At 71.2% G+C, this 224744-nt stretch carries 201 protein-coding genes, 1 pseudogene and 2 riboswitches (2 of these 204 running past the window's edge); of the genes and pseudogenes, 116 read left to right on the top strand and 86 right to left on the bottom strand.

Annotated elements, in window-relative coordinates; all coding sequences use genetic code 11:
- Nucleotides 1-318: the 5' portion of a hypothetical protein gene (locus tag ABZV77_RS07610; protein WP_356251582.1), read on the bottom strand. The gene continues 231 nt to the left of window position 1, outside the view; the window shows 318 of its 549 coding nt (coding positions 1-318); the start codon lies at nucleotides 316-318; the stop codon falls past the left edge of the window.
- A 139-nt stretch (nucleotides 319-457) separates the two neighbouring features.
- On the opposite strand from ABZV77_RS07610, the gene tsaB reads away from it, so the two are divergent.
- The 4 genes from tsaB to ABZV77_RS07590 are packed head-to-tail and all read left to right on the top strand — an operon-like array spanning nucleotide 458 to nucleotide 3000.
- Nucleotides 458-1114, top strand: coding sequence for a tRNA (adenosine(37)-N6)-threonylcarbamoyltransferase complex dimerization subunit type 1 TsaB (gene tsaB, locus ABZV77_RS07605; RefSeq protein ID WP_356251579.1), 657 nt, complete (start codon nucleotides 458-460; stop codon nucleotides 1112-1114).
- A 41-nt stretch (nucleotides 1115-1155) separates the two neighbouring features.
- Nucleotides 1156-1638: a ribosomal protein S18-alanine N-acetyltransferase gene (gene rimI / locus ABZV77_RS07600; RefSeq protein WP_356252382.1), complete on the top strand. Its 483-nt coding sequence runs from the start codon at nucleotides 1156-1158 to the stop codon at nucleotides 1636-1638.
- Entirely contained in the window at nucleotides 1631-2737 is a 1107-nt protein-coding gene (tsaD, locus tag ABZV77_RS07595; protein ID WP_356251576.1) for a tRNA (adenosine(37)-N6)-threonylcarbamoyltransferase complex transferase subunit TsaD, read from the top strand. Before rimI ends, tsaD begins: the two co-directional genes overlap by 8 nt.
- Complete coding sequence (locus ABZV77_RS07590; RefSeq protein ID WP_356251573.1) at nucleotides 2734-3000, top strand: hypothetical protein; 267 nt, start codon at nucleotides 2734-2736, stop codon at nucleotides 2998-3000. The genes tsaD and ABZV77_RS07590 overlap by 4 nt, the downstream gene beginning before the upstream one ends.
- Here the strand turns inward: ABZV77_RS07590 and ABZV77_RS07585 are convergent.
- Nucleotides 2997-4019, bottom strand: a complete 1023-nt coding sequence (locus ABZV77_RS07585; protein WP_356251570.1) for a hypothetical protein — start codon at nucleotides 4017-4019, stop codon at nucleotides 2997-2999. The genes ABZV77_RS07590 and ABZV77_RS07585 overlap by 4 nt on opposite strands.
- 42 nt (nucleotides 4020-4061) lie before the next feature.
- On the opposite strand from ABZV77_RS07585, the gene ABZV77_RS07580 reads away from it, so the two are divergent.
- Complete coding sequence (locus ABZV77_RS07580) at nucleotides 4062-4211, top strand: WD40 repeat domain-containing protein (RefSeq protein ID WP_356251568.1); 150 nt, start codon at nucleotides 4062-4064, stop codon at nucleotides 4209-4211.
- Here the strand turns inward: ABZV77_RS07580 and ABZV77_RS07575 are convergent, their stop codons facing one another.
- Nucleotides 4212-4796 carry a class I SAM-dependent methyltransferase gene (locus tag ABZV77_RS07575; RefSeq protein WP_356251565.1) on the bottom strand — a complete coding sequence of 195 codons (585 nt, stop codon included), beginning with the start codon at nucleotides 4794-4796 and terminating at the stop codon, nucleotides 4212-4214. It abuts the gene before it with no gap.
- Between the two features lie 28 nt (nucleotides 4797-4824).
- Nucleotides 4825-5514, bottom strand: a complete 690-nt coding sequence (locus ABZV77_RS07570) for a helix-turn-helix domain-containing protein (protein ID WP_356252379.1) — start codon at nucleotides 5512-5514, stop codon at nucleotides 4825-4827.
- A 114-nt stretch (nucleotides 5515-5628) separates the two neighbouring features.
- On the opposite strand from ABZV77_RS07570, the gene ABZV77_RS07565 reads away from it, so the two are divergent.
- From ABZV77_RS07565 to ABZV77_RS07555, 3 genes are read left to right on the top strand one after another with little or no spacing between them, the layout of a single operon-like run.
- Nucleotides 5629-7152: an MFS transporter gene (locus ABZV77_RS07565; RefSeq protein WP_356251562.1), complete on the top strand. Its 1524-nt coding sequence runs from the start codon at nucleotides 5629-5631 to the stop codon at nucleotides 7150-7152.
- A gap of 43 nt (nucleotides 7153-7195) precedes the next feature.
- Nucleotides 7196-7549 carry a YciI family protein gene (locus ABZV77_RS07560; protein WP_356251559.1) on the top strand — a complete coding sequence of 118 codons (354 nt, stop codon included), beginning with the start codon at nucleotides 7196-7198 and terminating at the stop codon, nucleotides 7547-7549.
- A gap of 48 nt (nucleotides 7550-7597) precedes the next feature.
- Nucleotides 7598-8926: a DUF6596 domain-containing protein gene (locus tag ABZV77_RS07555; RefSeq protein WP_356251556.1), complete on the top strand. Its 1329-nt coding sequence runs from the start codon at nucleotides 7598-7600 to the stop codon at nucleotides 8924-8926.
- On the opposite strand, the gene ABZV77_RS07550 is transcribed toward ABZV77_RS07555, so the two are convergent.
- Nucleotides 8923-10179, bottom strand: coding sequence for a class I SAM-dependent methyltransferase (locus ABZV77_RS07550; protein WP_356251554.1), 1257 nt, complete (start codon nucleotides 10177-10179; stop codon nucleotides 8923-8925). The two genes, ABZV77_RS07555 and ABZV77_RS07550, sit on opposite strands and share 4 nt — an antisense overlap.
- A gap of 82 nt (nucleotides 10180-10261) precedes the next feature.
- On the opposite strand from ABZV77_RS07550, the gene ABZV77_RS07545 reads away from it, so the two are divergent.
- The 4 genes from ABZV77_RS07545 (at nucleotide 10262) to groL (ending at nucleotide 13730) form a co-directional block, all read left to right on the top strand.
- The gene (locus ABZV77_RS07545) at nucleotides 10262-11188 is read left to right on the top strand and encodes a polysaccharide deacetylase family protein (protein WP_356251551.1); all 927 of its coding nucleotides are present in this window, start codon (nucleotides 10262-10264) and stop codon (nucleotides 11186-11188) included.
- Nucleotides 11185-11469, top strand: coding sequence for a hypothetical protein (locus tag ABZV77_RS07540; protein WP_356251548.1), 285 nt, complete (start codon nucleotides 11185-11187; stop codon nucleotides 11467-11469). Before ABZV77_RS07545 ends, ABZV77_RS07540 begins: the two co-directional genes overlap by 4 nt.
- 188 nt (nucleotides 11470-11657) lie before the next feature.
- Nucleotides 11658-11966 (top strand): co-chaperone GroES, encoded by a 309-nt coding sequence (groES, locus tag ABZV77_RS07535; RefSeq protein ID WP_006347174.1) that lies wholly within the window; start codon nucleotides 11658-11660, stop codon nucleotides 11964-11966.
- Between the two features lie 135 nt (nucleotides 11967-12101).
- Nucleotides 12102-13730 (top strand): chaperonin GroEL, encoded by a 1629-nt coding sequence (groL, locus tag ABZV77_RS07530; protein ID WP_356251545.1) that lies wholly within the window; start codon nucleotides 12102-12104, stop codon nucleotides 13728-13730.
- A gap of 267 nt (nucleotides 13731-13997) precedes the next feature.
- On the opposite strand, the gene ABZV77_RS07525 is transcribed toward groL, so the two are convergent.
- Nucleotides 13998-14771 carry an SDR family oxidoreductase gene (locus tag ABZV77_RS07525; protein WP_356251542.1) on the bottom strand — a complete coding sequence of 258 codons (774 nt, stop codon included), beginning with the start codon at nucleotides 14769-14771 and terminating at the stop codon, nucleotides 13998-14000.
- Nucleotides 14772-14824: 53 nt separating this feature from the next.
- On the bottom strand, nucleotides 14825-15505 hold the full coding sequence (locus ABZV77_RS07520) for an MOSC domain-containing protein (RefSeq protein WP_356251539.1): 681 nt from the start codon (nucleotides 15503-15505) through the stop codon (nucleotides 14825-14827).
- Between the two features lie 81 nt (nucleotides 15506-15586).
- Between ABZV77_RS07520 and ABZV77_RS07515 the strand changes: the two genes are divergently transcribed.
- Entirely contained in the window at nucleotides 15587-16483 is an 897-nt protein-coding gene (locus ABZV77_RS07515; protein ID WP_356251536.1) for a LysR family transcriptional regulator, read from the top strand.
- Between the two features lie 61 nt (nucleotides 16484-16544).
- Here ABZV77_RS07515 and ABZV77_RS07510 read toward each other — a convergent pair whose 3' ends face one another.
- A complete protein-coding gene (locus tag ABZV77_RS07510) occupies nucleotides 16545-16892 on the bottom strand; it encodes a WhiB family transcriptional regulator (RefSeq protein ID WP_356251534.1) in 348 nt (115 codons plus the stop codon).
- A 389-nt stretch (nucleotides 16893-17281) separates the two neighbouring features.
- Here ABZV77_RS07510 and ABZV77_RS07505 point away from each other — a divergent pair, with 389 nt between their 5' ends.
- The 4 genes from ABZV77_RS07505 to ABZV77_RS07490 all read left to right on the top strand — a co-directional run bounded on the left by ABZV77_RS07505 (nucleotide 17282) and on the right by ABZV77_RS07490 (nucleotide 21608).
- Complete coding sequence (locus ABZV77_RS07505) at nucleotides 17282-17893, top strand: response regulator transcription factor (protein WP_003948568.1); 612 nt, start codon at nucleotides 17282-17284, stop codon at nucleotides 17891-17893.
- 245 nt (nucleotides 17894-18138) lie between these two features.
- Complete coding sequence (locus ABZV77_RS07500; protein ID WP_055563244.1) at nucleotides 18139-18714, top strand: sigma-70 family RNA polymerase sigma factor; 576 nt, start codon at nucleotides 18139-18141, stop codon at nucleotides 18712-18714.
- A gap of 139 nt (nucleotides 18715-18853) precedes the next feature.
- Nucleotides 18854-20371, top strand: a complete 1518-nt coding sequence (guaB, locus tag ABZV77_RS07495; protein ID WP_356251531.1) for an IMP dehydrogenase — start codon at nucleotides 18854-18856, stop codon at nucleotides 20369-20371.
- Between the two features lie 112 nt (nucleotides 20372-20483).
- A complete protein-coding gene (locus tag ABZV77_RS07490; RefSeq protein WP_055563246.1) occupies nucleotides 20484-21608 on the top strand; it encodes a GuaB3 family IMP dehydrogenase-related protein in 1125 nt (374 codons plus the stop codon).
- A 61-nt stretch (nucleotides 21609-21669) separates the two neighbouring features.
- Here the strand turns inward: ABZV77_RS07490 and ABZV77_RS07485 are convergent, their stop codons facing one another.
- A complete protein-coding gene (locus ABZV77_RS07485; RefSeq protein ID WP_356251529.1) occupies nucleotides 21670-22923 on the bottom strand; it encodes a nucleotide sugar dehydrogenase in 1254 nt (417 codons plus the stop codon).
- A gap of 227 nt (nucleotides 22924-23150) precedes the next feature.
- Here ABZV77_RS07485 and ABZV77_RS07480 point away from each other — a divergent pair, with 227 nt between their 5' ends.
- Nucleotides 23151-24860: a glycerol-3-phosphate dehydrogenase/oxidase gene (locus ABZV77_RS07480; RefSeq protein ID WP_356251527.1), complete on the top strand. Its 1710-nt coding sequence runs from the start codon at nucleotides 23151-23153 to the stop codon at nucleotides 24858-24860.
- Here ABZV77_RS07480 and ABZV77_RS07475 read toward each other — a convergent pair.
- Entirely contained in the window at nucleotides 24857-26023 is a 1167-nt protein-coding gene (locus ABZV77_RS07475) for a serine hydrolase domain-containing protein (protein WP_356251524.1), read from the bottom strand. The genes ABZV77_RS07480 and ABZV77_RS07475 overlap by 4 nt on opposite strands.
- Before the next feature lie 147 nt (nucleotides 26024-26170).
- Between ABZV77_RS07475 and ABZV77_RS07470 the strand changes: the two genes are divergently transcribed.
- The 7 genes from ABZV77_RS07470 (at nucleotide 26171) to ABZV77_RS07440 (ending at nucleotide 39940) form a co-directional block, all read left to right on the top strand.
- Nucleotides 26171-28318, top strand: a complete 2148-nt coding sequence (locus ABZV77_RS07470; protein WP_356251521.1) for a serine/threonine-protein kinase — start codon at nucleotides 26171-26173, stop codon at nucleotides 28316-28318.
- 129 nt (nucleotides 28319-28447) lie between these two features.
- Nucleotides 28448-30832, top strand: a complete 2385-nt coding sequence (locus ABZV77_RS07465; protein ID WP_356251518.1) for a protein kinase — start codon at nucleotides 28448-28450, stop codon at nucleotides 30830-30832.
- Nucleotides 30833-30964: 132 nt separating this feature from the next.
- Nucleotides 30965-32686 carry a serine/threonine-protein kinase gene (locus ABZV77_RS07460; RefSeq protein ID WP_356251515.1) on the top strand — a complete coding sequence of 574 codons (1722 nt, stop codon included), beginning with the start codon at nucleotides 30965-30967 and terminating at the stop codon, nucleotides 32684-32686.
- 114 nt (nucleotides 32687-32800) lie between these two features.
- Nucleotides 32801-34456, top strand: a complete 1656-nt coding sequence (locus tag ABZV77_RS07455; protein ID WP_356251512.1) for a serine/threonine-protein kinase — start codon at nucleotides 32801-32803, stop codon at nucleotides 34454-34456.
- An 81-nt stretch (nucleotides 34457-34537) separates the two neighbouring features.
- On the top strand, nucleotides 34538-36286 hold the full coding sequence (locus ABZV77_RS07450; RefSeq protein ID WP_356251509.1) for a protein kinase: 1749 nt from the start codon (nucleotides 34538-34540) through the stop codon (nucleotides 36284-36286).
- A gap of 126 nt (nucleotides 36287-36412) precedes the next feature.
- On the top strand, nucleotides 36413-38029 hold the full coding sequence (locus ABZV77_RS07445) for a succinic semialdehyde dehydrogenase (protein WP_356251506.1): 1617 nt from the start codon (nucleotides 36413-36415) through the stop codon (nucleotides 38027-38029).
- Nucleotides 38030-38056: 27 nt separating this feature from the next.
- Nucleotides 38057-39940: a GMC family oxidoreductase gene (locus ABZV77_RS07440; RefSeq protein WP_356251504.1), complete on the top strand. Its 1884-nt coding sequence runs from the start codon at nucleotides 38057-38059 to the stop codon at nucleotides 39938-39940.
- 118 nt (nucleotides 39941-40058) lie between these two features.
- Here the strand turns inward: ABZV77_RS07440 and ABZV77_RS07435 are convergent, their stop codons facing one another.
- Complete coding sequence (locus ABZV77_RS07435; protein WP_356251501.1) at nucleotides 40059-41090, bottom strand: LAETG motif-containing sortase-dependent surface protein; 1032 nt, start codon at nucleotides 41088-41090, stop codon at nucleotides 40059-40061.
- Nucleotides 41091-41383: 293 nt separating this feature from the next.
- Between ABZV77_RS07435 and ABZV77_RS07430 the strand changes: the two genes are divergently transcribed.
- The 3 genes from ABZV77_RS07430 (at nucleotide 41384) to ABZV77_RS07420 (ending at nucleotide 43569) form a co-directional block, all read left to right on the top strand.
- On the top strand, nucleotides 41384-41755 hold the full coding sequence (locus ABZV77_RS07430) for a hypothetical protein (RefSeq protein ID WP_356251499.1): 372 nt from the start codon (nucleotides 41384-41386) through the stop codon (nucleotides 41753-41755).
- Nucleotides 41756-41872: 117 nt separating this feature from the next.
- The gene (locus ABZV77_RS07425; RefSeq protein WP_356251496.1) at nucleotides 41873-42649 is read left to right on the top strand and encodes a hypothetical protein; all 777 of its coding nucleotides are present in this window, start codon (nucleotides 41873-41875) and stop codon (nucleotides 42647-42649) included.
- Nucleotides 42650-42801: 152 nt separating this feature from the next.
- Nucleotides 42802-43569 (top strand): hypothetical protein, encoded by a 768-nt coding sequence (locus ABZV77_RS07420; RefSeq protein ID WP_356251493.1) that lies wholly within the window; start codon nucleotides 42802-42804, stop codon nucleotides 43567-43569.
- A 708-nt stretch (nucleotides 43570-44277) separates the two neighbouring features.
- Here the strand turns inward: ABZV77_RS07420 and ABZV77_RS07415 are convergent.
- Complete coding sequence (locus tag ABZV77_RS07415) at nucleotides 44278-44616, bottom strand: chorismate mutase (RefSeq protein WP_356251490.1); 339 nt, start codon at nucleotides 44614-44616, stop codon at nucleotides 44278-44280.
- A 417-nt stretch (nucleotides 44617-45033) separates the two neighbouring features.
- Here ABZV77_RS07415 and guaA point away from each other — a divergent pair, with 417 nt between their 5' ends.
- Entirely contained in the window at nucleotides 45034-46614 is a 1581-nt protein-coding gene (guaA, locus tag ABZV77_RS07410) for a glutamine-hydrolyzing GMP synthase (protein WP_356251487.1), read from the top strand.
- A gap of 80 nt (nucleotides 46615-46694) precedes the next feature.
- On the opposite strand, the gene ABZV77_RS07405 is transcribed toward guaA, so the two are convergent.
- On the bottom strand, nucleotides 46695-47174 hold the full coding sequence (locus tag ABZV77_RS07405; protein WP_356251484.1) for a pyridoxamine 5'-phosphate oxidase family protein: 480 nt from the start codon (nucleotides 47172-47174) through the stop codon (nucleotides 46695-46697).
- 130 nt (nucleotides 47175-47304) lie between these two features.
- On the opposite strand from ABZV77_RS07405, the gene ABZV77_RS07400 reads away from it, so the two are divergent.
- The 3 genes from ABZV77_RS07400 to ABZV77_RS07390 all read left to right on the top strand — a co-directional run bounded on the left by ABZV77_RS07400 (nucleotide 47305) and on the right by ABZV77_RS07390 (nucleotide 50280).
- Nucleotides 47305-48090, top strand: a complete 786-nt coding sequence (locus ABZV77_RS07400; protein WP_356251481.1) for a class II aldolase/adducin family protein — start codon at nucleotides 47305-47307, stop codon at nucleotides 48088-48090.
- Between the two features lie 151 nt (nucleotides 48091-48241).
- Complete coding sequence (locus ABZV77_RS07395; protein WP_356252376.1) at nucleotides 48242-49507, top strand: hypothetical protein; 1266 nt, start codon at nucleotides 48242-48244, stop codon at nucleotides 49505-49507.
- 215 nt (nucleotides 49508-49722) lie between these two features.
- Nucleotides 49723-50280, top strand: a complete 558-nt coding sequence (locus ABZV77_RS07390; RefSeq protein ID WP_356251478.1) for a DoxX family protein — start codon at nucleotides 49723-49725, stop codon at nucleotides 50278-50280.
- Here the strand turns inward: ABZV77_RS07390 and ABZV77_RS07385 are convergent.
- Both ABZV77_RS07385 and ABZV77_RS07380 read right to left on the bottom strand, forming a co-directional pair.
- Nucleotides 50261-50497: a hypothetical protein gene (locus tag ABZV77_RS07385; RefSeq protein WP_356251475.1), complete on the bottom strand. Its 237-nt coding sequence runs from the start codon at nucleotides 50495-50497 to the stop codon at nucleotides 50261-50263. The genes ABZV77_RS07390 and ABZV77_RS07385 overlap by 20 nt on opposite strands.
- On the bottom strand, nucleotides 50484-51848 hold the full coding sequence (locus tag ABZV77_RS07380) for a PspC domain-containing protein (RefSeq protein ID WP_356251472.1): 1365 nt from the start codon (nucleotides 51846-51848) through the stop codon (nucleotides 50484-50486). Before ABZV77_RS07380 ends, ABZV77_RS07385 begins: the two co-directional genes overlap by 14 nt.
- A 184-nt stretch (nucleotides 51849-52032) precedes the next feature.
- Between ABZV77_RS07380 and ABZV77_RS07375 the strand changes: the two genes are divergently transcribed.
- Both ABZV77_RS07375 and ABZV77_RS07370 read left to right on the top strand, forming a co-directional pair.
- Complete coding sequence (locus ABZV77_RS07375) at nucleotides 52033-53322, top strand: PspC domain-containing protein (RefSeq protein ID WP_356251469.1); 1290 nt, start codon at nucleotides 52033-52035, stop codon at nucleotides 53320-53322.
- On the top strand, nucleotides 53319-54050 hold the full coding sequence (locus ABZV77_RS07370; protein ID WP_356251466.1) for a response regulator transcription factor: 732 nt from the start codon (nucleotides 53319-53321) through the stop codon (nucleotides 54048-54050). Before ABZV77_RS07375 ends, ABZV77_RS07370 begins: the two co-directional genes overlap by 4 nt.
- Before the next feature lie 23 nt (nucleotides 54051-54073).
- On the opposite strand, the gene ABZV77_RS07365 is transcribed toward ABZV77_RS07370, so the two are convergent.
- Both ABZV77_RS07365 and ABZV77_RS07360 read right to left on the bottom strand, forming a co-directional pair.
- On the bottom strand, nucleotides 54074-54715 hold the full coding sequence (locus tag ABZV77_RS07365; RefSeq protein ID WP_356251463.1) for a hypothetical protein: 642 nt from the start codon (nucleotides 54713-54715) through the stop codon (nucleotides 54074-54076).
- A 123-nt stretch (nucleotides 54716-54838) separates the two neighbouring features.
- A complete protein-coding gene (locus tag ABZV77_RS07360; RefSeq protein WP_356251460.1) occupies nucleotides 54839-55888 on the bottom strand; it encodes an NlpC/P60 family protein in 1050 nt (349 codons plus the stop codon).
- Nucleotides 55889-56234: 346 nt separating this feature from the next.
- Here ABZV77_RS07360 and ABZV77_RS07355 point away from each other — a divergent pair, with 346 nt between their 5' ends.
- Nucleotides 56235-56588, top strand: a complete 354-nt coding sequence (locus ABZV77_RS07355) for a hypothetical protein (RefSeq protein WP_356251457.1) — start codon at nucleotides 56235-56237, stop codon at nucleotides 56586-56588.
- A 107-nt stretch (nucleotides 56589-56695) separates the two neighbouring features.
- Here ABZV77_RS07355 and ABZV77_RS07350 read toward each other — a convergent pair whose 3' ends face one another.
- A complete protein-coding gene (locus ABZV77_RS07350) occupies nucleotides 56696-57904 on the bottom strand; it encodes an NlpC/P60 family protein (RefSeq protein WP_356251454.1) in 1209 nt (402 codons plus the stop codon).
- Nucleotides 57905-57910: 6 nt separating this feature from the next.
- Nucleotides 57911-58067, bottom strand: a riboswitch (cyclic di-AMP (ydaO/yuaA leader).
- A 255-nt stretch (nucleotides 58068-58322) separates the two neighbouring features.
- On the opposite strand from ABZV77_RS07350, the gene ABZV77_RS07345 reads away from it, so the two are divergent.
- Nucleotides 58323-60899, top strand: coding sequence for an ATP-dependent DNA helicase (locus ABZV77_RS07345; protein WP_356251451.1), 2577 nt, complete (start codon nucleotides 58323-58325; stop codon nucleotides 60897-60899).
- Nucleotides 60900-60925: 26 nt separating this feature from the next.
- Here the strand turns inward: ABZV77_RS07345 and ABZV77_RS07340 are convergent, their stop codons facing one another.
- Nucleotides 60926-62401, bottom strand: a complete 1476-nt coding sequence (locus ABZV77_RS07340; RefSeq protein WP_356251448.1) for a M23 family metallopeptidase — start codon at nucleotides 62399-62401, stop codon at nucleotides 60926-60928.
- A gap of 183 nt (nucleotides 62402-62584) precedes the next feature.
- Complete coding sequence (locus ABZV77_RS07335; protein ID WP_356251445.1) at nucleotides 62585-63367, bottom strand: alpha/beta fold hydrolase; 783 nt, start codon at nucleotides 63365-63367, stop codon at nucleotides 62585-62587.
- 584 nt (nucleotides 63368-63951) lie between these two features.
- On the opposite strand from ABZV77_RS07335, the gene ABZV77_RS07330 reads away from it, so the two are divergent.
- Nucleotides 63952-64365 carry a cobalamin B12-binding domain-containing protein gene (locus ABZV77_RS07330; protein ID WP_055569378.1) on the top strand — a complete coding sequence of 138 codons (414 nt, stop codon included), beginning with the start codon at nucleotides 63952-63954 and terminating at the stop codon, nucleotides 64363-64365.
- Between the two features lie 117 nt (nucleotides 64366-64482).
- Here ABZV77_RS07330 and ABZV77_RS07325 read toward each other — a convergent pair whose 3' ends face one another.
- Both ABZV77_RS07325 and ABZV77_RS07320 read right to left on the bottom strand, forming a co-directional pair.
- Entirely contained in the window at nucleotides 64483-66057 is a 1575-nt protein-coding gene (locus tag ABZV77_RS07325) for a DUF5691 domain-containing protein (protein ID WP_356252373.1), read from the bottom strand.
- Nucleotides 66058-66128: 71 nt separating this feature from the next.
- Nucleotides 66129-67517 carry an SWIM zinc finger family protein gene (locus ABZV77_RS07320; protein ID WP_356251442.1) on the bottom strand — a complete coding sequence of 463 codons (1389 nt, stop codon included), beginning with the start codon at nucleotides 67515-67517 and terminating at the stop codon, nucleotides 66129-66131.
- A 153-nt stretch (nucleotides 67518-67670) separates the two neighbouring features.
- Here ABZV77_RS07320 and ABZV77_RS07315 point away from each other — a divergent pair, with 153 nt between their 5' ends.
- From ABZV77_RS07315 to sucD, 5 genes are all read left to right on the top strand, one after another.
- Nucleotides 67671-68825 (top strand): AAA family ATPase, encoded by a 1155-nt coding sequence (locus ABZV77_RS07315; protein WP_356251439.1) that lies wholly within the window; start codon nucleotides 67671-67673, stop codon nucleotides 68823-68825.
- Nucleotides 68822-71302, top strand: a complete 2481-nt coding sequence (locus ABZV77_RS07310; RefSeq protein WP_356251436.1) for a DUF5682 family protein — start codon at nucleotides 68822-68824, stop codon at nucleotides 71300-71302. Before ABZV77_RS07315 ends, ABZV77_RS07310 begins: the two co-directional genes overlap by 4 nt.
- 218 nt (nucleotides 71303-71520) lie before the next feature.
- Nucleotides 71521-72651, top strand: coding sequence for a VWA domain-containing protein (locus ABZV77_RS07305; RefSeq protein WP_356251433.1), 1131 nt, complete (start codon nucleotides 71521-71523; stop codon nucleotides 72649-72651).
- A 314-nt stretch (nucleotides 72652-72965) separates the two neighbouring features.
- Nucleotides 72966-74144 (top strand): ADP-forming succinate--CoA ligase subunit beta, encoded by a 1179-nt coding sequence (gene sucC, locus ABZV77_RS07300; protein ID WP_356251430.1) that lies wholly within the window; start codon nucleotides 72966-72968, stop codon nucleotides 74142-74144.
- A gap of 21 nt (nucleotides 74145-74165) precedes the next feature.
- Nucleotides 74166-75050, top strand: a complete 885-nt coding sequence (gene sucD, locus ABZV77_RS07295; RefSeq protein ID WP_356251427.1) for a succinate--CoA ligase subunit alpha — start codon at nucleotides 74166-74168, stop codon at nucleotides 75048-75050.
- 214 nt (nucleotides 75051-75264) lie between these two features.
- On the opposite strand, the gene ABZV77_RS07290 is transcribed toward sucD, so the two are convergent.
- Entirely contained in the window at nucleotides 75265-76557 is a 1293-nt protein-coding gene (locus ABZV77_RS07290) for a helix-turn-helix domain-containing protein (protein WP_356251424.1), read from the bottom strand.
- A 191-nt stretch (nucleotides 76558-76748) separates the two neighbouring features.
- On the opposite strand from ABZV77_RS07290, the gene ABZV77_RS07285 reads away from it, so the two are divergent.
- The gene (locus ABZV77_RS07285; RefSeq protein ID WP_356252370.1) at nucleotides 76749-78515 is read left to right on the top strand and encodes a DUF6350 family protein; all 1767 of its coding nucleotides are present in this window, start codon (nucleotides 76749-76751) and stop codon (nucleotides 78513-78515) included.
- Between the two features lie 37 nt (nucleotides 78516-78552).
- On the opposite strand, the gene ABZV77_RS07280 is transcribed toward ABZV77_RS07285, so the two are convergent.
- Nucleotides 78553-79377 carry a hypothetical protein gene (locus tag ABZV77_RS07280; protein ID WP_356251421.1) on the bottom strand — a complete coding sequence of 275 codons (825 nt, stop codon included), beginning with the start codon at nucleotides 79375-79377 and terminating at the stop codon, nucleotides 78553-78555.
- A 305-nt stretch (nucleotides 79378-79682) separates the two neighbouring features.
- Here ABZV77_RS07280 and purN point away from each other — a divergent pair, with 305 nt between their 5' ends.
- On the top strand, nucleotides 79683-80306 hold the full coding sequence (purN, locus tag ABZV77_RS07275; RefSeq protein ID WP_356252367.1) for a phosphoribosylglycinamide formyltransferase: 624 nt from the start codon (nucleotides 79683-79685) through the stop codon (nucleotides 80304-80306).
- Nucleotides 80303-81880 carry a bifunctional phosphoribosylaminoimidazolecarboxamide formyltransferase/IMP cyclohydrolase gene (purH, locus tag ABZV77_RS07270; protein ID WP_356251418.1) on the top strand — a complete coding sequence of 526 codons (1578 nt, stop codon included), beginning with the start codon at nucleotides 80303-80305 and terminating at the stop codon, nucleotides 81878-81880. The genes purN and purH overlap by 4 nt, the downstream gene beginning before the upstream one ends.
- A gap of 87 nt (nucleotides 81881-81967) precedes the next feature.
- On the opposite strand, the gene ABZV77_RS07265 is transcribed toward purH, so the two are convergent.
- Complete coding sequence (locus tag ABZV77_RS07265) at nucleotides 81968-82597, bottom strand: hypothetical protein (protein ID WP_356251415.1); 630 nt, start codon at nucleotides 82595-82597, stop codon at nucleotides 81968-81970.
- A 256-nt stretch (nucleotides 82598-82853) separates the two neighbouring features.
- Here ABZV77_RS07265 and ABZV77_RS07260 point away from each other — a divergent pair, with 256 nt between their 5' ends.
- The 4 genes from ABZV77_RS07260 to ABZV77_RS07245 all read left to right on the top strand — a co-directional run bounded on the left by ABZV77_RS07260 (nucleotide 82854) and on the right by ABZV77_RS07245 (nucleotide 86427).
- Nucleotides 82854-83708 carry a bifunctional methylenetetrahydrofolate dehydrogenase/methenyltetrahydrofolate cyclohydrolase gene (locus tag ABZV77_RS07260; RefSeq protein WP_356251412.1) on the top strand — a complete coding sequence of 285 codons (855 nt, stop codon included), beginning with the start codon at nucleotides 82854-82856 and terminating at the stop codon, nucleotides 83706-83708.
- An 18-nt stretch (nucleotides 83709-83726) separates the two neighbouring features.
- Nucleotides 83727-84215 carry a DUF3017 domain-containing protein gene (locus tag ABZV77_RS07255; RefSeq protein ID WP_356251409.1) on the top strand — a complete coding sequence of 163 codons (489 nt, stop codon included), beginning with the start codon at nucleotides 83727-83729 and terminating at the stop codon, nucleotides 84213-84215.
- A gap of 333 nt (nucleotides 84216-84548) precedes the next feature.
- Nucleotides 84549-85721 (top strand): sensor histidine kinase, encoded by a 1173-nt coding sequence (locus ABZV77_RS07250; protein ID WP_356251407.1) that lies wholly within the window; start codon nucleotides 84549-84551, stop codon nucleotides 85719-85721.
- A 13-nt stretch (nucleotides 85722-85734) separates the two neighbouring features.
- The gene (locus tag ABZV77_RS07245) at nucleotides 85735-86427 is read left to right on the top strand and encodes a response regulator transcription factor (protein WP_356251404.1); all 693 of its coding nucleotides are present in this window, start codon (nucleotides 85735-85737) and stop codon (nucleotides 86425-86427) included.
- A gap of 3 nt (nucleotides 86428-86430) precedes the next feature.
- On the opposite strand, the gene ABZV77_RS07240 is transcribed toward ABZV77_RS07245, so the two are convergent.
- The gene (locus ABZV77_RS07240; RefSeq protein WP_356251401.1) at nucleotides 86431-86727 is read right to left on the bottom strand and encodes a hypothetical protein; all 297 of its coding nucleotides are present in this window, start codon (nucleotides 86725-86727) and stop codon (nucleotides 86431-86433) included.
- Nucleotides 86728-87434: 707 nt separating this feature from the next.
- Between ABZV77_RS07240 and ABZV77_RS07235 the strand changes: the two genes are divergently transcribed.
- The 9 genes from ABZV77_RS07235 (at nucleotide 87435) to ABZV77_RS07195 (ending at nucleotide 98543) form a co-directional block, all read left to right on the top strand.
- Nucleotides 87435-88616 (top strand): DUF2690 domain-containing protein, encoded by a 1182-nt coding sequence (locus ABZV77_RS07235; protein ID WP_356251398.1) that lies wholly within the window; start codon nucleotides 87435-87437, stop codon nucleotides 88614-88616.
- A 620-nt stretch (nucleotides 88617-89236) separates the two neighbouring features.
- Nucleotides 89237-90226, top strand: coding sequence for a malate dehydrogenase (locus ABZV77_RS07230; RefSeq protein WP_356251395.1), 990 nt, complete (start codon nucleotides 89237-89239; stop codon nucleotides 90224-90226).
- Between the two features lie 103 nt (nucleotides 90227-90329).
- A complete protein-coding gene (locus ABZV77_RS07225; RefSeq protein WP_055566151.1) occupies nucleotides 90330-90575 on the top strand; it encodes a helix-turn-helix transcriptional regulator in 246 nt (81 codons plus the stop codon).
- Nucleotides 90575-91108 (top strand): hypothetical protein, encoded by a 534-nt coding sequence (locus ABZV77_RS07220; protein WP_356251392.1) that lies wholly within the window; start codon nucleotides 90575-90577, stop codon nucleotides 91106-91108. Before ABZV77_RS07225 ends, ABZV77_RS07220 begins: the two co-directional genes overlap by 1 nt.
- Before the next feature lie 213 nt (nucleotides 91109-91321).
- Nucleotides 91322-92851, top strand: coding sequence for an aldehyde dehydrogenase family protein (locus ABZV77_RS07215; RefSeq protein WP_356251389.1), 1530 nt, complete (start codon nucleotides 91322-91324; stop codon nucleotides 92849-92851).
- A gap of 122 nt (nucleotides 92852-92973) precedes the next feature.
- Nucleotides 92974-94509, top strand: a complete 1536-nt coding sequence (locus ABZV77_RS07210) for a GMC oxidoreductase (protein ID WP_356251386.1) — start codon at nucleotides 92974-92976, stop codon at nucleotides 94507-94509.
- Complete coding sequence (locus ABZV77_RS07205) at nucleotides 94506-95600, top strand: glycine betaine/L-proline ABC transporter ATP-binding protein (protein WP_356251383.1); 1095 nt, start codon at nucleotides 94506-94508, stop codon at nucleotides 95598-95600. The genes ABZV77_RS07210 and ABZV77_RS07205 overlap by 4 nt, the downstream gene beginning before the upstream one ends.
- Entirely contained in the window at nucleotides 95600-97576 is a 1977-nt protein-coding gene (locus tag ABZV77_RS07200) for an ABC transporter permease subunit (RefSeq protein ID WP_356251380.1), read from the top strand. The genes ABZV77_RS07205 and ABZV77_RS07200 overlap by 1 nt, the downstream gene beginning before the upstream one ends.
- 7 nt (nucleotides 97577-97583) lie before the next feature.
- Nucleotides 97584-98543 carry an ABC transporter substrate-binding protein gene (locus tag ABZV77_RS07195; RefSeq protein ID WP_356252364.1) on the top strand — a complete coding sequence of 320 codons (960 nt, stop codon included), beginning with the start codon at nucleotides 97584-97586 and terminating at the stop codon, nucleotides 98541-98543.
- 55 nt (nucleotides 98544-98598) lie between these two features.
- Here the strand turns inward: ABZV77_RS07195 and ABZV77_RS07190 are convergent, their stop codons facing one another.
- From ABZV77_RS07190 to ABZV77_RS07180, 3 genes are read right to left on the bottom strand one after another with little or no spacing between them, the layout of a single operon-like run.
- Nucleotides 98599-99342: an isocitrate lyase/phosphoenolpyruvate mutase family protein gene (locus tag ABZV77_RS07190; RefSeq protein ID WP_356251377.1), complete on the bottom strand. Its 744-nt coding sequence runs from the start codon at nucleotides 99340-99342 to the stop codon at nucleotides 98599-98601.
- Nucleotides 99336-99782, bottom strand: coding sequence for a carboxymuconolactone decarboxylase family protein (locus ABZV77_RS07185; protein ID WP_356251374.1), 447 nt, complete (start codon nucleotides 99780-99782; stop codon nucleotides 99336-99338). Before ABZV77_RS07185 ends, ABZV77_RS07190 begins: the two co-directional genes overlap by 7 nt.
- Complete coding sequence (locus ABZV77_RS07180) at nucleotides 99779-100336, bottom strand: carboxymuconolactone decarboxylase family protein (RefSeq protein ID WP_356251372.1); 558 nt, start codon at nucleotides 100334-100336, stop codon at nucleotides 99779-99781. The genes ABZV77_RS07185 and ABZV77_RS07180 overlap by 4 nt, the downstream gene beginning before the upstream one ends.
- Nucleotides 100337-100383: 47 nt before the next feature.
- Between ABZV77_RS07180 and ABZV77_RS07175 the strand changes: the two genes are divergently transcribed.
- Nucleotides 100384-101832 carry a PLP-dependent aminotransferase family protein gene (locus ABZV77_RS07175; protein WP_356251369.1) on the top strand — a complete coding sequence of 483 codons (1449 nt, stop codon included), beginning with the start codon at nucleotides 100384-100386 and terminating at the stop codon, nucleotides 101830-101832.
- A gap of 116 nt (nucleotides 101833-101948) precedes the next feature.
- Here ABZV77_RS07175 and ABZV77_RS07170 read toward each other — a convergent pair whose 3' ends face one another.
- Nucleotides 101949-102785, bottom strand: a complete 837-nt coding sequence (locus tag ABZV77_RS07170) for a hypothetical protein (RefSeq protein ID WP_356252361.1) — start codon at nucleotides 102783-102785, stop codon at nucleotides 101949-101951.
- A 216-nt stretch (nucleotides 102786-103001) separates the two neighbouring features.
- Here ABZV77_RS07170 and ABZV77_RS07165 point away from each other — a divergent pair, with 216 nt between their 5' ends.
- Together ABZV77_RS07165 and ABZV77_RS07160 are read left to right on the top strand one after the other, a co-directional pair.
- On the top strand, nucleotides 103002-103301 hold the full coding sequence (locus tag ABZV77_RS07165) for a hypothetical protein (protein WP_356252358.1): 300 nt from the start codon (nucleotides 103002-103004) through the stop codon (nucleotides 103299-103301).
- A 21-nt stretch (nucleotides 103302-103322) separates the two neighbouring features.
- Nucleotides 103323-104507 carry a glutathionylspermidine synthase family protein gene (locus tag ABZV77_RS07160; protein ID WP_356251367.1) on the top strand — a complete coding sequence of 395 codons (1185 nt, stop codon included), beginning with the start codon at nucleotides 103323-103325 and terminating at the stop codon, nucleotides 104505-104507.
- Here the strand turns inward: ABZV77_RS07160 and ABZV77_RS07155 are convergent.
- On the bottom strand, nucleotides 104485-105516 hold the full coding sequence (locus tag ABZV77_RS07155; RefSeq protein WP_356251364.1) for an NADP-dependent oxidoreductase: 1032 nt from the start codon (nucleotides 105514-105516) through the stop codon (nucleotides 104485-104487). The two genes, ABZV77_RS07160 and ABZV77_RS07155, sit on opposite strands and share 23 nt — an antisense overlap.
- 145 nt (nucleotides 105517-105661) lie before the next feature.
- Here ABZV77_RS07155 and ABZV77_RS07150 point away from each other — a divergent pair, with 145 nt between their 5' ends.
- Nucleotides 105662-109081: a BTAD domain-containing putative transcriptional regulator gene (locus tag ABZV77_RS07150; RefSeq protein WP_356251361.1), complete on the top strand. Its 3420-nt coding sequence runs from the start codon at nucleotides 105662-105664 to the stop codon at nucleotides 109079-109081.
- Between the two features lie 58 nt (nucleotides 109082-109139).
- On the opposite strand, the gene ABZV77_RS07145 is transcribed toward ABZV77_RS07150, so the two are convergent.
- Complete coding sequence (locus tag ABZV77_RS07145) at nucleotides 109140-110237, bottom strand: serine hydrolase domain-containing protein (protein ID WP_356252355.1); 1098 nt, start codon at nucleotides 110235-110237, stop codon at nucleotides 109140-109142.
- Between the two features lie 253 nt (nucleotides 110238-110490).
- Nucleotides 110491-111672, bottom strand: coding sequence for an ornithine--oxo-acid transaminase (gene rocD, locus ABZV77_RS07140; RefSeq protein WP_356252353.1), 1182 nt, complete (start codon nucleotides 111670-111672; stop codon nucleotides 110491-110493).
- A 237-nt stretch (nucleotides 111673-111909) separates the two neighbouring features.
- A riboswitch (ZMP/ZTP riboswitch) is annotated at nucleotides 111910-112000 on the top strand.
- A gap of 40 nt (nucleotides 112001-112040) precedes the next feature.
- Between rocD and glyA the strand changes: the two genes are divergently transcribed.
- Nucleotides 112041-113339: a serine hydroxymethyltransferase gene (gene glyA / locus ABZV77_RS07135; protein WP_356251358.1), complete on the top strand. Its 1299-nt coding sequence runs from the start codon at nucleotides 112041-112043 to the stop codon at nucleotides 113337-113339.
- 72 nt (nucleotides 113340-113411) lie between these two features.
- On the opposite strand, the gene ABZV77_RS07130 is transcribed toward glyA, so the two are convergent.
- The gene (locus tag ABZV77_RS07130) at nucleotides 113412-114158 is read right to left on the bottom strand and encodes a hypothetical protein (RefSeq protein ID WP_356251355.1); all 747 of its coding nucleotides are present in this window, start codon (nucleotides 114156-114158) and stop codon (nucleotides 113412-113414) included.
- A 190-nt stretch (nucleotides 114159-114348) separates the two neighbouring features.
- Here ABZV77_RS07130 and trpS point away from each other — a divergent pair, with 190 nt between their 5' ends.
- The 4 genes from trpS to ABZV77_RS07110 all read left to right on the top strand — a co-directional run bounded on the left by trpS (nucleotide 114349) and on the right by ABZV77_RS07110 (nucleotide 118664).
- The gene (gene trpS / locus ABZV77_RS07125; protein WP_356251352.1) at nucleotides 114349-115362 is read left to right on the top strand and encodes a tryptophan--tRNA ligase; all 1014 of its coding nucleotides are present in this window, start codon (nucleotides 114349-114351) and stop codon (nucleotides 115360-115362) included.
- A gap of 86 nt (nucleotides 115363-115448) precedes the next feature.
- On the top strand, nucleotides 115449-116030 hold the full coding sequence (locus ABZV77_RS07120) for a 2'-5' RNA ligase family protein (RefSeq protein ID WP_306335543.1): 582 nt from the start codon (nucleotides 115449-115451) through the stop codon (nucleotides 116028-116030).
- A gap of 34 nt (nucleotides 116031-116064) precedes the next feature.
- Nucleotides 116065-117267, top strand: a complete 1203-nt coding sequence (locus ABZV77_RS07115) for a hypothetical protein (RefSeq protein WP_356251350.1) — start codon at nucleotides 116065-116067, stop codon at nucleotides 117265-117267.
- Nucleotides 117268-117452: 185 nt separating this feature from the next.
- Nucleotides 117453-118664: a hypothetical protein gene (locus ABZV77_RS07110; RefSeq protein ID WP_356251348.1), complete on the top strand. Its 1212-nt coding sequence runs from the start codon at nucleotides 117453-117455 to the stop codon at nucleotides 118662-118664.
- A gap of 22 nt (nucleotides 118665-118686) precedes the next feature.
- Here the strand turns inward: ABZV77_RS07110 and ABZV77_RS07105 are convergent, their stop codons facing one another.
- On the bottom strand, nucleotides 118687-119442 hold the full coding sequence (locus ABZV77_RS07105; RefSeq protein ID WP_356251345.1) for a decaprenylphospho-beta-D-erythro-pentofuranosid-2-ulose 2-reductase: 756 nt from the start codon (nucleotides 119440-119442) through the stop codon (nucleotides 118687-118689).
- A 13-nt stretch (nucleotides 119443-119455) separates the two neighbouring features.
- Nucleotides 119456-120901 (bottom strand): FAD-binding oxidoreductase, encoded by a 1446-nt coding sequence (locus ABZV77_RS07100; protein ID WP_356251342.1) that lies wholly within the window; start codon nucleotides 120899-120901, stop codon nucleotides 119456-119458.
- A 166-nt stretch (nucleotides 120902-121067) separates the two neighbouring features.
- On the opposite strand from ABZV77_RS07100, the gene ABZV77_RS07095 reads away from it, so the two are divergent.
- Genes ABZV77_RS07095 through ABZV77_RS07080 form a run of 4 tightly spaced genes read left to right on the top strand, consistent with a single transcriptional unit; the run spans nucleotide 121068 to nucleotide 123955 of the window.
- On the top strand, nucleotides 121068-121589 hold the full coding sequence (locus ABZV77_RS07095; protein WP_356251339.1) for a phosphatase PAP2 family protein: 522 nt from the start codon (nucleotides 121068-121070) through the stop codon (nucleotides 121587-121589).
- The gene (locus tag ABZV77_RS07090; protein ID WP_356251336.1) at nucleotides 121582-122538 is read left to right on the top strand and encodes a decaprenyl-phosphate phosphoribosyltransferase; all 957 of its coding nucleotides are present in this window, start codon (nucleotides 121582-121584) and stop codon (nucleotides 122536-122538) included. Before ABZV77_RS07095 ends, ABZV77_RS07090 begins: the two co-directional genes overlap by 8 nt.
- Before the next feature lie 2 nt (nucleotides 122539-122540).
- Nucleotides 122541-123017, top strand: coding sequence for a GtrA family protein (locus ABZV77_RS07085; RefSeq protein WP_356251333.1), 477 nt, complete (start codon nucleotides 122541-122543; stop codon nucleotides 123015-123017).
- Complete coding sequence (locus ABZV77_RS07080) at nucleotides 123005-123955, top strand: YihY/virulence factor BrkB family protein (protein WP_356251331.1); 951 nt, start codon at nucleotides 123005-123007, stop codon at nucleotides 123953-123955. The genes ABZV77_RS07085 and ABZV77_RS07080 overlap by 13 nt, the downstream gene beginning before the upstream one ends.
- Here ABZV77_RS07080 and ABZV77_RS07075 read toward each other — a convergent pair.
- Complete coding sequence (locus ABZV77_RS07075) at nucleotides 123946-125187, bottom strand: D-alanyl-D-alanine carboxypeptidase (RefSeq protein WP_356251328.1); 1242 nt, start codon at nucleotides 125185-125187, stop codon at nucleotides 123946-123948. The genes ABZV77_RS07080 and ABZV77_RS07075 overlap by 10 nt on opposite strands.
- Nucleotides 125188-125320: 133 nt before the next feature.
- Between ABZV77_RS07075 and ABZV77_RS07070 the strand changes: the two genes are divergently transcribed.
- The 3 genes from ABZV77_RS07070 (at nucleotide 125321) to ABZV77_RS07060 (ending at nucleotide 127491) form a co-directional block, all read left to right on the top strand.
- Nucleotides 125321-125563, top strand: coding sequence for a hypothetical protein (locus ABZV77_RS07070; protein ID WP_356251325.1), 243 nt, complete (start codon nucleotides 125321-125323; stop codon nucleotides 125561-125563).
- Nucleotides 125564-125565: 2 nt separating this feature from the next.
- Nucleotides 125566-126924: a metallophosphoesterase gene (locus tag ABZV77_RS07065; protein ID WP_356251323.1), complete on the top strand. Its 1359-nt coding sequence runs from the start codon at nucleotides 125566-125568 to the stop codon at nucleotides 126922-126924.
- Nucleotides 126925-127092: 168 nt separating this feature from the next.
- On the top strand, nucleotides 127093-127491 hold the full coding sequence (locus tag ABZV77_RS07060; RefSeq protein WP_356251320.1) for an ATP-binding protein: 399 nt from the start codon (nucleotides 127093-127095) through the stop codon (nucleotides 127489-127491).
- A gap of 15 nt (nucleotides 127492-127506) precedes the next feature.
- Here the strand turns inward: ABZV77_RS07060 and ABZV77_RS07055 are convergent, their stop codons facing one another.
- Nucleotides 127507-128847, bottom strand: a complete 1341-nt coding sequence (locus tag ABZV77_RS07055; RefSeq protein ID WP_356251317.1) for an MFS transporter — start codon at nucleotides 128845-128847, stop codon at nucleotides 127507-127509.
- 89 nt (nucleotides 128848-128936) lie between these two features.
- Between ABZV77_RS07055 and ABZV77_RS07050 the strand changes: the two genes are divergently transcribed.
- Complete coding sequence (locus ABZV77_RS07050) at nucleotides 128937-129485, top strand: MarR family transcriptional regulator (RefSeq protein WP_356251314.1); 549 nt, start codon at nucleotides 128937-128939, stop codon at nucleotides 129483-129485.
- Nucleotides 129486-129545: 60 nt separating this feature from the next.
- Here ABZV77_RS07050 and ABZV77_RS07045 read toward each other — a convergent pair whose 3' ends face one another.
- From ABZV77_RS07045 to ABZV77_RS07010, 8 genes are all read right to left on the bottom strand, one after another.
- Nucleotides 129546-129995, bottom strand: a complete 450-nt coding sequence (locus ABZV77_RS07045; RefSeq protein ID WP_356251311.1) for a VOC family protein — start codon at nucleotides 129993-129995, stop codon at nucleotides 129546-129548.
- A gap of 116 nt (nucleotides 129996-130111) precedes the next feature.
- Nucleotides 130112-131182, bottom strand: a complete 1071-nt coding sequence (locus ABZV77_RS07040; protein WP_356251308.1) for a hypothetical protein — start codon at nucleotides 131180-131182, stop codon at nucleotides 130112-130114.
- Entirely contained in the window at nucleotides 131179-131820 is a 642-nt protein-coding gene (locus tag ABZV77_RS07035) for a hypothetical protein (RefSeq protein WP_356251305.1), read from the bottom strand. Before ABZV77_RS07035 ends, ABZV77_RS07040 begins: the two co-directional genes overlap by 4 nt.
- A gap of 148 nt (nucleotides 131821-131968) precedes the next feature.
- The gene (locus ABZV77_RS07030; protein WP_356251302.1) at nucleotides 131969-132733 is read right to left on the bottom strand and encodes a succinate dehydrogenase iron-sulfur subunit; all 765 of its coding nucleotides are present in this window, start codon (nucleotides 132731-132733) and stop codon (nucleotides 131969-131971) included.
- Nucleotides 132733-134487 (bottom strand): succinate dehydrogenase flavoprotein subunit, encoded by a 1755-nt coding sequence (gene sdhA / locus ABZV77_RS07025; protein WP_356251299.1) that lies wholly within the window; start codon nucleotides 134485-134487, stop codon nucleotides 132733-132735. Before sdhA ends, ABZV77_RS07030 begins: the two co-directional genes overlap by 1 nt.
- Nucleotides 134488-134503: 16 nt before the next feature.
- Nucleotides 134504-134998, bottom strand: a complete 495-nt coding sequence (locus tag ABZV77_RS07020; RefSeq protein ID WP_150171318.1) for a succinate dehydrogenase hydrophobic membrane anchor subunit — start codon at nucleotides 134996-134998, stop codon at nucleotides 134504-134506.
- An 8-nt stretch (nucleotides 134999-135006) separates the two neighbouring features.
- The gene (gene sdhC / locus ABZV77_RS07015; RefSeq protein WP_356251296.1) at nucleotides 135007-135387 is read right to left on the bottom strand and encodes a succinate dehydrogenase, cytochrome b556 subunit; all 381 of its coding nucleotides are present in this window, start codon (nucleotides 135385-135387) and stop codon (nucleotides 135007-135009) included.
- Between the two features lie 168 nt (nucleotides 135388-135555).
- Entirely contained in the window at nucleotides 135556-136134 is a 579-nt protein-coding gene (locus ABZV77_RS07010) for a 2-oxo-4-hydroxy-4-carboxy-5-ureidoimidazoline decarboxylase (protein WP_356252350.1), read from the bottom strand.
- 241 nt (nucleotides 136135-136375) lie between these two features.
- Between ABZV77_RS07010 and ABZV77_RS07005 the strand changes: the two genes are divergently transcribed.
- From ABZV77_RS07005 to ABZV77_RS06995, 3 genes are all read left to right on the top strand, one after another.
- Entirely contained in the window at nucleotides 136376-137998 is a 1623-nt protein-coding gene (locus tag ABZV77_RS07005; RefSeq protein ID WP_356251293.1) for a glycoside hydrolase family 20 protein, read from the top strand.
- Nucleotides 137999-138106: 108 nt separating this feature from the next.
- Nucleotides 138107-138622 carry a hypothetical protein gene (locus ABZV77_RS07000; RefSeq protein WP_356251291.1) on the top strand — a complete coding sequence of 172 codons (516 nt, stop codon included), beginning with the start codon at nucleotides 138107-138109 and terminating at the stop codon, nucleotides 138620-138622.
- A gap of 88 nt (nucleotides 138623-138710) precedes the next feature.
- The gene (locus tag ABZV77_RS06995) at nucleotides 138711-139334 is read left to right on the top strand and encodes a hypothetical protein (RefSeq protein ID WP_356251288.1); all 624 of its coding nucleotides are present in this window, start codon (nucleotides 138711-138713) and stop codon (nucleotides 139332-139334) included.
- A gap of 13 nt (nucleotides 139335-139347) precedes the next feature.
- On the opposite strand, the gene ABZV77_RS06990 is transcribed toward ABZV77_RS06995, so the two are convergent.
- Nucleotides 139348-139845 carry a hypothetical protein gene (locus ABZV77_RS06990; RefSeq protein WP_356251285.1) on the bottom strand — a complete coding sequence of 166 codons (498 nt, stop codon included), beginning with the start codon at nucleotides 139843-139845 and terminating at the stop codon, nucleotides 139348-139350.
- Nucleotides 139846-140095: 250 nt separating this feature from the next.
- Here ABZV77_RS06990 and ABZV77_RS06985 point away from each other — a divergent pair, with 250 nt between their 5' ends.
- Nucleotides 140096-146893, top strand: coding sequence for a DNRLRE domain-containing protein (locus tag ABZV77_RS06985; protein ID WP_356251282.1), 6798 nt, complete (start codon nucleotides 140096-140098; stop codon nucleotides 146891-146893).
- Between the two features lie 82 nt (nucleotides 146894-146975).
- Here the strand turns inward: ABZV77_RS06985 and ABZV77_RS06980 are convergent, their stop codons facing one another.
- Nucleotides 146976-147488 (bottom strand): hypothetical protein, encoded by a 513-nt coding sequence (locus tag ABZV77_RS06980; RefSeq protein ID WP_356251279.1) that lies wholly within the window; start codon nucleotides 147486-147488, stop codon nucleotides 146976-146978.
- Between the two features lie 229 nt (nucleotides 147489-147717).
- On the opposite strand from ABZV77_RS06980, the gene ABZV77_RS06975 reads away from it, so the two are divergent.
- Complete coding sequence (locus ABZV77_RS06975; RefSeq protein ID WP_356252348.1) at nucleotides 147718-148116, top strand: hypothetical protein; 399 nt, start codon at nucleotides 147718-147720, stop codon at nucleotides 148114-148116.
- A 145-nt stretch (nucleotides 148117-148261) separates the two neighbouring features.
- Nucleotides 148262-148936, top strand: coding sequence for an RNA polymerase sigma factor (locus ABZV77_RS06970; protein ID WP_356251276.1), 675 nt, complete (start codon nucleotides 148262-148264; stop codon nucleotides 148934-148936).
- Nucleotides 148937-148978: 42 nt separating this feature from the next.
- Here the strand turns inward: ABZV77_RS06970 and ABZV77_RS06965 are convergent, their stop codons facing one another.
- A complete protein-coding gene (locus ABZV77_RS06965) occupies nucleotides 148979-149368 on the bottom strand; it encodes a hypothetical protein (RefSeq protein ID WP_356251273.1) in 390 nt (129 codons plus the stop codon).
- 254 nt (nucleotides 149369-149622) lie between these two features.
- Between ABZV77_RS06965 and ABZV77_RS06960 the strand changes: the two genes are divergently transcribed.
- Both ABZV77_RS06960 and ABZV77_RS06955 read left to right on the top strand, forming a co-directional pair.
- The gene (locus ABZV77_RS06960; protein WP_356251270.1) at nucleotides 149623-151839 is read left to right on the top strand and encodes a hypothetical protein; all 2217 of its coding nucleotides are present in this window, start codon (nucleotides 149623-149625) and stop codon (nucleotides 151837-151839) included.
- A 54-nt stretch (nucleotides 151840-151893) separates the two neighbouring features.
- Entirely contained in the window at nucleotides 151894-153483 is a 1590-nt protein-coding gene (locus ABZV77_RS06955) for an amino acid ABC transporter substrate-binding protein (RefSeq protein ID WP_356251267.1), read from the top strand.
- A 54-nt stretch (nucleotides 153484-153537) separates the two neighbouring features.
- Here the strand turns inward: ABZV77_RS06955 and ABZV77_RS06950 are convergent, their stop codons facing one another.
- Nucleotides 153538-156096: an FG-GAP-like repeat-containing protein gene (locus tag ABZV77_RS06950; protein ID WP_356251264.1), complete on the bottom strand. Its 2559-nt coding sequence runs from the start codon at nucleotides 156094-156096 to the stop codon at nucleotides 153538-153540.
- A 342-nt stretch (nucleotides 156097-156438) separates the two neighbouring features.
- Here ABZV77_RS06950 and ABZV77_RS06945 point away from each other — a divergent pair, with 342 nt between their 5' ends.
- From ABZV77_RS06945 to ABZV77_RS06930, 4 genes are all read left to right on the top strand, one after another.
- Complete coding sequence (locus ABZV77_RS06945; protein ID WP_356251261.1) at nucleotides 156439-157302, top strand: hypothetical protein; 864 nt, start codon at nucleotides 156439-156441, stop codon at nucleotides 157300-157302.
- Between the two features lie 94 nt (nucleotides 157303-157396).
- Nucleotides 157397-158002, top strand: a complete 606-nt coding sequence (locus ABZV77_RS06940) for an RNA polymerase sigma factor (RefSeq protein ID WP_356251258.1) — start codon at nucleotides 157397-157399, stop codon at nucleotides 158000-158002.
- Nucleotides 158003-158278: 276 nt separating this feature from the next.
- A complete protein-coding gene (locus tag ABZV77_RS06935) occupies nucleotides 158279-158944 on the top strand; it encodes an RNA polymerase sigma factor (RefSeq protein ID WP_356251255.1) in 666 nt (221 codons plus the stop codon).
- Complete coding sequence (locus ABZV77_RS06930) at nucleotides 158944-160182, top strand: hypothetical protein (protein WP_356251252.1); 1239 nt, start codon at nucleotides 158944-158946, stop codon at nucleotides 160180-160182. Before ABZV77_RS06935 ends, ABZV77_RS06930 begins: the two co-directional genes overlap by 1 nt.
- Nucleotides 160183-160632: 450 nt before the next feature.
- Here the strand turns inward: ABZV77_RS06930 and ABZV77_RS06925 are convergent, their stop codons facing one another.
- A complete protein-coding gene (locus ABZV77_RS06925) occupies nucleotides 160633-161517 on the bottom strand; it encodes a L,D-transpeptidase family protein (protein ID WP_356251249.1) in 885 nt (294 codons plus the stop codon).
- A 114-nt stretch (nucleotides 161518-161631) separates the two neighbouring features.
- On the opposite strand from ABZV77_RS06925, the gene ABZV77_RS06920 reads away from it, so the two are divergent.
- Both ABZV77_RS06920 and leuE read left to right on the top strand, forming a co-directional pair.
- A complete protein-coding gene (locus ABZV77_RS06920) occupies nucleotides 161632-163212 on the top strand; it encodes a methylmalonyl-CoA mutase family protein (protein WP_356251247.1) in 1581 nt (526 codons plus the stop codon).
- Nucleotides 163213-163298: 86 nt separating this feature from the next.
- Nucleotides 163299-163955 carry a leucine efflux protein LeuE gene (gene leuE / locus ABZV77_RS06915; RefSeq protein WP_356251244.1) on the top strand — a complete coding sequence of 219 codons (657 nt, stop codon included), beginning with the start codon at nucleotides 163299-163301 and terminating at the stop codon, nucleotides 163953-163955.
- On the opposite strand, the gene ABZV77_RS06910 is transcribed toward leuE, so the two are convergent.
- Nucleotides 163942-164343 carry a MerR family transcriptional regulator gene (locus tag ABZV77_RS06910; protein ID WP_356251241.1) on the bottom strand — a complete coding sequence of 134 codons (402 nt, stop codon included), beginning with the start codon at nucleotides 164341-164343 and terminating at the stop codon, nucleotides 163942-163944. The two genes, leuE and ABZV77_RS06910, sit on opposite strands and share 14 nt — an antisense overlap.
- A gap of 48 nt (nucleotides 164344-164391) precedes the next feature.
- Here ABZV77_RS06910 and ABZV77_RS06905 point away from each other — a divergent pair, with 48 nt between their 5' ends.
- Nucleotides 164392-165297: an NAD(P)-binding domain-containing protein gene (locus tag ABZV77_RS06905; protein ID WP_356251239.1), complete on the top strand. Its 906-nt coding sequence runs from the start codon at nucleotides 164392-164394 to the stop codon at nucleotides 165295-165297.
- A 2-nt stretch (nucleotides 165298-165299) separates the two neighbouring features.
- Here ABZV77_RS06905 and ABZV77_RS06900 read toward each other — a convergent pair whose 3' ends face one another.
- Together ABZV77_RS06900 and ABZV77_RS06895 are read right to left on the bottom strand one after the other, a co-directional pair.
- The gene (locus tag ABZV77_RS06900) at nucleotides 165300-165767 is read right to left on the bottom strand and encodes a MarR family winged helix-turn-helix transcriptional regulator (protein WP_356251236.1); all 468 of its coding nucleotides are present in this window, start codon (nucleotides 165765-165767) and stop codon (nucleotides 165300-165302) included.
- 34 nt (nucleotides 165768-165801) lie between these two features.
- On the bottom strand, nucleotides 165802-167247 hold the full coding sequence (locus ABZV77_RS06895) for an FAD-dependent monooxygenase (RefSeq protein WP_356251233.1): 1446 nt from the start codon (nucleotides 167245-167247) through the stop codon (nucleotides 165802-165804).
- Nucleotides 167248-167284: 37 nt separating this feature from the next.
- Here ABZV77_RS06895 and ABZV77_RS06890 point away from each other — a divergent pair, with 37 nt between their 5' ends.
- Nucleotides 167285-167977 (top strand): TetR/AcrR family transcriptional regulator C-terminal domain-containing protein, encoded by a 693-nt coding sequence (locus ABZV77_RS06890; protein WP_356251230.1) that lies wholly within the window; start codon nucleotides 167285-167287, stop codon nucleotides 167975-167977.
- Here the strand turns inward: ABZV77_RS06890 and ABZV77_RS06885 are convergent.
- Genes ABZV77_RS06885 through ABZV77_RS06875 form a run of 3 tightly spaced genes read right to left on the bottom strand, consistent with a single transcriptional unit; the run spans nucleotide 167949 to nucleotide 171459 of the window.
- Entirely contained in the window at nucleotides 167949-169127 is a 1179-nt protein-coding gene (locus ABZV77_RS06885) for an acyltransferase (protein WP_356251227.1), read from the bottom strand. The two genes, ABZV77_RS06890 and ABZV77_RS06885, sit on opposite strands and share 29 nt — an antisense overlap.
- Nucleotides 169124-170482 carry a polysialyltransferase family glycosyltransferase gene (locus tag ABZV77_RS06880; protein ID WP_356251224.1) on the bottom strand — a complete coding sequence of 453 codons (1359 nt, stop codon included), beginning with the start codon at nucleotides 170480-170482 and terminating at the stop codon, nucleotides 169124-169126. The genes ABZV77_RS06885 and ABZV77_RS06880 overlap by 4 nt, the downstream gene beginning before the upstream one ends.
- On the bottom strand, nucleotides 170482-171459 hold the full coding sequence (locus ABZV77_RS06875) for a glycosyltransferase family 2 protein (RefSeq protein ID WP_356251221.1): 978 nt from the start codon (nucleotides 171457-171459) through the stop codon (nucleotides 170482-170484). The genes ABZV77_RS06880 and ABZV77_RS06875 overlap by 1 nt, the downstream gene beginning before the upstream one ends.
- Before the next feature lie 222 nt (nucleotides 171460-171681).
- Here ABZV77_RS06875 and ABZV77_RS06870 point away from each other — a divergent pair, with 222 nt between their 5' ends.
- From ABZV77_RS06870 to ABZV77_RS06855, 4 genes are read left to right on the top strand one after another with little or no spacing between them, the layout of a single operon-like run.
- Nucleotides 171682-172989 carry a DUF6716 putative glycosyltransferase gene (locus tag ABZV77_RS06870; protein WP_356252345.1) on the top strand — a complete coding sequence of 436 codons (1308 nt, stop codon included), beginning with the start codon at nucleotides 171682-171684 and terminating at the stop codon, nucleotides 172987-172989.
- A gap of 56 nt (nucleotides 172990-173045) precedes the next feature.
- Entirely contained in the window at nucleotides 173046-174386 is a 1341-nt protein-coding gene (locus ABZV77_RS06865; RefSeq protein WP_356251218.1) for an N-acylneuraminate cytidylyltransferase, read from the top strand.
- Between the two features lie 11 nt (nucleotides 174387-174397).
- Nucleotides 174398-175351 (top strand): N-acetylneuraminate synthase family protein, encoded by a 954-nt coding sequence (locus ABZV77_RS06860; RefSeq protein WP_356251215.1) that lies wholly within the window; start codon nucleotides 174398-174400, stop codon nucleotides 175349-175351.
- 38 nt (nucleotides 175352-175389) lie between these two features.
- Nucleotides 175390-176502 (top strand): hypothetical protein, encoded by a 1113-nt coding sequence (locus ABZV77_RS06855; protein ID WP_356251212.1) that lies wholly within the window; start codon nucleotides 175390-175392, stop codon nucleotides 176500-176502.
- A gap of 3 nt (nucleotides 176503-176505) precedes the next feature.
- Here the strand turns inward: ABZV77_RS06855 and ABZV77_RS06850 are convergent, their stop codons facing one another.
- The 4 genes from ABZV77_RS06850 to ABZV77_RS06835 all read right to left on the bottom strand — a co-directional run bounded on the left by ABZV77_RS06850 (nucleotide 176506) and on the right by ABZV77_RS06835 (nucleotide 179763).
- Nucleotides 176506-176940 (bottom strand): protein-tyrosine phosphatase family protein, encoded by a 435-nt coding sequence (locus tag ABZV77_RS06850; RefSeq protein WP_356251209.1) that lies wholly within the window; start codon nucleotides 176938-176940, stop codon nucleotides 176506-176508.
- Between the two features lie 47 nt (nucleotides 176941-176987).
- A complete protein-coding gene (locus ABZV77_RS06845) occupies nucleotides 176988-177605 on the bottom strand; it encodes a hypothetical protein (protein WP_356251208.1) in 618 nt (205 codons plus the stop codon).
- 89 nt (nucleotides 177606-177694) lie between these two features.
- A complete protein-coding gene (locus tag ABZV77_RS06840) occupies nucleotides 177695-178078 on the bottom strand; it encodes a peptidoglycan-binding domain-containing protein (RefSeq protein ID WP_356251206.1) in 384 nt (127 codons plus the stop codon).
- Between the two features lie 212 nt (nucleotides 178079-178290).
- Complete coding sequence (locus ABZV77_RS06835; protein ID WP_356251203.1) at nucleotides 178291-179763, bottom strand: MFS transporter; 1473 nt, start codon at nucleotides 179761-179763, stop codon at nucleotides 178291-178293.
- Between the two features lie 100 nt (nucleotides 179764-179863).
- Here ABZV77_RS06835 and ABZV77_RS06830 point away from each other — a divergent pair, with 100 nt between their 5' ends.
- From ABZV77_RS06830 to ABZV77_RS06820, 3 genes and pseudogenes are all read left to right on the top strand, one after another.
- On the top strand, nucleotides 179864-180778 hold the full coding sequence (locus ABZV77_RS06830; protein WP_356251200.1) for a LysR family transcriptional regulator: 915 nt from the start codon (nucleotides 179864-179866) through the stop codon (nucleotides 180776-180778).
- Nucleotides 180775-181350 (top strand): cysteine hydrolase, encoded by a 576-nt coding sequence (locus tag ABZV77_RS06825; protein WP_356251197.1) that lies wholly within the window; start codon nucleotides 180775-180777, stop codon nucleotides 181348-181350. The genes ABZV77_RS06830 and ABZV77_RS06825 overlap by 4 nt, the downstream gene beginning before the upstream one ends.
- Nucleotides 181299-181547, top strand: a pseudogene (locus ABZV77_RS06820) (hypothetical protein); the annotation flags it as partial. The gene ABZV77_RS06825 and the pseudogene ABZV77_RS06820, both read left to right, overlap by 52 nt.
- A 581-nt stretch (nucleotides 181548-182128) precedes the next feature.
- Here ABZV77_RS06820 and ABZV77_RS06815 read toward each other — a convergent pair.
- The 4 genes from ABZV77_RS06815 to ABZV77_RS06800 all read right to left on the bottom strand — a co-directional run bounded on the left by ABZV77_RS06815 (nucleotide 182129) and on the right by ABZV77_RS06800 (nucleotide 184248).
- Entirely contained in the window at nucleotides 182129-182308 is a 180-nt protein-coding gene (locus tag ABZV77_RS06815) for a hypothetical protein (protein ID WP_356251194.1), read from the bottom strand.
- A 207-nt stretch (nucleotides 182309-182515) separates the two neighbouring features.
- On the bottom strand, nucleotides 182516-183121 hold the full coding sequence (locus ABZV77_RS06810) for a hypothetical protein (protein ID WP_356251191.1): 606 nt from the start codon (nucleotides 183119-183121) through the stop codon (nucleotides 182516-182518).
- A 37-nt stretch (nucleotides 183122-183158) separates the two neighbouring features.
- A complete protein-coding gene (locus ABZV77_RS06805; RefSeq protein ID WP_356251189.1) occupies nucleotides 183159-183380 on the bottom strand; it encodes a DUF397 domain-containing protein in 222 nt (73 codons plus the stop codon).
- 13 nt (nucleotides 183381-183393) lie between these two features.
- Complete coding sequence (locus tag ABZV77_RS06800; protein WP_356251186.1) at nucleotides 183394-184248, bottom strand: helix-turn-helix transcriptional regulator; 855 nt, start codon at nucleotides 184246-184248, stop codon at nucleotides 183394-183396.
- A gap of 234 nt (nucleotides 184249-184482) precedes the next feature.
- Between ABZV77_RS06800 and ABZV77_RS06795 the strand changes: the two genes are divergently transcribed.
- From ABZV77_RS06795 to ABZV77_RS06745, 11 genes are all read left to right on the top strand, one after another.
- Complete coding sequence (locus tag ABZV77_RS06795; RefSeq protein WP_356251183.1) at nucleotides 184483-184947, top strand: ATP-binding protein; 465 nt, start codon at nucleotides 184483-184485, stop codon at nucleotides 184945-184947.
- Between the two features lie 124 nt (nucleotides 184948-185071).
- Complete coding sequence (locus tag ABZV77_RS06790) at nucleotides 185072-185593, top strand: hypothetical protein (protein ID WP_356251180.1); 522 nt, start codon at nucleotides 185072-185074, stop codon at nucleotides 185591-185593.
- A gap of 131 nt (nucleotides 185594-185724) precedes the next feature.
- A complete protein-coding gene (locus ABZV77_RS06785; RefSeq protein ID WP_356252342.1) occupies nucleotides 185725-186969 on the top strand; it encodes a M20 family metallopeptidase in 1245 nt (414 codons plus the stop codon).
- A gap of 144 nt (nucleotides 186970-187113) precedes the next feature.
- Entirely contained in the window at nucleotides 187114-188214 is a 1101-nt protein-coding gene (locus tag ABZV77_RS06780) for a BMP family ABC transporter substrate-binding protein (protein WP_356251177.1), read from the top strand.
- A 231-nt stretch (nucleotides 188215-188445) separates the two neighbouring features.
- Nucleotides 188446-189498, top strand: a complete 1053-nt coding sequence (locus ABZV77_RS06775) for a BMP family ABC transporter substrate-binding protein (RefSeq protein ID WP_356251174.1) — start codon at nucleotides 188446-188448, stop codon at nucleotides 189496-189498.
- Nucleotides 189499-189858: 360 nt separating this feature from the next.
- Nucleotides 189859-191376, top strand: a complete 1518-nt coding sequence (locus ABZV77_RS06770; RefSeq protein ID WP_356251171.1) for an ABC transporter ATP-binding protein — start codon at nucleotides 189859-189861, stop codon at nucleotides 191374-191376.
- Complete coding sequence (locus ABZV77_RS06765) at nucleotides 191373-192521, top strand: ABC transporter permease (protein WP_356251168.1); 1149 nt, start codon at nucleotides 191373-191375, stop codon at nucleotides 192519-192521. The genes ABZV77_RS06770 and ABZV77_RS06765 overlap by 4 nt, the downstream gene beginning before the upstream one ends.
- Complete coding sequence (locus ABZV77_RS06760; RefSeq protein ID WP_356251165.1) at nucleotides 192518-193780, top strand: ABC transporter permease; 1263 nt, start codon at nucleotides 192518-192520, stop codon at nucleotides 193778-193780. The genes ABZV77_RS06765 and ABZV77_RS06760 overlap by 4 nt, the downstream gene beginning before the upstream one ends.
- The gene (locus ABZV77_RS06755) at nucleotides 193777-194178 is read left to right on the top strand and encodes a cytidine deaminase (RefSeq protein WP_356251163.1); all 402 of its coding nucleotides are present in this window, start codon (nucleotides 193777-193779) and stop codon (nucleotides 194176-194178) included. The genes ABZV77_RS06760 and ABZV77_RS06755 overlap by 4 nt, the downstream gene beginning before the upstream one ends.
- A gap of 120 nt (nucleotides 194179-194298) precedes the next feature.
- Nucleotides 194299-195576 (top strand): thymidine phosphorylase, encoded by a 1278-nt coding sequence (locus ABZV77_RS06750; RefSeq protein ID WP_356251159.1) that lies wholly within the window; start codon nucleotides 194299-194301, stop codon nucleotides 195574-195576.
- 226 nt (nucleotides 195577-195802) lie between these two features.
- Nucleotides 195803-196171 (top strand): STAS domain-containing protein, encoded by a 369-nt coding sequence (locus ABZV77_RS06745; RefSeq protein WP_356251156.1) that lies wholly within the window; start codon nucleotides 195803-195805, stop codon nucleotides 196169-196171.
- Here the strand turns inward: ABZV77_RS06745 and ABZV77_RS06740 are convergent.
- Together ABZV77_RS06740 and ABZV77_RS06735 are read right to left on the bottom strand one after the other, a co-directional pair.
- Nucleotides 196082-197065: a sigma-70 family RNA polymerase sigma factor gene (locus ABZV77_RS06740; protein WP_356251153.1), complete on the bottom strand. Its 984-nt coding sequence runs from the start codon at nucleotides 197063-197065 to the stop codon at nucleotides 196082-196084. The two genes, ABZV77_RS06745 and ABZV77_RS06740, sit on opposite strands and share 90 nt — an antisense overlap.
- A gap of 132 nt (nucleotides 197066-197197) precedes the next feature.
- Nucleotides 197198-198496 (bottom strand): MFS transporter, encoded by a 1299-nt coding sequence (locus tag ABZV77_RS06735; protein WP_356251150.1) that lies wholly within the window; start codon nucleotides 198494-198496, stop codon nucleotides 197198-197200.
- Between the two features lie 62 nt (nucleotides 198497-198558).
- On the opposite strand from ABZV77_RS06735, the gene ABZV77_RS06730 reads away from it, so the two are divergent.
- Nucleotides 198559-199527 carry a LysR family transcriptional regulator gene (locus ABZV77_RS06730; RefSeq protein WP_356251148.1) on the top strand — a complete coding sequence of 323 codons (969 nt, stop codon included), beginning with the start codon at nucleotides 198559-198561 and terminating at the stop codon, nucleotides 199525-199527.
- Nucleotides 199528-199579: 52 nt separating this feature from the next.
- Here ABZV77_RS06730 and ABZV77_RS06725 read toward each other — a convergent pair whose 3' ends face one another.
- The gene (locus tag ABZV77_RS06725) at nucleotides 199580-200344 is read right to left on the bottom strand and encodes an alpha/beta hydrolase (RefSeq protein ID WP_356251145.1); all 765 of its coding nucleotides are present in this window, start codon (nucleotides 200342-200344) and stop codon (nucleotides 199580-199582) included.
- Between the two features lie 102 nt (nucleotides 200345-200446).
- On the opposite strand from ABZV77_RS06725, the gene ABZV77_RS06720 reads away from it, so the two are divergent.
- Both ABZV77_RS06720 and ABZV77_RS06715 read left to right on the top strand, forming a co-directional pair.
- Nucleotides 200447-201616, top strand: a complete 1170-nt coding sequence (locus ABZV77_RS06720; protein ID WP_356251143.1) for an adenosine deaminase — start codon at nucleotides 200447-200449, stop codon at nucleotides 201614-201616.
- A 161-nt stretch (nucleotides 201617-201777) separates the two neighbouring features.
- Nucleotides 201778-202104 (top strand): ATP-binding protein, encoded by a 327-nt coding sequence (locus ABZV77_RS06715; protein ID WP_356251140.1) that lies wholly within the window; start codon nucleotides 201778-201780, stop codon nucleotides 202102-202104.
- A 115-nt stretch (nucleotides 202105-202219) separates the two neighbouring features.
- Here ABZV77_RS06715 and ABZV77_RS06710 read toward each other — a convergent pair whose 3' ends face one another.
- From ABZV77_RS06710 to afsQ1, 5 genes are all read right to left on the bottom strand, one after another.
- Complete coding sequence (locus tag ABZV77_RS06710) at nucleotides 202220-202420, bottom strand: PspC domain-containing protein (protein ID WP_356251137.1); 201 nt, start codon at nucleotides 202418-202420, stop codon at nucleotides 202220-202222.
- A gap of 91 nt (nucleotides 202421-202511) precedes the next feature.
- Entirely contained in the window at nucleotides 202512-203060 is a 549-nt protein-coding gene (locus ABZV77_RS06705) for a VanZ family protein (RefSeq protein ID WP_356251134.1), read from the bottom strand.
- 52 nt (nucleotides 203061-203112) lie between these two features.
- A complete protein-coding gene (locus tag ABZV77_RS06700) occupies nucleotides 203113-203712 on the bottom strand; it encodes a hypothetical protein (RefSeq protein WP_356251130.1) in 600 nt (199 codons plus the stop codon).
- Entirely contained in the window at nucleotides 203709-205265 is a 1557-nt protein-coding gene (locus tag ABZV77_RS06695) for a HAMP domain-containing sensor histidine kinase (protein WP_356251127.1), read from the bottom strand. The genes ABZV77_RS06700 and ABZV77_RS06695 overlap by 4 nt, the downstream gene beginning before the upstream one ends.
- Complete coding sequence (gene afsQ1, locus ABZV77_RS06690; RefSeq protein ID WP_033264947.1) at nucleotides 205262-205939, bottom strand: two-component system response regulator AfsQ1; 678 nt, start codon at nucleotides 205937-205939, stop codon at nucleotides 205262-205264. Before afsQ1 ends, ABZV77_RS06695 begins: the two co-directional genes overlap by 4 nt.
- Nucleotides 205940-206163: 224 nt before the next feature.
- Between afsQ1 and ABZV77_RS06685 the strand changes: the two genes are divergently transcribed.
- Nucleotides 206164-206889 carry a SigE family RNA polymerase sigma factor gene (locus ABZV77_RS06685; protein WP_356251123.1) on the top strand — a complete coding sequence of 242 codons (726 nt, stop codon included), beginning with the start codon at nucleotides 206164-206166 and terminating at the stop codon, nucleotides 206887-206889.
- Nucleotides 206890-207047: 158 nt separating this feature from the next.
- Here the strand turns inward: ABZV77_RS06685 and ABZV77_RS06680 are convergent, their stop codons facing one another.
- The 4 genes from ABZV77_RS06680 to ABZV77_RS06665 form a co-directional block, all read right to left on the bottom strand.
- Nucleotides 207048-207689, bottom strand: a complete 642-nt coding sequence (locus tag ABZV77_RS06680) for an ATP-binding protein (RefSeq protein ID WP_356251120.1) — start codon at nucleotides 207687-207689, stop codon at nucleotides 207048-207050.
- Nucleotides 207690-207761: 72 nt separating this feature from the next.
- Entirely contained in the window at nucleotides 207762-208490 is a 729-nt protein-coding gene (locus tag ABZV77_RS06675; protein WP_356251117.1) for a hypothetical protein, read from the bottom strand.
- Nucleotides 208490-210241, bottom strand: coding sequence for a hypothetical protein (locus ABZV77_RS06670; RefSeq protein WP_356251114.1), 1752 nt, complete (start codon nucleotides 210239-210241; stop codon nucleotides 208490-208492). Before ABZV77_RS06670 ends, ABZV77_RS06675 begins: the two co-directional genes overlap by 1 nt.
- Complete coding sequence (locus tag ABZV77_RS06665; protein ID WP_356251111.1) at nucleotides 210238-211800, bottom strand: hypothetical protein; 1563 nt, start codon at nucleotides 211798-211800, stop codon at nucleotides 210238-210240. Before ABZV77_RS06665 ends, ABZV77_RS06670 begins: the two co-directional genes overlap by 4 nt.
- A 255-nt stretch (nucleotides 211801-212055) precedes the next feature.
- On the opposite strand from ABZV77_RS06665, the gene ABZV77_RS06660 reads away from it, so the two are divergent.
- Complete coding sequence (locus tag ABZV77_RS06660; protein WP_356251108.1) at nucleotides 212056-212445, top strand: hypothetical protein; 390 nt, start codon at nucleotides 212056-212058, stop codon at nucleotides 212443-212445.
- Here ABZV77_RS06660 and ABZV77_RS06655 read toward each other — a convergent pair.
- Both ABZV77_RS06655 and ABZV77_RS06650 read right to left on the bottom strand, forming a co-directional pair.
- The gene (locus ABZV77_RS06655; RefSeq protein WP_356251105.1) at nucleotides 212442-214016 is read right to left on the bottom strand and encodes an MDR family MFS transporter; all 1575 of its coding nucleotides are present in this window, start codon (nucleotides 214014-214016) and stop codon (nucleotides 212442-212444) included. The two genes, ABZV77_RS06660 and ABZV77_RS06655, sit on opposite strands and share 4 nt — an antisense overlap.
- Nucleotides 214017-214043: 27 nt before the next feature.
- The gene (locus ABZV77_RS06650; RefSeq protein ID WP_356251102.1) at nucleotides 214044-214640 is read right to left on the bottom strand and encodes an NAD(P)H-dependent oxidoreductase; all 597 of its coding nucleotides are present in this window, start codon (nucleotides 214638-214640) and stop codon (nucleotides 214044-214046) included.
- Between the two features lie 102 nt (nucleotides 214641-214742).
- On the opposite strand from ABZV77_RS06650, the gene ABZV77_RS06645 reads away from it, so the two are divergent.
- Nucleotides 214743-215471: a TetR/AcrR family transcriptional regulator gene (locus tag ABZV77_RS06645; RefSeq protein ID WP_356251100.1), complete on the top strand. Its 729-nt coding sequence runs from the start codon at nucleotides 214743-214745 to the stop codon at nucleotides 215469-215471.
- A 60-nt stretch (nucleotides 215472-215531) separates the two neighbouring features.
- Here ABZV77_RS06645 and ABZV77_RS06640 read toward each other — a convergent pair whose 3' ends face one another.
- The 3 genes from ABZV77_RS06640 to deoC are packed head-to-tail and all read right to left on the bottom strand — an operon-like array spanning nucleotide 215532 to nucleotide 218790.
- A complete protein-coding gene (locus ABZV77_RS06640; protein WP_356251097.1) occupies nucleotides 215532-216416 on the bottom strand; it encodes an aldehyde dehydrogenase family protein in 885 nt (294 codons plus the stop codon).
- Nucleotides 216409-217848: an aldehyde dehydrogenase family protein gene (locus ABZV77_RS06635; RefSeq protein ID WP_356251094.1), complete on the bottom strand. Its 1440-nt coding sequence runs from the start codon at nucleotides 217846-217848 to the stop codon at nucleotides 216409-216411. The genes ABZV77_RS06640 and ABZV77_RS06635 overlap by 8 nt, the downstream gene beginning before the upstream one ends.
- A 3-nt stretch (nucleotides 217849-217851) precedes the next feature.
- On the bottom strand, nucleotides 217852-218790 hold the full coding sequence (gene deoC / locus ABZV77_RS06630; RefSeq protein ID WP_356252339.1) for a deoxyribose-phosphate aldolase: 939 nt from the start codon (nucleotides 218788-218790) through the stop codon (nucleotides 217852-217854).
- Nucleotides 218791-218878: 88 nt separating this feature from the next.
- On the opposite strand from deoC, the gene ABZV77_RS06625 reads away from it, so the two are divergent.
- The gene (locus tag ABZV77_RS06625; protein ID WP_356251091.1) at nucleotides 218879-219517 is read left to right on the top strand and encodes a PH domain-containing protein; all 639 of its coding nucleotides are present in this window, start codon (nucleotides 218879-218881) and stop codon (nucleotides 219515-219517) included.
- Nucleotides 219518-219600: 83 nt separating this feature from the next.
- On the opposite strand, the gene ABZV77_RS06620 is transcribed toward ABZV77_RS06625, so the two are convergent.
- The 4 genes from ABZV77_RS06620 to ABZV77_RS06605 form a co-directional block, all read right to left on the bottom strand.
- Nucleotides 219601-220848, bottom strand: coding sequence for a hypothetical protein (locus tag ABZV77_RS06620; protein WP_356251088.1), 1248 nt, complete (start codon nucleotides 220846-220848; stop codon nucleotides 219601-219603).
- A gap of 128 nt (nucleotides 220849-220976) precedes the next feature.
- A complete protein-coding gene (locus tag ABZV77_RS06615) occupies nucleotides 220977-222665 on the bottom strand; it encodes a phospho-sugar mutase (protein ID WP_356251085.1) in 1689 nt (562 codons plus the stop codon).
- An 868-nt stretch (nucleotides 222666-223533) separates the two neighbouring features.
- Nucleotides 223534-224358 carry a purine-nucleoside phosphorylase gene (locus ABZV77_RS06610; protein WP_356251083.1) on the bottom strand — a complete coding sequence of 275 codons (825 nt, stop codon included), beginning with the start codon at nucleotides 224356-224358 and terminating at the stop codon, nucleotides 223534-223536.
- Between the two features lie 104 nt (nucleotides 224359-224462).
- A protein-coding gene (locus ABZV77_RS06605) for a gamma-glutamylcyclotransferase (RefSeq protein WP_055568517.1) crosses the window boundary here: on the bottom strand, nucleotides 224463-224744 show its 3' portion. Its footprint extends 156 nt past the window's final position; 282 of the gene's 438 nt are visible here — the last part of the coding sequence; its start codon lies off the right edge, out of view; it ends in the stop codon at nucleotides 224463-224465.

The following is a 224744-nucleotide window of genomic DNA, read 5'->3' as shown; positions in this document are numbered from 1 at the left end:
GGCGTACGTGCCGGGGACCGGGTCGACCGTGCCAGGGGTGACCTTGAAGGTCTGCTTGGCCTTGCCGGAGGCCTCGACGAGCCAGACGCGCTGGTCGTCCAGGGAGTACACGACCCGCTCACCCGCGCCGGACCGCGCGGGCAGGGCGGTGGGGTTCTTCTTGTCCTTGGGGGTGCGCGACGCGGAGGCGGAGGGGGACTTGTCGGCCTTCCCCGGGTGGTCCGGCGCGCTGGCCGAGGCCTGATAGGCGAGGAAGCCGACCGCGGCGAGCGCGACAGCGGTGAGCCCGGCCACGATTCCCGAGCTGCTCCTTGACACCTTGCGCCACCCACCTCTTCGTACTGCGTACGGCTACGGAGTGACGGTAGCAGCAGCCGTGCCGCATCCCCGGGCACCGCACCTGACCCCTCATGCCGGTGCGGCCGTGCGCGGCGCCCGGGAGCCGTAGGCTGTTCGCGTGCTCTTGCTCGCTCTGGATACCGCAACGCCCGCCGTCACCGTCGCCCTCCACGACGGCTCCTCCGTCGTCTCGGAGTCGAGCCAGGTCGACGCCCGCCGCCACGGGGAACTGCTGCTTCCGGCCGTCGACCGTGTGCTCGCCGACGCCGGACTGAGACTCGACGCCGTGACCGGCATCGTCGTCGGCGTGGGCCCAGGCCCCTACACCGGACTGCGCGTCGGCCTGATGACCGCCGACACGTTCGGCCTCGCGCTCGGCGTCCCGGTGCACGGAGTGTGCACGCTGGACGGCCTCGCGTACGCCTCGGGCATCGAGAGCGGCCCCTTCGTGGTGGCCACCGACGCCCGCCGCAAGGAGGTCTACTGGGCCCGCTACGACGACGTGCGCACGCGCGTGGGCGAGCCTGCCGTCGACCGGCCCGCGGACATCGCCGCCGAGGTCGCGGGGCTGCCCGCCGTCGGCGCAGGCGCGCTGCTCTACCCCGACACCTTCCCCGACGCCCGCGCCCCCGAGCACGTGTCGGCGGCCGCGCTCGCCGCCCTGGCCGCGGAGAGGCTCGCGGCGGGCGAGGAGCTCCTGGAGCCCCGGCCGCTGTACCTGCGCCGCCCGGACGCGCAGGTGCCCAAGAACTACAAGGTGGTCACCCCGAAGTGACCCAGGTGACCCAGGTGACCGAGTCCGCCGTGCTGCGCGAGATGCGCTGGTGGGACATCGACGCGGTGTTCGTCCTGGAGAAGGAGCTCTTCCCGGACGACGCCTGGTCGCGCGGGATGTTCTGGTCCGAGCTCGCCCACGCGCGCGGACCGCTCGCCACCCGCCGCTATGTGGTGGCCATGGACGGCGACCGCCTCGTCGGGTACGCGGGACTCGCCGCCGCCGGAGACCTCGCCGACGTCCAGACCATCGCCGTGGCCCGCGATCACTGGGGCACCGGCCTCGGCGCCCGGCTCCTCACCGACCTGCTCCAGGCCGCGACCGCCTTCGAGTGCGCCGAGGTGATGCTGGAAGTGCGGGTCGACAACACACGGGCGCAGAAGCTGTACGAGCGCTTCGGCTTCGAGCCCATCGGCTTCCGGCGCGGCTACTACCAGCCGGGCAACGTGGACGCCCTGGTAATGCGCCGCACCGATCCCTCCACCTCCGCACCTGGCGTACAAGGAACCGAGATTCATGGCTGACTCGCGCGACGAACCCCTCGTCCTCGGCATCGAGACCTCCTGCGACGAGACCGGCGTCGGCATCGTCCGCGGCACCACACTGCTCGCGGACGCCATCGCCTCCAGCGTCGACGAGCACGCCCGCTTCGGCGGCGTCGTGCCCGAGGTCGCCTCCCGCGCACACCTCGAAGCGATGGTGCCCACCATCGACCGCGCCCTGAAGGAAGCGGGGGTGAGCGCGAAGGACCTCGACGGCATCTCGGTGACCGCGGGGCCCGGTCTCGCGGGCGCGCTGCTGGTCGGCGTCTCGGCCGCGAAGGCGTACGCGTACGCGCTGGGCAAGCCCCTGTACGGCGTCAACCACCTCGCCTCGCACATCTGCGTGGACCAGCTGGAGCACGGGCCGCTGCCCGAGCCGACGATGGCGCTCCTGGTCTCCGGCGGACACTCGTCGCTGCTGCTGTCCGAGGACATCACGTCCGACGTCCGGCCGCTCGGCTCGACCATCGACGACGCGGCGGGCGAGGCCTTCGACAAGATCGCACGGGTGCTGAACCTCGGCTTCCCCGGCGGTCCCGTCATCGACCGCTACGCGCGCGAGGGCGACCCGAACGCGATCTCCTTCCCGCGCGGCCTGACCGGGCCCCGCGACGCCGCGTACGACTTCTCCTTCTCCGGGCTGAAGACGTCCGTCGCCCGCTGGATCGAGGCGAAGCGGGCCGCGGGCGAGGAGGTGCCGGTGCGGGACGTGTCCGCGTCCTTCCAGGAGGCGGTCGTCGACGTGCTGACCCGCAAGGCCGTGCGGGCCTGCAAGGACGAGGGCGTCGACCACCTGATGATCGGCGGTGGCGTGGCCGCCAACTCGCGCCTGCGCGCCCTCGCCCAGGAGCGGTGCGAGAGGGCGGGCATCCGGCTGCGCGTGCCGCGCCCCAAGCTGTGCACGGACAACGGCGCGATGGTCGCGGCCCTCGGCGCCGAGATGGTGGCCCGCAACCGGGCGGCCTCGGACTGGGACCTGTCGGCGGACTCGTCGCTGCCGGTGACGGAGCCGCACGTGCCGGGACACGCGCACACCCACGACCACGTGCACGAGGTCAGCAAGGAGAACCTGTACTCGTGACCGTCGCACTGATGTGGGAGGCCCGGGCCGTCGAGGGGCGCGGCGACGAGCTGCTCGCCTGGGCGCGGGCCCAGGAGATCGGCGGCGTCGACGGCGCCCCGGTCCGCCGCGAGACCTTCCGCGCGCCGCAGGACCGGGTGCTCGTCATCACCTGGTGGGACGCCGCGTTCGACGCCGAGCTGCCCGAACTTCCCGAGCCCGACGGTGGGTTGGTGACGCGGGCGGTGCACCGGTGGCGGTTCGAGCCGGTGGCGGAGGCTTAGGCTTCCTCGGCGCTCAGCAGTACCGCGACCGTCACGAGTGACAGGACCGCCGTGCAGATCGTGGAGAGCACCACCAGCGTGCCGAGCGTGCTGTCGAAGTACCGGTCGATGGCTCCGTCGGCCACGTACGAGTACAGGCCGCGCCCGTCCAGGTAGAGCAGCACGAACGCCAGCGCGAGCCCCGCGCCCCGGCCCGCCGGACGCCCCGCGAGCAGCACCGCCCCGACCAGCAGGGGCGCGAGCGCGAAGGCCGCGGTGTGGAAGCTGTACGGGATCGACGTGGAGTACGAGGCGTCGACCACGTCCCGGAAGAAGCCGCCGACCCCGGCGTCGGGCGAGCCGCCGACGAGGAACACCTGCGCCCGCGTCAGCCGGTAGACCAGCCAGGCGACGGCGATGGCGCCGGACAGCAGCAGGCAGCCGCCCGCGGTGGCGAACTGCGGGCGCACGGCCGTCGGCAGCGGTCGCGGGGCGTCGTACGGCGTGTACGGCGCGTACGGCGCGTACGGCGCGTACGACCTGAGGGTGACCTGGCGTCGGCCCGCGCGCGTCATCCCGATCAGCGTCGCCGCGCCCACGAGCAGCCCGAGCACCCGGAAGCCGATGAGGAGCTGTCCGTACTCGGAGCGCCTCAGCACGGCCCGGTAGTCCGAGGAGACCGCGAGGCCCACCAACTCCCGCAGGGAGAGGGCGATCAGCACCACCGCGAGCAGCATCAGCGCGCCGCGCGCCACCCGGCGGCGGGCGACCGCGATCCCGCCGAAGACGAGCGCGGCCGCGATCAGCGCCCAGTCGTGCGGGGTCTGGGCATAGGGGATGAACGGGATCCGCGGGTCGTACAGGGCGGTGATGAAGTCGCCGCCGTCGGCGCCGCGGCTGTCCACCTCGTAGCCGATCCAGCCCGCCGCGGCGACGGCGTAGAGGCCCACGAGCAGGCCGATGCGCACATACGCCCCCGAGGCCGCGTCCTCCGCCCGGTCCAGGTCCTGTTGCGGTGTGCCGTACTGCGGCATCGTCATTCGAGTCCCCCGTCTTTGAGCTTCTGGTGTCAGGGACACGTCGTGGCGGTGGGTCAGTTCCCCGGGTGTGCCGTGGCGGGGACGTTCGGCTCGGCGCGTACGGCCGGATTCCACCCGAAGCTGCCGCTGCTCGCCACCGCGGGCGCCCACGACGGCACCGTGCGTCTGTGGAACCTCGACGAGCTGCTCTGATCACCGTCGGTACGTCAGCAGATAGCGCCAGAAGAGCAGTTGGCGCACGCTGCTGCCGGGCAGCAGGCGGGCCGCCTCGGTGCGGACCTGGGGGAGCCGCATGTCCGGCTGGTGCACCGGGGCCTTGAGCGGGGGCGTGCGCTCGCCGCGCAGGCGCTCGGACGCGTACACCGTCGCCCTCGCCACGGCGTTCGCGGGGGACGCCGCGAAGTCCCACCAGGTCATGCCCGCGTAGCAGCCGAGGACGAGCAGGGTGCCGCCCGGGGCGAGGGCGTCGCGCAGGCGCGTCACCGTGTCGAAGGGCATGTGGTGCAGGCTCGCCAGGCAGGTGATGACGTCGTAGTGGCCCTCGGGGAGGTCCTCCGCGGTCACGTCGGCCTGCCGGAAACGGGGGCCGCCGCCCACCAACTCCGCTTGGGCGATGACCTCCGCCGAGGGGTCCAGCGCGTCGACCTCGTAGCCGCGGGCCGCGAGGAGGCGGGCGAAGCGGCCGGTGCCGCAGCCGATGTCGAGGGCGGTGCGGCCACCGGGCGGCAGGTTCCGCAGGAGCAGGGGGTGGTAGTGGTCGTTGTGGTCGAAGGGCATGCGGGGGAGCCTGACACACCCGTCCGGATCAGCGGGAGCGTGCCGCCCGGCCCAGCAAGCCGTCGACGACCGCGCCCAGTTGGCGGGTCACGTCGTAGTCCTCGGTGAGTTCGGCCCAGCGGCCCGCGAGCGCCGCGAGGTGGGGGAGTTCGGCCGCGTCCGCGTCGGCGAGCAGGTCGGGGAAGTGGCGCTTGCGGCCCGGGTCCGCGGCGCGGCGCTCCATGGCGTGGCGGAAGGCCAGGTCTCCGTAGACGCAGTGCCAGATGGTCCGGTACGCGCGCACGGCCTCCTCGGGGGTGAGCCCGCACGCGATGCCGCAGGCGATGATCTCCTCGACCATCCACAGGGCGCCCTCGTCGGTGAGGTCGCCGAGGCTGAGCACCTCGACCACCCAGGGCATCCGCGCCAGCGTGCCGTGCATGTGGAGCGAGACGGCGAGCAGGCGGTCGCGCGGGTCCGCGGGCAGTTCGGGGCGCGGGACCGTGGCGGCCGTACCGGCGAGCGTGAGCATCAGGAGCTCGTCCTTGTCGCGCACGTGGTGGTAGAGCGCCATCGGCGTCGTGCCGACCTCTTTGGCGACCCGGCGCATGCTCAGGGCCGCGACGCCCTCCGTCTCCAGGATCCGGCGGGCCGTCGCGACGACGGTCTCCGTCTCGATGCGGCGGGGGCGCCCCACGGCGCGCTTCTTCCCCGTGGTGGGGGCCTTGGCGTCCGCCACGGGTGCCGTCTGGTCGGTCTCGTCTGCTGCCACCCGCTCATTGTCGCCCTTGGGCAAGGTCGGCGAGCAGCGACCCTTGCGTAATTTCTATACGCGTATAGTAATGTCCGGCGCATGGTGAACGTGAACCCGAATCCGAGCCGGAACCCGGACGCGCAGCCCGGGCGTTGGCTGCTGCCGGTGCTGCTCACCGTGCAGTTCCTCGTCTCCCTCGACATGTCCGTCGTCAACATCGCCCTGCCCGACATGGGCGACGACCTCGGCTTTGCCCCCGACGCGCTGCTCTGGGTCGTCAACGCCTACGCGCTCGCCTTCGGCGGCCTGCTCATGCTCGGCGGCCGCCTCGCCGACCTGGTCGGCAGACGGCGCACCCTCACCTGGGGCTTCGCGGTCTTCGGCGCGGCGAGCCTCGCGGGCGGGCTGGCCCTCGCGCCGGGGCAGCTGATCGCCGCGCGTGCGGTGCAGGGCGCGGGTGCGGCGGCGCTCGCACCCGTCGCGCTCGCCCTGATCACCGTGAACTACGCGGCGGGGCCCGCGCGGTCCCGGGCGCTCGGCCTGTGGGGCGTCTCCGGGGCGCTCGGCGGCGCCGTCGGGATCATGGCGGGCGGACTGCTCACCGACTGGGTGGGCTGGCGCTCCGTGATGCTGATCAACGTCCCCGTGGTGCTCGCCGCGCTCCTCGCCTCGCGCCGCGGCATCCCCGCCGACCGCCGCACCGGACCCGCGCCCCGCCTCGACATCACCGGCGCCCTGCTCGTCACGGCCGGTACGACCCTGCTCGTCCTCGGCCTCGTGCGCACGGAGACGGCAGGCTGGGGATCGGGCGCCGCACTGGGCACGCTCGGCGCCGCGGCCGTGCTGCTCGCCGCCTTCGTCGCCGTCGAGGCCCGCAAGCGGGAGCCGCTGCTGCGACTCGGCCTGCTCGGCACGGCGCACCGGCCCGTGCTCTCCGCGAACGTCTTCGCCCTGCTGATGTCCTCGGGACAGTTCGCCGCCTTCTACTTCACCTCGCTCTACCTCCAACAGGTGATGGGGTACGGGCCGACGGCGGCCGGCGCCGCGTTCCTGCCGTTCTGCGCGGGCATCGTGGCCGGGTCGACGGTCGCCACCCGCACCGTCGGGCGGCTCGGCCAGCGGACGCTCCTGGTGGCGGGCGGGCTGCTCGGGGCCGCCGGATTCGGCTGGTTCGCGCTGACGGTCGAGGCGGGCGGCACGTTCCTCGGCTCCATCCTCGGGCCCTCGCTGGTCGCGAGCGTCGGCATCGGCCTGTGCTTCGTGCCGCTCGGCACGGCGGCGACCAGCGGCGTCGCCCCCGAGGAGACCGGCATGGCCTCCGGGCTGCTCAACAGCTCCCGTCAGCTCGGCGGCTCCCTGGGCCTCGCGGTCCTGGTCACGGTCGCGGCGAGCGCCACGGGGCAGGGGCGGGGCCGCGGCGCCCTCGCCGAGGGGTACGCGGCGGCGTTCGCGGTGTCCGCGGGGCTCCTGGTGGCGGCCGCCCTGGCGACGGCGGCGCTGCACGGCCCGCGTACGTCTCCCATCGCACCGCTGCGACCTGCGAAAACGCCGACCGGAGAAGAAACTTCGAAGAATTTCGGCGACGATGTCGAAACGGGCGTCTCCCGTTCGACGCAAGGGTGAGAGGCGAGGAGAAGCCCCGCCGCCACCCGACTGGGAGACCACCATGCCGCGCTACATGACGCTGATCCGCATCGACGAGAACAACGCGCCCGAGGGCGGCCCGAGCCCCGAACTGCAGGAGCGCATGGGCGCGCTGCTTGAGGAGATCACCAAGGCAGGGGTGATGCTCGACACCGCAGGGCTCCGGCCGACCTCCGAAGGCACCCGCGTGACCTGGGACAAGGGCGAACTGTCCACGACCGACGGACCGTTCACCGAGACCAAGGAGGTCATCGGCGGCTACTCCGTCTGCCAGGCCAAGGACATGGCCGAGGCCGTCGAGTGGACCAAGCGGTTCCTCAAGACCCACGAGGACTACTGGACGATCACCGCGGAGGTCCGGGAGATCGAGGGCTGAGCCTCGCCCCAGTGCCTTTGCGGCGGTGGCGCCGGGGTGCTCTGATGGATGGCCGTGAGCCATCCCCCGGAGCACCCCCGCCAGGCCATCGAGACCGTCTTCCGCATGGAGTCGCCGCGCATCATCGCCGGTGTGACGCGGATCGTACGAGACGTCGGCATCGCCGAGGAGCTGGCACAGGACGCCCTCGTGGCGGCCCTCGAACAGTGGCCCGCGCAAGGCGTCCCCGACAACCCGGGCGCCTGGCTCATGGCCACCGCCAGGCACCGCGCCGTCGACCTGGTGCGCCGCCGCGAGCGCTACGCCCGCAAGCTCGCCGAGGTCGGCCGCGACCTGGAGACCGCCCCGCCCCCCACCGACCCCGTCGAGGACGTCGTGTCCGCCGACCCCGACGCCATCGACGACGACCTGCTCCGCCTCGTCTTCATCGCCTGTCACCCGGTGCTCTCCACCGAGGCCCGCGTGGCGCTCACGCTGCGCCTGCTCGGCGGTCTGACCACCGCGGAGATCGCCCGCGCGATGCTCGCCCCCGAACCGACCGTGGCGCAGCGGATCGTGCGCGCCAAACGCACCCTCGCCGCCCGGGCCGTCGCCTTCGAGGTCCCCTACGGGCCGGACCGCGAAGCCCGCGTCGGTTCGGTCCTCGAAGTCATCTACCTGATCTTCAACGAGGGGTACGCCGCCACGGCGGGCGACGACCTGCTGCGCCCCGCCCTGTGCGAGGACGCACTGCGCCTGGCCCGGGTGCTCACCGCTCTGCTGCCCGAGGAGTCCGAGGCGCACGGCCTGGCCGCGCTGCTCGAACTGCAGGCCTCGCGCACGGCGGCGCGCACGGGCCCGGCGGGCGAGCCGGTGCTGCTCAAGGACCAGAGCCGGGCCCACTGGAACCAGATGCTGGTCCGGCGCGGTTTCGCCGCCCTTGCGCGGGCCCAGAGCACGGCGCCCTCACCGGCGGGTGCCCTCGGCCCGTACGCCCTGCAGGCGGCCATCGCCGCCTGCCACGCCCACGCGCACACCTACGAGGAGACCGACTGGCAGCAGATCGCCGCTCTCTACGGCCTGCTCGCCGCCCGTGCCCCGTCCCCGGTCGTCGAGCTCAACCGCGCGGTCGCCGTCGCGATGGCCCAGGGGACGGAGGCGGGCCTCGTGCTGGTCGACGCGCTCACCGCCGAACCCGTCCTGAAGGACTACCACTTGCTGCCCAGCGTGCGGGGCGACCTGCTGGAGCGGCTCGGGCGGACGGAGGAGGCCCATGCGGAGTTCGAGCGTGCGGCGTCGCTGGCGCGCAACGAGCGGGAACGGGAACTGCTCCTGGCGCGGGCCGCGGACTGCTGGGCGGGGTCGGGCCGCGGGGCGCAGGCGGGGGACGGGCCCTAGGGCCCTTCTGTCGGGTGGCCGACTGTTGGGTGGCCGATCAGCATCGTGGGGGCGCCCGCCACCCGTGTCAGGAAGACGGTCGCCGCGTTCTTCCCCTGCGGTTTCACCTTGCGCCGCAGCTCCTCGGGCTCGACGGCGGAGCCGCGCTTCTTCACGGTGAGGATGCCGACCCCGCGCTCGCGCAGCAGCGCCTTCAGCTTCTTCACGCTGAACGGGAGTTGGTCGGTGATCTCGTACGCGGTCGCGTACGGGGTGTCGTGCAGGGCGTCGGAGGTGACGTACGCGATGGTCTCGTCGATGAGTCCGCCCTCGACCCGGGCGGCGACCTCGGCGACCAGGTGCGCGCGGATGACGGCGCCGTCCGGCTCGTACAGGTAGCGCCCGACGGGCCGCGCCGGCGGGTCGGGCAGCATCGCGGCGAGCGAGGTCCACAGGGCGGCACCGCCGGGCAGGAGCGTGGCGCGGTGCGAGGCGGGGGTGTCCGTGCCGAACCACAGCACGGCCTCCTTCACGTCGCCGCCGTCCGAGATCCACTCGGCGCCCGCCTCGGCGGGGATCGCCTCGTGCGGGATGCCGGGGGCGATCTTCAGCGCGGCGAGCGGGGCCCCGAGCGCCGCCCCGACCGCCCAGGACAGCGGCGGGGAGTAGGCCTCGGGGTCGAAGATCCGCCCGCGGCCGCCCCGCCGCGCCGGGTCCACGAAGACGGCGTCGTACGCGGACGTGTCCACCTCGGTGACATCCGCCTCGCGCACCTCGATCAGGCCGGCGAGGCCGAGTGCCTCGGCGTTGGCTCGGGCCGCCGCGCAGGTCAGCGGGTCCCGGTCGACGGCGAGCACGGAGATCCCGGCCCGCGCGAGGGCGATGGCGTCGCCGCCGATGCCGCAGCAGAGGTCGGCCAGTGAACGTACGCCCAAGGCCTTGAAGCTCTCGGCGCGGTGCGTGGCGACGGAGGCGCGCGTGGACTGCTCGACGCCATTGGGAGTGAAGAACATCCGGGCCGCGTCCTCGGCGCCGAACTTCGCCGCGGCCCGCTGCCGCAGCCGCGCCTGGGCGAGCGCCGCGGAGACCAGGGGCGCCGGGTGCGAGCGGCGCAGCCGGGTGGCGGCGGCGAGCTCCTGTGCCGGTTCGACGTCCCGCACCTCGTCGAGCAGGGCCCGGCCCTCCTCGGTGCGGAGGGCGGCGAAGGCGGCGAGGGGGTCGCCGAGGTCGGTCTCGTGGGCGCTCGGCGTGTTCGGGTCGTTCACCTGCCCCATTGTGGGCCAGTCGGTGGATGGTGCGCGGCCGGTGGCGGTGTCGGGCCCTCGGCAGGGCCTTGAGCTGCGAGGATCCGGCGCCATGCAACTAGTACGACAAAACGAAGAATACGCCGGAAGACGGAAGAATCGGGCACGCGTCCTGATCGCCGTCCTGTTCCTCGCGGCGATCGCCTCGGGCTGCGCGTCCGGCGGCGACTCCGACGACGTGCGCCCCGCCCACGGACAGCAGCCGCTCAAGGCCCCGCCCGCCCGCGCCCTCGACTCGTACGCCCAGAAGCTCGCCACGGCCCAGGTCGCCCGCGCCATGGCCGCCAAGCGCTGGGGCCTGGCCAAGACCCCGCTGGCCGCGCCCCCCGCGCCCAGCACCAAGCCGCGGATCACCACCCGCAAGGGGTTCGAGGTCAAGGGCCAGTCGAGCCTGCCACCGGTCTTCACGACGATCCCCACCAAGGAGAAGGTCGTCTTCCTGACCATCGACGACGGCGCCGAGAAGGACCCGGCGCTGCTGAAGATGATGAGCGAACTGAAGCTCCCCTACACGGCGTTCCTCAGCGACTACCTGGTCAAGGAGGACTACGCCTACTTCAAGAAGATGCAGGGCCGCGGCGTCTCCCTGAACAACCACACGCTCAACCACCGCTACCTGCCCGGACTCTCGTACGACAAGCAGCGCCGCGAGATCTGCGGCATGCAGGACACCATCGAGAAGCACTACGGCAAGCGCCCCGAGCTCTTCCGCCCGCCCTACGGCAACTACAACCAGGACACGCTGCGCGCCGCCAAGTCCTGTGGCGTCAAGGCGGTGCCGCTGTGGGCGTCGGAGGCCTTCGCCGACCACATGGAGTGGCGCGAGTGGGACCGCGACCTGCACCCCGGCGACATCATCCTCACGCATTTCCGGGGGCGCGAGGACTGGAAGGGCACCATGCCGGACATGATCCGCCGGGTCATGAAGACGGTCACGGACAAGGGGTACGCGGTCGCCAGGCTGGAGGACTACCTGTGACCCCGCGGGCGCGGGCGCGCCGCCGCCTCCTCGCCGGGGCCCTGCTGTGCGGAGTGCTCGCGCCCGCACTGCTCACGGGGTGCGCGGAATCCGTGGACCCGATCGAGAGGCTGGGCAGGAAGGCGGCCCAGAAGGTGCCGAGCAAGCCGAACAAGGGCAGACCGGGTCCGGGCCCCTGTGCGGAGCGCCGGGAATTGAGGCCTCCGTGGCGCGTGGCGGCGGAACTGGCACCCGTCGTCGTGCGTTGCCCCGAAGGGGTGCTCCGCACCCCCACCGGCTGAAGTCGGACGCAGTCAACTGGCACTCCGCTTGACCGAGTGCTAATCCCCGTCCTAGTCTCGCTTCTGGCACTCCCCACTGGAGAGTGCCAATAGCGACGGGCAGGTCCGGCACCCGCGACGACGGATCCACCTGGTCGCCACACTCAGACTCTTAACCCCGTGAGATCTCCGAAGGGGGAGACCGGATCGTGACGACCGCAAGCTCCAAGGTTGCCATCAAGCCGCTCGAGGACCGCATCGTGGTCCAGCCGCTCGACGCCGAGCAGACCACGGCCTCCGGCCTGGTCATTCCGGACACCGCGAAGGAGAAGCCCCAGGAGGGCGCCGTCCTCGCCGTGGGCCCGGGCCGCTTCGAGAACGGCGAGCGCCTGCCGCTCGACGTCAAGGTCGGCGATGTCGTGCTGTACAGCAAGTACGGCGGCACCGAGGTGAAGTACAACGGCGACGAGTACCTCGTCCTCTCGGCTCGCGACGTGCTCGCGATCGTCGAGAAGTAATTCACCGCTTCACTGCTTTACCTGCTTCACCAGCAGATTTGCTTTTGAGCTGCGCCCCTGGTCACCCCGCTGATTGCCGGGCGGCGAGGGGCGCAGTTCGTTCACCCGAGTTTTCGAGAGGGCTGAATCGCTCCCATGGCGAAGATCCTGAAGTTCGACGAGGACGCCCGTCGCGCCCTTGAGCGCGGCGTCAACAAGCTTGCCGACACGGTCAAGGTGACGATCGGCCCCCGCGGCCGCAACGTCGTCATCGACAAGAAGTTCGGCGCCCCGACCATCACCAACGACGGCGTCACCATCGCCCGTGAGGTAGAGGTCGAGGACCCGTACGAGAACCTCGGCGCCCAGCTGGTGAAGGAGGTGGCGACCAAGACCAACGACATCGCTGGTGACGGCACCACCACCGCCACCGTGCTCGCCCAGGCCCTGGTCAAGGAAGGCCTGCGCAACGTCGCCGCCGGTGCCTCCCCGGCCGCCCTCAAGAAGGGCATCGACGCCGCCGTCGCGGCCGTCTCCGAGGAGCTCCTCGCCACCGCCCGTCCGATCGACGACAAGGCCGACATCGCGGCCGTCGCCGGTCTGTCGGCCCAGGACCCGCAGGTCGGCGAGCTCATCGCCGAGGCGATGGACAAGGTCGGCAAGGACGGTGTCATCACCGTCGAGGAGTCCAACACCTTCGGCCTGGAGCTCGACTTCACCGAGGGCATGGCCTTCGACAAGGGCTACCTGTCGCCGTACATGGTGTCCGACCAGGAGCGTATGGAGGCCGTCCTCGACGACCCGTACATCCTGATCCACCAGGGCAAGATCTCCTCCATCCAGGACCTCCTGCCGCTGCTCGAGAAGGTCATCCAGGCCAACGCCTCGAAGCCGCTCCTGATCATCGCCGAGGACGTCGAGGGCGAGGCCCTCTCGACCCTGGTCGTGAACAAGATCCGCGGCACCTTCAACGCCGTCGCGGTGAAGGCCCCGGGCTTCGGCGACCGCCGCAAGGCCATGCTCGGTGACATCGCCACCCTCACCGGCGGCACCGTCATCGCCGAAGAGGTCGGCCTCAAGATCGACCAGGTCGGTCTCGACGTGCTGGGCACCGCCCGCCGCGTCACGATCACCAAGGACGACACGACGATCGTCGACGGCGGCGGCAACAAGGCCGACGTCGAGGGCCGCGTCGCCCAGATCAAGGCCGAGATCGACGCCACGGACTCCGACTGGGACCGCGAGAAGCTCCAGGAGCGCCTCGCGAAGCTGGCCGGCGGCGTGTGCGTCATCAAGGTCGGCGCCGCCACCGAGGTGGAGCTGAAGGAGAAGAAGCACCGTCTGGAGGACGCCATCTCCGCGACCCGCGCCGCGGTCGAGGAGGGCATCGTCTCCGGTGGTGGCTCCGCTCTGGTGCACGCCGTCAAGGTCCTCGAGGGCAACCTCGGCAAGGACGGCGACGAGGCCACCGGTGTGGCCGTCGTCCGCCGCGCCGCCGTCGAGCCGCTGCGCTGGATCGCCGAGAACGCCGGTCTCGAGGGCTACGTCATCACCTCGAAGGTCGCCGAGCTCGACAAGGGCTTCGGCTTCAACGCCGCGACCGGTGAGTACGGCGACCTGGTCAAGGCCGGTGTCATCGACCCGGTCAAGGTCACCCGCTCCGCCCTGGAGAACGCCGCGTCCATCGCGTCGCTGCTCCTCACGACCGAGACCCTGGTCGTCGAGAAGCCGGCCGAGGAAGAGGCCGACGCCGGTCACGGCCACGGCCACGGTCACTCGCACTGACCCGCTGCGCTCGGCTTGAACGGTGACTGAGGCCCGGCTCCCTTTTCGGGGGAGCCGGGCCTCAGTCCTGTTCGGGACCACGTCTGCCTTGTTGCTGCCCGTTGCCGGGTGCGGGTTGGTCCCTGGCTGGTCGCGCAGTTCCCCGCGCCCCTGAGGACGACTTCGGTGAGCGCCCCTTTAGGGGCGCGGGGAACTGCGCGAGGACGGACCACGATCCGCAGTCGGCGATGAAGAGCCACCCGGCAGACGCAGCCCCGCCCGGAAGAGCTACTGCGGGCCGTACTTGCGGCCCGTACGGGATGTGACGCCGCCCAGCAGGGCCCGCGGGGTCACCTTCACCACGCCCATGAGGGCCTTGTAGCGGGGATCCGGGATCGACACCGTCTTGCCGCGGGAGAGGTCGCCCAGGGCGACCGACACCAGCTTGTCCGCGTCGAGCCACATCCAGTTGGGGATGTTGGACGTGCCCATCCCCGCGCGCTGGTGGAACTCCGTGCGCACGAAGCCGGGGCACAGCGCCATCAGCCGCACTCCGGAACCCGCCAGGTCCTTCGCCGCGCCCTGGGTGAACTGCACGACCCACGCCTTCGAGGCGCCGTACGTCCCGCGCGGCACGAACGCCGCCACCGACGCGACGTTCACGACACCGCCGCGGCCGCGCTCCCGCATCGACTCCGTCGCGGCCGACGTCAGCCGCAGCACCGCCTCGCAGTGCACCTTGAGCATGGTCAGCTCGTCGGTGAGCGAGACCTCCAGATACCGGCCCTTGTTGCCGAACCCCGCGTTGTTGATCAGGAGGTCGACCGCGTCCCTGCGGTTCGCGAGCCGCTTCTCGACGGTCTCGATGCCCTCGTCCGTCGCGAGGTCCGCGGTCAGCACCTCCGCCTCGATGCCGTGCCGGTCGTGCAGCTCGGTCGCCTGCTCGTGCAGCCGCTCGGTGTTGCGAGCCACCAGCACGAGGTTGTGCCCGTCGGCCGCGAGGCGCCGCGCGAAGGCTGCGCCGATGCCGGCGGTCGATCCCGTAATCAGAGCCGTAGTCATGGCCCAAGGCTAGTGAGATCGCGTGACCACTGTGTTGCACGGACCGCCAGGTCTCAGGGAGAGGCAGGAGCACCCTGCTGCGCCAGGTACTTGCGTGCACGCGCGGCCGTCTCGGGATGCAGGGCGTCGCCCGCCGCGAGCAGCTCGGGCAGCAGGGCCTTCTCCGTCGTGACGGCCCGGAACTGGAGGGCGACGGTGACCTCGTGCGCAGGCCGGTGCACGATCTGGATCGGGTCCCCGGCCCGGATCTCACCCGGCTCCACGACGCGCAGATACGCACCGGGAACGCCCTCTTCCGTGAACCGTTTCACCCACCCCTTCTCGTCGAGGTGGCCCTGGAACGTACGGCAGGGAATGCGCCCGCTCGTCACTTCGAGCACCAGATCGGAACCCACCCGCCAGCGCTCGCCGATCCGCGCGCCGCTCACGTCGACGCCCGAGGTCGTGAGGTTCTCGCCGAAGGCGCCGTCGGCCAGTGTGCGTCCGAGGGTGCGCTGCCAGGCGTCGAGGTCCTCGCGGGCGTAGGCGTACACCGCCTGGTCGTTGCCGCCGTGGTGGCGCAGGTCGCAGATCTCGTCACCGGCCATGCCGCTCCCGCCGACGCCCTTCGCGCCCGGCGCGGCCACGCGCACCGGCCCGCGCACCGGCCGCTTGTCGATGCCGGTGCCACCGGAGGGCGCACCGGTATACGCGACCGTCTTGCGGCGGCCCACGTTCACAGAAAGAAGCTCCATGGTAGGCAGGCTAGGCGAGAGCTCCTCAAAGTGGCGACGCATTATTTCGCGATACACCCAAGCGTCACTTATGCTCGAACCATGATCGAGGCCCGTCATCTCCGTGTCCTGCGCGCCGTGGCCGCCACCGGCTCCTTCTCCGCCGCGGCCCGCGAGCTCGGCTGCACCCAGCCCGCCGTCAGCCAGCAGATGAAGGCCCTCGAATCCTCGGCGGGCACGCCGCTGCTGATCCGCACCGGCCGCGAGATGCGGCTGACGCAGGCGGGCGAGGCGCTGGTCAGGCATGCCGCGGGCATCCTCGCCGGGCTCACCGCCGCCGAGGAGGAGGTCGCCGCCATCGCGGGCCTGCGCGCGGGCCGGGTCAGGCTCGTCTCCTTCCCCAGCGGCAGTTCCACCCTCGTCCCCTGCGCCCTGGCCGCGCTGCGCGCGGCCCACCCGGGCACCCGCGTCTCCCTCGTGGAGGCCGAGCCGCCGCGCTCGGTGGAGATGCTGCGCGAGGGCGACTGCGACGTCGCCCTCGCCTTCCGGTACGAAGGAGCGACGGCCGCGGAGGAGTGGGGCGACCTCGTCGTGCGCCCGCTGCTCGCGGACCGGCTCGTCGGTCTCGTGCCCGAGGGGCACCGGCTGGCCGGTGCGGACTCGGTCACCATCGGCGAGTTCGCCGACGAGTCGTGGATCGCGGGCTGCCCCCGCTGTCGCAGGCAACTGGTGGAGGTCTGCGAGAGCGCGGGCTTCGCGCCCCGGATCGACTTCGCGACCGACGACTATCCGGCGGTGGTCGGCCTCGTGGGCGCCGGTCTGGGGGTGGCGGTGCTGCCCGAGCTCGCGATCGAGTCGGTGCGCCCCATGGGTGCACGCACCGTGACGGTGGAGCCCGCCGTGCGGCGGGAGATCGTCGCGCTCACGCTGCCGGACCTGGCGCAGGTGCCGGCCGTCGCCGCCACGCTGGACCACCTCGCGCGGGCCGCCGCCCGCTGATCGACGCCCTGTGGGCGACCCGTACGGGCGCGTACGGGTGTTTATTCGAAGAAACGTTCCTTCAGCTGTGTGACACGGCTCTGGCCGTCGAGGCGGCGGCCGCCGTGACGGTGGAGGCCGTGACGAGGCGGTTGCGCGCGCGGCCCATGAGCTCCTCGCGCTCGTCCTCGGTCAGCCCGCCCCACACGCCGTACGGCTCGCGCACCGCGAGCGCGTGAGCGGCGCACTCCGCGCGCACCGGGCACCGCATGCAGACCTCCTTGGCGGAGTTCTCACGTGCGCTGCGCGCCGCGCCCCGCTCGCCCTCCGGGTGGAAGAAGAGCGAGCTGTCGACCCCACGGCAGGCCGCGAGGAGCTGCCAGTCCCACAGATCTGCGTTCGGTCCGGGAAGGCGGGAGAAATCTGCCATTGCTGGTCCCCTTGGTGCCGTTCTGACGCGGATACGGTGCGCATGACCGTACATCTACTGTCTAAGGAGATGAAAATATGACTCATTGCGAATCTAGCTATAGACACCAGGAAAAGGGAAGAAAAGGCGCTAAATGGGGCATAGGTTGTGATGAAACGTTGAGGGTCTGCCGCGCTCTCTGCTCTGTGTCTGCACCCTCACGTAGAGTGCCGAAGGTGTCCGACTGCCCCGTAACTCTTTCGGGTGACCGTCGTTGAGAGTGCGAGGCGGTTGAAAGAACAAGCGCTCGGGCAGGTGTCCGAGAGCGTCAACCGCACAGGTGACGAATAAGTACCAGCCTGGAGGCTCAAGGTGACGCGCAGCAGCTGTGAGAGCCGCGGAGGACAGTCATGACATCGGTCCTCGTCTGCGATGACTCCCCGCTTGCCCGAGAGGCGCTCCGCCGCGCGGTAGCGACCGTGCCCGGCGTCGAGCGCGTGACCACGGCGGCCAACGGCGAGGAAGTCCTCCGCCGCTGGGGCGCCGACCGCTCGGACCTGATTCTGATGGACGTACGCATGCCCGGACTCGGCGGCGTGGAGACCGTCCGCCGGCTGCTGTCCGCCGACCCCGGTGCGCGCATCATCATGCTCACCGTCGCCGAGGACCTGGACGGGGTCGCGCTCGCGGTCGCGGCCGGTGCCCGCGGCTATCTGCACAAGGACGCCTCGCGTGCCGAACTGCGCGCGACCGTCACCCAGGCGCTCGCCGACCCGACGTGGCGGCTCGCTCCGCGCAGACTGCGCTCGGCCGAGATGGGCGCCGCGCCCACCCTCACCGCGCGTGAGATCCAAGTCCTCGAAGGTATGAGCCACGGCCGCTCGAACGCGGAGATCGGGCGCGAGCTCTTCCTCTCCGAGGACACCGTGAAAACGCACGCCAGGCGGCTCTTCAAGAAGCTCGGCGCCTCGGACCGCGCACATGCCGTGGCGCTCGGTTTCCGCTGGGGTCTGGTCCGCTGAATGTGCCGTCGCGGGGGCACGGCGATCCCCGCCCGCCGTCCGGTGGGCGGGGCGACGTACGCCCGGCGACGCTTGTTTCGCCGCCGATGCCGCATCCTTGAGGTGTGGAGTTCCTCGGGGACGAGTCGATCGAGCGGGAGGGGAGGGCGCAGGAGATGAGTTCCGGCGCACCTGCTCATAACGCTTCAGTGCACAACTACGGACGCGGTGCCACGGATCAGTCGCCGTCAAGGCACCATGGACCGATGCGCGATGACAAGACGACGGTGATCGGTGCCCTCGTTCTACGCGCTGTGGAGGGCGACGAGCAGGCCACGCACGACCTCCTGGCCCACGTCCACCCCCTCGCGCTGCGCTACTGCCGCACCCGTCTGTCCCGGCTTCCGGGTGACGCGCGGCACTTCGTGGAGGACCTGGCGCAGGAAGTATGCGTCGCCGTGCTCCTGGCCCTGCCGCGCTACAAGGACACGGGGCGCCCCTTCGAAGCGTTCGTCTTCGCGATCGCGGCACACAAGGTGGCCGATCTGCAGCGCGCGGCGATGCGGCACCCCGGATCCACCGCCGTGCCCTCGGACGAGATGCCCGAGCGGCCCGACGACTCGCTCGGCCCGGAGGAGCGCGCCCTGCTCAGCAGCGATGCCGAGTGGGCCAAGAAGCTCCTCGCCAACCTTCCGGACAACCAGCGCGAGCTGCTGCTCCTGCGGATCGCCGTCGGCCTCACGGCCGAGGAGACCGGGCAGATGCTGGGGATGTCCCCCGGGGCGGTGCGGGTCGCGCAGCACCGGGCGCTGAGCAGGCTGCGGGCGCTCGCGGAGCAGTAGTCCGGATCCTTGCGGGGGTTGCGGTGGCGTACGTGCGAACGTACAAAGCTTGGCAATGATCTTGATCGTGGAATGAGACACGCTCGAAGGCCGTTAGCATGGACATCCGCACCGATCAAGGCCATTTGGGGAAGGTGTCATGACTGTAAACGGCGGTACTTCGACTGGGGTGCCCGAGAAATTCGCGACGCTCGGGCTGACCTACGACGACGTGCTGCTGCTGCCGGGCGCGTCGGACATGGCGCCCGACCAGATCGACACTTCCTCGCTCGTCTCGAAGAACGTCCGGGTGAACGTCCCGCTGCTGTCCGCGGCGATGGACAAGGTCACCGAGTCCCGCATGGCGATCGCCATGGCGCGGCAGGGCGGCGTCGGTGTGCTGCACCGCAACCTCTCCATCGCCGACCAGGCCAACCAGGTCGACCTGGTGAAGCGCTCCGAGTCCGGCATGGTCACCGACCCGATCACGGTGCACCCGGACGCGACGCTCGCCGAGGCCGACGCGATCTGCGCGAAGTTCCGCATCAGCGGCGTCCCGGTCACCGACCAGGCGGGCAAGCTGCTCGGCATCGTGACCAACCGCGACATGGCCTTCGAGTCGGACCGCACGCGCCAGGTGCGCGAGGTCATGACGCCGATGCCGCTCGTCACCGGCAAGGTCGGCATCTCCGGCGTGGACGCCATGGAGCTGCTGCGCCGCCACAAGATCGAGAAGCTTCCGCTGGTCGACGACGCGGGCATCCTCAAGGGCCTCATCACGGTCAAGGACTTCGTGAAGGCCGAGAAGTACCCGAACGCGTCCAAGGACGCCGGAGGCCGCCTCCTGGTGGGTGCCGCCGTGGGTGTCGCGGGTGATGCGTTCGAGCGCGCCCAGGCCCTCGTCGCGGCGGGCGTCGACTTCATCGTCGTCGACACCGCGCACGGCCACTCCCGCCTGGTCGGCGACATGGTCGCCAAGATCAAGTCCGACGCCCCCGGCGTCGACGTCATCGGCGGCAACATCGCGACGCGCGACGGCGCCAAGGCGCTCATCGACGCCGGTGTCGACGGCATCAAGGTCGGCGTCGGACCCGGCTCCATCTGCACGACCCGCGTCGTCGCCGGTATCGGCGTACCGCAGGTAACGGCCATCTACGAAGCGTCGCTCGCTGCCAAGGAGGCCGGTGTCCCGGTCATCGGCGACGGCGGCCTGCAGTACTCCGGAGACATCGCCAAGGCGCTCGTCGCCGGTGCGGACACGGTCATGCTGGGCTCCCTGCTCGCAGGCTGTGAGGAGTCCCCCGGAGAGCTGCTCTTCATCAACGGCAAGCAGTTCAAGTCGTACCGCGGCATGGGCTCGCTCGGCGCCATGCAGACGCGCGGCGACCAGCGCTCCTTCTCCAAGGACCGGTACTTCCAGGAGGGCGTCGCCTCCGACGAGAAGCTGGTGCCCGAGGGCATCGAGGGCCAGGTTCCCTACCGGGGCCCGCTCTCGGCGGTCGTCCACCAGCTGGTGGGCGGACTGCGCCAGTCGATGTTCTACGTCGGCGGCCGCACCGTCCCCGACCTCCAGGCCAACGGCCGTTTCGTACGCATCACGTCGGCGGGCCTCAAGGAGAGCCACCCGCACGACATCCAGATGACGGTCGAAGCGCCGAACTACAGCCGCAGCAAGTAGTCTTCCGGCGCCACGCGCGCGTGGAAGGGGCGGTCCCGGATCACCGGGACCGCCCCTTCCGTGTGCGTCGGGGATACTGGACAGGCAGACCAAGAGGGAAAGGCCCCACAACGTGACTGAGATCGAGATCGGGCGCGGCAAGCGCGGCCGCCGCGCGTACGCCTTCGACGACATCGCCGTCGTACCGAGTCGGCGCACCCGCGACCCGAAGGAGGTCTCGATCGCGTGGCAGATCGACGCCTACCGCTTCGAGCTGCCCTTCCTGGCCGCTCCGATGGACTCGGTGGTCTCGCCGCAGACCGCCATCCGGATCGGTGAGCTGGGCGGCCTCGGCGTCCTGAACCTCGAGGGCCTCTGGACGCGGTACGAGGACCCGCAGCCGCTGCTCGACGAGATCGCCGAGCTGGACGCGGAGACCGCGACCCGGCGCCTCCAGGAGATCTACGCGGCCCCGATCAAGGCCGACCTCATCGGCCAGCGCATCAAGGAGGTGCGCGACGCCGGTGTGGTCACCGCCGCCGCGCTCTCCCCGCAGCGCACCGCCGAGTTCTCCAAGGCCGTCGTGGACGCCGGGGTCGACATCTTCGTGATCCGCGGCACCACCGTCTCCGCCGAGCACGTCTCCGGCGCGGCCGAGCCGCTGAACCTGAAGCAGTTCATCTACGAGCTGGACGTCCCGGTCATCGTCGGCGGCTGCGCCACGTACACCGCGGCGCTGCACCTCATGCGCACGGGCGCCGCGGGCGTCCTGGTCGGCTTCGGCGGCGGCGCCGCGCACACCACGCGCAACGTGCTGGGCATCCAGGTGCCGATGGCCACCGCGGTCGCCGACGTCGCGGCCGCCCGCCGTGACTACATGGACGAGTCCGGCGGTCGCTACGTGCACGTGATCGCCGACGGCGGCGTCGGCTGGTCCGGCGACCTGCCCAAGGCCATCGCGTGCGGCGCCGACTCCGTGATGATGGGCTCCCCGCTGGCCCGCGCCACGGACGCGCCCGGCAAGGGCCACCACTGGGGCATGGAGGCCGTCCACGAGGACGTGCCGCGCGGCAAGAAGGTCGACCTCGGCACGGTCGGCACCACGGAGGAGGTCCTCACCGGCCCGTCGCACATCCCGGACGGCTCGATGAACTTCTTCGGAGCGCTGCGCCGCGCGATGGCGACCACGGGCTACAGCGAGCTCAAGGAGTTCCAGCGCGTCGAGGTGACGGTCGCGGACTCGCAGCACAAGCGCTGACACGTCGTTCGTACGCTGCGCGGAAGGGCCCCGGTACTTCGTACCGGGGCCCTTCTCGTCGTCATAGGCGGTGTGCCGCGCCCGCCGGGGTCGCGCCCCGGGTGTCCAGGAGCAGCTGGGCCTTCACGGCGAGGCCCTGCAGGTCGTACGTGCGGTGGTGCTGGAGCAGGATCGTGAGGTCGGCGTCGGCCGCGGCCTCGTAGAGGGAGTCCGCGCGCGGGACGGGGCGGCCGAGCACGCTCCAGTTGGGCACGTACGGATCGTGGTAGCTGACGGCCGCGCCGAGCTCCATGAGGCGGGTCGCCACCTCCTGGGCGGGGGCGCCCTGCTGGTCGGCGAGGTCGGGCTTGTAGGTGACGCCGAGGAGCAGGACGCGGGCGCCGCGGACGGACTTGCCGTGCTCGTTGAGCAGGGTCGCCGAGCGCTGGATGACGTACTGGGGCATGCGGTCGTTGACCTGCTGGGCCAGCTCGACCATGCGCAGGGGGCGGGCGCCGCGGGAGGGGTTCGGGACGTCCAGGGGGACGCCGTGGCCGCCGACGCCGGGCCCGGGGCGGAAGGCCTGGAAGCCGAAGGGCTTGGTCTCGGCGCAGCGGATGACGTCCCACAGGTCGATGCCGAGGTCGTGGCAGAGCACCGCCATCTCGTTGACCAGGGCCATGTTCACGTGCCGGTAGTTGGTCTCCAGGAGGTGCACGGTCTCGGCCTCGCGGGGGCCGCGGGCGCGGACGACCTTGTCGGTGAGGCGGCCGTAGAAGGTGGCGGCGGACTCGGTGCAGGCCGGGGTGAGGCCGCCGATGACCTTGGGGGTGCCCGCGTAGCCGTGGGAGCGGTTGCCGGGGTCGAGGCGTCCGGGGGAGTACGCGAGGTGGAAGTCGCGCCCGGCCCGCAGGCCCGAACCCGATTCGAGGATCGGACGGAGGAATTCCTCGGTGGTCCCCGGGTACGCGGGGGACTCAAGGATCACGGTGGTGTGCGGACGCAGCCGTGCGGCCAGCGCATGGGCCGCGTCGGCCACCTGGCCGAAGTCGAGCGAGCGGTCGGCCGCCGGCGGAGTGGGGGCGCAGATGACAGCGGTGCGGACCCGGCCGAGCTCGGCCGGGTTGACGGTCGGCCGGAAGCCCCCCGAGAGCATCCGGCGGACGTCGGCGGCGGTGAGGGTGCCCTCGGCGCCGTCGCAGGGCAGTCTGCCGCCGGCCAGGTCGGCGGCGCGGGCGGGGTCGTAGCCGATGGTGTCGATGCCGCGTGCGACGGCGGCCTGCGCGAGGGGCAGGCCGAGGTGGCCGAGACCGATGACGGCGAGATCTGCGGGCATGGCGGTGGGCCGTCCTCCCAATAGCCGGAGTGGAACGAGTGCGCAAGCCCTGTGGACAAGGCGGACCAGCGCAATGTCAGACTAGGAGTAAATATGACCGATTTGCGGTATTGCACCGCGCGGGACTCCGGAGTGTTGTCCACAGGCTGGGGTCGCGTTCAGCGAGCGGCGGGGAAATCTGGGCATGATGTGAGTCCGACCACACCCGATCACAGCGGGAGGCAGCGGTGAGGACAGCGACACTGGGGCCGGCGGAGCGCGCCGAGTCACTGGCGGGAATGGCCGAACGGGAGCTGGACATCCTGGTCGTGGGCGCAGGCGTGGTCGGCGCGGGCACGGCACTCGACGCGGTGACCCGCGGCCTGTCCACCGGCCTGGTCGAGGCCCGCGACTGGGCATCCGGCACGTCGAGCCGGTCGAGCAAGCTGATCCACGGCGGCCTCCGCTATCTGGAGATGCTCGACTTCGCCCTCGTGCGGGAGGCGCTGAAGGAGCGCGGCCTGCTCCTGGAGCGCCTCGCCCCGCACCTCGTGAAGCCGGTCCCGTTCCTCTACCCCTTGCAGCACAAGGGCTGGGAGAGGTTGTACGCCGGATCGGGCGTCGCGCTCTACGACGCCATGTCGATGTCCCGCGGACACGGCCGCGGCCTGCCCATGCACCGCCATCTGACCCGCCGCCACGCCCTGCGCGTCGCCCCGTGCCTGAAGAAGGACGCCCTGGTCGGCGCCATGCAGTACTACGACGCCCAGATGGACGACGCCCGCTATGTGGCAACGCTGGTCCGCACCGCTTCGGCGTATGGCGCGAAGGTCGCCAACCGCGCCAAGGTCACCGGCTTCCTGCGCGAGGGCGAGCGCGTCGTCGGCGCCCGGGTGCAGGACGTGGAGGGCGGCGGGGAGTACGAGGTCAGGGCCAAGCAGGTCGTGAACGCGACCGGGGTGTGGACGGACGACACCCAGGCCATGGTCGGCGAGCGCGGCCAGTTCCACGTCAGGGCCTCCAAGGGCATCCACCTGGTCGTGCCCAAGGACCGGATCAACGCGACGACCGGACTGATCCTGCGCACCGAGAAGAGCGTCCTCTTCGTCATCCCGTGGGGACGCCACTGGATCGTGGGCACGACCGACACGGACTGGGACCTCGACAAGGCGCACCCGGCCGCCTCCAGCGCCGACATCGACTATCTCCTGGAGCATGTGAACTCGGTGCTCGCCAGGCCCCTCTCCCGGGACGACGTCCAGGGGGTGTACGCGGGCCTGCGGCCACTGCTCGCGGGCGAGTCGGACGCCACCAGCAAGCTGTCCCGCGAGCACACGGTCGCGCATCCGGCCCCGGGCCTGGTCGTCGTCGCGGGCGGCAAGTACACGACGTACCGGGTGATGGCCAAGGATGCCGTCGACGAGGCGGTGCACGCCCTGGACCAGCGCGTCGCCGACTGCGTCACGGAAGACATCCCCCTGGTCGGCGCCGAGGGGTACAAGGCGCTGTGGAACGCCCGCGCGAGGATCGCCGCCCGGACGGGCCTGCACGTGGTGCGCGTGGAGCACCTGCTGAATCGGTACGGCTCGCTGGCCGAAGAGGTCCTCGAACTCATCACCGCGGACCCGACCCTCGGCGCCCCCTTGCAGGCGGCCGACGACTACCTGCGGGCCGAAGTGGTCTACGCCGCCTCCCACGAGGGCGCCCGCCACCTGGACGACGTGCTGACGCGGCGGACGCGCATCTCCATCGAGACGTTCGACCGGGGCACGCGCAGCGCCCGGGAGTGCGCCGAGTTGATGGCGCCGGTCCTCGGCTGGGACAAGGACCAGATCGAGCGGGAGGTCCAGCACTACGAGAAGCGGGTGGAGGCCGAGCGGGAGTCGCAGCGTCAGCCGGACGACCTGACGGCGGACGCGGCTCGGCTGGGCGCGCCCGACATCGTGCCGCTCGGCTAAGGGGCGCGGGGGCAGAACTGGGCTGTCAGGAGGGCAGGTTCCAGGGCCGGGTCGGCCAGCTTGTCCGTGTTGACCCGGAAGGTGATGACCCGTCGGCCGTCGCGGGTGGCGGCGGTGCGGACGTAGCTGCCTGCGATGCGGCCGTTGTGGCCCCAGACGGTGGTGCCGCAGGGGAGCTTGTGCGGGTACAGGCCCATGCCGTAGTGGCCGTGTGCGAGGCGGGTGTTGAGCATCTCGTGCAGCAGCGGCGCGGGCAGGAGGCGGCCGGAGAGCAGGGCGGCGTAGAAGCGGTTCAGGTCGGTGAGGGTGGAGATCAGTTCGCCGGCGGCACCGGCCACGCGGGGGTCGAGCGCGGTGATGTCCCGGCCGTTGCCGGTGAACGCGCGGCCGTGCGGTGAGGGGAGCGTGGTGCGGGCGCCGGGGAACGAGGTGCCGGTGAGGTGGAGGGGGAGAAGGATGCGGCGTTCGGCTTCGGTGGCGTACGAGTTGCCGGTGACCCGTTCGATGACCATGCCGAGTACGACGTAGTTCGTATTGGAGTACGTCCAGCGGCTCGCGGGGGCCGCCGGGTGGGTGAGGGCGGTGCGGACCGCCCGGGCGGGGGTGACGGGGGTGGTGCCTCTGGTGTCGGCGGTGAAGTCGTGGAGGCCGCTGGTGTGGGTGAGCAGGGCGCGCAGGGTGACGGTGCGGCCGTCGATGCCCGGTCCGTGCACGAGTCCGGGCAGATGGTGCTCCACCGGGTCGGACAGGGACAGACGGTGTTCGGCGGCGAGTTGGAGGACGACGGTGGCGATGAACGTCTTGGTGATGCTGCCCACCCTGAAGTGGTCGGCGCGGGTCAGGGAGGGGCCGGTGCGGGCGAAGTGCAGAGAGGGGCGCGGGCTCGGCACGGAGTACTTCGGCCACGCGGGGCGTGACGGCGGGGACTGTTGTGCGGAGAGTTGCACGGCGACGGGAGATGCCTGGTGGCGTAGGGTGCGTGCACCCGGGGGCGGTTCGGGCTGAGTGCGGCTCAGGAGCGCCGCGGCCGGGGCCTTGCCCCGGGTGGTGAGCAGCGGAAGAGTGGAGTCCGTGGCCGGTGCCGCGGGTTGCGGGCGGCCCGCCGCCAGGCCGATGAGCGCCGCCGCCAGCAGGATGGCCGGTATTGAGCGAGCTGTCGGCAAGGCGGTCCCTCCTCGTGCGCGGTCCATCATGGGGCACGGGAAGAGGGCCGACGGACCCTGGGCGCCGACCGGTCCCCGGGTAAGGGACAATGAAGGCTCTGTCAGGGCGGGTTGCTCGGGTAGCAGCGGTAGCAGCAGAGGGGACGCATGTCGGACGCGGAGCAGACGGGTGACGCCCGTCGGGACAAGAGCGAACGTCTCCTCGCCGGCCGGTACCGGCTGGGAGAGGTGCTCGGCCGCGGAGGCATGGGCACCGTCTGGCGGGCCAAGGACGAAACCCTTGGGCGCACGGTCGCGGTGAAGGAACTGCGGTTCCCCTCGAGCATCGACGAGGAGGAGAAGCGGCGGCTCATCACGCGCACGCTGCGTGAGGCCAAGGCGATCGCGCGGATCCGCAACACCAGCGCCGTGACGGTGTACGACGTGGTCGACGAGGACGACCGCCCGTGGATCGTGATGGAGCTCGTCGAGGGCAAGTCCCTTGCCGAGGCGATCCGCGAGGACGGGCTGCTCACGCCGCGACGTGCGGCCGAGGTCGGCCTCGCCGTGCTCGACGTGCTGCGGTCGGCCCACCGGGAAGGCATCCTGCACCGCGACGTGAAGCCGTCGAACGTGCTGATCGCCGAGGACGGCCGGGTCGTCCTCACGGACTTCGGCATCGCTCAGGTCGAGGGTGACCCGTCGATCACGTCCACCGGCATGCTCGTGGGCGCCCCGTCGTACATCGCCCCGGAGCGCGCACGAGGGCACAAGCCCGGCCCCGCGGCCGACATGTGGTCGCTGGGCGGCCTGTTGTACGCGGCCGTGGAGGGCGTCCCCCCGTACGACAAGGGGTCCGCCATCGCGACCCTCACCGCGGTGATGACCGAGGACGTCGAACAGCCCACCAACGCGGGACCGTTGGAGAAGGTCATCTACGGCCTGCTCGCCAAGGACCCGGAGCAGCGGCTCGACGACGCGGGAGCGCGGGCGCTCCTCATCGACGTCATACACGCCCCTGAGGCCAAGCCGGAGCCCGAGCCGCTCGATGCGACCAAGGTGGTGCCGCTGCCTCCGGCCCCGCCCAAGCCGCCGCGGGCCCCGAAGGCGTCGAAGTCGAGCAGGCTGACGAAGTCTTCGAAGGGCACGAAGTCGTCCAGGGCCACGAAGGCCGCGGGCGCCGCTGCTGGTGCGGCTGGAGTGGCCGGTGCGGGGAGTGCGGCTGGTGCCGCGCAGGGAGCGGCCGGGACCTCTGCCTCCGCTCCCGCTGGGACTGCCGGGGCTCCTGGGGCCACCGGGACCGGGACCGCGGCGACGTCCGGGGCATCGCGTCCCGCAGGGCGCAAGGCCGAGGAGGCCGCCGACCGGCTGAAGGGCGCCCTGCAGTCCGTGCGCAAGGCGGCCGCGTCCGCCACCGCGCGGGGCACGGGGGCGGCCGGGGCCTCGACGACGTCCGCGTCCACCGGTTCTCCTTCTTCCGGTTCTTCTGGCTCTTCTGGTTCTGCCGGTACTTCCGGTGCCGGGGGACAGCCGCCGCGGGCGCCCGCCAAGGCGTCGCTCACCGATGTGGTGCCGCGCCGGACGCTGGTCATAGTGACCATGGTGGTCGTGCTCGCCGTGCTCGGGACGGTGCTCGCCCTCGCGCTCGGGGACGACGGCGAAAGCAGCGAGGACAACAAGGGCGGCGACAAGGCCGCGTCCGCCGGGGCGACCGGCGGCGGGGGCCAGGGCAAGGGCGAGGACAAGGACTCCGGCAAGGAAGCCGACAAGGGCACCGGCACCGGCGACGACGCGAGCAAGGACCCGGGCAAGGACGCGAGTCCCAGCCCGGACGAGGGCGAGGGGCACGACCCGGGCAAGGACGACGACAAGAAGCCGGGTGACGGCGCCGAGTCGACGTACAAGCACTCCCAGGGCTTCAAGATCGGGCTTCCGAAGGGGTGGAAGTTCCAGTCCACCGGCCGGGCGGGCGCGCGCTTCGGCGGCCCCGACGGGCAGAAGCTGCTGATCGGCTGGACGACCACGCCCAAGGACAACCCGGTCAGCGACTGGAAGAGCCAGGAAAACTACATGGTCCGGCCGCAGTACGACCGGATCCGGATAGAGAAGGTCGGCTTCCGCGGCTGGAACACGGCCGACTGGGAATTCACCTACGTGGACGGCGGGACCAAGTACCGGTCGATAGACCGCGGATTCGTCGTCAACGGCGGCCTGGGCTACGGAATGATGTATACGGCCAAGGCCGACGACTGGGGCAGCGAGAAGCGGCGGGCCGCGTGGCGGACCTTCACCAGGACGTTCGAGCCGAAGTCCTGAGCCCGGGATCTGGCATCCCCTCATTGCGGTTCGCTCACGGCACGTATCGTGAGTGCTTGCGGACCGTACACAGCCGCAACGCGCCGCAAGACGAACGGATTTGACCACCGGGCGGACGGGGAAGGCATCGTGGACGACTACGCGGGACGGGTGCTCGCCGACCGCTACCGCCTGCCGCTGCCGCCCTCCGACGTGTACGAATTCGCCGAGTCGCGCGCCTTTGACACGTACAGCGGGCAGGAAGTCCTCGTCCGGCAGGTGCCGCTGCCCGAGATCGTCGAGGCGGAGGTGCTCGACGAGGACGATCTGCCCGAGGGGTTCCTGCCGCGGGCGGGGGCGGGCGGCCCCGGCGTGCGTCGGTCGGGGACCAGGGCGGCGCGCAGGCCCACGGATCCGGCGGTGCTGCGCGCGATAGAGGCGGCGCAGACCGCCGCCCAGATCCCCGACCATCCACGGCTCGACCAGGTCTTCGACGTGTTCGCGGAGGACGGCTCGCTGTGGATAGTGAGTGAGTTGGTCGCCGCGAGGCCGCTGGCGGCGCTCCTCGCGGACCGGCCGCTGAGTCCGTACCGCGCGGCCGAGGTCGCGGCGGACGTCCTGGCGGCGCTGCGGGTGCTGCACGCGTACGGCTGGGTGCACCGGAACATCACCGCGCGGACCGTGTTGATATGCGATGACGGCCGCGTGATGCTGACGGGCCTCGCGGCGGGCGCGGCCGAGGAAGCGCTCTGCGGGTACGACCCCCGACCGGTCGAGGCCGGGGAGGCGGCGGGCTCTGCGGGGTCGGTCGGCAATGTGGCGGAGTATGCGGAGCACTCAGGGCACTCAGAGCACGCAGGGCACACAGTGCACTCCGAAGACGTGGTGCTCGAGCCCGCGCCGGAGTCGGCGGGGAGCGGTGCGTGGTCCGGGCCCACGGCGGCCGTGACGGCGTATCAAGCGGCTGAGCCCGAACCCGCCCCCGAACCCGCCGGACGGATCTCGGACCCCTATGGCGTGGCGGGCAAGAAGCCCTGGCACGGGGCGGTGCCGCGCAAGGACCCGAGCGAGAGCACGCGCGGGGGATGGGACGACGGCGCGGCCGAAGGCGCCCCTTCGCGCGGGCCCGCCACCGCCCTCGCCGCCGAACGGGCCCGGCACGCGCGCATGGTCGTCGTCGGGGCCGTCACCGAGCGGTGGGCGCCCGAGCAGGCCGGACCCGTGCACGAGAACTGGCAGCTCGCCGCGCCGATCGGCCCCGCCACCGATCTGTGGGCCCTGGGAGCGCTGCTCTTCCGTGCCGTTCAGGGCCACGCGCCGTACCCGGAGGACAGCTCGGCCGAGCTCGTGCAGCTCGTGTGCGCCGAGCCGCCCGCCTTCGCCGAGGAGTGCGGACCCCTGCGGCCGGTGGTCGAGTCGTTACTGCGTCAGGACCCGACCGAGCGGCTCGACTTCGAGGAGGCGAGCGGCTGGCTGCGTTCGCTGGTGCGGTCCGCGCCCGAGCCGGAGGCAGGGGCGCACGTCGTGCCGGTGCCGCCGTACGACGCGGGCCGGCTGCCCGTCGTACGCCGACGGGGCGAGATCGTGCGCAAGCGGCGTGGAGCCGCGGTCACCGGTGCCGCCGGTGCCGCGGGGAAGAGCAGTGAGGGGCACGGTCGGCACAAGCGCGGCAAGGGCAGCGGCGGCAGGACGAAGGGCGGGCCGGGGCACGACGTGCCCGTCGTCTCGCCCCTGCAGGGCCACAGCGGCCCCAGGCCACCCCGCGAGCCGCAGACCCGCGGCCCCGCCCGCCCGCGTTCGCTGGGTCGGCTGCTGCTGATCGCCATCCTGCTCGGTCTCGCCGCGGCGATCGCGTACGCCCTGGTGTTCATGCCCAAGTCCGACGACCGCTCGGGCGACCGCGCGGGGACCGCGGGCGAGGTCAGCTCGGCCCCGGAACCGAGCGACAGCAAGGACGAAGAGAAGGAACCCGACAAGGGCAAGGGCAAGGAGACGGACGAGGGCAAGGGCAAGGCCAAAGACAAGGACAAGCCCGGGAAGAGCCCCAGTTCGCAGCGGCCGCAGAGCTCCGACCCCGAGGTGCCCCGGGGATTCACCGTGCGCAAGGACCCCGAGGGCTTCCACGTCGCCGTGGCGGGAGGCTGGGACCGGCAGCCCAAGAACGGCAGGGGCCAGGTCCGTTACACCCACGGAAGCTTCGAGCTGCTGCTGGTGCCGGGCCGCGACACCACCGACAGCTACGGCAACGACCCCATGAAGTACCAGCGCGAGCACGAGCGCGAGCTGCAGCCGTTCCGCGACTCCTCCTGGGCGACCTCCAGCGGCATGCGCCGCATCGACGTCGGTGGACGGGCCATGGCGGAAGGGCAGTTCACCTGGCAGGACGATGCGGGCAGCGAGGTCTTCGTACGCAATCTCGCGATGGTCGTCGGCGGGAAGTACCACGTGCTCCAGGTGCGGGGACCGGAGGCCGAGCGGGACGAAGTGACACGGCTGTACGAGCAGGCGACGGCCACTTATCGGGTCACCGACTGAGTCGATTCCGACCATCGGGACATGCACGGCATGCGTCACAGTGCGGTCTCCTAAGCCCCCCTGTGGTTCCCTGCACGGCTCCCGCTCCTTAACCTGGCTGTGTCAAGACCATTGCGGGGGAACGTGAATCAGATGCAGGGACTGCTCCTCGCGGGCCGCTACCGACTCGCAGAGTCCATCGGCCGCGGTGGCATGGGACGGGTGTGGCGCGCGCAGGACGAGGTCCTGCACCGGGCCGTGGCCGTCAAGGAGCTGACGGCTGCGCAGTTCGTGCAGGAGGCCGACCGCGCGGTCCTCTTCACGCGTACCCAGACGGAGGCGCGGGCCGCCGCCCGGATCAACCATCCCGCCGTCGTCACCGTGCACGACGTACTCCAGTACGACGACCGCCCCTGGATCGTGATGGAGCTGGTCGAGGGCCGTTCGCTGGCGGACGCGGTCAAGGACGACGAGCGCGTCGAGCCCATCGAGGCCGCCCGCATAGGCCTGTGGACCCTGAAGGCCCTCCGCGCCGCCCACGCGGCCGGAGTCCTGCACCGCGACGTCAAGCCCGGCAACGTACTGCTCGCCGACGACCGGCGGATCCTGCTCACCGACTTCGGGATCGCGGCGATCGAGGGCGACTCCACGGTGACGAGGACCGGGGAAGTCGTCGGCTCCGTCGACTATCTGGCACCCGAGCGCGTGAGCGGCAGCAACCCCGGCCCCGCGTCCGACCTGTGGGCGCTCGGCGCCACGCTGTACACGGCCGTCGAGGGCATCTCGCCCTTCCGGCGCACGTCGCCGATCGGCACCATGCAGGCCGTGGTCACGGAGGAGCCCGAGCCGCCCCGGCACGCGGGCGTCCTCGGCCCGGTCATCAGCGCGCTGCTGCGCAAGGATCCGGCGACCCGGCCGACCGCCGAAGAGGCCGAACACATGCTGGCCGAGGCGGCGGAGGGGCGGCGCCCGCAGGGAGCGCAGGCGTACGTGCCGACGCAGGTGCACCCGGCCTCCGGCGCGCACACGGCCGTGCAGGGGCAGCCCTCGTCGGGCTACCCCGCCGCGGTCTACCCGTCCTCGTCGTACACGCAGAGCGGCAGCCAGAGCCCCAGCCAGGGCTACAACCACAGCCAGGGCCACGGTCAGACCCACACGCCCCCCACGCCCCACGCGGCTCCCCACCCGACGCCGCACTCCTCCACCCCCGTCCGCGGCACCCCGACCGACGCCGCCGCCTACACCGTCACCGTCGGGCCCCAGGCGCGCGAGCGCCGTCGGTGGCCCGCGATCGTCGCCCTCGTCGTCGCGGCCGCGCTGCTCGGCGGCGGTGGCGTCTTCGGCTATCTGCACTTCGCGGATGACACCCAGAGCCAGTCGCAGAACGGCTCGGACGACGGGCCCGCCAAGGGCGTGAGCGGCATCCCCGACGACTGGGAACGGGTGCCCGACCCCGACGGGTTCAGCCTCATGCTGCCCAAGGGATGGAAGCGCGAGGCGGACGGCAACCAGGTCGACTACACCCCCGACGGGGGGCGTCGTTTCCTGCGCATCGCCGTCGACAGGAACCCGCAGTTCGAGAGCACCTACATGCACCAGTTGGCGCTGGAGAAGAACCTGCGGGTCAAGCTGCCCCAGTACAAGCGGCTCGAGCTGAACTCCAACACGTTCCGCGACCAGCCGGGCGCCCTCTGGGACTTCAGCTGGAGTGCAGGTGCGAACGACACGACGGCGGGACCGCGCCGCGCCATCTCTCAGTCGTATCTCGGCACTGATGGCGTGGAGTACGTGCTCTACATGTCGGCCCCGGCAAAGGGCTGGGACACCACCAGAGAACAGTTTGACGCGATGCTCCGTGGATGGCGGGAGAAGTGAGCGCACCCGCCCGCTCCTGACGCTCCCTGGGGAGCCTGGTGACAGCGGCCGGAACCGGCCCGCGGCGTGCGCAGAACCGATTCCGTTCGCACACGTGTGGGGCATGATGGCCGCATGGGGAGCCTGGGAGACCGCGCCGGTGAGGCAGGTGGAGGCAACGCCCGGGTGATCGCGGGCCGTTACCGCCTGGAGGCGCCGCTCGGCCGGGGCGGCATGGGGGTCGTGTGGCGCGCCACCGATCTGCTCCTCGGCCGCCGGGTGGCCGTCAAGGAACTCGTGCGCGACGAGACCCTCTCCGATGCCGAGGCGGAGCAGCAGCGCGAGCGGACCCTGCGCGAGGCGCGGGCCGTGGCGCAGTTGCGGCATCCGCACGTCATCGTCGTCCATGACGTCGTGGTGCAGGACGAGCAGCCGTACATCGTCATGGAGTTGATCGACGGCGGCTCGCTGGCCGGGCGGATCGCGCGGGGCGGGCCGCTGGACGCGCATGCCGTGGCGCGGATGGGCATCGACCTGCTCGGTGCCCTGAGCACCGCGCACGAGGCGGGCATCCTGCACCGTGACCTCAAGCCCGCCAACGTGCTCCTGGAGCGGGCGACCGACCGTGTCGTGCTCACCGACTTCGGCATCGCGCAGCTCACGGGCGCGACGACGCTCACGGAGGTCGGGTCGTTCGTGGGCTCGCCCGAGTACACCGCGCCGGAGCGGATGGCGGGGGAGCGGACGGGGCCCGAGTCCGATCTGTGGTCGCTGGGCGCGTTGCTGGTCACCGCGCTGGCCGGGGAGTCGCCGTTCCGCCGCGACTCCATCGGCGGTGTCCTGCACGCGGTCGTCATCGACGAGATCCGGCCACCCGCGTCCGTCGACCCGCTGCTGCCCGTGGTGCTCGGCCTCCTCGACCGCGATCCGGCGCGGCGGCTCGGCGCGGCGGAGGCGGAGGGGCTGCTGCGGGTGTACGTCGAGACGGGGCGGATGCCCGCGGTGGTGCGGGAGAGACCGGGGCCCGGGTCGCCGGGGCGGGGGCTGCCCGGACTGCCGGGGTTTCCGGGCCGGACGGGCCGGGGCGCCCCCACGGCGGCCGAGCGGGAGCTCCTCGCCGCGCAGGCCGCCGCGGGGCTCGTGCGGCCGGAGAAGCACGGCAGGACCTTCATGATCGCCGCGGCGCTGGTGGCCGCCCTCGCGGGTGCGGGAGTCTCCGCGGCGCTCCTGTTGAGCAGGGGCGGCGACGGCGGTGGCACACCGGCCCCCTCGTCCGCCACGTCGGCGCACGGCTCACCGACGCCGACGGTCACCGTGACGAGCCGCACGCCGACGCCGTCGTCGCCCGAGGCGCCCCAGGGCTACCGCATCGCGAAGGACCCCAAGGGCTTCGCGCTCGCCGTCCCCGAAGGGTTCCGGCGCCGGGTGGACGGCCCCCGCGTCTTCTACGCCTCGCCCGACGGCACGTACCGCATCGGCATAGAGGAAACGGCGGCCGGACCGGGCGGCCCGCTCGCGGCGCAGCGCCGCGCCGACGCGAACGGCCCGCGCGACCAGGCCGGTTACCGCGACAGCAGGGTCACCGAGACCACGCGCAACGGCAGACCGGCCGCCCAGCGGGAGTTCTCCCGGGACGGGACCGGCGGCGAGAAGGGCGGCCGCCGCACCTTCGACCTGTGCTGGGAGGAGCACGGCCGGATGCTCGACGTGTGGGTCTCGGGGCCGGTCGGGGAGGCGTCGCAGGCGCGGCGGTACTTCGACGCGGCGGTCGACACGTTCGTACGTCGATGACGCCTGGGCACGTGCATCACCCCGGTCACAATGCAGGGCCTGGCTGGAATCCGAGGTGCCCGGCAAGGTAGGCATGTCGTCATGAGTAATGACGGGGGAGCCTCCTACGGGCCGTACGAACCCACCAGTTTCGGCCTTCAGCCACCACAACAGCCGGGCGTACCGGGACAATCCGGCCCGAGCGGTGGGGCCCACCCCGACAACCCCTATGCGCAGCCGCAGGCCCAGCCCACCCAGGCCGTGCCGAACCAGTCGCCGAACCAGTCGCCGAACCAGTCGCCGAACCAGTCGCCGAACCAGCCGCCGAACCAGTCGCCCGAGCCCGAGCCGGGCGCGGGCCGACTGGTCGCGAACCGCTACCGGCTGCTCGCCAAGCTCGGCCACGGCGGCATGGGCACGGTGTGGCGCGCCAAGGACGAGACGGTGGACCGGGAGGTCGCCGTGAAGGAGCCGCGCCTCCCCGACCACCTGCCGGAGCGCGAGCGGGCCAACGCCTTCGAGCGGATGCGCCGCGAGGCGCGCGCCGCCGCCCGCCTGGACCACCCGGCCGTGGTCAACGTCCATGACGTGGCGGTCGAGGACGGTCAGCCGTGGATCGTGATGGAGCTCGTCCAGGGCCGTTCCCTGGGCGCCGCGCTCCAGGAGGGCACGCTCGGCGCCCGCGAGGCCGCGCGGGTCGGGCTCGACGTTCTGAACGCCCTCGACGCCGCGCACCAGGCGGGCATCCTGCACCGCGACGTGAAGCCGGACAACGTGATGCTCGGCAGGCACGACCGCGTCGTCCTCACCGACTTCGGCATCGCCCAGATCGAGGGCGAGACGAATCTGACGGACACCGGCGGTTTCGTCGGTTCGCCCGAGTTCATCGCGCCGGAGCGGGTGCTCGGCCAGCGGCCAGGACCCGCGTCCGACCTCTGGTCGCTCGGAGTCGTCCTGTACGCGGCGACCGAGGGCGTCTCGCCGTTCCGCCGCACCAACACCCCCGCGACGCTCCAGTCCGTCCTGAACGCGACGCCCGCCGCGCCCGCGTCCGCCTCGGGCCCGCTCGCCGAGGCGATCAACCGGCTGCTGGCCAAGGACCCCGCCCAGCGCCCGAACGCCGCGCAGGTCCGCGTACTCCTGGAGGAGGCGGCCAGGCCCCCGCAGCCCGCGCCGACGCAGCACGTCACCGTCGCGGCCGTCGACGGCCAGGAGCGCGGCAAGGGGATCTTCCTGAGCCGCAAGGCGCTGGCCGCCGTCGCCGGTGTGGTCGTCGTGGCCGTGGCCGCGGGCGTGCTCGTGGCGCTGAACCCCTTCGGGGGCTCGGACGCGGCGGGCTGGGAGAAGCACGCTTCGAAGGAGCTCGCGGCGACCGTCGCCGTGCCCGAGGGCTACAAGAAGTCCGAGGACGACAACAAGACCCCTGAGACGCACTGGGTCCAGTACACCGACCCGAGCGGCAGCGTCTGGATCAACCTCTCCCTGGACAAGAAGTCCGAGGACGACAGCGGCAAGATCGCCGAGACCGCCGCCGCGGAGATGTGGGACGACAACGCCGACTTCAAGCAGTCCGGCAACTACGAACTGGGCATGGCCTCCGAACCCGCGCCCAAGAGCGACGGCAAGGAGACGACGTTCAAGGATCGCAAGGCCGCGGAGAACACCGTCGTCTACGCCTCAAGCGACAGCCAGAACCCGCTTCCGCGCGAGCTCCGGGTCCTCTACTACAAGACCAAGTCCGGCGACATGTACAAGCTGACGATCGGGTACCCCGGCAAGGGCGACTTCACCGAGCGGGGCCGTGAGGTGGCCGAGACCGCGATCGCCGACCTGGAGCTCGACAAACTTTGATGAGGGATCGGTAACGCCCTGATCAGCGGCTTTGTCGCCAGCAATCACTGGCGTCGTGTGCGCATGTCGTGAACCCCCGTTACCGATGGGTACCCAAAACCCTGACGTAGGCCTACTCTCACGAGCATGACGGACTCGCAGGCCACCGCAGCGCCCCTCGGAACGAACCCGACCGCCCCGGCCCCCGAAGGCGCGCGCACCGCCGCCGACGTGGTCACGCCCGAGCTGATCGCCCAGCTCACCCGTGACGTCATCGGGTCGGGACGGACGGCCAACCACTCGCCGCTCACCGGCGAGAAGCTGGCCGACCTGCCCGAGTCCACCCCCGAGGACGTGGCCACCGCCTTCCAGCGGGCCCGCACCGCCCAGATCGCCTGGGCCAGGACCCCCGTGAAGCAGCGCGCCGCCGTCCTGCTGCGCTTCCACGACCTGGTGCTGCAGCGCCAGGCCGAGGTCCTCGACCTGATCCAGCTGGAGACCGGCAAGGCCCGTCTGCACGCGCACGAGGAGGTCCAGGCCGTCGTGGTCGCCGCCAGGCACTACGGCCGCAGGGCCCCCGCGTACCTGGGCCCGAAGCGGCACACCGGCGTCGTCCCGGTCCTCACCAAGGTCACCGAGAACCGTCAGCCGCGCGGCGTCGTCGGGCAGATCGCCCCGTGGAACTACCCGTTGGAGCTCTCCGTCGGCGACGCGCTGCCCGCCCTCGTCGCGGGCAACGCCCTCGTGATGAAGCCCGACACGGCCACCTGTCTGACCGCGCTGTGGGCCCGCGACCTGATCATCGAGGCGGGCCTGCCCGCGGAGGTCTTCCAGGTCGTCCTCGGCGAGGGCCCGGTCGTCGGCCCCGAGGTCGTCAAGCACGCCGACTACGTCTCCTTCACCGGCTCCACCCGCACCGGCCGCGAGGTCGCGCAGGGGGCGGCCGCCCGCCTGGTCGGCGTCTCGCTCGAACTCGGCGGCAAGAACGCCATGCTGGTGCTGCACGACGCCGACATCGACAAGGCCGCGTCGGGCGCGGTGCGCGCCTGCTTCTCCTCCGCCGGTCAGCTGTGCATCTCCATCGAGCGGCTGTACGTCCACGAGTCGATCGCGGACGAGTTCGTGGCGCGCTTCGCGGAGCGCACCAAGGCGATGCGGCTCGGCAAGTCCCTCGCGTACGGCGCCGACATGGGCTCCCTCGTCGGCGAGCGGCAGCTGGAGACCGTGACCCGGCACGTCGAGGAGGCCGTCGCCAAGGGCGCCACGCTCGTCGCGGGCGGCGCGGCGCGCCCCGACATCGGCCCGTACTTCTTCGAGCCGACGATCCTGGACGGCGTCGAGGCGCCGATGGCCGTCTGCAACGAGGAGACCTTCGGCCCGGTCGTCTCCATCTACCGCTTCACGGACGAGAACGAGGCGGTCGAGCTCGCCAACGGCACGCCGTACGGCCTGAACTCCTCGGTCTGGACGAAGGACGGCGGCCGCGGCCGCAAGGTCGCCGCCCGGCTGCGCACCGGCACGGTCAACGTCAACGAGGGCTTCGCGCCCGCCTACGGCAGCGTGCAGTCGCCGATGGGCGGCATGAAGGACTCCGGCCTCGGCCGACGGCACGGCTCCGAGGGAATCCTCAAGTACACCGAGGCGCAGACCGTCGCCACCCAGCGGGTCATGCCGCTGGCGCCGTCGTTCGGCCTTGACGACGAGAAGTACGCGGCGTTCATGAGCACCAGCCTGAAGGTCATGAAGGCGCTTCGCCTGCGCTAGTGCGTTAGTTCTCAACGAGGAGAGTCAATGTCACAGGAGAGCTCTGCCCGGAACCGGGCGGGCGACGACGCTTCGTACGACCATGACGAGCACGGACATGACGAGCACGGCCATGACGCGTATGACCATGACGAGTACGACTACGACTACGACGTCGTTGTCATCGGCAGCGGCTTCGGCGGCTCGGTGTCCGCGCTGCGCCTGACGGAGAAGGGCTACCGCGTCGGCGTCCTTGAGGCGGGCCGACGCTTCACGCGCGCGACGCTGCCCAAGAACTCCTGGGACCTGAAGAACTACTTGTGGGCCCCGGCGCTCGGCCTGTTCGGCATCCAGCGCATCCACCTGCTCGGCAACGTGATGGTCCTCGCGGGCGCCGGGGTCGGCGGCGGCTCGCTGAACTACGCCAACACCCTCTACGTGCCGCCCGAGCCGTTCTTCAAGGACGCGCAGTGGAAGGACATCACGGATTGGCAGGACGAGCTGCACCCCTACTACGAGCAGGCCAAGCGCATGCTCGGGGTGCGGCTCAATCCGACGATGACGCCGTCGGACGTCCATCTGAAGGCCACCGCCCAGACGATGGGGGTCGGCGACAGCTTCCACATGGCGCCCGTCGGCGTCTTCTTCGGCGACGAGAAGGACGCGGACGGTACGTCGACGTCCCGGCCCGGCGCCGAGGTGCCCGACCCCTACTTCGGCGGCGCGGGCCCGTCCCGCAGGGCCTGCACCGAGTGCGGCGAGTGCATGACCGGCTGTCGGCACGGCGCGAAGAACACCCTGAACGAGAACTACCTGTACCTGGCGGAGAAGGCCGGTGCGGTCGTCCACCCGATGACGTCGGTCGTCGCCGTCACCGAGGACTCCCGGGGCGGCTTCGCCGTCGCGACCCTGCCGACCGACGACAAGCGCAAGGGCAAGGGGCGCACCTTCAAGGCCCGCAAGGTCGTCGTCGCCGCCGGTACGTACGGCACGCAGACGCTCCTGCACCGCATGAAGGACACCGGCCTGCTGCCGCAGATCTCCGAGCGGCTCGGCACCCTCACCCGCACCAACTCCGAAGCGCTGGTGGGCGCCCAGACCACCGACCGCCGCTACCGCAAGCGGCACGGGGCCGAGAAGGCCGACTTCACCAAGGGCGTCGCGATCACCTCGTCGATCCACCCGAACGACAACACCCACATCGAGCCCGTCCGCTACGGCAAGAAGTCCAACGCCATGGGCGGCCTGACGGTGCTCCAGGTCCCGTACAGCGTGCAGGGCGGCAAGGCGCGGGTCGCGGGCTGGCTCGGCAACGTGGCACGCCACCCGTGGCTGACGGTCCGCTCGCTCTCCAACCGGCGCTGGTCGGAGCGGACCATCATCGGTCTGGTCATGCAGTCGCTCGACAACTCCCTGACCACGTACCGCAAGGAGAAGGGCGTCGGGAAGGGGCTGCTCACCGCCCGGCAGGGCCACGGCGCACCCAACCCCGAACAGATCCACGAGGCCACTCGCGCGGCGACGATCCTCTCCGACGAGATCAACGGGTTCCCGGGCTCGAACGTCGGCGAGCTCATGGGCACCCCGCTGACCGCGCACTTCCTCGGCGGCTGCCCGATCGGCGACTCCGCGCACACGGGCGTCATCGACCCCTACCACCGGCTCTACGGCCACCCCGGCATCTCGGTCGTCGACGGCGCCGCAGTCTCCGCGAACCTGGGCGTGAACCCGTCCCTGACGATCACCGCGCAGGCCGAGCGCGCCATGTCGTTCTGGCCCAACAAGGGCGCTGAGGACCCGCGTCCGGCGCAGGGCAGGGAGTACGTGCGGCTCGCCCCCGTCGAGCCGAAGACCCCCGCGGTCCCCGCGGACGCCTTCGGCGCGCTGAAGCTGCCGTTCCTCGGGATGCCTGCGGTGCCGCCCAAGAAGTGAGTCCGGTCCGCCCCGGACACACGTAAGGACCTGCGCCCCCCTCCGAGCGCAGGTCCTTCCGCGTGATCAGGTGCCGTCCGTCAGCCGCTCGGGGCGGCCCGGACGGCTCGGTGCCGGCTCAGACGGTGCCGTCGGCCTTGCGGCGACGCACGGCGAACACGACGCCCGCACCGGCGACGACGGCGATGCCGCCGACGATGCCGACGGTCGGCAGCATCGAGCTGGAGCCGGTCTCGGCGAGGTTGCCGGTGACCGGGGCCGGGGTCGGGGACTCCTCGGCGCTGCCCTGCGGCTGCGGCTCCGAACCGGCCTGCGCGGTCTTGGACGGCTTCGGCTTGGGCGTGGGCGACGTGTCGCCACCGGCCTTGACGATGGTGAGCGGCCGGTACTCGGACGACGTGTGCGTGCAGTCCTGCTCGGAGTCGACGTAGCTGCCGAGACCTTCCACGTACCCGTCCACGGCCGGAGCCTTGGCGCTGACCTTGGCCCGCAGCTTGATGACGGCCTTGTCCTCGGCGTCCAGATCGACGGTGCCGTAGGCGAGCCCCTCGCCGCGCGGGCTCTCGACCTTCGTCCACTCATCGGTCTCCGGGTCGAGGAACTGCACCTCGGTGAAGTACCGCAGCCCGTCCTTCTTCTCCGGGTCGTCGCCGAGGTTGTTCACGAACGCCGTCCAGTCCACCTCGCCCAGCGGCTCGTCGGTGGGGTTGGCGGCGTTCAGCTTGAACTGGTGCCAGCCGCTGCCCGCGACGATCTTCTTGGGCAGTCCGACGAGGTCGACCTCGAGTACGGATTCGTCGTCCGTGTCGCCGTCGTCGGACGGGCACATCTCGGGCTCTTCCTCGGCGTCCTCGTCCGGGACCGGCGGGAGCTCGTCCTCCAGGTCCTTCCCGGGCGCCGGGGGTACCTGGGGCCGGGTCGGCTTGTCGGCCGGCTTGGGCGTCTTGGGCGTCTCGGGCGTTTCCACGGGAGGCGTCACGGGCGGGGTCACCGGCGGGGTCGGCGTCACGGGCGCCGTCGGGGTTCCCGAGGACGGGGCGGGCGGCGTGGGCGTGTCCTCGGTCGCTGAAGCAGCCGGGGCCGAGAGCAGCGCGATCGGGGCTATGACAGCCGTAGCGGCCGCGGCAGCCATGGCACGACGAAGCTTCATGAAGACCTCAGAAGTCCGGTGCACTGCCGGGTCGGCAGCGCGGAGGTGGAGGCCTCCGCGGTGGGGACGCGGGTGTGGCCGTTGTTACTGCATGCATGACCTGCGATCCCTGTGAATGGTTGTCCTCGATTTCACAGAATTCTTATGTGGCGTGGCTCACAGCGTCGGTGGGGTGCGGGTGGGACTTGTGCTGCCGTGAGGGGGTGCCGTAGAACTTCCCCCGCCCAAAGGGCACATGAGTTCGGGGAAACCCGCGGAAATCTGGGGAAATCCGGGGATTGGGGAGGGACAGCGTGGCCATACCCGACGAGGTGTGGGAGAGATTCGAGAACGACAGCGAGCGGGAGATCCGTTCGTCCGCGCCGAAGGAGCCGTCCGCACGGGCGCGCATGGTGGCCGAGCGGCTGCGGCGCCTGGACGAGGAGGCCGCGCGTCGACGGGTCGAGGAGGCGGGGCGGTTCCGCCGCAGGCGCGCGAAGCGCGAGGCCGAGTCCGAGCGGTGGCGTCCGGACGAGTGGCGGTCGGCGCCGACGGGCTCGACGGGGGCCCGCGGCGGGCGGTCCGAGCGCAGCCGCCGGGTGTGGAGCGTGGTGATCGTCATCGGCGGCATGGCTCTCGCGATTGCCCTGCTCAGCCCGTTCCGCTTCTGGATGTGGGGCTGGTGAGACCGCGGGGAACCAGATCCGATCTTCCTCCGTCGTAGCTGGCGTAGTCCTGATTCCAGTTCTGATTCCAGTCCTGGTTCCAGGTGCAGGACAGCAAGCCGGTGGGGGAAACAGAACGTGAAGTCAGCTGTGTCGCGGGTCGTGGCGGTCGTCTCGGTCGTGGTCGCGCTCGGAGCGAGTGCGGGCTGCGGCGGGAGTGGGAGTGACGGCGGCGACGGCGATGCCCGGAAGTCCGCGAAGCCGGGCGCGAGTGCGGGCCCCTCGAAGCTGGAGAAGGCGGCCCTCACTGCGGCGGACGTGAAGGGCTACAAGGTCGAGGAGCCGGACGAGTCCGAGGCGGGGGCGGGCTCGGGGAAGCCGTCCCGCGCGGAGTGCGGCCCGCTCGCGGCGATGCTCGGCGGGGGCGGTTCCGGCACAGGCGACGTCGCTCCGGACAAGGCGAAATCCCACGTCGGCCGCCTCCTGACCGCCGCCGACGGCAAGGACTCCACGACGACCGACGTCGGTCTTTCCTCGTACGCCGGGACCGATGCCAAGCAGGCGATGGCGGATCTGCGCGCGGCGCTGCGGTCGAAGAAGTGCGCCGCCTTCCGGGCCGGAGAGCAGCGTTACCTCGGCGCCCGGTCGCTGGCCGCGCCGGACAAGGGCGACGAGGCCGTCTCGTACAAGATCGCCCACCGCAGGGGCGAGTACGTGACACGGGAGAGCGTCACGGTCGTGCGCAGCGGCTCGACGCTCGCCGTCTTCGGTGCGTCGAACATGTACGACCCCGAAGGCGTCCAGCGCGACAAGGACGCCGAGAAGGACGGCATGGGAGGCAGTGGAACGCCCACGGCGGACCAGGACCCGAAGGTGGACCCCAAGATCGTCGACGCCCAGCTCGACAAGGTCTAGGGCTCCTCCGGCGGATCTCCGCCGCGCACCGTACAACCTTTTCGGCGGTTTCCGATCGTTACGAAAAACGCTGGTCAGAGACGTGTGCTTGCCGCTTTCATGTCGCCTCGGCGCGGGCCGTCGCCCGTGCCGTGAGACTGAAGGTAGGAAACGTGAAGTCATCTGTGTCTCGGGCCGTCGTGGCCGCGTCCGTCATGGTCGCGCTGGGCCTGACCGCAGCGTGTGGCGGCGACAGCGACAGCGGCGACAGTGGCAAGAGCGGCAGTAGTGGCAGCAGCGGCAACAGCCGTGACAGCCGTGACAGCCGTGACAGCGACAAGAAGTCGTCGCAGAAGCCTGCCCCGGCCGAGAAGAAGTCGACCGCGCTGACCGCCGCCGACCTGGAGAAGGCGGTGCTCGCCAAGGGCGACCTCAAGGGCCACAAGGTCGAGAAGCTGTCCGCGGCGGACATGCCCTCGCAGACCGTGCCCGCCGACCCGGCCGCCTGCCAGCCGTTCGCCGACATGTTCATGTTCGCGTCCCAGCCCGCGGCGACGTCCCGGGTCGGCCGGACCCTGACCGGCCCCGACGAGCTGGACGCCACCGTCATCTCGCTCGCGCTGCTCGCGTACGAGCAGGCCGACGCGGAGCAGGTCATGGACGACCTGCGGACGGCCACGAAGAAGTGCACGGCCTACGAGCACGCGGACTCGAAGTACCGCGATGTCGCCGCCCTGACCGCGCCGAAGGCGGGCGACGACGCCGTCTCGTACAAGGTCGTGGGTGTCATCGAGGGCCAGAAGACGCCGATGAGCTTCACCGTCGTCCGCAGCGGTTCGACGCTCGCGGCCTTCTACTCGATCAACCTGCTGGAGCCGAAGAAGTTCGGTGTGCCGACCGAGGTCGTCGAGGCGCAGGTGAACAAGGTGCAGGACCTGTAGCCGGGCCTGCCGGGCTGCCGGGCTGCCGGGCTGCCGGGCTGTTGGGCCGCCGGGCCGTCGGGCGGCCGGGGCGGGAAAGAGCGAAGGGCCCCGCGGGACGGATCCGCGGGGCCCTTCGCTGTCAGCACCGACGTCAGGGCCGCGTCAGTGCCTCGAGGGCGGCGCCAGGGGGGCGTGCGCCGCTTTGGCTCGGGTGCCGGTGGCCGACCCGGCGCACGGGGGGCGCTCGCGTGGTATCGACCAATGGCAATGAAGTTGTGGACGGGAGGATTCGCTGCCCGCCCGTCTAGGCATGGTGCTCGATGTGTTGTTGGCTGCGCAACCGTTTCGGCCACATCTGGCGGGGAAGAGGCCGGGGACTCGGCCGGGTTCCGGGACGGAGGCCGGCCGGCTCCGGGCGTCCCCGAAGCCGACCGTTCTCTTGGGTGACCGGGCTGCTGTCCCCTGCCGTCCGGTCACGTCACTGGAGCGAGGTCCCACGGCGCAAGGAGCAATCCTTGCGCCTCATCGCTCCAGCGGAGCCACGCGTGGTTCTTGCGGGCCCGCACCTGGCTGACACGGACATCGGGACCAACGAAGCCCCTCCGGGACCGGTCACGCGCCGTACGGGTGAGAGCGGATCCGAACTCAGGTCCGCACCCCCCGGAACTCAGCTCCGCACCCCTCGGAACTCAGGTCCGCCCCCCCCGAAACTCAGCTCCGCACCCCTCAGACGCGGCCCCGGCACAGCTCCAGGAGCGTCATCGCGAGCGCCGTGCCGGGCTTGCCGAGCGCGTCCCTGTAGTGGCCGAGAACCTCCATCTCGCGGGAGAGGTTCACGCGGCGGCCGCCGGACGTGATGCGCGCCTCCTGGATGACGGCCGAGACGGCCATCCGTTCCTGGACGAGGCCGATGATCCGGTCGTCGAGCGCGTCGATGCGCTCCCGGGCGTTCTCGATCACGTCCACGGCCTCGGGGGTGCGGGCGCCGGTCTTGTCGGCGGCGGTGACGGCGGACGCGGTGGTGGTGCCTGCGGTGGTGGTGCCTGCGGTGGTGGTGGCGTTCATCTGGGGGCTCCTTCGTCGGAAGAGGTGCCCCGGATCGGCAGGACCCGCGTACGACAGAGCGCCCCGGGCCTTGTCGGCCCGGGGCGCCCGGTAAGTCGCTTGTCGGTGGGATCAAGCAGCTCGACCATGGCAGCCGGCAGGCCGGTTGCCATAGGTAAAGAGGAAGCTGAGGTGCTTGGTCACGGGCTCAGTATGCCCCCACGCGCGCGTCCTGGGTCAATCGGGATCCCGTACGGCTCGGATACTGAGACGGCCGCTGAGATGCCCACGGTGATGTGACGCCCCTGCGGCGGGGCCCCGTCGGAAGCGACGAAGGGGTCACGCCGGGCCCGTTAGAATTGACAAACACAGACCCCCTGCTCACGCACGAGCCTCTGCTCACGCACCGCTCAAGCTCAACGCCGGAAGGCCGCCGCCGTGCCATCAGCGTCCCCCGCTGCCGCCGCTCCCGACACCGTTCTGGTCGTCGACTTCGGAGCGCAGTACGCCCAGCTCATCGCCCGTCGCGTCCGTGAGGCCCGCGTCTACAGCGAGATCGTGCCGAGCACGATGCCCGTCTCCGAGATGCTCGCGAAGAAGCCCGCGGCGATCATCCTGTCCGGCGGCCCCTCGTCGGTGTACGCGGAGCACGCGCCCACCGTCGACCGCCAGCTCTTCGAGGCCGGTGTCCCCGTCTTCGGCATGTGCTACGGCTTCCAGCTGATGGCGATCACCCTCGGCGGCACCGTCGACAACACGGGCGCCCGTGAGTACGGCCGGACGCCCCTGCACGTCTCCAAGGCCGGATCCACCCTCTTCGAGGGCACCCCCGCCGAGCAGCCCGTGTGGATGTCGCACGGCGACGCGTGCAGCGCGGCGCCGGAGGGCTTCTCGGTCACCGCGTCCACGGACGTCGTGCCGGTCGCGGCCTTCGAGAACGACGAGAAGAAGCTGTACGGCGTGCAGTACCACCCCGAGGTGATGCACTCCACGCACGGCCAGCAGGTCCTGGAGCACTTCCTCTACCGCGGCGCCGGTCTCAAGCCGGACTGGACGACCGACAACGTCATCGACGAGCAGGTCGCCGCGATCCGCGAGCAGGTCGGCACCAAGCGCGCCATCTGCGGCCTGTCCGGCGGCGTGGACTCCGCCGTGGCCGCGGCCCTCGTACAGAAGGCCATCGGCTCGCAGCTGACCTGCGTGTACGTCGACCACGGCCTGATGCGCAAGGGCGAGACCGAGCAGGTCGAGAAGGACTTCGTCGCCGCGACCGGCGCGAACCTGAAGGTCGTCGACGCGAGCGAGCGCTTCCTGGACGCGCTGGCCGGGGTCTCCGACCCGGAGACCAAGCGCAAGATCATCGGGCGTGAGTTCATCCGCGTCTTCGAGCAGGCGCAGCTGGAGATCCTCCAGGAGGACGGCCCGGAGGTCGCCTTCCTCGTGCAGGGCACGCTCTACCCCGACGTCGTCGAGTCCGGCGGCGGCACCGGCACGGCGAACATCAAGTCGCACCACAACGTCGGCGGCCTGCCCGACGACATCGAGTTCGAGCTCATCGAGCCGCTGCGCAAGCTGTTCAAGGACGAGGTCCGCATGGTCGGCGCCGAGCTCGGCCTGCCGGACGAGATCGTCCAGCGCCAGCCCTTCCCGGGCCCCGGCCTGGGCATCCGCATCGTCGGCGAGGTCACCAAGGACCGCCTCGACCTGCTGCGCGAGGCCGACGCCATCGCCCGTGAGGAGCTGACGGCGGCCGGTCTCGACCGGGAGATCTGGCAGTGCCCGGTCGTGCTGCTCGCGGACGTCCGCAGCGTCGGCGTCCAGGGCGACGGCCGTACCTACGGCCACCCGATCGTCCTGCGCCCCGTCTCCTCCGAGGACGCCATGACGGCCGACTGGACCCGCATGCCGTACGACGTCCTCGCGAAGATCTCGACGCGCATCACGAACGAGGTCGCCGACGTGAACCGCGTCGTGCTCGACGTGACGTCGAAGCCGCCGGGGACCATCGAGTGGGAGTGACCCCCACGGTCCTCCCCGCAGCTTGCTGAGCGCCGGTGCCGCCTCCTCGTCCCCGTGACGGAGGGGCGGCACCGGCGTTCTCACGTCCGCCGCGTGGTGCGCACCCCGGCGCCCGGCTTCCACAACTGCACCACCAGATACCGCTCGTCCTCGATGAACGTGCGCACGACCTCCGTCAGCTCGGTGCGGAAGAGGTGGAACGCGTCCGGGTCCGGCGGGTCCACCTCTTCCGTGTAGCGCGCGACCGTCTCCGGATCCCGCACCTCGATCGCGCGGCCCGCGACACGGACGTCGCCGCCCGCCATCTCCGTGCCGGGGCCCGGGTTCGCCTGCAGCACGAAGCGTGGATCGCGGCGCAGGTCGAGCGCCTTGAGGGAGTTCGGCATCATGCCGAGCCACAGCTCCCCGTTCAGGAAGCGGACCTCCATCCCCGTGGTGCGCGGCGACCCGTCCTTGCGCAGGGTCGCGAGGACGTGATGGGTGAACGCGCCGAAGCGCTTCTCGACGGTCGCGGCAAGGTCCGGCTCTGCTGTGGCGAAGGCTTCCCAGTGGAACGTCATACGTCGAGTCTGTCGCCGATACCCGACACCTCCTGTCGCCTTTCATCGCACCGTTGATCGTGCCGCGCCTCTGTCCTCCTGTGCTTCCCACCGGTAACTTCCGCCCCGTACAGCCATGGATGGAGGACACATGCAGGCGCCCACACCGATACCCGTCGAGCGGTTGCAGTTCGCGATGCCGCCCGTCCACGAATCCGTGGCGGACGAACGAAGGCACCGCAAGGAGCGGCTCGCCGGCGCACTGCGGATCTTCGGCAGGCTCGGGTACGAGGACGGGGTCTCCGGCCACATCACCGCACGCGATCCGGAGCACACCGACTGCTTCTGGGTGAACCCCTTCGGGATGCCCTTCAAGCACGTCACCGTCGGCGACCTCGTCCTCGCCAACGCCGAGGGGCAGGTCGTCGAGGGGCGCCACCACGTCAACCAGGCCGCGTTCACCGTCCACGCCCAGGCGCACCTGGCGCGGCCCGACGTCGTCGCCGTCGCACACTGCCACTCGCTGCACGGCCGCGCGCTCTCCACACTCGGCGAACTCCTGGACCCGATCACCCAGGAGGCCTGCGCCTTCTACGAGAGCCACGCCCTGTACGACGGCTATACCGGCGTCGTCGTCGACGCCGAGGAGGGGCGCAGGATCGCGTCCGCGCTCGGCGGCCACAAGGCGGTCGTCCTGCGCAACCACGGCCTGCTCACCGTCGGGGACTCCGTCGACGCCGCCGCCTGGTGGTTCATCTCCATGGAACGCTCCTGCCAGGTCCAGCTCAGCGCGCGGGCGGCGGGGCGACCCGTGCTGATCGGCCACAAGCAGGCGGTGCAGACCCGTGAGCAACTCGGCAGCGATCTGGTCGCGTGGATCAACTACCAGTCCCTGTGGCAGGACATCAGCCGCAGCGAACCGGATCTGCTGGCCTGACCTCGACGTCAACGCCGGGCCGGGCCTTTCACCCCCGCTGACCTGACCCCGGGCATTCGTTCGCCTTTCAGTACGGCACAATTCCCCTCCTCTGCAAGGAAGTTCGCGGGAAGCCCCAGGGGCTTCGAGGGTGGGGAAGGCGGCGTACGCGGTGGCGGTGCAGGAGGCGGGGCAGGGCGTGCACGGGGGCGGTTGCACGTGCGGCGGCTGCCCGCACGGGGCGCGTGAAGGGCACCGGCGTGCCGTGGCCGCGTTCCTCGCCCAGCGCGACGGGTTCGCGGCGGGGGAGGGGCTGCCCGCGGCCGTCGCGCACTCGGCGGGCGCCTCCAGACAGTGGGTGTCGGACGAGCTGACGCAGTCCGCGCGAGCCGTCGCCGAGCGCGGCAGGGCCGAGGGCGAGGTCTGGCTGCGACGGCTGTGGACCCGCACGCTCGGCGTCGTCTGGGGCTCCTTCACCGCCCTGCTCCTCGTCCAGGCGCTCACCGCGATCGGCGTCGGCTGGTCGGACGCGCGCACGGCCGGGCTCCTCGCGGCGCTCGTCGCGGGCGGGCTGCTGACGGGCGCCGCATACGCGCACCGGGCGCGCGGCGGGGTCCTCGCGCCGGTGATCGGCGAGGACAACCGGCTCTCCACCTCGCGTGCCGTGGCCGCCTGCTGGGTGCTCCTCGTCGTCTTCGCCGTGCTCGTCCTCGCGGGCGAACTCGCCGCGGCTTCGGGACACGCGCAGCGCGACGAACTGATCGACGGCCTCGAACTCTCCCGCGCCGCGGGCACGGTGACCGTCCTCGCCGTGGTGTGCGCGGTCGCCGTCCTGGTGCGCAGGGTCGTCGGCCTGCGCGTGCTGGGCCAGCGGCTGCAGAAGGTGCGCGCGGACCGGCCGAGGGCCTCCGACCCGCTCACCGACGACGCGGGCCGCGGCAGCTTCGCCGACGCGCAGTACGTCCTGATCAGTGCCGTCGCCGTGGTCTTCGCCGCCGTACGCCTGGCACGGCGGCCCGAGCAGCTGCCCGACCTGCCATGGGGGCTCGCCCTCCTCGTGCTGGTCTCCGCCGCGACGTACCTGGCGGGGAAGTACTCCGAAGGCGGCCGTCCCGTGATCCTCTCCGTCGTCCGCGCGCGGGAGGCCGGTGACCTCGACGCCCCCATCCGCACGGGCGACGACATCGAGATCCGCGGCGCGGGCTTCGTCCCGCCCGGCGCCGGGGACGCGGACCGGCTCGCCCGCACGGTCGTCCGCATCGGCGCCGTGCACGTCCACGTGCCGCTCGTGCCCGTGCCGGGCGGCTTCACCAATCCGACCGACGCGGTACTGACCGTCCCGATCCCCGTCGACGTGGAACCCGGCCGCGTCGACGTCCAGGTCGTCACGGCCGCGGGCGTCGAGACGAACCGCGTCACGATCGACGTAACGGACTGACCCACAGCACCTCCCCCTGACCTCTACGTACTGCCTTCGAACCGACTTCGTACTGCCTTCGAACCGACTTCGTACTGCCTTCGAACCGACTTCGGACCGCCTTCGAACCGCCGCTGAATCGGACCGCCGTGGAATCCCCCGCACGCCACTGAGCAGCAGCCCCTCTTCGTACGTATCGTCAAAAGACGGGACCACGCGAGAGGCGGCGGAGTGCCATGGCGCACGGCATGCGTACGGACGGCCACACCAGCCACACGAGCCACATCAGGCGTGCCGACTGGCGGGAGACCGCCACCCGCTACGCCCTGCTCCCCCTGCGGATCTTCCTCGGCATCACCTTCATCTACGCGGGCCTGGACAAGCTCACCGACAGCGCCTTCATGCAGACGAGCGGCGTGGGGTCGATCGGCGCGCAGATGGAGGGCGTCCGCGACATCTCCGCGATCCCCGCTCTCGTCGACCTCTCCCTCAAGAGCCCCGTCGGCTTCGGCTACGCCATCGCCCTGGGGGAACTGGCCGTCGGCATCGGCACCCTGATCGGCCTCTTCGCCCGCGTCGCCGCACTCGGTGGCGCCTTCATCTCGCTCAGCCTCTGGCTGACCGTCAGCTGGCACGAGGAGCCCTACTACTACGGCAACGACCTGGCCTACCTGATGGCGTGGCTGCCGCTGGTCCTCGCCGGAGCCTCCGTCCTCTCCATCGACGCCCTGCGCACCGCCCGCCGCGCGAACGCCCCCGGCCGGGCCGGTCCCGCTAGTCCCGCGGCTCCTTGACGCCCCCGGCACCGCCCGGACGGGCCGCACCCCTCGGGCGTATCCCATGGATCGCCGCCGCCACGCCCGCGATGAACAGACCGGCCATCACGAGCGGCAGCGCGATGAACCACGGCGCGTCCCAGGCGCCGCCCGCGTCGCCCGCGTACACAACGGCGACCGTCAGCAGGAAGAGCCCTGCCACCAGCTTGCCGGGGTGGAATTCATGACGTAGCACGGGTCACCTTCGCTTGTCCGACGCCGACTTCGAGGCGCAGATCGATCGTGCCGCCGCCGTCGCCGCCCGAGGTCGGCCGCAGCGTCACCTTCTTCTCCTGGCCCGGAGCGATGTCCAGGTCCTTGTTCTCGTCGCCCGGCAACACGATGCCGCCGACGCCCACCTCGACGTCGAGCCGCACGGTGGCGTCCTTCGGCAGAACCACCCTGAGGTCGCCCGCGCCGACCTCGACGCCGGTCTGCAGCGTCTTGTCCTTGCCGACGTCGACCTTGCTCAGATCGAGCTTGCCCGTGCCGAGCCCCACCTCGTACTGGGGCCGGACGTCCGCCACTGTGGTCGGTATCCACTCCGTGCGGGTGTAGTGCGTCGTGATGTTCTCCGGCAGGGCCGCCGCCCCGGCGAGGAGGCCCGCGGTCAGCACCGCGAGCACGATCGATCCCGCCCCGGTGCGCCCGAGGAAGGCGCTGACCGCGATGCCGAGACCGAACACCCCGAGCGCACACGCGAGGCCGACCTGCAACGTCGTGCCGAGCGGCTGGCCCTCCCAGGTCAGCCCGGTCCCGAGGCCGCCCGCGAGCAGGGCGAACAGGAACACCCAGCCGCCGATCCAGCGCGGCCCGCGGGGCTTGGGCGGGGGAGCGGGCACCGAGGCCTCGCGGGGGATGCCCGCGCGGTGTCCCGCCACTTGATATTCGACGTCGAGACCCACGGGGCCCCAGAAATAGCCCGAGATCCCCTCGTGCGTGCCGTCCTTGATGATCGGGTCGCGCCACCACGAAGGGCCTCCGGCGACGGGCGGCGCCTTCGCTTCGGGCGGGGCGTCCGCCGCGGCCTGGGCCGCCACCGGGTCGGCGTCGAGGGTGTCGCGCTGCTGCGACCAATATCCCGCGCCCGCGAGGAGCAGGGTGAGGACGGCGGCGAAGGTGAGCGCCCCGCCGTTGTTCAACAGGGTCAGGAAGACGCCGCAGCCGACGAGCGCGAAGAGCACGGCGGTCAGCGCCTGGCCGTCGACCCGGCCGGAGAGGAGCCTGCGCGCCTCGTTCTCCTCCTCGTCCTCGTACGGCGTGAAGAGCCATGCGAAGCCGTAGAACACCAGGCCGATGCCGCTGGTGATCGCGAGCACGGCCAGGCCGATGCGGAAGATCACCGGATCCATGTCGCAGTGCCGACCGAGCCCGGCGCACACCCCGCCGAGCTTCTTCTGCCGACGGTCACGGCGGAACTTGCGCTCCTCCGCGGGCAGGCCCGGCTCGGGACCGTCCGCGGGATCACCCGGGACGCCGTGCGCGGCACGCAGGGCGTCACGGATGGCGGCCTCGGTCTCCGTCTCGGCGGGCTGCTGATCTGTCATGTGTCCATGGTGACCGCCGCGGGCCCGCCGCGGCAGTCGGGACGACCCTGGACGAACCCTGATATCGCCCCTGAGACTCCTCGGGCCGCACCCCTGACAGGGCCGAGGCAGGGGACCGGATCAGGGAAGTCTCGGGGGTCGACCCTGATGCCCGGACCCGCGCCCGCGTGTGAATATCGATGACATGCCGGAAGCCGCTGCACCGCCCACCGACGACGTCCGACCGCTGCGCAAGCTCTATCGCAGCGGTGACGGGCGTTGGCTCGGCGGTGTCGCGCGCGGTCTGGCCGGACATCTCGGGCTGCCCGTGATCTGGGTCCGGCTGATCTTCGTCGGGCTGTTCACGGCGGACGGGCTCGGCGGTCTGCTCTATGCGGCGTTCTGGTTCTTCGTCCCGCTCGGCGTGGGCGGCGTGGACGCCGAGCGGCCGCCCGCGGCCGTCACGTCCGAGACGGCGCCGGACGGCCGACGCAGACTCGTGGCCCGCAAGCCGGACAAGGGGCAGTTCGTCGCGCTCCTCGCGATGGTCGTCGTCGCCATGGTCTTCGTCAGCAATGTGGACCTGGACGGCTCGACGAAGGCGTATGTCGTCCCGACCCTGCTCATGGCCGCCGGCGTCGCCCTCGTCTGGCGGCAGGCCGACAACGCCCGCAGGGCACGCTGGATGGCCGTCGGCCGTCGCAGGCGCACCCTGACGATCGCCCGTTCGGCGGCCGGGGTGCTCCTGGTCGGCGCCGGGGTGTCCGGCATCTTCGTGCTGCAGGGCTCCGCCGCGCACCTGGGCGCCGTGCTGCAGGCCTCCCTCGCCGTGCTCGTCGGCGTCGCGCTGCTCGCCGGGCCCTATCTCGTCCGCATGATGCAGGACCTCTCCGAGGAGCGGCTGATGCGCATCCGGGCCCAGGAGAGAGCCGAGGTCGCCGCCCATGTGCACGACTCCGTGCTGCACACCCTGACCCTGATCCAGCGCAACGCGGAGAGCGCGAGCGAGGTGCGCCGCCTCGCCCGCGCCCAGGAGCGCGACCTGCGCGCCTGGCTCTACAAACCCGAGGGCACCGGCAAGAACGAGGACGAGGAACCCGACACCCTCGCCGAGGCGGTCCGCCACAGCGCCGCGGAGGTCGAGGACAAGCACGGCGTCCCCATCGAGGTCGTCGTCGTCGGGGACTGCCCGCTCGACGAGCGGCTGACCGCACAGATGCAGGCCGCGAGGGAAGCGATGGTGAACGCCGCCAAGTACGGTGGCGAGGGCGGCGCGGTGCAGGTCTTCGCCGAAGTCGAGGGGGAGACGGTGTTCGTGTCCGTACGGGACCGCGGTCCCGGGTTCGATCTGGACTCCGTGCCGGACGATCGCATGGGCGTACGAGAATCGATCATCGGCCGTATGCAGCGCAACGGCGGCACGGCGCGGCTGCGCGCAGTGCCCGGCGGCGGCACGGAAGTCGAGCTGGAGATGGAGAGGACGGCGACGACATGAGCGACGCGACCGGGGCGAGCGGGCCCACGGAGCCGACCGGGACGGACGAGGGCGGCGGTGCGGAGGGACGTCGTGTGCGAGTCGTCCTGGTCGACGACCACCGGATGTTCCGCACCGGAGTGCAGGCCGAGATCGGCCGCACCGACATCACCGGCGTCGAGGTGGTCGGCGAGGCGGCCGACGTCGACCAGGCGGTCACGGTCATCACGGCCACGCGCCCCGAGGTCGTCCTCCTGGACGTGCATCTGCCGGGCGGCGGAGGCGTGGAAGTCCTGCGCCGCTGCTCGCCGTTGATGGCCGACGCGGAGCGCCCGGTGCGGTTCCTCGCACTGTCGGTCTCCGACGCCGCGGAGGACGTCATCGGTGTCATCCGCGGTGGCGCCCGTGGCTATGTCACCAAGACCATCACCGGCACCGACCTGGTGGACTCCGTCTTCCGTGTGCAGGACGGCGACGCGGTGTTCTCGCCGCGCCTCGCCGGATTCGTCCTGGACGCCTTCGCCTCCACCGACGCACCCCCGGTCGACGAGGACCTGGACCGCCTCACCCAGCGCGAGCGCGAAGTCCTGCGGCTCATCGCACGCGGCTATGCGTACAAGGAGATCGCCAAGCAGCTCTTCATCTCCGTGAAGACGGTCGAGTCGCATGTCTCGGCGGTGCTGCGGAAGCTCCAGCTGTCCAACCGCCATGAGCTGACGCGGTGGGCGACGGCGCGGCGGCTGGTCTGACCAAGAGCTAGGGCTCTAGGGCCCTAGCTGTGCGCGGCGGCGCCGGTCGGTGCCGCCGGGCCGAGATGGCGCAGGGCCCAGCGGTAGTGGCCGACCGCCTTGGCGGCGCCGAGGAGGCCCGTGAGCCAGAGGAGCAGGCCGATGCCCATGCCTAGGGCGACGTCGGCGTAGGTCTCGTGGCCCGGTTCGGCGTACGCGGCCGCGGTGAAGGACAGCCAGAGCCCGAGCGTGCACACGGCGAGGGACGACAGGAGCCAGACGAGGCTGCGGCCGGGAGAGCGCAGCCGGGCGTCGGACGTCGGGTGGCTGTCCAAGGCGAGCCAGGCTTCCTTCAGTTGCCGCAGGCGCCGGTCGTGGCGGATGCCGAGGGTGACGCCGATGATCGAGGGGGCTAGCACCGCCAGGCCGAGGACCATGAGGACCGGGCCCAGGAGGAAGGCGCTGGGGTCCTTGTCGTCGATGTACCGGATCGGCTGGACCAGCAGGGACCAGCCGATGACGCCGCCGAGTCCGCACAGCCACAGCAGCAGGAGCCGGATCAGCCCGAAGTGCCGCCTGTGCAGCTCTTGGAGGGCCATGCCGCGGTCGGTGAGCAGCGTCTGCCGGTCCGGCCAGGTGCGCAGATACACGGGTGGCGGGGGCGGAGGCAGCGTACGGCTAGGCATGTCCGTGACAATACTGGCGGGGCTGCTCCTTGATCGCCGCGGCCCGGTTGCAGAGGCCTGGTCGTCGCGGTCTGGTCGCCGCGGTCTGGGCGGTGGCGGTTCGGGCGGTGGCGGTTCGGGCGTTCAGGACACTCGTGTGGCTCCTGCGAACGGCATCTGGTCGATGGGGGCGAGCCGCACGGGGGCGCTCGGGTTCGGGGCGTGGATCATCTGGCCGTTGCCGACGTAGAGGCCGACGTGGCTGATGCCCGAGTAGAAGAACACCAGGTCGCCGGGGCGCAGTTCGGAGCGGGGGACTCGTCGGCCCGCGGCGATCTGTGCGTAGGTGGTGCGGGGCAGGCCGACGCCCGCCGAGCGGTAGGCGGCCTGGGTGAGCCCCGAGCAGTCGAAGGCGTCGGGGCCGGTGGCGCCCCAGACGTAGGGGCTGCCGAGGGCCTTGTAGGCGTACGAGACGGCGGACGCGGCGCGGGCGTTGGGGGCCTTGGCGGCGCCCGGGGTGGTGTCGCGGGCCGTGGAGCGGTTGGCGCGGTCCTCGCCCGCGGCGCCGGTGAGTTCGGCGCGCTGCGTGGCGCTGAGGCGGGACAGCAGTCGCTTCGCCTCGCCGAGCTTTCCGGTGATCGTCTTCTTCTGCGTGCGCAGTTCCGCCTGGCGCGCGCGGAGGGCGGCCAGCCGGTCGTCGGCCCGGCCGCGCAGCCGGTCGATCTCATGGGCCTGCTCCCGCACTTCGCCGACGGCCAGGGCCTGACGGCTGCCCGCCCGGTCGGCGCGCGCCGCGCGGTCCAGGAACTGCGCGGGGTCGGAGGAGAGCGCGAGCTGCACGGAGGGGTCGATGCCGCCCGCGCGGTACTGCGCCGCGGCGTACGAACCCAGGCTGTTGCGGGCGGAGTTGAGCTTCTCCGTCTTGCGGGCCGCTTCGTCGCGCAGTTTGCCGAGGGTGGTTTCGGCCTTTTCTGCCTTCTCCTTCGCCCCGTTGTACTTCTCGGTGGCGGTCTCGGCCTCGCGGTAGAGCGAGTCGACCTTGGACTTCACCTCGGCGGGGCTGAGCCGGGGATCCGCGTGTCCCGTGCCGTCGAAGGCGGTGGCCGATGCGGCTCCCGCGAGGGCGAGGGTCAAGGCGGTGCGGGCCGTGCTGCCGCTGAGCGAGCGCTGGCTGGGCTTGCGGTGCGCTGCCACGAAGTGGGGCTCCTTACGTGTCCGGCGGCGGCCCGCACAGGGGGAGCAGGCCGCCGCCGGGCTTCTCGGCGGTGGTGACCGACGGCCGTCCTGGGCCGGACGGCGGTGGGGAGTCGGTCACCTGGTGGAGGACGCTAAACCTGGGCGTCACGGGTTGGTGACGGATTGTGCGCAACTGACAGAAGTGGGCGCAACGGTGGCCCGCCGCGACCGTGTGCATCGCGAGGCAGTGGCGGCTTCGCACATAGGTGTGACCGATGGCTCGTTTCCGACCTACTCGGCTGTGGGGTGGTGATATGGGGGCGCCTGCCGGGCGGGCCGGGGGCCCCGGCTAGGCTCCGGCCTCATGGACCTACTCATCCATCTCTTCGTCGGCCTGCACATCATCGGCATCGCCTCGCTCCTGGGTGGTTTCCTCACCCAGATGAAGCAGATGGGCCAGGGCACCGCCCGATTCAGCCCCGGGATGCTGCACGGTGCATTGATCATGCTCCTCACCGGTGTGGTCCTGGTGGGCCTCAACCAGGCGGACGACAACACGGTCAACAACGTCAAGATCGGCATCAAGCTGGCCTTGCTGATCGTGATTCTCGCGCTGGTCTACGTGAAGCGGGACGAGGAGAAGGTCGACAAGAGCCTGTTCGGCGCGGTCGGCCTGCTGACCACGGCGAACATCTTCATCGCGGTGCTGTGGACCTGAGTTTTCCGCCTCTACGCGCGCGTGGCCCGCATCCGGGGAGGATGCGGGCCACGCGCGCGTAAGAGAGTGCCCCGTAGAGGAAGGCCTTGGTGCGGGGCGCTTCCCGGTCAGGCGGGGCGCACCACGCTGTGGATCGGCATGTAGTAGATCGACTCGACGCGGACGTTCGCGCCCGGCTTCGGGGCGTGGATCATCTTGCCGTTGCCGATGTAGATCCCCACGTGACTGATGTCGTCGTAGAAGAACACCAGGTCACCCGGTTTGGCGTCGGCGGTCTTCACCGTCGTGCCGACCTTCACCTGGTCCCACGTGGTGCGCGGCAGGGAGATCCCCGCGGCCTTCCACGCGTCCTGGGTGAGCCCGGAGCAGTCGTACGAGTCGGGGCCGGTGGCGCCCCATACGTACGGCTTGCCGATCTGGGCCTCCGCGAAGGAGATGACCTTCGCGGCCTTGGTGGCGTAGCCGCCGTCCGAGCTCCCGGAGCCCGAACCGGAACCTGAGCCGGAACCGGAGCCCGAACCCGCGTCGGAACCGGAACCGGAGTCCTGGCCGCCGTCCCGCTCCTTCTCCCGCTGGGCCGCCTCCTCCGCCTTGCGCTTGCGCTCCGCCTCGGCGGCCTGCTCGCGCGCCAGCTTCTCGGCCTTGCGCTTGGCCTCCTGCTTCTTCTTCCGCTCGATCTCCGCGAGCCGCGCCTTCTCCTCGGCGGTCAGCTTCGAGAGCATCTCGCGCGCGTCGCCCAGCTTCTTCTGGACGGTCTGCTTGCTCGTCCTGAGGTCGTCCCGCGAGTCGGTCAGCGTCTCGAGGCTCTTCGCGGCCTTCGTACGCTGCTTCGTCGCCGACGCCTGCTCCGTCTGGTAGGCGTCGACCGCCTTCTTCTGGCGCGTGGTCAGCCGGTCCGCCAGGTGGTTCTGGTCGAAGTAGCCCTGCGGATCGTTGGCGAGCATCATCGTCGCCGTCTCGGAGACGGCGCCGGTGCGGTACTGCGCCGCGGCGAAGGAGCCGAGCTCCTTGCGCGCGTCGTTCAGCTTGTCGGTGCGCTCGGCCACGTCGTCGAGCAGCCGGTCGACCTTCTTGCGCTGCTTGTCGGTGTGCTCCTTGGCCGAGTTGTACTTCTGGGTGGCCACACCCGCCTGCTGGTAGAGCTCGTCGACCTTTTTCTGTACCTCTTCGAGGCTGGGCTTCGTCGGCGCGGAGGGCGCGGCCTGCGCGCTCTGCGACAGGAGGGCGACGGAGGTGAGGGCTGCCGTCGTGATGCCGAGGGCGGGGGCCGTGCGTAGGCCGGCCGTCCGGTTCCGCGGCTTGCGGTGCGACGCCAAGGAGGCGACTCCTTCCGTAGACCGCCTACCGGGTTAGCTGTCGGGTTCGGGCGGTTGGTTCGGAAGGCTGCCCTACAGTCCCGTACTTCGTACGGGACCGATTCACCCCAAGGTCTCGGTGGGTCCCCGGCTCCGACCATGTCGGACTCGGCGGAGGCCGCCCGTTCCCGGCGGGGTTCGCCGGTGGGGGGACGAGTGGCCCGTCGGGCACGCTAGCCAACTCGTGTGGCCCGTGTGAAGGTTGATGTTCGATATGCCCGATACATTTTCGTGACTTTACGAGACCCGAGACACGGGCCGCGGCCCGCGGTGAGACACCATAGCGGAATGCGATCGTCCATGTGCGGGGAGTCAGGATCGCGGGGGTGTCCGGAACCCGCAGCGGGTTGTCAGTGGGGCCGCCTAGACTCGGGAGGCGATGAGCAGCCTCTTTGATGACAGCTTCCTGGCGGACCTGCAGCCTTCCCGGGCCGCGGACGAAGCGCCCCCGCCGCCGCCCGAGGACAGCGCTCCGGAACCCATTCCGGACGACCTGTTCGACGGGAAGTTCGACGCGCCCATGACCAGGGATTCGCATTACCGCGACGGTGCCCCGCGTCCGGTGATCGACCCGGCGACGCTCCTGGACGGGCTGAACGAGAACCAGCGCGCGGCGGTCGTGCACGCAGGCTCCCCGCTGCTCATCGTCGCCGGCGCCGGATCCGGCAAGACCCGCGTGCTGACGCACCGCATCGCGCACCTGCTCGCCGAGCGCGGTGTCCACCCCGGCCAGATCCTCGCGATCACCTTCACGAACAAGGCCGCGGGCGAGATGAAGGAGCGCGTCGAGCAGCTCGTGGGCCCCCGGGCGAACGCGATGTGGGTGTCCACCTTCCACAGCGCCTGCGTCCGCATCCTCCGCCGTGAGTACAAGAAGCTGGGCTTCACGTCCTCCTTCTCGATCTACGACGCCGCCGACTCCAAGCGCCTCATGGCCCTGGTCTGCCGCGACCTGGATCTCGACCCGAAGAAGTTCCCGCCGAAGTCCTTCAGCGCCAAGATCTCGAACCTGAAGAACGAGCTGATCGACGAGGAGGACTTCGCAGGTCAGGCCGCCGATGGCTTCGAGAAGACCCTCGCCCAGGCCTACGCGATGTACCAGTCGCGCCTCCGCGAGGCGAACGCGATGGACTTCGACGACCTGATCATGACGACGGTCCATCTGCTGCGCGCCTTCCCGGATGTCGCCGAGCACTACAGGCGCCGCTTCCGGCACGTCATGGTCGATGAGTACCAGGACACCAACCACGCCCAGTACGCACTGGTGCGCGAGCTGGTCGGGCCCTCCGGAGGCGAGGGGGACGACCCCGCCGAGCTCTGCGTGGTGGGCGACGCCGACCAGTCGATCTACGCCTTCCGCGGCGCCACCATCCGCAACATCCTCCAGTTCGAGGAGGACTACGCGGACGCGACGACGATCCTCCTGGAGCAGAACTACCGCTCCACGCAGACGATCCTGACCGCAGCGAACGCGGTCATCGAGCGGAACGAGAGCCGCCGCCCCAAGAACCTGTGGACCAACCAGGGCGCGGGCGCACGCATCACCGGATACGTCGCCGACACCGAGCACGACGAAGCCCAGTTCGTCGCCGACGAGATCGACCGCCTCACCGACGCGGGCGACGCCAAGTCCGGCGACGTGGCGATCTTCTACCGGACGAACGCCCAGTCCCGTGTCTTCGAAGAGATCTTCATCCGCGTCGGCCTGCCCTACAAGGTCGTCGGCGGCGTCCGCTTCTACGAGCGCAAGGAGGTCCGCGATGTGCTGGCCTACCTGCGTGTTCTCGCCAACCCCGAGGACGCGGTCCCGCTGCGCCGCATCCTCAATGTGCCGAAGAGGGGCATCGGCGACCGCGCCGAAGCCATGATCGACGCGCTCTCGCAGCGCGAGAAGATCTCCTTCCCGCAGGCGCTGCGCCGCGTCGACGAGGCGTACGGAATGGCGGCCCGCTCGACCAACGCCGTCCGGCGCTTCAACACCCTTATGGAGGAGCTGCGGACCATCGTCGAGTCCGGCGCGGGCCCGGCCGTCGTCCTGGAAGCCGTGCTCGAACGGACCGGCTATCTCGCCGAGTTGCAGGCCTCGACCGACCCGCAGGACGAGACCCGCATCGAGAACCTCCAGGAGCTCGCCGCCGTGGCGCTGGAGTTCGAGCAGGACAACAACGGCCAGGCGGCGGCGGACGGCAGCCAGGCGGTGGACGGCACTCAGGTGGCGGACGGTGCTCAGGCAGAGGGCGAAGCGGGCGCGGGTGACGCGGGCGAGGGTGAGGGCGATCCGGATGAGGGCGCGGCTCCGGCCGGTACGCTCTCGGACTTCCTGGAGCGCGTCGCCCTGGTCGCCGACTCCGACCAGATCCCCGACGAGGAGGACGACGGCTCCGGAGTCATCACGCTCATGACCCTGCACACCGCCAAGGGTCTCGAATTCCCCGTGGTGTTCCTGACCGGCATGGAAGACGGCGTCTTCCCGCACATGCGTTCCCTCGGGCAGGTCAAGGAGCTGGAGGAAGAGCGTCGCCTCGCGTACGTGGGCATCACACGCGCGCGTGAACGGCTCTACTTGACGCGGTCCTCGATGCGCAGCGCCTGGGGCCAGCCGTCGTACAACCCGCCGTCCCGCTTCCTGGAGGAGATCCCGGACGCGCACCTGGACTGGAAGCGGACCGGCTCGGTCGGCGCACCGGCCTCGTCCGGACCTGCCGCGGGCATCGCCTCGTCGCTGTCCTCGTCGCGCTCGCGTTCCGGTGGCGCGCAGGGCTTCGCCACGCGCCGCGCGTCGGAGAAGCCGGTGGTGTCGCTCGCCGTCGGTGACCGCGTCACGCACGACCAGTTCGGTCTCGGGACCGTGGTCGGGGTGAAGGGGACGGGGTCGAACGCCGAGGCGACGGTGGACTTCGGTGAGCCCAAGCCGAAGCGTCTCCTGCTGCGGTATGCGCCGGTGGAGAAGTTGTAACGCGGGCCGCGGCGGCCGGAGTTACGTTACGTCGGGTCGAGGCCGTGGCTGCGCAGCCACGGCAGCGGGTCGATCGCCGAGCCGCCGGCGGGCCGCACCTCGAAGTGCAGGTGGGGGCCGGTGGAGTTGCCGGAGTTCCCGGAGAAGGCGATGGCCTCGCCCGCCTTCACGGGACCGCTGGAGATCTTGTGCGTGGAGAGGTGGCAGTACCACGTCTCCGTGCCGTCCTTCGCGGTGACGATCGCCATGTTGCCGTAGGCGCTGTTCCACTTCGTGGAGACGGTGCCGTCGGTCGCGGCGAGGACCTCGGTGCCGTAGGACACCGGGAAGTCGATTCCGGAGTGCGCTGACATCCAGTTGACGCCCGCCTGGCCGAACTGCGCGCTGAGGCCGTGCTGCTTGACCGGCAGGGCGAACTTGGGCCGCAGCCGCTCCTTGCGCGCCGCCTCCGCTGCCGCCTTCTTCTCGGCGGCCACCTTCTCGGCCTTGAGGTCGATACGTTCCTGCGTGCGGCTCGCGCGGTCCGCGAAGTCGCCTGCGTCCGCGGAGAGGTTCGCCAGCTGGGTGTCCAGCTTGTTGTTGGCAGCGGAGGGCTGCACGGACGTGGGGTCCGGTGCCGACGCCGTCGTCTCCTTGGTGTCGTCCCCGCCGAAGTTGCCCACGGAGGCGGCGGCCACTCCGGCGACGCCCATCACACAGGCCGAGGGCACCGCGACGGTGAGGAGGGCGGAGCGTTTGGCGGGGGTGCGGCGGCGGGTCCTCGACCGGCTGTCCCCGGCGGGACCGCCGCGCTTCCCGCGGGAGGCGCGGGGCGCGGCACTGCGGGAGTCCGCTGCCGACTCGGGGTCGTCGGAGTCGTCGGGGCTGTACGCGGCGTCGATGCCGGTGTCGGCGTCGGTCTCGTACGGCGGGGCCGCGTCGTACGGGACGGGGGCGCCGAGCAGGTCGGGCGCGTCGTGCGCCTCGTGGGTGCCGTGCGCGTCGGGCGAGTTCCACGCCGTCGCGTCGTACGCACCGGTGTCGAAGGTCTGCGTGTCCCACTGACCGGTCTGCGGGCCGTCCGGCGCCTGGTTCCAGGCGGTGGTGTCCCACTGGCCCGTGGAGTCGGGGCCCGGCTGCGACGGAATGTCGGCGACCTGCTGATAGCCGCCGGTCGACCACATCGAGCCGGTGTCGTAGCTGCCTGAGTCGTACGTGGCGGCGTAGTACTGCGCCGCGTACGCGTCGTAGGTGGCCGTCTGATGGGAGCCCGTGGTCGCCCACTGGCCCGTGTCGTGGCCGCCGCCCGGCATGTCGCCGAAGAGGGGGTCGGTCGCGAACGTCCCGGTGTCGAAGCTGCCGGTGGCAAAGCTGCCGGTGTCGAAACTGCCGGTGGAATAGGTGTCGTAGCCGTAGCCGTTGTGCTGGGCACTCTGTTGGTCGTACGTCGCGTAGTGCGCGTAGTCGGCGCCGGGTGCCGAGGACGGGGGGATCGAGCTCCCCGACGGGTGACGGTCGTTCACCAACTTCTCTTTCGCCTCGGCAGCAGGGGCAGAGCAGTGCGGTGACTGTACCCGGCGGTATACGGGCGCGACAATCTTCGGCAGGTTTCGTGGTTTCAGGAAACGGGCATTCGGCCGCCTTTCGGCGGACTGCGGGCACAGCCTTGGCCCTGCGTTCGAGATTCGTTCGATAGATGTGGTGTGTCAGGCGACCGTCAGCCCGCCCGGCGCGCTCCTGGCGTCGGCTCCCGGGTTCGCCAGGTCGAGTGCCTGACGGATCCCGTTCGCGACCGCGGGGTGCACCGGCAGGGCGAGATGGCCGATTCCGGTCACGCGGACGTTCTGCGCGGTCAGATCGGGATGGTCGACACAGGCCGTCTCCAACGGGTCCATGATCTGGTCCAGATCGCTCCAGAAGCTCACGAACTGCGTGCGACAGCTCGGCGCCGGTTCCTTGAGCTCCTCGATCACGTCGGAGCCAGGACGCATCTGCCGGACGATCGGGTGTGCGTTCGCGAGCGGCACGACGCGGGTGCCCGCGTGCGGTGTGCCGAGCGTGACCAGGGTGCGGACGCGGACGTCACCGCCGAGCCGCTGCGCGTAGTAGCGGGCGATCAGGCCGCCGAGGCTGTGCCCGACGACGTCCACCCGGGCGTGTCCCGTGCGCTCGCAGAGCTCCTCGATATGGCGGCCGAGCAGCTCGGCGGCGCCCCGGATGTCGCAGGTCAGCGGGGAGTAGTTGAGGGACTCCACGCGGCGGCCGCCGTGCTGGGCCAGGGTGCGGCGGAGCAGTACGAACACGGAGCGGTTGTCGATGAAGCCGTGCAGGAGGAGCACCGGGGGCCTGCCGTCCGCCGGGAGGCGGGGGGCGCCGGGGGGCGGTTGGACGGGGGTCGCCCTGCGTTCCTGGGTGATGCCCGAGGGATAGAGGAGGAGGTGGCCCGCGAGGATCGTCAGCTCCAAGGCCGTCGCCTTCAGGAGGGCCATGGAGAGACCGGCGACCTTGGAAGGCAGCGCGGGGAGTGCAGGGAGGGCAGGGAGGGCTGGCAGTGCGGGGAGGGGTGGGCGCGAGGGCAGTGGGGCGAGGCCGAGGATTCTCGGCAACAGCGAGCCGAGCGGGCGAAAGGGGCGGGTCCCTGTGAACGGCATCGTCGACCTCCCGATTGGCGCACGGAAGGACGCCTCTGTCCCCCGTGTGCCCTAGGGGGAGTCGTGGCCGAGGAGACGGCTGTGCGATGGCGATCCCGGCCACCGTTCAGTGGTGACCCCGTGCCCCCGTTGCATCGCCGATGCGGAATCACCACGTCGTGCGGCTGCCGACGTGGTGTCCCGGCGTCTCGTTGCGGCTCCCCTCGCGCCTGGTCCGGACGCGGGGCGTGAACCCCGCGGTTGCGGATGGGCGCGCAGCGAACGTGTCCCACGTGTGATTTCCCCCTCGCTCTCCACCGTGAAACTGCCGCTTGCGCGATGCTGGGGATAACGTTCGTTTACTTCCCCGGCCGGTGCGGTGCGGGGTTATCTGTGCCGGGACAGACTGTTGTCGGTACGGATATCGGTACATGGAGGCAGTGATGGGTGTGGCAGCCGGGCCGATCCGCGTGGTCGTCGCCAAGCCGGGGCTCGACGGGCACGACCGCGGGGCCAAGGTCATTGCGCGGGCGTTGCGTGACGCCGGTATGGAGGTCATCTACACCGGGCTGCACCAGACGCCCGAGCAGGTGGTGGACACCGCGATCCAGGAGGACGCCGACGCGATCGGGCTCTCCATCCTTTCGGGGGCGCACAACACGTTGTTCGCGCGCGTGCTGGAGCTTCTGAAGGAGCGGGACGCGGAGGACATCAAGGTGTTCGGCGGCGGCATCATCCCTGAGGCGGACATCGCGCCGCTCAAGGAGAAGGGTGTCGCGGAGATCTTCACGCCCGGGGCCACCACCACGTCGATCGTGGAGTGGGTCCGCGGAAACGTGCGCCAGGCCGCCGTCTGACCTCCTCTGGTCCGGCTTGTACGCGCGGGGGCGCGGGTCCGCGGGCACATGTCCGTACTCGCTGCCCCTGCGTCATGCGGGCCACGGCCGTTACGAGTGACACGGCCGTCGCAGGCTTCACGGCGGCGGGAGTTCGTCGCGTATCGCCGCGCGCAGGCGCAGGGTGGTCACGAGGCGCTGGAACGCCTCCGACCAGTAGCCGCCCGCGCCCGGTGACGCGTTCTCCGGCTCGTCGGGGATCGCGGTGAGCGCGTCCAGGCGGACCGCCTCCGACGGGTCCAGGCAGCGCTCCGCGAGGCCCATCACGCCGCTGAAGCTCCAGGGGTAACTGCCCGCGTCCCGGGCGATGTTCAGGGAGTCCACCACCGCGCGGCCCAGCGGCCCGGCCCAGGGAACCGCGCAGACGCCGAGCAGCTGGAACGCCTCCGACAGGCCGTGCGCCGCGATGAAACCGGCCACCCACTCCGCCCGTTCGGCGGCGGGCAGTGAGGCGAGGAGCTTGGCGCGTTCGGCGAGCGACACCGCGCCCGGGCCCGCGGCGTCGGGCGCCGCCGGGGTGCCGAGCAGCGCCCTGGACCAGGCAACGTCCCGCTGGCGTACCGCCGCGCGGCACCAGGCGGCGTGCAGCTCGCTCCGCCAGTCGTCGGCCACCGGGAGCGCCACGATCTCGGTCGGCGTGCGGTTGCCGAGCCGGGGCTGCCAGGTGGCGAGCGGGGCCGACTCCACCAACTGGCCGAGCCACCAGGAGCGTTCGCCGCGGCCGGTGGGGGGCTTCGGGGTGACGCCGTCCCGTTCCATGCCCGCGTCGCACTCGTGCGGCGCCTCCACCGTGAGGGTCGGTGCGTCGGAGGTGTGGTCGACGGCCACACAGGAGGCCGCGCGGGTCGACATCCTGCCAGCCAGGGCCGAGTCGGGGAGGGCGGACAGCAGCTCCGCCGCCGTGCAGCGGACGTTGCGGCTGCGGTCGGTGAGGGCCTGCTCCAGGAACGGCTCGTCCTCGGAGGACAGGCCCGTACGCAGCGAGTCGAGGAACATCAGGCGGTCCTCCGCCCGCTCCGTCGACCACGTGGACGTGAGCAGGTCCAGGGCCGCTCGGGCGTCGTGCGCGCGGAGCGCGGTGAGGAGGGCGACGCGCTCGGCGAAGAGGCCCTCCTCCCAGAGCTGCTGGACCTTCGGGGCGTCATCCGTGGACGGGAGGGCCACGCCGCCTCCCGGGGTGGCGCGGAGCGCGAACTTCCAGTCGGGGTTCAGACGGGCCAGCCACAGAGCTCGGGGGCCCGCGAAGGTGAGCGCCTGGGGGCGCAGGTCCGTGCGGCCGCGGGCCGCGTTCAGGAGCGCGGGCAGCAGCTCGGGCGGGGCGCCGTACCCCCGCGCGTTGGCCAGGGCCAGCCACTGGGGCAGGAGCTCCATCAGGTCGGGGGACGCGCCCCTGCGACCGCCGCCGCCGGAACCGGGCTGATCGGTGAGCAGCGTCGCGAGCCTGCGCCTGGCCGCGGGGGGCACCGGTGGCCTGGGGTCGTCCGCCGCTGGCTCGGGCGCTGCGGCGGCCGGGGCCGGGCGCAGCCCCGCCCTGCGGCGCACCGTGTGCAGCGCCGCCGCGTCCAGGAGCGCGATCGGCGCCTCCTTGCCGGGGGTGTGCACGTCGGTCGGCAGCGCGCGGCGCTCGGTGCCCAGCAAGGCCGCCGTGACCAGGTCGTCCCAGGAGGGTTGGGCGGCGGGAGCGGGGTGTGCGGTGGGCGGGGTGGTTTCCTGTCGTGCGTTCTTCAGCACAGCGACACCGTCTCTCCTGCGTACGTATCTCCTGAGGCTTGCTCTCCTGAGCCCTTCGGCCAGGCCGCCAGTGGTGTGAAGCCTTGGTGGCCGCACTCGCCGAACACCGTCAGCGGTGCGCCCCCGGACAGGGCGACCAGACGCCACAGGCCCGGCCGGGATGCGGCGGACGGTGCGAGGGGGAGGGCCGAGTGGTCGGTCGGATCGGCCAGTTGCCAGGAGTCCTGGGTCCGGGTCGGTATCACTTCGGCGAGCGTCACCGGCCAGGACTCCAGCCAGGGGTCGTCCTGGAGCGCCGTGCCGTAGCGAGCCGTGGCCTCTCCAGGACGCACGCCCGGTGGTCGGTGCGTGGCGGGCACAGGCGCCGTGAACTGCTCGCCCAGGTCCGCCCGCAGCTGTCCCGCGCCCGGATATCCGGTCACCTCGGCATCGAGCACCAGGCCCACCGGCAGGGCGAGCGCGGGCGCACGACCCGCCGCCCCGTACGAGAGAAGGAGCGCGGTGCGGCCGGAATCCGTGCCGTACAGCCATATGCGGCGCGTGGTGAGTCTGCTGTCCGCCGTGTCGTACTGGGCGAGGACCAGCCAGCGGTCCCGCACGGGCGGGCCCTCCGGCTGGGCGGGCAGACCGACCCGGGAACGGACCGTCGCCGCCAGCCCGGCAGGCAGCCGGTCGCGGTGGAGCCAGCCCTGGTCGAGCAGGTGGAGCAGCGCACACTCCTCCAGGAGACGCACCGGCCAGCCGGATCCCGAGGAAGGTATGGCACCCAACTCGCGGACTCTTGCCGCCAGTCCCGGAGCCTGGGCGTCGACCATGCGGGCCGCCGTCTCCTCCCACAAGCCGTACCCCGACTGCTCGGCCGATGCCGTGCCGCCGCGGATCAGGTCGGCCAGGCGCTGCTCCAGCTCCGTCGCCCCCGCGGTGATGCGCTCGGCCCGCTTCTCCGCCCGCCTGCGCGCCGCCTCAGGGTCGGCCGAGGCGGAGGCAGCGGGCGTCGTGGCCGAACTCCGCTTGTTCTCCGCTCTTTTGCGGCGCGTCGCCAGCCACGCCTCGGCCCAGGCCGGAGGCTCGCCGTCCGGCGGCACGGTGCCGTCCGCGCCCGCCCAGACCAGCAGCAGCCCCAACGCGTGCTTGCACGGGAACTTGCGGCTCGGACAACTGCATTTGTACGCCGGGCCCGCGGCGTCCGCGATGTCGACGACCGTCTGATACGGCTTGCTGCCACTGCCCTTGCACAGCCCCCACACCGTCCCCTCGTCAGAACTGCCCGCCTCCGACCAAGGGCCGGCGACGCCGAGTTTGCTTCCCGCCTTGCGTGACGGGACGTCAGGAGCCAGTGCGAGCACCTGATCCGCCGTCCAGCGCACCCCCTGCTGAGTCATGTCTCGAAGGTAGGTGCCACCACTGACAATCGGTTCGATGCCGAGTATTCGTGCAGGTCAGCGGTGGGCGAAGGTCGATTGTCAGTGGCGTGGTGCACGGTTGGAACATCGCCGGGCCAGATGCGTCCGGACGAGCTGGAGGGGGATCGCTCCATGACCGTTTCCGTCGACTCGACGACGTCCGCGACCGCGAATCCGCCGGCGCCCGCGCCCGGTTCCGCCGACGCCGCGCAGGTGCTCCGGCCACACGCCGAGGACGCCTTCGCCGCCGAACTGGCCGCGCTGGCCGCGCAGGACGACCGGCCGCGCCCGCAGCGCTGGAAGCTCTCGCCGTGGGCCGTCGCCACGTACCTGCTCGGCGGGACCCTGCCCGACGGCACAGTGATCACGCCGAAGTACGTGGGACCGCGCCGCATCGTCGAGGTCGCCGTCACCACCCTCGCCACCGACCGCGCCCTGCTCCTGCTCGGCGTGCCGGGCACCGCCAAGACCTGGGTGTCCGAGCACCTCGCGGCCGCGGTCAGCGGCGACTCGACGCTGCTCGTGCAGGGCACGGCGGGCACCCCCGAGGAAGCCATCCGGTACGGCTGGAACTACGCCCAGCTGCTCGCCCACGGCCCCAGCCGCGACGCGCTCGTGCCCAGCCCCGTGATGCGGGCGATGGCCGAGGGCATGACGGCGCGCGTCGAGGAACTGACCCGTATCCCGGCGGATGTGCAGGACACGCTGATCACGATCCTGTCGGAGAAGACGCTGCCCATCCCGGAGCTGGGGCAGGAGGTGCAGGCCGTGCGCGGCTTCAACCTCATCGCCACGGCCAACGACCGCGACCGCGGCGTCAACGACCTGTCGAGCGCCCTGCGCCGCCGCTTCAACACCGTCGTCCTGCCGCTGCCGGAGAGCGCCGACGCCGAGGTCGACATCGTCTCGCGCCGCGTCGACCAGATCGGCCGCTCCCTCGACCTGCCCGCGGGCCCCGAGGGGATCGACGAGATACGGCGTGTCGTCACCGTCTTCCGCGAACTGCGCGACGGCGTCACGGCGGACGGGCGTACGAAGCTGAAGTCGCCCAGCGGCACGCTGTCCACGGCCGAGGCGATCTCCGTCGTCACCAACGGCCTCGCTCTGGCAGCCCACTTCGGAGACGGCGTCCTGCGTCCGGGCGACATCGCGGCGGGCATCCTCGGCGCGGTCGTCCGCGACCCGGCGGCGGACCGGGTCATCTGGCAGGAGTACCTCGAAGCGGTCGTGCGCGAGCGCGACGGCTGGAAGGACTTCTACCGCGCGTGCCGAGAGGTGAGCGTATGACCGGGGCGCAGGAGCCGCTGCTGCTCGGGGTGCGGCACCACGGTCCAGGATCGGCGCGTGCCGTGCGGGCCGCGCTCGACGCGGGGCGGCCCGACGTCGTCCTCGTGGAGGGGCCGCCGGAGGCCGACGCCCTGGTGGAGCTGGCCGCCGACGAGGGGATGCGGCCACCGGTCGCGCTGCTCGCGCACGTGGTGGACGAGCCGGGCCGGTCGGCGTTCTGGCCGCTCGCCGGGTTCTCGCCGGAATGGGTCGCCATCCGCTGGGCCCTCCGGCACGGTGTGCCGGTGCGCTTCATCGACCTGCCTGCGGCGCACTCGCTCGCCCTCCGCGCGGAGAGCGGGGACGGGGACCAGGGGGACGGGGCGAGCGAGGGCGGGGACGAGGGGGATGTGCGGGTCGACCCTCTGGGTGTCCTCGCCGAGACCGCGGGCTACGACGACCCCGAGCGCTGGTGGGAGGACGTCGTCGAGCACCGGGGGGCGGCCGACGACGCGTTCGCTCCGTTCGAGGCGCTGGGCGAGGCGATGGGGGCGCTGCGCGAGGCCTACGGGGACGGGGGTCATGCCCGTGACCTCGTGCGCGAGGCGTACATGAGGCTCCAGGTGCGGGCCGCGCAAAGGGAGTTCGGGCCCGAGCGGGTCGCCGTGGTCTGCGGGGCCTGGCACGTTCCCGCGCTGCGGCAGAAGACCACCGTGGCCGCCGACCGTGCCCTGCTCAAGGGGCTGCCCAAGGTGAAGGCCGAGATGACGTGGGTGCCGTGGACCCACCGTCGGCTCTCGCGCGCCAGCGGGTACGGGGCGGGGATCACCTCGCCAGGGTGGTACGCCCACCTGTTCGACGCGCCCGACCGGCCCGTCGAGCGCTGGTTGACGAAGGTCGCCCGGCTGCTGCGCGACGAGGACAGGCTCGTGTCGTCCGCGCACGTCATCGAGGCGGTGCGGCTCGCCGACACGCTGGCCGCGATGCGGGGGAGGCCGCTGGCCGGGCTCACCGAGACGACCGATGCGGTGCGGGCGGTGCTGTGCGAGGGCTCGGACGTACCGCTTGCGCTCGTGCACGACAAGCTCGTCGTCGGGGACGTGCTGGGCGAGGTGCCCGAGGCGGCGCCCGCGGTGCCGCTGCAGCGGGACCTCACGAAGCTGCAGCGCAGGCTACGGCTCAAACCGGAGGCGCTGGAGCGGGAGTTGGAGCTCGACCTCCGTAAGGAGACGGACGCCGGGCGGAGCAGGCTGCTGCACCGGCTGCGGCTCCTCGGCATCGGCTGGGGCGAGCCGGTGGCTTCCCGGGGGAGTACGGGGACGTTCCGGGAGACCTGGCGGCTGCGGTGGGAGCCGGAGCTCGCCGTGCGGGTCGCCGAGGCGGGGGTGTGGGGGACCACGGTCCTGGGTGCGGCCACGGGCAAGGCGTCGTCCGACGCGGTCGAGGCGGGGGCGCTCGCCGACGTCACCGCGCTCGCCGAGCGGTGCCTGCTGGCGGAGCTGTCGGACGCGTTGCCCGTGGTGATGCGGGTGCTGGCGGACCGGGCTGCGCTGGACGCAGACGTCGGGCACCTCGCGCAGGCGCTGCCCGCGCTGGTGCGGTCCCTTCGGTACGGGGATGTCCGGGGGACGGGCACGGAGGCCCTCGGCGAGGTCGCCCTCGGGCTCGCCGAGCGGATCTTCGTCGGGCTGCCGCCCGCGTGCGCGGGGCTGGACGCGGACGCGGCCCTGGAGATGCGGCGGCACGTCGACGCGGTGCACCAGGCGGTGGGCCTGCTCGGGGAGTTCGGCCCGGACCGCTCGGCGGGTGCGGGCGCGGCGCAGGGGGTCCGCGCGCGGTGGCACTCCGTACTGAGGGCGCTCGCTCAGCGGGATTCCGTCGCCGGGGTCGTGCGGGGGCGTTGCGTGCGGCTGCTGCTGGACGGCGGGGAACTGGGGGACGAGGAAGTCGCCCGGCTCATGGGGCTCGCGCTGTCCCGGGGGAGCGCGCCCGCCGAAGGAGCCGCCTGGATCGAGGGGTTCGTCGGGGGCGGCTCCGGGGGCGGGATGCTGCTCGTGCACGACGAGCGGCTGCTGGGGCTGGTCGACGACTGGCTGAGCGGGGTGTCGGACGCCGCCTTCACCGACGTACTGCCGCTGCTGCGACGCACGTTCTCGGCGTACGAGCCGGGGGTGCGGCGGACGTTGGGGGAGTTGGTGAGGAGGGGACCGATGAGGGGTCCTGCCGGGACCGGCACCGGTGGCGCGGACGCGGACGCAGGGGGACTGCCCGGTTTCGCCGCGGAACTCGACCCCACGCGCGCGGACGCCGTCGTGCCGATCGTGCGCCTGCTTCTCGGCCTGCCGACGGGGGCGGAGACGGGGACGGATGCGGATGCGGATGCGGATGCGGAGGCTGGGGCTGAGGCGGAAACGGAAGCGGGGCGGCGCAGAGAAGCGGAAGCGGGGACGCGGGCAGCGGGGGCCTACAGCGACGACTACATGGGGGTGGCGGGATGAACGGGGTGACGAGGGGAGCCAAGGTGGCCGGGGCAGCCGGGCAGGATAGCGGGGCTGGGGACGCCGGGGACGCCGAGGTCGCAGGGCGAGCCGACATGGCCGTGGACGCCGGGGCAAGCGGGGGTGCCGACGCGGCTGGGGACGCCAGGGCAACCGGGGGAGTCGACGGGGACGGAGACGTTGGGGGTGTACGGCAAGGCGGTGTTGTTGGTGAGCGGATGCGGCGGTGGCGGCTTGTGTTGGGGGGTGAAGGGGGCGACGGGACGGGGTGTGTGCTTGGGGGGCGGGACGCGGCTATGGATGGCGCCCTCGGGGCGTTGTACGGGGGAGCGGGGGAGAGGGGGGACCGGGGGCGGCGGGAGCGGTCCGCGGGGCTGGGGGCGTCGGCGCCGTCCGTGGCGCGCTGGCTCGGGGACATCCGGACGTACTTCCCCTCCTCCGTCGTACAGGTCATGCAGCGGGACGCCATCGACCGGCTGGGGCTCTCCACGCTCCTCCTGGAGCCGGAGATGCTGGCGGCCGTCGAGGCGGACGTGCACCTGGTGGGCACGTTGCTCTCGCTCAACAAGGCCATGCCCGAGACGACCAAGGAGACCGCGCGGGCCGTCGTGCGCAAGGTCGTCGAAGACCTGGAGAAGCGGCTCGCGACGCGGACCCGCTCCACGCTCACCGGAGCGCTCGACCGCAGCGCCCGCGTCAGCAGGCCGCGCCACCACGACATCGACTGGAACCGCACGATCGCGGCCAACCTCAAGAACTATCTGCCGGAGTACAAGACGGTCGTGCCCGAGCGGCTCGTCGGGTACGGGCGGGCATCGCAGTCCGTGAAGAAGGAGGTCATCCTCTGCATCGACCAGTCGGGGTCGATGGCCGCGTCCGTCGTCTACGCCTCGGTGTTCGGTGCCGTGCTCGGCTCGATGCGGTCGCTCGACACGCGGCTCGTCGTCTTCGACACGAATGTCGTCGACCTCACCGATCAGCTCGACGACCCGGTGGACGTCCTGTTCGGCACACAGCTGGGCGGCGGCACGGACATCAACCGCGCCCTCGCGTACTGCCAGTCACAGATCACCCGGCCCGCCGACACGGTCGTCGTCCTCATCAGCGACCTCTACGAAGGAGGCATACGCAACGAGATGCTGAAGCGGGTCGCGGCGATGAAGTCGTCCGGAGTGCAGTTCGTGACGTTGCTCGCACTCTCCGACGAGGGGACACCCGCGTACGACCGCGAGCACGCCGCGGCGCTCGCGGCACTGGACGCGCCCGCCTTCGCCTGCACCCCTGACCTCTTCCCGGAGGTGATGGCCGCGGCGATCGAGAAGCGGCCACTTCCCCTGCCGATCGCGTGAGCAACCAGAGCAAACAGAGCAAACAGGTGGGCCCTCCGGCACCCCAGGGGCCGCCCGGCCACCACGGCGGCGGCCGGTTTTGCCGCGGTGACCACGCGATCTGTGACCGTCATCACCGCCCAAATGTGATCTGCGATTTAGGGACCTACGTCCCGCGGCGATAACCTGCGAGACGGACATGCCGCGTACCGGACTCCGTCCTACGCCTCCCTTGTGACAGCGCAGTCACGTTGCCCTCCGCGGCACGCCCACGCAGACAGCTGACCACAAAGCAGCGAGATCGCAGCGAGATCACGGAAAAGGGACGGACGCGCGTGGACCTGTTCGAGTACCAGGCGAGGGACCTCTTCGCCAAGCACGGTGTACCGGTGCTGGCCGGTGAAGTCATCGACACGCCTGAGGCGGCGCGCGAGGCCACCGAGAAGCTGGGCGGCAAGTCGGTCGTCAAGGCACAGGTGAAGGTCGGTGGCCGCGGCAAGGCCGGCGGCGTGAAGCTGGCGGCGAACCCGGACGAGGCCGTCGCTCGCGCGACGGACATCCTCGGGATGGACATCAAGGGCCACACGGTCCACAAGGTGATGATCGCCGAGCTGTCCCCGGAGATCGAGGCGGAGTACTACGTCTCGTACCTCCTCGACCGCACCAACCGCACCTTCCTCGCCATGGCGTCGGTGCAGGGCGGCATGGACATCGAGGAGGTCGCGGAGAAGACCCCCGAGGCCCTCGCGAAGGTCCCGGTCAACGCCGTCGAGGGCGTGAACATCGAGAAGGCCCGCGAGATCGTGGCCCAGGCGAAGTTCCCGGCCGACGTGGCCGAGGGCGTCGCCGAGGCCATGGTGACCCTGTGGGACACCTTCGTCGCCGAGGACGCGCTCCTCGTCGAGGTCAACCCGCTGGTGAAGACCAAGGACGGCCGCATCCTGGCCCTGGACGGCAAGGTCTCGCTCGACGAGAACGCCGACTTCCGCCAGGCCGACCACGAGGCCCTCGAGGACAAGGAGGCAGCCAACCCGCTCGAGGCTGCCGCCAAGGCCAAGGGCCTCAACTACGTCAAGCTCGAGGGCGAGGTCGGCATCATCGGTAACGGTGCCGGTCTGGTCATGTCGACCCTGGACGTCGTCGCGTACGCCGGTGAGAACCACGGTGGCGTGAAGCCCGCCAACTTCCTCGACATCGGTGGCGGCGCTTCCGCCGAGGTCATGGCGAACGGCCTGGAGATCATCCTCGGCGACTCGGACGTCAAGTCCGTCTTCGTCAACGTCTTCGGTGGCATCACCGCGTGCGACGAGGTCGCCAACGGCATCGTGCAGGCCCTTGAGCTGCTCGCCTCGAAGGGCGAGAAGGTCGAGAAGCCGCTGGTCGTGCGCCTCGACGGCAACAACGCGGAGCTGGGTCGCAAGATCCTGAGCGACGCCAACCACCCGCTCGTGCAGCGTGTGGACACCATGGACGGCGCGGCCGACAAGGCCGCCGAGCTCGCGGCCGCGAAGTAAGGGACGAGGGACAGAACAGCCATGGCTATCTTCCTCAACAAGGACAGCAAGGTCATCGTCCAGGGCATGACCGGTGCCACGGGCATGAAGCACACCAAGCTCATGCTGGGTGACGGCACCAACATCGTCGGCGGCGTGAACCCGCGCAAGGCGGGCACGAAGGTCGACTTCGACGGCACCGAGGTGCCGGTCTTCGGCACGGTCAAGGAGGCCATGGAGGCCACGGGCGCCAACGTGTCCGTCCTCTTCGTGCCGCCGGCCTTCTCCAAGGCCGCCGTCGTCGAGGCGATCGACGCGGAGATCCCCCTCGCCGTCGTCATCACCGAGGGCATCGCCGTCCACGACTCCGCCGCCTTCTGGGCGTACGCGAAGTCGAAGGGCAACAAGACCCGCATCATCGGCCCGAACTGCCCGGGTCTGATCACGCCGGGTCAGTCGAACGCGGGCATCATCCCGGGCGACATCACGAAGCCGGGCCGCATCGGCCTGGTCTCGAAGTCCGGCACGCTGACGTACCAGATGATGTACGAGCTCCGTGACATCGGCTTCTCCTCGGCCGTCGGCATCGGTGGCGACCCGGTCATCGGCACGACGCACATCGACGCCCTCGAGGCGTTCGAGGCCGACCCCGACACCGACCTGATCGTCATGATCGGCGAGATCGGTGGCGACGCGGAGGAGCGCGCGGCGGACTTCATCAAGGCGAACGTGACGAAGCCGGTCGTCGGCTACGTGGCGGGCTTCACCGCCCCCGAGGGCAAGACGATGGGCCACGCGGGCGCCATCGTCTCCGGCTCCTCCGGCACGGCCGCCGCGAAGAAGGAGGCCCTCGAGGCCGCCGGCGTCAAGGTCGGCAAGACGCCGACCGAGACGGCGAAGCTGGCGCGCGAGATCCTGGCGGGCTGACGTCCGTCGGTTGAGCAGTGTTGAAAGTGGGCCCGCACCTTTTAGGTGCGGGCCCACTTTTTGGTCTTCGGCTGCGGGTGCGTGGGGGCTTGTCGCGCAGTTCCCCGCGCCCCTGAACCGCGCCTGGCGCCGCCCGCGCCTGGAGGCGCCCCTGAACCGCGCCTGGCGCCGCCCCCGCCTGGAGGCGCCCCGGACCATGCCCGGGTACTGCGTCCTACCTCGCCTCTGGAGTGAGGCGTTCCTCGCCGTTCGGGAGTTCTGCTCGGAGCTTCTCGCGGAGGGTGGTGTCCTGGTAGGAGAGAGGGCCCGGGCCCATGCGGGGCGGTACTCCGCTGATGGCGCGGCCGGGGGCCTGCGGGGGCTCGTAGTGCGTGGGCGCGTTCTTCAGGGTCAGCGCCGTCGCCCCGATGATCAGCGCCGTGAACGCGATGGCGGCGCGCGTCCAGAAGCGTGCGCGGTGCTCGCTGCCGGTGCGGACGCGTTCGGCCCTCGGGAGCCGCAGCTTCTCGGCCCTGCCGACCTCGCCGAGGCGCTGGTGAAGGACCTCGGGGTCCGCCAGGTCGGGCAGCCGCTCGGCGATCGCCTCGCGCGCGTGCAGGAGGCGGTTCGCGGCGGCGGGCGTGCTCGCCTCCGTCTCCGCCGCGGTCTCGGGCAGGTCGAGGCCGACGCCGTCGTAGAGCATCAGGGTGCGGCGCTGTGCGGGCGGCAGGCTCAGGAGTACGTCGAGGAAGGCGCGGTCGGCGGGCTGCGCGGGCGGGGCGTCCGGGTGGCGCTGGCTGGGACGGAAGCGGTGCCAGGGGGACATCGCGTACTCGTACGCCGCCGCGCGGACCCACCCCGCCGGGTCCCGGTCGACCGCCACCTCGGGCCAGCGCTGCCAGGCCAGCTGGAAGGCGCGCTCTACCGACTCCTGGGCGAGGCCCCGCCGTCCGGTGAGCAGATACGTCTGGCGTACGAGGCCGGGGGCGCAGCCCGCGCAGAGGGCGTCGAAGGCCTGGGCGGGGGTGAGGTCCGGCTCGCGGGGCTTCCGGGGTTCCCGGGGCTCCCGGGGTGCCTCGGGCTTCGTCACCCGGACCGGCAGCGGACGGACGTGGCCGCTGCTGTGGCCGTTGCTGTGGCCGTTGGCGGCGGGGGCGGCTGCCGCCAACGGGGCCGGGGTCCGTGGCTTCGCCGCGCGCTTGGCGGGCTGCTGGGGGCGCGATCTCGACCTGCCGCCGTCGGTACCGACGGCACCGACGGGGGGCTTCGCCCGCCCTGCCTTCCGCGGTGCCGTCTCCGCCGCTGCCGTCTCCGCCGCTGCCTGCTCCGCCGCGACCGCGTTCAGGAGCTTCGCGTACGCCTCGCGCTTGCGGCCGCGCGGGCTGGTGCGCCCCGTTTCCCAGGAGCGGACCGTTTCGCGAGTGACGCCGACCTTCGCCGCGAGATCGGCCTGGCTCAGCGACTTCGCCTCGCGCAGCCTGCGGCGTTCCTTGGGGGACGGCAGAGGCGGGGCAGGGCTCTGGGGCATCTCGGAATCTCCGCACCGTGGGCCGACGTACGGCGGGCGGGCCGGGCGCAGCCGATCTGCCGTACGAAAAAGTACATAAACATATATTGAGCGACACATCCGATATTCGCCTGTTACGGGAATAAAGCGCGTGTCGTTGGGAGCATGGCCGGGTGACCCAGACGACCGATCCCCACGCCTCGTCGCCGCCCGTGGAACCGTTGCGCGGACGGGCCCGCGACCGTTCTCCCGCCCTGGCCACCTGCGTGCTGGGCGGGGCCATCGCCGCGGGCCTCGGACTCGGCTCGTTCGCCGTACTGGTGATGGTGCTGTGGATCAGCTCGCCCTACCCGGACAGCGGTCCCGACGGCGCGCTGCACGTCGCCGCCGGGCTGTGGCTGCTGGCCCACGGCACGGACCTGATCAGGACGGACACGCTCTCGGGGGCGCCCGCGCCGATCGGCGTGACGCCGCTGCTGCTCGTCGTCCTGCCGGGCTGGCTGCTGCACCGGGCGGCACGGGACGCGGCGGCGCCCGAGGGCCGCGGGCACGCGGCGCGCACGGCGTGGTCCGGGGTGGTGGCCGGGTATCTGCTGGTCGGCGCGGCCGCGGCGCTGTACGCGGCGGGCGGCGAGCTGCGGCCCGACTGGATCAGCGCGGCCGTGCACGTGCCGGTCCTTGCGGCGGGCGCGGCCGGGCTCGGCGTGTGGACGGCCCGCGGACGCCCGCACGGGCCGCTCCCCGCGGCCCTGCGCCGCCCGCTGGCCGCCCTGCCGGAGGGGGTACGGGTCTCGCTCCGCGCCGCTCTCGTACGAGGCTTCCTCGCCCGCCGCCTCGCGGTGGCCGTCGTCCGGGCCGGGGCGGCGGCCACCGGCGTCCTCGTCGGCGGCGGCGCGCTGCTCGTCGCGGTGTCGCTCGTGCTGCACGCGGGGCCGGTGCAGACGTCGTTCACGCAGGTCACAGACGTGTGGTCGGGGCGGCTCGCGGTGCTTCTGCTGGCCCTCGCGCTGGTCCCGAACGCCGCGGTGTGGGGCGCCGCCTACGGTCTCGGCCCCGGCTTCGCGCTCGGCACGGGAACCGTCGCCGGGCCCCTCACCGCGGGCGCGGCACCCCTGCTGCCGCCCTTCCCGCTGCTCGCGGCGCTGCCGACGGCGGGGCCCGGCTCACCGCTGACCTGGGCGGCCGCGGCGGTGCCGGTGGGCGCGGGGCTCGCGATCGCCTGGTGCGTGGTCCGGGCGGCGGCGCCCGCGGCAGGCTCGGGCGAGCTGAACGAGGCGTGGTCGCGGGGCCGGACGGCCGCGGGCGCGGCGATGGCGTCGGTGGTGTGCGGGACGGCGGCGGCGGGCCTCGCGGCGCTCGCGGGCGGGCCGATGGGGGTGGCGGTGCTGTCCGATTTCGGCCCGGTGTGGTGGCAGACCGGGGCGGCGGCGCTGGGCTGGTCGCTGCTGGTCGGGGTGCCGGTGGCGCTCGGGTTGCGGGCGTGGCGGCTGCGGAGGCGGAGGCAGCGGCTGGACCTGCCGGAGGGGGTGGAGCGGGTGTCGTCCGGTGGGGAGCAGGGGCTGCCCGGGGCGGCCGGGCCGTCCGGTGCGGCCCGGCCGTCCGGTGCGAAGCGGCGGGTCCGGCTGCCGCGGCTCAGGCTGCCTTCGCTGCGGCTGCCGCGTCCGCAGAAGGCGCGGCCCTGGATCCCGCACGTCCGGCTTCCGTGGCCCGGGCGGGCGGCTGAGGCGGCTGAGCCTGCCGTCGGCGCCGTTCCGGAGGAGGGCGAGCCGGAGCCGACGGCTACCCCGGAGCCGCCGGAAGACCCCAAGATCCTGGAGGTCCACGAACTCCCGGAGCCGCCGAACCCCTCGTACGAGCCCTCCGGACCCCCGCCCCCCTCCTGGTACGACGAAGCCGCCCGCGAGGCCCGCTGGCAGGCACTCAAGGAGGAGGGGGAGCGACTCTGGGAGCGGCAGACGCGACCCCCGGAGGCACCCTGAGATCAGGCTGGTAGCTGGTAGCTGGTAGCTGGTTCGGTCAGTCCTGCTCGCCGAGGAGCGGCCGCAGCTGCTTCGGCAGCAGGTCCTCGCAGGACTGCTGCGACGCACTGGTCAGCGCGTCGTCCACGCACGTGTAGTAGTCCCGGTACACCAGCTGTGCCGTAAACGTACCGGCCACCATGAGGAGCGCGAGCGCACCCGTCACCAGGCCGCTGATCGCAGCCGTCGTCTGGGGCCTCGTGCTCGTCGCCGGTTCGGCCTGCGGCGGCCGGGCGGCGGTCGTGGCGGTCGGCGCGGCGGTGTCCGGCGCCTGCGCCGCTGCCGGTGCCGGAGCCGTCGGATCCGGCGTGCGCTTCTTCGCCCGCAGCGCCTGGACGGCCCACATCACCGCGAGCGCGCCGAGCAGCAGCGCGACGTACCGCCAGCCGAACAGGGCGAAGAAGAAGCCCCACATGCCGGAGAGCAGGGCGTACCGCGCGCGGCGCTGGGCCGGGTCCGTCGGGTCCCAGCGCATGCCGCCACCGCCGTTGTTGCCGCCGCCGGGCGCCGACGGGCCCTCCTGGCCGGGGCCGTTCTGCTGGCGGGGCCGGTCGCCGAAGCCGCCCTGGGAGCGGCCGGGCTGGCGGTCGCTCCACTGGCTTCCCCAGGGGGAACCCTGGCTGCCGCCCGAGTCGTCGCCGTCAGGGGCGGAGTCGCCCGAGGGGCGGCGCGGCTGCCACGGCCGGTCCGGTGTCCCCTCGGGCGGCGGCGCGAAGGGGTTGTCGTCGTCCTTGCCCGTTCCCTGGGCGCCCGAGCCCCGGGACTCCGGTCCCTGGGATTCCGGGTCCTGCGGCGGAGACGAAGGGCGGCTACGGTCCGGCATCAGGTGTGCGTCTTCCCCTTGGTAAGGCCCTTGGCAGGGCCGTGGCAGAGCCGTTGTGCGGCTCGACAACGCGGCGTTCTTCGGTATTCAGGCGCTTCCCCACAGACGCTACCTTCCGCCTGCGCCCCCGTCCCGTGAGGGGCGGTTCCGGGTGCCGGTATCGTTGCTGGCGGTCGGCCGCTTCGTAGGGTTCCCCGTATCGCGGGACCCGAAGCCTTCGTACGACCGTACAAAGACACGCCTTCGAAGACGCACCTTCGAAGACGCATCCTCCGAGAAAGGGCCCCGTTGTGGCCAAGAGCGCTGTGGTCGCGCGCCCCAAGCGCCTCGTCGTGCTGGTGTCCGGGTCGGGCACGAATCTCCAGGCCCTGATCGACACCATCCGCGCCGAGGGGGCGGAGGGCTACGGCGCCGAGATCGTCGCCGTGGGCGCCGACCGTGACGGCATCGCGGGCCTGGAGCGCGCCGGGCGTGCCGGGATCCCGACCTTTGTCTGCCGGGTGAAGGACCACGCGACCCGCGACGAGTGGGATGCGGCCCTTGCGGAGGCGACGGACGCGCACGGCCCCGACCTGGTGGTCTCCGCCGGGTTCATGAAGATCGTGGGGAAGGAGTTCCTCGCGCGCTTCGGCGGGCGGTTCGTGAACACGCACCCCGCGCTGCTGCCCAGTTTTCCGGGGGCCCACGGTGCGCGCGACGCGCTCGCGTACGGCGTGAAGGTCACCGGCTGCACCGTCCACTTCGTCGACGACGGCGTCGACACCGGCCCGATCATCGCCCAGGGCGTGGTCGAGGTCCGGGACGAGGACGACGAGAGCGCTCTGCACGAGCGCATCAAGGAAGTCGAGCGCACGCTGCTCGTCGATGTCGTGGGGCGTCTGGCCCGGCACGGCTACCGCATTGAGGGACGAAAGGTTCTTATCCCGTGACCGCCGAAGCTACGAACGCCAACGCCGCGCAGCGCCCCATCAAGCGCGCGCTCATCAGCGTCTACGACAAGACCGGCCTGGAAGAGCTCGCGCGCGGGCTGCACGAGGCGGGCATCGAGCTCGTCTCCACCGGCTCGACCGCCTCGAAGATCGCTGCCGCCGGGGTGCCCGTCACCAAGGTCGAGGAGCTCACCGGCTTCCCCGAGTGCCTGGACGGTCGGGTCAAGACCCTGCACCCGAAGGTCCACGCGGGCATCCTCGCCGACCTGCGCCTGGCGGACCACCAGCGGCAGCTCGCGGAGCTCGGCGTCGAGCCCTTCCAGCTCGTCGTCGTGAACCTCTACCCCTTCAAGGCGACCGTCGCCTCGGGCGCCACGCCCGACGAGTGCGTCGAGCAGATCGACATCGGCGGCCCCTCCATGGTCCGCGCCGCCGCCAAGAACCACCCCTCGGTCGCGGTCGTCACCGACCCGAAGCGGTACGCCGACGTGCTCGCGGCGGTCAAGGCGGGCGGCTTCGACCTGACCGCGCGCAAGCGGCTCGCGGGCGAGGCGTTCCAGCACACGGCGGCGTACGACGTGGCGGTGGCTTCCTGGTTCGCGGACGGGTACGCGGCGGCCGACGAGTCCGGCCACCCCGACTTCCTCGGCGCGACCTACGAGCGCAAGAACGTCCTCCGCTACGGCGAGAACCCCCACCAGGGCGCGGCGCTCTACGTCGACGGCACGGGCGGCCTGGCCGAGGCCGAGCAGCTGCACGGCAAGGAGATGTCGTACAACAACTTCACGGACACGGACGCCGCGCGCCGTGCCGCGTACGACCACGACGAGCCCTGCGTCGCGATCATCAAGCACGCCAACCCGTGCGGCATCGCGATCGGCGCGAACGTCGCCGAGGCGCACCGCAAGGCGCACGCCTGCGACCCGCTGTCGGCCTTCGGTGGCGTGATCGCGGTGAACCGTCCGGTCTCCAAGGAGATGGCGGAGCAGGTCGCCGAGATCTTCACCGAGGTCATCGTCGCGCCCGAGTACGAGGACGGCGCCCTCGAAGTCCTCACCAAGAAGAAGAACATCCGCGTCCTGCGCGCCCACCAGGCGCCGTCGAACGCGGTCGAGGTCAAGCAGATCGACGGCGGCGCGCTGCTCCAGGTCACCGACCGGCTGCAGGCCGACGGCGACAACCCCGCCAACTGGACGCTCGCCACGGGCGATGCGCTCAACGCGGGCGAGCTCGCCGAGCTCGCGTTCGCCTGGAAGGCGTCCCGCGCGGTCAAGTCCAACGCGATCCTGCTCGCCAAGGACGGCGCCTCCGTCGGCGTCGGCATGGGCCAGGTCAACCGCGTCGACTCCGCGAAGCTCGCGGTCGAGCGGGCGGGCGAGGAGCGTGCGCGGGGCGCCTACGCCGCGTCCGACGCGTTCTTCCCCTTCCCCGACGGCCTGGAGATCCTGACCGCCGCGGGCGTCAAGGCCGTGGTGCAGCCGGGCGGTTCGGTCCGCGACGAGCTGGTGGTCGAGGCGGCGAAGAAGGCGGGCGTCACGATGTACTTCACGGGGACGCGGCACTTCTTCCACTGAGCGGGCCCGGTGGCGACCTGACGTACAGATGACGGTGGCCGCGCCCCTCACAGGGGGCGCGGCCACCGTCGTACGTTCCCGACTCGCTCAGTAGCGGGGGCGGTTGAACCAGGCGGTGCCGGAGGGGGCGATCATCGCCGCGGCCATGACCCCGCCGAAGCCTATCCAGAGCATGGCCCAGACCAGTCCCACGGTCGTGTCGGCGTCGGCTGATCCGAGCAGGATGAGTACTCCGAACAGAGCGCCGAGAATGCCGTACACCATGGTGGTGATGCGGATGCCCTGTCCGCCTTTGGAGAACTTCACGCCGAGCGTGATCGATAGCGTCGCCAGCCCGAGGAAGAGCAGGGCAACGACGAGAACTATCCCGGCGGAGTTCTGCCCGATGTCCGAGAATTCGTTGTCTCCGAACGTGTCGGATGCGGCATCGGAGGCGTCGCTGACCGTAGCTGCAACGAAGATTGCGATGAGGCCGATCAGGATCTGGACCGCGGAGACGATGAACAGCAGCACACGCGCGGTCATCATGAGGCCTGGCATCGAGTGCTGCATCATGTTGCCGCCCGGGTAGCCGGGGTACGCCGGCTGCTGCGGGTAGCCGTAGGGCTGCTGCGGCGGCATGCCGGGCGGGCCCTGCTGGGGATAGCCGTAACCGGGAGCGGCCGGGGGCTGCTGGGGCGGCTGCCCGTATGGGTTGTTCGGGTCGCCGTAACTCATGGGCGGTCTTCCTCCGTCAGGTGGTGCGGGGACGACGCGGCACACCACGGAGGAAGGTGTTACAGATGCGGTCCGTCCCCCCGACACTGCCCGCGGCACTGTGCCGCACATCGTTCTTTAGGCATGGCTTATTTGTCCAGCCGCACTCCGTATGCGTTGTGCAAGTGCAACCTCGCTGATCAGCGGGTGAACCACCGTGGCGCCAGGGGAGTGCCCTGATTGGTACCGGGCGGGTCTCATCCGGGAAGATGGGGTCATGACCGCCCAGATTCTCGATGGCAAGGCCACCGCAGCCGCGATCAAGTCCGAACTGACCGCCCGCGTGGCGGCCCTGAAGGAGAAGGGCGTCACGCCCGGACTCGGTACCGTCCTGGTCGGCGACGACCCGGGCAGCCAGAAGTACGTCGCGGGAAAGCACCGCGACTGCGCGCAGGTGGGGATTGCCTCCATCCAGCGTGAACTGCCCGCCACCGCCTCCCAGGAGGAGATCGAGGCGGTCGTCCGCGAGCTCAACGAGGACCCGACCTGCACCGGTTACATCGTCCAGCTCCCGCTCCCCAAGGGCATCGACGAGAACCGCGTCCTCGAGCTGATGGATCCGGACAAGGACGCCGACGGCCTGCACCCGATGAACCTCGGCCGCCTCGTCCTGAACGAGCCGGCGCCGCTGCCCTGCACCCCGTACGGAATCATCCGGCTGCTGCGGCAGCACGACGTGGAGATCAAGGGCGCCGAGGTCGTCGTGGTCGGCCGCGGCGTGACCATCGGCAGGCCCATGCCGCTCCTGCTCACCCGCAAGTCCGAGAACGCCACGGTCACCCAGTGCCACACCGGCACCCGTGACCTCGCCGCCCACCTCAAGCGGGCGGACATCATCGTGGCCGCCGCGGGTGTGCCGCACCTGATCAAGCCCGAGGACGTGAAGCCGGGCGCCGCCATCCTGGACGTCGGCGTCTCGCGCGACGAGAACGGCAAGATCGTCGGCGATGTCCACCCGGGCGTCGCCGAGGTCGCAGGATGGATCTCCCCGAACCCGGGCGGCGTCGGCCCGATGACCCGCGCCCAGCTCCTGGTGAACGTCGTCGAGGCCGCGGAACGCGCCGCGCGCTGAACGGAAAGAGGCGAGGCCATGAGCGAGGCCCAGAGTTCTTCAGAAGCCGGACCGGGCAGCAGCCCGGAGACTCCCCTGGCCAAGGGCGCGGTCAGCGCGCCCGGCCCGGACGGGCGGCCGCGGAAGGTGTCGCGCCGCTTCCCGCTGTTCACGCGTGACACCGCGCGGCCCGAGGGCGGCGGCCGTGCCGCGGCGGGCGACGCTCCCGCACCGGCCCGGCAGTGGCCGCTGCTCAGCGTCGTCTCGATGGTCGGGCTCGGGCTGCTGCTCACCGCCCTCGACGTGTTCCGCATCGGCACGCTGCTGATCGGCGTCGCCCTCATCGGGGGCGCCGTGCTGCGCTGGGCGCTGCCGGACGTCGGGATGCTCGCGGTGCGCTCGCGGTTCACGGACATGGTCACGTACGGGGCGCTGGGCCTCGCCATCGCACTCCTCGCGATGATGGCGCAGCCCAGGCCCTGGCTGGAGATCCCGTTCCTGGACGACACGCTGCACTACACGATCTAGACGTACGCGTTGTTCGCACGCGGATAGCGGATGCACGCGGATGCACGCGGATGCGCGCGGATATACGTACGTGCAGGCGCCTGACCGTGGCCCGTCCTCCCCCGAGGGGACGGGCCACCGTCATGCGGACCGGGCCTTCCCCCGTGCGGTCTCCCGACGGCCGCGGTCCTGTGGTGCTGGTCTCCCAAACTACGGACGGGCCGTCGGCCGCGTCATCACGCCCTGGGTGGAACTCCGCCTGCTCCAGCGGCGGTAGACGGCCGGTTCCTACAACTTCCGCGGTACCGCCACCGGTTGACGTTCCGCCCCCCATATGCGCGTTACGCTGCGGCGATGCGGATCCGCCCCCTCGCAGTCGACGCACTGATCGCGGTCGCCCTGACCACGGTGGCCGTGCTGCTCGGGGACGAGTCCGTCAAACAGGGGTGGATCGCCCTCGACCCCCTGGGATACGCCCTGGTCGCGCTGATCTGCGTGCCCGTCGCGGTCCGCAGCAAGGCCCCGCTCGCCGTGCTGCTCGTCGTGCATCTGGCGTGGTTCGTGTACGTCACCGTCGGCTACTGGCCAGTGGTCGGCAGCTTCGGACCCATGCTCACCGTCTACACGGTCGCCTCCCTTCGGCCCCCACGCGTCTCCCTCCCCTGCACCGCGCTGATGGCCGCCGTGTGGATCTACGCCGGTGTGATCAGCGAGGACGCCTCGATGCCGTCCGTCATCGGCCAGGCGGCCGGTTTCTCCCTTGTCCTGTGGCGCTTCGGGTACGTCGCCCGCCGGTCGATCGAGCTCGCCCGGCAGTTGAAGCGCGAGCAGGACGAACGGGCCAGGCGCGAGGTCGCGGAGGAGCGGGGGCGCATCGCGCGCGAACTGCACGACGTGGTCGCCCACCACATGTCGGTGATCTCGGTCCAGGCGGGCCTCGCGACGTTCGTCTTCGGCTCCGACCCCACCACCGCCCGCGCGGCGCTCGGCACGATATCGGGGACCAGCGGCGAGGCGCTCGAAGAACTGCGCCGCATGCTGCGGGTGCTGCGGGCCGAGGACGGGGAGCGCGGCGAGCACGGCGGCGACGCTCCCGAGGCCCCGATGCCGGGTCTGGCCCGCCTGGACGAGATGGTCGAGCGGGTCCGCACCGGGGGAGTCCCCGTCGAACTGCGGGTCACGGGGACGCCGCGGCCGGTGGCGCCCGGCGTGGAACTCTGCGCGTACCGCGTGGTGCAGGAGGCGCTGACCAACGTACTGAAGCACGCCCACGGAGCCGCGGCGACCGTCGAACTCGCCTACAAGCGCGGCTACATCGAGGTCTCGGTGACCAATGACGGAGAGGGGGTGATTCAGGACAGAGTACGGACGGGTAGTGGACACGGCTTGATTGGGATGCGGGAGCGGGCCAAGCTCTACGGCGGGGCGATCAGTATCGGCCCGCTGAGCGAGGGGGGTTTCGCCGTGCGGCTCACCCTGCCGACCTCGGCGAGGGCCGCGGCGCGGGGGGACGACGCAACGCAATGAGCCGGGTGACCGGATGACCGCATGCATCAAAGTGCTCGTCGTCGACGACCAGTTCCTCATCCGTGCGGGGTTGGTGGGGCTGCTGCGTGCCGCGCCAGGCATCGAGGTCGTGGGCGAGGCGGGCGACGGCGACGAGGCCGTGGCGCTCGCCGCGCAGACCTGTCCCGACGTCGTCCTGATGGACATCCGCATGCCGGGCATGAACGGCATCACGGCGACGGCGAAGATCCTGGAACAGGCCGGTGATCCGGCGCCGCGCGTGCTGGTCCTTACGACCTTCGACCTCGACGAGTACGTGTACGGGGCGTTGCGCGCCGGGGCCTCCGGGTTCCTGCTCAAGGACTCCGGGCCGGAGCGGCTGCTCGCCGCCGTGGCGGCGGTCGGCAGCGGCGACGCGCTCTTCGCGCCCAGTGTGACGCGGCGCCTCGTCGAGGCGTTCGCGCGGCAGACGGCGGGGTCGGGGGCCGACGAGGGCGAAACGCCCCCCGACCTCGGGGTGTTGACCCTGCGCGAGGTCGAGGTGCTGAAACTGATCGCGCGCGGCCTCACCAATGCGGACATCGCCGAGCGGCTCTACATCAGCGAGGCCACGGTCAAGACCCACCTCAACCGCACGATGAGCAAGCTCGACCTGGACAGCAGGGCGCAGGCGGTCGTGGTGGCCTATGAGTCGGGGCTCGTCACGCCGGGGGCGGGTGGGAGCTGAGGCTCAGCAGGTGACCACCTTGCCGTAGGAACCGCGGCCCCAGTTCCACTCCCACTGCTCCTTGTTCTGGTACGTGAGGCACGGCGAGTCGCTGCCCCAGTCGATGACGACCTTCAGGTGCATGGCCTGGCCGCAGAGGTTGGTCACCTTCACGTACTTGCGGTGCTTGATGACGTCCCGCTTGACACAGGCGGGCGCGGTGCCGGACGTCGCAGAGGCCGTGGTGGGCATCGCGAGGGTGGCGCCGAGGAGGGCGGTGGCGGCGATGATGCCGCTTGCGAGGCGCTGACGGGGCTTCATGGGTGGGGTCCCTTCGGGGGTGCGTGCGTGCGTGCGCGTGTCGGCGTCTACGTGTGTGCGTGTACGTGTACGTGTACGTGTACGTGTACGTCTGTGCGTGTACGCGTGCCGTTGGGCCGACTCTGCCGAGTGCGGCCGTCCCCGGGGCGCAAGACGTGGCCGAAGTCGCCCTTTCGGGGACGGTGCCCGTCCTCACCCCCGTGAGAGGGCGGGCACCGCCGTTCGGAAGGGTGCTTCCCGCTGGAATCTCCCGATGTAAGCGGTGTGTTCCGCTCGTGATCCAGAGTCATGGACGTGCCAAGCACGTTCAAGGGATGCCAAGGCCCTGTGGCACGGAGGTGACCATTCCGCAACGGTCCGCGGCAGGTCAGGGGCGGTGTGCGGGGGTGCGGGCGGGGGTGGGTGTGGGTGTGGGGGTGGGTGTGAGGGTGGGATGAATGCTGTATTCCGGAAGGTTCGGGAGGTCTCGGCCGGTACCCGGGGTTCCGCATTGTGGAGGGGTGTGGCGGTGGGACACTGGCCCGGGAGCGCGGGGAGTGCGGCGGTGCCCGCCGGTACCCGCCGGTGGCCCGAATGCTCCCGTGCGCCCCTGATCCGGGAACTGACATCCCGGCTCCGCGCATCCCTCTGGGTAGTCCAGAACGGAGGGGTGGCGCGGGGGCGGCGCGGGGGCAGAACAGGCACGTACGGGGGGAATAGGGGGAGTAATGCCTCGTTGGAAGGCGCTACCGGACGAGCTCGACCCGCAGGTCAGGGAGTTCGCCAGCCAGCTGCGCAGGCTGGTCGACCGCAGTGGACTGAGCATCGCGGCGGTCTCCGACCGGACCGGCTACAGCAAGACGTCGTGGGAGCGCTATCTGAACGGGCGGCTGCTCGCGCCCAAGGGGGCGATCGTCGCGCTGGCCGAGGTGACGGGGACGCCGCCCGTGCACCTCATCACCATGTGGGAGCTTGCGGAGCGGGCTTGGAGCCGTTCCGAGATGCGGCACGACATGACGATGCAGGCGATTCGCATCTCGCAGGCGCGGGCGGCGTTGGGGGAGTTGGGGCCTGATCCGTTGGGTGGGGGTGCGAAGGCGCCGGGCAAGACGCCTGGGAAGGCGTCCGCCCCTTCTCGGCCCGCTCAGCCTGCCTCGCAGTTCCCTCCTCCGGGGGGCGGGGGCGTTGCGCGCAACGGGGCCGGGGGTGGCGCCGGGCGCGTGACCGGAGTGGCTGGACCGGCCGGGGTTTCGCCCACGGTGGGGTCCGCTTCTGTCGGCTCGTACGGGGCGTCCAGTTCGTACGGTGATGTCTCTGCTTCTGCCTTTGGTGAGGGTGGGGGTGGCCCTGGAGGGCCCAAGGGTGCGCCGTCGCAGTCGCCGTCGTCGCCCCCGTCGCCCGACAAGCAGCGGCGGCGGCGGAAGCTGACGATGTTCCTTGCGGGTGTGGTCGGGGCCCTCGTGGTCATCGCGGCGGCGGTCTTCATGACCGGGTTCGGTGGCGACGACAAGGGCGACGACGAGGCGAAGCCTTCCGTGACGCCGAGCACGAGTGACACGGATCTGCCCGCCGGGGTCGAGTGCAGCGGCAAGGACTGTGCGGGCAAGGATCCCGAGAACATGGGCTGCGGCGGGGAGCTGGCGAAGACGACGTCGCGGGCGACGATCGGGAAGACGCTGGTCGAGGTGCGGTACAGCAAGGTGTGCGGGGCCGCGTGGGCGCGGATCACGCAGGCGACGCCGGGGGATGAGCTGACGATCACGGGGTCGGGCGGCGGGGCCGGGGCGAAGCAGAACGGCACGGTGAACGAGGACTTCGACGCGTATACGCCGATGGTGGCGGCGGAGTCGGGGACGGCGGCGAAGGCGTGCGCGACGCTTACGTCTGGCCAGACGGGCTGCACGGAGTAGTCGGCCTTGTGCCTGCGGGGCGGTGAGTGCGTCTGCGCTTGGGGTTCGTCTGTGGGTGCGGGGCCGTGGGGGTATGTACGTACTCGCTATCCCTGCGCCGCGCCTGATGAGCTTCTGACTGTCAGGGTGTGCTCGGTGCTCCGTGCGCACATACCCCCACGGCCCCTCCCGTCTCGTACGCGCCTGCGGCCCGGCGGGGGTTGCCCCGGGTGGTCCTAGCGGTGCTCTCTTGGGGGTGAACTTGCTGGTCAGGGAACGGTGTTGGTGCCGTCGGCAGAAAGTTTGGGATCGGGGGGCATGACATGGGATCGCGAGGGCAAGCGAACCGTACCCCCACGGGAGTGGTCACACCCCCACGGCGGCCGCCACGCTCCCCCCCCCTCGTGGCGGCCGCCCCCTTTTTTTTGGGGGGCGGCGCAAGCTGTGGGCCGGGCCACACCGACCCGGCGGCGAGGTGTTGCCGGGGCGCGATAGCCTGACGGCGGATCTCTCTTGATGCCAAGAGATCGATCATCGAGAGGCGATCGAGGACTCGACGAGGCGTCGGCGGGGATCCAGGAACAAGGGGATCCACGTACGAGACCAGGGACCCCACCGCCAGCTGTCTTACGGAGATCGCCATGACCCGCACTCCCGTGAATGTCACCGTCACCGGCGCGGCCGGCCAGATCGGCTACGCGCTGCTCTTCCGCATCGCCTCGGGCCACCTGCTCGGCGCGGACGTGCCGGTCAACCTGCGCCTTCTTGAGATCACGCCGGCGCTGAAGGCCGCCGAGGGCACCGCCATGGAGCTCGACGACTGCGCCTTCCCGCTGCTGAACTCGATCGAGATCAGTGACGACCCGAACGTTGCCTTCGACGGGGCCAATGTGGCTCTGCTCGTCGGTGCCCGGCCGCGTACCAAGGGCATGGAGCGCGGTGACCTCCTCGAGGCCAACGGCGGCATCTTCAAGCCGCAGGGCAAGGCCATCAACGACAACGCCGCGGACGACATCAAGGTCCTGGTCGTGGGCAACCCGGCCAACACCAACGCGCTCATCGCGCAGGCCGCCGCCCCGGACGTACCGGCCGAGCGCTTCACCGCGATGACCCGTCTGGACCACAACCGCGCCCTGTCGCAGCTGGCGAAGAAGACGGGCTCGTCCGTCGCCGACATCAAGCGGCTCACCATCTGGGGCAACCACTCGGCCACCCAGTACCCGGACGTCTTCCACGCGGAGATCGCGGGCAAGAACGCCGCCGAGGTCGTCAACGACCAGGCCTGGCTCGCCGACACCTTCATCCCGACCGTCGCCAAGCGCGGTGCCGCGATCATCGAGGCCCGTGGCGCCTCGTCGGCCGCCTCCGCCGCCAACGCCGCCATCGACCACGTCCACACGTGGGTGAACGGCACGGCCGAGGGCGACTGGACCTCCATGGGTATCCCGTCGGACGGTTCGTACGGCGTTCCGGAGGGTCTCATCTCCTCCTTCCCGGTGACCGTGAAGGACGGTGCGTACTCGATCGTCCAGGGCCTGGAGATCAACGAGTTCTCGCGTACGCGCATCGACGCCTCCGTGCAGGAGCTCACCGAGGAGCGCGAGGCCGTTCGTGGTCTCGGCCTCATCTGAGATCTGAGATCACCCTCAACCGCCCCCGGCGGCCGCTTCGTGCGGCCGCCGGGGGCGGTTGGCGTTGTTGCACTTGTGATCAAGGATGTAGTACTTCTTATACATGAGCGAGCAAGTGCACAACAGGTTGGCGATGGTGCGCGCCGAGCGGAAGGTGTCGCGTCAGAGCCTGGCCGAGGCAGTGGGGGCCCACTACCAGACCATCGGCTACATCGAGCGTGGGCAGTACAACCCGAGCCTCGACCTCGCGCTGAAGATCGCGAAGTTCTTCGCGCTGCCGGTCGAGGCCCTGTTCTCCCTCGAGCCCTTTCGCCCGCTCACGGATCAGGTCTACGGGAGGAACGAATGATGATGAAGACCGATGAGCAGCGACCTGTTACGGGGTACGACCGGCGCATGTACGCGATCATGAACCGCCGCGAAGGTGCCTCGCTGCACGCCACCGGGGCCCGCCGCCGGGTCGTCGTCGTCACGCACATGGTGCTGACCGCGGTCGGCATCGCGTGCTGGCTCTACTCGGTGCTCGGCGACGAGCGCTGGGCCGTCTTCGGGATGCTCGGGGTCCTGCTGCCGTGGTGCGTGGCGACCGGTGTCATCAACGGTGCGACCCGTGGCCTCCTCGAACTGCGGGTCCGCGCCCTCGACGAGCGGCAGCGCGCCGAGAAGAACCGCGTGGCGGCCCGCGCGCAGTACGTCATGATGTGGCTCCTGCTGGCCGCGACCGTCCTGGTGGGCGGCCTCGGCCTCGCCGGGGTGGAGATCGAGGGGCTGATCTTCCCGGTGCTGTTCAGCGTGTTCGTCGTGCACTGGCTGATGCCGCTGTGGCTGGCCGGGCTGACGGCCGCCGATGAGCCCGCGGACGACCTCGCGGACGACCAGTGACCCGCGTCTTCTGAAGTCGCGCTTACGGGGGATTCCCGGGCGCAATGTTCCGATCATTTCGTCACCTGCAGTGACCGGGTGGGTATCGAGCGTATGTTTTGCTCCGAGTGCCCCCACACGCAGTGACACGGCGCACTTTCGGCCATGAGACAGGCATGGTTTCTCCCCCTCAGGGCAGGTGCACCCGGCTACCGCGAGTGACAGGCGGGGCATATGACAGGAACGGAAGGCAAACGGGACGTGTCCGCACAACAGACCATCCATGTGGGCGGAGAGTGGCGTGCCGCCACCTCCGGCGCCACCCGCGAGATCCTCGACCCGGCGGATGCCAAGCCGTTCGCCGTGATCGCCGAGGGCGGATCGGAAGACGCGGACGCCGCCATCGCAGCCGCCCGCAAGGCCTTCGACGAAGGCTCCTGGCCGGCCACACCGGTGGCCGAGCGCGCCGCGCTCCTGCGCCGCGTCGCCGACCTCCTCGTACGTGACCGCGAGGAGATCGGGCTCCTGGAGAGCCGCGACGCGGGCAAGACCCTCGAAGAGGGCCGCGTCGACGTGGACTGCGTCGCCGACGCCTTCCGTTACTTCGCCGACCTGGTGATCGGGGAAGGCGCCGGACGCGTCGTCGACGCCGGGTCCGACGACATCCACAGCGTCGTCGTGCACGAGCCCATCGGCGTCTGTACGATGATCACGCCCTGGAACTATCCGCTGCTCCAGGCCAGCTGGAAGATCGCGCCCGCGCTCGCCGCGGGCAACACCTTCGTCATCAAGCCGAGTGAGGTCACTCCGCTGACGACGGTCGCGCTGATCGAGCTGCTCGTCGAGGCGGGGCTTCCTGCTGGTGTCGCGAACATCGTCACGGGCCCCGGCCACACCGTCGGTGCGCGGCTCTCCGACCACCCCGACGTCGACCTGGTCTCCTTCACCGGTGGCCTCGTCTCCGGCACCAAGGTCGCCCAGGCCGCCGCGCTCGGCGTGAAGAAGGTCGCCCTGGAGCTCGGCGGCAAGAACCCCAACGTGGTGTTCGCCGACGCCTGTGCCACGGAGGAGGGCTTCGACACCGCCGTCGACCAGGCGCTGAACGCCGCCTTCATCCACAGCGGGCAGGTCTGCTCCGCCGGTGGCCGCCTCATCATCGAGGAGTCCGTCCGCGAGCGGTTCGTCGCCGAGCTCGCCCGCCGGGCCGCGAAGATCAAGCTCGGGCGCGGCACCGAGGACGGTGTCGAGTGCGGTCCGCTCGTCTCGCAGCAGCAGCGCGAGAAGACCGAGATGTACGTCGCCTCCGCCCTGGAGGAGGGCGCCGTGCTGCGCTCCGGCGGCAAGCGGCCCGAGCCGAGCGAGGTGCGCCCTGCCGAGGGGTACTTCTACGAGCCGACCGTGCTCGACCAGTGCCACCGCGAGATGAAGGTCGTGCGGGAAGAGGTCTTCGGGCCCGTCCTCAGCGTGGAGACCTTCCGTACCGAGGACGAGGCCGTCGCGCTCGCCAACGACACCGAGTACGGCCTCGCGGGCGCGGTGTGGACCAGTGACTCGGGGCGCGCCCGCCGCATGGCACGGCGCATGCGCCACGGCACGATCTGGATCAACGACTTCCACCCCTACCTGCCGCAGGCGGAGTGGGGCGGCTTCGGCAAGAGCGGCGTCGGGCGCGAGCTCGGTCCCGCGGGTCTCGCCGAGTACCGCGAGGCCAAGCACATCTACCAGAACCTGGCCCCGGAGCCGGTGCGCTGGTTCGCCGGCTGACCCAGGCCGCACAGAGGTACGCGCGGGGCGGGAAGTCCGCCCCGCGCAACACGTTCAAGCACCCCCCGCTCATTACGCGCAAGCACCTTGGCACGACCTCGCAGGAAGAGGAGCACGTACGCATGTCTGACCAGACCGAGTTCGACTACGTCATCGTCGGTGGCGGCACCGCAGGCTCGGTGATCGCGTCCCGCCTCACCGAGAACCCGGACGTCACCGTCGCCGTCATCGAGGGCGGCCCGAGCGACATCGACCGGGAGGACGTCCTCACGCTGCGCAAGTGGCTCGGCCTGCTCGGCGGCGAGCTGGACTACGAGTACACGACCACCGAGCAGCCCCGCGGCAACTCGCACATCCTGCACAGCCGCGCCAAGGTGCTCGGCGGCTGCTCGTCGCACAACACCCTGATCTCCTTCAAGCCCCTGCCGTCCGACTGGGACGAGTGGGAGGCGGCGGGCGCCTCCGGCTGGAACGCCAAGGCCATGGACCCCTACTTCGGCAAGCTGCGCAACAACGTCGTGCGCGTCGCGAAGAAGGACCAGAACCAGATCGCCACCGACTGGGTCGAGGCGACGAAGACCGCGCTGGGCGTCCCCGAGGTCATCGGCTTCAACGACAAGCCCTTCGACGAGGGCGTCGGCTTCTTCGACCTCTCGTACCACCCGGAGAACAACAAGCGTTCCTCCGCGTCCGTCGCCTACCTCCACCCCCACATGGAGGCCGGTGACCGCCCGAACCTCCACCTCTTCCTGGAGACCTGGGCCACCAAGCTGGAGTTGGAGGGCAAGACCGCGCGCGGTGTCCACATCCGCACCAAGGACGGTGTGGAGAAGCTGTTCACCGCCCGCCGCGAGGTGCTGGTCTGCGCCGGTGCCGTCGACACGCCGCGGCTGCTCATGCACTCCGGCATCGGCCCGAAGAAGGACCTCGAAGCCCTCGGCATCCCGGTCGTCCACGACCTGCCGGGCGTCGGCGAGAACCTCATCGACCACCCCGAGTCGGTCATCGTCTGGGAGACCAACGGGCCGCTGCCCGGCAACTCCGCGATGGACTCGGACGCCGGTCTGTTCGTGAAGCGGGACCCGGACCACAAGGGCCCGGACCTGATGTTCCACTTCTACCAGATCCCGTTCACCGACAACCCGGAGCGTCTCGGCTACGAACGCCCCGAGCACGGTGTGTCGATGACCCCGAACATCCCCAAGTCCCGCGCCCGCGGCCGTCTCTACCTGACGTCGGCGGACCCGGAGGTCAAGCCCGCCCTCGACTTCAAGTACTTCGAGGACGAGGGTGACTACGACGGGCAGACGCTCGTCGACGGCATCAAGCTGGCCCGCAAGGTCGCGCAGGCCGAGCCGTTCAAGAAGTGGCTCAAGCGCGAGGTGTTCCCCGGCCCTGAGGTCACCGAGGACGCCGAGATCAGTGAGCTCGTCCGCAAGGCCGCGCACACCGTCTACCACCCGGCGGGCACCTGCCGAATGGGTGCCTCCACTGATGAACTCGCCGTGGTCGACCCGGAGTTGAAGATCCGCGGCCTGGCAGGAATCCGTATCGCGGACGCATCCGTCTTCCCGACGATGCCCGCCGTGAATCCGATGATCGGAGTGCTCATGGTCGGGGAGAAATGTGCCGAGATCCTTGGTGGTGAGGGCCGATGAGCGAGGCCACCGTGACGACCACGGACCAGCAGCAGACGCCCGGTGACGGGCCCGTCTTCGCCGTCGAGAACCTCTGGAAGGTCTTCGGCCCCAAGGCCGAGCGAATACCGGGCGACACCTCGCTGCACGAGCTGAGCCCCGCCGAACTGCGCGAGCAGACCGGCTGCACCGCCGCCGTGCGCGATGTGTCCTTCGAGGTCAACAAGGGCGAGGTCTTCGTCGTCATGGGCCTGTCGGGCTCCGGCAAGTCCACCCTCGTACGCTGCCTGACCCGGCTCATCGAGCCCACCTCAGGCACCCTCGCCATCGACGGCGAGGACGTCCTCGCCATGGACAAGGCCCGCCTGCGCGAACTCCGCCGCCACCGCGCCGCCATGGTCTTCCAGCACTTCGGGCTCCTGCCGCACCGCTCGGTCCTCGACAACGTCGCGTACGGCCTGGAGATCCAGGGCGTCGGCAAGGCCGAGCGCCGCGCCAAGGCCCTCGAAGTGGTGAAGAAGGTCGGCCTTGAGGGGCTCGAACAGCGCAAGCCCGGTCAGCTCTCCGGTGGTCAGCAGCAGCGTGTCGGTCTGGCCCGTGCCCTCGCCGTGGACCCCGAAGTCCTGCTCTTCGACGAGCCGTTCAGCGCCCTCGACCCGCTGATCCGCCGCGACATGCAGGAAGAAGTCGTGCGCCTGCACCGCGAGGAGGGCCGCACGATGGTCTTCATCACCCACGACCTCAGCGAGGCCCTCAAGCTCGGCGACCGCATCGCCCTGATGCGCGACGGCCGCGTCGTCCAGGTCGGCACCCCCGAGGAGATCGTCGGCTCCCCGGCCGACGACTACGTCCGCGACTTCGTGCGCGACGTGGTGCGCGCCGACGTGCTGAGCGTGCGCAGCGCCATGCGCCCGGCCGACGCCGACGAGGAGAGCCGCGGCGCGGCCCTCGCGCCGGACGCCAAGGTCTCCGAGGCCATCGAGGCCGTCGCCCGCTCCGGCTTCCCGGTGCGCGTGATGGACGGCAAGCGCTGCCTCGGCGTCGTGGATCACGCGGCGCTGCTCGCCGTCGTCGCGGGCACATCCGGTGAAAAGGGCGAGGTGGTCGCCTGATGGCCACCGCCACCGCCTCCAGTCCCGTACGAGATACGGGAATCGGCGCGCTCCTTCGTCACCGTGCCGTCGGCAAGCTCCTGCTGCTCGCCGTCGCCGCGGCGGTCCTCGTGCCGATCGCGAACGCCAAGTGGGCCTCCGGCGCCTGGCCGGGCGCCCTCACCGTCGACCTGTCCGAGCCGTTCGGCAACGTCACCACCTGGATCGTCGACCACCGCGACAGCCACCCGCTGTTCGTGTACTTCTTCGGGCACGTCTCCAACGGCATCGTGGCGTCCGTGCGCGCCGTCTACCTGGTGCTCCTCGCGGGCGGCTGGGCCGGTGTCCTCGTCGGGGCCGCGATGGTCGCCTGGCGGGTCGCGGGCGTGCGCATCGCGGTGCTCACGGCCGCCTCGTTCGGCCTGTGCGGGCTGCTCGGCATGTGGGTGCCGACGATGCAGACCCTCGCGCTGATGGTCGTCGCCGTGCTCGCCTCCGTCGTGCTCGGCATGCTGCTCGGGCTCGCCGCCGGGCTGAGCGACCGGACGTTCCGCATCCTGCGGCCGGTCCTCGACACCATGCAGGTGCTCCCGGCCTTCTCGTATCTGCTGCCGGTCGCCATGGTCTTCGGCATCGGCGTCCCCGCCGCGCTCATCGCGACGGTCATCTACGCGGCTCCGCCGATGGCCCGGCTCACCGCGCTCGGACTGCGCGGCGCCGACCCCGTCGTCATGGAGGCCGTGACCTCGCTGGGCACCACGGGGCGCCAGCGGCTCGTCTCCGCGCGCTTCCCGCTGGCCCGCAAGGAGCTCCTGCTCGGCCTCAACCAGACGATCATGATGGCCCTCTCGATGGCCGTCATCGCGTCGGTGATCGGCGGCGCCGGTCTCGGTGACCGCGTCTACCAGGCGCTCGGCTCGGTCGACGTCGGCCAGGCCCTCTCCGCCGGTCTCCCGATCGTGCTGATCGCCGTCGTCCTCGACCGCGTCACGGGCGAGGCCGGGGAACGCCTCGGTGCGCACACCAAGGACACCTCGCCGCTGCGCGGCTGGCGCGGCTGGTCCGTGGCCGCCGCCGTGACCGTGGCCGTCGCGCTCGCCGCCCGCTTCGCCGACCGCCTCGACTGGCCGGAGAGCTGGACCGCGAACATCGCCGGTCCCGTCAACACCGGCCAGGAGTGGATCGTCGACCACCTCTACACCGGCATCCCCGTCGTCGGCGGCACCGCCGACTGGGCCGCGCACTTCACCACCTGGGTCCTCAACCCGACCCGCGACGGACTGCAGTGGCTGCCCTGGTGGTCGGTGCTGCTCGTCGTCGCCACCCTCGCCTGGCTGATCGGCACCTGGAAGACCGGGCTCACCGCCGTGCTCGCGATGGCGGGCATCGGGGTCCTCGGCGTGTGGGACAAGTCCCTCGACACGCTGTCGCAGGTGCTCGCCGCGGTCGCCGTCACCGTGGTGATCGGCTTCGCGATCGGCATCGGGGCGGCCCGCAGCAAGCGCCTCGAGCGAGTGCTCCGGCCCTTCCTGGACGTCCTCCAGACGATGCCGCAGTTCGTGTACCTGATCCCGGCGGTGGCCCTCTTCGGCGTCGGCCGTGCCCCCGCGGCCTTCGCGGCCATCGCGTACGCGGTGCCCGCCGTCATCCGCATCACCACGCAGGGCCTGCGCCAGGTCAACCCGGCGGCGATGGAGTCCTCGAAGTCCCTGGGCGCCACCACCTGGCAGCAACTGCGCCAGGTCCAGCTCCCGCTGGCCCGCCCGACGCTGCTGCTCGCCGTCAACCAGGCGGTCGTCCTCGTCCTCGCCGTCGTCGTCATCGGCGGCATGGTCGGCGGTGGCGCGCTCGGTTACGACGTCCTCTACGGCATCGCGCAGAACGACCTGGCGGTGGGCATGATCGGCGGCATCGCCGTCGTCTGCCTCGGCCTGATGCTGGACCGGGTGACGCAGCCCACCGAACGTCGGGACCGCAGTGCGAAGAAGGGAGTCTGACATGCGTATGCGTACACGAGTGATCGCTGCCGCGAGCGCTGGTGCGGCTCTCCTCGCCCTCTCGGGCTGCGGCAAGGCCGACATGACCAAGCAGGCGTCCCCGTTCGCGAACGCGGCGGGCGCCAAGACCGTGACGCTCTCCGTCCAGTCCTGGGTGGGCGCCCAGGCGGACGCGGCCGTCGCCGGGTACCTGCTCGACCACGAGCTGGGCTACCGCGTCGACAAGGTCCAGATCGACGAGGTCCCGGCCTGGGACGCGCTCAGCCAGGGCCGCGTCGACGCGATCATGGAGGACTGGGGCCACCCGGACCAGGAGAAGCTCTACATCGACGACAAGAAGACGGTGGCGCGCGGCGGCGACGTCGGCGTGACCGGCCACATCGGCTGGTACGTCCCCACGTACTTCGCGAAGAAGCACCCGGACGTCACCGACTGGAAGAACCTCAACAAGTACGCCGACGAGTTCCGCACCCCGGAGAGCGGCGGCAAGGGCCAGCTGATGGACGGCTCCCCGTCGTTCCTCACCAATGACAAGGCCCTCGTGAAGAACCTCGGCCTGGACTACCAGGTCGTCTTCGCGGGCTCCGAGGCGGCGCAGATCACCCAGATCAAGCAGTTCGCCAAGCAGCAGAAGCCGTTCCTGACGTACTGGTACAAGCCGCAGTGGCTCTTCGAGAAGGTGCCGATGACGGAGGTGAAGCTGCCCAAGTACAAGGAGGGCTGCGACGCCGACCCGGCGAAGATCAAGTGCGAGTACCCGCACACGCCCCTTCAGAAGTACTTCAACGCGGACTTCGCCAAGAAGGGCGGCGACGCGGCGGAGTTCCTGAAGAACTTCAAGTGGTCGGAGGCGGACCAGAACGAGGTCTCCCTCATGATCGCCGACAAGAAGATGTCGCCGGACGACGCGGCGAAGGCGTGGATCGACAAGAACGAGTCGAAGTGGAAGGCATGGCTGCCCAAGTAGCGGTCCGCTGACGCCTCATGGTGCCGGGCTCCCGCTGGACGGGAGCCCGGCATCGTCATGCCCGGCCCAGCTCCTCGGTGATCCCGCGCAGCGCCGCCATGGTGCGGCGCAGCAGACCGGGACCGAACGTGATCCGCGTCGCGCCGAGCTCGCCCAGCTCGGGCAGGGTGGGGCCGTCCGGCAGCGCAAGCACGTTGAGCGGTCCCTCGATGCCCGCCCGCAGCGCGGGGATCGCCTCGGTCGGCGCGAGGATCGGGTAGACGCAGTCCGCGCCCGCCGCCACGTACAGGCGGGCCCGCTCGATCGCCCGCTCCGGGTCGGCGACCCCGCGGACGAACGTGTCGACGCGCGCGTTGATGACCAGCCGGTCGCCCGCCGCATCCCGCACCTGCGCCAGCCAGTCCGCCTGCTCCTGGGGGTCCCGGAGGATGCCGGTCGAGCCCTTGCCCTCGTAGGAGTCCTCAAGGTTGCAGCCGACGGCGCCCGCTTCGAGGAGGCGGTCCACCAGTTCCTTGGCCGCGAGGCCGTAGCCGGTCTCGGCGTCCATGGTCACCGGCACGTCGACGGCCCGGATGATCCGGGTGACCGCCTCGAACATCTCCTTGGGCGGCACCTGTCCGTCCTCGTACCCGAGGGAGAGCGCGACGCCCGCGCTGGGCGTGGCGAGCGCCTCGTACCCCGCCTCCTGGAACACGCGGGCGCTCGCGGCGTCCCACGGTCCCGGCAGGACCAGCGGGTCGCCGGGCGCCCGGTCGTGGTGCAGGGCGCGCAGCGTGTCGACGGGGCGGGGGGTCACCATGCGGGGCCTCCGGGCTCGATGCGACGGCTGACCATCAGCCGGTTCCAGCTGTTGATGACGGTGATCACGCCCAGCAGATAGGCGAGTTCACCTTCGGTGAAGTACGCGGCGGCCCGCTCGTACGTCGCGTCGGGCACGGAGCCCTCGGTGAGGACGGTGACGGCCTCGGTCAGGGCGAGGGCCGCGCGTTCGCGCTCGCTGAAGAGGTCGCCCGCCTCGTCCCAGGCGTTCAGGAGCGCGATGCGCTTGGGGGTCTCGCCGTGCTCCAGGGCGACGTCCACGTGCATGTCGAGGCAGAAGGCGCAGGCGTTGATCTGCGAGGCCCGCATCATCACCAGCTCGGCGAGGACCGGATCGCCGAGGCCCTTCTTCGCGGCGGCGCTCAGCGCGCTCATCGCGCCCGCGACACCGCGGTCCAACTGCGTGGTGCGAGCGCTCACTTGGCGTCGCCCGCCTTGTAGTGGCCCGGTACCTGGCGCGTGCTGACGCCGAAGCGGTTCCACGCGTTGATGACGGTGATCGCGGCGATCAGCTGGGTCAGCTCCGCCTCCTCGAACTGCGCGGCGGCCCTCGCGTACACCTCGTCCGGTACGAAACCTCCCCCAGAGCCGAAAGCCTGGGAGGTGCCCCCAGTGAGCACGGTGATCGCCTCGGTCAGTTCGAGCGCGGCGACCTCCTTCGCCGTGTAGAAGTGCTGAGACTCCTCCCAGGCGCTGAGCTGGATGATCCGCTCGACGCTCTCGCCCGCCGCGATGGCGTCCTTGGAGTGCATGTCGAGGCAGAGCGCGCAGCGGTTGATCTGCGAGGCGCGGATCTTGACGAGCTCGTAGATCACCGGGTCGAGGCCCTTACGGGCGGCCGCGTCGAGCTTGATCATGGCCTTGAAGACCTCGGGGGCGTGCTGGGACCAGGCGAGCCGCGGGGCGTGCTCGTGGACGTGGGTGCCGGAGGCGGCGGTGGGTGCGGTGTTCGGGGTGGTCACGTTCGCGTTCATGGTGTCGACGGTACGGAAGGAGTAGCCCATGGGTATGGTCCATTTCCATGGGAGAAACGTGGGCCACTCTGGGCGTCGACCTTCATCTGGAGACCGGCGGCGACGCGTCCCGCAACGGCGTCCGCAGGGGCCTGACGGACGCCCTGCGGGAGGCCGTGCGCGGCGGCCGCCTCGCCCCCGGCACCCGTCTGCCGTCGTCCCGCTCCCTCGCCGTCGACCTCGGCATCGCGCGGAACACGGTCGCCGACGCGTACGCCGATCTGGTCGCCGAGGGCTGGCTCACCGCCCGCCAGGGCTCGGGCACCCGCGTCGCGGAGCGCGTCGTCACGCCGCCCGCGCGGCCCGCGCCGCCCCGCAGGACGGGCGGTGCGCCGACGTACGACCTCACCCCGGGCTCGCCGGACCTCGCGACTTTCCCGCGCGCGGAGTGGCTCAAGGCGGCCCGGCGCGCGCTGGCCGCGGCTCCCCACGCCGCGCTCGGGTACTCGGACCTGCGCGGCCGCGTCGAGCTGCGCACCGCCCTGGCCGGGTACCTCGCACGGGCGCGGGGCGTGCACGCGGACCCCGACCGCATCGTCATCACGGCGGGGTTCGTGCACGCCCTCGCGATCGTCGGCCGGGTGCTGCGGGCGCGTGGTGAGGGGGAGGTGAGCGTCGAGTCGTACGGCCTCGACCTCCACTGGAACCTGCTGCACCACGCGGGCCTGCGCACGGTCCCCCTCGCCTTCGACGAACTCGGCACCGACGTTGCCGGGTTGAGCTCCGGTTCCGGTTCCGGTTCCGGTTCTGGTTCTGGCTTCGGCTCCGGTTCCGCGAAGGCGGTGCTTCTCACCCCCGCGCACCAGTTCCCGATGGGAGTGCCGCTCCACCCCGACCGGCGCGCCGCGGCCGTCGACTGGGCGCGGCGCGAGGGCGGGGTGATCATCGAGGACGACTACGACGGGGAGTTCCGCTACGACCGCCAGCCGGTCGGCGCGCTCCAGGGCCTCGACCCCGAGCGCGTGATCTACCTCGGCACGGCGAGCAAGTCCCTCGCCCCCGGCCTGCGCCTGGGCTGGATGGTCCTGCCGTCCGGCCTGCGCGACGAGGTCCTCGCCGAGAAGGAGGCCGCGGGCGCGTCCTGCGGCGCGCTCGACCAGCTGACGCTCGCGGAGTTCCTCACGTCGGGGGCGTACGACCGCCACGTACGGGGCGCACGGCTGCGGTACCGGCGCCGCAGGGACCAGTTGGTGGAGGCGCTGGCGGAGCGGGCCCCCGAAGTGCACGCCACCGGCATCGCGGCCGGGCTGCACGCGGTCATCGAACTGCCGCCGGGCACCGAGCAGTCCATCGTCCAGGCCGCCAACTGGCAACGCCTCGCGGTCCACGGCATCACGGACTACCGCCACCCGCTCGCGGTGACACCACGGGAGGACGCGCTGGTGGTGGGGTACGGGACACCGGCGGAGCATGCGTGGGCGGGGGCGTTGGAGGCGTTGTGCGGGGTGTTGCCGTGAGGGTCGGAAATTTCAGCCTCTCCGGCGATTGAGGAGCGGGGTCCGGGGTGGAGCCCCGAGGCGGGGCGAAGGCCGGCGTGCAGCTGACGGAGAGGGCCAGGGCTGCCTTCGCCACCTCACCCGCCCGTGCGCGGAGCGCTTGGTGCCTCGCCGAACCGCGCCAGCGCCAACGCCCCCGCGACCGCCACCGCGAACCCCAGGACCGCCAGCCAGCCAAGACCCTCCCGCGTACGGTCGCCCAGCCAGACCACGCCCACCAGGGCGGGACCGATCGTCTCGCCGATCACCATGCCCGCCGTGGCCGTCGTCACCGAACCGCGCTGCAGCGCCGAGGTGAGCAGCAGGAACGCCGCGCCGCCACCCACCAGCAGCGCGTACGTCGCCGGATTGGCCAGCAGCGCGCCCGGCGACACGTCGTCGATCAGGCGCACGGTCACCTCGACCACCCCGAATCCGCACCCCGCGCCGAGGCCGAGCGCCAGCGCCCGCCCCCGGTCGGGCAGCCGCCCGGCCACGGCGCCGAGGAGCAGCACGGCGACCGCGATGCCGAGCATCACGTACCGCAGCGTCGTCGATCCGGTGCGGTCGCCCTCGTCGCCGGACGCGAGGCCCAGCATCGCGAGCCCCGCGCAGACGACGCCCACCGCGCCCCACTCCACGCCGCTCAGCCGCACCCGCAGCAGCCGGGCCGCGACCACCGCCGTGACGGCGAGGCTGGCGGCGAGCGCCGCTCCCACTGCGTAGATCGGGACGGAGCGCAGCGCCACGATCTGCAGCAGGAAGCCGAGTCCGTCGAGGGCGAGCCCGGCGACGTAACGCCACTGGCGCAGGGCGCGCAGCAGCAGCGCCGGGTCGACGCCGGAGCCGGTGCCGGGCGCGGTGGCGCGCGTGGCGACCGCCTGGAGTACGGAGGCCATGCCGAAGCAGACCGCTGAGCCGAGTGCGCAAATCATCCCAAGAGACACGAAGTGACTGTAGAGGAAGGTGAGTCAAAGGAGACCCATGGGACATCCGGTGGAGGGGGCTGGCACGGTCCGCCAGGGCTTACCTACGCTGACCTCCGAGCATGTACAGAGCAAGCGCAAGACGTACGAAGTAAGGCAACGGGGGATCGTGTGACAAAGAAGCAACCACGACGGCTGCGCTCCAGCACCGTCGTGCTCGGCGGCATGGGCGTCCTCGCGGCGGCCCTGACCTCCTGCGGCTCGGACCCGGACCGGCGCTGCGTGGACCGGGACAGCTACGACACGTTCCTCGGGTACAAGATCGTCGGTGACAAGAACTGCAAGTCGGGTTCGGGCAAGAGGCTCGGCACCGGCACCGGCAAGTCATCGGGCCGCACCGATCCCACCTGGTACTACGACTCCGACGTCGACGGCCGCTACGCCGACGACGGCACGTTCAGCCGCAGCGAGGCCGTCGACCGGGACGGCTTCGGCTGCTCGGGCAGCGGCAGCGGCGGCGGCTGACCGGAAGCGACACGTAACGCCATGGAACGCCGCACCACGGACCCGCGCCCCGGCTGGCAGCAGACCGTCGAGGACCAGGGGCTCATCTACCCCCTCACGCGCTACCCCGACGACACCCTGCGCCCCTACTGGGACGAGAGCGCCTACTACGTCTTCTCGCTCCCCGAGGTCGAGGCGCTGGAGGAGGTCGTCGAGGAGCTGCACGCGATGTGCCTGGCCGCCGCCGCGCACATCGTCGAGCGCGACCGCCTCGGCGACCTCGGCATCACCGACCCGAGAGTCGTGTCCGCCGTCACCGAGGCCTGGCATCGCCGCGCCGAACTCCCCTCCCTCTACGGCCGCTTCGACCTGCGTTACGACGGCACGGGCCCGGCCAAGATGCTGGAGTACAACGCCGACACCCCCACCTCCCTGGTCGAGGCCGCGAGCCCGCAGTGGTTCTGGATGGAGGAGCGCTTCCCCGGCGCCGACCAGTGGAACTCCCTCCACGAGCGGCTTGTCGACGCGTGGAAGAAGCAGGCCGCACTGCTGCCGCCCGGCGGCCCCCTGTACTTCGCGCACTCCGCCGCCGACGAGCTGGGCGAGGACCTGATGACGGTCGCGTACCTGCGCGAGACGGCCGAACAGGCGGGCATCGCCGCGGAGTCGATCTCCATGGAGGACATCGGCTGGGACCGCCTCTCGAGCCGGTTCGTCGACAAGAAGCTCCGCTTCATGCGCAGCTGCTTCAAGCTCTATCCGTGGGAGTGGCTGACCACGGACCGCTTCGCTCCGCACGTCCTGGAGACGCTGGACAACGGCGGCGGCACGGGCTCGACGCTGTGGATCGAGCCCGCCTGGAAGATGCTCCTCTCCAACAAGGCGCTCCTGGCGATCCTCTGGGAGCTGTACCCGGGCCACCCGAACCTCCTCCCCGCCTATCTGGACGGCCCGCGCGAACTGGCCGCGTCCACCGGGTACGTCGTGAAGCCGCTGCTCGGCAGGGAGGGGGCCGGGGTGACGGTGCACGACCCGGGCGCGGCTCCGGCCGTTCGGGAAGAACCATGCTGCTACCAGGAGTTGGCGCCCCTGCCTGACTTCGACGGCAACCGGGTCGTCCTCGGCGCGTGGGTCGTCGAGGACGAGGCGGCGGGACTCGGCATCAGGGAGTCTGCGGGGCTGATCACGGACGAGTACGCCCGGTTCATCCCGCATGTGATCCTGTGACGGCACTGATGCGGACCAGCATCTTCCCGGTGTTCGCCCCGCGCAGCACCCCGAGGAACGCCTCCGGCGCCCGCTCGATGCCGTCGACGACGGTCTGCTCGGTGCGCAGGGTGCCGTCGGCGAGCAGCGGAGCCGCCCGGCCGATCCACTCCGGGAACAGGTCGAGGTGGCTGGTGACGAGCATGCCCCGCAGCGTCGCCTCCTGCTTGGCGGCCTGGAAGAGGTTGTTCGGTCCCGGCGCGGGCTCCGTCGTGTTGTACGTGCTGATGGCGCCGACCAGCGCGATGCGGCCGCCCGGCCGGATCGCACCGATCGCGGCCTGCAGATGGTCGCCGCCGACCGAGTCGAGATAGACGTCCACGCCGTCGGGCGCGGCCTGCGCGAGCTGCTCGGGCAGGCCGCCCAGGCGGTAGTCGACGGCCGCGTCGTACCCGAAGGTGTCCAGGAGCTTCTTCGTCTTGGCGGGCCCGCCCGCCGAGCCGATCACCCGTGAGGCGCCGAGCTCGCGGGCGATCTGCCCCGCGACGCTGCCGACCGCCCCGGCCGCCGCCGACACGAAGACGACATCGCCCTCGCGCACCGGAGCGGTACGGGTCAGCGCGGCGTACGCCGTCAGGCCCGTCGCCCCGAGCGGGCCGAGGTAGGCGGCGGCCGGGGCGAGCGTGGTGTCGACGACGGTCGCGGCCGCCGCGTCAAGCACGGAGTACTCGCGCCACCCCAGGAAGTGGCTGACGGTCGCCCCCACGGGGACCTCGGGGGCGTTCGACGCGACGACTTCGCCGACCGCGCTGCCCTCCAACGGGGCGCCCAGCTGGAACGGCGCGATGTAGGACGGTTCGTCGTCCATGCGGCCGCGCATGTACGGGTCGACCGACATCCAGGTGTTGCGGACGACTATCTGCCCCTCGCCGGGCCGCTCGGGAACCTCGGTGGTGGCCAACTCGAAGTCGGCGGCGGTGGGTTCGCCGACGGGACGGGCGGCGAGACGGATTTCGCGGGAGACGGTCATGGTGGCTCCTCGGCCGGTGCGTGCACTTCCGTGACCGCGGGGTCGCGATCACGGGTACACCGTGCCGGGGAGCGCGCACGGAACGCTGACGGTCCGCGCACGGACCGCCGTCAGCGCTGGTGGGGCCCCGAATTAACGTGTCCCCATGCGATTCGAGGTGCTGGGCCCGCTGACGGTGCGCACGGAGGACGGGGCGGCCGCGCCTGCCCCGGAGCCGAAGGTGCGCGCGCTGCTCGCCGCGCTCCTCGTGCGGGCGGGCCGTCCGGTCCCGGTGGACGCGCTCGTCGACGCCCTGTGGGGCGACCGCCCGCCGTCGTCGCCCGCCAACTCCCTCCAGACGAAGGTCTCCCAGCTGCGCCGCGCACTGGAGAAGGCCGAGCCGGGCGGCCGCGGCCTCGTGGCGTACGGCCCTGCCGGGTACGAGCTGCGCGTACCGCCGGAGGACGTGGACGCGGTCCGCTTCGAGACGCTGACTTCGCGGGCGTATGCGGTTGGGGGTGCGGAGGGCGCGGGGCGTGCTGAGGTCGCTGGGGGCGCGGAGGGTGGCGACCTGCGTACGAAGGTGTCGCTCCTGACCGAGGCGCTGGCGCTGTGGCGCGGCCCCGCGTACGCCGACTTCCGCGACGCCGACTTCACGCGGGCGGAGATCTCGCGCCTGGAGGAACAGCGCCTCACCGCGCAGGAGACGCTGGCCGAGCTGCGCCTGGCGCGCGGTGAGCATGCGTTGCTGGCCGACGAGCTGGCGCCCCTGGTCGCGAGTGAGCCCCTCCGCGAGCGGCTGCGGGCGGGCCATCTCCGCGCCCTGTACCGCTCCGGCCGCGTGGCCGAGGCCCTCGACTCCTACCGCGACCTGCGCCTGCACCTCGCCGAGGAACTCGGCATCGACCCGGGCCCCGAACTGACGCGGCTGCACGAGGCGATGCTGCGGCAGGAGGCGGATGGGGATGGGGATGCGGGAGTTGGGGTGGCTGAGCCCGTGGGTGCGGTTGACGGTGCGGCGGTGCGCGGGATGGGCCGGGAGGCGGTCGTCGAGCGACCCCTCACCAATCTGCCCGCGCAGCCCACGGCCCTCATCGGCCGCGACACGGCAGTCGCACGCATACGTGACCTGATCCGCGCCGAACGCCTGGTCACCCTCGCGGGACCCGGCGGAGTGGGCAAGACTCGCCTCGCCCTGGAGTCGGCGGCGGGCCTGGCCGAGGAGTTCCCCGACGGCGTCTGGCTGGCCGAACTCGCCGGAACGCACGGCGAGGTGGCGGCCACGGTGGCGGCGGCGCTGGGCATCCGCGACGACGCGTCGGGCGGGTCAGAACCTCAGGCCGCCCCTCAGACCGCCCCTCCGGGAGCCCACCGCACGTCGGACCTGGCCGCGGCCGAACGTCTCGGGCAGGCGCTCGCCGGACGTCACCTCCTCCTCGTACTCGACAACTGCGAACACGTCCTCGGCCCCGTCGCCGACCTGACCGCCCGACTCCTGCGCCACGCCCCGCGTCTGCGCATCCTCGCCACCAGCCAGGAAGCCCTGGCCCTGACCGGCGAGACCCTGGAAGCCGTCGCGCCGCTCGGCGCGGAGGACGCGCTGCGGCTGTTCGCCACCCGCGCCGCGGCCGCCGCGCCCGGCTTCACCCTGGACGACGGGAACCGTGACGCCGTCGCCCTCATCTGCCGCCGCCTGGACGGCATCCCGCTCGCCGTCGAACTCGCCGCCACACGCGTACGCGCCCTGGGCGTGCACGCCCTCGCCGACCGCATCCACGACCGCTTCCGCCTCCTGAAGCAGGCGCGCCGCGACGCACCGGCCCGCCAGCGCACCCTGCGCGCGATGATCGACTGGAGCTGGGAACTCCTGACGGCCCCGGAACGCCTCGCCCTGCGCCGCCTCGCCGTGTTCGACGGCGGTTTCACCCTGGAGGCCGCGGAAGCGGTACTGCCACCGACGGCCCCGGAAGACACACCGGCCCCGAAGGACACGTCCGCACCGGAGGGCGTACCGGCACCGGAGGGCGTACCGGCACCGGAGGGCGTACCGGCACCGAAGGACATACCGGCCCCGGAGGCCGACGCCCTCGACCTGGTCACCCGCCTCGTCGACCGCTCCCTCCTCGCGCCGACGGCACCCGACGCCCCGGAAATGCGCTACCGCATGCTCGAATCCGTCACCGCATACAGCCTCGAACGCCTCGACGAGGCAGCCGAGACCGCCGCGCTGCGCCGACGTCACGCCCTCCACTTCGCCGCGTTCGCCGAACGCGCGGCCGCCGCGCTGCGCGGCCCCGAGCAACGGATCTGGCTGCGCCGCCTGGACCACGAGACCGTGAACCTCCGCGCCGCGCTGAACTGGTCCACCGCGGCCGCCGACACCCCGACGGCTCTGCGCTTGGTCAACGCCCTGACCTGGTACTGGTTCCTCCGCGGCCGCCTCCGAGAGGCCATGCACGCCTTGGACCAGGCCCTGAACCTGCCCCAGCCCCGTGACCTGCCCCGTGACCTGCCCCAGGACCTGCCCCTGATCTCATCCCTGACGACCGCCGCCGCCTCCGCTCACGCCGCCTTCGCCCTGTTGACCGGCGAGGACGCCTGCGCACACGGCAGTACGTGCGAGCGCGCGCCGACCACACCCGCCGATGCCCGCTCCCGGTGGCTGCTCGCCTTCGCCCGGTGCGGGTTCGACCACACCCCGCGCGAGGCCGCGCGCGTCGACACGCTGCTGACGGAGTTCAGGGACGCGGGCGACCGCTGGGGCGAGGCCGCGACGCTCTCCACCCGGGCCACCCGCGCCCTCTACCGCGGCGACCTCACGGCCCTGCGCCGCGACGCCACCCGCAGCGCCGAGCTCTTCGCCGAACTGGGCGACCGATGGGGCCAGTTGCAGTCGTCCGAGCAGCTCGGCGTGCTCGCCGAGATCGCCGCCGACTACGACGAGGCGGCCCGGCTCCAGCGCGACGGCATGCGGGGCGCGGAGGAGCTCCAGCTCTGGACCGACCTCTCCTTCCGCCTCTCCCGCCTCGGCCGGATCGCGCTCCTGACCGGCGACGACCCCGCCGCCACGGCCTTCCACGAACGCGCCGCCCGCCTCGCCGCCCAGCAGTCGCACCGCCCCGCCCAGCAGTTCGCCGAGACCGGCCTCGCCATCGGCGCCCGCCACCGCGGCGACCTCGACGCCGCCGAGGAACTCCTGCTGCCCTGGCTGGACTTCAACCGGCGCTTCGGAGTCGACTCCGGCACGGCGCTGATCCTGGCCCAGCTCGGCTACGTCGCCGAACAGCGCGGAGACGCGGCGCGCGCCGAAGAGCTCCACCGAGAGGGCCTCGTCGTGGCCCGCACGACGGGCGACGAGCGCGCGGTGGCACTGGCCCTGGAAGGCCTCGCGGGCGCCCGTTCCCTGTCCGGCGACCACCCGCACGCCGCACGCCTCCTCGGCACCGCCGCCCGCATCCGCGAGGCCGAGGGCGCACCCCTGCCGCCCGCGGAACGCACGGACACGACCCGCGCCGAGCACCGCAGCCGCACAGCCCTCGGCGACATCGCATTCAAGGAGGCGTACGCCCAGGAATCCCGAACCTGAGAACACCCCCCGCGCGCCTCAGCGACGCCACAGAGCCGTCAACGAAGCCACAGAGCCGTCAACGACGGCACAGAGCCGCATCCACGACATCGTCCACATGCGTCATGACCGCCTTGTCGGTCGGCTGCATGGTCACCGCGACGTTGGCGGCGCGGCCGTCGTCCGTGGCCCCGCCCCGCGTCTCGTATCCCGGGTAACTGCCGCCGTGCCCCCAGTAGACGCCGCCGCAGGACAGGGGCCTGCTCACGATCCCCAGTCCGTAGCGCGCGCCCTTGCCGAAGTAGTCGGCGGGGACCGTGGCGCGCATCTGGGCGAGCTGGGCCGCCGGGAGGAGCCTGCCGGGCGAGAGCAGGGCCGAGAAGAACCGGTTGAGGTCGGTGTTGGTGGAGATCAACTGGCCTGCCGCCCAGGCCCAGGAGGGGTCCAGCTCCGTGATGTCCTGCGGAGGTCCGCCCGGCGTCTCCTGGTAGTAGCCCTTGGGGTGGGGTTCGCGGATGGTCGCGTCCCTGGGCGCGGGGAAGTAGGTGTGGCGCAGCCCCAGCCGCTTGATGATCCGCCGGTCGATCTCCTCGGCGACGGGGTGCTCGGTGACCTCCTGGACGATCAGACCGGCCAGGACGTAGTTCGTGTTGCTGTACGCCCACTCCTTCCCGGGCTCGAAGTCCCCCTTGTACTGGAGCGCGATGTCCAGCAGCTCGCGCGGTTCGTAGTAGCGGGGCTGCAGGTCGTGCTTGGTGTAGTTGGGCAGCCCGCTCGTCTGCTGCAGGAGCTGGCGGACCTTGATCTTCCGCCCGTCGATCCCGTCCCCGCGCACGACGCCCGGCAGATACGTGTCGACCGAGTCATCGAGACGGATCTTCCCCTCGGCGACCAGCTGCAGCACGACCACCGCGGTGAACGTCTTGGTGTTGCTGCCGATCCGCACCTGACCGTCCCTGGGCACCTCGGCCCCGGTGGCCAGATCACCGACCCCTGCCGTGTACGTACGAGTGGGCCCCTTCTTCCCCTTGACGCTCGCCAGCGCGGCAGGCAGCCCATCGGCACGCACCAGCTCGTCCAGCCCCTGCTGCACGCCGTCCGCCCCCGGCACGGGAGCCCCCGCGGCTCTCGGCGCCGCCGCAGACGCCGCGGGCGCCGCCAGCACACCCGCCGTCATGGCGCCCACGGCCACCACGGCTGCGACCGTGGCCGACACCCCTCTACGTCGGCCACCCCGCTCCCGCCCGGAAGAACGAACCTTCTGACCTGCCTGCTCACGCACTGGCCAACTCCTATGGATATGTGGGGAACCGGCGCCTTCACGCCGGTCCCAACATTTCCGGATGCGGCCGCCCGGGACGATCCTGCCAACCGCCCACTCCAGGTGGGGCTAACCCCCGGCTTCGCCCCGGGCCACAGCGCCCTCCCGGCTAGCTCAGCACGGCCCGCAGCTGAGCGAGCCCCCAGTCCAGATCGTCCTTGCTGATCACCAGCGGGGGAGCGATACGGATCGTCGACCCATGCGTGTCCTTGACCAGCACCCCCTTCTCCATCAACTTCTCCGAGATCTCCCGTCCCGTGCCGTACGACGGAGCGATGTCGACGCCCGCCCACAGCCCGCGCCCCCGCACCTCGGTCACCGTCCCCGCACCGGTCAACAGCCCCAGCTCGGCGTGCAGATGCTCGCCCAGCTCCGTGGCCCGCTGCTGGAACTCGCCCGTCGACAGCATGTCGACGACCTCCAGCCCCACCGCGCAGGCGAGCGGGTTGCCGCCGAACGTCGACCCGTGCTCACCCGGCTTGAACACCCCGAGCACATCGGCATCGGCCACCACCGCCGACACCGGCACGACCCCGCCGCCGAGCGCCTTGCCCAGCAGATACACGTCCGGCACCACGCCCTCGTGCTCACACGCGAACGTACGTCCCGTCCTGCCCAGACCCGACTGGATCTCGTCCGCGATGAAGAGCACCCCGCGCTCACGGGTCAACTCCCGCACCCCGGGCAGATATCCGGCCGGGGGCACGAGCACCCCGGCCTCGCCCTGGATCGGCTCGATCAGCACGGCCACGGTGTCGTCGGTGACCGCTGTCCGCATCGCCTCCAGGTCGCCGTACGGCACGATCTCGAAGCCCGGCGTGTACGGCCCGAAGTCCGCCCGCGCCTCTTCGTCCGTGGAGAAGCTGATGACGGTCGTCGTTCTGCCGTGGAAGTTTCCGGCCGCGACCACGATCTTCGCCCGGCCGTCCGGCACTCCCTTGACCTGGTACCCCCACTTCCGCGCGGTCTTCACGGCCGTCTCGACGGCCTCCGCGCCGGTGTTCATGGGCAGCACCATCTCCTTGCCGCAGAGCTCGGCAAGGCGCGTACAGAACTCGGCGAACCGGTCGTGGTGAAAGGCCCGCGAGGTCAGCGTCACCCGGTCCAGCTGTGCCTTCGCGGCATCGATCAGGCGGCGGTTGCCGTGCCCGAAGTTGAGCGCGGAGTACCCGGCGAGCATGTCGAGGTAGCGGCGGCCCTCGACGTCGGTCATCCAGGCCCCGTCGGCCGAGGCGACCACGATGGGCAGCGGGTGGTAGTTGTGCGCGCTGTGCGCCTCGGCCGAGGCGATGAGCCGCTCGCCGGTCGAGCGGCCACCGGCCCCGGCGGCCGACGACGGCGAGGAGGAGGTGGAAGAAGAGGAGGTGGAAGAAGATGACGGCGACGACGGCGTAAAGGGAGCTGGCGTACTCGACACGGGGTCTCCGATCGTCCTGCGGCTGGGGGCGGGTGTGGCGCCCAATTCCTATCGTCGCTCGCATCGCGGACGAAGAAACCTGCCGGATCGGCGTGCCAGCTAGGGTGGCCCTGACAGCACGGTGACTGGCGCACGGGGAACGGACCCCGGTGAAGCCGTGCGAGGCACGACCTTCGAGGTGCCGCCCGCCTGGGCACCCCGGGACCACGACCGGACACTGACCGCTCGCCCCGGAGGACGCCATGACTCTCCCTTCCTCTTCCCCTCGGAACCATCCCGCCCTCGCCGCCGAGGACCCCGAACTCGCCGCCCTCGTCGACGCCGAGGAACAGCTCCAGGCCGACACCCTGCGGCTGATCCCCAGCGAGAACTACGTCTCCACCGCGGTCCTCGAAGCCTCGGGCACCGTCCTGCAGAACAAGTACAGCGAGGGCTATCCCGGCCGCCGCTACTACGAGGGCCAGCAGAACATCGACCCCGTCGAGCGCCTGGCCATCGCCCGTGCCAAGGCCGTCTTCGGCGTCGAGCACGCCAACGTCCAGCCCTACTCCGGCTCCCCGGCCAACCTCGCCGTCTACCTCGCGTTCGCCGAGCCCGGCGACACCGTGATGGGCATGGCCCTGCCGATGGGCGGCCACCTCACCCACGGCTGGGGTGTCTCCGCCACCGGCAAGTGGTTCCGCGGCGTGCAGTACGGCGTGCGCCGGACCACGGACCCCGCGACGAACGGCCGCATCGACCTCGACGAGGTCCGTGACCTCGCCCTCAAGGAACGCCCCAAGCTGATCTTCTGCGGCGGCACCGCCCTCCCTCGCACCATCGACTTCGCCGCCTTCGCCGAGATCGCCCGCGAGGCCGGAGCCGTCCTGGTGGCCGACATCGCGCACATCGCCGGTCTGATCGCGGGCGGCGCCCACCCCTCACCGGTGCCGCACGCCGACGTGATCTCCACGACCACCCACAAGACCCTGCGCGGCCCGCGCGGCGCGATGCTCATGTCCCGCGAGGAACACGCCAAGGCCATCGACAAGGCGGTCTTCCCCGGCCTGCAGGGCGGCCCGCACAACCAGACCACCGCGGCCATCGCCGTCGCCCTCCACGAGGCGTCCCGGACCTCCTTCCGCGACTACGCCCACGCGATCGTCGACAACGCCAAGGCCCTCGCCGACGCCCTGCTCGCCCGCGGCTTCGACCTGGTCTCCGGCGGCACCGACAACCACCTGATCCTGATGGACCTCACCCCCAAGGACGTCCCCGGCAAGATCGCCGCGAAGGCCCTCGACCGGGCCGGGATCGTCGTCAACCACAACACCGTCCCGTTCGACCCGAGGAAGCCCTTCGACCCCTCGGGCATCCGCATCGGCACCCCCTCCCTGACCTCCCGCGGACTCCGCACCGAGCACATGGCGACCGTCGCCGAATGGATCGACCGCGGTGTCGCCGCCGCCCGCACCGGGGACGAGGACGCCCTGACGAAGATCAGGTCCGAGGTCGCCGACCTGATGGCCGCACACCCGGCCCCGGGCCTGCCGACCGCCTGACCCGGCCCCGGACCGGCCGTCGCTCCCGCCCGGCACCGCCCGGGCGGGGCGGTGGCCCGTCGCCCCCGCCGCTCACAGGTCCCGCAGCTCCTGCCGGGGCCCCGGCTCGTCCGGTCGCCGCCGCCACGCCGACACCGCCGCCCAGCGCCCGGCCACCGGGCCGCGCAGCAGCAGCGCGGCCACCGCGCCGACGCCCGCGCCCGGTATCGCCCACCACCAGTCCGTGCCCGTACCTCCCGGCCCGCTGCCACCCACGGCCGCCAGCGGCGCGTCCCCGTCCCCACTCGTCCCGGAGCCGGAGGGTTCCGGCGTCACCTGCGACTGCGGCGAGATCCCGGGGCTGCCCCGGTCCGACGCCTTGCCCAGGAGCCCGAGCTCCTTGAACAGCGACAGCACCCGCTGGGGCTCCTCGGCCCGGTGCCAGTCGCCGTTCAACGACTCGATCTCCGTCGACCTGTGCACCCAGACGTCCGCGTCCTTCTTCTTGCCGGACAGCGGCGCGTAGACCCGGTCGACCCGCCACGGCATGACGTCGTGCGCCATCCACGTGACATTGATCTGACGGCTGCCCCGACCCACGTCCAGCCCCGGCGGCTCCTCGCCCGGCTTCCTGCCGGAGGAGGAGGGCGCGAGCCACCTCTCCAGTTCGGCGTACTCCTTGTCGCTGTAGTACAGCGACGCGCTTTCCGTGCTCTCCGGTGACACCAGCAGCACGCTCGTCGGCCCACCGGCCGCCGCCTGCGGTGCCGTGAGCACCACCAACGCCGCCGCCACGCCCAGCCCCGCCGCTGCCCCGCACAGTCCCCTGGCCATTCGCATGTCCCGCAGGCTCCCAGGTTCCCGGTCCGGCCGACCCGATGCGAAGCGGCCTTTCTCGGAGGGCCGGGGGGACCGACCGCTGCCGGGCCGCCGAACGCACCTGTGTTCCTCGTCTCATCGGCGACGATCCGTTCCCACCCGTCACACACCTGTTTCCGAGCTATGAGAGTCACCTGAGAGAATGGGCCCCATGGCCTCTGAACGACCTCGTGTGCTCTCCGGAATCCAGCCCACCGCCGGCTCGTTCCACCTCGGCAATTACCTCGGCGCGGTCCGCCAGTGGGTGGCGCTGCAGGAGTCCCACGACGCCTTCTACATGGTGGTGGACCTGCACGCGATCACGATCCCGCAGGACCCCGCCGACCTGCGCGCCAACACCAGGCTCGCCGCCGCCCAGCTGCTCGCCGCAGGCCTCGACCCGGAGCGCTGCACGCTCTTCGTCCAGAGCCACGTGCCCGAGCACGCCCAGCTCGCCTGGGTGATGAACTGCCTCACCGGCTTCGGCGAGGCCTCCCGCATGACGCAGTTCAAGGACAAGTCCGCCAAGCAGGGTGCCGACCGCGCCTCCGTCGGCCTCTTCACGTACCCGGTCCTGCAGGTCGCGGACATCCTGCTGTACCAGGCCAACGAGGTCCCGGTCGGCGAGGACCAGCGCCAGCACATCGAGCTCACCCGTGACCTCGCGGAGCGCTTCAACGGCCGCTTCGGCGAGACGTTCACCGTGCCGTCGGCGTACATCCTCAAGGAGACGGCGAAGATCTACGACCTTCAGGACCCGTCGATCAAGATGAGCAAGTCGGCGTCCACCCCGAAGGGCCTGATCAACCTCCTCGACGAGCCCAAGGCCACCGCCAAGAAGGTCAAGAGCGCCGTCACCGACACCGGCACGGAGATCCGCTACGACGTGGCGGAGAAGCCGGGCATCAGCAACCTCCTCGGCATCTACTCCACCCTCACCGGCACCGGTATCGCGGAACTGGAGCAGAAGTACGTCGGCAAGGGCTACGGTGCGCTGAAGACCGACCTCGCCGAGGTCATGGTCGAGTTCGTGACCCCCTTCCGGGACCGCACGCAGCAGTACCTGGACGACCCGGAGACGCTCGACTCGATCCTGGCCAAGGGCGCGGAGAAGGCCCGTGCCGTCGCCGCCGAGACCCTCGCGCACGCGTACGACAAGGTGGGCTTCCTGCCCGCCAAGCACTGAGTCACCGCTCCGAGCACAACAACAGCTGCACCGCGCTGCCCACCGGGCTGCGCCCCTGCCCATCGACACGACGACAGGAGTACGACGTGGGGACCGTAACGATCGGCGTTTCGATCGCGGTCCCGGAGCCTCACGGCAGCCTGCTCCAGGAGCGGCGCGCGGGCTTCGGGGACCCCGCGGCGCACGGCATCCCCACGCACGTGACCCTGTTGCCGCCCACTGAGGTGGACGCATCGGCGCTGCCCGCGGTTGAGGCGCATCTCATCTCGGTCGCGGCCGCCGGTCGGCCGTTCCCGATGCGCCTCTCCGGGACGGGTACTTTCCGTCCGCTGTCCCCTGTCGTCTTCGTGCAGGTGATGGCGGGCGGGTCGGCCTGCTCCTGGCTGCAGGAGCGGGTGCGGGACGCGTCCGGGCCGATGGCGCGCGAACTGCAGTTCCCGTACCACCCGCACGTCACGGTGGCGCACGGCATCTCCGAAGAGGCCATGGACCGTGCCTACGAGGAGCTCTCGGAGTACGAGGCCGAGTGGCCCTGCACCGGTTTCGCCCTGTATGAGCAGGGTTCCGACGGCGTCTGGCGCAAGCTGCGCGACTTCGCCTTCGGCGGCACCGTGGTGCCCCCTCAGGCCCCTGCCCCGGCGGCCCGGGGTACGCTGCCCGCTCGCTGACCGGGGTACCCCGGCCGATCGCGCCGGGGGGACCATGCGCAACGCAGTGGCGGCCGTCGCCGCACTCGCTCTTCTGGCGGTCGGCTGCGGGACGCAGAGGTCCGGCGCGGACGCCGACGACAGACCCGGCAAGTCCCGCGCGGCCGGGCTCTCCTGGGCGTTCGAGCGCATCGACGACGTGCCCGGCGAGCTGATCGACGGGGCCGCCATGGCGCCGGACGACATCTGGGCCCTCGGCAGCGACGACGTCGGCGACGGGCGGCTCGCCAAGGCGCACCTGCTGCACTTCGACGGCAAGAAGTGGACGCGTGAGCCGATGCCGGTCGACGGCGCCCCGCACCTTTTCCGGATCGACTCCCTGGGGTCGGCGGGCATCCGCCTCAGCGCCGTGGGCAGGCCCGGAGCGGCTCCGGAGACCCTCCGGTACGCCCTCTGGGACGGCACTCGGTGGAAGCCCCTGGACAGCGCCCCGGAAGGTGACGCCCCGGCCGGGCAGCTCACGGACGTCGAGGTCATCACTCAGGACGACGTGTGGGTGCTCCAGGGCGACGGCAAGGTGACGCACTGGGACGGCAGCCGGTGGACGGTGACTCCGATGCCCGCGAAGGTGGCCGCCCTCGCGGGCTCGGCGACGGACGACGTGTGGGCGGTCGGATCCCGTACGACGGGGCCCGGCGTCGGCGGCCCCGGCGGTGAGGTCGGGCAGCTCGCCGCGATGCACTTCGACGGTGACAAGTGGTCGCTGACCAAGACGCCGACGCTCCGCTTCCCCGACCCCTTGCCGCCCAAGCCGTACGCGGAGTTCACCGGCGTCGACGTCGCCTCCAGGACGTACGTCCGTGCGCACGGAGCGCACTCCTACGAGGGGTACGACGGCGAAGAGGTCCGCGACCCGGAGGCGCAGTCCGTCGAGCTGAGCTGGGACGGCACCCGCTGGAAGGAGTCCGAGCCCCTCCCTGGAGCGTGCGCGTACCGGAGTCCCGTGGCCCGGGACGGCGACCGCGGATTCTTCATGAACGGCAACTGGCACCTGACCACCGGCGGCACCTGCACCAAGATCAAGAAGCTGCGGCTTCCGGCCGGGCTGGGCGCGCGCCCGGAGTCGCAGCAGCAGCTCTGGCTCAAAAAGATCATTGCGGTGCCGGGCACGGGGCAGGTGCTCGGTTTCGGCAGCGTCGAGGTCATCCAGAGCGGGGCCGCCCCGGACCGAGCTGTCGTCGTCTCCCTGAAGCGCTAGGGCCTGTGTCGGAAGTCCCGCCTGCCCCGCGACGCCCGGCACGCCCGCTCGCCGCGTTGTCGGGACACCCCGATACAACCAGTATCGGGGTGTCCCTCCGCCTTGCGATCGCACGCACCGGACGCCGCGGGGCCCGCCCTCCGGGCGAACGACGGGACTTCCGACACAGGCCCTAGGAGCAGACCTTGAAGAAGACCGCCGTGACCATGGCCGTGCTGGCCCTCGCCGCGGCGGGCTGCGGCAGCGACAGCGGCGGCCCCGCCCGCACGGACCCCACTGGCGGCTCGTCGGCCGGCGCCGCCGCGCAGGGCGCATGGCAGCTGGAGCACGTCGACAAGGCGGTCAGGGGCGAGATGACCGCCGTCACCGCGGCGTCCGAGGACGACATATGGGCGGCGGGCTGGCAGTCCGAGAACGGCGACTCGACCGACCCGGAGGGCCAGTTCCTGCTGCGCCACGAAGGCGGTTCGTGGCGGCGCCAGAAGCCACCCGCCGCGCTCGACGGGAAGATCTTCCAGCCGCGGCTCGACTCCTCGGGACGGGACAACGTCTGGCTCTTCGGAACGGGCGCCGACTTCTCGGTCGGCGTGGCACGTTGGGACGGCAGCAGCTGGCAGCGCGTGCCGAAGCCGCCCGGTTCGGGGACCGTCTCCCAGACGAAGGTCTTCGCCCCCGACGACGTATGGGTGTTGCAGGAGGAGAAGCTGGCGCAGCACTGGGACGGCAGCCGCTGGAGCACCCATACGCTGCCTGCCGCGGCCACCGCGCTCGACGGCACGGCGGGGGACGACCTGTGGGCGGTCGGCTTCCGCACGAGCGGCCCCGGAGTGGGCGGTGACGGCGGCGAGCTCAACCAGCCCGCCGCGATGCACTGGGACGGCACGTCCTGGACGACCACGCCGACGCCCGCCTACCGGTTCCCCGAGCCCGTCCCGCCCGAGGCGGGTGCCTCTCTGGACGGCGTGGAGGCGGTCTCTCCCAAGGAGGTGTGGGCGTTCGGGTCGCACACCTTCAACCACGGAGAGGTCGAGAAGGAGCCGTCCATGGAGCACATCCTGTTGCGCTGGGACGGCTCTCGCTGGAACGAGCAGAAGGGCGCCGACCGGGACAAGTGCCTCTCCAGGGGCATCGTCACGCATGGCGAGGACGGAGGGCTGCTCTTCGGAGTGGGCCGTTACCGCTCTCCGGAGGGCCGTTGTACGAAGCCGTCCTGGCCGCGCCTGCCCGCCGAGGGGGAGGTCACGGCCAAGGGCAAGCAGCAGCTCTGGCTCGACCCCATCGTGCCGGTGCCGGGCACGAGGAAGTTCGTCGGCGTGGGCAAGATCTACGTGATGCAGAGCGGCAACCCGCTGACCATGCCCACGATCGCCACGTTCGAGCCGCCCAAGAGCTCCTAGGGCTCCTGGGCGGCCGGGCGGCTCAGAGGGGCAGGCGGCGGAACACCGGCCTCGGCACGTGCCGCAGCGCCGACATGACCAGCCGCAGCAGCCCCGGCACCCACACCGTCTCCGAGCGCCGCCGCAGCCCGTTCTCGATGGCCTCGGCCACCGCCTCCGGGGTGGTCGCCATGGGGGCCTCCTCCAGGCCCGCCGTCATCTTCGAGCGCACGAAGCCGGGGCGGACCACCATCACGTGCACCCCTGTGCCGTGCAGCGCGTCGCCGAGGCCCTGGGCGAACGCGTCGAGTCCGGCCTTGCTGGAGCCGTAGATGAAGTTCGAGCGGCGCGCGCGCTCGCCCGCCACCGAGGAGAGCACCACCAGGGAGCCGTGCCCCTGGGACTGCAGCGCCCGCGCGCAGACCAGCCCGGCCGAGACCGCGCCCGTGTAGTTGGTCTGGGCGACGCGCACCGCCGCGAGGGGCTCGTCCTCGTCGCGTGCCTGGTCGCCGAGGACGCCGAAGGCGAGGAGCACCATGTCGATGTCGCCCTCGGTGAAGATCTTGCCGAGGGACTCCTCGTGGGACTCGGAGTCGAGCGCGTCGAACGCGACGGTCCGCACGTCCGCGCCCATGTCGCGCAGGTCGGCGGCGGCCTTCTCCAGGTGGGGCGACGGGCGCCCGGCCAGCCACACGGTGCGGGTGCGGCGGGCGACCAGGCGCCGCGCGGTGGCGAGGCCGATCTCGGAGGTGCCGCCGAGGACGAGCAGGGACTGAGGGGTGCCGAAGGCGTCTTTCATGAGTACCGGTCTCCTAGAGGGCGAGGCGGCGGGAGAGGTCCGAGCGGAAGACGCCGCGCGGGTCGAGCTCGGCCCGCAGGGCGCGGAAGTCGTCGAGCCGCGGATACATCGCGGCGAGCATCTCGGGCCGCAGGCGCGAGTCCTTGGCGAGGTAGACGCGGCCGTCGGCGGCGGCCACCTCCTCGTCGAGATCGTCGAGGAAGGCGCCGAGCCCGGGGAGGTTCGCGGGGATGTCGAGCGCGAGGGTCCAGCCGGGCATCGGGAAGGAGAGCCAGCCCGGATCGCCCTCTCCGAAGCGCTTCAGTACGGCGAGGAAGGACGGGCAGCCGCGCTCCGAGATGCGCTGCACGATGTGGCGCAGGGCCTCCTCCTTGCCGTACCCGACGACGAATTGGTACTGCACGAAGCCGCTGCGGCCGTAGATGCGGTTCCAATGGGGGACGCCGTCCAGCGGGTGGAAGAAGGTGGAGATCTTCTGCAGCTCGCCGGTGCGGCAGCGGGGCGCCTTGCGGTACCAGAGCTCGTTGAAGAGGCTCACCGATGCCTTGCCGAGCAGTCCCTCCGGCAGGAAGGAGGGCGCGGCGGGCAACTGCCCCGGACGGAACGCGAGAGGGGCTCTCCGCGCGCGTGCCCGCTCCGGGAGGGCGTCCAGGGGGGCGTGGTCGCCGCGGGTAAGGACTGAGCGGCCCATGGCCGCGCCGCGCGCGAGGAGGTCGATCCAGGCGACCGAGTAGCGGTAGCGGTGGTCGGTCGCGGTGAGGCGGGCCATCAAGTCGTCGAGGTCCGTCGCCCGTTCCGTGTCGACCGCCATCAAGGACGTCTCGACGGGCAGGAGTTGCACGGTCGCCGACAGGATCACGCCGGTCAGCCCCATGCCGCCTGCTGTCGCGTCGAACAGGGGGCTGCCGGGCTCGACCGTGCGGACCGTGCCGTCGGCGGTCAGCACGTCCATCGCGAGGACGTGGCGCGAGAAGGACCCCGAGACGTGGTGGTTCTTGCCGTGGATGTCGGCGCCGATCGCCCCGCCGACCGTCACATAACGGGTCCCGGGCGTCACCGGCACGAACCAGCCGAGGGGCAGCAGGACTTCCATCAGGTGGTGCAGCGAGACGCCCGCGTCACAGACGACGGTGGCCGCGGGAGCGCCGGTGTCCGACGTCCGCGTGGTGTCGATGACGCGCACCCGGTCGAGGCCCGTCATGTCGAAGACCGCGCCGCCCGCATTCTGTGCTGCGTCTCCATAGGCACGCCCCAGGCCGCGGGCGATGCCGCCGCGCTCCCCGCACTCGCGCACCGCGGCCGCGGCCTCCTCCTGCGAACGGGGTCTCACCAGCCGGGCGGTGGTCGGTGCGGTGCGGCCCCAGCCCGAGACGGACACGGCGGACGAGGGGACGGGCACGGCGGACGACGTCGGAGCCGAGGTGCGGGCACGGGAGTCGGCGGGGGAGTCGGCAGGCATGCAAGCGACCGTATCGCCCATACATGGGCGTTTCGCTCAAAACCATCCCGGCTCTCACCGAAATGGGTGATAGAGCGAGTGTCACCCAACATTGACGTAATTATTGGGACGTTGCCTAGAAGAGTCGAGATGCCCAGCTCTCGAACGTCTTCGAAATAGAGGCGACATGCACGACATGGACCACCGGTTGCTGTCGGCCCTGCGCGACTGCGGCACCGACCCGCGCGTGGCGGCCGCCGCCCGCGCCCTGTCCCGCACCGGCGAGCACGGCGCACTCTGGATCCTGGCCGGTCTGGCGGGCGCCGCCGTCGACCGCGAGCGCCGCGGCGCCTGGCTGCGCGGCACGGCTCTCACCGCCGCCGCCCACCTGGCCAGCATGGGCGTCAAGCGGATCGTCCGCCGCCCGCGCCCCGCCGCCCTGGGCGACATCGAACCCCTCGTGCGCACCGCGGGCCGGCACTCCTTCCCCAGCTCGCACGCCACCTCCGCCGCCGCGGCCGTCGTCGCCTACGGAGCGCTGCGCCCCGTCGGGGCCCACCTCCTCCCGCCGCTGGCCGCCGCGATGTGCGTCTCCCGGATGGTCGTCGGCGTCCACTACCCCTCGGACGTGGCCGCGGGCGCGGCGCTCGGCGCGCTCACCGCACGCGCGGGCGCCACCTGGATGAAAGGAGACCGCATCGATGCCTGAACGTATCTCCACGGTCCTGGAACGGCCCGGCCCGCCCAGGCCGACGGGGCAGGGTCCCGTCGGCCTGCCGCTCGGCCTCCTGAAGACCGCACGCCCCCGCCAGTGGGTGAAGAACGTCCTCGTCGTCGCGGCCCCCGCGGCCGCGGGCGAACTCTTCTCGCGGCACGCCATCGAACAGGTCGCCGTCGTCTTCGCGCTGTTCACCGCCGCCGCGTCCGCCGTCTACCTGATCAACGACGCCCGCGACGCCGACGCCGACCGCGCGCACCCCACCAAGTGCCGCAGACCGGTCGCCAGCGGACAGGTGCCGGTGCCCGTCGCCTACGCCGTGGGAGGCCTCCTGGCCGTCCTCGCGCCCACGGCCGCCACCATCCTGTGCACACCGCTCACCGCGGCGCTCCTGGCCGCGTACGTCGGCATGCAACTCGCCTACTGCATCAGCCTCAAGCACGTCCTCGTCGTCGACCTCACGATCGTCACGACCGGCTTCCTGATGCGCGCCATGATCGGCGGCCTCGCGCTCGACATCCCGCTGTCGCGCTGGTTCCTGATCACCACGGGCTTCTGCGCGCTCTTCATGGTCTCCGCCAAGCGCTACTCCGAAGCCGTCCAGATGTCCGAGAGCTCGGAGAAACTGGGCGCCACGCGCGCGTTGCTCACCGAATACACCACCGGCTACCTGCGCTTCGTATGGCAACTGGCCGCGGGCGTCGCCGTTCTGGCGTACTGCCTGTGGGCCATGGAGGAGGGCGGCACCACCGACGGCGGCTCACTGCCCTGGCGCCAGCTGTCCATGGCCGCCTTCATCCTCGCCATCCTGCGCTACGCCGTCTTCGCCGACCGCGGTACCGCGGGAGAGCCGGAGGACGTCGTCCTGCGGGACAGGGCGCTCGCCGTGATCGGCCTGGTGTGGCTCGCCATGTACGGGCTCGCGGTCGCGGACTGGTGAGTTTGAGATCCCTACGCGAACGGTTCCGCGCGCTCGGGCCCGAACTGCTCGGCTTCGCCGCCGCCGGAATCTGCGCCTACGCCGCCGACCTCGGCCTCTTCATCTGGCTGCGCGGACCCGTCGGCCTGGACCCGCTGACCGCCAAATCCCTCTCCTTCGTAGCGGGCTGTTCGGTGGCGTACGCGGGCAACGCGCTCGGCACCTACCGGCGGCAGGCCGCGGAGGTCTCGCGGCTGCGCCAGTACGCGGTGTTCTTCGCCGTCAACATCGCGGGCGCCCTCGTCCAACTGCTGTGCATCGCCGTCTCCCACTACGGGCTCGGCCTCACCTCACAGCGCGCGGACACCGTCTCAGGCGCCGGGATCGGTATGGCACTCGCCACTGTTCTGCGCTTTTGGGGTACTCGGACCTTGGTCTTCCGCACATCGGGCAGGACAACGGGCAGGACAGCAGGCACGGAGGCGTCATGGACTGGCTGAAGAAACTGCCCGGCATCGGGCCACTGGTGGAGAAGGGCATGCGCACGCACGCGTGGCAGTCCTACGAACGCCTCGACGAAGTGCACTGGGCGCGCCTGGCGGCCGCCATGACGTTCATCAGTTTCCTGGCGCTCTTCCCGCTGCTCACCGTCGCGGCCGCCATCGCCGCGGCGACCCTCTCGAAGAAGCAGCAGGACACGCTCGAAAGCAAGATCTCCGAGCAGGTCCCCGGCATCTCCGACCAGCTGAACCTGGACGCCCTGGTCGCCAACGCGGGCACCGTGGGCCTCGTCGCGGGCGCCCTGCTGCTCTTCACCGGCATCGGCTGGGTCGGCTCGATGCGGGAGTGCCTGCGCGCCGTCTGGGAGCTGGAGGACGACGAGGAGAACCCGGTCCTGCGCAAGGTCAAGGACGCCGGGGTGCTCTTCGGGCTCGGCGGCGCGGGGCTCGCGTCGTTCGCCGCGTCCGCGCTCGCGTCGACCGCGGTCGGGCAGGCCGCCGACCTCTTCGGCATCGACGAGCAGGGCTGGGGCGCGGTGCTGCTCCAGGTCGTCGCGTTCGCCATCGCCGTCCTCGCGGACTTCCTGCTGCTGCTCTACGTCCTGACGCTGCTGCCCAGCGTCCAGCCGGACCGGCGCGACCTCGTCACCGCCGCGCTGATCGGCGCGGCAGGCTTCGAGCTGCTCAAGCTGCTGCTCGGCGGCTATATGAAGGGCGTCGCCTCGAAGAACATGTACGGCGCCTTCGGAGTGCCCGTCGCACTCCTCCTGTGGATCAACTTCACCGCGAAGCTGCTGCTGTTCTGCGCCGCCTGGACGGCGACGCGCAAGGCGTCACGTACAGCGGCGGCGGACGGCGAAGAGGCAGCCTCCGAAGAGACTGCCTCCACAAACACGCCCTCCGTAGAAGCCGGAGAAGGCAGTAGCCGTCAGTCCTGAGGCGTACGCCGACCCGACTGGCCCGGCAGCGGCATCCGGCGCCGGATCACGAAGACACCCCCGGCGAGCACCACGAGCACGCCGCCCGTGATCGCGAGCGCGGTACCCATGCCGCCGCCTCCGCCGTCGGAGGAGTGCGCGGCGTTCTCCGCGTCCGTGCCCCCGCCACCGCTGCCCGGGGCGCCCTTGCCCGCGCCGCCCGTACCGGCACCCTTCGGGGCGACGAGCTCACCCACGGGGTCGACCTTGCCCGCCGCCTTGAAGCCCCAGTCGAAGAGACGCGTGGTCTCCTTGTAGACCGCGTGGGTCTCACCGGACGAGGGGTTCATGACGGTGACGAGGAGAACCTTGCCGTTGCGCTCGGCAACACCCGTGAAGGTGTTTCCCGCGTTCGTGGTGTAGCCGTTCTTGACGCCCGCGATGCCCTTGTAGGCGCTGATGCCCGGGGCGCCGGTGAGCAGCCGGTTGGTGTTCTGGATCTCGAAGGACTCGCGCTTCGTCTCGCCCTTGTCCTTGCCCTTCTTGATCTTCTTGGTCTCGCCGGGGAACTTGGCCGTGGCCGTCGAGCAGTACTCGCGGAAGTCCTTCTTCTGCAGCCCCGAGCGGGCGAACAGCGACAGGTCGTACGCGGACGAGACCTGCCCCTTCGCGTCGTAGCCGTCGGGGGAGACCACGTGCGTGTCGAGGGCCTGCAGCTCGTCGGCGTGCTTCTGCATGTCCTTGACGGTCTTCGGGACGCCGTCGTTCATCGCGGACAGCACGTGCACCGCGTCGTTGCCCGACTTCAGGAAGACGCCGAGCCACAGGTCGTGGACGCTGTACGTCTCGTTCTCCTTGATGCCGACCATGCTGCTGCCCGCGCCGATGCCCGCCATGTCGGAGAGCGCGACCTTGTGCTTCTGCGACTTCGGGAACTTCGGCAGGACCGTGTCGGCGAAGAGCATCTTGAGGGTGCTCGCGGGAGGCAGCCGCCAGTGCGCGTTGTGCGAGGCGAGGACCTCACCGGACTCGGCGTCCGAGACGATCCAGGAACGCCCCGTCAGGTCCTTGGGCAGCACCGGCGCGCCCGGCTTGAGCTTCACCTGGGTGCCCGCCTGGCCGAGCTGCGCACCGCCCACGGTGGACATCTTGGCGGGCGGCTTCGGTTGGTCGTCGTCGCCTCCCGGCTTTCCGTCCGCGAGCGCGGGCGCTGCGGTCGACATGGTGAGCAATGCGGCGGAAGCGACCAACATGGCGGTCTTTTTTACGGCAGGCACGGACGAGAACGTACAGGGCGGGGCTGTGGAAGTCGCTCCCGAGGTGGGCTGTGTCCCCTCGTCCCCACCCCGGCGGCGGTGCGGCAGGGGAGCTCGCGATACTGAACGCATGAAGCTCAGCCGCCCTGTCTCCTGGTTCCTGCTCGCCTTCGGGGTGTGGAGCTGGTTCATCTGGATCACTTTCGTCAAGAACCTGTGGAAGGACGGCAGCGGGCTCGCCTTCGACGACGCGGACAACCCGACCGGGTACTTCTGGGTGCACCTGACGCTTGCCGTTGTCTCCTTTGTCTTGGGGACGGTGGTGGGGTCCATCGGGTTCCGTGGAGTCCGTGCTCTGCGCAGAACGTCATAGCCGTGGTTGCCCTCATGGTCCTCGTGGGCCTGGCCGTTCTCGCGGCCTTCGTGGCCCTCCACTGGTACGCGTGGCGCCGCCTGGTGCGGGACACCACGGCCGGGCCCGGGATCGCCCGGCGGGCCGGGACGGTGGTCTTCGTCGCGGCGCCGCTGATGATGTTCGGGGCGCTCGTCGCCGAGCGGACCGGGGCGCCGTTCCTGCTCCAGCAGGTGCTGGCCTGGCCAGGCTTCATGTGGCTGGCCCTCTCGCTCTACCTGCTGCTTGCGCTGATCGTGGGGGAGCTGCTGCGTCCCCTGGTGCGGCGGTGGGTGGAACGGGAGAGGACCGCTCCGGAAGCGGTACGCGTATCCGTGGCGGAGTCCGTGTCCGCGACCGGGTCCGATCAGGCGCGGCCCGCACCGGATCGGGCGCGCCCCGCACCGGATCAGGCTGCCCCCGAGGCCGAAAAGCCTGCCCCTGCGCCTGCCCCCGAGCCCGCCTCCGAGCCTGCGCCTGCCCCTGAGCCCGAGAAGGCAGCCTCCGCCCTCTCCACCCCCTCCCGCCGCCTCTTCGTCTCCCGCATCGTCGGCGGGACCGCGGCCGCCGTCGCCGCGGGGACCGTCGGCTACGGGACGTACGGCGTGCTCCGCGGCCCCAAGGTGAAGCGGGTCACCGTCCCCCTGGCCAAACTGCCGCGCGGGGCCCACGGGTTCAGGATCGCCGTGGTCAGCGACATCCACCTCGGGCCGATCCTCGGACGCGGCTTCACCCAGCGCGTGGTCGACACCGTCAACGCCACGCAGCCCGACCTGATCGCCGTGGTGGGCGACCTGGTGGACGGCAGCGTCGAGCACCTCGCCCCGGCCGCGGCGCCGCTGGCCGGAATGCGGGCGCGGCACGGCGCGTACTTCGTCACCGGCAACCACGAGTACTTCTCCGGCGCCGAGCAGTGGGTCGACCACGTGCGCGAGCTCGGCCTGCACCCCCTGCGGAACGCCCGCACCGAGCTCCCCGCCTTCGACCTCGCGGGCGTCGACGACGTGGCGGGCGAGGACGAGGGGAAGGGCCCCGACTTCGCCAAGGCGCTCGGCGACCGGGACCGCTCACGGGCCTCCGTGCTCCTCGCGCACCAGCCGGTCGTCATCCATGACGCGGTCGAGCACGGCGTGGACCTGCAGCTGTCCGGCCATACGCACGGCGGCCAGCTCTGGCCCGGCAACCTCATCGCCGACCTGGCCAACCCCACGCTCGCGGGCCTGGAGCGGTACGGCGACACACAGCTCTACGTGACCCGTGGCGCGGGTGCGTGGGGGCCGCCGGTGCGTGTCGGGGCGCCCTCGGACATCACGGTCGTCGAACTGGCGTCGCGACAGGCCTGACCACCCTCGCACCTCCGTTCCCTGGGGTAATTGGTTCAGAACTGGCCAGATATGGGTGAGCCCGGGGATGCCTCAGTGACACCGCGGGCCCCTCCGCGCAGCATGGTCGGAGGGGGGAGCGGGGAGGCAGGGGGAACAGGGGGCCATGGGGTGGGGGGTAAAGGGGACGTGCTGAGACGTGATGCCTTCAGATTGCCGCCGCACCCGGCGTCGGTGCCGTTGGCCCGGTCGCGGGTGCAGGACCATCTGAAGGCCTGGGGGCACACGGCGGACGACGGTGCGCTGGACGACACCGTGCTCCTCGTGTCGGAGCTCGCGACCAACGCGATCCTTCACGGGTTCGTCGTGCAGGGGGAGTTCGAGGTCGCGGTGACGGTGCTCGCCGACGGCTCGTGCTTCATAGAGGTGTCCGACGAGAGCTCTGCGGAGCCGGAGGTGCGCACCGGCGGCGACTGGGAGGACGAGAACGGCCGTGGCATGCGGCTCCTCGACGCGATCGCGGAGGCCTGGGGGGTGTGGCGGCGCGGCGGCCGCGGCAAGACGGTGTGGGCGCTGGTGCGGGGGTGAGTGTGCGCCTAGGCCCTAGGCCGCGCCGCCGACATAGGGCGGCGGCGCGGCCGGTGCGTCCTGCGGCTCGGGGGCGGCCTTGGGCGGGAGGGGCGCAGGTGCAGGTGCAGGTGCAGGCACAGGCACGGGGAGGGTGAAGCGGCGGACGCCCGGTACCGCTGCCGTACCCGCGCAGGCCACGCCCACGACGGCGGCCGCGATCCACAGCGGCACCCCGGCGCCCCAGGCGCTCGCCGCCAGCGGTGCGAGAACGTAGCCCAGCGGCATCGCGGCCATCGAGAGCAGCCAGTCGTACGAGGTGACGCGGGCCAGCACCGCGGACGGTATCGCCGCCTGCACCGAGGTCTCCCAGACGGGGCTGAGGAACCCGAGTCCCGCCTGAGCGAGGCCGTAGGCGGTGATGACGGCGGGCGCGGGGGCCCCGGCGGCGAGCAGGGCGAGCGGCAGGGCGTACGTCGCCAGGCCCAGGTTGGCCGTCAGGACGGGCCGCCGCGGCCGGGCCCGCCCGGCGAGCAGCGAGCCGAGCAGCAGCCCGGCAGCACCCGCCTGGAGGAGCCAGATCCACACGCCCTCGCCGCCCAACTCCTCGACTGCCAGGGCCGGTCCGAGGGTCATGAGCACGGCGGCGGCGCCGTTCCAGGCGGCATGGGCGATCAGGCTGGTCCAGTACCAGTCGCGGCTCCGCACCTCCCGCCAGCCTTCGACGAGGTCCTTGCGGAGGGACCGGTGCGGCTCGGGCTGCCCGGCTGCGCGGTCGTGGGCGTGGGGCAGGCGCATGGCCGCGAGCAGGCAGGCGCTGGTCGCGAAGGAGGCGGCGTCGAGCACGAACGCCCAGCCCGGCCCCGCGGTGGCGATGAGGAGCCCGGCCATGGCCGGGCCGCCCAGCACCGTACTGCTCCTGATGACGCCGAACAGGGAGTTGGCGCCGTGCCGGTCCTGCTCCGCGACCGTGCCCGTGATCAGCCGCGGCAACGTCGGCATGGCGAAGGCCGAAGCGGCGCCGCCGATGGCCTCGGCCGCGGCGATGTGCCACAGCCCCGGTGCGCCGCCCAGCAGTTCGATGCCCACGAAGAGCTGGGTCCCGCAGCGCACCAGGTCGGTGATGAGCGCGACGGTGCGCGGATTGAAGCGGTCCGCGACGACCCCGCCGAGCGGCAGCAGGAGCAGCCGCGGGCCCATCGCGCAGCCCAGGACGACGGCCAGCGCGGAGCTGGAGCCGGTGGCGCGGAGCACGGCGAGGGCGAGGGCCGCGGGGATGACCGCGTCGCCGATGAGGGAGAGGGCGCGGCCGAGCAGGAGGAGGCGGAAGGGCCGGTTGCGCAGCAGGGGGTACGACGACGGTCGGGGGAGCGGCATGGAGAGGACAGTATTTCGCTTCCGAACTATTCGTCAACGAAATATCAGGGACCGAAGTGCCGCAGTAGAGTCCTGGCATGGCGGATGGCATGACAGATGGAAAGACGGACGGTCCGGCGGACGATGTGACGGGTCCCCGGGACTGGACGGACGGTCACGTCGAGCGCTGGCTGCCCGTCCTGCCGACGCTCGACCCGGACATCGAGGGCGCGGTCACCCGCATGAGCAGGCTCACCGTGCATCTGCGCCGGGTCCGCGAGCAGTCCCTCGTCGACTTCGACCTGGAACGCCACGAGTTCGACACCCTGCACAAGCTGGCGGGCCGGGGCGGCGAGGCGAGCCCCACCGAGCTCGCCTCGGACCTGGACCTCGCCCCGGCCTCCGTCACCGGCCGCCTCGACGGCCTGGAGCGCCGGGGCCTGGTCCGCCGGACGCCCTCAAGTAGGGACCGGCGCCGGGTCGACGTCGAACTGACGGAGCCGGGCAGGGCGGCGTGGCGGGGCGCGATGGCGGTACTGGGCCGCGAGGAGGAGCGGCTGCTCGGCGTCCTCCCCGAGGACGAGCGCAGACAGCTCTCCGAGATGCTGCGCCGGGTCATGGTGGTGGCGGAGGAGGGCGGGGGAGCGGATTGGCACTAGCCACCCGCCGCATCCCGCGTCAGGAAGCCCGGCGTCAGGAGCCCCGTCAGGAAGCCCCCGTCAGGAAGTCCGCGCCAGCTCCGGCCGCTTGAGGTAGTCCGTGAAGCCGACGACGTTCCCCCACGAGTCGGCGATCTCCACCGTCCAGCCGGTGGCCACGGAGAACGGCTCGGCGAGCAGGGGGATCCCCGCGGCCGCCAGGGCCCGGCCCTTCGCGCGGGCGTCGGGGACCTCCAGCCAGATGCGGGGCGAGGGCCACGCAGGTGTACGCGGCACGATGCCGTCCTCCACGCGCAGCAGCATGCCCGGCGTCTCCTTGCCCACCTTCAGGATGGCGAGGCCGATCTCGTCGAGCCGGAACGCGACCGGGAACCCGGCCCGTTCGTAGAACCCGACGGCCTCGCCGAGGTCGCCGACGGGAAACAGGACGTTGTCGAAGCCGAGCAGTGCCGTGGACTCATCGGCGGCGGGCTGGTCAACGGAAAGGCCGACCGACTGGTTGTCTGACATTCCGTCAGAGTAGGTCGGGGGTCGCCGTACCGGCGCAGGCGCGCATGAAGCCCGCCGGGCGCGCATGATTCTTCGGCCGTACGGCCCCCACACGCGCCCCGCGCCTACCGGTTGGCCTACCGGTTGATGGACTGGATCTCTTGGACGTTGACGTCCTGCGTGCCCTCGAAGGTGCCGTCGGGCAGGTCACCGCCCGCGCCGCCGGTGCCCTCCCACGTGATCTCCCACGTGATGGACGCCTTCATCTGGTACGGATTGCCGCCGGTGGCGCGCAGGTACCTGATGCCGCACGGCGGGTCCTCCTTCGAGGAGCCCTTCGTGTACGGCGTTCCGATGCTGCCGTCGTCGTTGACCGCGCACTCGCCGTCGGACGGGAAGGTCTCGGCGTCCGAGGTGCCCGGGTCCAGGTGGAGGCTGACGGGCTTGGCGGTGGTCTCGGCCCACAGGTCCGTGCCGGGCAGCTCGGCGCGGACCTTCACGGGCTCGAACTTGCCCTTGTCCAGCCACACCCAGGTGGGCACCTTCACGGTCGACTTGCCCTCGGGCTTCAGTTCGACCTTGGTGTCGGGGACCTTCACCTTGTTGTAGGCGTAGCCCGCCAGAATCTTCGGGGTGGGCGCGTTCTTGATCTTGGGGATCTCCTGGGCGTCCTGCCAGAAGAGGTTCGTCTCGCACTGCCGGGCTTCGAAGGTGTCCTCGACGTCGGGGTTCATGACCCCGCGCCAGAACTTCCCGTCCTTGCCGATGTTGAAGTTCTTGTAGCCCTCGGCGCCGTCCGACTGCTCCTTGCCCTTCTCATAGTGGTCCACCATGAGGTCTTCGCCCCAGCTGAGCGAGGGCGTCACATGGACCAGGTCGCCGCCCTTCTTCAGCTTCTCCACGCCGTCCTTGAGCTCCTCGGGGGTCGCCACCGGCTCGTACCAGCAGGACGGCGGCTTCCAGTTCGGGTCCACCGCCACGACGGGCTTCGAGCCACCGCCCTTGCCGCCGCTGACCTGCTTGACCGTGACGCTGGTGCCGACGCCCGCCGTGAGCGTGTTGCCGGAGGCGTCGCCGGACGGCCGGGCCGGTGCGTTGTCGTCCTTCCCGCCGAGCGCGTGTGCCGTCGCGGGCCAGGCGCCGAGCGCGAGAACGGCCGTGGCCACCAGCGGGAGGGACCTCTTCAGCGAGTGCGACGCGTACCTCACTTGTCGCACCCCCCGCGCTCCGTCTCCAGCGAGACGGTGCTCCAGACGCCGTCGGGGTTCTTCCGCAGCGTGGTGCGGTACTGGAGGACGGGGTTCGTGTCGTCCGGGGTGCCCACGCGCTTCTTCGTCTTGCGGTTCTCGGTGTAACCCTTGCTCTCGTCCACGCAGTAGAAGAGCACGCCGCCGACGTCGGAGAGGCTCACCTGCGGGTTGAACACCCGCACGCTCCCGACCAGGCTGTCATTGGTGTCCACGTAGCCCTTGACGTACTTCTGGGACGACTTGAGGGCCTGCATCGAGGTGTAGAAGCTCAGCGGCTTCGCCTGCGGGTCGGCGTCCATGATGGCCAGGTACTCCGCCTTCAGGCGCTCCTTGCCGTCGTCCAGGATCGCCTGCTTCTTCGCGTCGCTGTTGTGCCAGCTCACGAAGTCGGCCTTGAACGTCTTCGGCAGCTCCACACCGGGGCGCTTCGCGCCACCGGGCCCGGCGCTCGCCGAGGCCTTGGGCTTCCCGCCCTCGTCCGCTCCGGCGATCTTGTCCGAGGAATCGTCGTCCCCTCCCCCCGAGCCACACGCGGTCAACAGCAGGGCCGCGGACGCGGTCAGCGCGGCCGTCATGAGGCGGATGGGGCGATGCACTCTGCACTCCAGAGGTGAGGGGAAGGGGGCGTCAGTGGGGGACGCGAGCGTTTTGAGTGAACCCAAGCTATAACCAGGGCATTGCGTATGCACATGGGCCCCGCTCCTCCAGGAGCGGGGCCCATATGACGTACAGGGTGAAACCGGATCAGAAGCGACGCGTGATCAGCGCGCGCTTCACTTCCTGGATCGCCTTCGTGACCTCGATGCCACGCGGGCACGCGTCCGTGCAGTTGAACGTCGTGCGGCAACGCCACACGCCGTCCTTGTCGTTGAGGATCTCCAGGCGCTGCTCGCCCGCCTCGTCACGGCTGTCGAAGATGAAGCGGTGCGCGTTCACGATCGCGGCCGGGCCGAAGTACTGGCCGTCGTTCCAGAAGACCGGGCACGAGGACGTGCACGCGGCGCACAGGATGCACTTGGTCGTGTCGTCGAAGCGCTCGCGGTCCTCGGCGGTCTGCAGACGCTCGCGCGTCGGCTCGTTGCCCTTCGTCACCAGGAACGGCATGACGTCGCGGTACGCCTGGAAGAACGGGTCCATGTCGACGACCAGGTCCTTCAGGACCGTCAGACCCTTGATCGGCTCCACCGTGATCGGCTTGGCCGGGTTGATGTCCTTGATCAGGGTCTTGCAGGCAAGACGGTTCTTGCCGTTGATCCGCATGGCGTCCGAACCGCAGATGCCGTGCGCGCAGGAGCGGCGGAACGTGAGCGTCCCGTCCTGCTCCCACTTGATCTTGTGGAGGCCGTCGAGGACGCGCTCCTTGGGGTCGATCTCCAGCTGGAAGTCTTCCCAGGTGGCGTCCGCCGAGACCTCCGGGTTGAAGCGGCGGATGCGGAACGTCACCGTGATCAGGTGCGAGCCGTTGTCCGCTTCGAGGGCCTCGAGCTTGTCCATCGTCGGAGTAGCCATCAGTACTTACGCTCCATCGGCTGGTAGCGGGTCTGGACGACCGGCTTGTAGTCGAGGCGGATCGACTCGGCGCCGTCGTCGCCGACCTCGCGGTACGCCATGGTGTGGCGCATGAAGTTGACGTCGTCGCGGGTGGGGAAGTCCTCGCGGTAGTGACCGCCGCGGGATTCCTTGCGGGCGAGCGCGGACTGCGCCATGACCTCGGCGAGGTCGAGCAGGTTGCCCAGCTCGATGGCCTCGAGGAGGTCGGTGTTGAAGCGCTTGCCCTTGTCCTGGATCGAGACGTTGAGGTAGCGCTTGCGCAGCTCCGCGATCTTCTCCACGGCCGTCTTGATCGTCTGCTCCGTGCGGAACACCATGACGTTGGCGTCCATGGTCTCCTGCAGCTCCGTGCGGATCTCGTGGACCCGCTCGTTGCCCGAGGCGTCGCGCAGCCGCTCGACCTGGGCGACGACGAGCTCCTCGGGGTTCTCCGGGAGCTCGACGAAGTCGCTCTTCGCCGCGTACTCCGCGGCGGCGATGCCCGCGCGGCGGCCGAAGACGTTGATGTCCAGGAGCGAGTTGGTGCCGAGGCGGTTGGCGCCGTGCACCGAGACGCAGGCCACCTCGCCCGCCGCGTACAGGCCGGGGACGACGGTCGAGTTGTCCGCGAGGACCTCGCCCTCGACGTTCGTCGGGATGCCGCCCATGGCGTAGTGCGCGGTCGGCTGGATCGGGATCGGGTCCGTGTAGGGCTCGATGCCGAGGTACGTACGCGCGAACTCGGTGATGTCGGGCAGCTTGGCGTCCAGCTGCTCCGGCGGGAGGTGCGTGAGGTCGAGGTAGACGTGGTCGCCCTCGGGACCGCAGCCGCGGCCCTCACGGATCTCCGTGTAGATGGAGCGGGACACGACGTCACGGGACGCGAGGTCCTTCATGACCGGCGCGTACTTCTCCATGAAGCGCTCGCCGTCCTTGTTGCGGAGGATGCCGCCCTCACCGCGGGCGCCCTCCGTGAGGAGGATGCCCATGCGCCAGATGCCGGTCGGGTGGAACTGGAAGAACTCCATGTCCTCCAGCGGCAGCCCGCGCCGGTAGCAGGCCGCCTGGCCGTCACCGGTGAGCGTGTGCGCGTTCGAGGTCACCTTGAAGAACTTGCCGGTGCCGCCGGACGCGTAGATCACGGACTTCGCCTGGAAGACGTGGATCTCGCCGGTCGCCAGCTCGTACGCGACGACGCCCGCGCTCTTCTTGACCCCGTCCACCTCGACGATGAGCTGGTCGAGGACGTAGAACTCGTTGAAGAACTCCACACCCTCCTTGACGCAGTTCTGGTAGAGGGTCTGGAGGATCATGTGGCCGGTGCGGTCGGCCGCGTAGCAGGACCGGCGCACGGCGGCCTCGCCGTGGTTACGGGTGTGACCGCCGAAGCGACGCTGGTCGATGGTGCCGTCCGGCGTGCGGTTGAACGGCAGGCCCATCTTCTCCAGGTCGAGGACCGCGTCGATGGCCTCCTTCGCGAGGATCTCGGCGGCGTCCTGGTCGACCAGGTAGTCGCCGCCCTTGATCGTGTCGAAGGTGTGCCACTCCCAGTTGTCCTCCTCCACGTTGGCGAGCGCGGCGGCCATGCCGCCCTGCGCCGCGCCCGTGTGGGAGCGGGTGGGGTAGAGCTTCGTCAGGACCGCGGTGCGGCTGCGCTTCGTCGACTCGATCGCCGCGCGCATGCCCGCGCCACCGGCGCCGACGATGACGGTGTCGTACTTGTGAATCTTCACGGAAGTCGCCTCGGCTTTAGCGGATGTTCGGGTCGAAGGTGAAGATCACCAGCGTGCCCAGAAGGATGGTGAACACCGTGGCGGTGTACAGCAGGCCCTTGAGCCACAGACGCGTGTTCGGACGCTCCGCATAGTCGTTGATGACCGTGCGCAGGCCGTTGGCGCCGTGCAGCATCGCGAGCCACAGCATCAGCAGGTCCCAGACCTGCCAGAACGGCGAGGCCCAGCGACCGGCGACGAACGCGAAGCCGATCTTGGAGACACCGCCGTCGAGCACCAGCTGGATCAGCAGGTGGCCGAGGACGAGGACGACCAGGACGACGCCGGACAGGCGCATGAAGAGCCATGCGGCCATCTCGAAGTTGCCGCGGGTCGAGCGCGGGGTCTTGGAGGTGCGCTTACGAGGCGCCTCGATGACCGGGGCCGGGTTGTCGGAGTCGTAGAGCGATGCGCCCTCGACGGGTCCGATACCGGACGTTCCGGACTTCTCAAGCGTGGTGTCAGCAGACATGTCCGGCATCAGCTCCCGAAGACTTCGCGGACGGCGTGGCCGAGGACGGGGTAGAGCGCCCCGACCATCAGGACGAGCCAGATGCCGACGACGGTCCAGAGCATCTGCTTCTGGAGGCGGGGACCCTTCGACCAGAAGTCGACGGCGATGACACGCAGGCCGTTGAGCGCATGGAAGAGGATGGCGGCGACCAGGCCGTACTCGAGGAGTGCGACGATCGGCGTCTTGTAGGTGCTGACGACATCGTCATACGCCTCCGGGGAGACGCGGACGAGAGCGGTGTCCAGCACATGCACGAACAGGAAGAAGAAGATGAGGACGCCGGTGACTCGGTGAGCCACCCAGGACCACATTCCTTCCCGGCCGCGGTACAGCGTTCCAGCCGGCACGGCAGAACCCTCCGGGAGCGGGGATTGGGGCCAGCCGGCTTGGGTGGTCGGACGGGCCCGGCCGGGTACGGTCCACCGGCCGCTCGTCATCGTATCGACGAGTTGTCGGTAGCCCTGCCCCGGGTCCGCAGGTGTGATCAAACAGGCAATCAAACAGGCACGTACGGGCTATCGGAACGCGTTTGCGATCGGCTCTCCCGTGCGGCGTGTCCCCCGGGTGCGTCCGGTGGTGTGACCCGTGGTGTGGCCAGGCGTGTTGCCGAAGGCGAACCGGGCGAGGCGGCCGCGGGCGAGGCGGCGCAGCTCCTCGGCTGCGATGGCGCGCTCGTCCTCCGGATCGTTGCCGAGGCGTGACCGGATTCCGGCGAGCAACTGGTCCAGTGCCTCGTCCGCGGGGACGTCGTCGAGGCAGATGACGAACGTGTGTCCGAATCGGCTCTCGTATGCGGCATGGGCGGCGTGCAGGGCGGTGTGGGCCGCGGTGTGGCCGGTCCTGGGCGCGCCCTGGTGCGGGACCTGGGAGGCATGGGGGAGCACGACATTGAGAGGTTCGCAGGCCAGGGCCTCGGTGAGGTCGGCGTCCGACAGGTCGTACGCCGCCTCGTCGGAGGCCGCGAGGAGTGCTTCCAGGTCGGGATAGGGCCGGTGGGCGGCGACGCGGCGGGCCCAGCGTCGGCTGCCGCAGCAGGTGAGGAGGACTGCTTCGGCCGCGTCCGGGGTGGCGGAGTTCAACTGGTGCGGGTGCAGCGTGCGCTCCTGGGCAGGGGGCGGCAAGGGTGGGGCGGTGCGGGTGTGGGGGTGTCACAACGGTATCGAGGCGTGCTGTCAGCTGTCCGACGAGTGAGCGAATTTCACCCGAATGGGAGAGTTTGGCTTCGTGATGTGGACGAGCCGCCCGCGGAGGGGCGTCGTAGCGTGGCGGTATGGCTCTGGCTCTGGATTCGGCTCTGACTTCAGATTCGGCTCGCTCGTCGGTGCGAGGTGACCGGTGAGGCGCGGCCCCGTCGTCGCGGCGAGCGGAGTCGCCGTCGCGGGGGCGGTGGTGCTTGCCGTGGGGCTCTGGCCCGGCGGCGACGGCGGCGGCGCCCAGGTGTCGCCGTCGGACGGCAAGTCCGCCGCGTCGCCCTCGGCGAGTCCCGCCAAGAGCTATGCGCTCTCCAAGGCCCCCGCCACCATCCCCGCCGTGCGCGAGCACACCGCGGCCCGCGGCCCCGGCTGGCGACCCGCCGAGGGCAAGGGCCGTGTCGTCGTCGGTGACGGCGGCCTCGCCGACGAGGGGCGGCTGCTCGCGGACGAGCTGAAGCTGAAGTACGGCGGAGAGTCCGACCCCCGCAAGGGCGACGTGGAGCTGGCGCTCACGAACGACAAGGGCGACAAGGGAGATAAGGGCGGCAAGGACACGGACAAGGGTGGCGCCGAGTCGTACACCCTCACCGTGAAGGGCCAGCACGTACGGATCGCCGCGTCCGCCCAGGCCGGTGTCTTCTACGGGACCCGCACCCTCAAGCAGGAGGTCAGCGGCGGCCGGACCGCTCCCGAGGGTGTCGTGCGCGACCGCCCGGCCAAACCGCGGCGCGGCTTCATGATCGACATCGCCAGGAAGCACTTCGACCTGAAGTGGATCGAGGACCGCATCCGTGAGCTCGGCGATCTGAAGTACAACCAGCTGGGCCTGCACTTCTCCGACGACCAGGCGTTCCGCATCGAGTCGGAATCGCACCCCGAGATCGTCTCCTCCGACCACCTCACCAAGGACCAGGTCCGCCGCATCCTGAAGCTCGCCGAGAGCCGCCACATCACGGTCGTCCCCGAGATCGACTCGCCGGGACACCTCGGCGCGGTCACCCGCCAGCACCCCTCCCTCCAGCTCCGCGACTCCCGGGGCGTCGCCACGCGCGGTGCCGTCGACATCTCGAAACCGGCGGCGGCGGAGATCGTCGACGACCTGCTCAAGGAGTACGCCGAGCTGTTCCCCGGCGCGTACTGGCACCTCGGCGCCGACGAATACCGCGCCCTCACGGTCAAGAACCCCGAGGCGTCCTACCCGCAGCTGGCCGCCGCGGCCCGCGAGCGCTACGGCGCCGACGGCCGCGTCCAGGACCTGGCGACGGGCTGGCTCAACGACCGGGCCGACACCGTGCGCCCGTTCGACAAGAAGCTGAAGGCCTGGAACGACGGGTTCTTCCGGGGCGGCACCGAGCAGGCCGCCGACGACCTCGAAGTCGCGTACTGGACCGGCAAGGAGATCGGCGCGCGCGAGCCCGACGAGTATCTGAAGGCGGGCCGCAAGGTCGTCAACTACAACGACGAGTACCTCTACTACGTCCTCGGGCAGCCCAACACCTTCCGCTATCCGACCGGGCAGCGGATCTACGAGAGCTGGACCCCGCTGGTGCTCCGCGGCACGCGGCCGGTGAGCGAGCGGTACGACGACCAGATCCTCGGCGGCACGTTCGCGGTCTGGTGCGACCTCGCGGGCTCCCAGAGCCAGGAGCAGGTGGCGGCGGGCATCCGCATGCCGCTCCGGGCCACCGTCCAGAAACTCTGGGACCCGAGGAAACCCACTCTGGCCTGGAACGACTTCGTGAAGCTCGCCGACGCGGTCCGATAGCGCCATTTCTGCTTTCCGGTAGCGGACTTGCCTGTGTCTGTGGTGTATTCGGCCACGAAAGACAAGTTTGCGGTACGGAGTGTGCGGAACACGGCGGGGGGACGCGGCATGGGTTACTGGGGGTATTACGTCGTCGGCAGGAGCGAGCGGCCGCTGGTGGAGCTCAAGGCGGTGGCGGGCCTGCGCGACGAACTGACCCTCCTGGACCGGCGGCCCGGCGGGTGGCAGGTGTGGGAGGTGCCGGGCGGCGACGGCAGCGACGCCGAGCGCGACGTCGGCAACATGAACACACTGGCCCTGGAGTCCGGCGCGCCCGCGCTCTTCGGGTACGTCATGGACAGCGCCTGCGTGATCGTCGAGGCGGCGGCGCCCGAGAGCGGGGCGTGGACGACGTGCCTGGCGCGGCGCGCGATGGCGGGCTACCTCGGCGGCTCCGAACTGACCGTCGAGGACTACTTCCTGGAGCCCCGCGACGCCGCCCAGCGCGCGGTGGCCTGGGCCGCGGAGGCGGGCAGGACGGTGCCCGCGGGCCCCCTGCTCGACGTACTGAACGCGGATGCGCAGCCCTCGGCGGAGGAGCTCTTCTTCCGCCTCCTCGACCGGCTGGGCGTCGTGCCCCAGTGACTCCGCAGTGACGTTCCCGGGCCGGTGCACGCAGTAAGGGTCAGTGCAGGGTCCGTGACGGGGGATCCGTGACGGGGGAGACGTACGCATGAGCCTGGTGGAGCTGATCGCGCAGGCCGACGAGCGGGGCCTGGCGGCGAGCGGGCTCGCCTGCCTCGACCGGTGCGTGCCGGTGCTGGGCGGCGACGACGACGTGCTGCGGCCGCTGTGGGCGAGCCTCGCCGAGGGCGGCGACTGGACGGGGCCGCTGGCCGAGGCGCGCTCGGCGCTCGGGTCCTGCGCCGGACCGGCCGACCGGGCAGCCGGGGGCGGGGCGTCCCACGAGGCGGTCACGCTGACCCGGCGCATGCTCGACGCGGCCCCCGCCGGGCACTCGGGCGCCGAGGTCAGGGAGTGGGCCGACGGCTGCTCCGTCGCCGCGCTCCAGGTCCACCGCCTCCTCGACACCGCGCCTTCCGGCGCCACACGCTCGGTGGCGGCGCGCCGCGAGGGCCGCGCGGACGGCACGTCCTCGCTGTCGCCCTCTCCGCAGTCCGCCCTCTCGTCCCCGCTGGTCGCCGCCGAACTCCGCCGCCAGGTACGGATCCTGGAACTCCTCTCCAACCGGGGCGCGGGCCCGGCGGGCGGACTGCGCCAGGCCCTGGACGTGTCCATGGAGGGGCGCCGGGTGCTGCGCGCCGTGGTGTCGCGGCGGGCGCGGGGGCGTGGCTGACGGAGCCGGGCGGTCAGTCCCGCTCCGCCGGTAGCTCCGCGGTGCAGGTCGCGCGTCCGTAGGCGCCGAACGCGGTGGCGCGCCGCTGGTGTTCACCGCGGATCGCGAGGGCGCAGCTCGCCTCGCCGCCCTGCTCGCCGAGCTGGATGCTGACGGCCGGGTCCTTGCCGAGCGGCACGCGCACCGTCTTGCGCCACGGGAGTTCGACACCGGTCTCGACGGTGGCGCTCCCTCCGGCGCTCTTCGAGAGGTACGAGACGCTGGCGGTGCCTGTGCCGGTGATGCGGTACGTCACCGATGCCGTGGGCACGGAATGCCGCTCCGGCTCGTCATCGCCGAGGAAGCCGTAGGCCACGAACCCGGCACAGATGCTCAACAGCACCCCGCCCACGGCCACCACGCGCCGGTTCGATATCTCACCGACCACCGTCGGATCGGCCGGATCTTCCGGAATGACGACTTCCCCCAAGTCGACCCATTCTCTACTCCCGGTCGAGTCTTCCTTCTGCATCTTCCCCCACCCCTGTTCCCCGCCCCCTGGCTGAATCGGGCTGGTTATACAACACGGTGAAGGCGATTCACCAGGCCGCGGATAAAACAGACCTTTCGCCCCGCGGATTGTCCGTAATGACACGTCGGTTGACGCGATGTCGAACAACTGCGTAGAACTCTCGCCGCTGATTGATCCATGCATTCCGCACTGCTCCCGAATTCCGCTGTGCGGACAAATGGAAGAAGACCTCGGAAGGGTGGTCGACAGGGTGAGAACGAGATATCGAAGACTGGGCGCCGGGCTCGTGGCGGCGGCAGTGGTGGGCGCCGTGCTGCCCCAGGCGGCCTCCGCGCGGACGGCCGAGGTGCGGCCGGAGAAGGCGGGGGCGAGCGCGTCGGCGGCGGACACGGGTGGGAAACCCCCTGAACGGCCAAGGATCCCGCGCACCCCACCAAGGAAGTACGCCGACAACGCCCCGGAACCCGAGGTCACCTACGGCGCGGGCGGCACCGTCCTCGGCATCCCCACCGTGGTGCACGGCACCGGCGCCGAGCTCTCCTGGCCCGAGTACACCGGGCGCAAGGGCGACGCACCGGTCGGATACCAGCTGCACCGCTCCACCCGCCCCGGCTTCAAGCCCACCCGCGCCACCCTCGTGGCCCCGCTCGGCAAGGGCGCGACGTCCTACAAGGACACCACCGCGGAGCCCACGCGCGCGGACAGCGCGACGGAGACCGGGCGCCGCTACTCGTACCGCATCCTGGTGGAGACCAGGGACGGCCGCCTCCTCGCCTCCCCGGTGCGCCGGGTGGGCGTGCCGAAGGCCGGTCACACGGTGCGGGTCCTGCGGGCAGGGCAGTCCGACGCCACGCTCTCCGCCGCCGAGCCCGGCGCAAACCTGAACGGGAAGTGGCTGAGCGCCGGGTCGGGCGACGGTGCGTACGGCACCACCCGCGCGGCCCTCAGGATCCCGACGTCCGGCTTACCCAAGAAGGCGACGGTCCTCCAGGCCGATCTGCGCCTGTGGGCGTCCGGGGGCGGCGGGCCCCGCCTCCTGGAACTGGGCCCGCTGCGGCGGGAGTTCGCCGAGAAGTCCGTCACCTGGAAGAAGGCGGGCGCCGGAACCCCGTGGCGCGCGGGCGGCGGCGACTCCTCCGCGGCCGTCTCCGACACCACGGAACAGGACGGCACGTACGCCTGGGACGTCACCTCGCTCACCCGGCAGTGGGCCAAGCGCCCGGGCGACAACAACGGCGTGCTCCTGAAGGCCGCGGGCGGCCACGGAACCGTGCGCTTCGCGTCGAGCGAGGCACGCGACGAGGCCCGGCGGCCGCAGCTGCGCGTCATCACCGCCGAACCCACGCCGTGGGACACGTACTACGCGCCGGACACTCCCACCCGCATGTCCGAGGACAACACCTATCCGGTGGACGTCACGGTCACCAACACGACGACCGCGGCCTGGCCCGCGGGTGAGCGCGCCCTGTCGTACAAGTGGACCCTGCCCGACGGCACGGACGCCACGACCGCCGACAACCAGCTGAAGGCCGACGTCCCGGCCCTCGCCCCCGGCGCGTCCGCCACCGTCAAGGCGACGGTCAGGTCGCCGTACACCGCGGACGGCAACCGGCGCTCCGGATACACGCTCACCTGGGACATCCTCAACAAGGCCGACAACAGCTGGCTCTCGGAGAAGCCCGGCATCGGCGGGCTCGCCCAGACCACCGCCGTCGAGGACCCGACCGCGGACCGCGTGGGCCTGGAGAAGCAGCACGCGTACACGGGCAAGAACACCGGCGCGGGCTCGACCCTGATGGGCAACCTCGGCTCGGGCAACGCGGTCTGGTCGTACAACTCCTTCGGCAACCCGGGCCGCGGCATCAACACCTTCGCGCGCTTCACCTACAACGCGCAGGACACCTCCGACAGCCTGCTCGGGCACGGCTGGTCGGCGCAGGCGGCGGGACCCCTGCGGCTCGGTGCCACGCTCGACTTCCATCCGGACACCGGGCCCGGCGAGGCGTACGTCGTCGACGGCGACGGCACCCAGCACCTGTTCCGCAAGCAGGGCGACGGGAGCTGGAAGCCCTCGGCGGGCTACCACTACCGGCTCACCGCCAAGCCGGACGTCACGTCGGTGTGCCGGACGGGCAGCCCCGAGGTGCCGGACGCCTGGACCCTGACCCGCCCCGACGGCACCCGCTTCCTGATCGGCTGCGACGGCTATCTGACGTCGGTCGTCGACAAGAACGGCAATACGCAGACGTACGTCTACGAGCTGCGCGACTCCGGCAACCGCCGCGTCAAGTTCCTCACGGAGATCAAGGATCCGACGGCCCGCACCTCCCTGAAGGTCGAGTACTACCGGGCGGGCGACGCGACCTACGAGTACATCGACGACAAGGGCGAGAAGGCCACGGGCAAGGACCTGTGGAACCCGAGGATCTACGACCACGTGAAGTCCATGACGGACGTCTCGGGCCGCAAGATCTCCTTCCACTACACGGCCAAGGGGCTGCTGGGCCGTCTCACCGACGGTGACGGCGCGGCACAGCCGAAGGCCTTCTCCTTCTCGTACGACGCGGCGCAGGGCAACAAGAACACCAAGCTGACCAAGGTCACCGACCCCCGCGGCCACGCCACCGACGTGGAGTACGGCGACGGACCCGAGTCCAGCTGGTCGACGAAGACGATCACGGACCGCAAGCGCGCCACGACGGGCTTCACCTACGCCGCCGCGGCGGGCGGCGGCACCGAGACCAGGATCACCGACGCCGAGAAGCACACGACGACGTACACCACGGACGGTCAGGACCGGCCGGTCAAGATCACCAATGCCAAGTCCGGGCAGACCCGGCTGGCCTGGGACGGCGAGCACAACGTCACGCTCCTGGAGGAGGACAACGGCTCCATGACGGCGAAGACGGCGTACTGCTACGACGAGAAGACCGGCTACCCGCTCTGGGAGCGCTCGGCGGAGGAGAACAAGGAAGGCGTGCCGCCCGCGGCGGACTGCGCGCCGGGCAGGTTCCCGTCCCACTCGGTCCGCTACGAGTACAAGACGCGTGCGGACGGCTATGCGGCCGACCTGGTCAAGAAGACGTCGGCGGAGAGCCGGGTCTGGCAGTTCGGCCATGACGCCAAGGGCAACCTGAAGACGGTCACCGACCCGAAGGGCGTCGCCTCCGCGGTGGACGGGGACTACACCACGTCCTACGAGTACGACTCCTACGGCCAGTTGACGCGTGCGACGGACGCCAACGGCAACGCGACCGCGTACGGGGACTTCGTCGCCGCGGGCTATCCGCGCACCACGACGGACGCCCTCGCGAAGGTCACGACGACGGAGTACGACGCGCGCGGCCAGGTGACCGAGGTCGTCGACGCCCTGAAGAAGAAGACGACCCAGACCTACGACGCCTTCGGGCGTCCGCTGGTGTCGAAGGTGCCGAAGGACCAGGCGGCGGGCGTGTTCATCACGACCCCGGCGCCCGACTACGACGCCAACGACAACGTCACCAAGGCAACCGCGCCGAATGGGGCGGTCTCCACGGCGACGTACGACGACGCGGACCAGCTCGTGTCGGCGACGGCGCCGAAGGACACGGCCACCTCCGGCGAACGGAAGACGGCCTACACGTACGACAGCGTCGGCAACCTCAAGACCACGACGGAGCCCAAGGGCACGGCGACGCCCGCGGACCCGGACGACTACGTCACGACGAACAACTACGACGAGATCTACCAGCTGACCTCGGTGGTCAACGCCAAGCGGGACAAGGTCAGTTACGTCTACGACGGCGCAGGCAACGCGGTCCGCGTCATCGACCCGAAGAAGAACGCGACCACCGACCCGGACGACTACACGACCAAGACCGACTACGACATGAACCACCGCGTCGTGGCGGTCACGGACGCGGCGGGGCGCACCGTCACCCAGGCGTACGACAAGGACTCCCTGGTCGTCTCGACGACGGACGCCGAGAAGAACAAGACCGTCAACCACTACGACGAACGCGGCGCGCTCGCGGTGGTGGAGACCCCGCACGCGGCCGACACGGTCCGCACGACCAAGTTCGGCTACGACCAGGCGGGCAACCGCATCAAGGTCTTCACGCCGCGCGGTGTGGCCACGGAGGCCGAGCCGGACGACTTCGTCGCGGAGACGACGTACGACCCGCTGAACCGCCCCGCGCGGCAGATCCAGCCGTACGACCCGAAGGACCCCCGCTACAACAAGAAGGTCTGGACGGAGACGACGTACGACGCCGTGGGCCGGGTCGAGAAGGTGTCGGCGCCGCCCTCGTCGGGCGAGACGACGCGCAACGACACGACGTACGGCTACTACGACAACGGCTGGGTGAAGACGGCCCAGGACGTGTGGGACATCCGTACGACGTACGAGTACAACGACCTCGGCCAGCAGGCGGCGCGCCAGCTGACGTCGGCGGGCGGCTCGACCAGCCGGACCATGCGCTGGGGCTTCTACCCCGACGGCAAGCTCAAGTCCCGTGACGACGACGGGGTCCCGGTCGGCGCGAACGAGCTGGTCGCGTCCGGGGCGCAGGCGCGGACGGGCAAGGGGACGCAGGCGTCGCCGCACGTCTGGAAGCTGAACGTCGCGAAGGCCGGCACGTACACGGCGTACGCGGAGGGTGCGGCCGGGAAGTGGACCAAGCTCGGCACCGACACCTACAAGAAGGGTGAGAACGCCGAACTGAAGGCGGCCGCGGACACGGTGAAGCTGGTCCGCGACCACTCGGCGGACGCGGACACCGAGCGCAAGCGCTTCGCGTACGCCTACGACGTCAACGGCAACCTGACGTCGATCGACGACACCTCGACCGGCACGAAGGTCGACGCGTACACGATGACGTACACCGGCCTGAACCAGGTCGACAAGGTCGTCGAGGCGCTGGCGGGCCAGGAGAAGAAGGCCACGTCGTACACGTACGACGCGAACGGCCAGCCGGAGACGCTCAACCACCCCGAGCAGTACGCCAAGTACACCTACGACCTGCGCGAGCTGGTCAAGACGGTGTCGGTGGGCAAGTCCGCGTCGGACGCCGCGCCGAAGGTCACGTCCTACGACTACACCGACCGCGGCGAGCGGAAGACGGAGACCAAGGCCAACAAGAACACGGTCGGCTACACCTACTACCTGGACGGTGCGCTCAAGTCCCAGACGGAGAAGAAGCCGGACGGCAGCACCCTGGTCGCCTCCCACGCGTACGCCTATGACGCCAACGGCAACAAGGCGCAGGACGTGGCGAAGAAGATGAACGCCGACGACCACGCCAAGTACCTGTCGTCGACGACCGATTACACCTACGACCCGGTGGACCGCCTCGCCAAGTCGGCGCGGACGGGGCACGGCGCGGGTACGGAGACGTACGTCCACGACGACAACGCGAACGTCGTCTCGCAGACGGTCAAGGGCAAGACGACGACGTTCGGCTACGACCGGAACCGTCTCCTGGAGACGAAGACAGGGGGCGTCACGGCGTCCCACACCTACGACGCCTTCGGCCGCCAGGACTCGGTGACGGTCGGCGGCAAGGTCATCGAACGCAACTCCTACGACGGCTTCGACCGGGTGCGGCAGAACGAGCGGGCCGACACGTCGACGGGCGCGCTGAAGACGACGAAGTACGCGTACGACCCGCTGGACCGCACGTCCTCACGGACGGACTCGGCGGGCAAGTCGACGGACTACACCTACCTCGGCACGTCCGGCGAAGTCCTCGGCGAGGAGGTCTCGGGCAAGCTCACGAAGTCCTACCAGTACGGGCCGTGGGGCGAACGCCTCTCCCAGGTGAAGCACGCGGCCGACGGCTCGGCGGGCGAGTCCGCCTTCTACGGCTACAACAGCCACACGGACGTCGAGACCCTCACCGACAAGGACGGCGACACCAAGGCGACGTACGGATATTCGGCGTACGGCTCCGACGACCCGTCCGACTTCACCGGCATCGACAAGCCGGACGCGGGCGACCCCGCGAAGACTGCGTACAACCCGTACCGCTTCAACTCCAAGCGCTGGGACGCGGCTTCGGGCACGTATGACATGGGCTTCCGGGACTACAGCCCGGGGCTCAACCGGTTCACTACGCGGGACATGTACAACGGGGCCGCCGCCGACATGAGGCTCGGCGCGGACGCGCTGACGGGCAACCGGTACGCGTTCACCGGCGGAAACCCCATCTCCCACGTCGAGCTCGACGGGCACCTGCCGTGTGCCGAAGGCATCGCGGATTCGTGCGGCGGCGGTGGCCCTGCCCTGTCACGCGGCGTTCTCGCCGACGGCCGGTCGGCGATCTATGACGAGTACGGGATCGGGCACATCGTTGCCAAGGCAGGTGACAACGACGCTTCCAAACTCGCCCTGAAGGCGCTGAACGACGACCTCAAGAAGGCGGGGGCCTTCTCGGACGGTTCCGGAAAGGGAACCGGTGAGCAGTACCTGGCTCAGGACGACACGAAGCCGCTGCTTGCGGACTCGGGATCGTTCACCGACAAGGACGGCAATCTACGCTTCAACGGAACCACCTCTGATTTCATTCGGGTCTCGTACGAGAACGGAAGCATCGTGGATGTCCTCGACTTCGATGCGACGAGTTCCAAGGACGGCAAGGCCATGAAGTTGCTCGCGGGCGACATCAACAACAAGATGAATCCCGAGAGGAAGGGGCAGACGAACAACGTGGTCTATGTCGCCCAGAGCGCGGACCAGGCCAAAGCGGTGGCGTCGCACTACGCGAGCGACCCTCGCGTGCGCGTGCTCCACCCGAGCAGCGGTTTCGACAGCGCACCGGTCTTCAACGGCGCGACCGGCGGTGCCCACACCGGACGCGTCAGCTCCAGGATCGGTGGCCGGTTCCTCGGAGTCGCGGGATTCGCGATGCCGTTCGCCCAGTCCAACAGCTACATACGGAGCTTCGGCGTCGGGAGAGGTCTCATGAAGATGGGTGCCGCTTTCTTCGACCCCTTCGGAGTCGCGGACTCCGTGTCGCCGCCCTCGAATTCGGGGGGAATATGCGATCCGTCGTCCGGTAATTGCGCCTGATTAGCCTCTGCTGACACACGGCACGCCACCGCTGGTATCTCCGGCGGTGGCGTGCCGCTGTTTCGCCCTACCCGGGGTGGGCTCAGTGAGGAGCCATCACGAGGTCGCCGATCACCTGGCAACCGACCCGGGCGGCCAGCCAGGGAGCCCGTTCCGCCTCGACCTGCTTCACATGGACGAAGACCGTGTGGTCGGCCGCGGGTTCCGTCAGATCCAGGTCGCGGACGTTCAAGCACAGCGTCACGAACGCACCTCTGGTCCCGCCCGCTCCCAGTCCCACCTCGGGCGCTGCGGGCCAGCCGGTGAAGTCCCACCGCACCGCCGCGGGGGTGTCGCCCACCGCGGCCAGGAGGGACGGCACGACGTCCGGCGTCCTGCCCCAGTCCCGCAGCCAGTAGCCGTCCTCCTCGGCCCACGAATCAGAGTTCGGGAGGACGTTCAGCAACTGCTCCACGGCCTCCTTCGAGCGGGCGAACGCCTCGAAGTCGACTTCGAGGTCGCTGGTGTCGGCAAGGGCGAGCAACTGTTCAACGATGCCCAGCGCGTCGGCGAGTTCGGCCGTCCTGAGGATGGGTTGTGCGTATGAGTTGGACACGGCAATCAGTCTTCCAGAGAGGAGTGGCCAGACACCTCAAAGGGGGCAAGGGTTGTACGGAGAGGGCGGTTATCTATGTGAGAAGGGGCACGGCTCTGAGCCGTCATGGCAGAGCGGCGACTTTCGCTTAGCAGGAGGAGGGCGCGCTGTGTGCCCTCGGCTGCTGAGGCGGAGGGGTGGAGTCATGAGCGGGGAGAACAGACACAGACAGGTGGTCGGTGCGGGGGAGATGCGGGGGCAGGCGCGGGGATTCGTTGCTCATGTGACCGCCCGGAACCGGCTGCCGCTCGATTTCTCGGTGGTCAGCCTTCGTGTCGTGGACTACCTCATCGACGGTCTCCGCAAGGGCGGCCGTCCGCGCGGCGAGATCGCGGGGGCGCTCTTCGGGCTCGGCGCCTATGTCGGGGAAGTCCTCGTGCGCCGGGCCGGTGCCGTCTGGATCGATTTCGACGGCGAGCAGCGCAAATTCTTCGGGCAGTCCGTCGGCGTCCGGATGCCGGACGGCCGGGTGTGGAATCCCTTGGGGAAGGTCGTCAATTGCCTTGAGCGGGGCGGAATCGATGGCTCCGAGGCCTCGCTGCAGACCTTTTACCTCACTTTGCCAGGGCGCGCGCGACACGTGGCGTGAAGTCGGTGGCCACGACGGTCCTTTGAAATATTGAGTCTTCTTTTGTTATGGGGAAATGCGGCACAGTGAGCCGCAGCGCGAGGAAGCGCGGGCGCGGGCAGGGCACGGGCACGGTGGGCAGTGTCAGCGGGGTTAAGAGGAGAGCGTGGCGCAGGGTGGGGTACATCGCCGTTCGGCGGCTTGTGACGAGGAGCTGACTCGGGCTCTGGCGGACGCGCGGGAGGGGGACGAGGAGGCCTTTTCCTTTGTCTACCGGTGCGTTCATCCCGGACTTCTCGGCTATGTGCGTGGACTCGTCCGCGACGACGCGGAGGACGTGGCCTCCGAGGCGTGGCTGCAGATCGTGCGCGACCTGGAGAGGTTCCGGGGGAGCGGCGCCGACTTCCGCCGCTGGGCCGCGACCGTCGCGCGCCATCGCGCCATCGACCATCTGCGCCGGGTGCGGAGCAGGCCGCGCGGCACGGTGATCGAGGAGGACGTGCTCGACCTCCCGGGTGTGGACGACACCGCGGTCCGGGCCCTGGAGACGCTGTCGACGGAGCGCGTCCTCAACATGGTCGCGGACCTGCCGCCCGATCAGGGCGAGGCGGTCCTGCTGCGGGTCGTCATGGGCCTGGACGGCCCGTCCGCCGCGCAGGTCCTTGGCAAGCGGCCCGGGGCGGTGCGGGCGGCCGCCCGGCGCGGAATCCTGCGGCTTGCCCGGCAGTTGGCGCGGCCGCCGGACAGTGTGGGGCCTGTCCGGCGACTGTCCGCGCTGGGTGGCCGCAGCGGGGGCGCGTCGCTGCCGGGGTACGTCGTCGCGCTGTACGGCTTCTGGTGAGCACCGCCTGCGGGTGAAGAGCCCCCGCAGGACCCTCGGGTCCTACTCGTTGAACCACTCGGAGGTGACCGTCGCGCCGCCGCCGTTCCACTTCAGCGTCATCTGGTACCAGCCGTCGTTGCCGACGTTGTACGGGTGCTTGTCGCATCCGGAGTCGCCGCCGTCCCCGTCCGTCCACAGCGTGGAGATGTTTCCGGCCACGTACTGCTTCTTCAGCGAGCCGGTGACGCCGTTGCCGTCCGCCTTGGTGTCACAGATCTCGAAGACGTCGCCGTCGTCGTGGAACTTCATGTAGCCACGGCCGTTGGGAAGGGTGATGGTCTTGTCGCTGACCCGGACACCGGCGGCCAGGGCCGGGCCCGACGAGACGGCGAACAGGGTGGCGGCGGCAGCTCCGACCACGGCGATGCGGGTGAACGTCGATCTGGCCATGGGGTTCCCCAGCTTCTCTGCGGGGCCGCGGGACGGCCCGGATGTGGCGGATGTTTTCCGCCATGGCGGAAGATTCGCGCCATGGCCGAGATTGTTGTGGCGGGGCGTCCATGTTTCCTTGATTCCCGCTGGAGATCGTGAGGCGGACGGTGACCCCTGCCGAGGTGCGGCGAAACCTCCCCAAGTTCCTTGTGCCACGGCTAACCTGACGAGCCATCATTCGTCGACCGGCCGTCGCGGCCACGGAGACGCCCGTGCCTGACGAACTCGGATTCGACGAGCTGCTGGACGACGGCGGCTTGATCGCCCGGCTGCTCGGGAAGACCGCGGCCGGGCGCAGACGAGAGCCGCTCTACGGCGCAGATCTGCCCGTCGTGCTCCTCGTCGGCGGACCCGGCATGGGCAAGGGAAGGCTGCTGCGCTGCATACGGACGCGGTTCGGGCCGCGCGTGCCCACCGCGCACGTGGACTGCGCCCTGACCGACGCCAGGGAACTGGCCGAGGAGCGGCCCGGCAGCCGTTCGGAAGTGACCGAGGTGCTGCGCAAGATCGCGCTGCAGTACGGCGACTGGGGCGGCGACGGGGGCGGGATCGCCGTCCCGCGGCTGTACGCCGGGCTCGCGGCCGTGGCGGCGAGCGACCGGCTCGCCCGTGCCGCGCCCCTGGTGGACGAGGTGGGGCGGCTCGAAGGGATCCTGCCGCCCGGCTCCTTCTGGCGCGGGGTCCTGAAGGGGACCGCCAAGAACTACGTGGGCTACCTGGCGGGGCTCGTCACCAGCCCGCTGGCCGGGCCCTTCCTCCACGCGCTGCTCGACGGGCTCTTCGCCCGCGTCTCCACGGAGGGCAGGGCCGCCCTCGCGTCCTGCTACGGCGAGTATCCCGGCGCGGGCGGCCACCCGCAGGCCGGACTGCGGGCCCTGGGCGAGGACTTCCAGCAGGGCGGCGAGGCGCGAAGGATCGCCGAGGGCTTCCTGTTCCGGGCGCTGCGGCAGGACGTCGACGCCGCCTACCACGGGGTGCGCGGGCGCATGTCGCGCGTGGGGCGCCCCGCGCTGCTCCTCGACCACGCGGACGGTGCCCTGGGCAGGCGGCTGGTGAAGGCGGCGCTCGAGGACCGGGAGCGGGGGCACCACGACCGCCTCGTGATCTTCGCGACGGCCCGGCGCGAGGACGGCGGCCGCTTCCTCCACCGGGCGGGCAGCAGCCACGACGGCATGGCCACCTGGCAGCCCTTCACCGGGACGCTGCCCGAGTGGAGCCGTCCGCCGGGCGGAGTCCCCGACCACGCGCCCCTGTGGCGCGGCGTCCTCCTCGTCCGCATGCCCGTGCTCACCCGCGACCGGCAGAAGGACGAGACCGCCAGGATCCGGGGCGGCCACGAGCAGCCGGACAACGCCCTCCGGCTCCGCATCCACAGCGGTGTGCACCGGCTGAGCGGGGGCCGCCCGCTGTTCGTGACCCGGCTCGGCGAGGCGACCGCGGCCGTGGCCGTCGCGTTTCCGACGCCCGAGGAGTGCACCGACTGGGCGATCCTGGACGCCCGGGTCCGCGCGGGCGAGGACGAGCAGGGCCGCCCCGTGGCCGACCGCCCGGTGGCCGACGTACTCGTCGACGAACTCGTCGTCCACCAGCGCCCCGAGGAACTGCCGCCGGAACACCGCAGCCACTGGCTCGACCTGCTCACCCACCTGTCCGTCGCGCACGACGTGGAGTGCGCCCAGACGCTGATGCGCGCGGTCCAGGAGGGCCGCACCGAGCAGCTGAACGCCTACCGCATCGCCGAACTCCTGGAGGACACCGGCTGGCCCGGCTGCCCCCGGCACTTCATCGGCGACCTCGGGCTGCGCCGCCTCCTCACGCGGCGGCTGTACCGGCTCCGTGCCGGGGGCGCCGCCTGGCACGCCGACCACGCGCTGCTGCAGGGCCACTACCGCGATCTGGGCGACCGCCACCCCGACGCCCTGTTCGTCACCGCCGCCGCGCACCGGATGCACCACCTCCTCGCCTCCGACGGCGCGGACCTCGTCACCCGGTACCTGGCGGACGCCTTCCGCACCCGTCCCGTCGACGAGTGGTGCGAGGAGCTGCTCGCCATCGGGGACGCCGCGCTGATCGGCGCGGACGACGACCGGTACGCCCGCGCGCTCGGCGAGACCCAGGTGCGCGGCGACACCCTGCGGCGCCAGGTCGACCGGCTCCTGCACGCCGTGTGGCTGACCGAGGACCGGACGCAGCCGCTGGAGGAGATCGTGCCCGGCGTCCTGCGCGGGCCCCTGCGGGAGCTCAGCGAGGAGCTGGCGACCCTCGCCGACGAGGCGGTGCGCGACCAGGGGCCCGAGGGGGCCGATGTGGCCAGGGCGGCGGACGGGGCCGCCCTCCTCATCCGCATGGCCCGCGACTGGGGGGACCGGGCCGAGGACAAGCAGCCGCTGAAGCGGTGTGTGTGCACGGAGCACATCGGATTCGGCTGACGGAACGATTCACCACCGGCACGACCAGGAGTCACCGGCAGAGGGAGGGCAGCGTTGAGGCAGTTCGGGAACTGGCTGTACAACACGTTCTTGGCCAACTGGATGCGCAGGATCCTCACGCTGCTCGGCCTCGCGGCCGCAGGCGTGCTCCTGTACGTGTTCCTGCCCCCGATCGGCGAACCCGACAGTTGCGCCACCGGCGTCGAGAAGCACGGGGGCGAGTGCATCGGCGTCAACGGCAGCGGATACGCGTTCGGGACACCGGAGATCGACAAGGTGGCCCGGGCCATCGCCAAGGAGAACGAGGAGTTCGTCGGCGACAAACCGCACGTCACCGTCGCCCTCATGCTGCCCCTCCAGCCCGACATCGACGCCGAACGCATCCAGCTGCGCAGCGAGATCCAGGGCGCCTACCTGGCCCAGTACCGGGCCAACCGCGAGGAGAACACCCCGCTGCTGCGGCTCGTCCTCGCCAACCCCGGCGACTCGTACGCCCAACAGGAGCGCGTCGTCGACCAGTTGGCGGACATGGCGGACGACAAGAAGGACAACCTCCGAGCCGTCACCGGCTTCAACCTCAGCCTGGACGCCACGAAGAAGGCCATCGCCCGCCTCACCAACGACCTGCACATCCCGGTCCTCGCGAGCCGCGTCAGCGCGGACGAACTCGCCAACCCCGAGCGGGGCACCAAGGACCCCTATCCCGGCCTCGCCCGCATCATCCCGACCAACCGCCAGCAGGCCGACGCGCTGGCCAGCTTCCACGGCGAGCTCAAGGACGAACAGACCGTGCTCGTCAGGGACAAGCGGCCGCACGACATCTACAACGACTCGCTCGCCAAGGCCTTCAGCCGCGACGAGGACGGGCCGCCGGGACCCAAGGACCAGACGTTCGAGTCCCCCTCCATCACCGACCCGGGCGACACCGGCAACGACTTCACCCTCATCGCCCAGAACATCTGCCAGTCCACGGCACGCTACGTCTACTTCGCGGGACGCCCCGTCCACCTGCGGCTCTTCGCCCTGAAGCTCGCCGACGTGCAGTGCCGCGGGAAGAAGTACACGATCGTCAGCGGCTCGGGCGCGGCCACGCTCAACCGCTATATGAAGGACGGCGACTGGGATCGGCTGCGCGGCGGCGGGAAGGAACCCCTCGTCACGGTGCAGTACGCGGCGCCGGGCCACCCCGACGCCTGGAACCGTGAGCTGCGCGGCAAGAAGGGCGCGGAGGACCGCCGTGACCACCTCACCGAACCCCAGGCCGAGCTGACCAAGCTGCGCGCGCTGATCGACAAGGGCAGCGCGGGGGACATCGGACCCGTGCCCCTGGAGGACTCCCGCACCATGCTCGTGTACGACGGCACGCGCACCATCGCCAAGGCGGTGCTGCTCGCCAACGCCCAGACCGAGGGCACGGTGCCGCCCCTGAAGCGGGTCTCCGACATGTGGCAGCGCCTCGAAGCGGGCAACCGCGTCCGCGGGACCAGCGGCTGGATCTGTCTGACCAATGCGGGCAACGCCTACGACAAGCCCGTGGCCGTGGTCGAACTCGACCCGCGCACCGAGAAGTTGCGCTTCGTCGGCATCGGCTGGCCCAAGGGCAGGCCCCAGCCGCAGGACTGCAGGGTGCCGAGCGATACGTGAACGACGTGCGGCGCCGCTCCCCGGGCGCGAACCCGGAGAGCGGCGCACGAGCCGCTACGGCGTCAGTGTCCGGCCGAGACGGGCGCCCGCCGGGGTGCCCAGGAGCGTACGGCCGTAGTACACGCCGCTCGATCCCGGGACGCCCGAACTGCCGCTGTCCAGCTGGAGGATCGTGCCGTCGCCCGAGTCCTCGCCCTCGACGCCGATGGCCAGGTCCGCACGGCCGGTGCCGGACAGGTCGGCCAGCGTCACCGAGGAGCCGAGGCGGTCGCCCGACTCGGTGGAGCCGGGGACGTCGGGCTCGTCCTGCGAGAAGGCCTTCGCGCCCGAGCCGGTGAGGCCGGACGAGGAGCCCTTCAGGAGCAGGGAGGTGCCCGCGTCCTTGCGGTTCTTGTCGGCGCGGGTGATGTCCTCGTCGGGGGCGCCCGTCAGGACGTCCGCGTAGCCGTCGAGGTTGAAGTCGCCCGCCGCGACCGACCAGCCCATCGCGTCGCCCGCCTCCGCGGCGCCGGGAACCCCGGACGTCGCCTGGTGGACCGTCTTCATGCCCGTCGTCGTGAAGCCCGTCGACGTACCCGGGACCACCGTGACCTGGCCGCCCGCGTGGGCGCCGGACTCGGCGGTGTAGGGCTGGCCGATGACCAGGTCGTCGTAGCCGTTGCCGTTGACGTCGCCCACGGCGACCGAGCGGCCGCCGGGGACGGAGAGCACGCCGACCCGGCTGAGCCCCGAGCGGCCGCCCCTGAACCAGGCGACCTTGCCCTTGCCCGCCTGGTCGCGGTAGGTCAGCGCCACGTCCGCGTAACCGTCGCGGTTGAAGTCGCCCGACGCGGCGTCGGGGTACGCGATGGCCGTGTCGCCCGAGGTGAGGCTGCCGCCCGACTCGTGCTCCGCGTCTGTCCGCGCGGCCCACGAGCCGCCGGTGCCGGTCGCCGCGGCGAAGACGTCCGCCTTGCCGTCGGCGTTGAAGTCGCCGGACGCGACCGCGGAGCCGAACCTGGCGCCGGGGTAGTGGAAGTCGTCCGAGAGCTGCATGTCCGTGCCGGACGTGAACTTCGGCCCGTACAGCATGGTGACCGCGCCGCGGTCGGCGTGGCCGGACGTGTCGTCCTCACCGGGCGCGCCGATGACGAGGTCCGCGTGGCCGTCGGCGTTCAGGTCGCCCCACGCCGTGGCCGCGCCCCAGTTGTCGCCCGCCTCCGAGATGCCGGGGACGCCCGTGCTGGTCTGGGTCAGGGAGATCCGCGAGGCGCCGACCGGACCGTCGAGGCCGCCGGGGACGACCGTCACGCGGCCGCGGCTGGACGACGCCTGCGGGGTGCCCGCGATGAGGTCGCCGATGCCGTCGCGGTTGTAGTCGCCGGTCGGGATCGCGGAGTTGCGGCCCGCGCCGGTCGCGTAGCGGCGTATCTCACCGAGCTTCGCGTACAGGTTCTTGCCGGGGCTGGCGGTCGCGGAGCCGTCCCGGTGACCGGAGACCGTGTTCAGCGACGCCCGGTCGCCCTTTTTCCACACGCCGGTGTCCTCGGCGGCGGTCAGCGTCACCTTTCCGGCCGGGTCGCCGCCGTACTGGCCGAGTTTCCAGGCCGCCACGCGCGCCACCGACTCCAGGGCGGCGCGGGTCGGCCTGCCCGCGGGCTCGCCCGTTGCCGGGTCGCCCTCGAAGTCGCCGAGGACGGCGATGCCCGTCGAGTCGCCGTCGAAGCCGTCGGTGTGCGCGCCGCGGACGGGCAGGTCGACGCCGCCCGCGCGGCCCTCGAAGACCTGGCCGCACTTGTCCACGAGGAAGTTGTAGCCGAGGTCGCTCCGGCCCTCGGTCTCCACGTGGTACGTCATGATGCCGCGGACCAGCGACGCGGACCGGGCGCAGCTGTAGTCGTTCGTGCCGCCCGTGTGGTGGACGAAGACGGCCTTGACCTTCTCGATGTACTCCGGCGGGTCCTTGACGGTGGACTCGTCGGCGCCCCAGGCCGCGCGGCCGACCATGGGCGGCCGGGTGACCGTGGACGGCGGGGCCGTCGGCTTGGCCGGGGTGGTGTCGGGGGCGGCGGGGGCCTCTTTCGAGGGGTCGGCGTCGGCGGTGAAGGAGGCGGGGGTCATCGCGGTGCCGCGGGCCGCGCTGGTGCCACCCGAGCCACCTGAGCCACCCGCGTCACCCGCGCCGCCGTCGAGCGCGGGGTTCCGCGCTTCCCCGGCCGTCACGCCCGGGTCCACGAGGTTGACCTTGAGGCCCGCGGGCAGCTCGGAGCTCGACGTGCTGTCTTCGGCGACGACGCGGACCTCCACGCCGTCCGACGGGCCGACCCAGAGCGGGTCGGATGCGGCGCGCTTGCCCGCCTCCGCCTTCTCCGCGGGGTGCGTCTCCAGGTCCAGGGCCCGCCAACGGCTCCACGCGGCGGAGCCGATGGCGCGCGTGCGGACCTGCGCCGTGCCCGCCAGTTCCTCGGTGGCCCCGCTCCACGAGACGCCGAGGAGGGAGAACTGCTCGGTGGACGTGCGGGCAAGCCCCTGCTTCGTCGCGCCGTCGGCCTTGAGCGGCAGATCGCGGACGCTCGCGGGCCGCTTGGCGCGCGGGTCGGCGCCGGGGCTCTCCCCGTCGCTCGGGTCGGCCATCGCATACGTCACCGCACCCGCGCCCCCCAGCACGACGGCCCCGATCGTCAGCCACGCCCTGCGCTTGAGACTCAGTGGCCTGTACGCATGCGTGGTACGCGCCTTTTCGCGCGGTTTGCGCGGGCTCAAATGCCCCACCCCTCAGCAAATTTCAGGTGAACACAGCGAGTTCGTACGACTGGCCGGGCGGCCAAAGGGTTGTAGCGTCCCGGACGTTTTGTCGCGTGATCTATCCCGCACGTCCCGGCAGTGACACGTGGGCGGGGCGGCGCGCTGGGTCATGTGACAGTTGTGACGTACTGAATCGGGCGGAATCGGGTGGGGCTTCGAGTGGGAGAACGGGTGGGGGCACGGATGTCCGGCCTGGTGCGGGCGGACGGACGGTGGCGGCGCAGGGCCGCGGTCTGGGTCGCGGTGGGCGCGGCGCTGGGCGGGCTCGCGTCCTGCGGCACGGACCGCGAGGTGACGTACTCCGGAGGCACCCTCGAAGAGCTCGTGCCGGACGACGAGGCGCGCGGCAGGAAGCTCTCCACCGAGGCCATGACGCTGCTGCGGAACGCGAAGTCGGTACGCATCGGCGTCGACATGGCCACCCCGAAGGGCCGCCAGAAGGTCTCGCTCCACATGGACCGCGACAGCAACTGCACGGGCACCTTCGACTCGGGCCCGGCACAGCGCGGCGACCTCATCATGATCGCGGGCGGCTCGACCTATGTGCGGTTCAGCGACGAGGCGCTCGCGGAGATCCGGCAGCTGGCGGCGGGCCGGGGCCCCGAGGCCGCGGCGCGGATCCGGGAGCGGACGGCGCTGGCGCGCGGCAAGTACCTGAAGATCCCGACGGGCACCGGCAGCGGCCCCTCGATGCCGGTGAACAGCTGCGACCTCGACAAGTTCACCCACTCGATGCCCGGCAGCCCCGGCCCCGACGACGTCATCAAGGCCCTGCCCGAGACCCGGCGTTACGGCACGGACGTCATCCCGCTCGTCGAGGACAAGGAGGATGCAGGAGGGGACAGGACGTCGGTGTACGTGGCGGCGGAGGGCAAGCCGTACATCCTGGGCGTCGTGGCCGTGGGGAACGGCGAGACCATGAGGATGCGCATGTCCGCGTACGACCGGCCGGTGTCCGCGGCGGCCCCGCCCGCCTCGCGGACGATCGACATCTCGGAGGTCGGCCCGGGCGGCGGAGGACTCTTCGAGGTGTGAGCCCCGGCTGTGACATTTCCGCTCCCGGTGACGCTGTCGACCGTGAAGGCCCAGGCACGGTGACCTGGGCCCGCGCGGGCCGGATGGGAGCGGGTTGGGCCAGGGTGGGGAACCCCGTCGAGCACAGGCGCACGACGAGGAGCTGGGCAGGGCCGTCGCGGCGGCCCAGGCGGGCGACGAGGCCGCCTTCGCGGTCGCGTACCGCATCGTCCAGCCGGGGCTCGTCGGCTACCTGCGCGGCCTCGTCGGCACGGACGGCGAGACGGCCGAGGACGTCGCCGCCGAGGCGTGGCTGGAGATCGCAAGGGACCTCGGGCGGTTCCACGGGGACGGGGCGGGCTTCCGCGGCTGGACCGCGACGATCGCCCGCCACCGCGCCTTCGACCACCTGCGCCGCCTGAAGGCACGCCCGCGCCCCGCCCCGCTCGAACAGGACATGCTCGAACTGCCGGGCCCGCACAGCACGTCGGCGGCCGCGCTGGAGGCGATCTCCACGGAACGGGTGCTCGCCCTGGTCGCGGCGCTGCCCCGCGACCAGGCGGAGGCGGTACTGCTGCGGGTGGTCGTGGGCCTGGACGCCCCGACGGCGGCCCGCGTCCTCGGCAAACGCCCCGGAGCGGTCAGGACGGCCGCGCACCGGGGCCTGCGGAACCTGGGCGAACGACTGCGGCCCAACGGGATGCCGGGGGTGCGGGGGTGACGACTGGCCCGGCGCCGCAAAAGCTGAGCGGCGGGGCGGTGAACCCGAGTCGGCCGGGGCCGCCACCCCCCACAGGAGAGGCCCCGGCCGACACACGGTACGAACCGCGTGCGGTCCGTACTCCCTTCAGCGCCGCGGGTGCGTTTTCTGTCACACCGCGTTGTGTCACCCGCTAGTTGCATGTTGTACAAACATGGACGTAGGCCTGTCCGAGCCCGTAGCGTGCTGCTTCGCGCCGGGGCCGGGCGCAGATCTCCGAGTGGCAGGATTGAGAGAGTGCTGGGGGAGGACGCGGAGCTGACCGCCGCGGTGCTTGCGGCGCAGGACGGGGACGAGACCGCGTTCCGTACTGTGTACCGCGCCGTGCACCCGCGGTTGTTGGGATACGTACGCACGCTGGTCGCCGACCCGGACGCCGAGGACGTCGCTTCCGAGGCTTGGCTGCAGATAGCGCGCGATCTTGACCGGTTCAGCGGCGACGCGGACCGGTTCCGGGGCTGGGCGGCGCGCATCGCGCGCAACCGCGCCCTCGATCACATACGCATGCGGGGCCGCCGTCCCGCGGTGGGCGGCGACGAGTCGGAGCTGACCGGGAAGCCGGGCGACGCGGACACCGCCGACGAGGCGATGGAGTCCCTCGCCACCAGTGAGGCACTGGCCCTGATAGCCCAGCTCCCGCAGGACCAGGCGGAGGCCGTCGTGCTCCGCGTCGTCGTCGGGCTCGACGCGAAGAGCGCGGCGCAGACCCTCGGCAAGCGCCCCGGAGCCGTCCGTACGGCGGCGCACCGCGGTCTGAAGAGGCTCGCGGAACTTCTCGGTCCAGAGGGGACCGACCCCAAGGAGGCGCTCGGCGCCGTGCCGCCGCAGAGAGAGCCGCGCGGGTGCGCGGTGACGTCCGCCGGTGTGACGCAATCGCGTACGCGGACGCAGAAGGACATGTGATGGCCGACGAGCAGCACAAGTGGCTGGACCGCGACGCGGCGGAGCGTTTGCTGCGCGGGGAGCCCCTCGAAGGCATCGATTCAGCTGCGCGCGCGCAGGCCGAGCGGCTCGCGCGGGCGCTCTCGGCGCTGGACCGCGTGGGTGAGCCGGGTGAGCTGGGCGAGCCGGGTGTGGCGGGTGTGCCGGGTGCGGCGGGGCATTCGCCGCAGGCCACTCATGAGGCCACTCATGAGGCCGCTCATGCGGCCGCTCATGAGGCCGACCGCGACGACGCCCAGGCCGTCCCCGGCGCCGTCGCCGCCCGCGGCACCGGCACCGGCACCGGTACCGGCTCCGGTGAACTCCCGGGCGAGGCGGCCGCGTTGGCCGCGTTCCGGGCCGTGCGGGCAGGGGGCGCGGGGGTCGCGCGGGGCGGCAGCTCCAGGACCGCGCCGTACGCGACACCGGCCCACGAGGCAGCCGCGGGCGAGACCGTACGTCTGGGGCGTGCGGGCAACCGTCCGCCCAGCCGCTGGGGAAGACCCGTGCGCTTCGGCGTCGCCGCGGCCCTCGCGGGCTGCATGATCGGCGGCGTCGCGGTGGCCGCGGGGACGGGCGTGCTGCCCTCGCCGTTCGGCAAGCACAGCAGCCCGGGCCCCGCGGTCTCCGCGTCGTCCGGCGCCACCCCGGAGGAGCCGACGGCCTCTCCGACGGAGGGCGCGCACGAGCCGTCCGAGGACCTCTCACCGGACGAGACCACGACGCCCGACGAAGAGCCGTCGTCCCGGGAACCGGCGAGCAGCCCGCCGCCGGAGGCCGAGGCGGGCGACGAGCGCACCCGCGTCCCCCAGCAGCCGACCGGCGACAAGAAGCCGCCCCGCGGCGACGAGGCGAAGCGGTGGTACCGCAAGGCCGTCGCCGCCTGCCGCGCCTACCGCAGCGGCGAGCTCCAGGGCGAGAAGCGCCGCCGCCTGGAGGAGGCCGCCAAGGGACCGGCCCGGGTGGAGGAGTTCTGCGGCCGGATCCTCGGCGGCTCCGGCAACGGTGGCCAGCACGGTGGCGGCCAGGGCGGCGGCGACGGCCACGGCGGTGACGACGGCGACGGCGGCGGCGACGGCGACAACGGATCGGGCGGCGAGGAGGACGGCGGCTCGGGCGGTGATGCCGGGGGCGACCCCGTGCCGCCGATATCCCCGCCGACCGGCGGCCCACACCCGAACCCCTCGGCTTCCCGCAGTGCCCTGCCCGTCTTCCCGTGACGGCGGAGGCCCCCGCACTGGAGGCCCCCGCACCGGGCCCTCAGAGCCTGTCTTTGAACCCCCGCCTGCGCCCCGACGCCCGGCACGCGTTCCCCCGAGCTCTCGGCTGCGCTCGAGCAGGGGGGACCCCCATGGCGCACGGAGTCCCCGGACAGGTGGCTCCGCCACATGACCGGGGACTCCGCACACCGATCGCACGCACCGACCGCCGCTGCGCCCGCGCTCCGCGCGAACGACGGGGGTTCAAAGACAGGCTCTCAGGCAAAGGTGTGACGTTTTCAGAGCGCGCGGCGCAGTAAGTAGTGAGCCGACTGGTCATCGGCCCACGCACGAGCCGGGGGTTCCCCCCGTACCTTCGGCTCCGTGCCCTCGGCGTGGGCGGGATACGTTCCCCCGATCCCGCCCACGCCGCTTTTCCCGCCCAGGGCCCCCGGTGCACGGGGGCGGGCATCACTTGTAGATGACGACGCGGTCGCCCTTCCGTACCTGCGCGAACAGGCTCGCGATCTTCTTCTCGTCCCTGACGTTCACGCAGCCGTGCGACCCGCCCGCGTACCCCCTGGCCGCGAAGTCCGCCGAGTAGTGCACCGCCTGGCCGCCGCTGAAGAACATCGCGTAGGGCATGGCCGTGTCGTAGAGCGTCGATACGTGGTGGCGGGACTTCCAGTAGACGCTGAAGGTGCCCTCGCGGGTCGGCGTGTACTGCGACCCGAACCGCACATCCATCGTCGACACCGCCTTGCCGTCGACCATCCACGTCAGGGTGCGGCTGCTCTTGGCGATGCACAGGACCCGCCCGGTCATGCAGCGCTTGTCCGGCTTGGCGGCGGGCATGCCGCCGCCCGCGTACAGCTCGGTCCGCGTCGGCTCACGCGTCATGCCGCGCAGCTTCTGCCAGGTGACGGTGTCCGTGGCCCCCGTGCGGGGCAGTCCGCGCTTGGCCTGGAACTCCCCGACCGAGCTCGTGGTGGCGGGTCCGTACGTCCCGGTGGGGTTCTCGTAGAACCAGCCGATCTGCCGCAGCCTGGCCTGCAGCTCGCGCACCTGTCCGCCGTGGTCGCCCCGCTCCATGAGGATCTTCGCGGGGGCGGTGGGAGGCGGCGGCGTCGACGGCCGCGTCGGCGTCGAGTCCGGTCTGTCCGGCGTACGCGGAGTGCTCGACGTACTGGGCGTGTCCGTGGGCGAGCGCGTCGCCGTCGCCCGGGGCTTCCCGTCCCCGCTGCCGCTGCCGCCCTCACTCGGCCGCCCGCCGTCCGTGTCGACCGCGACCGCCTTGCAGCCCGTCACCAGGACCAGCACCGCCACGGCCCCTGCGGATATCGCGCCCTTGCCCATCACGCCCCCGTGTTCGTGGACATCGTGTTCGTGGACATCATCGACAACACTTCTGGAAGTGTTTCCCGGTTTGCCGCGAGTGACGCGTCCCGTGCGCGGGCGCAAGCTGGACGCATGACACACGAGTCGGAATCAGGACTACCTATCGAACCCGTGTACGGTCCCGATGATCTGGCGGGCTGGGACCCGGCGGAGCAGCTCGGCGCCCCCGGCGCGTACCCCTTCACTCGCGGCGTCTATCCCACGATGTACACCGGCCGCCCCTGGACGATGCGCCAGTACGCGGGCTTCGGCACCGCCGCCGAGTCGAACGCCCGCTACCGGCAGCTGATCGAACACGGCACCACCGGCCTGTCCGTCGCCTTCGACCTGCCGACCCAGATGGGGCACGACTCCGACGCCCCGATCGCGAGCGGCGAGGTCGGCAAGGTCGGTGTCGCCGTCGACTCGATCGACGACATGCGGGTCCTTTTTGGCGGAATCCCGCTCGACGAGGTCTCCACGTCGATGACGATCAACGCACCGGCCGCGCTGCTGCTCCTCCTCTACCAACTGGTCGCCGAGGAACAGGGCATCGCGGCGGACCGGCTGACCGGCACGATCCAGAACGACGTGCTCAAGGAGTACATCGCGCGCGGCACGTACATCTTCCCGCCCCAGCCGTCGCTGCGCCTCGTCGCGGACACCTTCCGGTACTGCAGGGCCGAGCTGCCGAAGTGGAACACCATCTCGATCTCCGGCTACCACATGGCGGAGGCGGGCGCCTCGCCCGCGCAGGAGATCGCCTTCACCCTGGCCGACGGCATCGAGTACGTCCGTACGGCGGTCGCGGCCGGGATGGACGTGGACGACTTCGCACCGCGTCTGTCCTTCTTCTTCGTGGCGCGTACGACGATCCTGGAGGAGGTCGCCAAGTTCCGTGCGGCCAGGCGCATCTGGGCCCGCGTCATGCGCGAGGAGTTCGGCGCGGAGAACCCCAAGTCCCTGATGCTGCGCTTCCACACGCAGACGGCGGGCGTCCAGCTGACCGCGCAGCAGCCCGAGGTGAACCTCGTCCGGGTCGCCGTCCAGGGCCTCGGCGCGGTCCTCGGCGGCACCCAGTCGCTGCACACCAACTCCTTCGACGAGGCCATCGCGCTCCCCACCGACAAGTCGGCCCGCCTCGCCCTGCGCACCCAGCAGGTCCTCGCGTACGAGACGGACGTGACGGCGACGGTGGACCCCTTCGCCGGGTCGTACGTCGTGGAGCGGATGACCGACGACCTGGAAGGGGCGGCCCTCGACCTGATGCGACGCGTCGAAGACCTCGGCGGCGCCGTGCACGCCATCGAACAGGGCTTCCAGAAGGGCGAGATCGAGCGCAACGCCTACCGCATCGCACAGGAGACGGACAGCGGCGACCGCGTCGTGGTCGGCGTCAACCGCTACCGGCTCGACGAGGAGGAGCCGTACGAACCACTGCGCGTCGACCCCGCCATCGAGACCGAACAGGCCGCCCGCCTCGCCCGCCTCCGCACGGAACGCAACGGCCCGGCGGTGAGCACCGCCCTCGCCGCGCTCCAGGAGGCGGCGAAGGGGGAGGCGAACGTCCTGCCGCCGATGAAGGAGGCACTCCGGGCGCGGGCCACCGTGGGCGAGGTGTGCGATGCGCTGCGGGAGGTGTGGGGGGCCTATGTGCCTACGGACGCGTTCTGAGGGGGCGGGTTCCTGATTCCTGGCTCCCGTGTCCGCCCAGCGGACACTGATGTCCCCATGCCGTACACGCGTGCGACACTCCGGCCATGCTGGGTGTCACCGATCTTCCGACCTATCTCGTGGGCCTCGCCCTGATCATTCTGCTGCCGGGGCCGAACTCGCTGTACGTGCTCTCCGTCGCCGCACGCCGCGGCATCCGCACCGGCTACACGGCCGCCGCGGGCGTCTGGTGCGGCGACACCGTCCTGATGACGCTGTCGGCGGCCGGTGTGGCCTCGTTGCTGCAGGCCAACGCCCTGCTCTTCGGGATCGTGAAGTACGCCGGCGCCGGATACCTGACGTGGCTCGCGATCGGCATGATGCGGGCGGCCTGGAGCATGTGGCGGGCGCGGCGGGAGCAGAGTGCGCAGAGCGCGGGGCAGGACGACCGGGAGGCGGCGGGGGAGCGGCCGTTCCGGAGGGCCCTGGTGATCAGCCTGCTCAATCCGAAGGCGATCTTGTTCTTCATCGCCTTCTTCGTTCAGTTCGTCGACCCGGCCTACGCCTATCCCGCGCTGTCGTTCGTCGTGCTCGGTGCCCTGGCCCAGCTGGCCAGCGTCCTCTACCTGACCGCCCTGATCTTCAGCGGCACCAGGCTCGCGGCCGCCTTCCGCCGCCGCAAGCGGCTCTCGGCCGGGGCCACCTCGACGGCGGGCGCGCTGTTCCTCGGGTTCGCGGTGAAGCTGTCGGTCACCAGCGTGTGACGACGGCCTCGGTGAGCGGCGGGTAGCTGTCGCCGCCCATCCGGTCGGCCGCGTCGATGTAGGTGGCCAGGGCCTCGCGGGACTGGGCGATCTTCTCCATCTGGTCGTCGAGGCGCTGCAGCCGCGACCGCATCGCGGTCAGCAGCTCGGGGCAGCCGGGCAGCTCGGGGACCTCCCCGACCGCGCAGGGCAGCACGTACGCGATGTCCTCGGAGGACAGTCCGGCGCCGAGCAGGTGCCGGATCTGCCGCACCCGCAGCACGGCGCTCTCGCCGTACTCGCGGTACCCGTTCGCGCCGCGCTCCGCCTCAAGCAGCCCCTGGGCCTCGTAGTAGCGCAACTGGTGGGCGTTGACGCCCGTCAGGCGGCCCAGTTCCCCGATTCGCATCGCACCTCGCTTGACCTTCATACCGGTATCAACGTTGACGATGCTGACATGAACAACGAACCCGTGATCAAGCATTCCGCGAACGCCGCCCCCGTGACCGTCGTAGGACTCGGACTGATGGGGCAGGCCCTCGCCGGTGCCTTCCTGTGGGCCGGGCACCCCACCACCGTGTGGAACCGCACGGCTTCCAAGGCCGACCGACTGGTGGCCGAAGGAGCCGTATTGGCGCCGACCCTCGGTGAGGCGCTCGGAGCGTCCCCGCTGACGATCGTCTGCCTCACCGACTACGACGCCGTGCGCGACCTGCTCGGGACGAGCGGCGCCGAGCTCGACGGCACGACGCTGGTGAACCTGACCTCCGGCGACTCGGCCCAGGCCCGGGAGGCCGCGCAGTGGGCCGCGAAGCTCGGCGCCCGCTATCTCGACGGCGCCATCATGGCCATCCCGTCGGCCATCGGCACCGCCGACGCGGTGATCCTGCACAGCGGTCCCGCGCCGGACTTCGCGGCCCACGAGCCGACCCTCGCCGCGCTCGGCACCGTCACCCACCTCGGCGCGGACCACGGCCTTGCGTCCCTCTACGACGTGGCGGGCCTGGCCATGATGTGGAGCGTCCTGAACGCCTGGCTCCAGGGCACCGCCCTGCTGCGGACGGTCGGCGTCGACGCCGCGACGTACGCGCCGTTCGCACGGCAGATCGCCGCGGGGGTCGCCGAATGGCTGCCGGGGTACGCCGAGCAGATCGACAGCGGCTCCTTCCCCGCCGAGGTGTCCGCCCTGGAGACCGACGCGCGCGCCATGGCGCACATGGTCGAGGAGAGCGAGGCGGCGGGCGTCAACGCCGAACTGCCGAAGCTGATCCAGGCGATGGCCGCCCGCTCGATCGCCGCGGGTCACGGCGCGGAGCAGTACCCCGTCCTCATCGAGGAGTTCGGCAGGCCCTCCGGCGGCTGACGTCAGTGGTGCCAGGCCGCGCCCCCCACGTTGTGGATCATGCGCTGGAGGACCTTCAGCGTGCGGACGTAGTCCTCGTCCGTGATGCCCTCGTGGATCTGTGCGCGGATGGCCTTCTGGCGCTCGGCCACGCGGGCCTGGAGGGCGCGGCCCTCGTCGGTGAGGGCGATGCGGCCCGCGGCGTCCTCGGCGATGAGGCCGCGGTCGCGCAGGGCGCCGATGTTGTGGACCAGGGCGCCCTCGCCGACCTCCAGGTATCCCTTGAGCACGGATACGACCTCGTCGCGGGGGCGTCCCTCCGGTGCCTGGACCAGCTGGCTGAGGGCCCACCACTGGGGCTGGGTGAGGCCCATCTCGGCGAGCATGGTGCGGATGTGGTGGACGACGGCCGTACCGGCTGCCGAACTCCAGTAGCCGATGGGCTGGTTGACCAGGTCCTGGTCGCTGTGTGAGTACGCGAAAGCTGTCATGTGCTTGAACGTAGAACCTCAAGGAGGCTTGAGGTCAAGAGGTGCGGGGAGCGGCGCCGCACCGTGCCAGGTACGCGGTGAGGCCGTCCCGCGCGTCCACGCCCGCCCACCCCACGTACCCGTCCGGACGGACCAGGAAGAGCCCCTTCCCGTACGGCTCGTACGCGGGGACGGTGTGGGTGTGGATCAACTCGTCGTCCAGCAGCGGGAGTTCCGTGTCCGCGCCCATCGCGAGGAGTGTCCAGTGCGGGCCGCGGAACGCGTCGAACAGGGTCCCCGCGCCGCACGGGCCGTCCGGCGCCCGGTCGCCCGCCCGCAGCGTCTCGTCCAGCCCCTCGCGGGTGTCCACCGCCAGTGACCCGTCGCGGTAGCCGATGCCGAGCTGCCGGGTGGCCGCGCCGCGGCGCGCCTCGCCGCGGTGGATGCGGGTGGACAGGCCCAGCATCTGCGCGGCGTTGGGCAGCCGCTCCTCCTCGTAGGTGTCGAGGAGCGCATCGGGGGCGCCGTGTCCGAGCACCGCGCCCAGCTTCCAGCCCAGGTTGTAGGCGTCCTGGACGCTGGTGTTCAGGCCCTGGCCGCCCGCCGGTGAGTGGACGTGCGCCGCGTCCCCGGCCAGGAGGACGCGGCCCTCGCGGAAGCGGTCGGCCAGCGCCGCGCGCGGCCGGAAGTCCGAGGACCAGCGGACCTCGGTCACGTCGTCCGCGGCCAGGTGCGTACGGGCGGCGACGAGGTCGCGTACGCCCTGGAGGGAGAGGTCGGGCGCCGTCCCCGCGGGGAGCTGGACCGTCAGCTGGAAGTCCGGGGTACCGGCCAGCGGGCAGATCGCCGCGTACGGGCCGCCCTCCGCGGCGGCCGGGAACATGTGCCAGTGGTCGCGGTCGAGCGCCGGGATGCGGACGTCCGCCACCAGGACGGGGTTCGGGTCCACGGTCTCGCCCGCCATGGTGATGCCGAGTTCCCGGCGCAGGGCGGAGCGGCCGCCGTCCGCCGCCACGGCGTACGCCGCACGCAGCGTCGCGCCCGTCGACAGCTCGGCGGTGACCCCGTCGGCGTCCTGGGCCAGGCCCGTCACCTCCGCGTCGAACATGACGTCGCCGCCGAGCTCGCGCAGCCGGGCCAGGAGGATCTCCTGGGTGCGCCACTGGGGGAGCATCCACGGCGTGGTGTACGGCGCGGTCTCCGTCGGCTCGGGTGTGTCGAACATCCGGTGCTCGCCCTGCCGTCGGCCGTCCCGCCACACCATGCCCACGGGGATGGGGCCGCCCGCCGCGAGGACCGCGCCGATGACGCCGAGGTCGTCGAAGACCTCCAGGGTGCGGGGCTGCAGCCCCTTGCCGCGCGAGCCGGGGAACAGGGCGGGGGCCCGCTCGACCACGAGCGCGCGCACCTCGCGGCGTGCCAGGTCGCAGGCGAGGGCGAGCCCGGTGGGGCCCGCGCCCACGATGAGCACACCGGTTTCCTTAACGCTGTTAAGTGCCATGGCAGGAGGATGCGCTTAACGGTGTTAAATTGTCAAGGTGGCGACGACGAAGCTGGACCGCACCCGAGTGGCGCGCACCGCGCTCGACCTGCTGAACGAGACGGGGCTCGAAGGGCTGACGCTGCGCGCCATCGCCCAGCGCCTCGACGTGAAGGCACCCGCCCTGTACTGGCACTTCAAGGACAAGCAGGCGCTGCTCGACGAGCTGGCGACGGAGATGATGCGGCGGATGGGCGAGGAGTTCCTGTCCACGCCGGACGCCGACTGGCGGGTGGCGCTCACCACCGCGATGCGGTGCCTGCGCGAGCATCTGCTGCGCTACCGCGACGGCGCGAAGGTGTTCAGCGGCACGCACTACACGGATCTGTCGTACGCGGCTCCGATGGAGGCCCATCTGCGGGTGCTTGCCGGGGCGGGGTTCGCGCCGGGGGCGGCCGCGCGGGCCTGGTTCACCGCGTACAGCTACACGATCGGGTACGTCGTCGAGGAGCAGGCTGCGGGCGGGGGTCCGGGCGGCGGCGAGGGTGGCGGCGACGGCAGCAGTGGCTATGACCTCGTCGCGCGCGCCGAGCGCCTCGCCGCGTACCCCCTGGCAGCCGCGGCGGGCGAGGAGATGTTCCGCGCCCACGACCGCGGCTTCGAGGAAGGACTCGCCGCGGTCGTGGCGGGGATCGGCGCGACGCTCGCTCCCCCCGGGCCCGCTACCTCCGGGCCTGGGGCTTCCGGTTGAGGCCGTTGCGGATCATGGGGGTCAGCCGCTCCTCGACGTACCGGTTCAGGAGCCATGCGAGGGCCAGCATGGCGACGATCGTCAGGCCGAACGTCGCGTAGGACGGCAGGCCCATGTGCTGGTGCAGCGTCTCCACCGTCACCCAGCCCAGGTGCTCGTGCACCAGGTAGAAGGGGTACGTCAGCGCACCGGCCACGGTCAGCCAGCGCCAGTTCGCCCAGTCGAGGTGGCCGAGCGCGATGAGGAGCACGGCCGCGAAACCCGCCGTCACCACCGCGATGATCCCGAACGAGGTGCGGTAGGAGAAGAAGTCCGGGTTCGGCGCGTGCCAGAGCCGGTCGACCGCGTAGTGCTGGCCGATCAGCCAGCTCACGCCCGTGATGCCCCACGCCGTGAGGTCGCGGCGGTCGCGGTGGATCAGGTAGATGCCGATGCCGCCGATGAAGAACGGGGCGTACTCCGGCATCAGGACCAGGTCGAGCAGCGGCTCGTTCGCGGCCTCCGAGACGGCCGCGGCCAGCGTCCACACCGCGCAGAACAGCACCACCCGCGCGCGGGTCGCGCCCGGCATGACCACGCACAGCGCGAAGAGCGCGTAGAAGCGCAGTTCGGCCCAGAGCGTCCAGCACACGCCGAGCACCCGGTCCACGCCCAGCGGCTGCTGCAGCATGGTCAGGTTGACGAGCGCGTCGCTGGGCGAGACCGCCGCGTAGGTGACGGCCGGCAGCGCGAAGACCGCTGTGACCAGCACGATCGCCGCCCAGTAGGACGGCAGGAGGCGGGAGGCCCGGGACGCGAAGAACGAGCGCATGGGCCTGCCCCAGCCGCTCATGGAGATGACGAAGCCGCTGATCACGAAGAAGATCTGCACGCCGAGACAGCCGTACGCGAACCACTCGCTGGCCGTCGGGAACTGCACCTTGGGCGAGCTGCCCCAGGCCTCGGCGATCTCGCCGTCGCGGCCGCCGTAGTGGTACGCGGCGACCATGAGCGCGGCGACCAGCCGCAGCCCGTCCAGGGCGCGCAGCCGTGGCTTGCCGCGGGCGGGCCGGGGCGCGGGAATCGCCTGACCGGTCTGTTCCGTGGCGTGCTCTGTGGCATGTTCCGCGCCCGGTGAGACCTTCGGGAGCGTGGGTCCAGGAGTGGTCATCCGAGGGCGGTCCGCTTGAGCGAGCGCTGCACGGAGCGTGCGCGGCGGGCGACCCGCCGGACGGCGGCGTTGCGCGGGATGAAGGCGAGCTGCGAGGGGACGGCGCCGGGCAGCGCGAGCGCGGTGAGGCGGCGCCGCTTGAAGTAGCGCCAGGTGGTGGTGTCCAGGTTCCGGGCGAGATAGCGCTCGGCGTCGGGGCGCAGCCGGGGGTAGATCTGCGGCTGCATCGCGAAGCCGACGGCCTTGAGGAGGTTCGTCAGCTCGCCGGTGCCGAGGTCCGCCTCCTGTGCGGCGACCGCCGCGCGGTCGGTGAGCTCGGGCAGCAGCGCGTCGACGATCGTGACCGGGACGCGGTTGCTGTTCTGGTAGGGCGCGAGACGTTCCAGCAGGAGGTCCGTACCGGCGCGGGCGGCGGGCAGGCCGTACAGCGCGGAGGCCGTGACCAGCGCCGTGGAGAAGCAGCCGACGACGAGCGCGGGCCGCATCCGCTGGTAGAGCACCTCGGCGAGCACCGGGGTGTCGAGCACGGTCAGCTCGACGCCGATCGCCCCGGCCTCCTTCTCCAGGGCGCGCGACCAGCGGGCGGGCGCCGTGGGGTGGGGCTTGAACACCACGTGCGTGTGGCCGAGGGCGGCGGCGCCGCGCACCATGCTGATGTGCAGCTCCTCCTCTTCCTCGGGGGTGAGGATGGAGAGCGCGGAGAGGTACTGGCCGAGGACGAGGGCGGGCGCCTCGATGTCCGGCAACTCGGTCTCGTCCTGGCCGAGTTCGGCGAGCACCTGCACGAACGCGTCGGTCGGCACGACCTCGGGGTCCACCCCGAACTCGGTGAGGAGCAGCGGGGTGAGGCCCGGCACCAGGTCCAGGTGGAGCAGGCGCCGCACCCGCGTGCCGACCAGCGGGTCGATCTTGCTGCGGGTGGGGCCGTAGCTCATCAGGCCGTCGGCGTAGACGTCCACGGGGACGCCCGTGAAGATCTGCGCGAGCGCCAGCGCGGGATTGACCTGGATGGACTCGACGGCCAGCTCGACGTCGTCGTCACCGAGGTCCCACAGCATCCGTACGTAGCGCTCCCACAGCACGACGTCGTCGCCGCGCGGGGCCCAGCCGCCCGGGTGGAAAGGGGAGATGGCCTCGTTCCAGGAGCGCACGTCGTCGAACCGGTCGCGCAGCCGCCCGAACCCCGGCATCTCGTCGAGGGGCGTCGTCGTCTCGGGGGTCGCGGCGTTGTTGCTGACCAGGAGGATGCGCCGGTCGGCGGGCCCGAAGCGGTCGGCGTCCAGGGCGGCGGCGAGCGTCGCGGCGCCGTACAGCGTGGACGCCAGGAAGATCTGCGTCGTACGGGGCGTGGCCATTACGCGGCCACCTCCGCCGACACCGGGCGCCGACGCAGCCTGCGCAGCCGCGTCGCCCGCTGGACGTCCATGGAGTCGAGCGCGTCGTCGAGAACGCCCTGCGGCATCCGCTTCAGCGCGGCCGCACTCATTGACTTCAATTTCCGCGCCACGGATGGCTCGAACCTTTCGATGGATCCCAAATGGTGGGAGATGATCGCGCAGTAGGTGCGCACGGCCTTCGGCAGGAGTTCGTCCGCGTCCCGGTCCTCCGCGGTTTCCCTTACGACCTGGTCGAATGCCTTGATGAAATCGAGCTGGCGTACGTCGCCGATCTGCGTGAGCGAGGACGCGACACCGCGCCGGTAGAACACCCCGAGAAGTCCGACCGCGGCGAAGGATTCCGCCTCGCGGTGCAGCCGCCAGATCCACGGCCGGTCCTCCGCGGTGCGCAGGCCGTCGGTGAAGTGCAGCAGCCCCGCGTCGGCGAGCCGGCGGTGGTAGATGCCCGCCCAGGCGTACGCGTAGTCGACCGAGGTCGACCGGTCGGCGGGCAGTATCACCTCGCGCGGGCTCATCACGACGCCGCGCCTGCCGTGCGGGACGCGGTGCACGGTGCGGGCCCGTGCGGTGCACTGCACATGGTCGGTGCGCACGAAGTCGCAGCCCAACTCCTCGATGGAGGAGACGAGTTGGGAGAAGTAGCCGGGCGCGAGCCAGTCGTCACCGTCCAGGAAGGTGAGGTACTCGCCACGCGCCGCGTCGAGGCCCGTGTTGCGGGCGGTCGCGAGGCCGCCGTTGGTCTCGTGTCTGAGGTGGACGGCGCCTGGCAGCTCGCGCGCCGCACGCTCCAGGATGTCCGGAGTCTCGTCGCGCGAGCAGTCGTCGACGAGAATGAATTCGAAGTCGTCACGTGCGTTCGCACGCAGACTCCTCAAGGTGTCGGGCGCGTATTGCTGCACGTTGTAGAACGGCACGATGACGGAGAGCTTAACCACGTGGGTGACGTTAGGTGTCGGCCCGTCATTCGTGTCGACCCGCAGTGGTATGCCAGGTGAACGACGCGTGGCGGAATGGTTAACCAGGCTGTGGAGAAGGCATTTCCTGAGCTGATTCGCCATTCGTCGGGCTGCTGTTAACCCTTTGTTGCACCTGAGTTGGGCCGCGAATCGAAATGCCTTCCTAGCGTCTGGGACGTGCAAGGAAGTCATCGAAACCCACTGCGGGTCGCCGTACTCGCCGACTCCGATACGCGATGGAAATGGGGCGCTCTCACCGCGAACCGCATCCTATCGGACAGTCGGCTCAGCGGCTTCCTGCTCCGCGGCCGGGCCACCCCCACCCCCCGGCAGCTCGAAGAGGTGGGCGTGCGCGCGGATTCCCTGCGCGAGGTCACCGCAGTCGAGTTCCTGCGCGAGATGGAGCGGGACGCACCCGACGTGATCGTGCTCGCCCTGGTGGGCGGGGCGGTCCAGGCGGTCCTGCACGGACTCGCCCGCGTCACGCAGGACGCCCGCCTCACCGGCGGCCCGGCGCGCCGCCCCGTCGTCGTCACCGGCTACGTCGGCGTCGTCTACGAGAAGCTCGCCGACGGCCTCCTCCTGCGGCACGGCGCGGACGTCGTCCTCGCCAACTCCCGGCAGGACGCGGAGCGCTTCCGCGCGGTGTACGAAGGAGTGGGCGCCGACGCCTCATCGGTGACGGAGGCCGCGCTGCCGTTCCTCGGCGGCGCCCCGTACCGGAAGAACGACCCCTACACCGTCGTCTTCGCCGCCCAGCCCTCCGTCCCCGACACCGGCGCACACCGCACCTACCTGCTGCGCCGCCTCGCCGAGCACGCCAGGCTGCACCCCGACCGCGACGTCCTGCTCAAGCTGCGCAGCAAGCCCGGCGAGCACACCACGCACATCGAGGAGCTGCCCTACCAGAAGCTGGCGCAGCGGCTCGACGGCGGACTGCCCGCCAACTGCCGCCTCGTCTACGGGCACATGGGCGAGGTCCTGGACCGCACCGACCTGCTGGTCACCGTCAGCTCCACGGCCGCGCTCGAATCCCTGCACCGCCGCATCCCCACCGCCGTCCTCACCGACCTCGGGGTGCGCGAGGCGCTCGGCAACCACCACTTCACCGGCTCCGGATGCCTCGCGTCCTGGGACCAGCTGGACGCGGGCCACCTGCCCGTGCCCGACGAGCGGTGGCTGGCACGGCAGGGCGTCGCCGCCGACGGCGCGTACGAGAACGCCTTCGACACGGCGCGCGAGCGGGTCGCCGACCTCCTTGACGCCGCGGCCACGGGCGGCCTTGCGCCCATCGCGCCGTACTACAGCCCCAGCACGGCAGGCGGCTATCTGCCCGGCATCCTCGCCCGCCACCACCTCGGCCCCGACGGCGCCCCGCTGCCGGGCGCCCCCACGGCCGACAAGGACCCGGGACCCGTACGGCAGATCGTGCGCCGCGCGGCGCGTGGCGCCTACCGCCACGGAGTGCAGCGCGTGGCCCCCGTCATCCGGCGGATGGGCGAGCTGTGAGCCCCCGCCTCGCGCGCCCCCGAGCCGAGCGCCCCCACCCCTCCCAAGGAGCACCCATGCCCCACCTCGACCCGGCGGGCGCACCGGTCCGCCGCGTGCTCGCCGTCATCCCCGCCCGCGGCGGCTCCAAGGGCGTGCCCGCCAAGAACCTCGCCCCGGTCGGCGGCGTGCCGCTGGTGGCCCGCGCCATCCGCGAGTGCCTGGCCGCCCGGCTCGTCACCGACGTCGTCGTCTCCACGGACGACCACGTGATCGCCGAGGCCGCCCGGCACGCCGGTGCCGAAGTGGTGCTGCGCCCCGCCGCGATCGCCGGGGACACCGCGACCAGCGAGGCCGCCGTGCTGCACGCCATGGACGCCCACGAGGCGCTGCACGGCGCGACCGTGGACGTCGTCCTGCTCGTGCAGTGCACCAGCCCCTTCCTCACCAGTGAGGACGTCGACGGGGTGGCCTCCGCGGTCGCCGAGCACGGCGCCGACACGGCCGTCACGGTGGCGCCCTTCCACGGCTTCATCTGGCGCGACGCGGCGGACGACGCCACGGAGGACGGCACCGGTCTCCAGAAGGGCATCGGCGCGCACCGCACCGACTCCGTGGGCGGCACGGCGACCCTCGCCAACTCCACGCAGACGCAGACTCAGCCGCGCGGCGGTTACGGCGTGAACCACGACAAGTCGTTCCGCCCGCGCCGCCAGGACCGCCCCCAGGACCTCCTGGAGACCGGCGCCGCCTACGCCATGGACGCGGCGGGCTTCCGCGCCGAGAAGCACCGCTTCTTCGGCCGCACCGAGCCGGTCCGCACCGACCCGGCCCGTGTGCTCGAGGTCGACGACCCGCACGACCTCGCCCGCGCCCGCGCGCTCGCCCCCTTCTTCGACGCGGCCCGCCCCGAAGGCGACGCCGCCCTCCCGACCGCCGCCGACATCGACGCGGTCGTCCTCGACTTCGACGGCACCCAGACCGACGACAGGGTGCTGATCGACTCCGACGGACGGGAGTTCGTCTCCGTGCACCGCGGGGACGGCCTCGGCATCGCGGCCCTCCGCAGGAGCGGCCTGAACATGCTGATCCTGTCCACGGAACAGAACCCGGTCGTCGCCGCGCGGGCCAGGAAGCTCAAGCTTCCCGTCCTGCACGGCATCGACCGGAAAGACCTCGCACTGAAGCAGTGGTGCGAGGAGCAGGGCATCGCTCCCGAGCGCGTGCTCTACGTCGGCAACGACGTCAATGACCTCCCGTGCTTCGCCCTCGTGGGCTGGCCCGTGGCGGTCGCGAGCGCCCACGACGTCGTACGCGGCGCCGCACGCGCGGTCACCACCGTCCCCGGTGGTGAGGGCGCGATCCGAGAGATCGCCACCTGGATCCTCGGCCCCTCTCTCGACTCCCTCCACAGTTAAGGAATTTCCCCATGAGCAACATCACCTCCATCGGCGCCGACTCCCGCCTCCGCCGCTTCGGCTCGAAGACGGCCGGTCCCGGTCAGCCCGTGTACATCACCGGTGAGATCGGCATCAACCACAACGGCGACCTGGAGAACGCGTTCGCGCTCATCGACGTGGCCGCCGACGCGGGCTGCGACGCGGTGAAGTTCCAGAAGCGCACCCCGGAGATCTGCACCCCGCGCGACCAGTGGGACATCGAGCGCGACACCCCCTGGGGCCGCATGACGTACATCGACTACCGCCACCGCGTGGAGTTCGGCGAGTCCGAGTACCAGGCCATCAGCGAGCACTGCGCCAAGCGCGGCATCGACTGGTTCGCCTCCCCGTGGGACACCGAGGCCGTCGCCTTCCTGGAGAAGTTCGACCTGCCCGCCCACAAGGTCGCCTCCGCCTCGCTCACCGACGACGAGCTGCTCCGCGCCCTGCGCGCCACGGGCCGCACGGTCATCCTCTCGACCGGCATGTCGACCCCGAAGCAGATCCGCCACGCGGTCGAGGTCCTCGGCAGCGACAACATCCTGATGTGCCACGCCACGTCGACGTACCCGGCGCAGGCGGAGGAGCTCAACCTCCGCGTGATCAACACCCTGCAGGCCGAGTTCCCGAACGTCCCGATCGGCTACTCCGGCCACGAGACGGGCCTGCAGACGACGCTCGCCGCCGTCGCGCTCGGCGCCACCTTCGTGGAGCGTCACATCACCCTCGACCGCGCCATGTGGGGCTCGGACCAGGCCGCGTCGGTCGAGCCGCAGGGCCTCACGCGCCTCGTCCGCGACATCCGCACCATCGAGGCGTCCCTCGGTGACGGCGTCAAGAAGGTCTACGAGTCCGAGCTCGGCCCGATGAAGAAGCTGCGCCGCGTCGCGGGCGTCGTGGCCGAGGCCGAGACCGCCGCGGACGCCGAGCCGGTCGCGGTCTGAACACGCGGCCCGCATTAACGGGAGACGGACACACGACGATGAGCCCCCGAGTCGGCCGAGCCGCCGACACCACAGCCGCCCCGGACGGGGCGGCGGAGTCCACGCTCGCCTTCGTGGAGAGCCCGGTCCAGCTGCTGAACGTCCTGGAATGGGCGCACGCCGCGGCCGCGACCGGCCCGGCCGGGGGCCTCACCGTCGTCGTCCTCTCCCCGAACGACCCCATGACGCGAGGCCAGTTGCGCCGCATGGCGCAGCTCGCCCGCGACGAGGGCGTCGAGGTCCGCTGGGAGGAGGCGCGCGGCGGCGCGTCGGCACCCTTCCACACCGTCGGCGGCCTCACGGGCGCCCTGCGCAGGGCCGACCGGGTCGTCATCGGCGACCCGTTCTCCCGCTACGTACAGCTCCTCCTGACGATCACCCGGGCACAGTCCCTGGTCGTCGTCGACGACGGCACGGCCACGATGGAGTTCATCGCCCAGCTGGCCCGCGGCGAACGCCTGCAGCGCTGGCACCGCAAGGGCGGCCGCCCCGGCCCCCGCGACCTCGCCTTCGCCCCCGTCTCGGCCGCCGCGCGGCGCCGCCTCACACCCGGCGGGACGCGCACCGTCGAGGTCTTCTCCGCCATGCCGATCGACAGCGCCCCGGACGGCGTGCAGATCACGGTCAACGCCTTCGCCTGGACCCGGGAACGCTTCGGCCCGCCCCGCATCACGCGCGGCTCCGACTTGGTCGGCACGTCCCTGGTGGAGACGGGCGTGGTCGACCCGGACCGCTACATCGAAGCGGTCATCGCCCTCTCCCGCACCCACGGCGCCACCCGCTACTTCGCCCACCGCCGCGAGAGCGCCGAGAAGCTCCACCGGCTCGCGGTCGAGACGGGCCTCCAGGTGGTCCGCCCGGACCTCCCCCTGGAACTCATCGCCCGCCGCGGCCCCATCGGCCGTACGATCCTCAGCTTCCCCTCGACCGTCGTCCACACCCTGCCCCTGGCCCTTGCGGGCACGGAGGTCAAGGTGGCGGTCTGCGACATCGACCCGGCCTGGCTCACGGAGACGGCGTCGCCGCGCGCCCAGGGCTTCCTGTCCGGCGTCACGGGGACGGCACGGGACGTACACCGTCTGACATCGGTACGCCACACGGCCCCGGCGTAACTCCTAACCGCTGAACCGCCGGACGTACCGCCGCTGCCAGGGCGTCTCCACCGCATGCCGGTCGTAGTGCGCGCGGACGAATGCGACCGCCTCCTCGGCGGGCACCCCGTCGAGCACGGCGACGCAGGCGAGGGCGGTCCCGGTCCGCCCGCGCCCGCCCCCGCACGCCACCTCCACACGCTCCCCGGCGGCCCGGTCCCACACCTCGCGCAGCACCTCACGCGCCGTCGCCCGATCACCGGGCAGCCGGAAGTCGGGCCAGCGCAGCCAGGTGTGCTCCCAGGGGATGCCGTCCGGTGCCTTGCCGAGCAGATAGACACCGAAGTCGGGCGTCGGCCCCTCCGGCAGGGGCCGCCGCAGCCCCCGCCCCCGCACGAGCCGCCCTGAAGGCAGCCGAAGGACGCCGGGCGCGGAGCCCTGCCAGGTCGCTGTCGTCATGGCCGGTCGTGACTCCCTGGTGTGTGGCGGCGGCGGACGCCTCATTGTCACGCCGGGGGCCGCGCGTCGTACTGTTCCTGGCCGTGGCCGTCCGTGAGCGCGTGGCGGAGCGTGTACGTCCGCACGCCGGGCGCGTCGGCGGCGGCCGTCTCGTGCGCCGCGGCGTCGGTCCACTCCGAGACGACGATCGCGCGCCCGCCGTCCGCCGTCAGATGAATGTGCGTGGCCAGCAGGCCCGTTACTGGTGTGGCCGTGTTCTCGGTGTTCTCCGTCTCCTCCACCGCCGTCGTCATCGTGACCGCGAAGACGCCGGGGCGGGGCCCCGCGTCGTGCACCACGCTGCGGTGCAGCCGGGTCCGGTTGAGGCCGGGCCGTTCGATGCCGGGGACCAGTGTGTCGACGCGGCTGATCACGGCGGTGCGGTGGGCACGGGCCCACGCGAGGTGGTCCTCGTCGCTCGTCCACTGCGCGTAGTGGAGGAGGCCGGTGCCGTCCGTCGCGACGAAGAGGTGCTGCGCGAGCCGCGCGGGAGGCGGCTCGGCGGCCGCCCATTCCTGGATGACGGCGTCGGCGGCCGCCCGCGTGCGCTCCGGGGTACCGGTGCGCCACTCGCTGATCAGAACGGTGCCCGCGTCGGGGTGGATGAGGTCCAAGAGATGCGTCATGCCACGCGACGATCCTCCTTCAACCAAGGTTGAAGTCAAGCGTACGGAAGAGTTCGTCGCCTGGGACGGCGGTTCCCGGACCGCGGTTCTCAGATCGCGGTCCGCAGCCACTGCCAGGTCTTGGGGCCGACGATGCCGTCGACGCCCAAGCCCCAGGAGCGCTGGAACTTCTTCACCCCGGCGCGGGTGTCCTTGCCGAACTTGCCGTCGACGGTGACGTAGATGGCGTGATAGCGGAGCAGCGCCTGGATCTCCTTGACCTTGTTGCCCCTGTCGCCGTAGTCGGCGTAGGTGTTCAGGAGGTCATAGCCGCAGTACATGCCGATGCCGCCCCACCATTCGCAGTAGGCCGAGACGGACGGGGAGGCGGCGGGGGCGGGGGCGGCCGACGCGGTGGCGGCCGCACCGGTGACGGCGGTCGCGGCCAGGACTCCGGCGGCCAGGAAGGCCGCAGCCTTTCGGTGTGCGTACATGGATTCTCCTTCGGCAGGGCGGCGCGAGGCCGTCTCGGACAAGGTGGTCCGGGCGGCCGTCGACTGGTTCCGCGGACACCGCCCGGACACGATTCACGCTAGGGATCCGGCCGTTGCCGCGCGTCCAGCAGGAGGGTGACGTGCGCCTGCACCCACGGGGGCAGGGCGGTCAACCCAGGTGGTAGCGCTACCGCGTGGGGTGGAGAAGAACGCTAGGCGACCGCACCCGTCGACGCGCGCTCCTCCGAAGGAAGCCCCTGCGCCACCGGCACGCTCCCCCTCCTCGTCCGCAGCCCGAACGCGCTGATCACTGCGGCGAGCAGGGCCGCGGCCAGCGGGACCCACAGGGCGGCCCGGTAGCCGTCCAGGAGCGCGGACGGTGAACTCGACGCGGTGGCGGCGACGTTGACGGCCGTGACCGTCGACAGGCCGAGCGCGGCGCCGAACTGGAAGGACGTGTAGAGGAGCGCGCCCGCCAGGCCCTGCTCCTCCTCGGCCACGCCCTCCGTGGCCACGATGGTGAGCGGACCGTACGCGAGGGAGAAGGCGATGCCGAGGACGATCAGGCTCGGGAACATCATCGCGTACGTCCAGTCCGCGCCGACCGGCAGGAACAGCGCGTACGCCAGCGCGGCGAGCAGCAGTCCGCCGAAGATCACCCGGGCGTTGCCGAAGCGGCTCACCAGCCTGGGGGTCAGGACGGGGGAGAGGAGCGCGTCGACACCGATGACGATCATCGCGAAGCTGGTCTGCAGCGTCGACCACTCCCGCAGCTCCTGGAGGTACAGCACCACCAGGAACTGGAAGCCGAAGAAGCCCGCGGCGAAGAGCAGCCCCGAGAGGTTGGCGCGCACCAGCGGACCGCTCCGCAGGATGCCCAGCCGCACCAGCGGAGCCGCGGCCCGGCGCTCGACCGCGACGAACACGGCAAGCAGCACGAGCCCCGCGCCGATCGTGACCGCGGTCCACCCGAACGCGGTGTGCGTGGCGCGCTCCACGCCGAGGACGAGCAGCACGATGGCGGCCGTGATCGTGAACCCGCCCGCCAGGTCGACGCGCTGACCCGTCCGGTCGGGACGCGGCGACTTCGGTACGAAGGCGAGGGCGGCCAGCAGGATCACGGCGGAGAGCACCACGGGCGCGAAGAACACCCAGCGCCAGCCCACCGAGGCGAGCAGCCCGCCGACGACCAGACCGACCGAGAAGCCACCGGCGGCGGTGCCGGAGTAGAAGAGCAGCGCCTTGTTGCGCCGCGGGCCCTCCTCGAATCCGGTGGTGATGACGGAGAGCCCGGCCGGGGTCATGAACGCCGCGGCGACGCCCGTGACGAAGCGGGCGGCGATGAGCATCCAGCCCTCGGTCGCGAAGCCGCCGAGCCCGGAGAAGAGCAGGAAGACGGAGAGCCAGAGGACGAACATCTGGCGGCGCCCGAAGAGGTCGGCCGCCCGCCCGCCGAGCAGCATGAACCCGCCGTACCCGAGGACGTACGCGCTCATGACCCACTGCAGCGAGCCGGTGGACAGGCCGAGGTCGGCCCGGATGGAGGGGAGGGCGACGTTGAGCATCGCGACGTCGATGCCCTCCAGGAAGATCGCGCCGCAGAGGACGAGGAGGATGCCCCACTCGCGGCCGGTGAAGGGTCTGTCGGGGGACTCGGGCGCGTGAGGCGCAAGGTTCTGACTCATGCCGCCACCCTCGGCCGGGGCCCCGGTGCGGAACAACGGCGAACATCGCAACGTTCGTTCAGCCAGGCTGACCGATCCGCAACGACCTGGGGGTACGTCGATGGAGCGAGACGAACTGGAGTGCTTTCTCCTGCTCGCGGAGGAGCTGCACTTCGGCCGCACCGCGGAGCGCATGCGGCTGTCCCGGGCCCGGGTGAGCCAGCTCGTGCAGCGGCTCGAACGCCGGGTCGGCGCCCCGCTGTTCATCCGCAGCAGCCGCCGCGTCGGCCTCACCGCCCTCGGCAGGCAGCTGCGGGCCGACCTCGAACCGCACCACCGCGCCATCGACGCGGCCCTGGAACGCGCCGTGGCCACGGCGCGCGGCATCGACTCCGTGCTGCACGTGGGGTTCGCCAACCCCCTCACCGGCGAGATCGTCATGAAGGCGACGGAGGCCCTGCGCGTCAGCCACCCCGGCCTCGCCGTGGAGGTCTGCGAGGTGCCGCTCGGCGATCCGTACGGGCAGCTGCGCAAGGGCGAGTTCGACGTGCAGCTCACCGAGTTCCCGGTACGGGAGGACGACCTGGGCGGGGGATCGGTGCTGCTCTCGGAGGACCGGGTCCTCGCCCTGCCCGCGGCCCACCCCCTGGCCGCCAGGCCTTCCGTGACCCTGGAGGACCTGGCGGACGTCCCGCTCCTCACCATCGCGGGCGAGGTCCCCGACTACTGGCTGGACCACCACGTCCCCTCCCGCACCCCGAGCGGCCGCCCGATCGGCCGCGGCCCCGCGGTGACGAACATGCAGGAGGCCCTGATGCTGGTGGCGGCGGGCCGGGGCGCGCTGCCCGCCCCCGCCCACACGGCCACGTACTTCGCCCGCCCCGGCATCACGTACGTCCCCTTCGCCGACGCGGAGCCGACGGGCTACGGCCTGGTCTGGCGGCTGGGCCACGAGACGGGAGCGGTGGCGGCGTTCGCACGAACGGCACGAGAAGTCACGGCACGGGAAGCCATGGAAGGACAAGCGATCGCATGACAACCGGACAGAACAGCGCACTCCTGGTGATGGACATCCAACGGGACGTCATCGCGCTCGCGGACGACGGCTCCGGATACCTGCCGCGGCTGCGCACCGCGATCGACGGCGCACGGGCGGCGGGCATCCCCGTGATCTACGTGGTGATGGGCCTGCGCCCGGACATCCCCGATGCCACCCCGCGCACCCGCAGCCACATCCTCGCCAACGTCATACAGGCGGGCCTGTTCACCGAGGGCGCCCACGGCAGCCAGATCCACCCCGACGCGGCGCCCTTGCCCGGCGAGACCGTGGTGACCAAACGGCGGGGCAGCGCCTTCTCCGGCAGCGACATGGAGCTGGTGCTCAGGGCCCACGACGTCGACCACCTGGTCCTGACAGGCATCGCCACCAGCGGCGTCGTCCTGCACACCGCATGCCGAGCGAACGACATGGACCTGCCCCTGACGATCCTCTCGGACGCCTGTCTGGACCTGGATCCGGAGGTCCACCGCACCCTCACCGAAAAACTGTTCCCCCAATGGGCGGAGGTCACCACGGCCGAGGCCTGGGCGGAGTCGATCGCCAAGTGATCACGTACACCTGGCGGGACGCCTTCGAGGACCCCGAGGTCAACGCCCTGCACGCCGAGGGCTTCGGGCACCCGGTGCTTGACATCGGATGGCGCGAGCAACTGCACCGGCACAGCCTCGGCTGGGTGTGCGCGCGGGACGCCGCCGGTGAACTGGCCGGGTTCGTCAACGTCGCCTGGGACGGCGGCGGGGCTCATCGCGCTGTGAGCCCGTGCGAGTTGTCGCCGCCGGGTACGCGCACCGGTTCCTCCGCCGACAGAATGAGCCTCGGCAGTGTCACCGGCCCGTCCACGTAGCGGGCAGTCCGCTTCCTCGTGCGTCGGGCTCGCACCTCAGCACGCACGAGGGCGCGGCGCGCTGCGCGGGCACGGCGGTTTCCGTCACGCCGCTGGAGCTTCCACTGCCGGTGCTGGATGCGGTTGGCCTGCATCGCGACGGCGTCCGCTGATTCTCCGGGGTGCATCGCCTTGATGACCTTGGCCACTGCGGCGGCCCCGGCGCGAACGAGCAGTACCAGCGCCAGGATCAACAGCAGAGGGAAGACGAGCTTCATCGGGACGCCCGCCGCGATGAGCTCGGAGATCAAACCGTTCAACGTAGGCCTCCACGGTCCGAGGCCCGAGGGGGAGCGGCTGACTCATCAGCAACTCGGGCCTGTTGCCCACCTTCAGACGCGAGAAGGGCCCCCGGTCACCGGGAGCCCTTCTCCAGCGGTGCTCGATCAGCGCGAGACCTCCCCGTGGGCTCGCGTCGATCGGCCCGAATGCTCAGGCCGCGCCTACAACCTCACGACCTGGCCGGGCAGATCAGTTCGCACGGCCTCCCCCATTTCCGGCGCGAGGTTGACGCTAGGCAGACGCACGGCTGAATCCGGCGTGATGACCTTCATGAACCATGAGACGACCGCGTTCCAGATGGCTGCTGGGACAGCCATCACGATGACGATGCAGTTTCGCACTTGGACTCCTTCGCGGCAGGGGACGGCCGACAAGCCGATGCCCTGCCGGTTCATATCGTGGCGGCCTCGTCACCCCTCCGGCGAGGCCTATCAGTAACTACCTTTCTGGCGTTGGGCGAGCTTCCAGCTCACCCCGCCACCGCACGGGCCGGGGTCGCCGTACCGTGTGGCAGCGGGACGTTCCAATCCCTCGTCACGGAGCAGTCTCTACCTCGGCGGGTCGAACCCCAGGTGCGCGAGCCTGCCGTCACGCCAGGCCTTGTTGATCTCCCGGTTGGCCCGCCACTTGAGCGTGGCGACGGCCCGGGCCGTGGTCGGCGGGTCGAGCCACTCCGCGATCATCCGGTTGTCCTCGCCGAGGATCTGCCCGAGCACGAAGACGGCCATCTGGCGCGGCGTGAGCAGATCGAGCGCGCGGATGCCCCGCACCGTTTCGATCAACTCATGGTTGAGCCGGACGACTTCGCCCGTCAGGTGGTCGCCCTGACGCGCACGCAGTACGGCCAGGGTCTCGTCTCCGACCAGGACCTCCACCGTGGCGCGCAGCTTGCACAGCTGGTTGGTGACACAGCGGTTGAGGTACTTGTCGAGGTCCTCGACGGGCCCACGGCTGACGAGCCGCGAGTGCAGACCCAGAAGGACGTTCCCCCACATGTCATCGGCAAGCTCGGGACCGGCCCTCTTGGCCATACGCCCAAGGTGCATGCCTGCCTGCTCCGTGGCACGAAGCAGCTGATCGCGCGCGTCGGGGGACAGCTCGCGCACGACGGTGGATGATGCCGGCTGGATTCCGCCGCGCATCTCTTCGGGCATCGTTGCTCCCGGAGTGGTTCCGAATGGACACCCACTCTCAGTCGCCGCCCGGGGACCTCATCACGCACCCACTGAACGAGGATTGCGTGTTCTTGACGGCGCATATGAGGGTGCCGAGTTGGGTGCGGGTCGTTCTGAGGATGACGTCCGGGTCGTCGCTCTCGCGGAGGCGGATCGTTCCGTCGGGGGCGGTGGCGATGTTGACGCAGGAGGAGGCCTCTTGGCTGTACGTCGACTTCTGCCAGGCGAGTTCGGTCACGGTGGTGGGCTTCCTAGGCGTCTTGGATGAGCTGGGCGATGAAGTCGCGGGACTTGGCCGGGGCGAGGGCGGCACGTTCCATGCGGTCCAGGACCAAGCGGTAGCGCTCCAGCTGGGCGGGGGAGTCGATGAGCTCACCTCCGTGGTCGGTGTCGATCTGAACGGTGTCCAGCTGCCGAACCGGGCCGTGGAAGTAGTCGACGCCCTGGCCCGAGGTGTGGAAGGGGCCGCTCTCGAAGGGGACGACGGCCAGGGTGACGTGGTCGAGATCGCTCATGTCGATGAGGTGGCCGAGCTGGTCCCGGTTCGTGGTCCGGTCGCCGAAGCGCATGCGCAGGGCCGCTTCGTGGATGATCGCCGCATAGGGGGAGGGCTGGTCGCGGTGGAGTACGGCCTGGCGCTTCACCCGGTGGGAGACCCGGTGTTCGATCTCGTGGGGTTTGAGCTGCGGGACGGTCTGGTCGAAGAGGGCTCGCGCATGGGCGGCGGTCTGGAGCAGGCCGGGGATGTTGATGATCTGGGCGACGCGGAACCGTGTCGCGTGGTGCTCCAACTCGGTCAGGTCCAGCAGGCGCGGCGACAGGGTGTCGCGGTACTCCTCCCACCAGCCGCGTCGGCGATCACCAGGCATGGCGGCGAGGGCGTCGACCAGTTCGCCGTCCGTGCAGTCGTAGTGTCCCGCGAGCACGCGCACGCGGTCACCGCTCACTCCGTAGCGCCCCGCCTCGATGTTGCTGATGCGGGACTGGGGAACGCCCAGGAGCGCCGCCGCCTCGGTGACACTCAGGTCGGCGCGCTCGCGAAGTCGGCGCAGTTCGGTACCGAGGCGTCGTCGGCGCACCGTCGGCAGGGAACTCGGCTCGGGCATCGGTCGCTTCTCCTCGTCCGTGCATACGTTGCAGAGGTACCTCACACGAGGGAACGTGGTCTGCATTCCTCGCTAAGCATGGAATGCAGACCATGTTACGTCCTACGGTGTGACTCGAACCGCTCAACTGCCCCGCCCCGCAAGCCGGAAGCGCACCGCACCGCACCACGGCGCGGCATGCCACCGCCAGGTCACGGCAGGGAGCGAACCGAACTCCGCCCCCAAGGAGGCGACATGGAAACCGTATCCCCGCCCCACACCTGGTCGTACGCCCTTCACCTGCCCCACGACCCCCGTGCTCCCCGCATCGCCCGCATGACCTCCCGCGCCGTGCTCCCCGCGTACGGAATGGCCGAGCTCGTCGACGTCGCCGAGCTGCTGACGTCCGAGCTGGTCACCAACGCCTACCGGCACTCCGAAGGACCCGCCGCGCTGCGCCTGCGCGGTACCGCCGCCCCGTACGGGCTGCGGGTCAGTGTGTGGGACACCAACCCGCACATCCCCGCTCCCTTCGACAAGCCACCCGGCCGCCGTGGCCCACTGCGCTCCGTCCCGCAGGAGGCGGACGGTGGGCGCGGCCTCGGTCTGGTGGCGTGGTGGGCCCAGGCGTGGGGCGGCTACCCCCTGGGTGACGACCTCTTCGGGCGGTGCGGCAAGCTGCTCTGGTTCGAGCTGCGGCTGCCCGACGCGGCCGCCTGAGCCACCCTGCCCCGGCAGGATCGCGGAGCCCCGTCCTGGTGGCACGCCGCCTCCCCCGCGCGGCGGACCCTTCCCCTCCCGTACGACGACGTGGCGACCGCCCCGCCGCGCCAGCATGAGAACCATGCTGAAGATCGACGCACTCCCCGACGTCCCCCGCTGGGCCGTCCTCGCCGCGCACGCCGTGCCGCTCGCCACGCTGCCCTCGGGGCTGTGGCGGGTGGCGCTGGTCGCCGGGCTGCCCGTGGCCGCCGAGCCCCAGCAGGGCGCGGGTGAGGCCGTGTACATCCTCATGCTGAGCCTCGTCTCCGAGGGGCTTGCGCTGCTGACGCTCGGGCTTGTGCGAGGGTGGGGCGAGGTCGTACCGGGGTGGATACCCGTCATCGGGGGTCGGCCCGTGCGGCCCCTCGCCGCCGTCGTCCCCGCCCTGCTCGGCGCCGCCGGGCTGTTCGCGATCATGGGCTGGGCGTTCTACGCGCAGGCCGCCGGCCTGGGCGAAGGGCAGGGCGTCACCGACAGTGCGGCCCAGACCGCACTCCTGGTGGGGTGCTATGTGCCGCTGCTCGCCTGGCCGCCCCTGCTCGTGGCAGTGACAGTGGCCTATTACAGGCGCCGGGCCGTCCCCGCATCCCCCTTGGCGGCCTAAAAGGTTACCCAGTGCGACCAATGGTCATGCGCCACGAGGCCACGAATTCTTCCCCTATCGGGCTGAACTTTTGTTGATCGTGGGTCAGTTGGCCCCATCGTCGCCTTACCCTTCACAGGGTGAACCATTTGATGTCCCGCGAGTCCGAAGCCGAGCCGGGAGCCGAGTCCGCCCCCGCGGAAGCACTGCCCGGCGCGCTGCCCGAAGCGCTGCGCGCCGAACTGGTCACCTTCCGCCGTGACTTGCACATGCACCCCGAGCTCGGCAACCAGGAGTTCCGTACGACCGCGGCCCTCAAGGCCCGGCTCGAGGAGGCGGGCCTCGAACCCCGGGTGCTCGCCACCGGCACGGGGCTCATCTGTGACATCGGCGAGCCCCCGGCCGCCGGGCGCCAAGCGCGGCCCATGCTCGCCCTGCGCGCCGACATCGACGCGCTGCCCATCCCGGACACCAAGCTCGGCGTTCCGTACCGCTCCACCGTCCCCGACCGCGCCCACGCCTGCGGCCACGACGTGCACACCACCGTCGTCCTGGGCGCCGGGCTCGTCCTCGCCGAGCTCGCGAAGAAGGGCCAACTGCCCTTTCCGGTCCGGTTGATCTTCCAGCCCGCCGAGGAGGTCCTGCCCGGCGGCGCGACCGACGCCATTGAGTCGGGCGCCCTCCAAGGGGTCGGCAGGATCATCGCCGTGCACTGCGACCCCCGGGTCGACGCGGGCCGCATCGGCCTGCGGCACGGCGCCATCACCTCCGCCTGCGACCGCCTCGAGGTCTCGCTCGACGGGCCCGGCGGACACACCGCGCGGCCGCACCTCACCACGGACCTCGTCACCGCCGCCGCCAAGGTCGCCACCGAGGTCCCCGTCCTGGTCTCCCGCAGGGCCGACGCCCGCTCCGGGCTCGCGGTGACCTGGGGCCGCATCGAGGCGGGCCACGCCTGCAACGTCATCCCGCAGCACGCCGAGCTCTCCGGGACCGTGCGCTGCCTCGACCTCGACACCTGGCGGGACGCGCCCGACCTGGTGCACGGCGCCGTCCAGGAGGTCGCCGACCTCTACCGCGCCAAGTCCGAGATCAACTACATCCGCGGCGTGCCGCCCGTCGTCAACGACGCCTTGGTCACCGAGTTGCTGCGGGACGCGATGAGCGAGCGGCGCGGCCCGCACTCCGTCGAGGACACCGAGCAGAGCCTGGGCGGCGAGGACTTCTCCTGGTACCTGGAGCACGTGCCCGGCGCCATGGCCAGGCTCGGCGTGCGCAAGCCGGGGGAGCGCACCGTGCGCGACCTCCACCAGGGCGACTTCGACGTCGACGAGACGGCGATCACGGCGGGGGTCGAACTCTTCACCGCCGCGGCTCTGTTGGATGCGATGCGTTAGGGGCGCGACGGAGGCGACGTACGGAACAAAAGCACGAAGAGGTAACGGCACTGCGAAAACCCGTTCCCCTCCCTTTCTACGCGCGTTAATGTGCGCCGAAATCAGCGCCGTTTGCGGCGCGTTGGCGATCAAGGGGTGCTTCCTGTGCGTCGTCTCTCTTCGAAATCTCGGAAATCTCGCGCCACTCACATCACCGCCGCACTCGCCGTCGTCGCCCTCGCGGCGGCAGGGTGCGGCAAGACCAGCAACGAGGCCTCGCAGGACGACGAGGGCAAGGACAAGGGATCCGCGGGCTCGTCGTACAAGGGCAAGGGCATCGGCCTTGCGTACGACATCGGCGGGCAGGGCGACCAGTCCTTCAACGACGCCGCCTACGCGGGTTACAAGAAGGCCCGCGCGGAGTTCAAGATCGGCGGCGTGGACATGGAGCCGGGTGACGGCGAGTCCAGCGCCGACAAGGTCCAGCGCCTCGAACAGCTCGCCAGGCAGGGGTACGACCCGGTCATCGGGGTCGGCTTCGTCTACGCGCCCGCGGTGGAGGCCGCCGCCAAGAAGTTCCCCAAGACCAACTTCGGGATCATCGACGACAACACCGTGAAGGCGGACAACGTCGCCGACCTCGTCTTCCACGAGGAACAGGGCTCCTATCTGGCGGGTGTGGCCGCGGCGAAGGCGACCAAGGTCAAGCACGTCGGATTCGTGGGGGGCGTGGACATTCCGCTCATCCACAAATTCGAGGCCGGATTCGTGCAGGGCGTGAAATCCATCGACCCCAAGATCAAAATTGAGAAGCGGTATCTGACCGAGAAGCCCGAGGAGGGCGGATTCTCCAGCCCGGACAAGGGGCAGAACGCGGCGAGCGGGCAGATCGAGGCGGGCGCTGACGTGATCTACCACGCGGCAGGTCTCTCCGGTCAGGGCGTCATCCAGGAGGCCGGTTCGCAGAAGAAGTGGGCCATCGGCGTCGACTCGGACCAGTACAAGCAGAAGGCCCTCGCCAAGTACAAGGACTACATCCTCGGCTCGGCGTTCAAGGACGTCGGCGGCGCGGTGTACGACCTGACGGAGTCGGTCGTCGAGGGCAAGCCCATGAGCGGCGAGCAGCGGTACGACCTGAAGTCCGGCCGCGTCGGCTTCTCCGACTCGAACCCGAAGTACCGGGAGATGAAGGACGTCGTCGCCGCCGTGGAGAAGGCGGAGAAGGACATTGTCGGCGGGAAGGTCAAGGTGAAGATCGTTCCGTAGTGCACGGTCCGGGACGTTTTACGTAGTACTGCGTGTGGCGACTGGGCGCCCCCTGCGAAGGGGGCGCCCACCCGTCGTTCGGCCCTCCGACACCCGGTGGCCACAGCTCGATAACGGAGCGGACAGAAGGGTTCTTATGTCAGGTCTACGCGCGTTACGCTGCGGCGAAATCAGCGCCAGGTGAGGCGCTCGTACGTGCTTGTGCTTGCTTGTACTAAGGAGTTCGTCTCTATGCGCCGGGTGTCTCGAATAGCTGTCGCGGGCGCCGCGACCGCCGCTCTTGCCGTAACCGTCTCCGCCTGTGGTGGCACGTCCAGCGACGCCACCTCCAGCAAGGACGACAAGAACAAGGGCGTCGCCATCGCCTACGACGTCGGCGGCGCCGGCGACCAGTCGTTCAACGACGCCGCGACCGTCGGCATGAAGAAGGCCGCCACGGAGTTCAAGACCGGCGAGAAGGCCGTCGAGCCGGTCGACGGCGAGTCGGACGCCGACAAGGCGCAGCGCCTGACGCAGCTGGCCAAGCAGGGCTACAACCCGGTCATCGGCGTCGGCTACGCGTACGCGCCCGCCATCAAGGAGGTCTCGGAGAAGTTCCCGAAGACCACCTTCGGCATCGTCGACGACGAGACGGTCAAGGCCGACAACGTCTCCGACCTGGTCTTCAGCGAGCAGGAGGCGTCCTACCTCGCGGGCGTCGTGGCCGCCAAGACGACCAAGTCCAAGACGGTCGGCTTCGTCGGCGGCGTGGACGTCCCGCTCATCCACAAGTTCGAGGCGGGCTTCGCGCAGGGCGTCAAGGACACCGACCCCAAGGTCAAGCTCGTCAAGCAGTACCTGACGGAGAAGGCCGAGGACGGCGGCTTCTCCAGCCCCGACAAGGGCAAGACCGCCGCGCAGGGCCAGATCGAGAAGGGCGCCGACGTGGTCTACCACGCGGCGGGCCTCTCCGGTCAGGGCGTCATCGAGGCCGCCGCCGCCAAGAAGGTCTGGGCGATCGGTGTCGACTCCGACCAGTACAAGCAGGACGCCCTCGCCAAGTACAAGAAGTACATCCTGACTTCGGCGACCAAGGACGTCGCGGGCTCGGTCTACAACCTGGCGAAGGCCGTCGAGGACGGCAAGGCCAAGGGCGGCGTCGTCCGTGCCGACCTCGCCTCCGGCGGTGTCGCGCTCGCCGACTCGAACCCCGAGTTCCAGAAGATGAAGGATGTCCAGACGGCCCTGAAGAAGGCCGAAGAGGGCATCAAGGGCGGCAAGATCAAGGTCAAGACCGCTCCGTAAGGCGCAGCCGCCTTGCCGACTGCCGTAACGGCAGCGTGATTCACGTGCAACGGGGTGTGGGGGACGATGGTTCACCCGCGCCCCGTTCGCGCGGACCCATCCCCGACTCCCCACCGCAGCAGGGGGGCCGGGACCGGGGAATTTCAGACCAGGGAAATTCGCCGAGAGCAGGGGCACTGCGCGCGTAGGCGGCCCCTTTCCCTCAGGCCCTTCAGGCCTTCCGGCCCCCGAGGAGAGTGCGCCATCGACGCGTCCACCAGCCCTCCGCCCACCGACAAGGCACCCGCCGACAAGGCGTCAACCGCCGTCGGTGGCACCGCCGTTGAGCTCAACGGCATCACCAAGCGCTTCCCCGGTGTCGTGGCCAACCACGACATCCACCTGACCGTCCGCAAGGGCACCGTGCACGCCCTCGTCGGCGAGAACGGCGCGGGCAAGTCGACCCTGATGAAGATCCTCTACGGCATGCAGAAGCCGGACGAGGGCACCATCACCGTCGACGGCGAGCAGGTCACCTTCGGCAGCCCCGCGGACGCCATCGTCCGCGGCATCGGCATGGTGCACCAGCACTTCATGCTCGCCGACCAGCTCACCGTCCTGGAGAACATCGTCCTCGGCAGCGAGAAGCTGCACGGCATCGGCGGCAACGCCCGCCGCCGGATCGCCGAGATCTCCGAGCGCTACGGCCTCGGCGTGCGCCCCGACGCGTACGTGGAGGACCTCGGCGTCGCCGACCGGCAGCGCGTGGAGATCCTCAAGGTCCTCTACCGCGGCGCCACCACGCTGATCCTCGACGAGCCGACGGCCGTGCTCGTGCCGCAGGAGGTCGACGCGCTCTTCGACAACCTGCGCGAGCTCAAGTCCGAGGGCCTGTCCGTCATCTTCATCTCGCACAAGCTGGGTGAGGTCCTCTCCGTCGCCGACGACATCACCGTCATCCGGCGCGGCACGACGGTCGGCACGGCGATCCCCTCCGAGACCACGCCGCGGCAGCTCGCCGAGCTGATGGTGGGCAGCGAACTGCCCACCCCCGAGACGGCCGAGTCGACCGTCACCGACCGCGCGATGATCCAGGTCGAGAGCCTCAAGCTGCTCGCCGAAGGCGAGTCGGGGCGCGCGCTGCTCGACGACATCTCCTTCACGATCCACGAGGGCGAGGTCCTCGGCATCGCGGGTGTCGAGGGCAACGGCCAGACCGAGCTGATCGACGCGCTCATCGGCCTCAAGCACGCCGACTCCGGTGTGATCCGGATGGCGGGCGAGGACATCACCGGCACGGCGACCCGCAAACGCCGCGAGGACGGCATCGGTTACATCCCCGAGGACCGCCACCGCCACGGACTCCTCCTGGAGTCCCCGCTGTGGGAGAACCGCATCCTCGGCCACGTCACCGAGAAGCCGAACGCGGGCAGCAAGCTGGGCTTCTGGCTGGACCTCAAGAGCGCGCAGGCCGACACCCGCCGCATCGTCGAGGAGTACGACGTCCGTACGCCCGGCATCGACGTGACGGCCGCCTCCCTGTCCGGCGGCAACCAGCAGAAGCTGATCGTCGGCCGCGAGATGAGCCACAAGCCGCGCTTCCTGATCGCCGCCCACCCCACCCGCGGTGTGGACGTCGGTGCGCAGTCGCAGATCTGGGACCAGATCCGCGAGGCCCGCCGCGAGGGCCTCGCCGTACTGCTGATCTCCGCCGACCTGGACGAGCTGATCGGCCTCTCCGACACCCTCCGCGTGATCTACCGCGGAAAGTTCGTCGCGGACGCCGACCCGGCCACCATCACGCCCGAGGAGCTGGGGTCGGCGATGACGGGTGCCGCCTCCGGTCACCTGGAACACGTCGAGTCCGGTGACGGCTCCGAGGAGGACGAGACCCGATGAAGAAGTTCGACAAGGAGCGTGTGCTCCTCGCGGTGGCCGGACCGGTCATCGCGCTGATCGCGGCCGTGGCGCTGACCTCGGTCGTGCTGCTCGCCTCGGGCAAGAGCCCGATCGAGCCGTACAGCCTGATGCTGGAGCAGGCCACGTTCTCCGACGTACAGGTCCTGATCCTCAACCAGGCGGGCATGTACTACCTGGCGGCGCTCGCGGTGGCCATCGGCTTCCGCATGAACCTGTTCAACATCGGTGTGGACGGCCAGTACCGGCTCGCCGCGATGGTGACCGCCGTCGTCGGCACCCACCTCGCGCTGCCGTCGTTCCTGCAGATCCCGATGCTCATGGCGGTCGCCATGCTCACCGGCGCCTTCTGGGCCGGTATCGCGGGCGTCCTCAAGACCACCCGCGGCGTCAGCGAGGTGGTCGCCACGATCATGCTCAACGCCATCGCGACGAGCGTCATCGCCTACCTCACCCTCACCGAGAACTTCGGCGTCCCGGTCGGCAACAACCAGACCACCGGCGTGATGGAGAAGTCCGGCTGGTTCCCCGGCATCGAGGTGGCGGGCGGCGAGATCTACGGCTTCGTGATCATCTCGGTGCTCGCGGGCATCCTGTACTGGCTGGTCCTGAACCGCACCCGGTTCGGCTTCGACCTGCGCGCCACCGGCGCCTCCGAGTCGGCCGCCGCGGCCAGCGGTGTCAACGCCAAGCGCATGGTGCTCAGCGCGATGCTGATCTCCGGCGCGGTCTCGGGCCTCGCGGGCCTGCCGATCCTGCTCGGCGACACCCACACGTACAGCCTCTCCTTCCCCGCGGGCCTCGGCTTCACCGCCATCGGCATCGCGCTGCTCGGCCGCAACAACCCCGTCGGCATCGCCTTCGCGGCGCTGCTGTGGGCCTTCCTCGACAAGGCGTCGCCCGCCCTCGACTACGCCCAGCCGGAGGCGTACGACAAGGAGATCGCGGTGATCATGCAGGGCCTCATCGTGATCGCGGTCGTCGTCTCCTACGAGGAGGTGCGCCGCTGGGGCCTGCGCCGCCAGCAGCGCCGCGTCGGTGAGGAACTGGCCGCAGCCGCCCGCGCGAGCGGCAACAACGGCCACAACGGCAACAACGACTCCGTGAAGGAGGTGGCTGCCCGATGAGCTCGGCAACCGTCGCCAAGCCCCCGGCCAAGCAGCCCGCGCCGGGCCGCCGCCGCATCTCGCTCCCCGTCCTCCTGCTCGTCATCGCGGGCGTCCTGGTGCTGACCTCCGTGGTCCGCATCATCACCGGAGCCGACGGCATCACGTCCACCGGACAGATGTCGACGGCCCTCAAGCTCGCCGTGCCGATCGGCCTCGCCGGTCTCGGCGGCCTCTGGGCCGAGCGCGCGGGCGTCGTCAACATCGGCCTCGAAGGCATGCTGATCCTCGGCACCTGGTTCGGTGCCTGGGCCGGATTCCAGTGGGGCCCCTGGGTGGGCGTCCTGTTCGGCATTATCGGCGGCGCGCTCGGCGGCCTGCTGCACGCGATCGTCACGATCACGTTCAACGTCAACCACATCGTCTCCGGTGTGGCCCTGAACATCCTCGCCCTGGGCGCCACCCGCTACCTCTCCACCTTCGCCTTCGAGGGCGAGGAGGGCGGTACGTCGAAGCAGTCGCCACCCGTCGAGTCGCTCGGCAACTTCTCCGTGCCGGGCCTCTCCGACTGGCTCATGGACCTCAACGACAAGCACTGGTTCCTGGTCTCCGACCTCGCGGGCCTGATCGGCGGCCTGATCACCGACCTGTCGCCGCTCACGGTGATCGCCGTCGCGATGGTCCCGCTGAGCTGGTGGATCCTGTGGCGCACGTCGTTCGGTCTGCGGCTGCGCTCCTGCGGCGAGAACCCGATCGCGGCCGAGTCGCTCGGCGTGAACGTCTACAAGTACAAGTACCTGGCCGTGGTCATCTCCGGCGGCCTCGCCGGGCTCGGCGGCGCCTTCCTCTCGCTGGTCGCCTCCAACATCTACCTGGAGGGCCAGACCGGTGGCCGCGGCTACATCGGCCTCGCCGCGATGATCTTCGGCAACTGGATGCCGGGCGGACTCGCGCTCGGCGCGGGCCTGTTCGGTTACACCGACAGCCTGAAGCTCCGGGGTGGCGGCACGAACGTCCACGCGCTGCTCCTGCTCATCGCGATCCTGCTGGTCATCGGCGCGATCTACCTCGTGTGGCGCAAGCGGCTCGTCCCCGCGGCGATCACCGCGGCCGTCTCCGCGCTGATGTTCCTGTGGTACGGCTTGACCGACGAGGTGCCCAACCAGGTCGTCACCGCCACTCCGTACGTGGTGACCCTGCTGGTCCTCTCGCTCTCCGCCCAGCGGCTCCGGATGCCGAAGGCGGACGGAATGCCGTACCGGAAGGGGCAGGGCAAGTGACGACCGCTGCCGCGGACACCGACTGGGACACCCTGCGGGAAGCCGCGCGCGAGGCGATGTCCCGTGCGTACGCGCCCTACTCGGGCTTCCCGGTCGGCGCCGCGGCCCTGGTCGACGACGGCAGGACCGTCTCCGGCTGCAACGTGGAGAACGCCTCGTACGGGCTCGGTCTGTGCGCCGAGTGCGGCCTGGTCTCGCAGCTCCAGTTGACCGGCGGCGGCCGTCTGACGCACTTCACGTGCGTGGACGGCAAGGGCGAGATCCTGATGCCGTGCGGCCGCTGCCGCCAGCTCCTGTACGAGTTCGGCGGCGCGGAGCTCCTCCTGGAGACGTCGTCGGGCGTGCGGTCGCTGGGGGACATGCTCCCCGACGCGTTCGGACCGCAGCACCTCAACTGACGGACGGCCCCGCCCCCTTGGAGATCCCGGGTGCGGGGCCACCTTCATCTCCCGGCTCTATGCGCGTAGAGTCGCGGCATATCTACGTACGTACGCCGTTGTACTGCTGGAAGGACTGCCATGGACGTCATCTCCGTCATCCGTACCAAGCGCGACCGGGGCGAGCTCAGCGACGAGCAGATCGACTGGGTCATCGACGCGTACACGCGCGGCACGGTCGCCGACGAGCAGATGTCGTCCCTCGCGATGGCGATCCTGCTGAACGGCATGAACCGCAAGGAGATCGCCCGCTGGACCGCCGCGATGATCGCGTCCGGCGAGCGCATGGACTTCTCCTCGCTGTCCCGCCCGACCGCCGACAAGCACTCCACCGGCGGCGTCGGCGACAAGATCACGCTGCCGCTCGCCCCGCTGGTCGCCGCGTGCGGCGCGGCCGTCCCGCAGCTCTCGGGCCGCGGCCTCGGCCACACCGGCGGCACCCTCGACAAGCTGGAGGCCATCCCCGGCTGGCGCGCGCTGCTCTCCAACGAGGAGATGCTGAGCGTCCTCGACGGCGCGGGCTCCGTGATCTGCGCCGCGGGCGACGGCCTCGCCCCCGCCGACAAGAAGCTCTACGCGCTGCGTGACGTGACCGGCACGGTGGAGGCGATCCCGCTGATCGCTTCCTCCATCATGTCGAAGAAGATCGCGGAGGGCACGGGCTCCCTCGTCCTCGACGTGAAGGTCGGCACCGGGGCCTTCATGAAGAACATCGAAGACGCCCGCGAACTGGCTTCCACGATGGTCGAGCTGGGCACGGACAGCGGTGTCCGCACGGTGGCGCTCCTCACCGACATGTCGACCCCGCTCGGCCTGACGGCGGGCAACGCGCTTGAGGTCCGCGAGTCGGTCGAGGTCCTCGCGGGCGGCGGCCCGGCCGACGTCGTCGAGCTCACCCTCGCCCTGGCCCGCGAGATGCTCGACGCGGCGGGCCTGAAGGACGCGGATCCCGCGAAGGCGCTGGCGGACGGTTCGGCGATGGATGTCTGGCGCCGCATGATCTCGGCCCAGGGCGGCGACCCCGACGCGGAGCTGCCGGTGGCACGGGAGCGGCATGTGGTCACCGCCCCGTCGTCGGGCGTGCTCACCCGCCTCGACGCGTACGACGTCGGTGTCGCGGCCTGGCGCCTCGGTGCGGGCCGGGCCCGCAAGGAGGACGTGGTCCAGGCGGGCGCGGGTGTGGAACTCCACGCCAAGCCGGGCGACTCCGTCGAGGCGGGTGCGCCCCTCCTGACCCTCCACACGGACACCCCGGACCGCTTCGCGTACGCGCTCCAGTCCGTGGAGGGTTCCTTCGACATCGCGCCGACGGGCACGGACTTCTCGGCTACGCCGATTGTTCTGGACCGGATCGGCTGATTCGTCTGCTGCGGGCGCGTGGGGGCTGGTCGCGCAGTTCCCCGCGCACCTGGAGGGGCCGGGGTCCGGTTTTCAGCCCCTCCGGCGTTTGAGGAGCGGGGCCCGGGGCGGAGCCCCGGTTTCGGGAAGGGGCGGGATCGGGGAAAGAACCGCCGGAGGCCCCCCACCCGCACCGACGAAGTGACCCGCACCGATGAGTTAAGACCCCGCGCACGGTCAACCCTGCATGGCTGACACCGGCGTGAACCTCATCCGCATCGCAGGCCCCCTGCGCGCGGCAGACGTCCCGCACCTGTGCGAGCGCGTGGCGGCGGCCAGACACGGCCCCGACGAAGACGTCATCTGCGACGTCACCGCGGTGACGACCTCCGATCTCGCCACCGTCGACGCCATCGCGAGAATGCACCTGGCCGCCCGCAAGGCAGGGGGCCGGATCCGCCTCCGTAACCCCACCCCCGCCCTGCTGGCCCTGCTCGGCCTCGTGGGCCTCGTCGAACTCCTCGGCCTAGTCGTCGAGATGGAGGGGCATGCCGAACAGCGGGAACCACCGGGGCGTGTCCAGGAAGCAGTGGAAACCGGTGATCCGGCCCTCTGAGATCTCGATGACCTGGATCGCCCACGGAGCGAACCCGCCCTTGTCGGGGTCGGGCTTGTAGTGCGCGAAGCCCGGTGTGCCGTTCACGTTCACCGGGACCAGGCGGCTGTTGGCACACGAAGCGCCCACGGTGGTCATGAAGCCGGTGATGTCCGCCGTGCCGCGCAGCCACAGGTCGAACGGCGGCATCGTCATGACGGCGTCCTCGGCGAGCAGCGCGGTGAGCGCCGCCATGTCATAGCCCTCGAACGCGGTGACATACCGCTCCAGGAGCTTCTGCTGCTCCTCGTCCAGCGGGTCGGAGACGGCCGTGTCGTCCTCCGGCCGCTCGGCGAGGGTGGCGCGGGCCCGCTGCAGTGCGCTGTTGACCGAGGCGACGGAGGTGTCGATCAGCTCGGCGACCTCGCTGGCCTTCCATGCGAGGACCTCGCGCAGGATCAGCACCGCGCGCTGCTTGGGCGGCAGGCTCTGCAGGGCGGCGACGAACGCGAGCCGCACCGACTCCTTGGCGATCGCCGCCTCCGCGGGGTCGCCGGGGGTGGGCAGGACGCGGGCGTCCGGGATCGGCTCCAGCCAGGTGTTGTCCGGGCGCGGGTTGAGCGCGGCCTGCGCCAGCGGGGCGGCGGCGGTCAGGTCCATGGGGCGGGCGCGGCGGTTGCCCGCGTTCAGCATGTCCAGGCAGACGTTCGTCGCGATGCGGTACAGCCATGAGCGGATGCTGGAGCGGCCCTCGAACTTCTCGAAGCTGCGCCAGGCACGGACCATCGTGTCCTGCACGGCGTCCTCGGCCTCGAAGGCGGAGCCCAGCATCCGATAGCAGTACCCGGTCAGCTCGACGCGGTGTTTCTCCAGCGTGACGTCCAGATCGGCCGTCGTCCCTGCGATGTCGCTCATCCCAACCCACCCCTGCGTTGCGAGAAGAGCCCGATGCGAGGCCCAACACATCGGAAGCTACCGCAGCCCACTGACAACGGCCCCCGGAGTGGGAAAACCCGCAGGTGAAATCAGCAGGAGCGGGGCGAAGGGTCAGCAGGAGCGAGCCACGAGAGCGCGCCGTTCCTGCGCCCGCGCCGCGTGCGAGCCCCACACCGTGACCGACACGACCCCGAGCACCGCGAGGATGCCGAGCCCCACGGTCCCGGCCCAGCCGCCCGCGTGGAAGGCGACCGCGCCGAGCGTGCCGCCCGCGCTGGAGCCCAGGTAGTACGCGGACTGGTAGAGCGCCGACGCCTGCGCCCGCCCGGTCGTGGCCGTCCGGCTCACCGACGAGGACGCGACCGCGTGCCCCGCGAAGAAACCTGCGGTGATCAGCACGAGCCCGAGCAGGACAAGGACGAGCGAGGAGGAGAGGGAGAGCAGCAGCCCGCCCGCCGTCGTGCTCACCGCCAGATACAGCGCGCCGCGTCGCCCGAGCCGGGTCACGAGCCGCCCGGCGGCCGCCGAGGAGACCGTACCGACGAGGTAGACCAGGAAGATCGAGCCGATGACGCCCTGCGGCAGCGAGAACGGCGCCTCGGTGAGGCGGTACCCGATCACCGTGTAGACCGCCCCGAAGACGGTCATGAACAGCGCCCCGATCGCGTACAGCCTGCACAGGAGCGGGTTCGACAGATGCGTACGCACCGTGCGCGCGAGGGACTTGGGGCTGAGCGGCCCCGGGGCGAAGTGCCGGGGCGCGGGCAGCAGCACGCGGAAGGCGACCGCGCACAGCACCGCGACGACACCGACCACGCCGACCGCCGCGCGCCAGCCCCAGGCCTGCGCGACCCAGCCGGTGACGATGCGCCCGCTCATCCCGCCGATGGAGTTGCCCGCCACGAACAGGCCGATCGCGGCGACCAGCGCCTTGGGCCGCACCTCCTCGGCGAGGAACGCCATCGCGGACGCGGGCAGCCCCGCGAGGGCCGCGCCCTGCACGGCGCGCAGTGCGATCAGGACCTCGACCGAGGGGGAGAAAGGAACGAGGAGCCCGACGGCGACGGCGACGGTCAGCGAGGCGGTCATCATCGTGCGCCGCCCGTAGCGCTCGCTGAGCGCGCTCAGCGGAAGGACGAAGAGGGCCAGTGCGCCGGTGGCCGCCGACACCGTCCAGCTGGCCGTGCTCGCGCTCACGCCGAAGTCGGCGGAGACGAGGGGGAGGAGGGCCTGTGTGGAGTAGAGGAGCGCGAAGGTCGCGACACCGGCGAGGAAGAGCGCGAAGCTCATCCGGCGGTAGCCGGGCCCGCCCGGGGTCAGCCGGGTGTCGGCGGGGGCGGGGGCGGCGGGGGACGACGGGGCAGGGGCGACCGCGAGGGTGGCGGACGCCCCACTACTGTCAGCAGGCATGCGAAGAACGTACGACCGGTTTTCTGATGCGTCCAATGCATGGAAACCCCATAATCGTTCCCATGCAGCATCAGCACAGGTCACAGCGGCGCGTGTCACAGAACAGTGATGCGCAGGACATCGTGACGCTGCTCGCGCCCCGTCTCGCGTACTTCGCGGGGGTCGCCCGCACCGAGCACGTCACGCGCGCCGCCGAGCAGATGCAGATCCCCCAGTCGACGCTGTCCCGCGCCCTCGTCCGGCTCGAACGGGACCTGGGCGTGGACCTCTTCGCGCGCAGCGGCCGCACGGTCTCGCTCACCCCGGCGGGCCGCACCTTCCTCTCCTCGGTCGAGCGGGCGCTCGGCGAGGTGGAGCGCGCCGCCGAGTCGGTGCGGGCCGACGCCGACCCGGCGTCCGGCAAGGTCGCCTTCGGCTTCCTGCACACGATGGGCTCGGAGACGGTGCCCGGACTGATCCGCGCCTTCCGCGCCGACCATCCGCGCATCCGCTTCAGCCTCGTCCAGAACTACGGCGAGGCGATGCTGGAGCGGCTGCGCGCGGGCGAGCTCGACCTCTGCCTCACCTCACCCGTGCCCGACGCCCCCGACCTGGTCGCCCGCAGGCTCGACGAGCAGCGCCTGCGCCTGGTCGTGCCCGACGACCACCGCCTGGCCTCCCGCAAGCGGGTCCGCCTCGCCGAGACCGCCGAAGAGGCCTTCGTGACCCTGGAGCCGGGGTACGGCCTGCGCCGTATCACGGACGACCTCTGCCGGGAGGCGGGCTTCAAGCCCCGCGTCGCCTTCGAGGGCGAGGAGGCCGAGACGCTGCGCGGCCTGGTCGCGGCGGGCCTGGGCGTGGCCCTGCTGCCCCCGCCCGCGGTCCCGCGCCCGGGGGTCGTGGAGCTGACGGTGACGGGGCAGCGGGCGGTGCGCGAGATCGGCGTGGCCTGGCTGGACGGCCACCCGGACACGCCACCGGTGGCGGCGTTCAAGGAGTTCTTGCTCGGGCGGAAGGGCAGGTTGCTGCATTCGAGCCTGTCCGGCGATTGAGGACGAACTCGGCGAAGCCGGTGACAGACAGAGCCCCGTCGCAGGGCAAGCCTCACCTCCGTAACGACTGCCCAAAGCCGGAGGCAAGAGGCATCCGCAACCCCAACGGCGGCGGAGCCGCCAACGCATCCTCCAAGGGCCGGGCAAAGTCCGCCCCGAACAACGTGCCCATCACGAAGTCCGAGGCCAGCGCCAGGACTTCGGACTGGTGCTGGTGCAACCGGTGCCCGTCCGAGTGCACCTCGAACCGGCACACGTCCCGGTTCGCCTTCTTCGCCCGCTCGGCGAGCCGGAACGACAGCTCGGGGTCGGTCCGCTCGTCGTTCGTGCCGTGCACGATGAGCACCCGCCGCCCCGCGAGCTGCTTCACCGGCTCGGGCGGCGCGGCCACGTCGTCCTCCGGCAGCCAAGGGGCCATCGCCAGCACGGAGTTGACCGCCGTGTGGCCGCCCGCGCGGAGCGCCGCGCGGCCTCCCATGTCCACTCCGGCCAGGCAGACGGGGACATCGCCGTAGAGACGTACGATTTCGTCCACCGCCCAGTTCGTGTCGCGGGCGAGCTCCGCCTGCGCGCCGTTCCAGCCCCGGCAGCGGTAGTGCACGACGTGCGTGGCGAGGCCCGCCTCCCTGCCGTCGTGGGCCAGTCTTCGGCCGAGCGCACGCACACCGACTCCCGCCAGCGGCGACGGCTTGCGGCTCGACGTCTCGGCGCCGCCGGGGAGCAGGAGCACCACTCCGCCGACCGCCGAAGGCGCCGTCCCGATCACACGCCCGAGCCTGGCCGCGCCCGCCGGCCCCGCGGTCCCTTCCTCTGCCATGACAGAACAGTGTCAGAAGCCATGGTGTACGCCACCCTTCCGCAGGGTCACTGTTACGTATCGACCAGTGAGTTCTACGCGCGTAGGCGCTAGAGTGCCGAAATGACGAGCCAGACACACACAGCCGGTCACACGGACCGTGAAACGCCCAGCGCCGAGCAGATCCGCCGCGCCCCCAAGGTGCTCCTGCACGACCACCTCGACGGTGGCCTGCGCCCGGGCACGATCGTCGACCTCGCCCGGGAGAACGGGTACGAGGGCCTGCCCGAGACCGACCCCGACAAGCTCGGGATCTGGTTCCGCGAGGCGGCCGACTCCGGCTCCCTCGAGCGCTACCTGGAGACCTTCGCCCACACCTGCGCGGTGATGCAGACGAAGGACGCCCTCAAGCGCGTGGCCGCCGAGTGCGCCGAGGACCTCGCCGAGGACGGCGTCGTCTACGCCGAGATCCGGTACGCCCCCGAGCAGCACCTGGAGGACGGCCTCACCCTCGAAGAGGTCGTCGAGGCCGTCAACGAAGGCTTCCGCGAGGGCGAGCGCCGCGCGAAGGAGAACGGGCACCGCATCCGCGTGGGCGCCCTGCTCACCGCCATGCGGCACGCCGCCCGCGCCCTGGAGATCGCCGAACTCGCCAACCGCTACCGCGACTTCGGTGTCGTCGGCTTCGACATCGCGGGCGCCGAGGCGGGCTTCCCGCCCACCCGCCACCTCGACGCCTTCGAGTTCCTCAAGCGCGAGAACAACCACTTCACGATCCACGCGGGCGAGGCCTTCGGCCTGCCGTCGATCTGGCAGGCCCTGCAGTGGTGCGGCGCCGACCGCCTCGGTCACGGCGTGCGCATCATCGACGACATCGAGATCGCCGACGACGGCACGGTGAAGCTCGGCCGCCTCGCCTCGTACGTGCGCGACAAGCGCATCCCCCTGGAGCTCTGCCCGACGTCCAACCTCCAGACGGGCGCCGCCACTTCCTACGCAGAGCACCCCATCGGCCTGCTGCGCAAGCTGCACTTCCGCGCGACCGTGAACACCGACAACCGCCTGATGTCGGGCACCAGCATGAGCCGCGAATTCGAGCACCTGGTCGGCACGTTCGGCTACACGCTCGACGACATGCAGTGGTTCACAGTCAATGCGATGAAATCAGCATTCATTCCTTTCGATGAACGCCTGGCCATGATCAACGACGTGATCAAGCCCGGATACGCCGAGCTGAAGTCCGAATGGCTGTTCCGTCAGACCGTCTCGACCAGCGCTTCTGTCGAGAGCTGACGTCATTGCGTCCGCGTTGAGCGACGCGTCGGCGGCCGGGGTTTTCGCACCCCGGCCGCTTTCGTCTGCCCTTGGACCGTGATCCGGGCTGCTTACGGTCGTTGAACCGCTCAAACCCCCCTCCCCACATCCGTAAGCCAATGACGCAAGGACGCATTGAGATGAAGCAGTCTGTCGCCAAGTCCCTCGGTGTCGCCGCTCTCGGCGCCGCTTTCGCCGCCGCGGGCGCCGGTGCGGCGAACGCCGCCCCCGCCGTCGCCGACCCCGCGGCCGCCCTGGGCCCCGTCTCCTCCGTGGTGCCCGCCGCCGGAGCGACCGAGTCCCTGACCGCCGGGCAGAACGCCCTCGGCACCGGCCTGAACGCCGCCAAGCCCGTGCTCGAGAACGTCGCGAGCCCCAAGCCGGGCGGCCCGACCTCGCCGGTCTCCGGCCTGATCGGCGGCCTGCCCCTCGGCGGCAGCGGTGTCAACGGCCTGCCGCTCGGCTGACCGGACCCCGTCCGAACGCCCGATGGGGCGCCCCTCTCCGGAGGGGCGCCCCATCGTCGTGTCGTGACCACTAGGTGGTGACCATTAGGTGGTGACCACTAGGCCGTGGCCGCGGTCACCAGGCCTGGCGGGCCTTGCTCTCCGAGGGCAGCAGGAACCACAACGCGATGTAGAGCAGGAACTGCGGGCCGGGCAGCAGGCACGAGACCACGAAGATCACGCGCATCGTCGTCGCGGAGGTGCCGAAGCGCCTGGCCAGGGCTGCGCACACTCCGCCGATCATCCGGCCGTTGGTGGGGCGGGCAAGGGCGGTCATGTGGGGCTCCTTCGCGAACCGTGGGTGCGAGGCCTCTCTGTGTGCCTCGATACTTCGACAGTACGTTCGCGAAGCAGGTCAAAGCATCGCTCTACGGTGCGATACCGACCCTGGGAATCGTCGGGGTCGGCCCCTGAGGGGCCTCCTCCCGGGGGAGGGCCATGCGACGCTCCCCGTCATCTCCGCGACGGAGCCGCGCCCTGGCCGCGGGCACGACCGCGACGTGCGCCAGCGCCACCCCGAAGGTGTTCAGGAGCAGCGAGTCGATGTCGACGACCTGACCGGGCACGCCGGTCTGCAGCAGTTCGATGCCGAGCGAGAGCATCGCCCCGGCCGCGACCGTACGCACCAGCGAACCCCAGGGTGAAACCACGAGCCTGCCACCGGCCAGCGGCAGCAGCACACCGAGCGGGGCGAGCAGCAGCACGCTCTCGCCGATCCGGCGGGCCGCCTGCACACCGCCCAGCGCCAGGTCCGCCTTGATCCCGGCGAGCGGCTGCAGATTCGCGGCACTCACCCAGGGGACGTCCAGCGGGCGCAACGTGATCCACCCGACGAGCAGGAGATGTGCGACGAGGAGGAATCCTCCTGTCGCACGGAAGCGGATGGCGGGACTGTGGCCGCCCGAGCCTTGACGCACGCCCCCCAAGACGTCGAGGGCGGCGGGATCGGTTCCGCGTACTCGGTGGTGGTTACCGGACGGTTTTCACCGGGGGCGCCACGGTCCCGGGGCGGGACCGCACTTCCGGAGTGCACTCGTAGCGCCGCAGCGGACTGCCCGCGGGGCCGCCCATGACGACCGTGCCGTCGTCCGACGACGCGTTGTCGGCCAGTGTGCACACGATCTGTGCGAGCGCGAAGGCGGACAGGTCCTCCGGCGGCGTGCTCAGGCGCAGGGCCTCCGCGGGGTCGCCCTTGCGCGCCCCGGACACGGTGGTGCCGCGGCGCACGTCCGTGGCGAAACCCGCCTGCTTCTCGGCCTCCGAGGGAGGCATCGCCAGCTCGTCGAGGAGGGCCTGCGCGATCCGCACCCGGTCGGTGGTCGCCTTGTCCGTGCGGAGCTGCACGTCGCGGTCGACGGTCACCAGCTGGGCCGCGCACACCAGGAAGACCTGCACCGGCACACCGCTGCCCGACTGCGACGCGATGCTGGAGCCCGACATCACACACGGCACCCGCGACGGCGCCGCGCCGTAGTCGGTCGGCACCTCGGTCGACCTGATCCCGCACCCGGCGAGCACGGCGGTGAGCCCCACGGCGGCGGCCACGGCACGGATACGACGCCCGTTCATGCCTGGTCCCCTTCCGCAGGCTCGTCCTCGTTGCCCTCGGTCTCGCCGCTGTCCCGCGGCAGCCACAGCGTGAAGACCGCGCCGCCCTCCGGCGAGTTGGCGGCGGTGATCTCGCCGCCGTGGATGTGCGCGTTCTCCAGGGCGATGGACAGGCCGAGGCCGCTGCCCTCGGACCGCGGCCGGGACGCGCTCGCCTTGTAGAAGCGGTCGAAGACGTGCGGCAGTACGTCCTCGGGGATGCCCGGACCGTGATCGCGTACGGCGATGACCAGCTTGGCGTCCTCCAGGCGGACCGACACCTCCACCGGGGAGCCGCCGTGCTTCAGGGCGTTGCCGATGAGGTTCGCCAGGATCACGTCGAGGCGGCGCGGGTCGAGGCGGACCATGATGCCGCGTTCGGCGTCCAGCTCCACCGCGTCCAGCCAGGCGCGGGCGTCGATGCACGCCGTGATCTGGTCGGCGATGTCGACGTGGTCCAGCACCAGGCGCGCGGTCCCCGCGTCGAAGCGGGTGACCTCCATGAGGTTCTCCACGAGGTCGTTCAGGCGGCGGGTCTCGCTCACCACGAGCCGTACGGCCGGTTCGATCATCGGGTCCACGGAACCGGTCTCCGCGTCGAGCTCCTCCTCGAGGACCTCGGTCACGGCGGTGATCGCGGTCAGCGGGGTGCGCAGCTCGTGCGACATGTCGGCGACGAAGCGCCGGGACGCCTCGTCGCGGGCGCTCATGTCGGCGACCTTCTTCTCCAGGTTCTCGGCGGTCCTGTTGAACGTGCGCGACAGGTCGGCCAGCTCATCGGTGCCGGACACCCGCAGCCGCGTGTCCAGCTTCCCCTCACCGAGCCGCCGCGCCGCGACACCGAGCCGGTGCACGGGTTTCAGCACGGTCGTCGCCGCGGCCTGCGCGAGCAGCGCCGAACCGATCAGCGCGAGCCCCGTCGCGATGGCCAGGGACCAGCCGAGGGAACTCAGGTCCTTCGCCTCCGGTTCCAGCGACTTGAGCATGTAACCGGTCGGGCCGCCGCCGATCACCTTGGCGCCGCCCACCAGATACGGGGTGTTGTGGTCGACGGTCCGCTGCCAGTACAGGTGGTACGGGCTCTTGTTGCCGGAGGTGAGCGGCTGCTTCTTGTTCACCGCTTTCTGCAGCGTGCCCGGCACCTTGGCCAGCGTGAAGGCGTCCAGGTCGGAATAGCCGACGATCTGGCCGCCGCCCTTCTTCTCCGCGACCAGGAGCACGCTGTAGCGCTGGCTGCTGGTGGCCATCTGCTCGGCGGTCGCCTGCAGTTCGGCCTGTGACACGTCGGCGGGCAGCGCGCCCGCACGGTTCTGCATCTGCTGGCGGAAGTCCTTGAGCGCCGCGTCCTGCGCGCGCGTCAGCACGGCCTCGCGGTTGAGCCAGTACGCGATGCCGGACGCGGAGACCGCCGCGGTGAGCGCCACGAGCCCGAACACCACGACGAGCCGCAACCGCAGACTCGTGAAGCGCAGCCCCGCCAGTATCGCCTTGCGCGCCGCGGCCCAGCCGCGGAGCTTGTCGTGCGGTTTGGTCACTGAGGCGTGTCCAGCCGATAACCGACGCCGCGCACCGTACGGATGAGGGTCGGCGACGAGGGCACGTCCTCGACCTTGGCGCGCAGCCGCTGCACACACGCGTCCACGAGCCGAGAGTCGCCGAGGTAGTCGTGCTCCCACACCAGGCGCAGCAACTGCTGCCGCGACAGGGCCTGGCCCGGCCTGCGGCTCAGCTCCAGGAGCAGCCGCAGCTCGGTGGGTGTGAGCTGCAGGTCCTCGCCGTTCTTCGTCACGGTCATCGCGGCCCGGTCGATGACGAGCGAACCGAACGTCGCCGCGTCATTGGCCTCGCGCTCGCCGCGCCGCAGCACGGCACGGATCCGGGCGTCGAGCACCCGGCCCTGCACGGGCTTGACCACATAGTCGTCGGCGCCGGACTCCAGTCCGACGACCACGTCGATGTCGTCGTTGCGCGCGGTCAGCAGGATGATCGGCAACTGGTCGGTGCGCCGGATGCGACGGCACACCTCGAACCCGTCGATGCCCGGCAGCATCACATCCAGCACGATCAGGTCCGGCCGCTGCTCGCCGAGCAGCTTCAGGCCGTCCTCGCCGGTGGCAGCAGTGGCCACCCGATGCCCCTGGCGCGTGAGCGAAAGCTCCAGGGCCGTCCGGATGGCGTCGTCGTCCTCGATCAGCAACAGGGAAGGCACGGACGTCATTCTGTCCCATGTCACGGCCCCAGTTCGACTGCTGGAGCCTCCCCGAGCCCGTAAAGGGCAGGTAGATGCCCGCACCCACACGTGACCTTCACAGGTGGAAGGGGTCCCCAACCCCTGTGACAGGCCTGTGACAGTCGACGGACACCGCCATGAAGTCACTGGGGCAGAGTTCTGGTCACACGGAAAAGCCGGACTCCACCGACGGGGGGCGCAAGATGAATTCGCTGCACAGCACCAGTTCGAGCGCAGTTGTCACGCGTCTCCACGGCGTCGGGAGGGGGTCTGAGAAGTCCGGTGCCGTGAGCGGGCGGGGGTGCGCTCGCGGCACCGGGCGTCAGCACACCGGTTTGATGACGGTGGTTGACCAGGCTCACGGGGGAGCCGCGTACGGGGAGGACTCGGGGGAGCGGAAGTCCCTGTCGGAGGCGGAGTTCACCGCCTACGTCCAGGAGCGCCGTGCCTCCCTGTACGCAACCGCCTACCACCTGACCGGTGACCGGTTCGAGGCCGAGGACCTGCTGCAGAGCGCCCTCTTCTCGACGTACCGGGCCTGGGACAGGATCAGCGACAAGGCCGCGGTCGGGGGCTACCTCCGCCGCACCATGACGAATCTGCACATCAGCGCGTGGCGCCGCCGCAAGCTGAACGAGTACCCGACCGAGGAGCTGCCGGAGACGGTCGGCGACACGGACGCGATGCGCGGCACGGAGCTGCGCGCGGTTCTCTGGCAGGCGCTGACCCGCCTTCCCGAACTGCAGCGCACGATGCTGGTCCTCCGTTACTACGAGGGCCGCACCGACCCGGAGATCGCGGACATCCTCGACATCAGTGTGGGCACGGTGAAGTCCAGCATCTGGCGGTCGCTCCGCCGGCTGCGCGAGGACGAGGTCCTCAGCTTCGGCCGTGACCAGGAGGAGTCCTTCGGCGAGTTGGTCGCCTGAGGGGCAGGGGGAAACGAGGGAATCACGGGGGCCGTCGCTCCGGGGGGATGCGGCGGTGGCACGGGGGAAATCACGGGGGAATCAAGTAGAGGACCGGAAGGCCGGGGGGTCTTTCCGGTCCTTCTGCTTTCCCGTCTCAGCCGCACCTCGTGGCCTGCCTACGACGAGGCCTTGGCCTGCGCCTTCACGCACCGGCCCGCCGCCGCGGCGGCGACCCGCCCGAGCGCCTCGTCCTTCGCGCAGGGATGCGCACCCAGCGCCGTCTGCCGCGCCACGATGGCGCGCTCGGCCCGCATCAGCCGCCAGCCGCGCCGCAGCAGGAACGGCACGGACTTGCGCCCCTCCCGCAGATCCCGCAGCAGCCGCCGCCGGAACGTGGTCGAGGGCCGCCCCCGCAGACAGATCGCGTCGGCGAGCACACCGAGCTCACGGCACCGCTCCACGATGTCCGCCGCGAAGATCCCCTCCGCGACGAAGAGCGGCGTGCGCTCGATGTCCAGCGCCTCCTGCCCGACGCGCGCACTGATCGAGATGTCGTACACCGGCACCTTCGTGCGCCCCGTCCGGCACAGCTCCTCGATCGCGGCGACGGCCACGTCGGCGTCCCAGGAGGCCGGGGAGTCCCAGTCGATGTCCGAACTGCCCGGAACCTGCGGCAACGTGGGGTCGCCCGCCTCCTTGTAGAAGTCGTCCAGACACAGCACGGGCAGCCCCGAGCGGGCGGCGAACGACGACTTCCCCGAGCCGGAGGGGCCCGTCAGCAGCACGACGCGGGTCGGTATCGGGGGATGGGAACCCAATTCTCTGAGCCTTTGCAGCCGGGGTGGACCGCATCTCCCGACACGGTGTGTCCGCGTGGACGGGAGCCATTATCAACCGAGCTGTACAGGGTGCCCAGCCCCGATGGTGTAGACGAGCGCCGGCAGCACCGCGGAGTGGCGGGATGTGGCTCCCGGGCGGACCGCGAACGCCACCGTGCCGTCGCGGGGGCAGCCCGTCCAGTACTCCGGGGTCAGCGTGGTGTCCCAGGTGAAATCCACGTCCGCCCTGCGTGCGGCCGCGCACAGCTGTGCCGCCTCCGCGGCCAGTTCCGTCCTCGTCCCGTCGCCCTTCGCGGGCCAGGTGGGTTCCTGCGTCACCTCGTCGGCCGCGTGGCCCGAGGGGGACAGCAGGCTGCGCAGGACACGGGCGACGAACAGGGCCTGTTCGGGGTCGGGCTGGCTGCGCCCGTTGAACGGGCCGCCGTCGGATGTGCCGACGTGCCGCACTCGCAGGAAGAACCGGTGCAGGGCGACGGCCACGTCCTGGGCCAGCCTGCCCCGCTCGTCGATGATGTCCTTGCGCCGTTCGTTCGCCTCGGACAGGAGGGTGCGCAGGTCGTCCTCGTGGCGTCGGACCAGGTCCGTCAGTCGTGTCAGCTCCGCGTCCTGCTGCTCGCTCCGCTCTTGTTGCCGCGCTCCGCCGGTGCTCAGCGCGAGCGCCGTCGCCTCCAGCGCGGCCGTCACCCCGTCCATCGCGGCGGCCAGGCGGTGCGTGGCCGCCGCGTGTTCGGCGAGGTGGTTCGCGAGCTGCTCGGCCGGGCCGGGGGGAGTGCGGCGCATCAGTACGCTCCCTTGAATTCCATGACCCGCTCGGACACTTCCTGGGTCCGGACGTTGACCGCCCTGACGCGTATCTCGGTGTCCCCGAAGATCAGCTGTAAATCCATCCTGCGGTCCATCACACCGACGTCCATGCAGGCGCTCAGGTCCACGGGCACCGTGCCGAGGAGGTGGTGCGGGCCTTCGTCGTAGTAGTACGGGTCGAGCAGTGACGTCTCGTAGATCTTCACGTCGATGTTCTTGCTCTGCGGGTCGGTGGGCACCAGGCCGCGGTGCGTGCGCACGGTGCCGAGGGGCAGCAGCTCGTCAAGGGTCGCCAGCTTCAGGAAGCGGTCCGGGCAGAAGTAGCGCTCCTCGCTGCTCTTCCAGAACCGTTCTCCGTCCCGCGGCTCGTACGGTTCGGCCACGCGCACTCCGTAGGTGGCGGGTGCCCGGCGGGCGGAGACGGCCGGTGCGTAGCAGTGGTGCACGGCGCCGTGCAGGACGGCACGCTCCGGCCGCTCCGGCTGGTGGACCACCGCGCGGGCTCCCACGTGGGAGGCGACCCGGCCGAGCAGATAGGGAGACTTGGAGAAGCCGCCGACGACGTAAAGGAGGGGTTTGTCCTTCTCTCGTCCCTGGCGTACGGCGGCGAGGTGCGGGTCGATACAGGCCAGCAGAGGTTCGATGGCGGCGTCCAGCAGCGCGGTCATCTCCTGCGGTGTGATGACGATGCTGAGGTCGTCGCCGCCCTGGGCGCGGCGCAGCCGTGACCGCTGCTCGGACGTCAAGAAGTGGTGCACGCTGTCCAGTTCCACCAACGCGGCCGTGTCGCCCGGCCCTTTGAAGGTGTTCCTCGCCCTCTCCCAGGAGAGCATCACTGCCTCGACCTCCTTGCGGTGGCCGGTGGCGAGGCGGTTGACCTGGATGATGCCGCCCAGCCGGTCGGCGAGGATGTCGTTCACGAAGAGGCGGGTCACGTACTCGGCTCCATAGGGCCCACCCGAGGGCGCGCGCAGCTGTTCGAGCGTGCCGTCGTGCGCGACGCGATAGCTGACGACGTCGATCGTGCCGCCCCCGCAGTCCACGACCAGGAACCGCCGCTCGGGGCGTCGGAAGCTGCGCAGGAGTTCCCGGAAGGGGGAGTCGGCAGCCGCCTTCTCGATGTGGCAGGCGAAGGCGGCCGCGTCCGGTTCGGGCAGGAGCAGCAGGTTGTCGTGGTCCGCTGCGAAGCCCGCCCGTTCGGCGGCGTTGCGCATCGCTGCGAGGGCCTTGGGCGACCAGATGGCCGGGACCGTCATGCACCAGCGGACGTCTTCGGGGCGGTAGTGGTACCGCGTTATCTCGGCGAGCGCGACCTCGCGGAGCTTCTTCAGATAGGCCGCGATGAGCGGGACGGGATCGGTGAGGGAGTCCTCGACGTGGTCCAGGACCGTGCGGGCGGCGTCCACCTCCTGGTGGGTGCGCCGCGGGCGCAGGGACATCTTCATGCCGAGGAGCAGGCGGGTTCCCGGATCGTCGACGCGCTCCCTCGCGAGATATCCCCACTCGACGACCTCGTCCTGTTCGTCCAGCAGCAGCGCCGTCAGGTTCTTGGGGTAGAGGGGGTCCCGGGCACTCGGCCAGCCCCGGTGATCGACGATCTCTTTCGTGCGCGGCACACCGCGCGCGTTGACGGGGACCCAGGCGTACCCGGAGGCGTAGGTCCCGAAGTCGATCGCCGCCGCGACGCGGTGTCCGGCCGCCGGGAGGAAGGTGGTGGGCAGCGTCATGAGGCCGGACTTTCGTCCTGGCCCTCGTCGGAGCCGGACAGGCGGCGATGCGTGCTCCGGCGGGCCGACTGCTCGGCCCGGCTCCGGATGTCACCGGCCATGCGGTGCTGGTCGAGCCCCTCGAGGACGGTCACCAGGCGGTCGACGCGGTCCAGGTAGTCCTGCTGGTCCCGTTCGTCGCCGGGTGTGATGATGCGGGCCGCCCGGCGCGCGCTGTCCAGGGCGTAGTCGGTGAAGCCGGACTGCCGGTAGACGTCCGCCTGGTCGAGCAGGACGTCGCTCTCGGACCGGAGGCCGCGGTCCACGCAAATGTCGAGGAGCGCACCGGTGCCCAGCGCGGTGGCCTGCGGCACGGGGGAGAGGCCCGCGGGCAGTTTTCCCGGGGGTAGGACGTTCTTGCCCGCTGCCACGCCGTACCACTGTGCGAGCATCGCCGAGACCGCGGCGGCCGCCCTGGCGATCTGTTCCTGGCTCTTCCGCCGTGCCCGTCCGGCCTCACCGGTGACGGGGAAGGGCAGAGTCAGCCGTACGGCGGGCGGCAGCAGGAGACCCTGCGGCCGCGCCGCCTGATGCAGGGGCAGGTCCGCGGACGCGTCGGGCCGTCCGTCCGGCGGCGCCTCCATGAAGGCGTTCCATGCCACGAGGTGGATCCAGGCGCGGTAGTCGTCCAAAACCTCGCCGTGCAGCAGGATCACCGGCTGTCCGGACAGCGCCTGCCGGACCCTGCTGACATCTGTCCCGCTCTGCTCGAAGGGCCGGCGGAAGAGCCCGGGGAACACGTTCGCGAGGCCTCCGGACTGGACGTGATCCACGAGCTGCTCCTCGAGGATCTTGTCGAAGCCCTCGTCGCGGTGAACGGCACCGTCGGGTGCCGGGGATTCCCCGATGATGCGGAGCGGCGCGAGGACGAGCGTCGGCGCGACGCCCTTCGCCTCGGCGGCCACCCGGGCCGCCGCGTAACTCGGGTGCAGTTCGGCGAAGGGCGACACGGCGCGGTAGAAGTCCGTGTCCTGCCGGGTCTGCTCCCCCTCGAACTGCAGGTCCGCGGCATACCGCTGGTTCTCGCGCTCCAGCGCGGCCCGGTGCGTCGCCGCCTGCCGGTCCAGCTCGGCCTTGTGGGTCGCCGTACCGCGCTCCAGTTCCGCGCTGTGCGTGGCGTTCTGCCGCTCGACCTGGCCCCTTTCGGTGATCTCCTTGACATTGAGCAGATGCTGCGCGTGCATCTCGCCGAGGCGTAACTCCGAGCGGCGCTGCTCCAGGTCCATGTCGTGACGGGCCTGCGCCGGGTCCCACAGGCCCCCCGGGGCGGCGGCGGGCAGGATGTCGACCGAGGGGGCCGGTGCGCCGCTCTCCTGACGCACCACCACGGCCCGGCTCGACTCGGTGCGCTCGAAGGAGGCCAGGCGCTCACGCTGCCGGACCGTCTCCTGCCGCTGTGCATACGTCTCCGAAAAGGTGCGCGGGACTCCGGCGATGGCATCACCGATTCCTCGAAAGAGCTCCTTCCCCGCTTCGCCCAGGTTCCGGATTCCCTCACCGATGGACTTGAAGAGCCCCATGACCGCCACCCCCGTCACGGCCGGGCGGCCGCTCCGTTCATGGCCTCCATCGTCCCGCGGGCGGGGACCGGAGGACTTCGCCCGGAAATGGTTGAGGGCAGAACTCAGCACGATGAATTACGGGTTCTGTCGCGACGTGCGTACGGAGACCAATAGGGCGTACCGGGTGAGTCGCCCTTTGGTGTGCACGGCACCCCTCAACTACGCTACGTGCTCGCTCGATTACTCAACGACGCACGGATGTGGGCGGTACCCATGGCACGACACGCAGTGAAGAAGCTTTCCCGGCCCGGCTCGCGCGCGCTGCTGCGGGCGGGGCTCACCGTCACGGTGGCGGGTGCCGCCCTCGGGGTGGGGGGCACGGCGAGTGCCGGTGCGGTGGAGCCGGGGCCCGCGGCGTCTCCGGTGCAGGCCCTCACGACGGCGGTGCACCATTCGGCGGCGGGCGGGCTCGCGCCGGTCAAGGATCTCCAGCTGGACCCGCTGGCCAACACCAGTGCCGATCCGCTCGACAACACGCTCGGCACGCAGGTTGCGGACTTCAAGCCGGTCGACACGGGCTTCGTCACCGGGCCGCTGACCTCGGGGGCCTCGCTGGGCGAGCTGCCGCTGGTGGGCCGGGCGACGGGGCTGCTGCCGAGTTAGGCGGCGGAGGGGGCGGCTGTCTTCTTCGGCTCCGGCGGCTCCGGCGGTTCCGATGCTTCCGACGGCTCCGGCGGCTGTGGTGCCTTCGATCGCAGGGGGACCTCGCGGATCAGCCAGGCCGCCGCGAAGGTGAGCGCGCACAGCACGGCCGTGCCTGCCATGACGCCGTGCAGCCCGCCGGTGACCCCGGCCCGGAAGGCGTCCCGTGCCGGTTCGGGGAGGTCGTGCAGGAGTGCGGGGGTCAGCTCGCCGCCCGCGAGGCGCTCGCCGTCCGGGCCGAGCCGGTCCATGAGGGTGTCGGTCATGCGGCCGGTGTAGACGGAGCCGAGCACCGCGACGCCGAGCGAGCCGCCGATGGTGCGCAGGAGCGCGTTGGTGCCGCTGGCGGCCCCCATGTCGCGGAGCTCCGCGCTGTTCATGGTGATCAGCAGGGACGGCTGCAGCAGGCAGCCGAGGCCCGCGCCCAGGACGAACGTCAGCGCGGACGCCACGGCCGTGGCCGTGTCCACGCCCAGCGTGAGCAGGGCCAGCGCGCCCGCCGTGGCGACGGCCCCGCCCATGATCGGATACGCCCGGTACGTGCCGCCGTTGCCGACCACCCGGCCGATGTAGAGCTGTGTGCCCATCATGCCCAGCATCAGCGGGAGCAGCAGGAGGCCGCTCTCCGTCGACGACGTGCCGCGGACGAACTGCATGTACTGCGGCAGATAGCTGGCCGCGCCCAGCATCGCCGCGCCCGCGAGGAAGGTGAGGACCTGGGCGAGCGTGAAGTTGCGGTCGTGGAACAGGCGGGGCGGGACGACCGGTTCGGGGGCGCTGCGCTCCACCCGCGCGAAGGCAGCGAGCGAGACCGCCGCGAGCAGCGCGAGGCCGCCGATCTGCGGCGAGAGCCAGTCGTACGTCGTGCCGCCCCAGGTGCCGAGCAGCGTCAGCGCCAGGATGCCCGCCGTGAGGAGGCCCGCGCCCGCGTAGTCGATCCGGGCCGTGCGGCGCTCGCTGGGCAGCCGCACGAGGAGGCCGACGAGCAGGAGCGCGGCGGCGCCGACGGGCAGGTTGACGTAGAAGACCCAGCGCCAGTCCAGCTGGTCGGTGAGGAAGCCGCCGAGCAGCGGGCCGCCGATCATCGCGACGGGCAGCATGACGCCGATCATCGACTGGGAGCGCCCCGCCTGGGCGGGCGAGAGCAGCGTCCCCATGAGGGACATCGCGCCGACGAAGAGGCCGCCCGCGCCCAGCCCCTGGAGGGCGCGGAACGCGATCAACTGCTCCATGTTCTGGGCGAGTCCGCAGAGCACGGACCCGATGAGGAAGACCGTGATGGAGGTCAGATAGCTGCCCTTGCGGCCGTACAGGTCGCCGACCTTGCCCCAGATCGGGGTGGAGACGGCGGCGGCGAGCAGATAGGCCGTCACCACCCACGAGAAGTGACCGAGGCCGCCGAGGTCGCCGACGATCGTCGGGAGCGCGGTGCCGACGATCGTGCCGTCGAGCGTCGCCAGGATGATGCCGAGCAGCAGGCCGAGGATGGCTAGGCGAGAGGGCGGGGCGGTTGTTTCCGTACGCTGGGTCATGGCGTCCTCGATGTGGGTGACGTGGCGTCAGGCGGCGTACGGACGGGCGGACCTGGCCTCGCGCAGGGAAAGCGCCCACCAGGCGAGCTGGTCGAGCATGGTCTTCACCGCGGCGTCGCTCGCCGGTTCCGTCATCTGCTGCTCCTCGTTGAAGAGGCCCCAGGCGTTGTGCAGGCTGACGGTGTTGCGGATCGTCGTCGCGTTCAGCTCGGCCATGACGACCCGGAGGTGCTCGACCGCGCGCAGGCCGCCGGAGATGGCGCCGTAGGAGACGAAGCCGATCGGCTTGGCGTGCCACTGCTCGTTGTGCCAGTCGATGGCGTTCTTCAGGGACGCCGGGTAGCTGTGGTTGTACTCCGGCGTGATGAAGACGAAGGCGTCGGCCGCCGCCAGGCGCGGTGTGACCAGCGCGAGGGCCTCGGTGGTGCCGGGGGCGGGCGGCTGCCCGAAGGCGGGCAGGACCATCGGCAGCGGGGTCTCGGCCAGGTCGATGACGTCCACGGTCATGTCGTCGCGCTGGTCGAGGTGGCCCTTGATCCACCGGGTGACGACGGGCGCGAAGCGGCCCTCGCGGGTGCTGCCGACGAGGATCGCGACGCGGAGCGGCTGCGGCTGACTGTTCATGGGGACCCCCTGGTGTGCACGACGTGGATGTGTACGTCGTATCGAGATGCGTACAACGTACACGCCGATGTGTACGGCGTCCACAAGGGATACGCTGTACGCATGGTCACGCAGAAGAAGGACGAGCCCGAGGTCACTCTCTGGGAGCGCATGGAACGCCCCGCGTCCGCGCCCCGCACGGCGCTGACTCCGCAGCGCATCGCGGCCGTCGCGGTCCGGGTCGCCGACGCCGAGGGCATCGCGGCGGTCACCATGCGCCGCCTTGCCACCGAGCTCGGCGTCGCGCCCATGGCCGCGTACCGCCACGTCTCGGGGAAGGACGATCTGCTGGCGCTGATGGTCGACACGGTCTCGGTCGAGCTGGCGCCGCCGACCGGCGCGACGGGCTGGCGCGAGGTGCTGCGGGAATCCGCGCGCGAGACGCGCGAGATGACGCTGCGCCACCGGTGGATGGCCGAACTGCCCACCCCGCTGCACGCGCTGACCCCGAACCGGCTGGCGGCGGCGGAGCGGCAGCTCGCCGCGCTCGACGGACACGGTCTGGACGTCGACACGATGATGGCCGTGTTCCGTACCGTCACTGCCTATGTGGGCAGCATGGTCCGGTCCCAGGTGGTGCTGAGCGAGTATCTGCGGCAACAGGACTGGAAGAGTCCGGACGAGGCGAGGAAGGGCCTCGCGCCCCAGATGAACTACCTGATGGAAACCGGGCGTTACCCCACCTACCTGCGCTACATCCGCGAGGCGACGCGGAAGGACGACCCGTCCTGGGAGTTCGAGACGGGCCTGGAGTGCGTGCTCGACGGGATCGCGGCACGGTTCGGGCTGTGACATGACGGAGCCCCGGCCTCCTGGACGGAGGGGGCCGGGGCTCCGGTGTGCGGGAGTCGGCTAGTAGGCCGAGCCGGACGCGCCCAGCGAACCCGTCGGGTGCCAGACCGTCTTGGTCTCCAGGAAAGCCGTCAGGCGGTGCGTGCCGGGGTCGGCCGACCAGTCCACAGGCTGTGGACGGAGCACGCGCTTGAGGTTGTCCGCCGCCGCGACCTCCAGCTCGCGCGCCAGCTCCGCGTCCGCGCCCGTCAGGTCGATCGCGTTGACGTCCTGGTGGGCGGCGAGCGGGGCCGCGATCTCGGCCGTCTTGCCGGTGAGGATGTTGACCACACCGCCGGGCACGTCCGACGTCGCGAGCACCTCGCCGAGCGAGAGCGCGGGGAGCGGGGACTTCTCGGAGGCGATCACGACGACCGTGCTGCCCGTCGCGATCACCGGGGCGATCACCGAGACGAGGCCGAGGAACGACGACTTCTGGGGCGCGGCCACCGCGACCACACCCGTCGGCTCCGGCGTTGACAGGTTGAAGAACGGGCCCGCGACCGGGTTCGCCCCGCCCACGACCTGGGCGATCTTGTCGGTCCAGCCCGCGTACCAGACCCAGCGGTCGATCGCCGCGTCGACCTGGGCGGCGGCCTTGGACTTGGAGATGCCCTCCGCGTCCGCCACCTCCCGTACGAACTGGTCCTTGCGGCCCTCCAGCATCTCCGCGACGCGGTAGAGGACCTGGCCCCTGTTGTACGCGGTCGCGCCCGACCAGCCGCCGAACGCCTTGCGCGCGGCGACGACCGCGTCACGGGCGTCCTTGCGGGAGGAGAGGGGCGCGTTCGCCAGCCACTTGCCCTTGGAGTCGGTCACCTCGTACACCCGGCCGCTCTCGCTGCGGGGGAACTTGCCCCCGACGTACAGCTTGTAGGTCTTGAAAACCGTGAGTCGGTCAGACATCGAGGTACGCCTCCAGCCCGTGCCGGCCGCCCTCGCGGCCGTGGCCCGACTCCTTGTAGCCGCCGAACGGCGACGTCGGGTCGAACTTGTTGAAAGTGTTGGCCCAGACGACGCCCGCCCGGAGCTTGTTCGCGACCGCGAGGATGCGCGAGCCCTTCTCCGTCCAGATGCCCGCGGAGAGCCCGTACTGCGTGTTGTTGGCCTTGGCGACCGCCTCGTCCGGCGTGCGGAACGTGAGGACGGACAGCACCGGGCCGAAGATCTCGTCACGGGCGACGGTGTGCGCCTGCGTGACGTTGGTGAAGAGCGTCGGCGCGAACCAGTAACCGGAGGACGGCAGTTCGCACGGCGCCGACCAGCGCTCGGCGCCCTCCGCCTCGCCGGTCTCGGCGAGCGCGGAGATGCGGGCGAGCTGCTCGGCGGAGTTGATGGCGCCGATGTCGGTGTTCTTGTCCAGCGGGTCGCCGAGGCGCAGGGTGGTGAGCCGCCGCTTGAGGGAGTCGAGCAGCTCGTCCTGGATCGACTCCTGTACGAGGAGGCGCGACCCGGCGCAGCAGACCTGGCCCTGGTTGAAGAAGATGCCCGTGACGATGCCCTCGACGGCCTGGTCGATGGGGGCGTCGTCGAAGACGATGTTCGCGCCCTTGCCGCCCAGTTCGAGCGTGACCTTCTTGTCGGTGCCCGCGACCTGGCGCGCGATGGACTTGCCGACGGCGGTGGAGCCCGTGAAGGCGACCTTGTTCACGTCCGGGTGGGCGGTCAGGGCCGCGCCCGCGTCGCCGTACCCGGGGAGGATGTTGACGACGCCCTTGGGCAGGCCCGCCTGGCGGCAGATGTCCGCGAAGAACAGGGCGCTCAGGGGGGTCGTCTCGGCGGGCTTCAGGACGACCGTGTTGCCGGTCGCGAGCGCCGGGGCGATCTTCCAGGCCAGCATCAGGAGCGGGAAGTTCCACGGGATGACCTGGCCCGCGACGCCGAGCGGCGCCGGGTTCGGGCCGTACCCCGCGTGGTCGAGCTTGTCGGCCCAGCCCGCGTAGTAGAAGAAGTGCGCGGCGACCAGGGGGAGGTCGGCGTCGCGCGTCTCCTTGATGGGCTTTCCGTTGTCCAGGGTCTCCAGGACGGCCAGCTCGCGGCTGCGCTCCTGGATGATCCGGGCGATCCGGAAGAGGTACTTGGCGCGCTCTGCGCCCGGCAGCGCCGACCACTTCTCGAAGGCCTTGCGGGCGGCCTTCACGGCGCGGTCGACGTCTTCGGAGGAGGCCCGTGCGACCTCGGAGAGGACCTCTTCGGTGGACGGGGAGACCGTCTTGAAGACCTTGCCGTCGGCGGCCTCGGTGAACTCGCCGTCGATGAACAGGCCGTACGAAGGGGCGATGTCGACGACGGAGCGGGACTCGGGCGCCGGAGCGTACTCGAAGGGAGTGGAGGTCATGGGTCAGTCCACCGTCACGTAGTCGGGGCCGGAGTAGCGGCCGGTGGCCAGCTTCTGGCGCTGCATCAGCAGGTCGTTCAGGAGCGACGAGGCGCCGAAGCGGAACCAGTGGTTGTCCAGCCAGTCCGGACCGGCCGTCTCGTTCACCAGGACGAGGAACTTCACCGCGTCCTTGGTCGACCGGATGCCGCCCGCGGGCTTCACGCCGATCTGCACCCCGGTCTGCGCGCGGAAGTCGCGGACCGCCTCCAGCATGAGCAGGGTGTTGGCCGGGGTGGCGTTGACACCGACCTTGCCGGTCGAGGTCTTGATGAAGTCGGCGCCCGCGATCATGCCGATCCAGCTGGCGCGCTTGATGTTGTCGTACGTCGAGAGCTCGCCGGTCTCGAAGATGACCTTGAGGCGGGCGGTGCCGCAGGCCTCCTTCACGGCGCGGATCTGCTCGAACACCGTCATGTAGTCGCCCGACAGGAACGCGCCCCGGTCGATGACCATGTCGATCTCGTCGGCGCCCGCCGCGACGGCCTCGCGCACGTCGCCGAGCTTCACCTCGATGGCCGCGCGGCCCGCGGGGAAGGCGGTCGCGACGGACGCGACCTTCACGCCGCTGGTCCCGACGGCCTCCTTGGCGGTGGCGACCATGTCCGGATAGACGCAGACGGCCGCGGTGCGCGGCGTCTCACGGTCGGTGGGGTCCGGATGCACGGCCTTCGCGCCGAGCGCCCGGACCTTGCCCGGGGTGTCGGCGCCCTCGAGCGTCGTCAGGTCGATCATCGAAATGGCCAGGTCGATGGCGTACGCCTTCGCCGTGGTCTTGATCGAACGGGTACCGAGCGAGGCGGCACGCGCCTCCAGGCCGACCGCGTCGACGCCGGGCAGTCCGTGAAGGAAGCGGCGGAGCGTGCTGTCGGACGCTGTCACGTCAGCGAATGCAGTGGGCATGGTCACGAGAGGAGCATATCTACGCGCGTAGCTGCTGTACAGGGGTGGGGCCCGGGGCCCCGGGCCGACCTTCAGGCAGAATCAGGGTATGAGCGACCCCCAGAACCCCGTGGCGGAGCCCGCGTACAAGGACCGCACCTTCCGGTCCCCGGCCGGTATCGCCGGCGGTGTCCTGCTGCTCGCCCTGGGCGCCTGGCTCGGCATCGACGCGGCGATCCGCGGCGAGGGCCGCACCCCGTGGCTCGCGCTCGCCGGACTGCTCTTCGCGGTGCCGCTGGTCGTCGCGTTCACCGTGCGGCCCGCCGTGTACGCGAACGACGACCGGATCCGGATCCGCAACCCCTTCAGGACCGTCACGCTGCCGTGGGCGTCCGTCGCGACGCTCCGCTCCGGCTACTCCAACGAGGTCCTCACCAACGCCGGAACCAAGTTCCAGCTCTGGGCGATCCCCGTCTCGCTGCGCGGCCGCAAGAAGGCGGCGCGCAGGCATTCGCAGGCCGCGGCGTCCGGCGACCCGACGACGGGCGGCCGCCGCTTCCTCGACCCCAGCGCGCCGCCCACCCGCGCGGCGGGCGACCAGTCCATGGACGAGCTCCGCGAACTCGCCGAACAGCGGGCCGACGCGGAGTCCGCGCAGGGCGAGCCGGTGGTCCGCTGGGCCTATGAGGTTGTCGTGCCGTGTGTGGTGGGTGCGGTGTTGCTGGCTGTGTTGCTTGCGGCGACCTGAGGGGGCGCTGAGGGCGCTGGGGGTGGCCTGAGGGGGCGCTGAGGGCGCTGAAGGTGACCTGAGGGGGCGCTGGGGGGTGGGTGTTACGGAGGGCCGTGCCATCCCAGGAGCATGTGGCCGCCGAACACCGCCGACATGAGCGCCGCCGCGGTCAGCAGCGTCACGAGTACGTGCGTCCTCGCGCGCGCCAGGGCCACCGCGACCGGCAGCAGCAGCGGGAAGCCGGGCAGCAGGAAGCGGGCCCGGGGGAAGTAGACGCCGCTGCTGCCGAGCACGATCACCAGCAGCAGACCGCTGAAGACCAGCAACGGCAGCGGCTGCCGGTCGCCCGCCGACAGCACGAAGAGCACGACCGCGCCCAGCAGGACCGCCGTCACCATCGCCACGAACAGCGCGGGCCGCTCGGCCAGGAACAGGTCCCGCATCCGCCGCAGCGTTCCGACGCCGCCGTCCCACTCGTTGCGCCACAGCTTCTGTACGGCGAAGTAGCCGTCCCAGCGGCCGAGGCGCAGGCCCACCCAGCCGACGTACGCGAGCCAGCCGAGGGGGGCGATGAGGGCGCCCAGGAGTGGACGGGTGGGGGAGGGACGGGGTGGCGTGGAGTGCCGGTGCAGGGTGAGCAGCGCTGTCAGGGATACCGCCGCGGCCACCGCCACGCCCGTGGGGCGGGTGAGCCCCGCCAGTGCGGCGAGAGAGCCTGCCCACAGCCAGCGCCCGCTCAGCACCGCGTACAGCGACCATGCGCACAGGGCCGTGAACAGGGACTCCGTGTAGCCCATCCACTGCACGAGCGCCACGGGCAGGCTGCCCCAGAGGACGGCCAGGACGACCCCGGCCCTGCGCCCGTACAGCCGGTCGCCCACCGCGAAGATCCCCCACGCGGCGAGGAGCGAGGCGGCCAGCGACACCGACAGGCCCGCCGCGCCCCTCGGCAGCCAGGGCATGACGGCGTCCCCTGCCCTGACGAGCAGCGGGTACAGCGGGAAGAACGCGAGGTTGTTGCCGTCGACGCGGCTGCCGAGCTCGTGGGCGTAGCCGTTCTGGGCGATCTTCAGATACCAGTCGCAGTCCCAGGACTCCATGAGCAGATGCCGCACGCCGCGGTGGTCGCGGTGGGCCCACACGGTGAACACGAGCAGACCTAGGGCGCGTACGGCCGTGTACGCGGCGAGGGCGGGTGCGGCGTGGCGCAGGGCGGTGACTGTGCGTGCGCCGAGGCCGTGGGGCGTGCGCGCCGGGTTGTGGGGGGTCCTGGACGCGGGTACGAGGGAGGGCGAGGGGGCTGCGGTTGTGTCTGTCGCTTTGGTCGACTCGGAGAATCCGTACGGCACTGCGGCGGCTCCCGGAACGTGAAAGTGCGCTACCGGTCCTCCCTTCCTGGGAAGACCGGCAGCGCACCGGGTCGTACCGGGTCACTGCGGCAGTCGCGTCAGCGGAACCACTCGGACGGGTGGTCCGGTCAGATGCCCGCCGCCGCCGACAGGTCGCGCTTGATGGCGGCGAGGAGGTCCGTCGCGCGGGCGTGGGCCGCGGGCAGCGCGGCCTTGTCCGCCACCGGGACGACCACTTCGAGGTAGCACTTGAGCTTCGGCTCGGTGCCGCTCGGGCGGACGATGACGCGGGCGCCGTCGAGCGTGTAGCGCAGGCCGTCCGTGGGCGGCAGCGTCTCCGTGCCGCGCGTCAGGTCCTCCGCCTTCGTCACGGGCAGGCCCGCGAGCTCCGTCGGCGGCTGCTCGCGCAGGCGGGCCATCGCGTCCGCGATCAGGGACAGGTCCTCCACGCGGACCGACAGCTGGTCGGTGGCGTGCAGGCCGTGCTCCACGGCCAGGTCGTCCAGGAGGTCGAGAACCGTGCGGTTCTCCTCCTTGAGCTCGGACGCGAGCTCCATGAGCAGGAGCGCCGCCGTGATGCCGTCCTTGTCGCGTACGCCCTCGGGGTCGACGCAGTAGCCGAGCGCCTCCTCGTAGCCGTAGCGCAGGCCGTCGACGCGGGCGATCCACTTGAAGCCGGTCAGGGTCTCCTCGTACGGGAGGCCCGCCTTCTCGGCGATCCGGCCCAGGAGGGAGGAGGAGACGATCGACTCCGCGAAGGTGCCTTGGGCGCCGCGGCGGACCAGGTGGGCGGCTAGGAGGGCGCCTACCTCGTCGCCGCGGAGCATCCGCCAGCTGGTGGTGGCGGTGCTGGTGTTGGTGGCGGTGCTGGTGGTGTTCTCCCTCACCGCTGCCGCGCAGCGGTCCGCGTCCGGGTCGTTGGCGATGATCAGGTCGGGGGTGGGGGTGGTGCGGGCCGCCGTCGCGAAGGACAGGTCCATCGCGCCCGGCTCCTCCGGGTTCGGGAACGCGACCGTCGGGAAGTCCGGGTCCGGCTCGGCCTGCTCGGTGACGAGCGTGGGCGCGGGGAAGCCTGCGCGGGCGAACGCGGCGAGGAGGGTGTCCTTGCCGACGCCGTGCATCGCCGTGTAGACGGCGCGGGCGGTGCGGGGGGAGCCGGGGGACAGGACGGCGTCCGTGCGGGCCAGGTAGGCCTCCAGGACGGCTTCGTCGAGGGTGTCCCAGCCGGTGTCCGGGCGGGGGACGTCGTGGAGGCTCGCGATGGCGTCGATCTCGGCGGCGATCTCCGCGTCGGCGGGCGGGACGATCTGGGAGCCGTCGCCGAGGTAGACCTTGTAGCCGTTGTCGCGTGGCGGGTTGTGGCTGGCCGTGACCTCCACGCCTGCCACCGCGCCGAGGTGCCTTATGGCGAAGGCGAGGACGGGGGTGGGGAGGGGGCGGGGGAGGACGGCCGCGCGGAGGCCTGCGCCGGTCATCACCGCGGCGGTGTCGCGGGCGAAGTCGGCGGACTTGTGGCGGGCGTCGTAGCCGATGACGACGAGGCCGTCGGTCTGGCCCTTGCTCTTGAGGTACGCGGCGAGGCCTGCGGCGGCGCGGATGACCACGGTGCGGTTCATGCGCATGGGGCCCGCGCCCAGTTCGCCGCGGAGGCCCGCGGTGCCGAACTGGAGGGTGCCTGCGAAGCGTGCGGTGAGCTCGGCGAGGTCCTGGGCGTCGATGAGCTTGCCGAGCTCTTCGCGGGTCTCGGGGTCCGGGTCCTCGGCAAGCCAGGACTGGGCCTGCGCGATGAGCTCTGAGGTGGCGGAGGTGTCCTGCACGGGGTCTTCAGCCTCTCGTTACGCGGTGTCTGGCGGGGTGCGCTTTGGGTTCGGTGGTGGGTGCGGGGCCGCGGGGGTATGTACGTACTCGCCATCCCTGCGCCACGTCGGGTGTCTGTGTACGTCACGGTTGGCTCGGTGCTCCGTGCGCACATACCCCCGCGTCCCCTCCCGTCTCGCTCGCGGCTGCGGCCCGGTGGGAACCCGAGCCAGGGCCCCAGGCCCCGCCGTGCGGAGCCCTCGTCTCGTCTCGTCTCATCTCACCCGTACTGCCCCGCTGAGCGAAGCCGGATGCCCCCCACTCCAGCTATATGGAGCGGGGTGCTCCCGCCTCACTTGAGGTGTGTGGGGGGGGGAGTGGGGTGCTCCCGCCTCACTTGAGGTGTGTGGGGGGGGGGGGAGTGGGGTGCTCCCGCCTTGCCTGAGGTGTAGGGGGTGGGGTGCTCCCGCCTCATCTGAGGTGTAGGGGGTGGGGTGCTCCCACCCCACCTGAGCTGTAGGGACTGGGGTGCTCCCGCCTCATCTGAGGTGTACGGAGCGGGGTGCTCCCGCCTCGCCTGAGCTGTAGGGAGCGAGGTGCTTCCGCCCTCCTGAGCTGCACGGAGCGGGGTACCCCCACCCCACCTGAGCTGCACGGAGCGGGGTGTCCCCACCCACCCGCCCGCCCCCACTCCAGCTGTACGGAGCGGGATGCCCCCCCACCGCCCGCCCCTACCCCCGCCTTGCGGTGCGGGGTGAACGGGTGGGTGGGTGGGAGGTATCCGCCGCGGAGCGGCGGGGCTGTTTGGGGGCGCGGGTGAGGGATGGGAGGACGGGTTGCCCACCCCCCGGAGGGGGCGCCGGGTGCCCACTGCCCGTCCGCGGAGCGTTAGACGCGGCTCAGGACCTTGCCGAGGAGTTCGCCCATGCGGGTGGCGCTGTCGCGGCCCGCCTGGAGGACCTCCTCGTGGTTGAGGGGCTCGCCCGTCATGCCCGCGGCGAGGTTCGTGACCAGGGAGATGCCGAGGACCTCCGCGCCCGCCTCGCGGGCCGCGATGGCCTCGAGGACGGTGGACATGCCGACCAGGTCCGCACCGATGGTGCGGGCCATGCGGATCTCCGCCGGGGTCTCGTAGTGCGGGCCGGGGAACTGCGCGTAGACGCCCTCTTCGAGGGAGGGGTCGATCTCCTTGCAGAGGGCGCGCAGCCGCGGGGAGTAGAGGTCGGTGAGGTCCACGAAGTTCGCCCCGACGATCGGGGACGTCGCCGTGAGGTTCAGGTGGTCGCTGATCAGCACCGGCTGGCCGGGGCGCATGCCCTCGCGCAGGCCACCGCAGCCGTTGGTCAGCACGATGGTCTTGCAGCCCGCGGCGACGGCGGTGCGGACGCCGTGCGAGACGGCGGCCACGCCACGGCCCTCGTAGTAGTGGGTGCGGCCCAGGAAGACCAGCACACGCCTGTCGCCGATCTTGAAGGAGCGGATGCGGCCGCCGTGCCCCTGCACCGCCGGCGGCGGGAAGCCGGGCAGCTCGGTGACGGCGAAGTCCGCCTCGGGCTCGCCCAGCGCGTCGACGGCCGGCGCCCAGCCGGAGCCCATCACGAGAGCGACGTCGTGGGTCTCTGCGCCCGTGAGCTCGCGCAGGCGCGCGGCGGCGGCGTCGGCGGCGGCGTAGGGGTCGCCCTGGATGTCGTCCGGAATAACTGAAGCGTTCACGCGGACGAGAGTAGCCGCTCATGGCCTACGCGCGTAGATGACGATGCTTACGGGATTGCGATCGTTGCCTTGTCGTTTCCGACGAGAGGGGCGGCGGGCGGCCGCTAGCAGGGGCGCTTGCGGAGTTCCATCACGTAGTCGTGGGGGGCGCCGGCCGATTCGGCGGCGTCCGCCAGTTCTCCCAGGTAGCGCGCCGAGGGAAGCCCGCCCTCGTAACCGTTGAGCACGTACACCCAGGCGGGTTCCTCGCCCTCCAGGGTGTCCACGCGGACCCGCATGCGCCGGTAGATGTCGAGGCCGACGCCTTCCCAGCGGTCCATGGAGTCCTCGTCCATGGGGGCGATGTCGTACAGGGTCACGAAGACCTGGGAGCGCGGCGCCTCGAC

Source organism: Streptomyces sp. NPDC004732 (genome assembly GCF_040609235.1).
Taxonomy (GTDB): domain Bacteria; phylum Actinomycetota; class Actinomycetes; order Streptomycetales; family Streptomycetaceae; genus Streptomyces.
The sequence above is the reverse complement of the archived record's forward strand: the minus strand, read 5'-3'. Positions and strand labels throughout refer to the sequence as shown.

What these genes read in the sequence shown, in the direction of transcription:
- rimI (WP_356252382.1), top strand. Translation starts at nt 1,156, where the DNA reads ATGCGCTGGTGGGACATCGACGCGGTGTTCGTCCTGGAGAAGGAGCTC.
- tsaD (WP_356251576.1), top strand. Translation starts at nt 1,631, where the DNA reads ATGGCTGACTCGCGCGACGAACCCCTCGTCCTCGGCATCGAGACCTCC.
- ABZV77_RS07585 (WP_356251570.1), bottom strand. Translation starts at nt 4,019, where the DNA reads ATGACGATGCCGCAGTACGGCACACCGCAACAGGACCTGGACCGGGCG.
- ABZV77_RS07575 (WP_356251565.1), bottom strand. Translation starts at nt 4,796, where the DNA reads ATGCCCTTCGACCACAACGACCACTACCACCCCCTGCTCCTGCGGAAC.
- ABZV77_RS07565 (WP_356251562.1), top strand. Translation starts at nt 5,629, where the DNA reads ATGGTGAACGTGAACCCGAATCCGAGCCGGAACCCGGACGCGCAGCCC.
- ABZV77_RS07560 (WP_356251559.1), top strand. Translation starts at nt 7,196, where the DNA reads ATGCCGCGCTACATGACGCTGATCCGCATCGACGAGAACAACGCGCCC.
- ABZV77_RS07555 (WP_356251556.1), top strand. Translation starts at nt 7,598, where the DNA reads ATGGCCGTGAGCCATCCCCCGGAGCACCCCCGCCAGGCCATCGAGACC.
- ABZV77_RS07550 (WP_356251554.1), bottom strand. Translation starts at nt 10,179, where the DNA reads ATGGGGCAGGTGAACGACCCGAACACGCCGAGCGCCCACGAGACCGAC.
- ABZV77_RS07545 (WP_356251551.1), top strand. Translation starts at nt 10,262, where the DNA reads ATGCAACTAGTACGACAAAACGAAGAATACGCCGGAAGACGGAAGAAT.
- groL (WP_356251545.1), top strand. Translation starts at nt 12,102, where the DNA reads ATGGCGAAGATCCTGAAGTTCGACGAGGACGCCCGTCGCGCCCTTGAG.
- ABZV77_RS07525 (WP_356251542.1), bottom strand. Translation starts at nt 14,771, where the DNA reads ATGACTACGGCTCTGATTACGGGATCGACCGCCGGCATCGGCGCAGCC.
- ABZV77_RS07520 (WP_356251539.1), bottom strand. Translation starts at nt 15,505, where the DNA reads ATGGAGCTTCTTTCTGTGAACGTGGGCCGCCGCAAGACGGTCGCGTAT.
- ABZV77_RS07515 (WP_356251536.1), top strand. Translation starts at nt 15,587, where the DNA reads ATGATCGAGGCCCGTCATCTCCGTGTCCTGCGCGCCGTGGCCGCCACC.
- ABZV77_RS07510 (WP_356251534.1), bottom strand. Translation starts at nt 16,892, where the DNA reads ATGGCAGATTTCTCCCGCCTTCCCGGACCGAACGCAGATCTGTGGGAC.
- ABZV77_RS07505 (WP_003948568.1), top strand. Translation starts at nt 17,282, where the DNA reads ATGACATCGGTCCTCGTCTGCGATGACTCCCCGCTTGCCCGAGAGGCG.
- ABZV77_RS07500 (WP_055563244.1), top strand. Translation starts at nt 18,139, where the DNA reads ATGCGCGATGACAAGACGACGGTGATCGGTGCCCTCGTTCTACGCGCT.
- guaB (WP_356251531.1), top strand. Translation starts at nt 18,854, where the DNA reads ATGACTGTAAACGGCGGTACTTCGACTGGGGTGCCCGAGAAATTCGCG.
- ABZV77_RS07485 (WP_356251529.1), bottom strand. Translation starts at nt 22,923, where the DNA reads ATGCCCGCAGATCTCGCCGTCATCGGTCTCGGCCACCTCGGCCTGCCC.
- ABZV77_RS07470 (WP_356251521.1), top strand. Translation starts at nt 26,171, where the DNA reads ATGTCGGACGCGGAGCAGACGGGTGACGCCCGTCGGGACAAGAGCGAA.
- ABZV77_RS07460 (WP_356251515.1), top strand. Translation starts at nt 30,965, where the DNA reads ATGCAGGGACTGCTCCTCGCGGGCCGCTACCGACTCGCAGAGTCCATC.
- ABZV77_RS07455 (WP_356251512.1), top strand. Translation starts at nt 32,801, where the DNA reads ATGGGGAGCCTGGGAGACCGCGCCGGTGAGGCAGGTGGAGGCAACGCC.
- ABZV77_RS07450 (WP_356251509.1), top strand. Translation starts at nt 34,538, where the DNA reads ATGAGTAATGACGGGGGAGCCTCCTACGGGCCGTACGAACCCACCAGT.
- ABZV77_RS07445 (WP_356251506.1), top strand. Translation starts at nt 36,413, where the DNA reads ATGACGGACTCGCAGGCCACCGCAGCGCCCCTCGGAACGAACCCGACC.
- ABZV77_RS07440 (WP_356251504.1), top strand. Translation starts at nt 38,057, where the DNA reads ATGTCACAGGAGAGCTCTGCCCGGAACCGGGCGGGCGACGACGCTTCG.
- ABZV77_RS07435 (WP_356251501.1), bottom strand. Translation starts at nt 41,090, where the DNA reads ATGAAGCTTCGTCGTGCCATGGCTGCCGCGGCCGCTACGGCTGTCATA.
- ABZV77_RS07415 (WP_356251490.1), bottom strand. Translation starts at nt 44,616, where the DNA reads ATGAACGCCACCACCACCGCAGGCACCACCACCGCAGGCACCACCACC.
- ABZV77_RS07405 (WP_356251484.1), bottom strand. Translation starts at nt 47,174, where the DNA reads ATGACGTTCCACTGGGAAGCCTTCGCCACAGCAGAGCCGGACCTTGCC.
- ABZV77_RS07400 (WP_356251481.1), top strand. Translation starts at nt 47,305, where the DNA reads ATGCAGGCGCCCACACCGATACCCGTCGAGCGGTTGCAGTTCGCGATG.
- ABZV77_RS07390 (WP_356251478.1), top strand. Translation starts at nt 49,723, where the DNA reads ATGGCGCACGGCATGCGTACGGACGGCCACACCAGCCACACGAGCCAC.
- ABZV77_RS07380 (WP_356251472.1), bottom strand. Translation starts at nt 51,848, where the DNA reads ATGACAGATCAGCAGCCCGCCGAGACGGAGACCGAGGCCGCCATCCGT.
- ABZV77_RS07375 (WP_356251469.1), top strand. Translation starts at nt 52,033, where the DNA reads ATGCCGGAAGCCGCTGCACCGCCCACCGACGACGTCCGACCGCTGCGC.
- ABZV77_RS07370 (WP_356251466.1), top strand. Translation starts at nt 53,319, where the DNA reads ATGAGCGACGCGACCGGGGCGAGCGGGCCCACGGAGCCGACCGGGACG.
- ABZV77_RS07365 (WP_356251463.1), bottom strand. Translation starts at nt 54,715, where the DNA reads ATGCCTAGCCGTACGCTGCCTCCGCCCCCGCCACCCGTGTATCTGCGC.
- ABZV77_RS07355 (WP_356251457.1), top strand. Translation starts at nt 56,235, where the DNA reads ATGGACCTACTCATCCATCTCTTCGTCGGCCTGCACATCATCGGCATC.
- ABZV77_RS07345 (WP_356251451.1), top strand. Translation starts at nt 58,323, where the DNA reads ATGAGCAGCCTCTTTGATGACAGCTTCCTGGCGGACCTGCAGCCTTCC.
- ABZV77_RS07335 (WP_356251445.1), bottom strand. Translation starts at nt 63,367, where the DNA reads ATGGCCCTCCTGAAGGCGACGGCCTTGGAGCTGACGATCCTCGCGGGC.
- ABZV77_RS07330 (WP_055569378.1), top strand. Translation starts at nt 63,952, where the DNA reads ATGGGTGTGGCAGCCGGGCCGATCCGCGTGGTCGTCGCCAAGCCGGGG.
- ABZV77_RS07320 (WP_356251442.1), bottom strand. Translation starts at nt 67,517, where the DNA reads ATGACTCAGCAGGGGGTGCGCTGGACGGCGGATCAGGTGCTCGCACTG.
- ABZV77_RS07315 (WP_356251439.1), top strand. Translation starts at nt 67,671, where the DNA reads ATGACCGTTTCCGTCGACTCGACGACGTCCGCGACCGCGAATCCGCCG.
- ABZV77_RS07310 (WP_356251436.1), top strand. Translation starts at nt 68,822, where the DNA reads ATGACCGGGGCGCAGGAGCCGCTGCTGCTCGGGGTGCGGCACCACGGT.
- ABZV77_RS07305 (WP_356251433.1), top strand. Translation starts at nt 71,521, where the DNA reads ATGCGGCGGTGGCGGCTTGTGTTGGGGGGTGAAGGGGGCGACGGGACG.
- sucD (WP_356251427.1), top strand. Translation starts at nt 74,166, where the DNA reads ATGGCTATCTTCCTCAACAAGGACAGCAAGGTCATCGTCCAGGGCATG.
- ABZV77_RS07290 (WP_356251424.1), bottom strand. Translation starts at nt 76,557, where the DNA reads ATGCCCCAGAGCCCTGCCCCGCCTCTGCCGTCCCCCAAGGAACGCCGC.
- ABZV77_RS07280 (WP_356251421.1), bottom strand. Translation starts at nt 79,377, where the DNA reads ATGCCGGACCGTAGCCGCCCTTCGTCTCCGCCGCAGGACCCGGAATCC.
- ABZV77_RS07265 (WP_356251415.1), bottom strand. Translation starts at nt 82,597, where the DNA reads ATGAGTTACGGCGACCCGAACAACCCATACGGGCAGCCGCCCCAGCAG.
- ABZV77_RS07260 (WP_356251412.1), top strand. Translation starts at nt 82,854, where the DNA reads ATGACCGCCCAGATTCTCGATGGCAAGGCCACCGCAGCCGCGATCAAG.
- ABZV77_RS07255 (WP_356251409.1), top strand. Translation starts at nt 83,727, where the DNA reads ATGAGCGAGGCCCAGAGTTCTTCAGAAGCCGGACCGGGCAGCAGCCCG.
- ABZV77_RS07250 (WP_356251407.1), top strand. Translation starts at nt 84,549, where the DNA reads ATGCGGATCCGCCCCCTCGCAGTCGACGCACTGATCGCGGTCGCCCTG.
- ABZV77_RS07245 (WP_356251404.1), top strand. Translation starts at nt 85,735, where the DNA reads ATGACCGCATGCATCAAAGTGCTCGTCGTCGACGACCAGTTCCTCATC.
- ABZV77_RS07240 (WP_356251401.1), bottom strand. Translation starts at nt 86,727, where the DNA reads ATGAAGCCCCGTCAGCGCCTCGCAAGCGGCATCATCGCCGCCACCGCC.
- ABZV77_RS07235 (WP_356251398.1), top strand. Translation starts at nt 87,435, where the DNA reads ATGCCTCGTTGGAAGGCGCTACCGGACGAGCTCGACCCGCAGGTCAGG.
- ABZV77_RS07230 (WP_356251395.1), top strand. Translation starts at nt 89,237, where the DNA reads ATGACCCGCACTCCCGTGAATGTCACCGTCACCGGCGCGGCCGGCCAG.
- ABZV77_RS07225 (WP_055566151.1), top strand. Translation starts at nt 90,330, where the DNA reads ATGAGCGAGCAAGTGCACAACAGGTTGGCGATGGTGCGCGCCGAGCGG.
- ABZV77_RS07220 (WP_356251392.1), top strand. Translation starts at nt 90,575, where the DNA reads ATGATGAAGACCGATGAGCAGCGACCTGTTACGGGGTACGACCGGCGC.
- ABZV77_RS07215 (WP_356251389.1), top strand. Translation starts at nt 91,322, where the DNA reads ATGACAGGAACGGAAGGCAAACGGGACGTGTCCGCACAACAGACCATC.
- ABZV77_RS07210 (WP_356251386.1), top strand. Translation starts at nt 92,974, where the DNA reads ATGTCTGACCAGACCGAGTTCGACTACGTCATCGTCGGTGGCGGCACC.
- ABZV77_RS07205 (WP_356251383.1), top strand. Translation starts at nt 94,506, where the DNA reads ATGAGCGAGGCCACCGTGACGACCACGGACCAGCAGCAGACGCCCGGT.
- ABZV77_RS07200 (WP_356251380.1), top strand. Translation starts at nt 95,600, where the DNA reads ATGGCCACCGCCACCGCCTCCAGTCCCGTACGAGATACGGGAATCGGC.
- ABZV77_RS07195 (WP_356252364.1), top strand. Translation starts at nt 97,584, where the DNA reads ATGCGTACACGAGTGATCGCTGCCGCGAGCGCTGGTGCGGCTCTCCTC.
- ABZV77_RS07190 (WP_356251377.1), bottom strand. Translation starts at nt 99,342, where the DNA reads ATGGTGACCCCCCGCCCCGTCGACACGCTGCGCGCCCTGCACCACGAC.
- ABZV77_RS07180 (WP_356251372.1), bottom strand. Translation starts at nt 100,336, where the DNA reads ATGAACGCGAACGTGACCACCCCGAACACCGCACCCACCGCCGCCTCC.
- ABZV77_RS07175 (WP_356251369.1), top strand. Translation starts at nt 100,384, where the DNA reads ATGGGAGAAACGTGGGCCACTCTGGGCGTCGACCTTCATCTGGAGACC.
- ABZV77_RS07170 (WP_356252361.1), bottom strand. Translation starts at nt 102,785, where the DNA reads ATGATTTGCGCACTCGGCTCAGCGGTCTGCTTCGGCATGGCCTCCGTA.
- ABZV77_RS07165 (WP_356252358.1), top strand. Translation starts at nt 103,002, where the DNA reads ATGGGCGTCCTCGCGGCGGCCCTGACCTCCTGCGGCTCGGACCCGGAC.
- ABZV77_RS07160 (WP_356251367.1), top strand. Translation starts at nt 103,323, where the DNA reads ATGGAACGCCGCACCACGGACCCGCGCCCCGGCTGGCAGCAGACCGTC.
- ABZV77_RS07155 (WP_356251364.1), bottom strand. Translation starts at nt 105,516, where the DNA reads ATGACCGTCTCCCGCGAAATCCGTCTCGCCGCCCGTCCCGTCGGCGAA.
- ABZV77_RS07150 (WP_356251361.1), top strand. Translation starts at nt 105,662, where the DNA reads ATGCGATTCGAGGTGCTGGGCCCGCTGACGGTGCGCACGGAGGACGGG.
- ABZV77_RS07145 (WP_356252355.1), bottom strand. Translation starts at nt 110,237, where the DNA reads ATGACGGCGGGTGTGCTGGCGGCGCCCGCGGCGTCTGCGGCGGCGCCG.
- glyA (WP_356251358.1), top strand. Translation starts at nt 112,041, where the DNA reads ATGACTCTCCCTTCCTCTTCCCCTCGGAACCATCCCGCCCTCGCCGCC.
- ABZV77_RS07130 (WP_356251355.1), bottom strand. Translation starts at nt 114,158, where the DNA reads ATGCGAATGGCCAGGGGACTGTGCGGGGCAGCGGCGGGGCTGGGCGTG.
- trpS (WP_356251352.1), top strand. Translation starts at nt 114,349, where the DNA reads ATGGCCTCTGAACGACCTCGTGTGCTCTCCGGAATCCAGCCCACCGCC.
- ABZV77_RS07115 (WP_356251350.1), top strand. Translation starts at nt 116,065, where the DNA reads ATGCGCAACGCAGTGGCGGCCGTCGCCGCACTCGCTCTTCTGGCGGTC.
- ABZV77_RS07105 (WP_356251345.1), bottom strand. Translation starts at nt 119,442, where the DNA reads ATGAAAGACGCCTTCGGCACCCCTCAGTCCCTGCTCGTCCTCGGCGGC.
- ABZV77_RS07100 (WP_356251342.1), bottom strand. Translation starts at nt 120,901, where the DNA reads ATGCCTGCCGACTCCCCCGCCGACTCCCGTGCCCGCACCTCGGCTCCG.
- ABZV77_RS07095 (WP_356251339.1), top strand. Translation starts at nt 121,068, where the DNA reads ATGCACGACATGGACCACCGGTTGCTGTCGGCCCTGCGCGACTGCGGC.
- ABZV77_RS07090 (WP_356251336.1), top strand. Translation starts at nt 121,582, where the DNA reads ATGCCTGAACGTATCTCCACGGTCCTGGAACGGCCCGGCCCGCCCAGG.
- ABZV77_RS07080 (WP_356251331.1), top strand. Translation starts at nt 123,005, where the DNA reads ATGGACTGGCTGAAGAAACTGCCCGGCATCGGGCCACTGGTGGAGAAG.
- ABZV77_RS07075 (WP_356251328.1), bottom strand. Translation starts at nt 125,187, where the DNA reads ATGTTGGTCGCTTCCGCCGCATTGCTCACCATGTCGACCGCAGCGCCC.
- ABZV77_RS07070 (WP_356251325.1), top strand. Translation starts at nt 125,321, where the DNA reads ATGAAGCTCAGCCGCCCTGTCTCCTGGTTCCTGCTCGCCTTCGGGGTG.
- ABZV77_RS07055 (WP_356251317.1), bottom strand. Translation starts at nt 128,847, where the DNA reads ATGCCGCTCCCCCGACCGTCGTCGTACCCCCTGCTGCGCAACCGGCCC.
- ABZV77_RS07050 (WP_356251314.1), top strand. Translation starts at nt 128,937, where the DNA reads ATGACAGATGGAAAGACGGACGGTCCGGCGGACGATGTGACGGGTCCC.
- ABZV77_RS07045 (WP_356251311.1), bottom strand. Translation starts at nt 129,995, where the DNA reads ATGTCAGACAACCAGTCGGTCGGCCTTTCCGTTGACCAGCCCGCCGCC.
- ABZV77_RS07030 (WP_356251302.1), bottom strand. Translation starts at nt 132,733, where the DNA reads ATGGCTACTCCGACGATGGACAAGCTCGAGGCCCTCGAAGCGGACAAC.
- ABZV77_RS07020 (WP_150171318.1), bottom strand. Translation starts at nt 134,998, where the DNA reads ATGTCTGCTGACACCACGCTTGAGAAGTCCGGAACGTCCGGTATCGGA.
- ABZV77_RS07000 (WP_356251291.1), top strand. Translation starts at nt 138,107, where the DNA reads ATGGGTTACTGGGGGTATTACGTCGTCGGCAGGAGCGAGCGGCCGCTG.
- ABZV77_RS06995 (WP_356251288.1), top strand. Translation starts at nt 138,711, where the DNA reads ATGAGCCTGGTGGAGCTGATCGCGCAGGCCGACGAGCGGGGCCTGGCG.
- ABZV77_RS06990 (WP_356251285.1), bottom strand. Translation starts at nt 139,845, where the DNA reads ATGCAGAAGGAAGACTCGACCGGGAGTAGAGAATGGGTCGACTTGGGG.
- ABZV77_RS06975 (WP_356252348.1), top strand. Translation starts at nt 147,718, where the DNA reads ATGCGGGGGCAGGCGCGGGGATTCGTTGCTCATGTGACCGCCCGGAAC.
- ABZV77_RS06965 (WP_356251273.1), bottom strand. Translation starts at nt 149,368, where the DNA reads ATGGCCAGATCGACGTTCACCCGCATCGCCGTGGTCGGAGCTGCCGCC.
- ABZV77_RS06950 (WP_356251264.1), bottom strand. Translation starts at nt 156,096, where the DNA reads ATGGCCGACCCGAGCGACGGGGAGAGCCCCGGCGCCGACCCGCGCGCC.
- ABZV77_RS06930 (WP_356251252.1), top strand. Translation starts at nt 158,944, where the DNA reads ATGGCCGACGAGCAGCACAAGTGGCTGGACCGCGACGCGGCGGAGCGT.
- ABZV77_RS06925 (WP_356251249.1), bottom strand. Translation starts at nt 161,517, where the DNA reads ATGGGCAAGGGCGCGATATCCGCAGGGGCCGTGGCGGTGCTGGTCCTG.
- ABZV77_RS06920 (WP_356251247.1), top strand. Translation starts at nt 161,632, where the DNA reads ATGACACACGAGTCGGAATCAGGACTACCTATCGAACCCGTGTACGGT.
- leuE (WP_356251244.1), top strand. Translation starts at nt 163,299, where the DNA reads ATGCTGGGTGTCACCGATCTTCCGACCTATCTCGTGGGCCTCGCCCTG.
- ABZV77_RS06910 (WP_356251241.1), bottom strand. Translation starts at nt 164,343, where the DNA reads ATGCGAATCGGGGAACTGGGCCGCCTGACGGGCGTCAACGCCCACCAG.
- ABZV77_RS06905 (WP_356251239.1), top strand. Translation starts at nt 164,392, where the DNA reads ATGAACAACGAACCCGTGATCAAGCATTCCGCGAACGCCGCCCCCGTG.
- ABZV77_RS06900 (WP_356251236.1), bottom strand. Translation starts at nt 165,767, where the DNA reads ATGACAGCTTTCGCGTACTCACACAGCGACCAGGACCTGGTCAACCAG.
- ABZV77_RS06895 (WP_356251233.1), bottom strand. Translation starts at nt 167,247, where the DNA reads ATGGCACTTAACAGCGTTAAGGAAACCGGTGTGCTCATCGTGGGCGCG.
- ABZV77_RS06885 (WP_356251227.1), bottom strand. Translation starts at nt 169,127, where the DNA reads ATGACCACTCCTGGACCCACGCTCCCGAAGGTCTCACCGGGCGCGGAA.
- ABZV77_RS06880 (WP_356251224.1), bottom strand. Translation starts at nt 170,482, where the DNA reads ATGGCCACGCCCCGTACGACGCAGATCTTCCTGGCGTCCACGCTGTAC.
- ABZV77_RS06865 (WP_356251218.1), top strand. Translation starts at nt 173,046, where the DNA reads ATGCCCCACCTCGACCCGGCGGGCGCACCGGTCCGCCGCGTGCTCGCC.
- ABZV77_RS06860 (WP_356251215.1), top strand. Translation starts at nt 174,398, where the DNA reads ATGAGCAACATCACCTCCATCGGCGCCGACTCCCGCCTCCGCCGCTTC.
- ABZV77_RS06855 (WP_356251212.1), top strand. Translation starts at nt 175,390, where the DNA reads ATGAGCCCCCGAGTCGGCCGAGCCGCCGACACCACAGCCGCCCCGGAC.
- ABZV77_RS06850 (WP_356251209.1), bottom strand. Translation starts at nt 176,940, where the DNA reads ATGACGACAGCGACCTGGCAGGGCTCCGCGCCCGGCGTCCTTCGGCTG.
- ABZV77_RS06845 (WP_356251208.1), bottom strand. Translation starts at nt 177,605, where the DNA reads ATGACGCATCTCTTGGACCTCATCCACCCCGACGCGGGCACCGTTCTG.
- ABZV77_RS06840 (WP_356251206.1), bottom strand. Translation starts at nt 178,078, where the DNA reads ATGTACGCACACCGAAAGGCTGCGGCCTTCCTGGCCGCCGGAGTCCTG.
- ABZV77_RS06835 (WP_356251203.1), bottom strand. Translation starts at nt 179,763, where the DNA reads ATGAGTCAGAACCTTGCGCCTCACGCGCCCGAGTCCCCCGACAGACCC.
- ABZV77_RS06830 (WP_356251200.1), top strand. Translation starts at nt 179,864, where the DNA reads ATGGAGCGAGACGAACTGGAGTGCTTTCTCCTGCTCGCGGAGGAGCTG.
- ABZV77_RS06825 (WP_356251197.1), top strand. Translation starts at nt 180,775, where the DNA reads ATGACAACCGGACAGAACAGCGCACTCCTGGTGATGGACATCCAACGG.
- ABZV77_RS06810 (WP_356251191.1), bottom strand. Translation starts at nt 183,121, where the DNA reads ATGCCCGAAGAGATGCGCGGCGGAATCCAGCCGGCATCATCCACCGTC.
- ABZV77_RS06800 (WP_356251186.1), bottom strand. Translation starts at nt 184,248, where the DNA reads ATGCCCGAGCCGAGTTCCCTGCCGACGGTGCGCCGACGACGCCTCGGT.
- ABZV77_RS06795 (WP_356251183.1), top strand. Translation starts at nt 184,483, where the DNA reads ATGGAAACCGTATCCCCGCCCCACACCTGGTCGTACGCCCTTCACCTG.
- ABZV77_RS06790 (WP_356251180.1), top strand. Translation starts at nt 185,072, where the DNA reads ATGCTGAAGATCGACGCACTCCCCGACGTCCCCCGCTGGGCCGTCCTC.
- ABZV77_RS06785 (WP_356252342.1), top strand. Translation starts at nt 185,725, where the DNA reads ATGTCCCGCGAGTCCGAAGCCGAGCCGGGAGCCGAGTCCGCCCCCGCG.
- ABZV77_RS06775 (WP_356251174.1), top strand. Translation starts at nt 188,446, where the DNA reads ATGCGCCGGGTGTCTCGAATAGCTGTCGCGGGCGCCGCGACCGCCGCT.
- ABZV77_RS06765 (WP_356251168.1), top strand. Translation starts at nt 191,373, where the DNA reads ATGAAGAAGTTCGACAAGGAGCGTGTGCTCCTCGCGGTGGCCGGACCG.
- ABZV77_RS06760 (WP_356251165.1), top strand. Translation starts at nt 192,518, where the DNA reads ATGAGCTCGGCAACCGTCGCCAAGCCCCCGGCCAAGCAGCCCGCGCCG.
- ABZV77_RS06750 (WP_356251159.1), top strand. Translation starts at nt 194,299, where the DNA reads ATGGACGTCATCTCCGTCATCCGTACCAAGCGCGACCGGGGCGAGCTC.
- ABZV77_RS06745 (WP_356251156.1), top strand. Translation starts at nt 195,803, where the DNA reads ATGGCTGACACCGGCGTGAACCTCATCCGCATCGCAGGCCCCCTGCGC.
- ABZV77_RS06740 (WP_356251153.1), bottom strand. Translation starts at nt 197,065, where the DNA reads ATGAGCGACATCGCAGGGACGACGGCCGATCTGGACGTCACGCTGGAG.
- ABZV77_RS06735 (WP_356251150.1), bottom strand. Translation starts at nt 198,496, where the DNA reads ATGCCTGCTGACAGTAGTGGGGCGTCCGCCACCCTCGCGGTCGCCCCT.
- ABZV77_RS06730 (WP_356251148.1), top strand. Translation starts at nt 198,559, where the DNA reads ATGCAGCATCAGCACAGGTCACAGCGGCGCGTGTCACAGAACAGTGAT.
- ABZV77_RS06725 (WP_356251145.1), bottom strand. Translation starts at nt 200,344, where the DNA reads ATGGCAGAGGAAGGGACCGCGGGGCCGGCGGGCGCGGCCAGGCTCGGG.
- ABZV77_RS06720 (WP_356251143.1), top strand. Translation starts at nt 200,447, where the DNA reads ATGACGAGCCAGACACACACAGCCGGTCACACGGACCGTGAAACGCCC.
- ABZV77_RS06715 (WP_356251140.1), top strand. Translation starts at nt 201,778, where the DNA reads ATGAAGCAGTCTGTCGCCAAGTCCCTCGGTGTCGCCGCTCTCGGCGCC.
- ABZV77_RS06710 (WP_356251137.1), bottom strand. Translation starts at nt 202,420, where the DNA reads ATGACCGCCCTTGCCCGCCCCACCAACGGCCGGATGATCGGCGGAGTG.
- ABZV77_RS06700 (WP_356251130.1), bottom strand. Translation starts at nt 203,712, where the DNA reads ATGAACGGGCGTCGTATCCGTGCCGTGGCCGCCGCCGTGGGGCTCACC.
- ABZV77_RS06685 (WP_356251123.1), top strand. Translation starts at nt 206,164, where the DNA reads ATGAATTCGCTGCACAGCACCAGTTCGAGCGCAGTTGTCACGCGTCTC.
- ABZV77_RS06675 (WP_356251117.1), bottom strand. Translation starts at nt 208,490, where the DNA reads ATGCGCCGCACTCCCCCCGGCCCGGCCGAGCAGCTCGCGAACCACCTC.
- ABZV77_RS06670 (WP_356251114.1), bottom strand. Translation starts at nt 210,241, where the DNA reads ATGACGCTGCCCACCACCTTCCTCCCGGCGGCCGGACACCGCGTCGCG.
- ABZV77_RS06665 (WP_356251111.1), bottom strand. Translation starts at nt 211,800, where the DNA reads ATGGGGCTCTTCAAGTCCATCGGTGAGGGAATCCGGAACCTGGGCGAA.
- ABZV77_RS06660 (WP_356251108.1), top strand. Translation starts at nt 212,056, where the DNA reads ATGGCACGACACGCAGTGAAGAAGCTTTCCCGGCCCGGCTCGCGCGCG.
- ABZV77_RS06655 (WP_356251105.1), bottom strand. Translation starts at nt 214,016, where the DNA reads ATGACCCAGCGTACGGAAACAACCGCCCCGCCCTCTCGCCTAGCCATC.
- ABZV77_RS06650 (WP_356251102.1), bottom strand. Translation starts at nt 214,640, where the DNA reads ATGAACAGTCAGCCGCAGCCGCTCCGCGTCGCGATCCTCGTCGGCAGC.
- ABZV77_RS06645 (WP_356251100.1), top strand. Translation starts at nt 214,743, where the DNA reads ATGGTCACGCAGAAGAAGGACGAGCCCGAGGTCACTCTCTGGGAGCGC.
- ABZV77_RS06640 (WP_356251097.1), bottom strand. Translation starts at nt 216,416, where the DNA reads ATGTCTGACCGACTCACGGTTTTCAAGACCTACAAGCTGTACGTCGGG.
- ABZV77_RS06635 (WP_356251094.1), bottom strand. Translation starts at nt 217,848, where the DNA reads ATGACCTCCACTCCCTTCGAGTACGCTCCGGCGCCCGAGTCCCGCTCC.
- deoC (WP_356252339.1), bottom strand. Translation starts at nt 218,790, where the DNA reads ATGCCCACTGCATTCGCTGACGTGACAGCGTCCGACAGCACGCTCCGC.
- ABZV77_RS06625 (WP_356251091.1), top strand. Translation starts at nt 218,879, where the DNA reads ATGAGCGACCCCCAGAACCCCGTGGCGGAGCCCGCGTACAAGGACCGC.